157 protein-coding genes, 1 tRNA gene, 1 pseudogene and 1 riboswitch (1 of these 160 cut by a window edge) are annotated in these 230686 nt (G+C 57.5%); of the genes and pseudogenes, 56 read left to right on the top strand and 103 right to left on the bottom strand.

The genetic code is table 11. The annotated features are described in order from the left end of the window. On the top strand, positions 1 to 16 hold the 3' end of the coding sequence (locus FKG94_RS05535; RefSeq protein ID WP_142903204.1) for a flagellar brake protein. It extends 734 nt beyond the left edge of the window; only the last 16 of its 750 coding nucleotides appear in the window; the start codon falls outside the window, past its left edge; its stop codon occupies positions 14 to 16. Between the two features lie 35 nt (positions 17 to 51). Here FKG94_RS05535 and FKG94_RS05530 read toward each other — a convergent pair whose 3' ends face one another. The 3 genes from FKG94_RS05530 to arsS are packed head-to-tail and all read right to left on the bottom strand — an operon-like array spanning position 52 to position 2360. Beyond that, positions 52 to 669 (bottom strand): TIGR04282 family arsenosugar biosynthesis glycosyltransferase, encoded by a 618-nt coding sequence (locus FKG94_RS05530; protein ID WP_142903203.1) that lies wholly within the window; start codon positions 667 to 669, stop codon positions 52 to 54. Next, a complete protein-coding gene (locus tag FKG94_RS05525) occupies positions 659 to 1348 on the bottom strand; it encodes a TIGR04283 family arsenosugar biosynthesis glycosyltransferase (protein WP_246124966.1) in 690 nt (229 codons plus the stop codon). The genes FKG94_RS05530 and FKG94_RS05525 overlap by 11 nt, the downstream gene beginning before the upstream one ends. A 1-nt stretch (position 1349) precedes the next feature. Next, positions 1350 to 2360 carry an arsenosugar biosynthesis radical SAM (seleno)protein ArsS gene (gene arsS, locus FKG94_RS05520; RefSeq protein ID WP_142903201.1) on the bottom strand — a complete coding sequence of 337 codons (1011 nt, stop codon included), beginning with the start codon at positions 2358 to 2360 and terminating at the stop codon, positions 1350 to 1352. Positions 2361 to 2555: 195 nt separating this feature from the next. Here arsS and FKG94_RS05515 point away from each other — a divergent pair. The 3 genes from FKG94_RS05515 to FKG94_RS05505 all read left to right on the top strand — a co-directional run bounded on the left by FKG94_RS05515 (position 2556) and on the right by FKG94_RS05505 (position 5960). Further along, positions 2556 to 2631: transfer RNA gene (locus FKG94_RS05515), tRNA-Arg, on the top strand. 184 nt (positions 2632 to 2815) lie between these two features. Then, a complete protein-coding gene (locus FKG94_RS05510) occupies positions 2816 to 4786 on the top strand; it encodes a methyl-accepting chemotaxis protein (RefSeq protein WP_142903200.1) in 1971 nt (656 codons plus the stop codon). Positions 4787 to 5252: 466 nt separating this feature from the next. Continuing rightward, the gene (locus tag FKG94_RS05505; protein ID WP_142903199.1) at positions 5253 to 5960 is read left to right on the top strand and encodes a 16S rRNA (uracil(1498)-N(3))-methyltransferase; all 708 of its coding nucleotides are present in this window, start codon (positions 5253 to 5255) and stop codon (positions 5958 to 5960) included. A 32-nt stretch (positions 5961 to 5992) separates the two neighbouring features. Here the strand turns inward: FKG94_RS05505 and FKG94_RS05500 are convergent, their stop codons facing one another. The 6 genes from FKG94_RS05500 to FKG94_RS05475 all read right to left on the bottom strand — a co-directional run bounded on the left by FKG94_RS05500 (position 5993) and on the right by FKG94_RS05475 (position 14482). Continuing rightward, complete coding sequence (locus FKG94_RS05500) at positions 5993 to 8440, bottom strand: putative bifunctional diguanylate cyclase/phosphodiesterase (RefSeq protein ID WP_142903198.1); 2448 nt, start codon at positions 8438 to 8440, stop codon at positions 5993 to 5995. Between the two features lie 158 nt (positions 8441 to 8598). Then, positions 8599 to 10101 (bottom strand): sodium/proline symporter PutP, encoded by a 1503-nt coding sequence (gene putP / locus FKG94_RS05495; protein WP_142903197.1) that lies wholly within the window; start codon positions 10099 to 10101, stop codon positions 8599 to 8601. A 147-nt stretch (positions 10102 to 10248) separates the two neighbouring features. After that, on the bottom strand, positions 10249 to 10617 hold the full coding sequence (locus FKG94_RS05490) for a hypothetical protein (RefSeq protein WP_142903196.1): 369 nt from the start codon (positions 10615 to 10617) through the stop codon (positions 10249 to 10251). A gap of 218 nt (positions 10618 to 10835) precedes the next feature. Further along, entirely contained in the window at positions 10836 to 11804 is a 969-nt protein-coding gene (ttcA, locus tag FKG94_RS05485; protein WP_142903195.1) for a tRNA 2-thiocytidine(32) synthetase TtcA, read from the bottom strand. A 97-nt stretch (positions 11805 to 11901) separates the two neighbouring features. Next, on the bottom strand, positions 11902 to 12966 hold the full coding sequence (locus tag FKG94_RS05480; RefSeq protein WP_142903194.1) for a hypothetical protein: 1065 nt from the start codon (positions 12964 to 12966) through the stop codon (positions 11902 to 11904). A 1-nt stretch (position 12967) separates the two neighbouring features. Further along, positions 12968 to 14482: an adenylate/guanylate cyclase domain-containing protein gene (locus tag FKG94_RS05475; RefSeq protein WP_142903193.1), complete on the bottom strand. Its 1515-nt coding sequence runs from the start codon at positions 14480 to 14482 to the stop codon at positions 12968 to 12970. Positions 14483 to 14901: 419 nt separating this feature from the next. Here FKG94_RS05475 and FKG94_RS05470 point away from each other — a divergent pair, with 419 nt between their 5' ends. Next, positions 14902 to 15672: a flagellar brake protein gene (locus tag FKG94_RS05470; protein ID WP_179957499.1), complete on the top strand. Its 771-nt coding sequence runs from the start codon at positions 14902 to 14904 to the stop codon at positions 15670 to 15672. A gap of 156 nt (positions 15673 to 15828) precedes the next feature. Then, positions 15829 to 17139, top strand: a complete 1311-nt coding sequence (gene bioA, locus FKG94_RS05465) for an adenosylmethionine--8-amino-7-oxononanoate transaminase (RefSeq protein WP_142903191.1) — start codon at positions 15829 to 15831, stop codon at positions 17137 to 17139. A 27-nt stretch (positions 17140 to 17166) separates the two neighbouring features. Here the strand turns inward: bioA and FKG94_RS05460 are convergent, their stop codons facing one another. The 11 genes from FKG94_RS05460 to adk all read right to left on the bottom strand — a co-directional run bounded on the left by FKG94_RS05460 (position 17167) and on the right by adk (position 29894). Next, the gene (locus tag FKG94_RS05460) at positions 17167 to 18864 is read right to left on the bottom strand and encodes a fused response regulator/phosphatase (RefSeq protein WP_142903190.1); all 1698 of its coding nucleotides are present in this window, start codon (positions 18862 to 18864) and stop codon (positions 17167 to 17169) included. Positions 18865 to 18882: 18 nt separating this feature from the next. Then, on the bottom strand, positions 18883 to 19188 hold the full coding sequence (locus tag FKG94_RS05455) for an STAS domain-containing protein (RefSeq protein ID WP_142903189.1): 306 nt from the start codon (positions 19186 to 19188) through the stop codon (positions 18883 to 18885). 104 nt (positions 19189 to 19292) lie between these two features. After that, positions 19293 to 20480 (bottom strand): methyl-accepting chemotaxis protein, encoded by a 1188-nt coding sequence (locus FKG94_RS05450; RefSeq protein WP_142903188.1) that lies wholly within the window; start codon positions 20478 to 20480, stop codon positions 19293 to 19295. A gap of 192 nt (positions 20481 to 20672) precedes the next feature. Further along, complete coding sequence (gene trpS, locus FKG94_RS05445; protein WP_142903392.1) at positions 20673 to 21692, bottom strand: tryptophan--tRNA ligase; 1020 nt, start codon at positions 21690 to 21692, stop codon at positions 20673 to 20675. A 189-nt stretch (positions 21693 to 21881) separates the two neighbouring features. After that, positions 21882 to 23003 (bottom strand): tRNA-queuosine alpha-mannosyltransferase domain-containing protein, encoded by a 1122-nt coding sequence (locus tag FKG94_RS05440; RefSeq protein ID WP_142903187.1) that lies wholly within the window; start codon positions 23001 to 23003, stop codon positions 21882 to 21884. Between the two features lie 15 nt (positions 23004 to 23018). After that, on the bottom strand, positions 23019 to 24119 hold the full coding sequence (locus FKG94_RS05435) for a cyclic nucleotide-binding domain-containing protein (RefSeq protein ID WP_142903186.1): 1101 nt from the start codon (positions 24117 to 24119) through the stop codon (positions 23019 to 23021). A gap of 76 nt (positions 24120 to 24195) precedes the next feature. Then, positions 24196 to 25518 (bottom strand): M18 family aminopeptidase, encoded by a 1323-nt coding sequence (locus FKG94_RS05430; protein ID WP_218943447.1) that lies wholly within the window; start codon positions 25516 to 25518, stop codon positions 24196 to 24198. 203 nt (positions 25519 to 25721) lie between these two features. Next, positions 25722 to 26519 carry an undecaprenyl-diphosphate phosphatase gene (locus FKG94_RS05425; protein WP_142903185.1) on the bottom strand — a complete coding sequence of 266 codons (798 nt, stop codon included), beginning with the start codon at positions 26517 to 26519 and terminating at the stop codon, positions 25722 to 25724. Positions 26520 to 26555: 36 nt separating this feature from the next. Then, on the bottom strand, positions 26556 to 27272 hold the full coding sequence (tsaB, locus tag FKG94_RS05420; RefSeq protein ID WP_142903184.1) for a tRNA (adenosine(37)-N6)-threonylcarbamoyltransferase complex dimerization subunit type 1 TsaB: 717 nt from the start codon (positions 27270 to 27272) through the stop codon (positions 26556 to 26558). A 123-nt stretch (positions 27273 to 27395) separates the two neighbouring features. Continuing rightward, positions 27396 to 28241 (bottom strand): hypothetical protein, encoded by an 846-nt coding sequence (locus FKG94_RS05415; RefSeq protein ID WP_142903183.1) that lies wholly within the window; start codon positions 28239 to 28241, stop codon positions 27396 to 27398. Between the two features lie 999 nt (positions 28242 to 29240). Continuing rightward, complete coding sequence (gene adk / locus FKG94_RS05410) at positions 29241 to 29894, bottom strand: adenylate kinase (protein WP_142903182.1); 654 nt, start codon at positions 29892 to 29894, stop codon at positions 29241 to 29243. 431 nt (positions 29895 to 30325) lie between these two features. Between adk and FKG94_RS05405 the strand changes: the two genes are divergently transcribed. From FKG94_RS05405 to FKG94_RS05370, 8 genes are all read left to right on the top strand, one after another. Continuing rightward, a complete protein-coding gene (locus FKG94_RS05405; protein ID WP_142903181.1) occupies positions 30326 to 30682 on the top strand; it encodes a pilin assembly protein in 357 nt (118 codons plus the stop codon). Positions 30683 to 30816: 134 nt separating this feature from the next. Then, positions 30817 to 31587 carry a hypothetical protein gene (locus tag FKG94_RS05400; RefSeq protein ID WP_142903180.1) on the top strand — a complete coding sequence of 257 codons (771 nt, stop codon included), beginning with the start codon at positions 30817 to 30819 and terminating at the stop codon, positions 31585 to 31587. 189 nt (positions 31588 to 31776) lie between these two features. After that, on the top strand, positions 31777 to 32346 hold the full coding sequence (locus FKG94_RS05395) for an RNA polymerase sigma factor (protein WP_246124963.1): 570 nt from the start codon (positions 31777 to 31779) through the stop codon (positions 32344 to 32346). A 660-nt stretch (positions 32347 to 33006) separates the two neighbouring features. Beyond that, a complete protein-coding gene (locus FKG94_RS05390; protein ID WP_142903179.1) occupies positions 33007 to 34020 on the top strand; it encodes a FecR family protein in 1014 nt (337 codons plus the stop codon). A 173-nt stretch (positions 34021 to 34193) separates the two neighbouring features. Continuing rightward, a complete protein-coding gene (locus tag FKG94_RS05385) occupies positions 34194 to 37175 on the top strand; it encodes a TonB-dependent receptor (RefSeq protein ID WP_142903178.1) in 2982 nt (993 codons plus the stop codon). A 44-nt stretch (positions 37176 to 37219) separates the two neighbouring features. Beyond that, positions 37220 to 37672, top strand: a complete 453-nt coding sequence (locus FKG94_RS05380) for a hypothetical protein (protein WP_142903177.1) — start codon at positions 37220 to 37222, stop codon at positions 37670 to 37672. A 249-nt stretch (positions 37673 to 37921) separates the two neighbouring features. Then, positions 37922 to 40966: a TonB-dependent receptor plug domain-containing protein gene (locus tag FKG94_RS05375; RefSeq protein WP_142903176.1), complete on the top strand. Its 3045-nt coding sequence runs from the start codon at positions 37922 to 37924 to the stop codon at positions 40964 to 40966. A gap of 124 nt (positions 40967 to 41090) precedes the next feature. Next, positions 41091 to 41774 carry a MarC family protein gene (locus tag FKG94_RS05370; RefSeq protein ID WP_342779060.1) on the top strand — a complete coding sequence of 228 codons (684 nt, stop codon included), beginning with the start codon at positions 41091 to 41093 and terminating at the stop codon, positions 41772 to 41774. Positions 41775 to 42254: 480 nt separating this feature from the next. On the opposite strand, the gene FKG94_RS05365 is transcribed toward FKG94_RS05370, so the two are convergent. After that, positions 42255 to 44708: a winged helix-turn-helix domain-containing protein gene (locus tag FKG94_RS05365; RefSeq protein ID WP_179957498.1), complete on the bottom strand. Its 2454-nt coding sequence runs from the start codon at positions 44706 to 44708 to the stop codon at positions 42255 to 42257. A gap of 233 nt (positions 44709 to 44941) precedes the next feature. Between FKG94_RS05365 and FKG94_RS05360 the strand changes: the two genes are divergently transcribed. After that, entirely contained in the window at positions 44942 to 45709 is a 768-nt protein-coding gene (locus tag FKG94_RS05360; RefSeq protein ID WP_142903174.1) for a DUF4329 domain-containing protein, read from the top strand. Positions 45710 to 45739: 30 nt separating this feature from the next. Here the strand turns inward: FKG94_RS05360 and FKG94_RS05355 are convergent, their stop codons facing one another. Further along, on the bottom strand, positions 45740 to 46936 hold the full coding sequence (locus FKG94_RS05355) for a tetratricopeptide repeat protein (RefSeq protein ID WP_142903173.1): 1197 nt from the start codon (positions 46934 to 46936) through the stop codon (positions 45740 to 45742). 134 nt (positions 46937 to 47070) lie between these two features. On the opposite strand from FKG94_RS05355, the gene FKG94_RS05350 reads away from it, so the two are divergent. Next, positions 47071 to 48852 carry a peptide MFS transporter gene (locus FKG94_RS05350; protein ID WP_142903172.1) on the top strand — a complete coding sequence of 594 codons (1782 nt, stop codon included), beginning with the start codon at positions 47071 to 47073 and terminating at the stop codon, positions 48850 to 48852. 47 nt (positions 48853 to 48899) lie between these two features. Here the strand turns inward: FKG94_RS05350 and FKG94_RS05345 are convergent, their stop codons facing one another. From FKG94_RS05345 to cysM, 5 genes are all read right to left on the bottom strand, one after another. Continuing rightward, complete coding sequence (locus tag FKG94_RS05345) at positions 48900 to 50720, bottom strand: M2 family metallopeptidase (protein WP_142903171.1); 1821 nt, start codon at positions 50718 to 50720, stop codon at positions 48900 to 48902. 55 nt (positions 50721 to 50775) lie between these two features. Next, a complete protein-coding gene (locus tag FKG94_RS05340) occupies positions 50776 to 51435 on the bottom strand; it encodes a glutathione S-transferase family protein (protein WP_142903170.1) in 660 nt (219 codons plus the stop codon). Between the two features lie 222 nt (positions 51436 to 51657). Continuing rightward, positions 51658 to 52479, bottom strand: a complete 822-nt coding sequence (gene mazG, locus FKG94_RS05335; RefSeq protein ID WP_281284212.1) for a nucleoside triphosphate pyrophosphohydrolase — start codon at positions 52477 to 52479, stop codon at positions 51658 to 51660. Between the two features lie 51 nt (positions 52480 to 52530). Continuing rightward, on the bottom strand, positions 52531 to 54771 hold the full coding sequence (gene relA, locus FKG94_RS05330; RefSeq protein WP_142903169.1) for a GTP diphosphokinase: 2241 nt from the start codon (positions 54769 to 54771) through the stop codon (positions 52531 to 52533). 50 nt (positions 54772 to 54821) lie between these two features. Further along, positions 54822 to 55712 (bottom strand): cysteine synthase CysM, encoded by an 891-nt coding sequence (gene cysM / locus FKG94_RS05325; protein WP_142903168.1) that lies wholly within the window; start codon positions 55710 to 55712, stop codon positions 54822 to 54824. 145 nt (positions 55713 to 55857) lie between these two features. On the opposite strand from cysM, the gene FKG94_RS05320 reads away from it, so the two are divergent. After that, entirely contained in the window at positions 55858 to 58659 is a 2802-nt protein-coding gene (locus FKG94_RS05320; protein ID WP_142903167.1) for a response regulator, read from the top strand. Between the two features lie 67 nt (positions 58660 to 58726). Here FKG94_RS05320 and sctU read toward each other — a convergent pair whose 3' ends face one another. The 25 genes from sctU to FKG94_RS05195 form a co-directional block, all read right to left on the bottom strand. Beyond that, positions 58727 to 59959, bottom strand: coding sequence for a type III secretion system export apparatus subunit SctU (gene sctU / locus FKG94_RS05315; protein ID WP_142903166.1), 1233 nt, complete (start codon positions 59957 to 59959; stop codon positions 58727 to 58729). Between the two features lie 59 nt (positions 59960 to 60018). After that, entirely contained in the window at positions 60019 to 60822 is an 804-nt protein-coding gene (gene sctT, locus FKG94_RS05310; RefSeq protein WP_142903165.1) for a type III secretion system export apparatus subunit SctT, read from the bottom strand. A gap of 139 nt (positions 60823 to 60961) precedes the next feature. Further along, positions 60962 to 61225, bottom strand: coding sequence for a type III secretion system export apparatus subunit SctS (gene sctS / locus FKG94_RS05305; RefSeq protein WP_142903164.1), 264 nt, complete (start codon positions 61223 to 61225; stop codon positions 60962 to 60964). A gap of 116 nt (positions 61226 to 61341) precedes the next feature. Then, positions 61342 to 61995: a type III secretion system export apparatus subunit SctR gene (gene sctR / locus FKG94_RS05300; RefSeq protein WP_142903163.1), complete on the bottom strand. Its 654-nt coding sequence runs from the start codon at positions 61993 to 61995 to the stop codon at positions 61342 to 61344. Continuing rightward, complete coding sequence (locus FKG94_RS05295) at positions 61992 to 63161, bottom strand: FliM/FliN family flagellar motor switch protein (protein ID WP_142903162.1); 1170 nt, start codon at positions 63159 to 63161, stop codon at positions 61992 to 61994. Before FKG94_RS05295 ends, sctR begins: the two co-directional genes overlap by 4 nt. A 4-nt stretch (positions 63162 to 63165) precedes the next feature. Further along, positions 63166 to 63678 (bottom strand): hypothetical protein, encoded by a 513-nt coding sequence (locus FKG94_RS05290; RefSeq protein ID WP_142903161.1) that lies wholly within the window; start codon positions 63676 to 63678, stop codon positions 63166 to 63168. Positions 63679 to 63683: 5 nt separating this feature from the next. Next, on the bottom strand, positions 63684 to 64151 hold the full coding sequence (locus tag FKG94_RS05285; protein WP_142903160.1) for a hypothetical protein: 468 nt from the start codon (positions 64149 to 64151) through the stop codon (positions 63684 to 63686). A gap of 60 nt (positions 64152 to 64211) precedes the next feature. Beyond that, positions 64212 to 64742, bottom strand: coding sequence for a hypothetical protein (locus tag FKG94_RS05280; protein WP_142903159.1), 531 nt, complete (start codon positions 64740 to 64742; stop codon positions 64212 to 64214). Between the two features lie 30 nt (positions 64743 to 64772). Further along, entirely contained in the window at positions 64773 to 66188 is a 1416-nt protein-coding gene (locus FKG94_RS05275) for a FliI/YscN family ATPase (RefSeq protein ID WP_142903158.1), read from the bottom strand. Beyond that, positions 66169 to 67086, bottom strand: coding sequence for an FHA domain-containing protein (locus tag FKG94_RS05270; protein WP_142903157.1), 918 nt, complete (start codon positions 67084 to 67086; stop codon positions 66169 to 66171). Before FKG94_RS05270 ends, FKG94_RS05275 begins: the two co-directional genes overlap by 20 nt. A gap of 24 nt (positions 67087 to 67110) precedes the next feature. Then, entirely contained in the window at positions 67111 to 69195 is a 2085-nt protein-coding gene (gene sctV / locus FKG94_RS05265) for a type III secretion system export apparatus subunit SctV (protein WP_142903156.1), read from the bottom strand. Between the two features lie 43 nt (positions 69196 to 69238). Then, positions 69239 to 70294 carry an HrpJ domain-containing protein gene (locus tag FKG94_RS05260; RefSeq protein WP_179957496.1) on the bottom strand — a complete coding sequence of 352 codons (1056 nt, stop codon included), beginning with the start codon at positions 70292 to 70294 and terminating at the stop codon, positions 69239 to 69241. A 600-nt stretch (positions 70295 to 70894) separates the two neighbouring features. Continuing rightward, complete coding sequence (locus FKG94_RS05255; protein ID WP_142903154.1) at positions 70895 to 71446, bottom strand: RNA polymerase sigma factor; 552 nt, start codon at positions 71444 to 71446, stop codon at positions 70895 to 70897. Positions 71447 to 72213: 767 nt separating this feature from the next. Continuing rightward, entirely contained in the window at positions 72214 to 73032 is an 819-nt protein-coding gene (locus FKG94_RS05250) for a response regulator transcription factor (RefSeq protein ID WP_142903153.1), read from the bottom strand. A gap of 1856 nt (positions 73033 to 74888) precedes the next feature. Continuing rightward, a complete protein-coding gene (gene fliB / locus FKG94_RS05245) occupies positions 74889 to 76073 on the bottom strand; it encodes a flagellin lysine-N-methylase (protein ID WP_142903152.1) in 1185 nt (394 codons plus the stop codon). A 54-nt stretch (positions 76074 to 76127) separates the two neighbouring features. After that, positions 76128 to 76460 carry a hypothetical protein gene (locus FKG94_RS05240; RefSeq protein WP_142903151.1) on the bottom strand — a complete coding sequence of 111 codons (333 nt, stop codon included), beginning with the start codon at positions 76458 to 76460 and terminating at the stop codon, positions 76128 to 76130. Positions 76461 to 76762: 302 nt separating this feature from the next. Further along, complete coding sequence (gene sctC, locus FKG94_RS05235) at positions 76763 to 78775, bottom strand: type III secretion system outer membrane ring subunit SctC (RefSeq protein WP_142903150.1); 2013 nt, start codon at positions 78773 to 78775, stop codon at positions 76763 to 76765. Positions 78776 to 78821: 46 nt separating this feature from the next. Then, entirely contained in the window at positions 78822 to 79226 is a 405-nt protein-coding gene (locus tag FKG94_RS05230) for a hypothetical protein (protein WP_142903149.1), read from the bottom strand. Positions 79227 to 79258: 32 nt separating this feature from the next. Beyond that, entirely contained in the window at positions 79259 to 79474 is a 216-nt protein-coding gene (locus tag FKG94_RS05225; RefSeq protein ID WP_142903148.1) for a hypothetical protein, read from the bottom strand. A 147-nt stretch (positions 79475 to 79621) separates the two neighbouring features. Continuing rightward, the gene (locus FKG94_RS05220) at positions 79622 to 80209 is read right to left on the bottom strand and encodes an HrpE/YscL family type III secretion apparatus protein (protein WP_142903147.1); all 588 of its coding nucleotides are present in this window, start codon (positions 80207 to 80209) and stop codon (positions 79622 to 79624) included. A 69-nt stretch (positions 80210 to 80278) separates the two neighbouring features. Then, entirely contained in the window at positions 80279 to 80983 is a 705-nt protein-coding gene (locus FKG94_RS05215) for a hypothetical protein (protein WP_142903146.1), read from the bottom strand. A gap of 42 nt (positions 80984 to 81025) precedes the next feature. Beyond that, a complete protein-coding gene (sctJ, locus tag FKG94_RS05210; RefSeq protein WP_142903145.1) occupies positions 81026 to 81841 on the bottom strand; it encodes a type III secretion system inner membrane ring lipoprotein SctJ in 816 nt (271 codons plus the stop codon). An 11-nt stretch (positions 81842 to 81852) separates the two neighbouring features. Then, on the bottom strand, positions 81853 to 82218 hold the full coding sequence (locus tag FKG94_RS05205) for an EscI/YscI/HrpB family type III secretion system inner rod protein (protein ID WP_142903144.1): 366 nt from the start codon (positions 82216 to 82218) through the stop codon (positions 81853 to 81855). 84 nt (positions 82219 to 82302) lie between these two features. Beyond that, positions 82303 to 84099, bottom strand: a complete 1797-nt coding sequence (locus tag FKG94_RS05200) for a lysozyme family protein (RefSeq protein ID WP_142903143.1) — start codon at positions 84097 to 84099, stop codon at positions 82303 to 82305. Between the two features lie 141 nt (positions 84100 to 84240). Further along, the gene (locus FKG94_RS05195; protein WP_142903142.1) at positions 84241 to 84459 is read right to left on the bottom strand and encodes a hypothetical protein; all 219 of its coding nucleotides are present in this window, start codon (positions 84457 to 84459) and stop codon (positions 84241 to 84243) included. A gap of 516 nt (positions 84460 to 84975) precedes the next feature. Between FKG94_RS05195 and FKG94_RS05190 the strand changes: the two genes are divergently transcribed. Beyond that, complete coding sequence (locus tag FKG94_RS05190) at positions 84976 to 85566, top strand: hypothetical protein (protein WP_142903141.1); 591 nt, start codon at positions 84976 to 84978, stop codon at positions 85564 to 85566. 304 nt (positions 85567 to 85870) lie between these two features. Here the strand turns inward: FKG94_RS05190 and FKG94_RS05185 are convergent, their stop codons facing one another. From FKG94_RS05185 to FKG94_RS05175, 3 genes are read right to left on the bottom strand one after another with little or no spacing between them, the layout of a single operon-like run. Further along, on the bottom strand, positions 85871 to 86293 hold the full coding sequence (locus FKG94_RS05185; RefSeq protein ID WP_142903140.1) for a hypothetical protein: 423 nt from the start codon (positions 86291 to 86293) through the stop codon (positions 85871 to 85873). 15 nt (positions 86294 to 86308) lie between these two features. Further along, positions 86309 to 86713 carry a hypothetical protein gene (locus FKG94_RS05180; RefSeq protein WP_142903139.1) on the bottom strand — a complete coding sequence of 135 codons (405 nt, stop codon included), beginning with the start codon at positions 86711 to 86713 and terminating at the stop codon, positions 86309 to 86311. Between the two features lie 36 nt (positions 86714 to 86749). After that, positions 86750 to 87145: a type III secretion system chaperone family protein gene (locus FKG94_RS05175; protein WP_142903138.1), complete on the bottom strand. Its 396-nt coding sequence runs from the start codon at positions 87143 to 87145 to the stop codon at positions 86750 to 86752. Between the two features lie 573 nt (positions 87146 to 87718). Between FKG94_RS05175 and FKG94_RS05170 the strand changes: the two genes are divergently transcribed. Both FKG94_RS05170 and FKG94_RS05165 read left to right on the top strand, forming a co-directional pair. Further along, positions 87719 to 88654, top strand: a complete 936-nt coding sequence (locus tag FKG94_RS05170) for a hypothetical protein (protein ID WP_142903137.1) — start codon at positions 87719 to 87721, stop codon at positions 88652 to 88654. 160 nt (positions 88655 to 88814) lie between these two features. Continuing rightward, on the top strand, positions 88815 to 88994 hold the full coding sequence (locus FKG94_RS05165; RefSeq protein ID WP_142903136.1) for a hypothetical protein: 180 nt from the start codon (positions 88815 to 88817) through the stop codon (positions 88992 to 88994). A gap of 144 nt (positions 88995 to 89138) precedes the next feature. On the opposite strand, the gene acpS is transcribed toward FKG94_RS05165, so the two are convergent. The 12 genes from acpS to rpoE form a co-directional block, all read right to left on the bottom strand. After that, positions 89139 to 89516: a holo-ACP synthase gene (acpS, locus tag FKG94_RS05160; RefSeq protein ID WP_142903135.1), complete on the bottom strand. Its 378-nt coding sequence runs from the start codon at positions 89514 to 89516 to the stop codon at positions 89139 to 89141. Between the two features lie 42 nt (positions 89517 to 89558). After that, positions 89559 to 90281 carry a DNA repair protein RecO gene (gene recO / locus FKG94_RS05155; RefSeq protein WP_142903134.1) on the bottom strand — a complete coding sequence of 241 codons (723 nt, stop codon included), beginning with the start codon at positions 90279 to 90281 and terminating at the stop codon, positions 89559 to 89561. Positions 90282 to 90673: 392 nt separating this feature from the next. After that, the gene (gene era / locus FKG94_RS05150) at positions 90674 to 91582 is read right to left on the bottom strand and encodes a GTPase Era (RefSeq protein ID WP_142903133.1); all 909 of its coding nucleotides are present in this window, start codon (positions 91580 to 91582) and stop codon (positions 90674 to 90676) included. Then, positions 91579 to 92271 carry a ribonuclease III gene (gene rnc, locus FKG94_RS05145; RefSeq protein WP_142903132.1) on the bottom strand — a complete coding sequence of 231 codons (693 nt, stop codon included), beginning with the start codon at positions 92269 to 92271 and terminating at the stop codon, positions 91579 to 91581. Before rnc ends, era begins: the two co-directional genes overlap by 4 nt. A gap of 9 nt (positions 92272 to 92280) precedes the next feature. Continuing rightward, positions 92281 to 92703 carry a DUF4845 domain-containing protein gene (locus FKG94_RS05140; protein WP_142903131.1) on the bottom strand — a complete coding sequence of 141 codons (423 nt, stop codon included), beginning with the start codon at positions 92701 to 92703 and terminating at the stop codon, positions 92281 to 92283. Between the two features lie 23 nt (positions 92704 to 92726). Beyond that, positions 92727 to 93590, bottom strand: coding sequence for a signal peptidase I (gene lepB / locus FKG94_RS05135; RefSeq protein ID WP_142903387.1), 864 nt, complete (start codon positions 93588 to 93590; stop codon positions 92727 to 92729). Between the two features lie 423 nt (positions 93591 to 94013). Next, entirely contained in the window at positions 94014 to 95813 is a 1800-nt protein-coding gene (lepA, locus tag FKG94_RS05130; protein ID WP_142903130.1) for a translation elongation factor 4, read from the bottom strand. 144 nt (positions 95814 to 95957) lie between these two features. Then, entirely contained in the window at positions 95958 to 97352 is a 1395-nt protein-coding gene (locus tag FKG94_RS05125) for a DegQ family serine endoprotease (RefSeq protein ID WP_142903129.1), read from the bottom strand. A 76-nt stretch (positions 97353 to 97428) separates the two neighbouring features. Further along, entirely contained in the window at positions 97429 to 97887 is a 459-nt protein-coding gene (locus FKG94_RS05120; RefSeq protein ID WP_142903128.1) for a SoxR reducing system RseC family protein, read from the bottom strand. Between the two features lie 109 nt (positions 97888 to 97996). Further along, positions 97997 to 98974 (bottom strand): MucB/RseB C-terminal domain-containing protein, encoded by a 978-nt coding sequence (locus tag FKG94_RS05115; protein ID WP_179957495.1) that lies wholly within the window; start codon positions 98972 to 98974, stop codon positions 97997 to 97999. A 46-nt stretch (positions 98975 to 99020) separates the two neighbouring features. Further along, complete coding sequence (locus FKG94_RS05110; RefSeq protein WP_142903126.1) at positions 99021 to 99680, bottom strand: sigma-E factor negative regulatory protein; 660 nt, start codon at positions 99678 to 99680, stop codon at positions 99021 to 99023. Between the two features lie 410 nt (positions 99681 to 100090). Then, positions 100091 to 100681 (bottom strand): RNA polymerase sigma factor RpoE, encoded by a 591-nt coding sequence (rpoE, locus tag FKG94_RS05105; protein ID WP_142903125.1) that lies wholly within the window; start codon positions 100679 to 100681, stop codon positions 100091 to 100093. 421 nt (positions 100682 to 101102) lie between these two features. On the opposite strand from rpoE, the gene nadB reads away from it, so the two are divergent. Further along, on the top strand, positions 101103 to 102725 hold the full coding sequence (gene nadB / locus FKG94_RS05100) for an L-aspartate oxidase (RefSeq protein ID WP_142903124.1): 1623 nt from the start codon (positions 101103 to 101105) through the stop codon (positions 102723 to 102725). Here the strand turns inward: nadB and FKG94_RS05095 are convergent. Further along, positions 102722 to 103153, bottom strand: coding sequence for a protein YgfX (locus FKG94_RS05095; RefSeq protein ID WP_142903123.1), 432 nt, complete (start codon positions 103151 to 103153; stop codon positions 102722 to 102724). The genes nadB and FKG94_RS05095 overlap by 4 nt on opposite strands. Beyond that, a complete protein-coding gene (locus tag FKG94_RS05090) occupies positions 103137 to 103373 on the bottom strand; it encodes an FAD assembly factor SdhE (protein ID WP_142903122.1) in 237 nt (78 codons plus the stop codon). Before FKG94_RS05090 ends, FKG94_RS05095 begins: the two co-directional genes overlap by 17 nt. Positions 103374 to 103499: 126 nt before the next feature. Between FKG94_RS05090 and ygfZ the strand changes: the two genes are divergently transcribed. Both ygfZ and FKG94_RS05080 read left to right on the top strand, forming a co-directional pair. After that, complete coding sequence (gene ygfZ / locus FKG94_RS05085) at positions 103500 to 104525, top strand: CAF17-like 4Fe-4S cluster assembly/insertion protein YgfZ (RefSeq protein WP_142903121.1); 1026 nt, start codon at positions 103500 to 103502, stop codon at positions 104523 to 104525. A 47-nt stretch (positions 104526 to 104572) separates the two neighbouring features. Next, positions 104573 to 105409, top strand: a complete 837-nt coding sequence (locus FKG94_RS05080; protein ID WP_142903120.1) for an HDOD domain-containing protein — start codon at positions 104573 to 104575, stop codon at positions 105407 to 105409. A 75-nt stretch (positions 105410 to 105484) separates the two neighbouring features. Here the strand turns inward: FKG94_RS05080 and ung are convergent, their stop codons facing one another. Continuing rightward, positions 105485 to 106186 carry a uracil-DNA glycosylase gene (gene ung / locus FKG94_RS05075; RefSeq protein WP_142903119.1) on the bottom strand — a complete coding sequence of 234 codons (702 nt, stop codon included), beginning with the start codon at positions 106184 to 106186 and terminating at the stop codon, positions 105485 to 105487. A gap of 163 nt (positions 106187 to 106349) precedes the next feature. On the opposite strand from ung, the gene FKG94_RS05070 reads away from it, so the two are divergent. Beyond that, positions 106350 to 106676: a hypothetical protein gene (locus FKG94_RS05070; RefSeq protein WP_142903118.1), complete on the top strand. Its 327-nt coding sequence runs from the start codon at positions 106350 to 106352 to the stop codon at positions 106674 to 106676. Positions 106677 to 106909: 233 nt separating this feature from the next. Here the strand turns inward: FKG94_RS05070 and FKG94_RS05065 are convergent, their stop codons facing one another. From FKG94_RS05065 to FKG94_RS05050, 4 genes and pseudogenes are all read right to left on the bottom strand, one after another. Beyond that, positions 106910 to 107203, bottom strand: a complete 294-nt coding sequence (locus FKG94_RS05065; RefSeq protein ID WP_218943446.1) for an acetyltransferase — start codon at positions 107201 to 107203, stop codon at positions 106910 to 106912. A gap of 86 nt (positions 107204 to 107289) precedes the next feature. After that, positions 107290 to 108789: a lysine--tRNA ligase gene (lysS, locus tag FKG94_RS05060; protein WP_142903117.1), complete on the bottom strand. Its 1500-nt coding sequence runs from the start codon at positions 108787 to 108789 to the stop codon at positions 107290 to 107292. A gap of 41 nt (positions 108790 to 108830) precedes the next feature. Further along, positions 108831 to 109926, bottom strand: a protein-coding gene (gene prfB / locus FKG94_RS05055; protein WP_142903116.1) for a peptide chain release factor 2 whose coding sequence is annotated in 2 segments (ribosomal slippage) — positions 108831 to 109853 and positions 109855 to 109926 — 1095 coding nt in all. Because the reading frame shifts where the segments join, the coding sequence is not laid out codon by codon here. 216 nt (positions 109927 to 110142) lie between these two features. Beyond that, positions 110143 to 110451, bottom strand: a pseudogene (locus FKG94_RS05050) (MerR family DNA-binding protein); the annotation flags it as partial. Positions 110452 to 110684: 233 nt separating this feature from the next. Between FKG94_RS05050 and FKG94_RS05045 the strand changes: the two are divergent. Both FKG94_RS05045 and FKG94_RS05040 read left to right on the top strand, forming a co-directional pair. Further along, the gene (locus FKG94_RS05045) at positions 110685 to 110912 is read left to right on the top strand and encodes a 4-diphosphocytidyl-2C-methyl-D-erythritol kinase (protein ID WP_142903114.1); all 228 of its coding nucleotides are present in this window, start codon (positions 110685 to 110687) and stop codon (positions 110910 to 110912) included. A gap of 264 nt (positions 110913 to 111176) precedes the next feature. Next, positions 111177 to 111653, top strand: a complete 477-nt coding sequence (locus FKG94_RS05040; RefSeq protein ID WP_142903113.1) for a peroxiredoxin — start codon at positions 111177 to 111179, stop codon at positions 111651 to 111653. A gap of 291 nt (positions 111654 to 111944) precedes the next feature. On the opposite strand, the gene FKG94_RS05035 is transcribed toward FKG94_RS05040, so the two are convergent. The 3 genes from FKG94_RS05035 to FKG94_RS05025 all read right to left on the bottom strand — a co-directional run bounded on the left by FKG94_RS05035 (position 111945) and on the right by FKG94_RS05025 (position 119597). Beyond that, the gene (locus FKG94_RS05035; protein WP_142903112.1) at positions 111945 to 115766 is read right to left on the bottom strand and encodes a fibronectin type III domain-containing protein; all 3822 of its coding nucleotides are present in this window, start codon (positions 115764 to 115766) and stop codon (positions 111945 to 111947) included. Positions 115767 to 116020: 254 nt separating this feature from the next. Continuing rightward, positions 116021 to 117511 (bottom strand): autotransporter outer membrane beta-barrel domain-containing protein, encoded by a 1491-nt coding sequence (locus FKG94_RS05030; RefSeq protein WP_179957494.1) that lies wholly within the window; start codon positions 117509 to 117511, stop codon positions 116021 to 116023. A 427-nt stretch (positions 117512 to 117938) separates the two neighbouring features. Further along, positions 117939 to 119597, bottom strand: a complete 1659-nt coding sequence (locus tag FKG94_RS05025; RefSeq protein WP_142903110.1) for a caspase family protein — start codon at positions 119595 to 119597, stop codon at positions 117939 to 117941. A gap of 170 nt (positions 119598 to 119767) precedes the next feature. Between FKG94_RS05025 and FKG94_RS05020 the strand changes: the two genes are divergently transcribed. Continuing rightward, a complete protein-coding gene (locus FKG94_RS05020; protein ID WP_142903109.1) occupies positions 119768 to 120652 on the top strand; it encodes an alpha/beta fold hydrolase in 885 nt (294 codons plus the stop codon). A 9-nt stretch (positions 120653 to 120661) separates the two neighbouring features. Here the strand turns inward: FKG94_RS05020 and FKG94_RS05015 are convergent, their stop codons facing one another. Then, a complete protein-coding gene (locus tag FKG94_RS05015; protein WP_246124960.1) occupies positions 120662 to 121429 on the bottom strand; it encodes a transposase in 768 nt (255 codons plus the stop codon). A gap of 260 nt (positions 121430 to 121689) precedes the next feature. On the opposite strand from FKG94_RS05015, the gene FKG94_RS05010 reads away from it, so the two are divergent. Beyond that, positions 121690 to 122763, top strand: a complete 1074-nt coding sequence (locus tag FKG94_RS05010) for an AraC family transcriptional regulator (protein ID WP_142903108.1) — start codon at positions 121690 to 121692, stop codon at positions 122761 to 122763. Between the two features lie 178 nt (positions 122764 to 122941). On the opposite strand, the gene FKG94_RS05005 is transcribed toward FKG94_RS05010, so the two are convergent. Beyond that, positions 122942 to 123481, bottom strand: a complete 540-nt coding sequence (locus FKG94_RS05005) for a DUF2058 domain-containing protein (protein WP_142903107.1) — start codon at positions 123479 to 123481, stop codon at positions 122942 to 122944. A gap of 272 nt (positions 123482 to 123753) precedes the next feature. On the opposite strand from FKG94_RS05005, the gene FKG94_RS05000 reads away from it, so the two are divergent. Further along, positions 123754 to 125523 carry an ABC transporter transmembrane domain-containing protein gene (locus FKG94_RS05000; RefSeq protein WP_218943445.1) on the top strand — a complete coding sequence of 590 codons (1770 nt, stop codon included), beginning with the start codon at positions 123754 to 123756 and terminating at the stop codon, positions 125521 to 125523. Between the two features lie 82 nt (positions 125524 to 125605). Next, complete coding sequence (locus FKG94_RS04995; RefSeq protein ID WP_142903105.1) at positions 125606 to 127468, top strand: outer membrane protein assembly factor BamB family protein; 1863 nt, start codon at positions 125606 to 125608, stop codon at positions 127466 to 127468. Positions 127469 to 127636: 168 nt separating this feature from the next. Here FKG94_RS04995 and FKG94_RS04990 read toward each other — a convergent pair whose 3' ends face one another. After that, complete coding sequence (locus FKG94_RS04990; protein WP_142903104.1) at positions 127637 to 130108, bottom strand: TonB-dependent receptor; 2472 nt, start codon at positions 130106 to 130108, stop codon at positions 127637 to 127639. Positions 130109 to 130814: 706 nt separating this feature from the next. Here FKG94_RS04990 and FKG94_RS04985 point away from each other — a divergent pair. Then, complete coding sequence (locus tag FKG94_RS04985) at positions 130815 to 131462, top strand: TetR/AcrR family transcriptional regulator (protein ID WP_142903103.1); 648 nt, start codon at positions 130815 to 130817, stop codon at positions 131460 to 131462. Positions 131463 to 131503: 41 nt separating this feature from the next. On the opposite strand, the gene FKG94_RS04980 is transcribed toward FKG94_RS04985, so the two are convergent. Beyond that, on the bottom strand, positions 131504 to 132529 hold the full coding sequence (locus tag FKG94_RS04980) for an alpha/beta fold hydrolase (RefSeq protein ID WP_142903102.1): 1026 nt from the start codon (positions 132527 to 132529) through the stop codon (positions 131504 to 131506). A 287-nt stretch (positions 132530 to 132816) separates the two neighbouring features. Between FKG94_RS04980 and FKG94_RS04975 the strand changes: the two genes are divergently transcribed. Then, positions 132817 to 134499: a dipeptidyl-peptidase 3 family protein gene (locus FKG94_RS04975; RefSeq protein ID WP_142903101.1), complete on the top strand. Its 1683-nt coding sequence runs from the start codon at positions 132817 to 132819 to the stop codon at positions 134497 to 134499. Positions 134500 to 134693: 194 nt separating this feature from the next. Here FKG94_RS04975 and FKG94_RS04970 read toward each other — a convergent pair whose 3' ends face one another. Continuing rightward, on the bottom strand, positions 134694 to 135224 hold the full coding sequence (locus FKG94_RS04970) for an SRPBCC family protein (protein ID WP_179957493.1): 531 nt from the start codon (positions 135222 to 135224) through the stop codon (positions 134694 to 134696). 509 nt (positions 135225 to 135733) lie between these two features. Here FKG94_RS04970 and FKG94_RS04965 point away from each other — a divergent pair. Beyond that, a complete protein-coding gene (locus FKG94_RS04965) occupies positions 135734 to 136492 on the top strand; it encodes a class I SAM-dependent methyltransferase (RefSeq protein ID WP_142903099.1) in 759 nt (252 codons plus the stop codon). 58 nt (positions 136493 to 136550) lie between these two features. On the opposite strand, the gene FKG94_RS04960 is transcribed toward FKG94_RS04965, so the two are convergent. Further along, positions 136551 to 136952 carry a hypothetical protein gene (locus tag FKG94_RS04960; protein WP_142903098.1) on the bottom strand — a complete coding sequence of 134 codons (402 nt, stop codon included), beginning with the start codon at positions 136950 to 136952 and terminating at the stop codon, positions 136551 to 136553. 226 nt (positions 136953 to 137178) lie between these two features. Next, a complete protein-coding gene (gene purL, locus FKG94_RS04955; RefSeq protein ID WP_142903097.1) occupies positions 137179 to 141135 on the bottom strand; it encodes a phosphoribosylformylglycinamidine synthase in 3957 nt (1318 codons plus the stop codon). Between the two features lie 733 nt (positions 141136 to 141868). On the opposite strand from purL, the gene mltF reads away from it, so the two are divergent. After that, a complete protein-coding gene (gene mltF / locus FKG94_RS04950) occupies positions 141869 to 143371 on the top strand; it encodes a membrane-bound lytic murein transglycosylase MltF (protein ID WP_142903096.1) in 1503 nt (500 codons plus the stop codon). Between the two features lie 7 nt (positions 143372 to 143378). Here the strand turns inward: mltF and tadA are convergent, their stop codons facing one another. From tadA to FKG94_RS04925, 5 genes are all read right to left on the bottom strand, one after another. Continuing rightward, entirely contained in the window at positions 143379 to 143879 is a 501-nt protein-coding gene (gene tadA, locus FKG94_RS04945) for a tRNA adenosine(34) deaminase TadA (protein WP_142903095.1), read from the bottom strand. Positions 143880 to 143986: 107 nt separating this feature from the next. Next, positions 143987 to 144250, bottom strand: a complete 264-nt coding sequence (locus FKG94_RS04940) for a DUF1653 domain-containing protein (protein ID WP_142903094.1) — start codon at positions 144248 to 144250, stop codon at positions 143987 to 143989. Between the two features lie 24 nt (positions 144251 to 144274). Further along, positions 144275 to 145300: an NADP-dependent oxidoreductase gene (locus FKG94_RS04935; protein WP_142903093.1), complete on the bottom strand. Its 1026-nt coding sequence runs from the start codon at positions 145298 to 145300 to the stop codon at positions 144275 to 144277. A 22-nt stretch (positions 145301 to 145322) separates the two neighbouring features. Then, a complete protein-coding gene (locus FKG94_RS04930) occupies positions 145323 to 147605 on the bottom strand; it encodes a TonB-dependent receptor (RefSeq protein ID WP_142903092.1) in 2283 nt (760 codons plus the stop codon). A 248-nt stretch (positions 147606 to 147853) separates the two neighbouring features. Continuing rightward, positions 147854 to 148861, bottom strand: coding sequence for an alpha/beta fold hydrolase (locus tag FKG94_RS04925; protein ID WP_218943444.1), 1008 nt, complete (start codon positions 148859 to 148861; stop codon positions 147854 to 147856). A gap of 489 nt (positions 148862 to 149350) precedes the next feature. On the opposite strand from FKG94_RS04925, the gene FKG94_RS04920 reads away from it, so the two are divergent. From FKG94_RS04920 to FKG94_RS04905, 4 genes are all read left to right on the top strand, one after another. Beyond that, positions 149351 to 150058 (top strand): TetR/AcrR family transcriptional regulator, encoded by a 708-nt coding sequence (locus FKG94_RS04920; RefSeq protein ID WP_142903091.1) that lies wholly within the window; start codon positions 149351 to 149353, stop codon positions 150056 to 150058. 254 nt (positions 150059 to 150312) lie between these two features. Beyond that, a complete protein-coding gene (locus FKG94_RS04915) occupies positions 150313 to 151545 on the top strand; it encodes an NAD(P)/FAD-dependent oxidoreductase (RefSeq protein WP_142903090.1) in 1233 nt (410 codons plus the stop codon). 57 nt (positions 151546 to 151602) lie between these two features. Next, on the top strand, positions 151603 to 151923 hold the full coding sequence (locus FKG94_RS04910; protein ID WP_142903089.1) for a 2Fe-2S iron-sulfur cluster-binding protein: 321 nt from the start codon (positions 151603 to 151605) through the stop codon (positions 151921 to 151923). Between the two features lie 17 nt (positions 151924 to 151940). After that, on the top strand, positions 151941 to 152741 hold the full coding sequence (locus FKG94_RS04905) for an IclR family transcriptional regulator (protein WP_142903088.1): 801 nt from the start codon (positions 151941 to 151943) through the stop codon (positions 152739 to 152741). Between the two features lie 416 nt (positions 152742 to 153157). Here the strand turns inward: FKG94_RS04905 and paaK are convergent, their stop codons facing one another. Together paaK and FKG94_RS04895 are read right to left on the bottom strand one after the other, a co-directional pair. Beyond that, positions 153158 to 154447, bottom strand: a complete 1290-nt coding sequence (gene paaK / locus FKG94_RS04900) for a phenylacetate--CoA ligase PaaK (RefSeq protein ID WP_142903087.1) — start codon at positions 154445 to 154447, stop codon at positions 153158 to 153160. 137 nt (positions 154448 to 154584) lie between these two features. Beyond that, entirely contained in the window at positions 154585 to 154881 is a 297-nt protein-coding gene (locus FKG94_RS04895) for a hypothetical protein (RefSeq protein WP_142903086.1), read from the bottom strand. Here FKG94_RS04895 and FKG94_RS04890 point away from each other — a divergent pair. The 6 genes from FKG94_RS04890 to actP all read left to right on the top strand — a co-directional run bounded on the left by FKG94_RS04890 (position 154852) and on the right by actP (position 164022). Next, entirely contained in the window at positions 154852 to 155376 is a 525-nt protein-coding gene (locus tag FKG94_RS04890; RefSeq protein WP_142903085.1) for an RNA polymerase sigma factor, read from the top strand. The two genes, FKG94_RS04895 and FKG94_RS04890, sit on opposite strands and share 30 nt — an antisense overlap. Before the next feature lie 556 nt (positions 155377 to 155932). Next, entirely contained in the window at positions 155933 to 156985 is a 1053-nt protein-coding gene (locus tag FKG94_RS04885) for a FecR family protein (protein WP_142903084.1), read from the top strand. 61 nt (positions 156986 to 157046) lie between these two features. Continuing rightward, a complete protein-coding gene (locus FKG94_RS04880; protein ID WP_142903083.1) occupies positions 157047 to 159620 on the top strand; it encodes a TonB-dependent receptor in 2574 nt (857 codons plus the stop codon). A 123-nt stretch (positions 159621 to 159743) separates the two neighbouring features. Further along, on the top strand, positions 159744 to 161987 hold the full coding sequence (locus FKG94_RS04875; protein ID WP_142903082.1) for a TonB-dependent receptor: 2244 nt from the start codon (positions 159744 to 159746) through the stop codon (positions 161985 to 161987). Between the two features lie 30 nt (positions 161988 to 162017). Beyond that, on the top strand, positions 162018 to 162344 hold the full coding sequence (locus tag FKG94_RS04870; RefSeq protein ID WP_142903081.1) for a hypothetical protein: 327 nt from the start codon (positions 162018 to 162020) through the stop codon (positions 162342 to 162344). Then, positions 162331 to 164022 carry a cation/acetate symporter ActP gene (gene actP, locus FKG94_RS04865; RefSeq protein WP_246124955.1) on the top strand — a complete coding sequence of 564 codons (1692 nt, stop codon included), beginning with the start codon at positions 162331 to 162333 and terminating at the stop codon, positions 164020 to 164022. The genes FKG94_RS04870 and actP overlap by 14 nt, the downstream gene beginning before the upstream one ends. A gap of 232 nt (positions 164023 to 164254) precedes the next feature. Here the strand turns inward: actP and FKG94_RS04860 are convergent, their stop codons facing one another. The 4 genes from FKG94_RS04860 to FKG94_RS04845 form a co-directional block, all read right to left on the bottom strand. Next, positions 164255 to 164698, bottom strand: a complete 444-nt coding sequence (locus FKG94_RS04860) for a protein tyrosine phosphatase family protein (RefSeq protein ID WP_142903080.1) — start codon at positions 164696 to 164698, stop codon at positions 164255 to 164257. A gap of 84 nt (positions 164699 to 164782) precedes the next feature. Then, entirely contained in the window at positions 164783 to 165238 is a 456-nt protein-coding gene (locus FKG94_RS04855) for a GNAT family N-acetyltransferase (RefSeq protein ID WP_179957492.1), read from the bottom strand. Positions 165239 to 165334: 96 nt separating this feature from the next. Continuing rightward, entirely contained in the window at positions 165335 to 166459 is a 1125-nt protein-coding gene (locus FKG94_RS04850) for an acyl-CoA dehydrogenase family protein (protein WP_142903079.1), read from the bottom strand. Positions 166460 to 166500: 41 nt separating this feature from the next. Next, the gene (locus tag FKG94_RS04845) at positions 166501 to 167700 is read right to left on the bottom strand and encodes an acyl-CoA dehydrogenase family protein (RefSeq protein ID WP_142903078.1); all 1200 of its coding nucleotides are present in this window, start codon (positions 167698 to 167700) and stop codon (positions 166501 to 166503) included. Positions 167701 to 167941: 241 nt separating this feature from the next. Between FKG94_RS04845 and FKG94_RS04840 the strand changes: the two genes are divergently transcribed. Both FKG94_RS04840 and FKG94_RS04835 read left to right on the top strand, forming a co-directional pair. Further along, on the top strand, positions 167942 to 170038 hold the full coding sequence (locus FKG94_RS04840; protein WP_142903077.1) for a 3-hydroxyacyl-CoA dehydrogenase NAD-binding domain-containing protein: 2097 nt from the start codon (positions 167942 to 167944) through the stop codon (positions 170036 to 170038). Then, positions 170019 to 170642, top strand: coding sequence for a GNAT family N-acetyltransferase (locus tag FKG94_RS04835; protein WP_179957491.1), 624 nt, complete (start codon positions 170019 to 170021; stop codon positions 170640 to 170642). Before FKG94_RS04840 ends, FKG94_RS04835 begins: the two co-directional genes overlap by 20 nt. 249 nt (positions 170643 to 170891) lie before the next feature. Here the strand turns inward: FKG94_RS04835 and FKG94_RS04825 are convergent, their stop codons facing one another. The 3 genes from FKG94_RS04825 to FKG94_RS04815 form a co-directional block, all read right to left on the bottom strand. Continuing rightward, positions 170892 to 171230 (bottom strand): ClpX C4-type zinc finger protein, encoded by a 339-nt coding sequence (locus FKG94_RS04825; protein ID WP_142903075.1) that lies wholly within the window; start codon positions 171228 to 171230, stop codon positions 170892 to 170894. Between the two features lie 91 nt (positions 171231 to 171321). Next, positions 171322 to 173052: a TIGR03545 family protein gene (locus FKG94_RS04820; protein WP_142903074.1), complete on the bottom strand. Its 1731-nt coding sequence runs from the start codon at positions 173050 to 173052 to the stop codon at positions 171322 to 171324. Positions 173053 to 173056: 4 nt separating this feature from the next. Further along, positions 173057 to 173566 carry a TIGR03546 family protein gene (locus FKG94_RS04815; RefSeq protein WP_246124952.1) on the bottom strand — a complete coding sequence of 170 codons (510 nt, stop codon included), beginning with the start codon at positions 173564 to 173566 and terminating at the stop codon, positions 173057 to 173059. Positions 173567 to 173966: 400 nt separating this feature from the next. Between FKG94_RS04815 and FKG94_RS04810 the strand changes: the two genes are divergently transcribed. From FKG94_RS04810 to FKG94_RS04770, 10 genes are all read left to right on the top strand, one after another. Further along, the gene (locus FKG94_RS04810; protein WP_142903073.1) at positions 173967 to 175397 is read left to right on the top strand and encodes an aldehyde dehydrogenase family protein; all 1431 of its coding nucleotides are present in this window, start codon (positions 173967 to 173969) and stop codon (positions 175395 to 175397) included. A gap of 553 nt (positions 175398 to 175950) precedes the next feature. Beyond that, on the top strand, positions 175951 to 178077 hold the full coding sequence (locus FKG94_RS04805; RefSeq protein ID WP_142903072.1) for an RNB domain-containing ribonuclease: 2127 nt from the start codon (positions 175951 to 175953) through the stop codon (positions 178075 to 178077). A 117-nt stretch (positions 178078 to 178194) separates the two neighbouring features. Continuing rightward, positions 178195 to 178339, top strand: a riboswitch (cobalamin riboswitch). A gap of 114 nt (positions 178340 to 178453) precedes the next feature. After that, complete coding sequence (locus FKG94_RS04800; RefSeq protein WP_142903071.1) at positions 178454 to 180313, top strand: TonB-dependent receptor plug domain-containing protein; 1860 nt, start codon at positions 178454 to 178456, stop codon at positions 180311 to 180313. Positions 180314 to 180562: 249 nt separating this feature from the next. After that, positions 180563 to 181174 (top strand): cob(I)yrinic acid a,c-diamide adenosyltransferase, encoded by a 612-nt coding sequence (gene cobO / locus FKG94_RS04795; protein WP_142903070.1) that lies wholly within the window; start codon positions 180563 to 180565, stop codon positions 181172 to 181174. Positions 181175 to 181265: 91 nt separating this feature from the next. Continuing rightward, positions 181266 to 182291, top strand: coding sequence for a FecCD family ABC transporter permease (locus FKG94_RS04790; protein WP_218943442.1), 1026 nt, complete (start codon positions 181266 to 181268; stop codon positions 182289 to 182291). Next, entirely contained in the window at positions 182272 to 183072 is an 801-nt protein-coding gene (locus tag FKG94_RS04785) for a heme ABC transporter ATP-binding protein (protein WP_246124951.1), read from the top strand. The genes FKG94_RS04790 and FKG94_RS04785 overlap by 20 nt, the downstream gene beginning before the upstream one ends. A 420-nt stretch (positions 183073 to 183492) precedes the next feature. Then, the gene (locus FKG94_RS04780; protein ID WP_142903069.1) at positions 183493 to 184101 is read left to right on the top strand and encodes a histidine phosphatase family protein; all 609 of its coding nucleotides are present in this window, start codon (positions 183493 to 183495) and stop codon (positions 184099 to 184101) included. A gap of 811 nt (positions 184102 to 184912) precedes the next feature. Then, complete coding sequence (locus FKG94_RS04775) at positions 184913 to 185812, top strand: cobalamin-binding protein (RefSeq protein ID WP_246124948.1); 900 nt, start codon at positions 184913 to 184915, stop codon at positions 185810 to 185812. Between the two features lie 217 nt (positions 185813 to 186029). Next, complete coding sequence (locus tag FKG94_RS28675) at positions 186030 to 186200, top strand: hypothetical protein (RefSeq protein ID WP_179957490.1); 171 nt, start codon at positions 186030 to 186032, stop codon at positions 186198 to 186200. 374 nt (positions 186201 to 186574) lie between these two features. Next, on the top strand, positions 186575 to 186889 hold the full coding sequence (locus FKG94_RS04770) for a hypothetical protein (protein ID WP_142903068.1): 315 nt from the start codon (positions 186575 to 186577) through the stop codon (positions 186887 to 186889). 211 nt (positions 186890 to 187100) lie between these two features. On the opposite strand, the gene FKG94_RS04765 is transcribed toward FKG94_RS04770, so the two are convergent. The 5 genes from FKG94_RS04765 to FKG94_RS04745 are packed head-to-tail and all read right to left on the bottom strand — an operon-like array spanning position 187101 to position 230684. Continuing rightward, complete coding sequence (locus FKG94_RS04765) at positions 187101 to 190259, bottom strand: efflux RND transporter permease subunit (protein WP_142903067.1); 3159 nt, start codon at positions 190257 to 190259, stop codon at positions 187101 to 187103. Between the two features lie 17 nt (positions 190260 to 190276). After that, positions 190277 to 191473, bottom strand: coding sequence for an efflux RND transporter periplasmic adaptor subunit (locus FKG94_RS04760; RefSeq protein ID WP_142903066.1), 1197 nt, complete (start codon positions 191471 to 191473; stop codon positions 190277 to 190279). 20 nt (positions 191474 to 191493) lie between these two features. Continuing rightward, positions 191494 to 192486 carry a TauD/TfdA family dioxygenase gene (locus FKG94_RS04755; protein ID WP_142903065.1) on the bottom strand — a complete coding sequence of 331 codons (993 nt, stop codon included), beginning with the start codon at positions 192484 to 192486 and terminating at the stop codon, positions 191494 to 191496. A 24-nt stretch (positions 192487 to 192510) separates the two neighbouring features. Next, positions 192511 to 194337: an ABC transporter ATP-binding protein gene (locus FKG94_RS04750; protein ID WP_142903064.1), complete on the bottom strand. Its 1827-nt coding sequence runs from the start codon at positions 194335 to 194337 to the stop codon at positions 192511 to 192513. Positions 194338 to 194387: 50 nt separating this feature from the next. Then, on the bottom strand, positions 194388 to 230684 hold the full coding sequence (locus tag FKG94_RS04745) for a non-ribosomal peptide synthase/polyketide synthase (RefSeq protein ID WP_281284211.1): 36297 nt from the start codon (positions 230682 to 230684) through the stop codon (positions 194388 to 194390). Between the last annotated feature and the right edge of the window lie 2 nt (positions 230685 to 230686).

The raw sequence follows: 230686 nt of genomic DNA, 5'->3' as shown, positions 1-230686 counted from the left end.
CGCGTCGGTGGCTTGAAGGGTGTGCCCGACAGCTCCCATTGACAGGTCTGATTAATCGGTCTCGAGCAGAGCCAGGTCCTGCGGCCGATCGATATCCGCCAGTGGCGCCAGTTCGTGAAAACGCCAGGCCAGCTCTCGCAGCCGCTCCCGGGTAAGCGACCATACCCGGTCGGTACCCCAGGGAATACCGCTGAACAGGCGCGGTTCCGGCCGGCACAGTCCCAACAGCACATACCCCCCGTCATGGGCCGGGCCCACCACGGCGTCGGCACCGTCGCGCAGCGCCGTGATGGCCTGTTCCAGGTAAGCAGCGTCGATAAACGGGCAGTCACTGCCAATAATAATGACAGCGCGGGCACGGGCCGCCACCGTCGTTGCCGCTGCCAGCATTCGCTCGCCCAGGTCCGCCCCCTCCTGTGCGTGAACAGGCACCGCCAGGCGCAGCGCCAACTCGGTAAAAAACGCATGCTGCGGCTGGGAGCCGACCCAGAGTTCCTGCGGGCACAGACCGGCGCGGTGAATAGTCTCCGCCACCTGAACCGTCAGCCGCCGATGCAACGCCAGGCATTGCGACTCGCTCAATACCGGCGCCATGCGGGTTTTTACCCGCCCCAACAGCGGTGCCTTGGCAAACTGCAGGAGTGTGATATCGGGATATTTATGGCTCATCGGGGGTCGTATCGGGGTAGTAGATTTTCGCCAGCCGGCCGGGATCACGACCGAAAAAGTACGCCAGGCGCAACCACCACATCAAGGCGACGGTTTTAGCAACGCCGCGTCGCTCCCAGCGCCGACTGGAGGTGACCACCGGCTGCGCTTCGATATGGGGCGCAGACAGGCGCCGCAACTGTTTGCTCATTGCCACATCCTCCATCAGGGGGATGGCGGGGAAACCGCCGAGTTGGCGAAACAGATCGCGGCGCACAAACAGGCACTGATCACCGGTGGCAACGGCGGTCCACCGCGAACGCCAGTTCATCGCCCGCTCCACAACACGCAGCACTACGCCCGCTCCACTCAGCCGTACGGGGAAAAAGCCCCAGGCCACCTGCCGCGTCGCCCAGTGATCAATATCCCCGGCAAACGCCGCGGGAAGCGTGGTATCGGCGTGTAAAAACAACAGATAGTCGCCCCGCGCCACCGCGGCCCCGGCATTCATCTGCACCGATCTGCCCGGCACACTGGAAACCACGCGGTCCACACCGGCGCGCGCCGCCTCGAGAGTACCATCGAGACTGCCGCCATCGGCGAGAATGACTTCCACACCCCGCTCCCGCCAGCCCTGCAGAGGCGCAAGTGTCGCGGCTATCGCCGCCACCTCGTTCAGTGCGGGAATAATAATACTCAAGCTAACCAAGGGCACCGCTACAACTGCTTCCCTGTCCGGCCGCGCATCCGTAGCAATGATCACCCACCAGGATTTCCTGCTCGCTCAGGTCCCGCTCGAGCAGCTCCCCGAGATGCACGCGGGGCCGGTCGCTGGTAATCAGCGGTGCGAACACTCCCGTGCGTTGCAGCGGCTGCTGCCCGTCGAACCTGAGCGGCCAGTCGAGCATTTGATTGAAATCGCAGTCGTACACGTAGCCCCGCCAATCGACACTGATCAGCGAACGGCACATGACCGACGCCAGATTCGCCGCATCGTAGTTGTCTTTCAGCAATTGCATATAGCCGTCATACCGGCCCTTGGCCAGCAGCACGCTGCCAAAACGGCTGATGGGCATATTGGTAATGGTCAGCAACTCATCGAAAACGATACCGTGCCGCTCCATCAGCTCGCGTTTATAGTCGGCCTGCAGTTGCTGTTGAGGCGGCGGCAGGAATTCGCCGTTGGGGTTGTAAACCAGATTCAGGGGCAACCGGGGATCGCGGCCATAGCCAAGCTGGTTCAACCGCTGCAGTACCTCTATCGATTTCTCGTAGACCCCTTTGCCACGCTGCTCGGCGACATTGTCTGCGGCATAACAGGGCAGCGAGGCGGTGATACAGACCTGTTGTTCGGCGAGAAATTCGGCGATATGTTCATACCCCGGCTCAAGCAACACGGTCAGGTTACAGCGGTCGATCACACTGACGCCCAGTTGCCGCGCGGCGGCGACGAGATCACAAAAATGGGGATTCATTTCCGGCGCGCCGCCGGTCACATCCAGACAGGACAACTGGTGCTTTTCCAGGAACGCCAACAGTATATCGACGGTATCCCGGTCCATCAGCTCAGTGCGGCGCGGGCCGGCATTGACATGACAGTGGGTGCAACTGAGGTTGCAGAGATAGCCCAAATTGGCCTGCAGCGTCTGCAACTGGCCGCGCTTGAGGATGGGAAAGTCGGTATTCTCCAGCAGGGGACGAGTATCGAGCATATAAGAGACTTCTTCGAATACTGTTGAAAGACGGGAAGCTTAACCTCATTGGCATCTTATGACCATCGGTGCTTCCTAAAGTTTAGTGCAACTGTCGTGATTCAGAAAAAGTAACCGAAAATCAACAGGTTGTGGCTTAGGCCAATCTCTTGTATGATCGGTGTCCCGCCGCCTGTATGGGGGCGAGGAAGCCACGCCCTCGTAGCATAATGGATAATGCAGACCCCTCCTAAGGGTAAGATTGCAGGTTCGACTCCTGCCGAGGGCGCCAGCAGTCCCGGCCCACAAGCACAGCCCACTCACCACTCACCCTCGACCGATGCCGCCTTTTTTACCTTCCCAATGGGAAAGGCCAAAAGCCGTCACCACAGGTGAAAATCAGCACAGATAGCTGGCACAAAAGTTGTAATCTAAAAGCCATTGCCTAGACTTTTTGTAAAGCCAGGAAAACCCGTATGATAAATCTACTTACCAACCTCCCACTTGCCGCGAAAGTATGGCTGGCCCCCGCACTGCTCATGCTGCTACTGCTGTTTTTCGGCGGGTTCACAATGTTTAACAACCTGTCGCTGGAAAAGGAAATACGCGTCTTTGCTGAAGATTTGACCGCTGACACAAACCTGGCCAGTCAAACGGTGGCGGATATCTTGCGCCAGCGCCTGACGCTGAAGTCTTATCTCAAAAGCAGCGACCCGAGAGCGGTAGCCGTTTTCCGCCAACAGGCTACTTCGGCCAGAACCCGCCTCAGCCAGGCAAAAGAGGCAATTACCCATCCGCAGCGCGTCAAACTGGTTCAGACTATTTCCACACTGCACGAGGAATACAGCCGCCTGTTCGAGGAAAAAGTCGTCAGCAATATGAATCGCCGGCATGAGTTGGTAGAGGGGAAATTGGATGCCAACGGCAAACCGATGGAGAGGGCCCTGTCTGAGATCATGGAGACTGCCCATAAGGGCGGCGATATCGAGACAGCATTCGAAGCCGGAGTCGCACAACGGCATCTGCTGCTGGCGCGCCTGTATGCCTACAAGTTCCTTATGAACAACGATGTCGAATCACGCGAGCGGGCGACACAGGAGCTTCGGGAACTCACGACCGACTTGTCAGTTTTACAGAGTAATTCGCTGAGCCCTGAGATGCGCAGTCTGACCGATCAAGTGGCGGCGAGACTGGCGGTTTACCAGGAGGGCTTTGCGGGGGTGGTTACGGCGATTGAAACCCGCAACGCGGCGGTTGCACGCATGGACGCCATTGGCCCTGAGGTTGCGGCTGAGTCCGAAAAGTTGCACGCCAGTGTCGCGGAATCGCTTGATGAGCAGGGGCGTTTCATCGAGGGCTTGATGGAAGACGCCGGAAAAGCGTCGGTCACCCTCACGCTGGTGGCACTGCTGCTGGGTTGCGGTATCACCTGGTTTATCGTGCAGGCCATTCTGCTGGCGCTGCGGCGCACCAACGAGATGCTGGCGGAGATCGCCGATGGCGATGGCGACCTGACGGCTCGCCTGGACGTCAAAGGTAACGATGAATTAGGTGAATTGGCCAGCAACTTCAATCGCTTTGTGGCAAAGCTCCATGACATCATCAGCGCCGTGCAAACCTCCACGGGCCAACTCGTGGCCGCCAGCGAAGGCTTGAACCAGGTCAGCGCTGAAAGTCGCACGACCGTCGACAAACAGGTCGCTGAGACCGATTTAGTCGCCACTGCAGTGGAGCAGATGTCAGCCACCCTGAATCAGGTCGCCAGCAATGTTCAGGAAACGGCGCAGTCTGCTGATCAAGCCAGAGCAGAGGCGGAACAGGGGCGTGATATTGAGTCACAGGCGCTTGCGGCAATCGCCACACTGGGTGAACAAATCCGCGAAAGCGCTGCGGTCATCGACACCGTGGGTAATGCCAGCGAGACTGTTGATACAGTCGTCGAAGTCATCAACAGCATTGCCGAGCAAACCAACCTGCTCGCTCTCAATGCGGCGATCGAGGCGGCGCGAGCCGGCGAGCAGGGACGCGGCTTTGCGGTAGTAGCCGACGAAGTTCGTACGCTGGCCAGCCGGACGCGGGAGTCCACCGAAGAGATCCGCAAAACCGTGGAGCAACTGCGGTCCAGTGCCCAGCAGGCGGTGGGGCGTATGAACGCCAGTCGCGACCAGGCCGAGGCAGTTGTGGAACAGGCCCAGCAGGTGGACCAGGCACTGGAGGGTATTGTCACCCGGGTGCAGCAAATGGATTCGATGATCAGGCAAATAGCCACCGCCACCGAAGAGCAGACAGCGGTGACCGGAGAGATAAATAAAAACCTGGTAAACGTGAAGGACCAGGCCGGAGATTCAGCCAGGGCCAGCGAACAGTTGAACGATTCGGCCGCCCAATTCGCCCGGTTGGCCGCGGAGTTGCAAAGCCAGGTCGGTCGGTTTAGGGTGAGTGGCTGATCGATTTCGCGGAGGCGTCGGTGTGGTCCGACGCCGGAAATAGCGAGTGGCACCTCTTCCAGCGGCACGGTGCGGGGACGTAACTTTAGTTGCGTCCCCTTCGAGGGAAACCACTCCCCGTTAACGAGGGCACCTCTCCCGGTAGCACGGTGCGGGGACAGGTTTTACCTGTCCCCTTCGAGCGGGACCACTCCCGGTGAACGAGACCACCTCTATCAGTCCCTTTCAATCCTTTATTTACTCTATTTGGCTACTGACAAGTTTCTAGTGGTGCCTTTAGAAAGGGGAGTGGCACCATTCTAAGGGGACGCAACTAAAGTGACGTCCCCGCACCGTGCCACCGGTGGTGGCACCACTCGCTATATCTATTTCCAATACAACCCCACCCGCAAAAGCTGTCAGCACCCAAGAACTCATGTAGAATCGCGTACCAAATTCAAAAAACAGTCACTTCAAGTCTGCCGCCATGAACCTGATCCTGCTTCTCAGCGAAGACTTTATTGCCAGCCATCGGGTCAAACTGCATGGACGCCGCCGCGATCATATCCTGGCCGTGCACCAACCGGATATCGGCACCTCACTGGCAGTCGGACTCATCAACGGGGATATGGGCCGCGGCACAGTGACAGCGGTGGACGGGCAAGCCATTGAAATGACGGTCGATTTCGATTCGCCGCCGCCCCCGCCCCTGCCGGTTACGCTGATAGTGGCACTGCCCAGGCCCAAAATGCTCAAACGCATCTTGCAGACAATAGCCGCCATGGGCGTCAAGAGCCTGTACCTGCTGAACAGCTACCGGGTGGAGAAAAGCTATTGGCAAAGCCCGGTATTGGACCGGAAATCGATTCAGGAAAACCTGATCCTGGGCCTGGAGCAGGCGAAAGATACGCGCTTGCCGCAGGTTGAACTGCGCAAACGCTTCAAACCCTTTGTCGAGGATGAACTGCCGGCTCTGATCCACCGCTCGCGGGCCCTGGTGGCGCATCCGAATAGGGGATCGCTCTGCCCGCTGCGGGTGCGCGAGCCGATCACACTGGCGGTCGGGCCCGAGGGCGGCTTCATCCAGTATGAGGTGGACAAACTGATCGACTGCGGCTTTGAGGCCGTGCACCTGGGGAGACGAATACTGCGCGTTGAAACGGCGATTCCCGCCCTGCTGGCAAAGCTTTTTTAGACAGCCAATACCCACTGCGGCACAACACTTTATCAGGCGGTCGTGGTTTGCGCCTCCACAGCGGTAAGAATTTGCACAAATGTCGCGGCATCCACCGGCGCGCTGGCATAGTATCCCTGGTAATAATGGCAGCCGAAATCCCGAATCAGTGCCAGCTGCGTTTCGTTTTCCACACCTTCGGCCACAATCTCAAGACCCAACAGGCGCCCCATGGCGACAATGGTCTCCACCAGCACCCGGTCGTTGCGATCGTGGGGGATATCGCGGATAAAACTCTGATCGATCTTCAGCGCCGCCACCGGCAGGCGCTTCAGATAGCTGATAGAGGAATACCCGGTGCCAAAGTCATCCAACGAAAAGCTGATACCCTGGGTCGAGAGCGTGGTCATGGTGAAAATGGTTTCCTCGACATTTTGAATCACCACACCCTCGGTAATCTCCATGTCGAGTGTGTGAGGCACTATGGGTATCTGTTGCAGCGTGCGAATAACATCGTCGACAAAACCGCGCCGGCGAAACTGTCGCGGGCTGATATTGACGCTGAGCCTCATATCATCCTGCCAGATGCCCTGGTCCTGCCAGCTCTTCAACTGGCGGCAGGCCTCCTCCAGCACCCATTGGCCGACGTCCAGAATCAGCCCGGAGGTCTCCAGCACCGGGATAAATTCGCCGGGTGAAATCAGCCCTTTTTCCGGGTGACGCCAGCGCAACAATACCTCCGCACCCACCACCTTGGCCGACTCGGTGTCGATCTTGGGCTGGTAGCACAGCTCGAAGTGCCGATCCTCGAAAGCGCGGTGCAGGTCGCCCTCCATCAGCAACTGGCGGCTGACTTTATCGGCCATGTCTTCATTGAAGAATTCGATCGCATCGCGCCCCTTCTCCTTCACCTGGTACATGGCGGTATCGGCAAAGCGCAACAGTTCGTGTACCGTCGACTCCTTGTCGGGGTAGACCACGACACCGACACTGCCGGTAACCCGCAGCTCCATATCGTCGTAAACGTAGGGTTCGGAGATGCGCTGGCGAATTTTCTCGCCGATTTCACCGGCCTTGAGCGCACCGGTAGCCATATCCTGATCGAGCACGGTCAGCACCACCACGAACTCGTCGCCACTGAGCCGCGCCACCAGGTCCTCCTCGCGTACCGTGGCAAGCAGGCGGCTGGCGACCTGTTTGAGAATCACATCACCCACCGGGTGCCCCAGCGAGTCATTGATGGTTTTAAACTGATCCAGATCGATAAACAACACCGCACCATAATAGTGGTGGCGCTGCGCCCGCCGCACCTCGTGTTCCAGCCGCTCGACCAGGTGAATCCGGTTGGGCAGGTTGGTGAGGGAGTCGTGGTAGGCCATATGCTCCATCTTGGCCTGCGCCTGCTTGCGCTCGGTGATATCCGTCGAGACCACCAAGGCGACGATTTCATCGTAGAATTCCAGCGGCATGATATGCGTCTGCAGGTAACACCTGCCCCCGTCGGCGGAGACGTAACTCTCCTCCATCATCTGCATCTTCACGCCCTTCTCGATGACATTGCGATCCATGCGCATCAATTCCTCGACATCGGACAGATAGCGCGGCACCAACTCGGTGATAGGACAATACCGCATCTCATCGGTGGTTTTGCCGAGAAAGTCCGCCAGGGCTTTGTTGGCAAAGATAAACTGTCCTTCACTGTTGCGCGCACCGACCAGCACCGGCAGGCTGTCTATGATTTGCCGCACGTGTTCTTCACTTTTGCGCAGTGCGAGTTCCACCGCGCGGCGCTTGGCCAGCGCCAGTTCCACCGAGTCGAGCAACTGGTTGCTGCTCGATACCAGTTGCGCCAGTTCATCGCCGCGATGATGGGACAAGGGGGTGAGACGCTGCTGTTCCGGCTTGTCGGGGTTAATGGTTTGGATTTCTTTCGACAGGCGAATCAGCGGCTTGGTTATCATGTAGTGGAAAGCAAAAAACAGCAGCAGCACCAGTAACATATTGCGCAGCACACCGGCGGCGATCACCAGCCCGGAACGGGCAAAAAAACCTGCGAGCGCCCGGTCCACGTCGACGGCAAAGCGGATGTTACCGGCCATCGCGGCGCCGTAGCCGGGGATACCGAGCCGGGCGACATAGTACTTGATATCCTCGGTAATGCGGCGGGTCAGCCAGCGGGTGGCCGTATCGGGTGACGGTTTTTTCCCCTGCGCCAGCACGTTGCCCAGTTCGTCGGTAATGGTGACCTCGACGATAAAATCGTAAGTGAGCAGGCCGTTGACCACTTCCACCGACAAATCGTCATCCAGCGTGTGCACCGCCCTCGCCGCCGGCGGCGTGGCCACCTCGATCACACGGTTGGCCAGGTTCTCCAGCGCCCGCTCCTGACTCTGGAAATCCAGGTAGAGCTGTACCGAGCTCATCAGCAACCCCAGTACAAAGGCGAGAATCACCCCAACCTTGGCGAGCCGAAAGGAAATGCCTCGAAAAAAAGCCTGCACGTAATTTTTATCTCCTCAGCAACACCCGCACCGTCGCGGCCAGGGTTCGCGCACTGCCGGATTATACGCTTTCAGTCAGTGGAGAATTTACCGCAAATCCCCCCAGCCGACCACGTCCGCCTCCCGCCGCACCGCGGCTGCGCGCAGGCCACCCGACACTACCCGGCCGCGCGCAAGCGGGCTTTCAAATCATCGTACTTGCGGGTCACCGCCGGCGCCGGCGCCGGCGTCGCCAGGGTCACACCGACCACCGCCAGCAGCGACAGGAAAAACCCGGGCACCAATTCGTAGAGCCCGAACCAACCGCCGCTCAACTGCCGCCAGATCGGCACCGTAGAACCGCCGACGATGATACCCGCCGCGGCGCCCTGCCAGTTCATCCGCCGCCAATACAAACTCAGCAACAGAGCCGGTCCGAAAGCCGCCCCCAGACCCGCCCAGGCGTAGGCCACCACTTCCAGCACCCGGCTGTCCGGGTCCATGGCAAACAGGGCGGCACAGATGGCAATCACCGACACCGACCAGCGCCCGAGCACCACCGCCTGGGCGGCAGAGGCCTGCTCCTTTTTCACCAGGGTGAACAGGTCCTCCACCAGCGCCGCAGAACACACCAGCAGTTGTGAATCGGCGGTGCTCATGATCGCCGCCAAAATAGCCGCCAGCAGAATGCCTGCCACCACCGGGTGAAACAACGCCTCCACCAGCAACATAAAGACACGCTCACCGTCGTCCAGGGTGGGCTCGAAATAGACCGCCCCGGTCAGCCCCACCACAATGGCACCGGTAAACACCAGTACTGTCCAGCCGATGCCAAACGCCGCTGCCCGGGGAATCTCCCGCGCCGACCGCACGGCTTTGAAGCGGGCCAGGATATGAGGTTGGCCAAAATAGGCCAGCCCCCACCCCAGCAGGCTGATAATGGCAATGGCGCCCAGCGGGTCGCCACCGGCATCGGTCCAGGGGTCCAGCAAATGCGGATTCTTGTCGGCCAGCGCCGCCACACCGGCATCGACACCCCCCAACTGGCCGCTGACCACCAGCGGTACGATCATCAGGGCTGCCGTCATCAGTAAGCCCTGCACCACATCCGTCCAGGACACGGCCAGGAACCCTCCAAACAGGGTGTAAGACACAATCGCCAGCACCCCGACCCAGACCGCTACCGAATAAGGCACCTGGAAGACGGTGTTGAACAACTTGCCGCCGGCGATCAGGCCGGAACTCACATAGAGCAGGAAAAACAGCAAAATAAACACCGCCGAGACCACCCCGAGCCAGGGCGTGCGCTGCTGGAAGCGGCGCTGCAAGTAGCTGGGCAGGGTCAGGGCATCGTCGAGGGCGGCGCTGAACACCCGCAGGGGTCTGGCCACCAGCAGCCAACTGGCGGCGATCCCCAGGGCCAGGCCCACGGCAATCCAGATCGCCTCCAGCCCCGCGACATAGGCGTAGCCGGGCAGACCGATCAGCAGCCAGCCGCTCATATCGGAGGCCCCGGCGCTGATGGCCGCCACCCAGGGCGACAGGCTGCGCCCACCCAAAAAGTAATCCGTGGCATCGCGGGTGCGCCGGTAAGCGTAGTAACCAATCAAAAACACGGTGGCGAGGTACGCCAAAAACGTCGCTATCACGACTGGGGATACCACAGCGGAAGATGTTTGCATGCTCTGCCTTGTTATTAGTCCCTGGTGCGGCGGCGGCAACGGCACCTGCCGACCACAACCGCTATCATCGTCTATTGACGAACGGCGAGGCAATCCTTTCAGTATCCAACGGTATCTGAAACCGCTATCCGGGCTGCGTCAGTCCGGCTACAACCAGTCGGTAGAACGCCGGCCGGGACTGATACGGCGCTCGGCAAGGGCGCTATCGGCGCGCTGGCCGCCGCGCCGGTTCGACTGCCGGCGCCGCTGCAGGCGGCGGCGTTCGTGCCCGGCACCGTTTTTCGGCACCGGCTGTACCCAGCAAACCCCGCCAATGGCCTCCACCAGACGCTTTAGCTGGGCGGCCATATTGAAAGGGATATTTTTCTTTAGAATAATCGGCTTGCCGCTGCCCAGCTTGGCGATGGTCCGGTTGTCCAGACCAAACAAGCGGCGAAACCGCCAGCCGACAGCGCTGGCCTCCTCGCGCTGATCAAATTTATCGATGTAAACAACTTCGTAAAGTTTACTGTCCATAAAGTAACCGGATTTGCCTCTATCTACAGGGGAGTTTTTCCGGATAGCTCTAAAGCATATTACGCGCCAAGATGACGAACACCGCTGCCCTGGTCGGGAAGCATTCGGCTAAAGGTCGGGAAAAAAGTGGAAATGCCGTTAAAACACGCTAATTAGCCCCTGATACCGGCTATTTGTAAATTGCCACCCGGTACAGGCCGGCGCGGGCTCGTGACCGGCTAGAGATTGACGGTGTCAATAAAGTCGACATCCGCCGTAGTAGCGGGATCAGTGGCGGGATCAGTGGCGGGATCAGTGGCGGGGTCAGTGGCGGCATTGACAGCGGATGGCGGCTCGACCACAACAGGGCCCGCCATCGGCGGGGTGCGAGGGGACGGCGGCGAGCTGCGGTCGATCTGCAAACGACTAAAGTCAAACAGGTCGCTATCGGCCAGCTGGGACGGCGAGACCCGCTGCAGGGCGGAAAAAATAGTCTCGGTGCGCCCGGGGTCCTGCCGATCCCAGGTCTGCAACATGGCTTTGATGGCCTGGCGTTGCAGGTTTTCCTGGGAGCCGCAGAGGTTACAGGGAATAATCGGGTACCGGCGGTGCTCGGCATAACGCGCCAGGTCCGCCTCCCGGCAGTAGGCCAGCGGCCTGATAACGACATTGCGGCGATCATCGGCCAGCAGCTTGGGCGGCATCGCCTTCAGGCGACCGCCGTAAAACAGGTTCAGGAACAAAGTCTCGACGATGTCATCTTTATGGTGGCCGAGCGCAATCTTGGTAGCCCCGATCTGTTCGGCAAAGCCGTACAGGGTACCGCGGCGCAACCGCGAGCAGAGTCCGCAGGTAGTCTTGCCCTCGGGAATCACCGCCTTTACCACGCTGTAGGTGTCGCGCTCGACAATGTGATAGGGCACGCCAAGTGAGGCCAGGTACCCGGGCAGGACCTCCTCCGGGAAGCCCGGTTGCTTCTGGTCCATATTGACGGCTATCAGCTCGAAGGAGACCGGGGCGGTTTTCTGCAGGTGCAGCAGGATATCCAACATGCAGTAGGAATCCTTACCCCCGGAGAGACAGACCATAATCCGGTCGCCCTCGACAATCATGTCGTAGTCGATAATGGCGCTGCCGGCCTGACGGCGCAGGCGCTTTTGCAGTTTGTTAAATTCGACGCGGTCCTGGCGGCTCTGGTTATCGTTCATGGGCAAGTAAGGTCCTGGCGGCCAATTGACATATCGCCCGCTGCCGGCAGCGGGCGATTGGGGAGCCTATTGTACGGATTTTAAGCGGCGGGGAAAGTCACCCTTCGGCGGCGTCCAGGCGTTGGAGTTTTTCCAAAAAGCGCTGGACCCGGCCGATATGGGCCTGCACTTCCTGGTCATCGGGTGCCAGATCGGCGGCGTAGCGCCAGGCTTGTAGCGCCCGTTGCAAGGAGCCCTGACTGTAGTATGTCTGTCCCAGCTTGAGGAACAATTGCACCTCAGAGTCGATGCTCTCCTGAAGCTTCAGTGACCAGGTCTCAACCTCCTTGTCGCCGGCGGGTGCCCGGGCCTGCAGCTCCAGCATTTTTTGCTGTGCCTGCGGCCACCAGCGCGCATCCACCAGGTCCCGATATTCCTGTTTCAGCACACTCAGCTCGCGCTGCGCATTGACACCCGGCTCAGAGGACCGCGGCGGCCGGGTGTGGATCATTTTTTTGCTCTGAAGACCCGACCGCAATTGCGCCAGCCTCTGCGCCTGTTCCGGCGACTGATCAAGGGATTCGGCCACCTTCAGGCAGTCCGCCGCCAGTGCCGACCCGGCGCTTTGACCACTGGCGCAGGCGATAAGCTGGTCGGTGATATCGGCGCTCTTCCGGCGCTGCCGCCACAGCTCCAAGCGGTACCGTATATTGCCCGGTTTCGCCTTAGCGCGCCGCTCCAGCAGCGTCTGCTGCTTCGCCAGCAACTCCCCTTGTCGCAATTGCAACTCGGTTTCGATGGCCTCCAGGTAGCGGTCGCGTCCCAGCAGCACCCGCCCGCGCGCCGCCTGTAAACGGTCGCTGTCGACCAGCTTTTGCAGGCCGTTGTCAATCACCGCCAGGGCTTCCACCCACTGGTTCCGCCGTTGCAGTTGCTCGGACTCGCGCACCGTGTTCGCTTCGAATTGCTGGATCAGCGGCCGCAGGGCCCGGCGCCGGTTGGCGAGGGCGGCAAACTGCGGATCGCTGGTATCGAGATCGGCCAGCTCTCGACGCGCCTGGCCGTACTCCTGCTGCTGTACCAACTGGTCTACCAGTGCCACCCGGTCAATACTGCGCGGGAGGTGGCCGCAGGCCACCAGCAGCGGAGCTATTGACAGCAGTACAAGCAAACAACGCATCATCTTAAATCGCCTTCGGTGGCTGGTCCGTCGTGGTGAGCAGCCCATCAATCATCTCATCTATCGACTGCTCATAACGACTGGCCAACGCTTCGATACGGTAGGCAGACACCATCGCGGTCACGCCTTTGACTTTCATTTGGCGAAACGGTTCGGCAGTCACGCGACCGGGTCGCTCAAGTCGCTCTATGACGTCGCCACCGACCACGATATCGTCGGGCTGACCCAGGCTGCACAGCCGCGAGGCCAGGTTCACTGCATCGCCCACCACCGTGTACTCCATGCGCTGATCGGCACCCACCATACCGGCCATCATCTCACCGCTGTTAATCCCGATACGCACGCAGACCCGGGGTTGGCCGAGTTGGTGGCGGCGCTTGTTGACCCGCTCCAGCAGGCGCTGAATCATCACGGCGCAGGCGATGGCGTCAAACCGGTGGTCGGGGTTGGGACGCGGTGCGCCGAAAATAATCATCGCACAATCGCCGATAAATTTATCCACCATGCCCATATACAACTGGCTGCACTGGGTAAAGTAGGCGAAATACTCGTTGAGCAAATCCACCACCACCTCGGGCGCCAGGCGCTCCGACAGCGAGGTAAAACCGACGATATCCACAAACAGCACCGAGGCCTCGACCCGCTGGCTGCCGATGCCCACGTCATTTAAATCACTGAGCACTTGCTGCGCCACATCGCCCGCCACCAGCCGGTTCAGGACACCTTCGACCTGGTTTTTCTCGCGCATATTGCGCACCATGCGATTGACCGCCTGGTTCAGCCGACCGAATTCATCGCCGCGGTCTTCGGGCAGCTGCACATTCAGATTGCCCTGCCCCAGTTCGTCGGTAGCCATCACCAGTGTCTTTATCGGCCGCCCCATGCGCTTGCCCATCCAGTAGGCGATAATCACACTGAACAGCATCATCAGGGCGGTCGCCGCCAGCAGGGTGTGAATCGTCTGGCGGAAGCTGTACTGAACATCCGCCAGTGACAAGGTAATGATAGCCTGCCCGGCGGTAACCTGCCGAAACTGTACCGGGGCAAAAAAAGAGACCAACTGGTGCGGGACGTTCAACAGCGACTGGCCCTGCCAGGTCACCGACTGCAGCTCCGTATGCGGCACATAGTCCACCAGCGGCTCGGGCACCAGGCCCTCCCCGGCGAGTCTCTCTCCTTTCGGGTCCACCAGCGCCGCCCCTTCGATGCGGTGATCTTTGACCAGGTTGGCCGTCAGCACCTGCATATCGAACTGGTTATCGGTAAACACGGGATCGATGGCGGTAGCCGCGTACTGGCCGACAATGGTCGCACCGTAAGACTCGATCTGGCGGCGCATCAGGTCTTCCTGGTAATGAATAACAGCCGCGCCGAGCGCGCCCATACCGAGAATAATCAGCAGCGAGAAACTGACAGCCATTTTGTAGGCGATCGGCAGGCGCCGCGGCAAAGCGACCAGCGTGGAAAAAAAACCGCGGTTGTCGTTCGCCGCGGGCAGGGTTTTGTGCATGTCTTGCATATTCAACCGAACCGTCGCCTGTAATCGTCGCCGCGGTAATCTTAACACAGTGCAGGTCAACTGTTGTCGAACGCGAGGCGAAGCGGCAGCGGCGATTCTATCCCGACCGGCCCGCAACGCCCGGGGTAAAAAGAAGAATAAAGTGCCGGCCGCTGCCGGCCTGCGGCAGCGGCTTGCCGCCGCAGGCCCGGGCCCCCTGCACAAACCTGCACGCTGCGGGACTGGATCGCTGGCACAGCGCTTGCACGGATGAGTTAAGGGAACAGCGGATTATAAGGAACAGCGGATTAAAGGGAAAAGGTGGAACAAGGTAAAAAAGCGGGTTGAGGTAAGAAGTAAAGACAACTCTCCAGCGGCAGGCGTATTGCACATTCACTGCCTGTTCATTTTTTATGACCCCAGAGGAGGATACGGGGACCATGTCATTGTTACAGAGCGTGTTGCGCAAGTTTTATCGACCGGAGTCAGCATCGGCGTCAGCGGCGAGCGCGACCGAACCGGGATCGGTATCGCGACTCCATCACTATTCACCGCTGATGACCCTGCTCGAAAAACGCCAGCTCCTGGAGGTCATCAACGATCAAACCGGTGAGCGCTATCAGAGTATGATTCTCGACGTCAACGTGGTCGCCGGCCTGTTTATGCTCGATGACCTGTTTCCCGCCAACCCGACCGCACCGGTGCAGGTGGGCGATGCATTGACCCTGCGCCATCACCACAATGGCCAAGTCCTGAGCTTCAGCGCACCGGTCATCGATATCGAGCAGGCCCAGACCGCGCCGCTCTATACGCTGAAGCTGCCAAAAGAGGTGGGCTATCGCCAGCGTCGCCGCTGGCCGCGGGTGGACTTGCGTCAACCGCAACCACTGACGGTGCGGCTCAAATCGCCGTGGTCCACACCCTGGTTTGCCACCGCGCAAAACCTGTCAGCCGGCGGCATGCGCCTGCGTATCGGCGGCAATCTGCTGGACCAGCTCCACTGTGACCAGGCCCTGCCGCTGCTGGAGTTTCAGTTTAACCGGGACTTTCGCGTCCGCTGCCAGGCGCGGGTGAAAGGCTTCCGCTTTTGCCGCCGCCCCCACCGCCATACCCAGCTCAGTGTGGAATTTGTCGATATGCCTGCACACCAACGCATACAGTTGGAGGCCTTCGTCAGCACCTTGATAGAGAGGAAAACCAAAGCGGCCTGACAGGAATTCACAACGGCGCAAATGCACAACCGTCGATCACACTGCAACGGCACCACGGTGGTTGCACCCGCGCGGCCGGCGCCCCGGGTCGGCACCTGGCAAAACGGCGGCAAAATCCGGTAACATAGCGCCCCCGACCCACTCACTGCACAGACCATGACGCTAACACCCCCTCTGACCGATCCGCTCAGCACCGACGCGCTGCTGCAAATCGATCGCGAACATATCTGGCATCCTTATACCGCCATCCCCTCGCCGCATCCCAACTATCCGGTGGTCAGCGCCCGGGGCGTGCGGCTGCATCTGGCCGACGGCAGAACATTGATCGACGGTATGTCCTCCTGGTGGTGTGCGCTGCACGGCTACAACCACCCTGAACTCAACGCCGCGCTGCAACGACAGATGGAGGAGATGTCCCATGTCATGTTCGGCGGCATTACCCATCCGCCGGCGGCAGAGCTGGTTCAGTTATTGGTCGAGCTGACACCGGCCGAGCTCACCCGGGTGTTTCTCTCCGACTCCGGTTCGGTGGCGGTAGAGGTCGCCATCAAAATGGCACTGCAGTACTGGCACGCCCAGGGCCGGGCGCAAAAAACACGGCTGCTGACCGTGCGCTCGGGCTACCACGGCGATACCTTCGGCGCTATGTCCGTGTGCGACCCGGTCACCGGCATGCATCATCTGTTCAGCAGTGTGCTACCACAACAGGTATTCGCCGAGGCCCCCGGTTGCGGTTTCAACCAGGCCTGGGATGAAAAATACATCGCTGACGCAGCGCAGTTACTCGCCGACCACCATGAACAACTTGCAGCATTTATTCTCGAGCCCATTGTCCAGGGCGCCGGCGGCATGCGCTTCTACTCACCCACTTACCTCAAACGGGTAAGGGAATTGTGCGATCACTATGATGTGTTGCTGATTGCCGACGAAATTGCCACCGGCTTTGGCCGCACCGGCAAGCTGTTCGCCTGCGAGCACGCCGGTATCAGTCCCGACATCATGTGCCTGGGCAAAGCCCTGACCGGCGGGTATATGACTCTGGCCGCAACCCTGTGCACCGACAAGGTCAGCAGCGGCATCTGCCGCTCGCAGGCCGGCGCGTTTATGCACGGCCCCACATTCATGGGCAATCCCCTCGCCTGCGCGGTGGCGGTGGCCAGTATTCGCCTGCTGTTGCGCTCGCCGTGGCGCCGGCGCGTCGGCGCCATAGAGGGCCACCTGCGGACCGTCCTCGAGCCCTGCCGGGCCCTACCCGGGGTTGCCGATGTGCGGGTGCTCGGCGCTATCGGTGTGGTCGAGTTGATCGCGCCGGTGGAGATGGCGAGTTTTCAGCGGCAACTGGTCGATCGGGGCGTATGGGTAAGGCCGTTTGGCAAGCTGGTCTATGTCATGCCGCCGTTCATTATCGAACCGGCCGACCTCGAGCATTTATCGGCGGCACTGGTGGAGGTGATCGAGGGCAATTGAGCGCCTCGGGCAGCTCGCGTAAGGCGCCTAATCGAGTAAATAGGTCAGCGTCAGGGTGCGCCCGCCATTGCTGAACTCTACAGCTTCGCTGAGCGAACGCAGCAAATCGATACCGCGACCTGTGGGCAGATCATCGGTGTCGTCGTCGCACTGCTGTACTTTAGCCACGTCAAAGCCGGGTCCGGTATCCGTTACACTAATTTGCAAGCGATTGACCGGCCCCGGTATCACTTGCAAATTGAAAGATAACTTGCCGTTTTGCAATCCTTCCAAACGTTCTGTGCGCGCCTGATAATAAGCTGAGAAACCATCGGTCGTCTCCTTTTGTACGGATTCCAATTGCAACAAGCCGTGTTCCAGCGCGTTGGAGTACATTTCACTGAGCAGCGTGTAGAGTATGTCTTTGTGAGGAGCGGCCCCCTCCACATCTGCGATCATACTCACCAGTCGTTTTACTGTGTCGGGCTGCCGCAGGTGGTGTGGCGCCAGTTCCACGTCGATGGACCAGGGCAGGATACCAGCAGCGTCGGTCCGAATTGGTTCGACGTCGCTGTAACGGCTCTCCCGGCTGTGATTGCAGTGGGATACCGGACGGCAGATAATTTCCACCATAGATATATCGTCGTCCTGCTCGCCTTGCTCGCGAAACGCACTGACCGCTTCAAAAAGGGAGGTCAATCCCTGTTCCAGCGGCGCACTCAACAGTTGCGCCAGGCGGTCTTCGCCGAACATCTCGCCCTGCGGGTTGCGGGTTTCGATAACCCCATCGGTGTAGGCAAACAAGCGGGTATCCGGCGGCGGCTGGTAAAACACGGCCTCCCGCTCAAACTCCTCGGTACCGAGCACCCCCAGCGGCATGTTTCGCGCTGCGATCCGGTCGACAATCGCCCCGCTCCGATCCAACAACAACAGGTCGTTCATACCGCCCGACCAGATGGAGAGACGATCGCCCCCCTGGTTCATCTCGATGAGGGTGGCGCAAAAGAACATATTATCGGGCAACAACCGAACCAGCCGATCATTGATTTCACTGGCGATATCGCCGACTCCCGCCTGTTTGTCCGACATGGCGTAAAAGATATCAGAAACCGGCAAGCAGCCGATGGCAGCCGACAGGCCATGGCCGGTGAAGTCCCCCAAAAGCACATAGACACCGCCGGAGGGAGAGGGGGCAGACAGCAGCAGGTCGCCGTTGAACATGGTCATCGGCGACACATGGAAGTTGACATTTTCACAGGCGGTATCGATGCGCCTGATACCGTTTTGAAACACATGCTCGACAATACTGTGCTCCCGCTCCATCACCCGCTGGTGATACTCCAGCCTCTCATTGGTCACACTGAGGCTTCGATGCAGGTTCACGGTGCGCTGATGGGCGCGCAGCTTGGACACCAGCACGGCTTCATTGACGGGTTTGGGCACAAAATCATCGCCGCCGACATCCAGGCACTTCTGCAGGGTTTTATCGTTATCCATCGCGGTGACAAAGATAATCGGCACAAACCGATCCTGGCTATCCGCTTTCATGATTTTGGTCGCCTGGTAACCATCCATTACCGGCATATTGACATCCATCAGCACAATATCGATATCATCTTCCGTATCGAATAGCGAACACGCCTGGCTGCCGTCTCTGGCACAGACATAATCAAAGCCGTGATCGGATAAAATCAAACCCATCAGTTCGCGGTTGTAACCGTGATCATCAACGACGAGAACTTTCACTACTCTACCCTCGCCGGACTATTCGATATTGAATTTCTTGTCGAAACGGGAAATGGAGAATATCTTTTTAAGTTGTTGATTAGCATTGATAATGCAAATCGAGGCCTCGTGCTCGCGCCAGAATTTTTCCATATTGATCAGCATACCCAGCGCCGAGCTGTCCATGTATTGCGTGTTGCGAAAGTCGATGACAAAGCGCTTGCAATCGGCGTGATCAACCTGCTCATAGGCGCGGCGAAATTCGTCCACGCAACTAAAGTCGAAGGTATCACCCAGTAATATGGTAACTTCCTGTGATGCGCTTTTTGTCGTACTGATGGCCATACTAGCCCCTCAACAGTTATCGGTAACCTGATCTCGCTGCCCGGCGCCTGCACGATAAATTGACATCAGAGCAGACCGACTGACGCAGCAACGTGAATTGATGCTCAATAAAGTTCTATCTCGGCTGAATCGGAGTCATCTCCGGTTTCGGCGCCACTCGCAGCGGCGGCCTGCTGTTCTGCTAAGTCGTTGAGTTTTTGGCAGGTGTCGGCAAGCAGGTCAGGCAGACTTTGGGCCAGTGCCGACTGGCCGTGCGCCAGGGCCACGACAGTCTCCACCTCACCGGCTTTGCCTTGAATTTTCGTTGCCGTCTGACCGACGATGTCGGCAAACTGCAGTGCGGTAACCGCCGTATTGACTTCACCGGTGATCTGGCCGCTGATTTCCGTCAACTGCGCCACCCCCTTGGCAACATGCTCGTTGACGTCCTCCAGCTCCTTTATCATGCCGTCGAGCTGACCTTTTGCATCGATAGCAATGTTCATATCCAGCGAGGCGATTTCGGATACCACCGATTCCACGGTAGTAATCGTCTCTTTGGCGGCCTCAGCGCGCCGGCGTATATCGTCATTCAGTTTGTTGGAGTCCTGGGACAATTTGCGCACCTCATCGGCCACCACCGCAAACCCGCGCCCCGCCTCCCCTGCCCGGGCCGCCTCAATGGCCGCATTCAGCGCCAGCAGATTGGTCTGATCGGCGATACCGCGAATGTCGTTGATCAAGCTGAACATGCCGTCCAACTGACTGACCATGTCCTGGATTTTGTGCACCGCCTGCACACTTTTTTCGCTGACATCCACGAACAACTGCACATAGGTATCGAGAATTCGTCCAACTTCGGCGGCAAAGTCGTTCAACGTCACCGGATCAACGTTTTCCGTCGCCTCCTGCTCGGCCCCGGATACCCGATTGGCAATGCCGATCATCAGCTCATTCTGGGCGGCAGAGTGTGAGTTCAACCCGTTAAAACTGGTATAAAGCTTTTGGATGCTCTCGTCGATCACCTGCTGCACCTGGGTCGACAGGCTCACCAGTTCGGCACATATCGGCCCGATAAACGCATTAACCTGTTGGTCGAGCACCCGCAACTGCATCAGCGCGGCATGGTCATCGTCCACAGCGCTGTCCTCGATGTCTGCAGATGTGCCTCGGAGCACCGGCCAGAGGGTCACAGCCGCCGTCACCAGTGCCCACAGGGCCGGCAGATGGCGGTTGTCCACCGCGTAGATCAGCACAATCAGTACCAGCCAGGAACAGGCCACACCGGCTACCCGCAATAGAGGTCCATCCACCGTTCGGTTACTCTCCGCAGTCCGTAAAACAGCCAAATCCCATGGTTCTTTCGCCTTACACCAACATTATCCTTAGGAATTATAGTCGTTAAATTCAAATCACCAGGGGAGATTGGGGGGAAAGTGGGAAAAGGCGACACTTACCCCCGCCAATAGGCGGGGAGGCATCGAAGAGCTTGACGCAGTCGGGTCTTAACGGAGCGGGCGGATGCCGACCGCCTCCCTTAACTGCTCGAGGAACGGCCGGCCGACAGCGCGGGCTTTATCCGCACCCTGCTGCAACACATCTTCAATATGGTTTGGGTGGCCCAGCAGCTGTTCATACCTGTCACGGGCATCGCACAGCTCGTTGTCCACCAGTTCAAACAACTGCCGTTTCGCCTCGCCCCAGGCAATGCCCTCGGCAAAGGCCTGGCGCATGGCGGCAGTCTGCTCGGGGGTGGCGAAGGCCTGCCAGATTTGAAACACCGTGGAATCATCCGGGTCTTTCGGTTCACCCGGCTCCAGGAGGTTGGTTTTGATCTTGTTGATATGCTTGCGCAAGTGCTTGTGCGGCAAAAACAGCGGGATGGTATTGCCATAGCTCTTGCTCATTTTGCGCCCATCCAGACCATTCAATACAGCCACCTGATCGTCTACTACCGCCTCGGGCAACACAAAGAGCGGGTTGTCGCCGCTGCTGTAGTGATGATTAAACCTGCCGGCAATGTCCCGCGCCATTTCAATGTGCTGGACCTGATCCCTGCCCACGGGAACCTGGTTGGCCCTGAACAGTAAAATATCGGCGGCCATCAGCACAGGATAGCAGTACAGTCCCATGGTCACACCGAAATCCGAATCCTCGCCCGCGGCCTCATTGGCCGCCACTGCAGCCTTGTAGGCATGGGCGCGGTTCATCAACCCCTTGGCAGCCACACAGCTCAACAGCCAGGACAGCTCCGGTAACTCGGGAATATCGGACTGCCGGTAAAATACCGCATTATCGGCATCCAGCCCCAGGGCCAGCCAGGTGGCGGCAATCTCCCTGGTCGATTGATTGACCTGTTCGGGGGACCGGCACTTGATCAATGCGTGATAATCGGCCAGAAAGTAAAAGGATTCGGTGTCGTCACGGCGGCTCGCCGCGATTGCGGGTCTGATGGCACCGACATAGTTACCCAGATGTGGTGTACCGGTGGTGGTGATGCCGGTGAGTATTCTCTGTTTTTCCATTCTCTGTTTTTCCATTGGAACGGGATTCTCTCGCCCGCGGCTGTGGAGTTGTATCAGGGCGCTAATGATACAGCAATCATCGTGGCAATAAATCCCGCTGGCACTGGTGGCACTCGCCCCGGTCGTCCTGAATGGCAGCGCCTTCAGCAAATATGCTCAAGGCAGTGCGATTCTGGCCTCCAGTGGCTATTACTGCCACAGCTTATCCGGCGCCGCATCGATCAGACCGGCAAAGACCTCGGCATAGGCATCCCGGCAGGCCGACCAGCTCAGGGCCTCGATATTCACCTGCGGCAGGCGACCGCCGGCCTTTTGCAAGGCCAAGTCCTGCAGCATCGCGGCCAGCGCCCGCGCCTCTACTTCGGAATCGCCCGGCGCCGCATAACAGCGATCGGCGCCAAACCACTCCGGATAAGCCTGGCGCCGGGGTACCGCGGGATAACAACCGGCGGCCACGGCTTCCAGCACCGCCAGTCCCTGAAAATCGTGCAGCGCGGTGGACACTGCGATATCGGATGTCCGCAACAGCTTGCGGTAGTCTTCGACAGTGTCCCGGTAACCCCAGGCGCCGAGCGCGTCGCAGGCCTGCAACAGGGTTTTGATCTGCTCGAATTGTGCCGGACGGCGGCGAAACTGCCGCCCCACCACATGCAGGCGAAACGGCAGATCGCAGTCGACAAAAAGTTGCAGCGCCCGCAACAGCCGATCCGGCCCCTTATCGTACTCCCAGCGATGGTTCCACAGCAGCGTCAGTGGCCGGCTCGACAGCGGGTCGCGCTGCACAAAACAGTCGTCCTCGAGGGGCACCGGCAGCACCCGGCTGCGGTCGCGCAGCCGTTGTGCCAGAGCCGGCGGTACGGCATCGGGCATTTTGGCAAGCAGGGCAGCGGCTCCCTCCAGGAAAGTGCGGCGATTGAAATCGGAGTTGAAGGCGATAACGTCACCACAAAGCGCCGTGTAGAGATTGACTATTTTCGGACCCGCACTGTCGAGCTGTCGCTGCGACAGCGGGTAGGCGAACTGGTTTTCATGGAAGTACACCAGGGTCGGCAGCGCCGCCAGCGCCGGGACAAACCCGCGCAATGCCGCCAGATCAACCATGGAGGTGGCCACCAGCAAATCGTAGTCGTCGCGCAATTGTGGCGCCCCGGACCGCCCCCAACTGAGACTGTTGCCGCGGATACGCCAGCGGAAATGCCTGGCCGGCAGTGTCAGTACCGTCCAATCGATAGCGGGAAATTGGCTCACCAGACCCCGCCACCAGCGCCGGTGGCTGTCGGCGTCGTAGGCAGAGAGCAGCAGGGCCCTCATCGGTGCACCACGGAATTATGACACCGGATCGCCGCCGTGATCATCACCCTGTTCATCACCCTGTTCATCACCATAGTGCAAAGCGGCATCCTTCAGGATGCAGGCATCGAAACCGGCCTGGCACAGCAGTTGCGCAGCCACTTCACTGCGCCGGCCGGCATCGTCGGTAATGACATAGACCTGTTGCCGGTCCAAGGCTGTAAAACGCCCCCGCAGAGAGGACAGTGGCAGGCTGCGGGCGCCGGTCACATGCCGGTGGCGGTGCTCTATAGGCAGCCGCACGTCCAGCACCTGGATCGCACCGGCGCCGTCACTCTGCTCTCGCAGTGCCTCATAGTCGATGTAGCGCAGCAGCGGTTCCTGCAACAGCGCCTTGAACGTGTCTTTGTCCAGGCGCATCAATACACCATCGGTGTCCATGGTAACAGTGGCGTTGCGCGTGGTGTCGCCGACCAGCGCCTCCTCGCCAAAATAATCACCCGCACACAGGACCGCCTCGAGCTTGCCGGTCTTCGACTGCACCCGGGCCTCACCACTTTCAATCACATAAAAATAGTCGCCCTGCTCACCCTCTTTAACAACCGGTTCCCCACTCTTGACCTCCACCGACTCAAAACGGGTAAACAATTGCTGGATATTGGCCGGGGGAATCTGGGTAAACAGGGGAGACCGCAACAGACAGGACATCCAATCGGACTCATCGTCGTCGTCCTCACCACCACCCACTTCCACCTGCTGGTCTTTCAACCCGGTCATGGAAAAGTCGCTGCTTTGACTCCAGGCCATCACCAAATCGAGAAAATCCCGCTCGACACTCAGCAATTTCACTTCCGACTTGGCGATGGCCGATACCTGGGGCGGCGAGCTGCCGCCGAGCGGAAACCGCACGTCCGCGCTGTCAGGGGTCAGCGAGGTGACGGCAAAAGAGGAATCGATCAGGTCGATATGACCGGCCACCAGATAGAAGCTCTCCGGCAGCGCCCTGCCGCGCTTAAACACCAGTGTACCCTTGGCAACATGGCGCAATTTGACCCGACCCTGAACCCGGTTTATGTACTCATCGTTCAGATTGTCAAAAGGTGTAAAGGTGCGGAGTATATCCGGACTGATTTCCATAGTGATTCGCAACCACTCGTTCGCTGATTAACCCACGCCCAACCGCCCTGCGGTCCCATTCGGCCCACACAACGCTCTACCAGGGCAATTGCGGTACGGCATAAAAATGGCCCAGCACCCGACACAATGCCTGGGCATCCCGACTGCCCGCCAACTCGCGGATCGAGTGCATGGCAAAAGTGGGCACACCCACATCGAGGGTTCTCACACCGATCTCCGCCGCCGTTATGGGGCCGATGGTACTACCGCAGGCCAGATCGGTGCGCACCACAAAAGACTGTACGGCCACGTCCACCTGCTGGCACAGATGACGGAACAAACCACTGGTTTCACCGCTGGTGGCGTAGCGCTGGTTGGCATTGACTTTGATCACCGGCCCGTCGTTGAGCAGTGGACCGTGCTGGCTGTCGTGGCGGTCCTTGAAATTGGGGTGCACCCCATGCGCATTGTCTACCGATATCATCAGCGACCGCTCCAACATGCGATTGCGTGCCTCAGCCGCCGGCACCAGCCGCTCCAGAAACGACTTCAGCATCGGTCCCTGGGCGCCGCAGGCCGAGACGCTGCCCACCTCTTCGTGATCGTTACAGACCAACAGACTGGAGACGGCATCGCCGGCGCCCAACAGCGCCTGCAGGCCGACATAGCAGCTCAGCAGGTTATCGAGTCGCGCCGCGGCGATAAATTCCCGGTGCAGACCGACCAGCGCCGGCGCCTGGGTATCGTAAAAAAACAAGTCGTAGTCCAACACGGTGCCGGCCGGATTCTCAGCCGCCTTATCCGCTTTCCCGACCGTCTTTCGTAACTCCTGTGCCAGCAACGCCTTGAAACTCAGCGCCGGCGCGTCACCCTCGGCGCGCATCAGCACTGGCGGCAGATGTGTTTGCGGGTTGACCGTGCGGCCGTTGTTGGCATCCCGATCGAGATGAATCGCCAGACTGGGAATCACCGCGATAGGCCGGCCAAAATCCAGCAGCTCACTGCTAATGCGGCCACGCTTATCGAGCGTGGTAACCCGTCCGGCCAACCCCAGATCGCGATCAAACCACGGGTTCAAAAGCGCGCCACCGTATACCTCCACACCCAGTTGCCAGTAGCCCTGAGACTGGATTTCCGGATTGGGCTTCACTTTCAGGCAGGGGCTGTCGGTATGGGCGCCGGCCATGCGCAACCCGGCGTTTGTCGGGTCGTCGCGACCGTGAATAAAAGCGATGATAGACGAGTCGTTGCGTGTTACATAGTACCGGCCACCGGCGCGGAGCTGCCACGCATCACCCTCATTGAGCCGCTCGAAACCTCCGGCCTGCAACCGTTCCGCCATAGTCCTGACAGCGTGAAAGGGCGTGGGGGAGGCCTGTAGGAAAGCCAGTAATTCATCGTTGAAATTGTCAATATCCACGCAGTTACCCTTTTGACATTTAATCTTTTGCACTTCGCCTGTTGTGACAACGCTTTCCGCCACTGGCGGCACTGATCAGGGATCGGGCCAGCCATTTTACCCGATTAGTCGCAGCCCGGCTTGCTGACGTCAGACCCCCGGGGCAAAAAGGGGTGACATAACGGACTGCCTTTCACCGGCGCCCGGTGTTTACTAATGTCGTACTAGAACGCCAATAACGCCACCAAAACACCACCCAATATCAGCCGGTAAACGACGAACGGCATCATGCCGATACGATTAATAAAACTGAGAAAGTAATAGATACAGAAATAAGCGCTGACAGCGGCCACCACGGCCCCCAGAATAATGCTTGCCCAGTCGGTGTCGCTGTCATCGAGCAGGCCCAGTGCCAGGTAACCGCCGCTTAGCGCGATAATCGGAATGGACAGCAGAAAAGAAAAGCGCGCGGCAGCATCGCGCTGGAACCCCAGGATCAAAGCCGCGGTAATGGTGATCCCGGATCGGGAGGTACCCGGGACCATTGCCAGCGCCTGGCAACAACCGATAATCACCACCAGCGGTAAGGTCAGATCGCTGAGCTGAAGCTGGCGTTTGCCGGTTTTGTCAGCCCACCCCAACAACAGGCCGAAAATGATGGTGGTTGCGGCAATGACCGCCATCGAACGCAGGTTTGTCTCGATAAAATCGTGCAGGAACAGACCGGCCAACCCCGCCGGCACCGTGCCCCAAATAATAAACCAGCCGAGGCGACTGTGTTCCGTGGCGCCCTGACGGCCGAAGCTCTGGAACCACGCGGCCGTAATTTCGACAATATCGCGGCGGAAGTAGCTGAGCACCGCAATCAGTGAACCGAGATGCACCGCCACATCAAAGCCCAGCCCCTGATCCGGCCAGCCCAGGACTTCCTTGGGCAAAATCAGATGCGCCGAACTGGAAATCGGCAGAAACTCGGTAATACCCTGCACCAGGGCCAGTAAAATGACCTGAACCAAATCCACGTTAACTCACTCCGTCCCCGTTTCTCACCGGCTTATTCAATCGGCTCGTCGCTCGCGCAGGCGTTGCCGCTTCTGCCATGTCACTTCATCGCGCAGATATACCGGCTGGGCTTCCAACACCGGCACGGTTTCACCCCGCAGGAAACAGGCAGCGCCAAGCTCGGCAATGTCGCCGGCGTGGCAGTCGGCGTCGGTCAGGACCTGCGCGGGCGCCAGGCAGGACAGGCCCGGGTAACACCATCCCGATCCGACGCCGACAAGCTGCCCGCGCAATGACACCAGGTCTTCACGTTGATCCAGCGCATCGGGTGCGCTGACAAATTCCGCCGAGTTCGGCACCACGCCGGCACCGTCGACGGTAAAAAGCCCCCAGTAAATTTGTTCCATACGCGCATCCAGCGCCGCCATGACCGAACAGGATGCGGGCAATTGCCGGCGCCTGCGGGCACCGGCGACCAGGGCCAGCAATGTGGAAACCGGTATAACGGGGAGGTCGGTACCAAACGCCAGCCCCTGGACGGTACTCATACAAATTCGCAAACCGGTAAACGAACCCGGCCCACAGCCAAACGCGATCGCATCGATGTCTCGCAACCGCAGTTTTTGCTGCGACAGCAGCCCGTCCACCGCGGGCAGCAGACGCTGCGTGTGCTGCCGCGGTGCACGCTGAAAGTCCTCGATGATTTCCCCCTCTAAATAGAGGGCAACAGAACAGGCATCCGTTGAGGTATCGAGCGCCAGAATCTTACTCATGGTGATAATCCGCTTGAGCGCGCCATTTTCTCAGATTTCAACGGCAGCTTACACAAAAAATCCCCCGACGAACGAATTCGCGGGGGATTTCGATGGTGCGGCCACAACTCGGCCGCTAAAATGCTACTTTTTCTTGGCGCGACTGGTGCGTTTGGCGGCAGTCTTGCGCTTCGCCGGCGCCTTGCGCGCTGCAGCCCTGGGCTTGGCTTTCGCCTTGGCCTTGGGCTTCGACTTGGCGGCCGCTTTCCTGGCGGCTGCCTTGGCCTTGGCGGCCGCCTTCCTTTCGGCGGCTTTGGCTCTGGCAGCGGCTTTGCGCTCAGCAACCCTGGCCTTTGCTGCGGCCTTCTTCGCCGCTACTTTAGCCTTGGCAGCCGCTTTTTTAGCGGCAGCAGCCATTTTAGCCTTCGCCTTCTTCTCGGCAGCTTTGGTTTTGGCATTTGCTTTCTTTTCTGCAGTTTTTGCCTTCTTGGCGTCAGCAGCAGCCCGCTTTTTCTTCCATTTGGCTTCAAACGCTTTCACAGCCTTGGCGAGATCGGCTTCGGCCTTCGCTGCCAAACCGGCCTTCAGAGCTGCGATACGCTCTTTGGCGGCTGTCTCAGCAGCTTTGGCCGCTGCCGCAGTCTTGGCGTTTTGCAGGGTGGTCTTGGCTGCTGATGCCTTGGCCCGCAACGCTCTGACTTTGGCGCTCAACTTGGTGGCGGCGCCGGAGGCCGACTTGGCTGCGCGCTTGTCAGCGGCTTTTTTCGATTTGGCTGCTTTGTTTTTGGCCGCCGCCGCTTTTTTGCGCGCGGCTTCTACTGCTTTGCCTTGCGCCTGGACATCCTTCATCAGTTTGTCCAAAGCTGCTTGAGCCTTTTCAACCGCCGGCGATGCGACGGCTACCTTTTTTGCCGGAGCTGCACGCTTAGCGGCCGGGCGTTTTGCAACGCGGCGCTTAGCGGCTGCTTTCTTCTTTGCTACTTTTGCCATCTTTCATTCTCCTCAACGAATGTCAATCCACTAACATCTAGAACCATAGCACAAATAATGTACGCCACAGGCGTCGAGGGAATATTATTTTAAAAATCTAGGTTTTGCACGCTTTGCAACACATTTTTTTGAAAAAAAACGGGAATTTTGGGTATTTTTTTTAATTTTTTTCAGTTTTTTTGGATTTTTGGCAAAATTCAACGAAAACGTAACCGAAAAAACAAAATTCCCTTTCACATTGCCGCGGTTTATCCGAGACCGTATCAACGCTCAATCTGCACACCAAATTTTGTAGACGGCGACAAACAAAAACCAAATACACCGCCGCTCAAGCACAAATCAAACCCCGCAACGACGTAAATTCCGAGTTCGCTCCATAAAAAACTCACCAAACATTCCAAAAAATACTACTAAACTCCAGGTTTAGACTGTTTCTTCTATATCGAGCAGCCAAACGGACGTAAATCCAGGTGGGATAGGGGAAGATTTCCACACTTTTACAGGATTTATTGTTTCTTTTATCTACGCGCGGTTACAAACGGCAGAAAATTTCCCCGCTGCAGCGAGAAGTATCCTCGTTCAATTCACTTCCAGCACCACATCGACAGGGATAGCCCCCCCAAGGCGAATGGCACTTACTTAAAAGGACTTAGGCCAATTTATCGATCTCAACCCCGATCCTATCGATCTTGATTAAGAATACTGCGCGGAGGCCTGCCTCCGGCTGGGGCTTTCAGAAACTCTCGCCAGCAGGGATGCTGTCGGGACTACCACCAAAAGTAGGCGCTACAGGCGAAAGTAGGCGCCTTGAGCGAGAGTAAGCGCTTTAAGCAAGCGCCCAGGGGTGGAGCGGGAAACAGCGAAGCGCTGCTTCGCCTCGCGGAACGCCCAAAACCTCTGGCTTTGGGCTGGACCGATGCAAAACAGAACTCGACGCGGTGCGCGGACAAAAAAAAGGCCCGTCAGGGCCTTTTACAGTCGCGCCGCCTGCGTTCGCCATCAGCCGAGCACACTGAATATTCTCTTTTTGATGTCTTCCATACTCCCGGCGCCGGCAATTTGCGTGTAAACCGGTGCGCGGTTCTCATCGCCTGCGCCCTGTGCGCGGTAGAAACCGACCAGCGGTGCCGTTTGCTGGTGGTAGACCGCCAGTCGTTTGCGCACCGTTTCTTCTTTGTCGTCGTCGCGCTGAATGAGCGCCTCCCCGGTGTCGTCGTCAACGCCGTCGCGCGCGGGCGGGTTGTGTTGCAGGTGATAAATCCGCCCGGACGCCTCGTGCACCCGCCGGCCGCTCAGGCGCGCAACAATTTCCTCGTCCGCTACATGAATTTCAATGACATGATCGATATCGATCCCCGCGTCGCAAAGCGCTTCAGCCTGCGGAATAGTGCGCGGAAAGCCATCGAACAAAAAGCCGCGGGCGCAGTCGTTTTGAGCGATCCGCTCCTTTACCAGTGCGATAATCAAATCGTCCGACACCAGGCCGCCGGCCGCCATCACATCCTTGGCTTGCAGCCCCAGAGGGGTACCGGCCTTCACCGCGGCTCTGAGCATGTCCCCGGTCGATATTTGCGGAATACCGTAGTTTTCCATGATGAACTGGGCCTGAGTACCTTTTCCAGCGCCGGGCGCTCCCAATAAAATGACTCGCATTACGGAATGCTCCTTATAGAGTGTCAGAGGATACTGCCGGCGAGGCGCACGGGCCGCCTTATTAGCCGCTCACAGGAGACCGGGCTCCCGCAAAAATGGGCCTTACCATACACTTACGGCCCCTCAATCACAAGAATCCCCCGAAAGGCAGTGATAAGCTACTGTTTTTAAAGCGTTTAGTGGAAAGCTTTCGATTTTCTCGAAGGCGCATCCACAGCGCCGGGCGGCGTGCCGCCGGCCTGTTTTTTTGCGCCCTGCCGGCGGCTGTAGCGAGAGCGGGAACCCGTTCACCGCCGCGGGGTTGGAATTGATCTATAAATATTCAGTAAAATCACGACTATTCCCCTCGGGCGCCCTGTAGCGGCAGCGCGGCAATGCGGCGCCCGGGAAACTGTTGCGTACAGTAGTGACTACTATTATGAGGTGTATAAATGAAGGTCAGTGAACTTGCACGTCTATGGGAACAAACCGCCGCCGGGCAACTTACCGAGACAGTCTATACCCTGCGCCTGCCCGTGGAGGACGCGGCCAAATTGGAGGCGCTGTCTGAAATGTACCCCAAGCGCTCCCGCGAGCACCTGTTGACCGATTTACTGTCGGCGGCATTGGACGATCTGGAGAAAAGCCTTCCTTATATAAAAGGATCGCGCGTCATTGCCGAAGACGAACTGGGTGATCCGATGTTTGAGGATATAGGACCGACACCCCGGTTTTTGACACTGGCGAAAAAGCACCTGCAGCGACTGCAGAACCAGCAGTCTTCCGGCGGCCAAAACGGCGAAGACTAGGAGCCGATACCCGTCGACAGCGACATCGCGAAATGACTCCAAAGCGAGCACAACAGCACAAAACAACGCCAAATCTGTGACAGAGTACATTATAATGGCGGCCATATACGTTACTCTTTTCCAGCCTGACGCCGATGTTTGCCTGCGCGCGTCTGCGCCATCCAGGCAACGACCGCAACCATGGCGATATCAACGACAACGCTAATGGTAAAACCAGTGGCAAAACTAACAACGGGACAGTGATTATGGGACTCTTCTCGCGCACCAAAGCAGCCGAAAAAGATAACGACAGCCTGTTTGACGACAGTGATTTGCCCGGCAGCAGCGACCTCAACGAAAGTTTTCTAAACGAGCGGGAGGGCGCCGAGCCCACCATCGATGTACCGGAAAAACCCGCTCCCCCACCAGCGCCGGCCCGCTACGGTATCGAGGATGCGATAGCACTGATGCGCAAACTGCCGAAAGATGACAACGAAGTGGTGGTGACGGTGGTTAACAAGACACTCGAATCCACCCACATCCAAGTGGCCGACATTGTCCAGGACGCCAACGCCAAGGAGACGCGGCTGCGCGACCAACACAAAAAGCTGGAAACCGAAATCAAAGACCTGCAGCGCGAAATAGAGCGCCGCAATCGACAGATCGCCGAGATACTGGCCGACCTGAAAGAGACTTCAGAAGTCAGCCAGCGCTTGCAGTTGGCCTTGGAGCTGGAGAAAAAAACCAAGCCCGCCACCCAGTCCCGGACCTCAATTGCGGACACCAAGCCGCCCACTGCCAAACCGGCCGCCGCACCTCCTGCCACCGGCGCCGCCAAGCCGCCGGAACCCGGCCGCAAAACATCCGCCGCGCAGCCACAACGCCCGGTCGCGCCGACCACGGATCCCGCCAATCCCAAGCACTGAACGGCCAGCCGGCGGCGGCGCCCCGCTCCCCTATTTGACACGCGCTCTGTCGCCCGCGGCATTTTTTTGCTATAAAGCGCTGTAACTCTTTAACACTGCAGGACCGAACCATAATAACCCTGCACGCTATGGCCCTATAGAATGTGATCCACAGAAGTGCCTGAGCAGTAATAACCTAGGCGTCAGCCATTGATTAAAAGTCGTACAGCAACTGCCAATATGGGCCACCCGCAAAAGACACTACTGGAAAAGTTGTTTCAAAATCACGCCACCGATTTAGTGCGCTTTCTCACCCGCAAGCTCAAGAACGCCCAGGACGCAGAAGATATCGCTCAAAACGCCTTTATTCGCATCCAGCACCTGGCTGAAATGGGAAAGCTGGAAAACCCAAAAGCCTATCTGTATCAGACAGCGTCGAATCTGGCCATCGACCAGATCCGGCGGGAAAAACTGCACAGTAACTATGTGCAGGGAGAAATCACCCGCGGCCTTACCGGATCGGAGACCAGTCAGAGTAGCACCCTGTCCCCGGAACGACTGCTGGCGGCGCGACAGGATCTCACGCAGATGGAACAGGCCATCACCGGTTTGCCGCTCAAGTGCCGGCAGGTCTTCCTGCTGCACAGGGTCAAGGGCATGACCTACACAGAAATCGCCCGCGATATGTCCATTTCCGTCTCCAGCGTCGAAAAATACATTTTGCAGGCACTGAAAGCATGCAGACTGGCCCTGGCCAAGTCGAAAAATGCTGAACTTTAGTGCAGAAACATAGACAAAGTCATCAGATTTATTGCGTGGTTTGGTGCACTATTCGTCTAATGTGTTGTAACAAGCCCTGAATTGTGGCTCGTTATGCTAGAATCCGCGCCAATGCGCAAACTGGGGCAGACACCCCTGAAGTGAGTGCACGGCAGCGCGCAACCGGGTCCCGGTAAAGAACCGGTCCTGTAAAGAACCGGTCCTGTAAAAAGCCGGTCCTGTAAAGAACCGGCCCAAAGAACCGCAGGCGCAGGACTCAGCAGCGCGCGCAGGAGCAGGGAAGGCGCACAGAAGGCGCACAACAGTGACAGACAACGGCAGCCATGCAGTGCCGATGTGGTAATACGCGGGGAATCGAAGTTTATCGCGTGATTGCTGCTATAAATAATGATGGAGCTGGTAATAACGGGGCTGGTAATAGCCCGGATAGTAATGCCGGGTAGTAATGACAGGCCAAAGAAAGTGAGGCCGGTCGGAATTTGGCAGTTAACAGGGTCTGGACGTTATCAGGGTCCAAGACGTGTTGGGATCTGAAAGACAGTGAGATCTGAGAGGCACCGGGGTCTGAGAGACATCGGACATTGACGATTATCAGCGTTTGAAAACGATTAGATTTTAAAACAGTGGTTTGGTGACCACACAAAGCGGTAGACACACGCAATGGGCGAACAGGAATTACCTTACGAGAGCTTACTGGACGAGGCAACTGCCTGGGTCGTCCGGCTGCGCTCCGACCGTGTATCACCCGCTGACAAGCGGCGCTTCTCCCAATGGCTGAACCTCAGCCGACACCACGAGCAGGCTTTCGATGAGGTAGCCGAAACCTGGGAAACGTTGGGTGCGGCGGCTTATCTGTCACTCGATACCGGGACGGTAGCGCAAAAATCCCCGGCGTCTTTTTTCGAATTCCGCTGGTTTACCAATCTGGGCGGCCTGCCGGCAGGTATCGCCATGGCCACGGTGGCCGCGCTGGTGGTGCTGGCTTACAGCCTCTCGACCATCGCCCCTGAGACCACCACCTATACCAATACATTTGCCACCGCTACGGGGCAACAGCGGGCCGTGACGCTGCCTGACGGTTCCGTCGTACAACTCAATACCAAATCGACTATTGAAGTCATCTACACCGACCAGCAGCGCAAACTGGCGCTGCTGTCCGGTGAGGCTTATTTTGAGGTGGCACCGAATAAACAACGCCCGTTTATCGTCAGTGTCCACCAGGGCACTGTGGAGGCAGTGGGCACTGCCTTCAATATCTATGTGAAGGATAAAGAAACTGTCGTTAGCGTAACCGAAGGTGTGGTTAACGTTCGCGAAAAGCGCGACGCCAGCTCCCCCACGCCGCGCAGCACCCGAGTGGCCGTAGCTCAGCAGGTTAGCCTCGATAAGAGAGGGATCGGTCAGGTTGCCGGTTCCAACCTGGAAAAAGCCGTGGCCTGGCGTCAAAATACACTGATATTTGACGACATGCTGCTGCCCGATGCGATTGCGGAATTGAACCGGTATTTACAGGAACCGGTCGTTGCCGAAGACGCGTCACTAGCGAAGCTGCGCGTCTCCGGCACTTTCAGTCTCGAGGCACCGGAAGCCACATTGCAGGCGCTGGTGACCAGCTTCAATCTCACGACCGAACGGTCAGTCCCCCGGGGCCCCTTGTACCTGCGATTCGAATAGGCTATAACCGATCACTGCATCCGGGCCATAAGCCCGGACAGATCGCGGGTATAGGTGTCGGCCACAAACCCTAGCCTATATTCCTGTCTTTAAAGATAAAAATGATAAGCAAAAAGCGATAAGATAGGCGCTGGCAAGACCAGCGATCTCTCGCAATAGCACACTTATTTTTAATGCGAACACCCACGGCAACCGGGATAATAAGGCGATTTTCAGCACGTGCCAGTATCACACTGGTGGCGCTGTTTGCCGCTGTGTGCACCAACGGCGTGCAGGCGTCGCTCTCCGAAGGCCGCCATATTCAACTGGAACAGTTGCCGCTGATTGACGCCCTGATCGCAGTGGGCAAAAACAGCGACATCAGTGTTATTTTTCCCACAAGATTGTTAAAGGGGTATTACGCCCCCGCCGTAGAAGGGCACTACACAACGCTCGAGCTGCTGGAGCTGCTGCTGCACAATACCGGCCTTGAGGTTCGCCCCATCAACACCCACGTTGTCGCCATCACACCAGCGGAATATGACAGCACCGCTAAACCCGGCATGACCATCATCGAGGAGATCTCCGTTATCGGACGCTCGATCACCGGTTCGCGTATCCGCCGCTCCGATATTGAGGGCTCGGCACCGGTGGACATCATATCGGCGCCGGAACTGCGACTGGCGGGTTCGCAAACCCTGGGCGAGTTTCTGAAGTATGTACCGGCGGTCTCGGGCAACTCCACCAGCACCGCCATCAGCAACGGCGGTAATGGTACGGCGACGGTGACGCTGCGGGGCTTGCCGGCCAATAACACGCTGGTACTGCTCAACGGCAAACGCGTGGCCTTCAGCGGCGGCCTGGAAGGCGACGCCGTCGACCTTAACAGTATCTCTCCCGCTGCAGTGGACCGCATAGAAATTCTCAAAGACGGCGCCTCGGCCATTTATGGTTCGGACGCGATTGCCGGCGTCGTCAATATCATATTGAAACGGGAATTTGACGGGCTTTTTGTCGAACAGTATTACGGCGAGTCCGATCGCCGCGATCTGGAAACACTGACCACCAATCTCACCTGGGGTAAGGTCAGCGCCAAGGGCTCACTGCTGTTCAACGCCACCCTCTACGATCAAAACGGTATTTTCAGCCGCGACCGGAAGGTCTCCAGCGACGCCGACAGCCGCGCTCGGGGCGGCTCCGATCAGCGCTCCAGCGCCGTACCACTCGGACGCTTCACCCTGCCCGGCGATCAGGTGGTAACCCTCGATACAGATGCCGACAATGTGCCTCTGCCGGGTACAGAGGCTGCCGACTATCGCCCCGCCACCGACGAGGATGTGTTTAACTACCTCAGTCAAACGTCAACCATTTCCCCCTCTGAGCGCCAAAGTTTTTACCTCGCCGGCAGCTACCAGATCGGCGAGGAAACCACGCTGGAAGGCGACATCAGCTATACCGAGACCAGCTCTACGATTACGCTGGCGGCCACGCCGCTGTTTACCGCCTTTGAGGATGTGCCCATAGCGGTGGCCGCCGACAATATCTACAACCCGTTCGATGTCGAGATAACCGATGCGCGCAAGCGCCTGTTGGAACTCGAACCCCGGCGACAGGGCAACGACACCAAGACGCTGCGCGCTAACTTCGCGGTAGACGGCTACTGGGGCGATCTGCACTGGAACACCGGCGCCTACTGGAGCAAAACCGAGGCCACCGAAACCCTCACCAACCTGGTGGACGGCAACCGCGTCCAGCGGGCACTCGGACCGAGCGCACAGTGCCTCGGTTACGACATAGACGGCTGCGAACCGCTGAATATTTTCGGCCCGCCCGGCGCCATTGATGAAAAGCAACTTGCCTTTATCGCCGTAGACAGTCGCTCCGAAGGCAATACCAAACTGTACGGCCTGAATTTCAATGTCGGCACCACATTCGCCGGCACCGCGGCCGGTCCGCTGGAGTTCGCCGCGGGTATCGACCTGCGCCATGAATCGATCCGCTTCCTGCTGCAGGGACGCTCGGCCGAGGATACGTTTATCGGGGGCGGCACGTTTGACCCCACCATTGGTTCGCGCAATATTCGCGAGGCTTACACCGAGGTGCAGATTCCGCTGGTCAGACGCCACCCGGGTATTCACAGTCTGCATATGGAACTGGCGGCCAGACACTCCATCTACAGCGATTTTGAGAAAAGCACCACCCCCAAGCTCGGCATCCGCTACCGGCCGACGGCGGATATACTGATCCGGGCGGCCTACTCCGAGGGCTTTCGCGCGCCCAGCCTCAACGAGCTGCACCGCGGCGGCAGCCAGACCCAGGCCTTCCTGGTCGACCCCTGCTCCAATCCGCAAAATACCCGCGTACTGCCCGGCTGCAGCCAACTGAGTGACGACACCCGCATCCAGTATCTCACCGTGTTCGGCGGCGAGGTCAATCTCAAACCGGAAGAGTCGAGCAATCGCACCCTGGGCATTGTCTGGACGCCGGCGCTCAACCCGGGTCTGGTGATGAGTCTGGATTACTTCCAAATCAAACAAAAAAACGTGGTCGATGCCAGCGGCCAGTTTATCCTCAACCAAAACGCCTACAACAACCTGTTCCAGGATCGTGTTATTCGCGATGAAAACGGCGAGATTTCCCGCATCCTGGCGACATTCATTAATATCGGCCAGCGCGAGATTGCAGGTTTCGATATGAGCTGGAAGTATCAATGGTATTCGCTGGACAGCAATTTCATGGCCTCTTTCAACGCCTCACACCTGCAAAAGTTTCGCGACCAGATCGATCCCAGCGCACCGTCGAGCAATCTCGCCGGCACCTTCTCCGACGAGGCCTCCGAGGGCAATGGATCACTGCCGAAATGGAAACTGAATACCGGCATCCACTGGTCGCGCCAAAACCTCGAAGCCAGTTACACGATCAACTTTGTCAGCCGGCTGCGCGAGACCATCCCGCGCACCAGTATCCAGCGCCATATCGAGAACTGGATGACCCACGATGTGCAGTTCTCCTACAGCCTGCCGATCCAGAAAGGGTTCCGGTTCACCCTCGGCGCCGACAATCTGCTCGATAAGCAGCCGCCGTTTTCCGCCGCCGCGTTCAACGATAACTTCGATGCGCGCACTCATGACTTGAAAGGACGTTTTTGGTACGCTCGCTTCAGTCAATCCTTCTGAGTCATTCACCAGTCACTCACCACACTATCGATAGGTTTATCGCTATGCGTCAGCTCACCCTCGCCTGCCTGTTGGCCTGCCTTGCCCTTGTCACGCATGCCACGGAAAAGTTTCCCGGTATCAAAGAGATCATGAGCGCCGCCGACTTCGAGGCGGCCGGACTCGGCAAGTTATCCGCCGAGGAACTGGCGGCCCTGGACCGCTGGCTGATCCGCTACACCGCCAATGATGCGGAAACCATTCGCCGCGAGGTCGAGGAGGTAAAAGTCGAGTCCGATAAGGATATCCGCTCCCGCATCGAAGGCGCCTTTAGCGGCTGGGACGGGAAGACGGTGTTTCGCCTGCAGAACGGCCAGGTCTGGCAGCAGCGCCTGCAGGGTCGCTGGCGCACCAAGCTGGTCGACCCGGAAGTCATCATTTCCCGCAATATCTTCGGCTTTTATGAACTGGAAATTGTGGAAAAAGGCAGAAGTATCGGCGTCAAACGGTTGCGTTAGGCCGCAACCGGACGACATAGACGCCACGACCGACGCCGCCACTTTGGCAGTTTTGACCACTTTATTGACCAAAAACACTAAAATTTTTCAGGGGTGCTTTCCTCCACTCGTCTATAGGGAGTGCAGTCTCACCGTAGACGCCATTAAGAGCAGTTGAGACCCAGTTGTGTAGTCGCCGTTGCATGAACACAGCTACACAATCTCAGGTTGCTCAACCAATAAAAAAATTACTAATTAGAGGAAGACATTATGAGGATCAAGCACCCCCTGTCGCTCGCCGTCAGTATGGCGGTCCTGAGTGCGGGCACCCTCTCCTTCTCCAACGTCGCTCTGGCCCAGGGGAGTGAAGTGGATGAATTGATGGAAGAGGTCACAGTGACCGGTTCCCGCATTCAAAAAACCAACCTGATCAGCTCCAGCCCCGTCGTCCAGGTGGATGCAGACGACTTCCTGTACCGGGGTATTACCCGCGTCGAGGACCTGATCAATGACCTGCCCCAAGCCAGCGCAACCCAGACCTCGGGCATCGCCAATGGCTCCACCGGTACCGCCGTGCTGGACTTGCGCGGCCTCGGCCAGGAGCGCACCCTGGTGTTGATAGACGGCCGCCGGCTGCCGCCCGGCTCACCCATCTCCGATGGTATTGGCGCTGATATCAACCAGATTCCCGCCTCGCTGGTAAAACGCGCTGAAGTGCTGACCGGTGGCGCCTCTGCCGCCTACGGTTCCGACGCCGTTGCCGGGGTGGTCAACTTTATTATGGTGGATGACTTCGAAGGCGTGCGCCTGGATATTCAAAACAGTGTCTACCACCACGATAACGACAACGGCCGCCTGCAGGGCTTCGCCAGAGACCGGGGCTTCGATACACCCAACGGCTCGGTGACCGACGGTGACACCATCGATATCTCCTTTATCATCGGTGGCAATATCGGCGACGGCCGGGGCAATATCACCGCCTATGCCACCTACCGCGAAATCGACCCCGTGCTGCAGGCCGATCGCGACTACAGTGCCTGTTCTCTGGACGGCGCACCGGATTCATTTGTCTGCGGCGGCTCCAGCACCATTCCCCAGGGCCGCTTTACCGATTTCGGCGCCCTTAACGGTGACGACACCTCGGGCTACGACCTGATCCTGGACGGCAATGAGTTTGCGGATCGCAACGGCGAGCTGTTTAACTTCGGTCCGCTCAACTACTTTCAGCGTCCGGACGAACGCTATACGGCCGGGGTTTTCGCCAATTTTGAATTGAATCAAAACGCCGAAGTCTACACCCAGATGATGTTTATGGATACCCGCACCAACGCCCAGATCGCACCTTCAGGCGCCTTCTTCGTCACCGACGATTTGAACTGCGGCAATCCGTTTCTATCTGACCAGCAATTTCAGCGAATCTGTGGTGACTTCGGCCTGACGCGCGATGATAGGGTGAGCGATATCGTAGTGACCAGAACCAATCCGGTCACTATGGAAGAAACGGAAAGCAGAGGCTCCATCGCCATCGGCCGGCGCAATGTGGAAGGCGGTCCCCGCAATGACGATATCCGCCACACGTCTTTCCGCGGTGTGTTCGGCATCCGCGGTGAGATCAACGATAACTGGGCCTACGACTTTTACGGCCAGTACTCCGAAGTGTCACTGGAGCAGACTTACAATAACGACCTGTCCATCACCCGCATCAGGCGCGCCCTGGATGTTGTTTTGGACCCGGACCCAGAGTCCGATACGTTTGACCAGCCAGTATGTCAGTCGGTGGTTGACGGCAGTGACCCCAACTGCGTGCCCTGGAATATCTTCCAGGAAGGCCAGGTCACACAGGCGGCACTCGATTACCTGGTGCTGCCGCTGTTTGCCCGCGGCACTACCGATCAAAAAGTTTTCTCCGGTTATGTCACCGGTAACCTCGGTGACTACGGCTTGAAATTGCCGGCGGCAGAACGCGGCGTTGACGTAGTGGTCGGACTGGAATACCGTAGCGAAAACCTCACCTATGAACCGGATCAGGGTTACCTCAGCGGTGACGGTGCCGGCCAGGGCGGCCCGACACTGGGGGTTGACGGCGGTATCGATGTCAAGGAATTCTTCCTGGAGACCAGTGTGCCGATTATCGAAGGCAAGCGCTTTGCCGAGGCCCTGACGTTGGATTTGGGTTATCGCTATTCGGACTACTCCACCGACGAAACCACCAACACCTATAAGGTGGCCACGGCCTGGACCCCGAGTGTCGACCTGCGCTTTCGCGCCAGCTTCCAACGGGCAGTGCGGCACCCGAATATTCGCGAGCTGTTCCGGCCCAGTGGTATCGAGCTGTTTGATATGGCTAACGATCCCTGTGCCGGTGAGGTTGTCAACAACCGCATAGGCACGCGCAAGGTCGACGAGGACAATGGCGCGGTTTTCTATGAATTTAACCCCAACGGCCGGACGCTCGAGGAGTGCGTGCGCAGCGGCGTTACCCCCGGACAGTTCGGTAATATTTCCAGATCGCCGGCCGGCCAGTACAACGAGGTCAGGGGCGGCTCCCCGGACCTGGAACCGGAGGAATCCGATACGGTATCGGTAGGTTTCATCTACTCGCCGGAATTCGTAGAAGGACTCAATTTGAGTATCGATTACTTCGATATCGATGTTGAAAACGCAATCGATAATATCGGCTCAGAGTTCACCCTGAACCAGTGTCTCGATACCGGCGATGCGGAGTTTTGTGATCGTATCCGACGCGGCGAAACCACCGGTACCCTTTGGATCGGCGAGGACGCCATTATCTCCCCAGACGTCAATATTGGCTTCTTCAATGTCGAGGGTTTCGATATCAATGTCGACTATGAGTTCGATATCAGCGACTACGGCTCTGTCAATATCAACTATGTGGCCACTTACCTGACCACCTGGGACCGGGAGGATGTGCCGGGCCAGCCAGTGGTGGACTGCGTCGGCAAGTGGGGCGCTACTTGTGAAAACCCGAAGCCGGAGCTGGCCCATAATATGCGCGCGACCTGGTTTACGCCCTGGGATGTTACCCTGAGCGGTTCCTGGCGTCATATAGGTGCGGTTGACGATCTTGGGGAAAATGAAGCTGACTTCGATTCCCAAGACTACTTCGACCTGGCAGCGCTCTGGAACATCACCGACCAGACGCAACTGCGACTCGGCGTCAACAATGTGTTCGACAAGGAACCGCCGCTGACGGCCGATGCCGGTCCCAGCATCTACGGCAACGGCAACACCTTCCCGGGCACTTACGACGCTCTGGGCCGGTATATGTTCCTCGGTTTGAACGTGGGCTTCTAAGCACTGATTCACTCCAACCCTTAGCAACGGCGGGCACCTGGCCCGCCGTTTTTTTGTCCGGCCGTTACCCCCTTTTGCTGTTGCCCCGCATTACCCCTACCCTGCCGTCACGGGACTCTGTAGTATGTCCGACTTGAGTGTGTCCGACTTGAGTATGTACACCCCCGATAGGCTTTTCTCCCAACCATCAACCGATACGCACGCTACCCCTATGGAAACCGTAACCGCCTTTATGACCCTGCTGCTGGTGATGGACCCGCTCGGCAACATCCCGGTGTTTTTATCCGCGTTGAAAGACGTCCCGGATTCGCGTCGCCAGAAGGTCATTCTGCGCGAGCTGCTGATTGCCCTGCTGGTGCTGATAACCTTTTTGTTTGCCGGCCAATATCTGCTCAACCTGCTCGGCTTGAGCCAGGAAGCCATTCGTATCGCCGGCGCCATTGTGCTGTTTTTGATTGCACTGCGTATGATCTTCCCCCAACAGGGCGGCATTATGGGCGAGAGCCTGCAGGGGGAACCCTTTATCGTGCCGCTCGCCATTCCCTGTGTCGCCGGCCCCTCCACCCTGGCGGTGCTGATGTTGATGGCCAACAGCGAGGGCGAGCGCACCCTCGACTGGATCCTGGCACTGTGCGCCGCCTGGCTGGTCTCGAGCCTGATCCTGCTGGCTTCCACGCCGCTGTCGCGGGTGCTGGGCCAGCGCGGCCTGATCGCCGTGGAGCGCCTGATGGGCATGATCCTGGTGATGATATCGGTACAGATGTGCCTCGACGGCCTGGCCAACCTGTTGCCGGCGGCCGGCACCTAGCGAAACGGCGACAACCCAGGAGCCGGCAAGCAGACTCAGGGACCAATGGTACTTACTCAAGCATAGTTGTATCGGTTCACCGGTCACCGACCCAGTCACATCGACCTCGATTAAGCGTACTGAAGGTAGGTCTGGCTCCGGCTGAAGCCTTCAGAAACTCTCGACAGCAGGGATGCTGTCGAGAAGTCCCCATGGGTGGAGCGGGAAACAGCGAAGCGCTGCTTCGCCCCGCGAAACGCCCAAAGCCTCTGGCTTTGGGCTGGGCCCGCTTGCGGGGGTTCATCGAGGGGACGCCTAGTCCGTGCTTCTGAAGGCTTCAGCCGGAGCCAGACCGGCCCATTAGCACATATTTGCTTAAGGAAGTGCCATTAAGACTCAGGGACTCCCCTTAAGCCAAGGCGCGCCATTTTAACCAACCCAGCGCTGGCTGGGACAGATAACTGGTGCAACTATCTTCTCTTCAAGCAGGTGTCGTTGGACTCAAAGCCCGAATTTCGCCAGCTTCACATTGGTACTGCTGGCACGAGTGGCCAGAAATTTCTCTTTAAACGGCGTCAGCAGGGCAGCCACGCTGTGACGCTGCAAATGCCGATCAAAGATCGGATGGCTAATCAGGTTGCTCCAGGGCTGCACCCCCTCGCGCTGCAGTGACGTGCTGAGCACCGCCAGGGCCGCAATGTCGTTGTCGATCATATTGAGCGCGATCTGCGAGGTGCGTACAGACGTATGTCCCCAGCCTTTATTCACGGCCCGATCGAGACGCTGCTGGGCCCGGCGCAGAGTGGCCGCACCCGCGGCGCTATCGCCGATCAGGTTCTGGCTGTCGCCGAGATAAATCAGCAGCGAGATACGCGTGTCTTCGTCAAAGTGGCAAGACAGAAAACCGCCGGCCCGCGCCGCGCCGAAGCGCTCCACCGCGCGGGCGAAATCAGCGTCCATATAATCGGCAATCCCGCTCCAATAGGACATCCGCGCGCGCGCACAAGCGGCGGACCTGTGTCTACCGCCCACCGCACCATCGGCGCCGCTATCGACCGAAGCAATGACCCCTCGCAGCGCCTCGCTGTCGCGCTGCGCCAGTGCCAGGCGCGCCCGCAGATACACATTTTCCTTCCAGAATGCCCAGTGGTCATCGGTCGCCGGTTCGCCGCGCTGTCCCAGCAGCAGTTCCGCCTCTTTGAAGCGCTGCAAATTAATCAGCGCATCGGCCACGGTGGCGGTAGCCGATCTTTCATAAGCTTTGGAAAAATTGTACCTGACCGCAAACCGCAACAGTTCGTCATAGCGTCCGGCCTGGGCCAGGGCCCGCAGGCTGATCTTCAGCAAGCGCTCCTCCCCCGAGGTTTGATACATCTGATCGGCCAGGCGGATAGCTTCATCATAGCGGCCCATGACAATCAGCACTTCGAGAAAATTCTGTTTGATCACCGGGTGCAGCGGATCGATTTCCAGCGCCTGCTGATACTGTTGATAGGCGGCCGTCACTTCGTCCAGGGACAACAAGACATTGCCGAGCCACATGCGCGCCATAGTGTTGGACGGGTTCAGGGTCACCGAGCGATCGAACGACTCCCGGGCCAGTTGGAACTGCATTTGATATTCGTAGATCAGGCCCTGGGAGGCATGGGCTGCGGCCAGGTTGGGGTCGAGCGCCAGCGCCCGCGAGGCATTCTCCTGGGCCAACGTCAGCGCCTGGCCGTGGTCCATATCGGCGTACAACACGGAAAACAGGTAGGCATCGGCAAGGCCGGAGTAACCCATGGCACTCTGGGGATCGATCGCCACCGCCTGGGAGAATTTCTCCAGTGCCTTTTTGATACCCTCGGGGGTGCGTTGGTGCCAAAAATGTCGGCCCAGCAGGTACAGGTTGTGGGCGTCCTGATTGCGGATATCCTGCTGGGGCAGGCGCGGCGCCAACTGCGGCGCCACCCTGCCCACCACCGCCTCGGAAATCTCCCGCTGCACCGAAAACACATTATCGATAGCGCGGTCGTAGCTCTGGGACCAGATCGGAAAGCCGCTGCTGGTATTGGTCAACTGGATGGTGATGCGCGCATTGCCGTTCTGAATGCGCACCGTCCCCTCCACCAGCGACGCCACGCCCAGACGCCTGCCAATTTCACGCACATCCAGCGCCTGGTCTTTGAAGGCCTGGGACGAAGTGCGGGCCACCACTTTGATACCCGGCACCGAAATCAGCGCATTGCGTATATCCTCGGAAAGCCCTTCACTCAAAAATACCTCGTCCGCCTGGCCGGACAGATTGATAAACGGCATCACCGCCAATGTGGGCGGCTCCGCCGTGGCGGTGGCGGCGCTGCCGTCATCAGCACCACCGGCGTTGGTGAACACCTTGGCCAACGCGCCGTCACCGCCGCTGTCATGCAGCGCAAACACCACTGCCAGCAGCACAGCGGCGGCGGCCGCCAGCACCGGCCACCGCCGGTGGACAGACACGGACCCTGCCGGCGCGGGCTCGCGCTCTTCGGTTGGGGTTACAGGATGATCAGGCGGCATATCCTCGTGGCCCGCGATCTGCCGTGCGGCGCCGGGATTGTCGCAGGCAGGTGCGGGGCGAACATCGGCTATCAGCGCATAACCGCGTTTCGGAATAGTGCGCACATAGCGGCGCTCACGGTGGGTATCGCCGAGCAGCGTGCGCAGCTCCGAGACCGCCCGGGTCAGGACCTCCTCGCTCACCACCAGCCCCGTCCACACCCGTTCCAGCAGTTGCTCGCGGGTGACCACATCGCCCCGGGCGCTGGCCAGGCAGATCAGGACGTCCATAACTTTGGGCTCTACGTGAACCCGGTTATCGCCGCGTTTAAAACAACCCGACAGCGGCTCCACCCGCCATTCGCCCACCGAAAAGCCGGCCAACAGCTCGCGGCCCGGTAGGCTCTGCGGGACGTCACCACCTTCTTGGACGGACATCGCTTCTCTCCAACGCATCAAATGACTGCCGTCGCGGTTATTGTCGCGATCAACAATCAACAGAAGAAACTCAACTCTTTGATTTTATTACACTTTTAGCCATGCAAAGGTTTTCCGAAGGTTTCCTGCAGCGTATTTTAGCTTTTCTTGGGTATTTTTCCGAGTTCCCTCAGGTCGATTCGACCAGAAAAATTGACACTTGTTCTCACGTTTAGTCATGTGAGGACATTATTGTGGTCAGATTAGTTAGCCGCCTGCTGGCACCTGCAGCCACTGTTTACCGACCCGCCCTGCTTCTGTTTCGGACCCGATCGGCACTGCTGGCAACCGCTCTGGTCCTGGCGCTGCCAGTCGCCGGTATGCCCACTGACAGCACTATCGGACCCGCACACTCCTGCTCCCGAGACGATCACCCGGTGGGCTTTCATGGCCACTTCGCCTCCATTGAGCAGGCGGTGGTGGCTGCCACCAACCGCTTTAACCCCTACTCCATTCGCGAGGATCGAGAGTATATGGGCGCCGTTCTGCGCCACAAACACCCAGGCCAGGGTACAGGGGCCCCAGCCTTTACCTACACCGCTGCAGCGGGCCACGCCCACCAAGATCGCATCACGCTGAAGCTCAAAATACCCAGCGACTATAAAATTGTAGCCTTTTGGCACACCCACGGCGCCGAGCACTGGTCGCGCCGGTATTTCTCGGATGTGGACACCCGTCTTGCCAAGGACTGGAACCTGCCCTTCTACCTGGCTGACTTCAGCGGCCTGCTGCGTGTTTATAAGCCCGGCGGGCGAACGCTCTCCCACACCCAGGCCAGGCGCCTGGGACTCGGCTTGCGCACCGGCTATGCCAAGGGCAAAATCGTTACCCACCCCGACAACGGCGAGGCCATCAAGGTCAGCACTCGCATCCCGGCGGCCGGCACCACAATACTGGCGGGCGGGCCGGGTGCCCTATCCGCACAGTGTCAAATTCAACCGGCTGGCGGTATCTCCACTTGAGTGGGGACCGGGGCCTGCTAAACAGCGCCGTCAGGAACCGCTGGCCGCAACCAGCTTATCCAATTTATGCCGATAGCGACCGCTGACCGATTCATCAAGCGCCACTTTCGCGGCGTATTTGAGGCTCGATCGGGCTTGTTTCATATTGCCCAGGCGATAGTGAATCACCGCCGCCAGGTGATGAAAGCGATGCTCTTTGCGATAGCGCCTGATCGCATCCTTGACAAGGGCCAGCGCCGCTTCGGGATCGCCGGCATCGAAAGCCTCTTTGGCCTGGTTGTAACGGTAGTAAGGGTTGGTCTCGCGAAATGACTTGGCGAGGCGGTGGAACTGCCCGGCTTTGTCCGGCTCGCCGAGTTGGGTGTAGACGCGCCCGAGGTTGCTCAGGGCCACAAAGTCGCGGTGGGACAGGCGCAGGGCCTGCAGGTAGGCGATTTCCGCCTCCCGCAGCAGGCCGGCACGCCGGTATAGTGAACCCAGGCTACCCCACAGGTAGCTGACGTCCGGCTCCAGTTCGATGGCCTTGCGCAAATGGCGAAATGCCTCGGGGAATTCATCCTGATAAAAAAACTGGACGCCCCGGTTGTTGTAGTACTGGGCAGTGGCAAGTCGATCGCTGATGCGGCGCTGCCGGTAGTTGACGTCATAATCCTCGAGATTTAAGTCAACCACCTTGCTCTCACCACGTTTGAGATTCACCACGGCGTTGACATGTTTGTAAAACACGAACGTGTCCCGATCCTGCATCTCCCAGATGGGGGGTACATCGACCTCGTTGATATACACATCGATACTCAACGCCCGCGCCATCGCCACGAACATCAGTGTGAAAGACAGGCAGTTTCCCTCCTGATTCAGAAAAGTATCGCCGGCAGTATAGGTTTTGAACGGATCGTACTCGAGACCCAGAACACCTTTGTGAAATATCGCTTGCAGCAATTGCCGCAGTTTGGTGCCGTCGCCGGCGCGCCTGGAGACATAGCGTTCGAGGAACTCGCGCATCGGTTCACTGAGCGCAAAGACATCCTCCGCAGGCAAGATAACAGCGTCTGTGTCATCCACCAGGCCCCGCCCGCTCAACACCCGCTCGAGCTGCTGGTGGCTTGGTTGCGGCATCGGCAACGCCTCTAACTCGGCAACGCTTGGCATGCTCGAGCAGGCGCCGAGCAGCACCGCTATTGTCGCGGCCATCAACACCACGACGCCGGTTTTTAGAAATCTACTCATCACCCAACCTCCCAAGCGTTTTTACTATCATAGCCGGTTTGGGCAAATAATGACCACTGCGGACAACTCTGGCAGGATCGTCTAGTTAACGATAATCAAAAGTAGAAAGCGTTGTTACCCAGGGGTAAGTAATAATGACGGCAATCACCTCCAGCGCGGCCGGCGACACCGAGCCCGCGACCCTTTTCGGCCATCCGGTCGGTCTCTATGTCTGTTTCACCACCGAGCTGTGGGAGCGCTTTTCGTTCTACGGCATGAAGTACCTGCTGTTGCTGTACCTGACCAAATATCACCTGTTTACCGACAATGCCGGTTACGATGTCCTCGGCGCTTACGCCGGTCTGGTCTACGCGCTGCCGCTGATCGGCGGCCTGCTGGCAGACCGCTATCTCGGTTTTCGCAAGGCGGTCATCTTCGGCGCATTGCTGCTGACGGGGGGACACGCACTGATGGCCTATGAGGGTGCCGCAGCGATCGCCTACGCCGCCGGCACCACACTGCCCGAAGCGATCACTCTGCCCGACGGCACCTTGCTGGCAGCCGGTACTGTGTTGCAGGAGCGTTTGGTGATCCAGGACGTCGTCGCACTGGATGTTTTCTTTCTGGCCCTGGCGCTGATCACTGTTGGTGTGGGCTTTCTGAAACCGAATATCTCCACCATTGTCGGGCGCCTCTACGAACCGGGCGACAACCGCCGGGACTCCGGTTTTACTATCTTTTACATGGGCATCAATATCGGCTCCTTCACAGCGACCCTGTTGTGCGGCTGGCTCGGCGAAACCTATGGCTGGGGTTACGGCTTCGGCCTCGCCGGGATCGGCATGTTGCTGGGCCTGATCACCTTTCTCTACGGCCAGAAATATCTCTTTGGCCACGCCGAGCCCGCCAATCCGGCGCTGTTGAAAGAAAAGGCGTTGGGTCCCATCAATAAAGAGTGGGCGGTTTACCTCGGCGGTATTGCCTCGCTGGGGGTCGTGTGGCTGCTGGTGCAGCATGAGCCGGTGGTGCACCTGGCGCAAAACAGTCTGTTGATCGTGGCAATCGTCGGCCTGGTACTGTACGCCATGCTGCACCAGGAACATAAAGCGCGGGACTGGACCGCTATCGGCCTGGCGGGTTTTACCGCCGCTTTGGGATTGGTGTGGGCGTTTACCGATATCGATCTGTGGCTCGGCCTGATGCTGCTGGCCCTGGTCGGTTTTATCGGCTACGGCTACAAGGCCCACGACAGCGACGAGTACTCCCGCACGGTGGTACTGATGGTGCTGATCGTCTCGTCGGTGGTGTTCTGGGCCCTGTTCGAGCAGAGTGCCGGGTCTATGACCCTCTACGCCGACCGGGTGCTGGACCGCAGCTTCGGCGACGGCGAGGTGCGCGCCTCCATGTTCGGTTCACTGAATCCCGGCTTTATCATGTTGCTGGCGATTCCTTTCGCGGCGCTGTGGGTGTGGCTGGCCAAACGCGGCTGGGAACCCTCGACACCGGTGAAATTCGGCCTGGGTATCGCCCAGGCCGGGCTCGGGTTTGGTGCTCTGGTGCTGGGCGCGCAGTTTACCAACGAGGCCGGCAAGGTGGCCATGATCTGGCTGATCCTGGCTTACCTGCTGCACACCATGGGCGAATTGTGTCTGTCGCCGGTGGGTTTGTCGGCGGTTACCAAACTGTCCATCTTCCGCGTGGTGGGTGTCAGCATGGGCACCTGGTTTTTGGCTACGGCGCTATCGGAGACGGTGGCCACTCGTATCGGTAAGCTGGCCGCCGTCGACACCAGCAAAGCCGAGGCCGGCGATATCGCCACTGCGCTCGCCACCTACACCAACCTCTATGAATACCTGATGTGGTGGGGCCTCGGCGTGGGTCTGTTGATGATGCTTATCTCACCGATTCTGCGCAAGGGAATGCGCGGTATCCATTGAGCAATCGGGCGCCGGACCGTGACGGTCACCGGCGCCCGCCCCCGCGGCTACCAGCCGCACTGACGATCTTTGTTTTGCTCGTCGAGCCAGGTCTTCAGCGGCTGGAAATAATCGATGATAGCCGAGGCGTCCAGTAACGGCTGACCGGTGAGCGCCTCCATCGCCTCGGGCCAGGGCCGGCTCGCACCGAGTTCCATCATCGCCTGCAGCTTGTCGCCCGCCGCCGTGCTGTTGTAGATCGAACAGCGGTGCAACGGCCCTTCGTAACCGGCCGTTGCGCACACGGATTGATGAAACTGAAACTGTTGAATAAACGCGAGGAAATAGCGCATATAAGGTGTATTGCCGGGGATGTGAAACTTCGCGCCGGGATCGAAATGGGCTTCGGTGCGCGCCACCGGTGCGGCGATACCCTGGTATTTTTCCCGCAAATCCCACCACCCCTGGTTGTAGTTTTCCGGTGCCAACTCACCGTTAAAAACCTGCCAGCGCCACTTGTCTACCAGCAGGCCAAACGGTAAAAAGGCAATTTTTTCCAACGCCATATTCATCAGATAACCGAGGTCTTCCGAGGCCGGCGGCTCTTCTTTCAGTAACCCCAATTGCACCAGATAGCTCGGTGTTACCGACAGCGAGATGGTGTCGCCAAGCGCCTCGTGAAAGCCGTCATTGGCGCTGCCCTTGTAGAGATAGGGCTGGTCCTTGTAAGCGCGCTGGTAAAAATTGTGGCCGAGTTCGTGATGCACCGTTTGGAAGTCCTCGGCCGTCTTCTCGATGCACATCTTGATTCTCAGGTCGTCCTGGTTGTCGAGATTCCAGGCGCTGGCGTGACAGACGACTTCGCGATCGCGGGGTTTGGTAAACAGCGAGCGCTGCCAAAACGTCTCCGGCAGCGGCTTGAAACCGAGCGAGGTAAAAAACGCCTCGGCGATTTTCACCATATCGAGTTCGCTCATAGCGTGTTGTTCGATCAGTGCGGTCAGGTCGTAGCTCTGCTCGGAACCTTCCGGTTTCACCAGGTCGTAGAGGTTGCCCCACTGCTGGGCCCACATGTTACCCAGCAGATGGGCCGGGATTTTGCCGGAATCGGGCACCACGTCGTCGCCGTAGTGGTCGCTGAGTTTCGCCCGCACATGGCAGTGCAGTGCATCGTAAAGCGGCTTGACCTTGTTCCACTGGGCATCGATATCAGCGGCAAACGCGTCGGCTTCCATATCGTATTTGGAGCGCCACATGACACTCAGGTTGTCGTAACCCAACTGCCGGGCACCGGCGTTGGCAATCTCGACCTGGCGCTGGTACTTTTCGCGCATCGGCGGCGACACAGTGCGCCACCCCGCCCACAGCTCTTTCAGCAGTTCCGGATCGCGGCTGGTGGCGAGAATTTTTGTCATGTCTTGGAGGCTGTAGCAGCGCTCGGTATTACAGTACTGACCCTTGCCATAGGTGGCCTGCAGTTCGGAGCCGATCTCCGCCAGTTCACCGGCCAGTTCGGCATCGGCCGGGGCCGGAAAGCTCAGGTCTTGCTTCAGGCGGTTGAGCTTGCGGCGGGTATCCGCATCCAGGTCGAGTTGATCGAAGCGCGCCGCCTCCTCGGCGTACTGGACTGACAGCAGGGTGTATTCCTGAATTGCGCGAGCCTCGACGAACTGGCTGTCGACATTGATAAAGTTGGCGGCCAGCCAGGCCGCACGCGCGGCGTACTCGGCGGTCGCCTCGAGTTTGGCCTCCGCTTCCTGCAAAAACGCCCGGGCATCGGCCGCAGTGAGCGCCGGCGCCGCCTCGGGTGCCTCGGTCGTAGCGCTGGGACCACAAGCCGCGAGGGCGGCAAAAACCAGCGCCGTTGCCGTTGTTTTGAAACTTTTCATCGTTTTTCCCCAATAAGTATGGACGGATACTGTGATTAAACGAATGGCGGCGTGTTTACCTGAACCCCGCCCACTCGCCGGCGGGCAGGATTTCCGTTTCGGCCCTGGCCGCCGCCAGCCACTCGACCATGGGTGGCAGTTGCAGCAGGCGTTCGACATAGGCCTGGCTGGGGGGCGAAAACGGCAACCGATAGGTTTGGATACGAAATGCCACAGGGGCAAATACAACGTCGGCGATACTCCATTCGCCAAACAATCCGGGGCCGGCGCTGGTCTCGAGCCGCTCGGACCAGAGTTGGTCCAGGCGGGCGATATCGGTTTCCACCCCCTGCAGCAGAGGCGCCGCAAAGGGTTCGAGCCGGCAGTTCATGGGATAGTGAGAGCGCAGGGCGCCAAAGCCCGAGTGCATTTCCATGGCCGCCGACAGCGCCGCGGCCTCGTCACTGCGCGCCGCCGGCCAGGCGACGCTGGTCGGGTAGTGGCGGCGTACATATTCGATAATGGCGAGTGAATCCCAGACCTTGTTCTCGCCGTCGATCAGCACCGGCACCAGGCGACTGGGGGAATACTGGCCGATCTCGTTCTGGAAGTTGCTGGTGCTCAGTGGCAACCGCACTTCATCGAAGCTGATATCGTTCAGTTTTAAATAGAGCCAGGCACGCAGGGACCAGCTCGAGTAGTTTTTATTGCCGATAACCAGAGTCGGTGTTGCCATGTCGAGCCTCACATTGTGGATTGTCGGTAGCAGACAGTGCTTCGGTAATCCAGCGCGGTGCGGGAGTATCTCCCTCTCGCGGTGGCACGGTGCGGGGACGTAACTTCAGTTGCGTCCCCCTAGCATGGTGCCACTCCCCTTTCTTAAAGCACCACCTCCGGCGGCACGGTGCGGGGACGTAACTTCAGTTGCGTCCCCTTAGAATGGTGACACCCCCCTTTCTTAAAGCACCCCCTCCTTCGCCTCATCCCACCACTTATCCATGGTTTCCAAAGACAAACTCTCCAGATTGACACCCTGCTCCCGGGCCTTGTCCTCAATATAGCGAAACCGGCGCTCAAACTTCCGATTGCCACTGCGCAGAGTCGCCTCGGCATCCAATTTCAAATGGCGACTTAAGTTTACCGTTGCAAACAGCAAGTCACCCAACTCTCCGGCGACTGCCGCACTATCCCCCGCCGCCAGCGCCGCTTTCACCTCCGCCAGCTCTTCTTCAATCTTGCCGACCACCCCGGCAGTATCGGCCCAGTCAAAACCGACACCGGCGGCCCGCTTCTGCAACTTGGCCGCGCGACTCAACGCCGGCAGTGTCAACGGCACGTCATCGAGGATACCGGCTTTACCCTTGGCCGCCCGCTCCTCCGACTTGAGTGCCTCCCAGTTGGCCTTGATCGCCTCTTCGTCCCGCGTGCCCTGCTCCACCCGACTGTGCAGAGTACCGTCGGGAAAAACATGGGGATGGCGGCGCACCAGCTTGTCCACCAGTTCGGAGACAATGTCCGGAAATGAAAAATAGCCGTCCTCCTGTCCCAGGCGGCTGTAGAACACCACCTGAAACAACAGATCACCCAGTTCTTCTTTGAGATGGGCGTAGTCGGCTTTTTCAATGGCATCCACCACCTCGTAAGCCTCCTCGAGGGTGGAAGGGGTAATAGACAAATAATCCTGCTGCAGGTCCCAGGGACAACCGGTATCCGGCTCCCGCAATCTCGACATTAAATACAACAGATCATCCAAAGAGTAGGTTTCAGAATTGCTTGCCACGGGTTAGTCCTGTTCCGGTTTTTCGCTGGGCCGACCGCCGTCCCGTTACTGCTAATGCTTGCGCCGTGCCGAGGCGACGTTGGGCAGTTGATTGAGACGGGCCAGAATACGGCTGAGTTCATTGAAGCTGCGAATTTCCAGTGTCACCGCCATATCCACCGTATTTTTACGCTTGTCCGACAGCGTCTGCATAGAACTGATATTGATGCGGGCCTGGTCCAACAACGCCGTAATATCTTTCAGCAAACCGTGGCGGTCGAAAGCCTCGATAATCACCTCCACCGAGTACACACTCTGCGGCGCCTCGCCCCAGTCCACCTGGATAATACGATCCGGCTCTTCGGCCTGTAACCGCAACACATTGCTGCAGTCCTGGCGGTGGATGGACACCCCTTTGCCGAGTGTGATGTAACCGGCGATGGCGTCGCCCGGCACCGGATTGCAACACCGCGCGATGGAGGTAAGCAGATTGCCGACGCCGTCGATATAAACATCGGCGTCGTCTTTGCGGGCCGAGGCACGCCCCGTCAATGATAGCGTCGGCTCGCCGGTGCGGTTCCCATACGACATTTTTTGCGCAACGCTCAAAACCTGGCCAACCCCCAGATCACTGGCCCCCACCGCGGCGTAGAGGTCGTCGAGACTCTTCAGTTTGAGCGCGCCGGCCAGGCTCTCGAAGTCCAGGTTCTCGACCGCCAGCCGGCGAAATTCCCGGTCCAAAATAGCCCGCCCGTCGGCAATATTCTGGTCCCGCGCCTGCTGCTTGAACCACTGCTGTACCTTGGCCCGCCCCCGGGAGGTGGTCAGGTAGCCGAGCCCCGGCGACAGCCAGTCGCGGCTCGGCGCCTCGCGCTTGCCGGTCAGGATTTCGACCTGATTGGCGGTTTTCAAGGTATGGTTCAAGGGCACGATACGGCCGTTGACCTTGGCCCCCCGGCAGCGGTTGCCGACGTCGGTGTGAATGCGGTAAGCAAAATCCAGCGGGGTGGCGCCCTGGGGCAGATCGATAATATGGCCCTCGGGGGTAAACACATAGATGCGGTCCTGCTCCACACCGCCGATCAGATCGTCCTGCAACGGGTTGCCGCCCACCTCGTCATGCCATTCGAGCACCTGGCGCAGCCAGGCGATCTTTTGTTCGTAGCTGTCTTCAGTGCCGTCGCGGTCGGCACCCTTATAACGCCAGTGGGCACAGACCCCGAATTCGGCGTCCTCATGCATGGCGTAGGTGCGAATCTGAACCTCCAGCACCTTGCGCTCCGGACCGATAACCGCGGTATGCAGGGACCGGTAGCCGTTTTCTTTCGGCGAGGCGATATAGTCGTCAAATTCATTGGGGATATTGCGCCACAGGCTGTGCACGATTCCCAGCACCGAATAGCAGTCGCGCACCGTCGGCACCAGGATGCGCACGGCGCGAATATCATAGACCTGGGAGAAACCGATGTCTTTGCGGCGCATCTTGCGCCAGATACTGTAGATATGCTTGGCCCGGCCACTGATCTGGGCATCGATGGATGCGCCGGTCAGGGATTCCTGCAGGGTGTCGATCACGCTGTCGATATAGCGCTGGCGATTGAGGCGGCGCTCATCCAGCAGCTTGGCGATATGCTTGTAATCCTCCGGCTCCAGATAGCGGAACGACAGGTCCTCCAATTCCCATTTGATATGTCCGATCCCGAGCCGGTGGGCCAGGGGGGCATACACCTCGGCCACCTCTTTGGCCACCCGGCGGCGCTTTTCCTCCGGCGCCGCTTTTACCGCGCGAATCGCGCAGGTGCGCTCGGCCAGCTTGATCAATGCCACCCGCACATCATCGACCATGGCCACCAGCATTTTGCGGACATTGTTGGCCTGGTCCTGGTATCGCTTGCCGAAGACGTTCTGGTCGGAGTCGTTGCGCAGGGTGCTGATCGCCGCCATTCGCACCACCCCTTCCACCAGATCGGCGACCGCCTCCCCAAGCACGTCGTTGACCCGGGCGAGAGGCAGTTTCTCTTCCCGTATCGCCCGGTAGACAATCGCCGCCAGCAGCGACTCCAGGTCCAGCCGCAGCTCGGCCAGAATCTCGGTCATCTCCAGACCGGTGCGAAAGCTGCTGGTACCCTTGGACCAGATATTCTCCGAATCATTGGCCTCGCGCTCGGCCTCCAGGCTGAGTGCGCAGGCCCGTTGCAGGCGCTCCGCGTCCCCCTGGGACAGGCCGGCCATGGCGATAATGCGCCGGGTCCAGGCGCCGGTGTCGACCTTACCGTCGGCAGTGGTTGGTTGATCTTCTCTGACTTTAACCATAAATTCCGCGCCGTCGAGCCGCTACCCATCGGGCAGTCGACCGGCGACCGTTATGTCCCAAACACACCCGAGGAGAGGTAGCGGTCCCCCCGGTCACAGACGATCGCCACAATGACGGCCTGCTCCAATTCCTTGCTCATACGCAGCGCGCCGGCTACGCAGCCGCCCGACGAGGGGCCGGCGAATATACCTTCTTCCCGCGCCAGTGCCCGCATGGTCTCTTCCGCCTCCGCCTGCGGCATATTGATAATATGATCAACTCTCGAGGCATCGAAAATAGCCGGCATGTAGGCGGCCGGCCAGCGCCGAATCCCGGGAATGGAGTCGCCCTCTTCCGGTTGCAAACCAATGATTTGAATGGCGGGATTGCGCTCTTTCAGGTAGGCCGAGGCCCCCATAATGGTACCCGTGGTGCCCATGGAACACACCAGGTGGGTAATATTACCGCCGGTTTGCTGCCACAACTCGGGGCCTGTGGTGGTGTAGTGGGCCAGCGGGTTATCGGCGTTGCCGAACTGGTCCAGCACCTTGCCCTTGCCCTCTCGCTCCATCGCCTTGGCGAGGTCGCGCGCGCCCTCCATACTCTCTTCCTGAGTGACCGAAATCAGCCTGGCACCATAGGCGGTCATGGCCGCCTTGCGCTCATCGGTCATGTTGTCCGGCATGATCAGGATCATCCGATAGCCCTTGATCGCCGCCGCCATCGCCAGGGCAATGCCCGTGTTGCCGCTGGTGGCCTCGATCAGGGTGTCCCCGGGCTTAATCTCCCCGCGCTGTTCCGCCCGATTGATCATCGACAGCGCCGGGCGGTCCTTGACCGAGCCCGCCGGATTGTTGCCCTCGAGCTTGACCAGCACTGTATTAGAGGTATTGCCCGGCAAACGCTGCAACCGCACCAGTGGCGTATTGCCGATACAGGACTCTATCGTGGGGTACTCCATAAACAACCTTATTTGTCATTCGGGCGGAAAACGTTCAGTCTGTTACCCGGAGAGTGAGTATTCTATCGTTGAAAGCGATGGGGTGAAAATCATTCTTTGACTGGATATTCTATGCTACTCAGCAACAGCCGGAGCTCCTGGTGCTATGGCGCGCAAGACAATAAGAAACAAAATCCTCCAACTCGCCCTGGTGCCCGCTCTGGTTGTCGCCCTGCTGCTGGGCGGCGGACTGACAGCCCTCTACCTGCAACAACTGGAGACACTGCCACAGGAGCGAGGAACCGCGACGAGCACGCAACTGGCCCGGCTTAGCCAACCCCTGCTCGAACAAGGCGATACCCGCCTGCTGCAAAGCCTGCTGGAGGCCGCTCTCGAGGAGCGCGATATACGGGGAATCGCCATTTTCGACCGCAACGGCAAGGCGATAGTTCAAATCGGACCGAAAATCCCCCTGCCCCGGGACTTGACACTGCCCGGCGCCGCGCCGGCCCCGCTCGCCGGCAGCCAGGGCAGTTACCACATTGCCCCCATTGGGCCCGCCGCCGGGGGGGCAGAGTTCGGCTGGCTGGTGATCGAGTTGACTGCAACACCTTTTGTACTGGCTAAGTACCGCGGTATCGTGCTGGCGCTGGTCTGTATTCTGGTGGTGTTGGTGTGTGCGGCATTTATGACGCTGCGCCTGAGCCGCACCATCTCCGCTCCGCTCAAACAACTCACCCAGGGCATCTACCGGCTGGCCGCCGGGGATATGAAAACGCGCATCTCGGTCTCCCCCGGCAACGAGTTCAATGAACTGGCCATCGCGGTGAACAAGATGGCACTGATGCTGGAGCAGTCGCACCGGGAAATGCAGCAGCATATCGACCAGTCCACCGATGATCTCCGCGAGACGCTGGAGACCATTGAAATCCAAAACATCGAACTGGACCTTGCGCGCAAAGAGGCACTGGAGGCGAGCCGGGTCAAATCCGCGTTTCTGGCCAATACCAGCCACGAGATCCGCACACCGCTCAACGGCATTATCGGCTTCACCAATCTGCTGCTGAAGTCGGAGTTGACCGGCCAACAGAAGGAGTATCTGCGCACCATTGAAAGTTCGTCCCAGGGTCTGTTGACCATCATCAACGATATCCTGGACTTCTCGCGGATCGAAGCCGGCAAATTGGTCCTGGACTACGTGTCCCTGCACCTGCGCCAGATCATCGACCAGACGTTACAGATACTGGCGCCGGCCGCCCACAAAAAAAAATTGCAGCTTATCTCGCTAATCGACCACGATGTGCCGCTGCATCTGTTCGGCGATCCTTTGCGCCTGAAACAAGTCCTCACCAACCTGGTCAGCAACGCCATTAAGTTCTCCAGCAAAGGCAACGTTATCGTGCGGGTAGAGCGGGAGAACCAGTCCATTTTGAAGTTCAGCGTTTCCGACGCCGGTATAGGGCTGTCCAAAGCCCAGCAGGACAATCTGTTCAGTGCGTTTTCCCAGGCCGACGCCTCCAGCCGCCGGGCCCAGGGCGGCACCGGTCTCGGGCTCGCCATCTCCAAGGGGCTGGTAGAGCGTATGGGAGGCGATATCGGCGTCCACAGTCGCCCCGGCGAGGGGGCAACGTTTTGGTTCACCGCCCACCTGGGCATTGACCACGGTGCCGATCAGGAAACGACTTATACCGGCCTGAACAACCGCCGGGTCGGTATTTTCGAAACCAATGCCATGGTGCAGCTACAACTCTGTCACTTTTTTGCCACCTGGCAGGTAACCCCGTTGGAGATCGACAATGTCCACGACATACTGCCGTCAGTGCAGCGGCAGAAAAGCGCCGGCGAGCCGGTAGACCTACTGATATTCGACGCCTACGCCACCGACCATGCCATTGCCACCGAGGCACTGTGCGGCCTGATAAACCAGCTCGAGCAGCATTTCGGCTGCCGCACCCTGGTGTTGACGGCGCCCGCCAGCCAACACCAACTGGCCGCAGAACTGCAAGACACGGGAGCGGTGTTCGTCAACCGGCCACTTTGCCACGATCGCCTGTACCAGGCGATGGCGGGCCAGTTACAGATCGCCGTGGACAGCGTCGAAGACGCCGCGCCTGTGCCCAAAGTCAGGCCCCTGAAAGACGGCCAGGCGCCCAAGGTATTGGTGGTGGACGACAACTTTGCCAACCTGAAGCTGGTGGGGGAGCTGCTCACCGATCTGGGAGTCGACACGGAGCTTGCCCGCAGCGGTGTAGAGGCGATTGAACTGTGCTCGAAACAGCGTTTCGATCTGATTTTTATGGATATCCAGATGCCGGGGATGGACGGCCTGGAGACCTCTCAGCGCCTGCGCGGCCGCGAGCACCGCGACCAGCATACCCCCATTGTGGCACTCACCGCCCACGCCCTCGGCGAACAGCGCTCGCAGTTGCTGCTATCGGGCATGGACGACTATCTCAGCAAACCGGCCTCCGAGGCGCAGCTTGCCCATATGATCAACCGTTGGCTGGAGACCCCGGCCAGTGCCCGAGCCCATGCCATTTCCTCCCCGGCCTTGGCCCCCGAGTCCCCCCAGGTCGAGGAGTCACCGGTCGCCGAACCCGTGGTCGATCTCGCCGAAAGCCTGCGCCTCAGCAACGGTAAAACAACGCTGGCCAAAGATATGTTGGCCATGCTGATCGCCTCACTGCCGGGCTGTATGAACTCATTGCAAAAGGCATTTCGCGATGCGGACTACCCTGAGTTGGAGGAACTCGTCCACCAGCTCCACGGTGGTTGCTGTTACTGCGGTGTGCCGCGTCTGAAAGAATCCAGCAAAGCGCTGGAAACCCGCCTGCAAAACGGCAACTATGACGACTTGGAAGGATTGGTCGGCGATTTGACCGGTGAGATAAACAGGTTGTTGCGTTGGGTTAAAACGCAAAACCTCGACGAGCTGTTTCAGCAGACGTCGAAGCCGGCGGTGCACTAGAACCTGATAGCTAAGCGATAAGCCCGCATGTGTTCCGAACACAGACGCCAGTCCCAAGAGCAACGCCTCATTTGATCTCCTTTTTGTCACTGCTCGGGTTAACATCCAATAACTTCTCTCGAAGTTTCAGCAACTGCTCTTTCTCATTGTTGCGAATTATCTGTTTTTGCTTCTCCTTCTCCGCCTCCTGCCGTTCTTTTTCCTTGACCTGCTCCTCGTCGATCAGGATGCTCTCATCGTCCTCGTCTTCACTGTCAGTACCCTCCATGAGCGGGCGAATGGCTTTATAGATCGCAACAACTCCGGGCATGGTTGGCCGCGGGATGTAAGTGCCCTGGTGGGCATAGAGTGTCCTGGCGAGCCAAACGTACCGGATAATCGGTTTGTCATATTTTTTGGCAAAAGAGATAATGTCAAATGCCTCCTCGTCTTTTCCCTTACACAATATCGTTGGCAAAGGGGTTTCGTTCTCGCGATAATATAAGGCCACGGCAAAGTGAGTGGGATTGACCACCACGGCATCGGCTTTTTCCACCAGCTTATCGATATTTTTGGGCTCGCTCTCCAGTATCTCCTGGCGCACGGCGTCGCGCTGCCCTTTGACATGCGGATCGCCCTCAGAATCCTTGTGTTCCCGCTTCACCTCGTCGATCGACATCTTTAGCTGTTTTTTGTGAAAATACTTCTGCATAGCGAAGTCAAAGACCGACAAAATCAACAAAATCGCCAGGGCAACGACCACAACCCTGCTATACAGAACGGAACTCGCGCGCCAAAACATTTCCAAGTCTCCCGTAGGCAACAGGAATAAGGTCGGCACATACTTCTTTATCAGCATATAAAATACGACAGTGATAACGGCTGTTTTGACAACATTGTTCAACAACTCGTACAGTTTTCTCATGGAAAACATGTTTTTTAATGTTGCTACGGGGTTGAGTTTAGCGAAGTCTATTTTTAAAGCCTTTGGTGAAAAAATCGGACCTGTTTGTATCCACGTGCCGATAATTTTCAAGAAAAATGCGATAGCAACGATAATAAGAACGACAGCAATCGTGTCCACAGCCAATTTTCCGACCACTTCACCGGCTGCCTGTGTAAATGAACCATTGCTTCGCAAAATAGCAAAAAGGATGGCCTCCTTTCCCTTTGCCATCAACACCTCTCCCATTGCAAAAAGCATACCGAAAACGACAATAGCGGTGATGAGTTTGGTGATATCCTGGCTTAAGCCCACCTGTCCCTTGTCGCGGGAATCCTTGATTTTCTTTTCCGTGGGCTCTTCGGTCTTTTCGCTCATGAGATGCCACTATCTAGGTTGTTTACTTAATCTCTAAATTGTCTTGCTATTTGATAGCACTAGCTGGAAAAAGGTGTAAAAAATAACAAATTTAAAGACGCTTTTAAGTTATTAAACGCCTCTACTTCAAGCATACCGTAGTACCAAAGAGAGCCGGCGTACATCGCGAGGGCAAGCAGCGACACCAGCGACTTTGCCGGCATGGACAGAAAAAACACCTGTAACTGCGGGCTGAAAAGGCCAATGATTGCAAAGGCCAGATCAACTAACAGGGTGACAACAAGGACAGGGAGAACATACAGCATTATTTTCTGTGTCATATCACTAAATTGTTCAATAACCAACTGCTCTCCTGAGAACAACGGTTTTGGGAAAATATCGGATATCGGCCAAAAGATATAAGTCTCGATCACCAACATAAAGATGGTTGCAAACAGGCCGGCTTCAATGATTAGAACCACAAACGTCTTCTGCATAAATGATCCCAGCAGCGTTGTACTTCCCAATGACGGATCAAACATCTGACCACTAGTCGCCCCACGCTGGTTGTCGATAATGGCGCCAATTGACAGAAAAAGATGGAATGGCAAAGAAAGCAGAAAACCAATCACCATACCGATGCCGGCTTCCTTCAACATGATAAAAGCGATCTTTAGGGGCCCGAAATTGCTGGGGTCCACCGTATAATAATTTTTGGCCGCTATTGGCATGGCGACAGAAATGACAATGGCGGTTTTGAGCAGTCCCCGTACTTCTTTTAGCCCCATTGCCGGTACGAACAAGAGTGCCAGGTGAATACGCGGCATGGCCAGTGCCAGAGACAGTATTGCCTGGGAGATATTTTGAAATAAGACCTGGTCCATACCCGGTTAACTCAAGCATCGCTTACGGATTAAAACAGTGGCTTTAAGGTTTTCATAAACCCACGTAGAAAAAGTAAAGTTGAGCTAAAGTTGAGCCAAAACCGGACTAGACTTTATCTCTGCAGCGCAACCTTGGCACTCACTTGACATAGATAATCTGGTTGAATGCAGCATTAGTTAAATTGATCATTTCGCTGGCAACCCACCCTCCCGTGGCAAAAAGGGCTATCCCAACGGCCACCAACTTTATCGCGAAAGGCAAGGTCTGATCCTGTACTTGAATCAGCGTTTGAACGAGCGAAGTGATAACACCGAAGATAACCGCTGCAAGCAAAGCCGGCGCCGATAGTAAAACCACTAACAGCAGACCTTTTTGAAATAATGCAATACTCTCTAGAGCCATAATCTATTTACTCTGTGGCACAACTTTCACGAAGGCGAAAGCTTTCAGTGGCTAAAGATATTGGCCACTATTATTAAAGAGTTCACTTTTGCTCAAAGATGACGCCTGCCAGAATGCTATACATAAGACAACGCCAGACTCTGCAACAGCTTTGCCCAGCCCTCAACCAATACGAATAAAAGTATTTTTAACGGCAGCGAGACTGTCATGGGTGACACCATCTGCATGCCGAGGGCCAAAAGAATATTCGACACGAGCAAGTCAACAATGATGAAAGGCACATAGATCAAAAAACCTATCTGCAATGCCGTTTGCAGCTCGGAGACGACAAAAGAAGGCACGAGCAAAAGAAAGTTTTCTTTCGTTATAGTCTCATACATTTCTTCAGGCCAGAGTTCCTTTGCCGTCTCCATCATCATAATCTGTACATCCGGGTGGTTTTGTTTGAGCATAAAATCCCGAATAGGTTCTGATAATTCTCCGACACTATCGAGCATTGAAGTAATGCTCTGATCTTCCAACGACAAGTCATCGACCTTGGTATTAACCTGCTGGATAGTCGGCGCCATGACGAACAGCGTCACCGCCAGCGATATACCATAGAGCACCATATTCGGCGGCACCTGCTGTATGCCCATGGCATTGCGCACTATCATCAACACCATCGAAATCTTTAAAAAAGATGTGGTTACCACTAACAGGAAAGGCAATATCGAAAGTGATGCCAGTAGCAGTATTAACGGATAGGGTTCGAAACCTTCACCTGTCACGAGTGTAACCAGCGCTTTTGTATCTCAATAGCAAGCTTCCCATCCACCTCCACCAATTGCCCGCGGGCCAACTCCAGATCGTTATGAGTCAGTTGCACCAACCCCCTGTCGGGAGAATTGATGGTATACAGCTTTCCTTCGACGAGATTGTGAAGGTCTTTTACGGTAAAGTTGACGGACCCCAAGCGAACATCAACGCTTATAGGCAAGTCGCCAATCGGCAGCACCTCTTCCCGATCGCCCTCTTCCGGGTTCGAATCATCTCCGTGATCGTCATAGGTCACTTCCATATCATCACTGATAAGCTCTTCGTCTTCCCGGTTTGTATCTTCTTCACTCATATTTTTTTCCCACCTGTTAATTTTTAGTTGGTATTGGTTGTTTGCCAGCTCGATAGTGACAGATAAGTTAAGGGGGCCCAACGGTAGGATGCCGCTACCATCCGCACCAAAATTATTGTCTTTAAAAAACAGGAGATCGCCGACTTCGAGCTGATTGGCTTCGAGTATACCCAAATTAATAGAGCCCAGAACAACGTTAGCCTTGATCTTCAACGTTTCGGGAAAAGTGTCTTTGGCAATATTTCTAAACGCGCGCTGGTTAATTACCTGCAGGCAAGTTGACTTGGTCATTGCCAAAGACGTCTTAAGCCCCAGGTCATCACTTCCGTAATGCAGGTCAAGCACAACCAGATCTTCAGGGGCAACAGCGGAGCTTACAATCTGCCAACCAAAAACATCTTGAAGCGGCTGTGGGACTTTCGGTAACAGCATGCTGAGCATCGCTGCCTGGGATTCCCCCAGATGGATGCCAGTCAGATTGCCAAGAAAATCCGCTCCGTCACTTATCCAATATTGACTATTGTTTCCCTCTAAGCATAAATACCGGGAGGTGTCACAAGGCTCTTCCAGAGCCTGGCTTAGCCGTATATACCACTGCTCTTCTTTGTGGTTCAGAGGATTTAAAGCCTTAAACTGTAAGCCGACACCCGCCAGCAAACGGTTCCTGATCAACATGCTATGCTTGTCGTATTTCTTTACATTCAGCAGATCAGGTATGCTTTTTCTTTTGATACTTGCAGCATGGCCAAGTTTGCAGTCAGGTTCATGGCCAGATGTAAAACCAATATCGTCGCCTTGTGTACTACTGTCGAAATAGTTAGCCATGCCTTTACTCTTTAATCTCTACGTCGATTTGTCTACGCAGGTTTTTACCCAAGCTGCTGACAATTTGTTGCCTGGCATCGCTAAGGCGTCGCCTCAGCTTTTCGTTAGAGGTTGACAGAGTACAGCGCATATGGCCACTGCTCAATGCAGCCTCCACATTCACGCGACCGTGTTTGTTCTGGATGGAAAACGCCATATCCTGCAACGCCGGATCGCGCAACATTTTTTGAAGGATGGTATTGCACAAAAGCGTCGTGGCGGGCTCCTCCGCTGTCCGGGGTGCCGGGAAACCGGCGGCACTTGAGGGGTTGTATGAGAATTTCAAGTCCAACTCACCACTATCGTTGCTCAGTGCGCCGGCGGGGACAATAAACTGCGGCGACATGCCCGCTACACTGTGAAACTCCTGTGAAAACGTCAGCGCATCCAGACGCCTGACGCCAGCGGTTTCAGCAGCCTTGTCTCCCGAATCCTTCTTCGTAAACTCCGTGGTGCGCTTGGTTTCGCCGACAGTCATACAGTCTACCCCTGTTCCTCTTCAAGCTCTTTTTTTATCAAAGCAATTTTTTCTGTATCGATGACCGCCTGCTTATAAGTCTTCATATGTTCGTCGAGCTTAAAAAGTTCAACATGCTTTTGCTGCTCTATCTCATCGCAGCCCTCGAACCCTTTTTTGACTTTCTTATCTAAACCCACTTCCATGTTATTCCAGTGAAATATCTCGTTAACAGTCAATACTTTCTTTGTGTTTTCCTGGCGTAGCAATTTTATAGTGAGTTGGGTTTGCTCAGCCATTTCTTGAGCCTTGACCCTCTCTTCTTGTAACTCCTTCTCTTTCTTCATCAGATTGCGGCGCAATTCCCGCGTTTTAGACTGGAGCCGCTCCTGTCGATTCTTGCGTATAACCAGAATACGTTCCAGCTGTTCGATCTTCTCGGCATCTTCCCGACTTTCAACCTGCTCCTGCAAATAGTAACGAGTCTTTTTCATGGGGCACTTGATCCCGATTAAATACGTATATAGCGTGACGTATCGAGGCGAAAAGTTGCATCAAACACAATTAAAATTGACTTCATCGACCACTGTGACACAGGTGTTGAGATGTAGCTCATCGCGCAGCGGAAAAATAATATCTCGCTTTTCCTTATCGAGATGCCTGCGCAATATCTCTGAGTTCGTTGAAATGATGCATTCCACAAATTCGTTCTTAATATGAGTTAAAACAGATGCTTGCCGGTCTCTGTTTTTTACCGAAAAATATATTTTTCGCAGACCAGGATTACACCGGTACTTTTCCATAATAATACTGCAGATTACAGTGCTGGAAATCTTATTCGTATAAACATGCGAATCGATGTCCTGCTCCGCCTCTTCGAGCTGCTCCCGCCCCTGGAACAGGACTTTCTGTCCGTCCCTGCCTAACTGCGCGCGCATGGCTTTTAAGGGTGATATAAATCCTTTAACCGCATCGTAACTGATGGTTCCATCTGCGTTAAACTTTCTGTCGTTAGCAGCCTCCCCATCGCGATGCCCATAGAATGACTCCGATACGACGGTGGCTCTCTCTGACTCTAAGTACATATCAATTTCTCCCGAGTTACACGTTGCTATCTAGTTGACGATCTGGCCCAGCCTGTCAACGGCCTCTTGCATCGGAGTGACATCCTGTGTTCCTTGTTTTAAAAACTCGTTAATCTGCGGGTTTAGGTTTACAGCAATATCCGAATTAGCATCCTCACCTTGTTTGTATTCTCCCAGGCGAATCAAAAGTTCCAGCTCTTTATAGATCGATAAGTATTTCCGTACCTTGCCTGCGCTGGCCATATGCTGTTTATCGACAACATTGACCATAGTACGACTTAAACTCGCCGTGACATCGACAGCCGGGTAGTGGCCGCTCTCCCCGAGCTTCCGTGACAAAATAATATGCCCATCAAGTAGTGAACGTGATTCGTCCGCGATCGGATCACTCATGGAATCACCCTCAATAAGCACGGTATAAAGGGCTGTAATAGAGCCTTTGTTGGAATTTCCCGCACGTTCGATAATCTTCGGGAGCATGGTATATGTGGATGGCGGAAATCCCCCTTTTGCCGGGGGCTCGCCGGCGGCCAGACCAATTTCCCGCTGTGCACGGGCAAACCGTGTCAGGGAATCGATCAGAAGCAGCACTTTTAACCCTTTATCACGAAAACCTTCGGCGATAGCGGTCGCTGTAAACGTAGCACGCGAACGTTCCATGGAGCTTTTATCGGAGGTAGCGCATACGAGAACCGTCCTTTTGAGAATTTGTTCGTCAAGTTCGTGATCGAGGAATTCACGCAGCTCCCGCCCTCGCTCGCCAATCAACCCGATAACTACAGCATCAACCTCAGCACCGCGGGCTATCGACATCAACAATGTCGTCTTGCCACAACCCGCACCGGCAAATAATCCAATGCGCTGTCCCTCTCCCATCGTCAGCATGGCATCAATGACTCTTACTCCCGTAGGCAAAGGTTTCTCGATTCGCGGCTTTTCAGTTGGCTCCAGAGCTTCCGTCATTACCGGTACCGCGTCTTTAGCATCAACCGACATTTTCTCCAGGTCGAAAGCACCTTGTTTCACGCCATTAATAGAGCGACCGAAACCATCGAGCACCTGGCCAAAGAGATCGGTAGATACTGTAATTTTATGCGGCGTTTGCAAAGCGCGTATATTCGTTCTCTCGGAAACACCATCCAACGACCCCAGAGCAGAAAGCAAAACATTGTCACTGGTAAATCCAACCACTTCGGCCAACACATTATCTTCATCGTTTTCATGATAGTGTTCACCGTTGTAAAGGACACACATATCACCGATTTTGGCGCCAAACAGGTGGCCTTCGACAAGTGTGCCAACCACTTCTTTCACCCTCCCAGTCTGCTCTAAAACCGGTGTAGCAGCGATACGCTTTATACTTTGATCGCGCCATCGACAAACCTTAGCGTGCACCAGAGCTCTAATTTCCGTATGGTCTTTTTGGCTACCAGAGAAGTTCAACATCACTCTCTCCAGAAAACAGAATTTTGTCCTTCTCAATCTTCTTCAGCAAAAACCCATGAATAGTGTCCCCCTCGTAAACTCGCTCACCATTGGTGGTCAAAACATGCGCGTGCAAACCGGAAGAAACACTGCGGATTTCAAATGGCAAAGCCTGGGCTATCGGCTTGGTCGAATCGACCAGCTCAACATCCGGGTAGCTGGCTTTAAAGCGCAATACCATTCTCGAAACTGTGTCAAGTTCGTCGACCGATAAGCTGCCTGTAAGATCCCAACGATTACCCGCTTGGGAAACACTTACTTTTCTGTGTAGGCTGCGCTGCCTGAGCATATGTTTAAGCTGGCTTTCAACATCGATGGCCATGTCCACTTGCTGTAGATGCCCGGATAAGAGCTGTTGCGATTGCGCTGTTGTATCACCGCTTAATGCTTGAAGCTTTTGCTCCTGAGCATCTTTACCTTCGTCGGCAATCGCATAGGTCAACAAACTACCGATGATAGCTGAAGCCCCAATATAGGCTTTAAAGTCGTTTAATATTGATTTCCGGGGCTTGCTGCCTATCGGTACGACTTGTGCTCGGCTGTATAGATCGATGTCCCATGAGTCCTCAGGCGCGAAGAAACCGACATACACGGGGCCCACCTTGAGTACTAATCCCCGGTTAACTTCGATAACATTGACACGCTTGTTTTCACCCCCGGCAGTGATATCACCTTCCAAAGCATTTATATACCAGGTCTCCCTATCTTCCAGGAACTCTATCGTACAATGCTTTTTCTCAATACCGGGATCTATCAGCTCGATATCCGCCTCGAGGGAAGAACCAAGGGTAATTCTCTCCGCATCCAGCGTCAGCGCTGCGCCTTGATGTAAACCATTTAGTATACGTATTTCTAACATATGGCACCTGTGGCTATAACCTGGCTATAAATTGATAATCTCAATGGGTTTAACACGAAAGCTCGTTGTCACTTCGGAATAAGAGAGAACCGGCAGTGAAAACTTTTCATCCTTGATTAATTCCCAGACATAACGGCGAATATCCGCCGCTGCCAGTATAATCGGTCTATCGCCCTCCTTCAGGCTGGCTTCCTGTATTCTCTCAAAATCGTTGAGTAAGCTTTTTGTTGTATCGGGATCAAGTGCAAAAAATCCTCCGCGTGTAGTTTGCCTTATCGAATTTCGCAACATATCTTCAGTCTGCGGAGTGAAAAGTAACGCATTGAGTGTTTCGTTTTTGGAAAACTCATGACATATTTGGTTTTTCAGTGCAATACGGACCAGGTCCGTGAGCGTGCCGGGATCACGTTCTGCCTGGGCATGCTCAACCAGTGTCTCTGCTATTACCCTAAAGCAGCGAATCGAAACTCCCTCTGCGGCCAGGCGCTGCAGTATTTCAGACAGCATGGAGATTGACACAACACGTTCCAGCTCTTTAGCAAGCTCAGGCAGCTCTTTTTGCAACCAGCCTATGAGCTTCTGTGTCTCTTGTACACCGATAAACCGAGGGCCGGTTTTTTGGAAAACCTGCCTAATATTTATCTGTGCAGCGGTGAGATAATCAGCGGCATAAATACTTCTATCAGTTAACATCTCACGGTATTTTGCATCGACCCAGATCAGCGGCACGCCATTAGCATCAACGTTGCGGTATCTAGCCTGGATATCAAGCGTTTCAAATAGATCATCTTTAACTTGTATGCAGATCAATTCCTCACTCATCAAGCCTTTCACAACGGGTATTTCCGATACACAAAAGCGATACTCATCCGGATCCAAATCATCAACGTAATCAATCATGATATTAGGCAGGGTGAAACCATAGTTAATCACGATTTCGTTGCGTGTTTTCCGGACGATCTTTATTAACTCATTGGACAATTGACTGTCTTTACTCTTCGAATTCAGAAGCAACAGGTAATCACGGGTCATCGAGAATGAACGAATATCTTCTGAATACAATTTGCTTTCTCTCGCCACAGTTTCCTGCTCAGCCGATATGCCGGTGCGCGAATTTCGGCGCCGGGTCAATATACTGTAGAAACCGATAGAAAAAGTTGCTAGGGAAAAGGCGATAAACGTTTTCGTCGGCATTCCCGGCACCATAGAGAAACCAAACATCACCAAACCCGCAATCACCCAGGCCTTCGGCTGGCTCGTTAGTTGCGCCGCGATATCTCGACCGACGTTCGCATCCTCATCGTCTTCATTCGTCACCCGGGTAATAATCATACCTGCAGTCAGTGAAATGAGCAGCGCCGGTATCTGGGCGACAAGACCGTCACCAATGGTCAGGATCGAATAGAGCTGCATAGATTCGCCGGGCGATAAACCGTGCTGTGAGACACCGATTGATGCACCGCCGATAAGATTGACTAACACGATGACGATACCGGCGATTGCATCACCTTTTACAAACTTCATGGCACCATCCATTGCGCCAAACAGTTGGTTGGTTTTCGCCAAGTCATTACGCTTTTTCTTCGCTTCAACCGCTGATAGCAACCCTGCGCGAAGATCACTATCGATAGACATTTGTTTACCTGGCATAGCATCCAGAGTGAATCTCGCAGACACCTCCGCTACCCGTTCCGATCCTTTGGTAATAACGAGAAACTGAACGATAGTAAGTATCAGAAAAATAACGACACCAACGGCGAGATTCCCCCCCACGACAAAATTACCAAATGCAGTCACAATATTGCCTGCATCGGCCTCCAGCAGAATCATTCGTGTCGTTGAGATGGAGAGCGCCAGACGAAACAGTGTTGTGAAGAGCAAAACAGCGGGGAACGTTGAAAAGTACAACGGGCTCGGAAAATACATCGACAGCATCACCAGCAGAAAAGACAGGCAGATATTCAGGGCGATCAGACCATCAATAACGGTATTCGGCAGCGGCAGAATCATCATAAAAACGATGCCGACCACGGCAAACGCAGCGATAATTTCGGCGTGTCCGTTAATGCTCAATGATGTCTTTGTTAAGGCACTTGTCATCTTATTCATTTGTATTGACTCTTAACGTCTTTGCAGAGATGCACAGTAACAACTACCGTATCTGAGCTTTGTGTACTTTCGCCGTTTCATTTTGTAAATGCACTAATATCGTCTGTAAGCCGGTCAGCCGACCCTCGCCGTTAGGCCAGATGCCTTCCGGGAGATTTTTCAGGAATGGATGAAATGCGTTCATGAAAGTCAATTGGTTGTCGGGGTCTTCCCCCGCATACTCTTTGGCGATTCTGTCGAGATCGTTCGAAAATATTGATCCGGTTGATAGAACCAAAATATCTTTTGCCAAATCCAAAGGTTCTTTTACTTTTTCATTGGGAATAATATCGTGCTTTTTCATCCTGGCGATGAAGTCACCGGAATCGTTAACGACTGACCGAACGGATTGAATGCGATTGAGGTCTTTCAACTGTGTCGCAAGATGCTTAAAACCCGAGGAGGACTTATCCGCACTCATATCGGCCAGTACCGCTTTCACAAGGCTATCCAGGTTTGTATCCAGGGCTTTTTCGCCAAATTGCTCGACCAGCGCCTGCATCAGTGCCGCGGCATTGGTTGTATCAAGAATGTTGTTGTAGTAAAAGGTCCGCATCCGACTTCGGTCTGCGCTATCGCTATAGGCATCCTTGAATATAACAGCAGTGTTTAAACCTGCATCGATCTTTCGGCTAAAGCTTTCGTCTTCATCCAGTTCAGCCAGCTTGGCCTTAATAACTTCCTCTGCCTTCTTGTCGCTCTTGCTAACTGCAATATTTTCCGCTTCTTTGAGCTGGATGTAGCTCCCGGCGGGCAGAGAACTGTCATTAAAGGAAAAATCTTCGCCCCTTGAAGCCAACCCATAAAGATGTTTGGCATGATTATCCAAATGGGTAAGGTTATAGGTATTGTCCAACTGCTCATAGATACTGCGCAACTTCTCAATATCGGAGACTCGTTGTCTCGCATCCCCTTTCGCTCCCCACAACTCGATATCATCTGTGGTCGAAATTCTTCGTCGGGATAGCGATTTCATCTTTCTTTCCATCGTTTTCTGCAGCATAAAAGTCATTTCTTCGAAGTCGGCACTTGAAGAACCGGGCGCGGCAAAAACTGTCACAAGATTCGATGTCTTAGTGCTGGGGGATGGGTCAGCCTTATTAGCCAGATCGCTTAAAAAATCGTGGCGTAACCGAGAGTACTCGCTGCTCAGCCTATGATTTAAAAATTGAGATGAGCCTATATTAACCGTAGACATGCTGTAAAACCGAAGTTGAATAATGTGGAATGTAAAAAGAGTGGAGGCAGCCTCTTAAAAGTTCATCTGCGTAACAACTCCAACCTTCCCATCAATACTGGCAAACCAGTGGTTCCAGCCCACTAATTTATATGACATACATGCAGCCTGTGGACGAACCTGAATAAGCCGGTAGTTCCGTGGCCCTATCCCTCGCATACGCTTAGGTCTTACCTGCCTTCGGGCCCTTGGCGATTTTAAAAGAAGCTTCACCGGTAACAGATGGGCTGATAACAATCCAGCTCACCTGTTACCGGGGTCAGAATTGAGCAAGACGACAGCGAGGCTATTCGTCGCAAACAACAGCACCTCAAACACTGCACGGATACATATAAGTGGTAAAACGTTGCTTATAGTTCTACCACCGGAGCAATAAAACCCGACGCGGTAAAGCATAAACAAATGGCGTTTGGTGTAACCCACTCAAGATAGATTCACACGATTGCGTATAATATTGCGAGCACGCGAGACCCGTGACCGTACCGTGCCAATAGGGATGTCAAACTTTTCCGCTGCTTCTGCGTAGCTTTTACCGTTATTGACAACTTCATTCATGACATCTTTCATTTCTGCCGGAAGTTTTGAAAACGCATCAACAATAGAATCCAAAAATTCCTCTCGCTCACAAATCAATGCCGGATCCTCCACACTGTCGTGGTATGCCTCGTCAACCGCTTCCCTTTTGTTATCGTCCTCGATTGCACAAAAAACCACGTTTTGCTTTCGGGCGATGTTTTTAATGACATTATTCGCGATACCCATTAACCAGTATTTGGGGTGGCACTCGGCTTTAAAAGTGTGAATGCTTTTCATTGCTTCGAGAATGACGGTCTGAAAAACATCGTCTGCATTTTGTTTGTCCCAAAGTTTTCGATAGATAAACTGCTTCAGGCATTTTCCATGCTCTAATGTGATTTTCTCGATATCGATTTCTCTCTCTGGAAATGCAGCTTCATTTTTCAATTCAATTGACATGATATTCGCCTCATGATGATTTTGTGTTCAATTCTGTTTGCCATGGAGTGTTACCGGACTCACCAGGCACAGGATGAAATTTACACCGGCCAGCTATTCACCATAAGCGCCATCTCCACATATTTTTTGAGGCAATCTGCGCTACTTTTTTGCCTATTAGGCGCCGGCATACGCCCGGTCAGATAGGCGCGCCTAACGGCAATATAGCGCGTGCTACCTATAGGCCATATGGCCTACTCGCAGCGGGCTATATGACCAGCTTGATCACAGCGATATCGAATGGAATTTGGTGTTATGAACGCGAACAGAATGGTAGAACAGACCTGGACTCTTGGCGTTAGCCGGCGGCTGCGGTGATGAGTTTGGGCTTCTCCCGCGGGACTATCTGAGAAGATAGCGCCATTTTTTACTGGAGAAAACCATACTTCATTTGTCTATGATATGGTTATCGATTGGGCTCTAATAACACTCGCTTTAGGCGCCTACTTCCATTACTTTAGTAAAGAATTGTCAATTGACCGACCCACCTTGAATGAGCCCAGACTTCCAGAGGCCGCAAAACGATCTGTGAGGAAATGGCTCAAAATGGTTAACACAAAAACCTTTCAAAAAGGCAGTAGAAAAGCGTCTTTATTCGCTGTAGTACGGTGTTACCGCGACCCACTAGGCCTCTGGTTTCTGCTTTTTGAAACTATTTCTTCACAGGACTTTTTGTTAAGTCACAAAGATCAAAAAATTGGTACTGTCGGCGGCTATTCATGCAAAATTCAAAGTGAAGGCTTGTATACCTCTTTATCTTCCAAAAACTCTTTGTAAATTTGTTTTTCGGTTACTTCACGGCTGCTAAGCTGATTTAGGGAGGCGGTTTTGCCTGGCTCCATCAGCAAGCCCATTTTAATGGCTTTGATTACTGCCTCGGTGCGCGTATTCACATCGAGCTTAGTGTAAATGCGGCTGAGATTGCCTTGCACCGTACGGGAACTAATATGCAAACGCTCGCCGATATCTTTATTTGTTAACCCCTTGGAGACCAGTCTTAAGGTCTCCTTTTCTCGTTTTGTAAATATAGATTTCTGTTCTACCGCACTTTGACGAGTCGCCAAAGAGACAAGCTTTGAAATAATCTCAGGATCGTAAACATTCTTGTTCTTCATTACATGTTTTACAGTTGTTATAAAGTCTTGTTCACTGATATTGTCCAACAGAAAACCGTTAGCACCGGATTTTAGCACTCGCAAGACAAACGGTATGTCCCCGCAGGATGATAACAGTATTGTCTTCACCCGAGCATGGGATTTTCTAATCCACGTTATAAATTCTGGGCCACCTGTGTCGGAGTTCATAATATCCACGATGATCAGGTCGACATCTTCCTTTGCCAATATCGCTTCCGCTTGATCTGCATCGCTTGCCTCGCCAATGATATTGATCCATTTTTCCTGACTTGTGAAACTGCGAATGCCCGCAGTAGATATCGGATGGTCAGCAAGTAAAACAACCTTGATTGGGTTATGTTCAAAATCCTCGAAAACGTCCGGCGGTACAACTCTAAATCTCGGCGCAGCGTCTTGATGACGGTAATTCATGTAAACCCCCTATGTAACGGAAAAATTTCATCTCTGTGCTTTCCTTCCGATGCAATAATCAAGCTGATCTTTAATTTTTGGTTTTATCGAGGTCATATATACCTGTGTACCAGTCGACTTCGGCCCACTGGCTTGATGTGAGAACGCCAGGTAAGCGCTTACAAAAAGCCTTTGGGCAATACCAAATATCTTAAGGCTCGTGGTAAACCCTCTTCAGGTAATTTTGATTTCCCCCAATCTTGGAACCGGATGGTTCCAGCTCACTAGCTTCAAATTTTTATAGCAAATATCAAGAGCCGGGTCGGCTTTTAGATTATATTCGGTTCTACTAATTTAGCCTTGTCTCAATACTTGCTCAATTACGAATTATAATTATTCCGCCAGTCGCCATTAAGAACGCGAAAGATACCGTGCTGGCCTGCTTGCCACTGATCTTGTTACAGATAACCCGGGCAAATTTTTTAAACCCGAACTGGGGTCTAAATCGTTTAACGGCGTGCATGACATGGCTCATTAAATAATGTACCGAACAGAGGCTACAGGACCCAACGCACCATACAGGGAACAATTGTCGCAAAAAACATATTTAGGGAACCCGATGAAACGGTATCACCTAAATCATCATTGTAACTTTGGGTGTTATTTTGAGATTGCCAGGTGTAAAAACGTGAATAACTCGACAATGGCACACTATAGCTATAAGCCATGAAATCACCTTGAAAGCTCTATGTATAAAAGAAGGGTTGAACGAAGCAATTGCATTTGATAACAATCGCGTCGTTAACTAGACTCCGGACCGACAAATAGCTTTACTCCTGTAAAGTCCTACTTCATATTTTGACTGCCCCGTCATATTCAGGGGCTATTTTACCAACCAAGTTCAAACGAGCAATAAATATATGGTAATAATAAAGCTAAATTTCAAAGAAAAGTTTAAAAAGGATAGATGAATCACAAAGTCATTATGAAAGTAGAGTTCAATAGAAAAAACAACAGAAAAAAATCGCAAACAACAAGGGAAATTCTGCGCCCGCTGGATTAGAGAGAAGGAAATAACATACAACATTGAACGTGGCTGACTACGCCGCGTTGTTAAGCGCAGAACTGAAGGCGTGACTGCCACTATGTAATTTGTTCACCTTGGGAGAAGACCGGGTCTAGGGCCAAGGAGATCTGCGTAAGTACCGTAACCGCCAGGGGCCCGGAACAATTAGTTGAACAATACATCGATTAGAAAGCCGATAGTGCACCAGGGTAAAGCAAGCAATTTATTTACCAACGTCGAAATACTTAAGACGCCGTTAGTTGCCTAAACGCTTTTGAGCGTTACATTTTTCTGCTGAAGATTTAGTATCCCGGCTTGCGCATACAACTCAAGTACAAACTTGGACTTCAAAGAACAGCAGGTGCGTTATAAGTTCAGAATTTTATAATAGTATCTTATATAGTATAGATAATATATAACTTATATATTATCTATTGATTTTTTGCGGATATCCCGAGAATTTGTCATTTGAATTTCCTGTTCTCCTCGTAACGACATTATTCATGTCTTATAAAGCCTACTTTTACCTTATGGATGGCATTTACCGGGATGAACCAGTCGGGAGAGAGCTGAATTTAGCGCTTATTATAGATTGAAGATTTGGCCGTCACTCAAAGTCCTCCGACATTGGCCAATGACCTGGCCAGTTGGCCGCGCCGCTAACCAGGTGACTAGGGTTAAGCAGGGGGTAGGTACCCGGAGCTGTCAACAAACTTGTACTAAAGTACATTATGAGAGGCATTTGATCGTACTACAGTTTATAAACTGTAGCTCAAAAACTGTCACTCAAGAACTATCATTCGAACTGACTCTAGGCGGTCTTATAAATCATTACCTGAAGCAGATTACTATCTGACAGACCTTTTCCCTTGAGAAACCCCGCGACATCACAGGGCAGATGATTTAGCGCCTTTGATAAAATCTGAAGGATGGTAGCCCTTTTTTCCAACTCAGGTGGATTACCCTCCTTATCGATATGGGCCAATAGCGCAATCTTCAAAAAGCAAAAATAGACCGCCAGTGGCACTACCTTTTCATAGACTGTCTGTTTTTTGTTTCCCCTCTCATTGCCAAAGGGAAAAACACGCCGGATGATTTCAGCGCCAAGGTAACGCTTCAGAGTCTCATCGATGACATCTTGTGCCTCGATATTACTGTCAAAGGCCTCTAACAAGCCAGGTCGGAGAATATAGGGAGAATCCTCCCTTTCATCATCTTTCACAAAAGCTTTTTGAAGGCTGGCGAGGAACTGTAGTGAACGCACCGATTTAAAGTTACCTAAAAGATACATTGTTTGCATTATTTGACCACTCGGCAGAAGTGCCTTGTTAGTATTACCAGCACTTTTTAGACGCCTGTTCTCTATATTCTCAGCTTGTAAGAAAAAACGGCCGATCTGTTGTGCCCAATTATCCTTATGTTCACGATCCAACATCGTGCAGACATGAATCACTTGCACTAATGCCTGCTCAGCGCTGATATCTGATCTCTGTGTTTCTTCCATAAACCGCGCCATAATCGACATGGCGTAGTTTTCCATCTCGGAGCCGGTGATCCAACCTGGAATTACAGAGGGCCTGCGCAACAGACTTTTTTCTACCAACGTAAACGGAGAGTCAACAGACAGGATAAGCCTTGCGATTTCCGGACACGAAGAGGTAGCGCCAACCAACAGAGATTCACCAATGCGCACGGCTCGTTTAGGATACATGGAGCAGGTGTCGGGCAGGTAGCTCTCTCCGTAGTCTGAATGTATACGGCACAATCCCTCCCGCAGTTGACCGCAGGTTTTCGTGCCCTCCACTTGCCTCATTGCCGGCCCGTCAGTTTTAATTTCTACGTAATCAAGCAGCTTTGGCGCGTGTTCCCTGTATTTCTCGTGCGTTGCCTCGTCGACACAGATGTCCCAACCATTGCAACAGGAGTCTTCACATCTATCGGCGATACATTGAAATTGGGCTGCATAGTTGTAGTGCTTATCCTCCATTGTCTGCATAAGACAACTGTTCCTCCGAGAAGTATTGTTCGCGGACCGCGAGTTTTTTGATCGTCACTGCGTTAAAAATTCACACGTTTTCTCTATCTCTGTTTCCACCTGGCGTGGTGCCACAAACACTATGGTTTTTCCGGCATAGAGGTTCATCTGGGGGTCCGTCCCTATTTTCAGACTGGCATACTGGTCAGGGAATGTATGTCGTTTTTGTAGGATACGCCCTAACTGCCCATGTTTTTGCGATGCGCGGTAAAGGCACAAAATAAACCGGAGTTTACTCTCGATAAAGAAAATTTCACATTTCATACGCGAATCTATCTCGCAATATACCGGACCCGATTTTCGTGAACTCTCTATAGCAGCTGATATTTTTTCAAGATTGAAGTTCATTTTTGCATTCTATAACATTGAGTTTTCGATTAGTGTAAGGAAGTTTCTCTAAGCCAGGTTTGACATCTCATTCGTCAATTAGATTTCACCCTTACATAAAAATGGCCGTCAGTATTGACATTAGTGCTCGACCGATGAGCCGGTGACAACCAAATGCGCATAGTACCACTTTCCAATTGCACCCCTGTATTGACGCAACCGGGCAAGAAAACCAGACCGATAAAAGTCAATGCCAATTTAAGAAAAATTATCGTTTTCATATCTCTATCTCTCTACTCTAACGTGATGATAAGTGCGCTCGATCAGTTGGCCAATAAAGATGGTCTAAAGCTCTTATTCTTTCCATTCAGGAACTTAGCCACATAAATTTCTGTTTTTTCTGCCGGGGATAACCTTATACGTGGCCAGAAACTTACCGCCAGCACACGGTTGTCGCTACACAGCTCTTCATCCAGATTGATAAAGTCTTCAGTGGTATTTTCCAAAGTTGATACAAATATTTCCAGACCTTCACCGACTATGTATTGTAAGCTTTCCACATCGGCCTCCACCCCTTCAATGTTGCAGGTTATAGGGTTTCTCCCCACCTCCATGTTCTTCATTTCATAGCCGGTCGTTATCTTCTCCAACGCGAGTCCTCGAAATACCTTCCTGATTTTTTCTGCAACAGTCCGATTTTTTCCGTTAGAAACCTTTTTTAATGACTCACCGTATGTCGCCGGCGAATCCAATGCAGCGATATCGGCCAGAGAAGAGATACGGGGAGTAATAATGAATAGTCTCTCTTTCTTAGAGGCTATTTTTTGTTTAGAGGAAAAAAGCTTACCCAAAGCGGGTATATCGCCTAATATTGGCACCTTATTTTTATAGCGAGTGTCTTGTTGAATATTATAACCACCGACGACAAGTGAACGCCCTTCATCCACCACTGCAGATGTGTTGATAGAGATCTTTTTTATACGGGGTAAATCCTCTTCTCTATTTCTTACCACCTGCCCGTCTTCAATATCGATAGAGAGTTGAATCTGACTTTCCACGTTTTCACCAATATTGCGTGGAATTACGTGTAGTAAGGTACCGGCCGTAACCTGCTCTACGTCTACGACACGCTCACCTACTGTTTGAATAAACTGGGTCTCGCTCAAATCAAAAACCGCGGGTTGATTTTCCATTGTCAATATAGAAGTGTTGGCCATTATCGAAACACTCCCCTTGCTTTCCAGAGCCTGTAGCATTGCCTGAAAGCTTCCCGTATCGGAAATCTCGATAGTGGCGGCACCACTTACAGATTGATTGAGCTGTATTAGGCTATTCATTAAGTTTATGTTATAGCCATCGACGTCGAAGGCCTGCCAGTCGACGCCAAATTCCTGCAAATCCTGACGATCGATATCGACGATAATGGCTTCTATTTCAATCAGCTTCTTTTCGACATCTATTTTTCTTATCATCTTTCTATAAAAATCCCTTTTCTTTCTAACATCGCGAATGACTATCGAGTTTGTACGCACATCGCCCTCTACCTCTATCTTTCCACCACCTTTCGTATAGGACTCCTTTTGTAGATCCACTACGCTGTCTGCATCGTCGAGAGGCTTACTGGACGACATGGAAAGCGCATCGGCATTACGCCCTTCCAGCAATTTCTTGAGAATAGTGGCGGCACCGGGAATAACCAGCTTTTTATCCCTCAAATCTATCTCGCGGTCGACAACCGAAGCATGCTTTAGGGGAAACACCATGACCTCCTTCTCGTTCTTAGCATCTTCCTTCTCTCCAATCAGGTTGGTGACAAACTCAACGTACTTTGAAGGTCCACTCACCAATACGACTCCCTCATCTTTTAACTGTCCCCAACCAAACCTTTTGTCAAGAAGATCAACCCCTTTCAGTGCCTCTTCGACGCTGATCAAAGACTTTCTATCCACTTTTACACGCTTGACAACTGAATCGCTCAGAGGAGATATATATAATTTTCCCTTAAAGACAAACCATTGAAACTGGTACTTCAAACCCAACTGGCTGAGAAATTCATCACCCGCATCAGAACGATGCCATCCATCAACATAGCCGCTAACACCGGGCGATACTAATAGCTCAACACCATAACTTAGAGCAAATTCCTGGAGCAATTCGATCAGCGGTGTATCCTGGCCTTTAAAGGAAAAGCCACTTTTCGTCCAAAATTCCGGTGTTCCTGCTGAGGTGGAAAACCCCGCCAGGACTAAGATGATAAAAACGGTAGAAATACCCACTTTCCTTAGTGGCTTTTTTCTACCCTCACCCGTGCACAATAATAATTTTGAGTTATTCATTTTTACCCAGCACAATAAATGGAGAGTTACAGCCTTAGTGTCTGCATTATAATGACGCTAATTTCGAGGCCTGTGTGTTACCTTCATGAGGGCTATATTTCTTACTCATCTCGATCCAGATTTCAACGAGATTTGCGACAGCCTCAATATCGAGTAAAAGATCATCCGCACTTCGTGGTTTTGTAAGATATTGGCTTACATAGAGTGTTTTATCAGGCGCCACAGCGAGGCTGGCGTCAAAACTATTGAAGCAACTCATAGAGATACGCAAGTGGTGTTGCAGATCCTGCTCTGAGCCATCCCATTCGACGGGAATTTTTCCACAGAGATAATAGCCGTGTGGCATACCACGCAGACTGATTTCATGCCCGTCTATCACTCTTGTTATTTCCAACTCCTCGCCATTGCTGATGGCTGCTATACCTCGTGAAAGCTCTTCATAACCCGCCATAATAGCTTGCCTCACCTATAAGGAATTAGTATCTACTGGAAGCTATCGATAATTCTCTTTTTCATATTATGATCAAGGTTAAAATCCTGTTTGATAACTTCTTTGATGGCTTTGCCTTCTGTAGAGAGGTCTTTATATGCCCACACATCGTCGATGTTCACGAAATTGCCGTTTTCCTTAAGATCTTCTTTAAGGTGATCCAAGTGGCGAATGCGGTTTTGTAAATATGAAAAACTACTACTTGACATCGTTCTCACCTCCAAACATTAGTTGATTAACTACCTGGGATAGTGGTTTTCCTGGGGAAAAAGTTTAAATAAGTTGTCAATACAGAGAGCAAAAAAAGGCTTCAAACGATGAATATTTTTGAATCGATCGCTTATTCAATATGTTTTTTATAACTGCATGGCACGCAGCAATAAAGACAACTTACCCTTGAACGAGGACCTATACTGATTTTTCCCTATTTTTAGCAAAGCACTGTCAATTTCCAGGCATTCATCGCTCTTTACGGGTACTGACATCACATCAGATATCGACGCTGCAGATTCCAATTGATCAGGGTGGACATAGATCGTGGCTAACTCTTCACTAAAGTTACCCGCAAGTAGCTCGTTAACCATTTTACCGACTACTTCTTTACTTGGCACGGTGTCCAGCAGCTTTTTAAGGCATGCCTCTACTACATCACAGCATTGCTGCTCAACATCGTCGATAATGGCGGCTTTGATAGCTTCCAATTCGCTGTAAAACGCCTGCACCTGCTTCCAGAACTCCTTTTCAGCCTCTTCTCGCGTTTCCCTTGCAATAGTCTTCGACATTTTATGGGCTTCTTCAATGATTACGTCAGCTTCTATGGTTTTCCTTAAAATATAGTCTTCATAAGAGCTGACAATTTCCCGGTCTTCATTTTTAAGAATTGATGGTAACACAGAAACACTTTCAACAAACTCGCCTAAGGAAATCTTCTTATCGCTAAGCATGGTGTTTTTCCTGGATTAAAGTAGCCAACTACCCGCGCCACCTACACAGATTCAAAGACAATTACGGGGTTAACCCATAGCTGCCCGAGGTGCTCGATCAAGTACTTCTTTTTCCCCTACTTGAGCCTCGTCATTCGCAGCTTCGACACCGCTATCGGACACTTTTTCATCTCTGTGAGTGATAGAAAAATTTGGTTCAAGCTCATCTTTCATATTAAGTATTTCCACCCAAGCGCGTTTAGCCGCTTTCCCATTAGCCTCCAAGCAGGACATCTGCTTAACCGTCGACTCGATAAATTCCACAGTCTCGCGTAAAAACAGCAAGCGGACCCGCTTCCATAAATCCGGAGCTGAAAAACTCATTGTAAGATGTAAAAAACAGAGACCGAATTGTCCTTTCTCTAAACCTGTACAAACATCAAAAAAACGCTTTTTTAGAGAAAGCGCTCGATTTCTTTGTAAGATTCTGCGACGGATATCCACCGACATGGATTTTTCATTCACCACACCACTCGCCATTTTTTCTGCCAGATCCATAGTAGTGTCCCTATTCTCCAGCATACCCAGTAGGATCTTACTCGCGATATCGTCCTCTAGCGCTACGTACTCTTTCGGCAAACCATAACAGTCGCAGATGTAGTCATAAGACCAGTTCCAGGCCAAAGCGCTGGTATTTTGGTTCAACAGCCGCTCATCAAGTTCACCATACCAGCTTTGGTGAATAAACAACTGGGGTTTAAACCAAAAATTTAACCAATCATCTTGCTGTATCATAATCGCACTTTCTGTTGCAGACCTGTTTATAGATGATTTGGCTCATGAAGACATTGCCGGCTTTCTTCGACCGCCAATAGCGTTAGCACCAATTTTTGAAAAAAACCAGCGCCTCGGTTTTTCGTTCGGTATCAGAATATAAAGCAAAAACATTACCGGAATCAGCAACAACGACAATTTCATCGTACCACTCAACCGCTCCGCCGAAGAAACTTCCATCTTGTATGGACCAAGCATAGTCCATTCAGTTTCTATTACTTTCTTTTCTGAGACTGAGTATACAATGGCAATTTTGTCTGCTTCATTTGTGACCAACCCAGGAATACTACTGGCGATCAGTTGCTTGATTCGAGCCGTATAGATATCGACATCGTAGCTTTCTTCATGCTTGATAAATACAGCCGCCGACGATGGATTGATAGGTTCGCCTGGAGCGATACGTTCGGGCAGCACAACGTGAACACGGGCGGCGATAACACCGTCCATTTCGTTTAGCGTAAGCTCCAGTTCCTGAGATAGTGCATAGATATATCGTGCTCGCTCTTCCAGCGGCGTCGAAATAACGCCTTCTTTCTTAAAAATCTCTCCCATACTTGTCTTGTGCCTGCGCGGCAACGCCTGCGCACTCAATAGATTCACCGCACGCGCCATATCCGCTTCGTCAATCAGCACCGCAAGCCCTTCCTTACGTCGAACTTTTTTAGCGCCGATACCCTTGCTCAACAAAGCTGCGACGACCTCGTTGGCGTCCTTTTCATTCAGCTCGGTATGTAGGTCGACAACTGTTTTACAGCCTGAGATAAGCAGAAAAAACAGAAACAGCGTCGCCTTCAGCAGCCCTTTTTGACTATTTCGCATCTTAGATTCCACTACTGTAAGTTAGTTAACTTCTCTATGGACTGCGTGCTTTTGCTGATAACTTTTGCCATCAACGCCGTTTGAAAACCATAATCAGATGCCAGCCGTGAGGTATTGGCTATATCGAAATAACTGCTTCCTTTGCTGGCATTCTTAAATTGTTCATCCAGACTCTCGCGCTTTTCCTTTAAATCATCTGCAGACTTCTGCAGGTGACTAACCACTCGATCTCCGATATTGCTTTCATTACCTACTTCATTAATGGCTTCACTAAACCACCTGACGTCCTCCTCGCGGGGCGGCATCAACTCCTGTTGAAAAGCTGGAGCGTCAGCGGTCTGTATGGACTGATCGTAAACACTGATTTTGCTGCTCATAGTATTAGTACTCTCTTCTTAAACGACAAGGTTCTCGGTGGAAAGTCAGTGGCCGCCAGCCGGCGGCCACCAAGACTCACAGTTTCACGATCCTGAGCGCATCTCGTCAGCCCGCGCCATAACCTCTTTCGCATAACCAATCGGGTCAGTTTCACGCGCATACGAATCTACGGCACCAGGCGTCCAGTTATCACCACCATTGTATTTCTGCAGCTTGGTGGCCATGTCCCCTTCCTTAGTTGAAAGTATCAGAGCGCCCATTTTTACCTGATCGTCCTCACTGGAGTGGTCATACTCCTTACCAAACTTCTCGGCAAATTGCCCCATATAGGCTTCGCGCGTACTGGGTTCAACCTGCATCAGACCGTCACCTACACTATCACCGGTTCCTTTCAAAGCGTCACCGAAGCGACTTTCCCTCTCCATTTGCGCGGCTAGAACATAGGGATCGACGTCAGTCTCTTTACCGGCATCGACACAGAGCTCCCACTTGTCCTGTGGCATGCCTTTGGGTGCCTTTCCGGCGTCAACGGTGCTTCCACCATCCCCCGCCCCTGTTGCCTCTGGTGTACTCTCGCGAGCCCCGCGTGTATCAGGTTCTCCCACCGGCGCCGGGTTGCCAGGTTGTTTCAGAGCCTGTACATTATCCGGCCCACCGGCCCCCTCACCACTACCACCGTTGTTTTCACCACGCAGCAAGTTCAGAAAACCCATTAGTAACTGCATCATTTTCATTGCATCCTGGATGCTGCCATTATCCCCTTCACTAACATTTTTTCCGCCCTGCATAGCATCCGCCCAAGAACCACCATTCTCGGGTTTACCGAAAACCTCAGTGTTTTTATCCATGAAGGCGCCAACTTTTTCCAGCGTCTCCCGCTCTGATGGATTAGCGTAGGCATCACCGTGCCCGGTCTGAACCAGCGCGTTATTCATTTTTTCCGGATTAAGCGCGCTACCACCCGCACTACCGCCCGCACCACTGTCCGCATTATTATCACCAACACCACCGCCTTGCGCTTGGCCGATAAGCTCTATAAGCATTTTAAGGATTTCAATCAATTGATTCCCGGAGCCGGCTCCTTCAGCGCCATTAGCACCAGCACTTTCAATCGCCTCCTTGATTTTCTCCATCAAACGGTCAATGGGACTTTCCTGCTTCATTTCCTGCAGAAGCTTCTCCAACATTTCAATAATGCTGGACATCGCGCCACCCGACTTGCCTCCATCAGCACCGTCAGCGCCTTCAGCACCGCCAGCTCCTTCAGCACCGCCAGTTTTTCCTATTGCCTGCTCGAGCATATCGACCAACTTTTCCAATAACTGCAAGACCCCTCCACCCTTAACTTTATCGCCATCGTCGCTTCCAGACGGGCAGCAGGCTTTGTCAACGTCATTGCTGTTTTGGCGAGACATTATGTTGGCAGCTTTTTCAAACTCCTTGAAGTCTTTGTTGTCTAAGAGAGGCGTCTGACCGGATGCATCGTCTTTCATCATGTTATACACTTTATCTTTCCATGAACCGCCTTCACCGCCGGGTGGAGCAAAGGTGCCAGGGAATTTTTCATTCATATCATCCATGAAACCTGCTACCATAAACACTTCTTTTTCTTTGCTCGGGTTTAAAAGGGCACCGTCACCGTTGATTTTTGGAAGAAAGCAATTTTGGTAAGATGACTGTTCTTTGTCGTTTCCACCACACCCATTTTCACGAAAGTCCTGCCTCAACTCCCAAGTCTTTTCGTTCAATAGCTTATCAAACGCATTAACAACGGGCGAATCGCTCTTTACATCATTTTGCGGCTTGCAACACGGGTTGTTGTTGGCAGAAAAACCGAAAAGAGCGAAACTAGCCCCCCCACCAAGTATTTTGTCCAACATAATGGTTTACCTAACAGGTAGTTATAGTAAATATGGTTTAGCCCGAAAATGGAAGACACTTTAAGCCCTAGCATCCAAATCAGGAGGGCCTACTATGACTTAAAGTGCCAGCCAAACCACTTCTATTTTTTAGTGGTGTCGTTAAAAATCTATAGTAAACTGAGCAGCCTTCTTGAGACCATCCGCTTCAGCTTCACGCTCCAGCTTTTTCACCTGATTTTTACCCAACTCTTCAGTTTTCTCTACAGTAGCCCGATCAACCTCTTGCTCCCACTTTTCAGAGGCAGCTTTAACTTGATCGCTCTCAAGTAGGGAGCCAGCGCTCTGCAAGTAACTAAGTCCAGAACCAAAACCAATCATATTTTGTCTCCAAATATATTTGCCAATTAATCTTATTGAGAAATATTTTACAGAAATTATTTTCTATAACGTTCTTTCTCTTCCGCTTAAGTGGCAACAAGGTAAGATTGGTTCATTCCGAATCGGTTGCTCCTCCAGTGCTCTACAGAGAAGTTATGCACCTGGTAAGATAAAGCATAACTTGGAACTTTTTGGTAACGGCCGCCAATTGAGCTATAGACGCCGGTTAAAAAGGAAGATCTACACTAGCGACTCTTCAGCGACACCACCTCTGAGGAATCAGGAAGTATTAATCCGGTCCCGAAGCCGCAACCTCGAAAGCAATCCTGTCTGAAAACCAAATAGGAAATTGGCAGTTGAATGGAAGCGGAAATTGGGTAAGCTAAGATGTCGGCGGACGATTATACGGAAACTGTAAGGGGCATCTACCACCGGTAAGGCAGTAAGGTATGCGAATCATCACATACCTTGTGAAGATGATATATCAATTTTAATTTGAACTACGGAGACAGTATAATGCCTGGCCCTATAGTAGCAGCAGGAGCAACACTGGCAAGAGCCGCCACCACGGCAATCAGGTCCGGAGGTAAAACTGCTCAAGCATCTGGTCGAAGTTCGGCTAGTGCACAAAACGCACAAAAAGCGCGTCAGTTGGCCAACCCTTCGAGCAACAGCCCACAGGCGAAGAAAGTACAATCAACACCAGCCAACAAGATTCCCACCTTACAAGGTTTGTCACAACAGCTCAGTAATCCAGCTACGCGCAGCCTTGTACAAGACATCGCAGTGCATAGTGCCCTGGGCGTGGGGTCAGTGGCTTTGTCTGAAAACCACCCGAATGCAGCGGCCGCCGTATCAACCGCATCGAGTGTCATGGGCATTCGCAGCTCGTTCAAAGGGAACATGGCTGCCGGTATGACACGAGATCAATCTATGGCCTACATTGCACCGCAGATCGCGCACGCAGGAACAACGGCAGGCGCCACCGCTTTTAACGCTGTGCAGCAACATCGACAGGCGAAAGAACAGGAACAAGTGCAAGAAGGTGCTGCTGAGCGACCACAGGTCGCAGAGACCACCGAGACCCGGGCCAGGGATGAGTTTTAGGCGCCGCCCACTGGTTCCCATGTCTCCCGGGTTGCAGTCGGCAAGGGCAAATGCTTGAGGCTGGCCCCTGTTGCCGGTACCTGATTCATCTATAGCACCGGCGGCGGTGCTGTCTCACCCCGCCGGCGCTCTCTCATTCGGTGATCTGCTTAAGCTCCCACATCAAATTTTCAGCAGAACAGGCATCCGGTTATACCGCACTCTGGCCTGTCCTCCCTGGTAGGGTAAGGAGGAGCGGTGAAAAAACTATTTCGCGTTGGGAAGTCTAGCTACGGCGGTGGCGATTGAGCCGGAAGTCTTCTGGTCAATACGTAACAGACAGGGTTTTGCGTTGGGACACCAGCAACAAAGCGCGTGCTTTTTCCTTAGTGACACAGACATAAGCATCTGTCGAGGATGACTGGATCAATATCGCTCCGACGGCCTCCAGGTGCAAAAGCATCTCCAGCGCACTCTCCCAAACCGTTGCACCATAGGTCGTGGTGAGTCGCTCGTCTTCCTGCGACGTATAAAGCACGAACGCGGTGAGGCTTTCATTGACCTTTACAACGGCAATTTTTTCATGGTCTTCCGGGGCCATCTTCAGATATAACTCACTTGCAGCGAGACCGGCAAACAGCTTATCAATATCTTGCTTTTTTTTCGTTTCGGCAGCCCTATCAACCAGGTCCTCAACAGATTCGCTTGCCTCAGGTGAGGGCTCATCGTAGTACTCTTCGTCTTCCATATCAGTTAAACCAACCTATAAGTTGATTGATGATTTTCGGGTGTGAGTGTTCACGGTCACCGAATCCGGAATATCTGCAGAACCACAGCTCTTGAATTCTCTCCCCTTGCCTAAAAGAACGCCTCCGGCATCAGGTGTCTCCTTTCTCACTGACTGATTGGTACTGCTGAAAGATTCCTGCATATTACGAAAGCGGCCCGTAGTGTCACCGTGGGTTTGCACAGCTGTATGAGGCTGTTTGGGGGGCTGTCTATTCTCCAACTCTTGAAGCACCGATGGCAACAGAACAGCACCGGAAAACATTCCCTTAGCCGCCGTCACATCAATCTGATTGTGCACCGAATCGGTTGGGCTGACCTGATGGCTTCTCAGCGCACTGGAAACACCCGTCATATTATGAAAGTCGGTTTTTGCTATCATAATTGGTATTCTTTTTTCAACGGATCATGAGGTTCTTCAAAGCACTAAGATTTCGTCTATGTTCTTTTTTATATCTTTGCAGTCTTTCATTATCCCGATTAAAACATCAGCGGTCGTTAAATCAACCGGCAGGGCCATAAAATAGCGCAGCGTATTTGTCAATGTATGAAACCCCAACCAACCGCACTTTAGCACATCCAAGCTACTGTTTAGCTCCAAAACGGATTCCAGCCGCTTACAGTTAACGCCCAGCGAACTAATGGGACAAATCGCTGTATGCAGAATCAACAGTTTTCCGTTCTTGGGAACTTCAAGCCACAATTCCTCATCGTCATTAAACTTGATGACAGCCGCCCCATCCACGAGAGGTATTTGCGCACCAATTTCATGCGATAGGCTTTTTATCAGTTGATGTTGTTGAATTTGCGTCACAGCGTTTTGACCCGAGTCTGTATGGTGGCGTTAAAATCATCCTGCGAGATGTTCACAACCAGGCCCGATTAGTTGCGAATAATGGTTATACAGTGTAATTCTCTTTAAAAAAGTTCAGTATGTCCCAAGGGCTGGAAAAGAGAATATAGTGCCACTACGAATTGCTGTGGAACTTGGGAAAGGAAAAACCCACTCAGTCAGTACTACGCGCTAAAGCTAAAGCGGGCCTGTCGAGATCGCCGCAAAAGTGAAGATGATCTACTTGTCGCCACAACTTGTAGCCACAATAAGATTTATGGAACTCGATTTCAAAACCGCCCCTTGCTGCAAGGCGTTTGAGAACTATAGCGATAACGGGCGGACGTTTAGCTATATTGACCGCAGTCAGACTGGTCTTGGCTAAACTCCAGTAGCCCGGGGTAGATGGTAGTGGAACCCTCTGTTTATGGCACGGAAGGTCTGCGAATGATAGCGCAGCTTTCTGTCCTCTATAGCACTTCAACAGTTTCCGCTGAATTCTCCCATCTGAACATGATCTTTTATTTTTAAAGCCAACAAGACAAAGGTGCAACCATGAAGATACCCGGACTAGGTTTTATGACTAAAGCGGGAGGGTCTGTTGATAAAAACTTGCCCAGCATTCCAAAACCCGTGCCACAGGCTAACGGGCAGGCTAACAGCCAGCAAGCCCGAGAAGCGATGCAGACCTACATACAAATCGCAAAGGCAGGTAAGCTCAGCACTATGGCAATATCCATAGGCCTGCGGTATCTGGAACAAGGCCAGGGCGAAGCAAACTTTATGGAGCGACCTACATGTCCAACGGGGCGTCCAAAAGGTGACAACCGCACAGCGGAGCAAATCATCGAGGACAACCCTGTTTTAAAAAACCTCGGTGACCAAAAAGATATTAAACGTGAAGAACTAAAAAAGCAGTGTGGTGACTGGACCGAAGCCAACCCCGATAAAGAAGACCGGGCAAACGCCGCTTACAATATGGCAAAAGTGCTTAACTATATTGACACCTGCCAAAATCGCGAAGGCGGGGATCGGAAGAATTCCGGGGATGCGAATATCGAGGGGATTACGTCCTGCGGTGACGCCCGCCGGGGTACAGAGGCCGGCATGTTGAAAGATTTTGCCGAGCAAGGTTACGGTTCATTGCCGGAAAACCATCAATTAGATCAAACGAAGGATTCCCACGTTAGGCTGGATGGATCGAACAAGGATAATTTCCAGTGGGTCATGGGAGAGATAGGTAAAGTACTCAGTAAAATTCCAATTCTAAGATCTGCTACCGCACCATTCTTTGAGGCCTTGGGGGAGGGCCGCGGATTGGGTGACACCATCGCGAAAGGCTTTATGGGGCTTGCACAAAATGCGTTTGGTGCCGTAACCACAGTTGCCGGCGGCCCCGCCTCTATTGCTGCTACAGCAGCAACTGATGCAGTCAGCATCGGTGTCGAGGAAGGCATCGCAGCGACTGAGGATAAAGATAAGTCGTCATAAGGGCAGCGCAACTATCAAGGTGTTATTTGATACTAACCAGAGGAGATACCATTGAACCCTTACGCTAAATCTTCCACTTTAAGTTTAGGCAGGGTATTACCCCTCCTGCAAAAACAATTACTCATCGATATATAAAACTTTAAAACTTTCGGAGAAAACCATGCCATTACCCTTAGTAGGATCAGCAGTCAGCGCAATCGCAACCGGAGTACTTTCTGGCGGCGCGAGCCATGTTACACAAGAAACGATGCAACAAAACGAAGATAAACTCTTCGGCGAAACCGAAGGAAAAAAAGAAGATTCACCGACCGAGCATAAGCCAGGTGACGTTAATTTTTAAGTAAGTCTTTACAGCAGGTTTTCGCCTTGGGGCGGAAACTTGCTTTGTTTTTCAGCGGCTTGATTGGAGCAGTTCGGAATATGCCGTATACTCCCGCAAAAAAAAGGGCTACCGGCTTTTACAGAACAGTATTCGGCTGGCCAGCTATCCGTTAATAACCACAAAAGCCACCGCATAATCCTGCTCATCGGAAAGACTCAACAGACAATTGCTGCCGCCGAGCGCCACCATTCTGTCTTTAGCATTGCCAGTCAGCACCAGTTCCGGCGCACCCCACTCGGTATGCCGTACTTCCATATGCTGCCAGGACACCCCCTGGCCGATACCGGTACCCAGCGCCTTACCCACCGCTTCCTTGGCTGCAAAGCGTTTCGCCAGAAAAGCCTCCTGTAAAGCCGTCGCGCGGTACTCCTGCAACTCCGCCGGCGTTAAAATACGGGCGGCGAATTTTTCCCCGAGTCGGGCGAGCGACTCGCCGATGCGGTCGATTTGAACAATATCCGTGCCGATACCTACCACCATGTCAGCCTCCCGTATCCTTTCCCTACACCCGCCTCAGCGCTCTCACTGCGATGACAAGCCGGTAAAAAATTCGCGGCTCTTCAACGGTTTATTCCCGAGCAGCGGTTTCAATGCCAGGCGCGTCAACCGTTTGGCAGTACGCCGCACCGCATCGATCTGAAATTGTCGCTGGCTAATGCCGATCAACACTTCGCCAATGAAACAGTCCTGCGTCACACGCGCGCCTTCCGGTAACGCCAGGAAACCGCGTTCGGGCACAAACCGATAATGGCATTGTGTCTCCAGCGGTGCACCGCTTTCTGCCTCTGTCTCAAACGGAACCGCATAGCCGAGCTCCTCTAATAACGCGAATTCGAACTGGCGCAATTGTGGCTCCAACACCGCAGCGTCGCCGTGCACCGCAGCCAGAAAATCCTGGTAGGCCGAATAAATACCCGGGTGCGGGTCGTCCTCCGGCACCAGGCGCATCAGCAGTTCGTTCAGGTAAAAACCACTGTACAATACCCGACCCTGCAACGACCACCCGGGCGATTGCGCTTCAACCGCCGTGAAGGTTTTCAATCCGCCGCCACCCTGAAACGAGACCAGCAGGGGAATAAACGGTTGCCAGTGTTGCCCGGTCCGCCGCCTGGCACCGCGACCGCCCCGAACCACACCGGCAATGCGACCGGCGTCGCGACTGAACAGGGTCACGATCAGGCTGGAATCGCGATACGGGCGGCTGTGCAGCACATACGCTGGCTGTAATTCCACGCGTTGGACCATGCCGGCAGCCTCCAAACTGATGAATCGACTAGCATACCTCGAGTGTTGTTTGTCAGTGTACCCTCGAGGAAGGAAAAGGGGAGGTTCAGTTATCCCCTTCTCGTCTTAATTAAGAATACTGAGGGTAGGTCTGGCTCTGGGTGGGGCTGTCAGAAACTCTCGACAGCAGCGATGCTGTCGTGACCAGAAGTAGGCGCTTTAGGCGAGTTTCCAGGGGTGGAGCGGGAAACAGCGAAGCCTTACCTCGCCCCGCGGAACGCCCAAACCTTTAGTTTGGGCTGGACCCGCTTGCGGGGATTCATCGAGGGGACGCCTAGTCCGTGTTTCTGACAGCCCCACCCGGAGCCAGACCGATCAATTGGCACACCCTCGCTTAAGTCTCCGTTTTCCTACTAGCCATCATACCCTAGACTACGCAATGCCCACTCATCATCCGACCACCCGGTTTTTACTTTTACCCAAAGCTTGAGCATGACTTTACACTGGAACAGTGTCTCCATATCCAGCCGCGCCGCCTGCCCGATCTTCTTGATGCGCGCGCCCTTGTCGCCAATCAGGATGCGCTTTTGGCTGTCGCGCTCGACCAGCACCAACGCCCCGATATGCAGCGTCGCGCCCTCCTGCTTGAACTCCTCAATTTCAACGGTCATCTGGTACGGCAATTCGGCACCCAGTTGGCGGGTGATTTTTTCCCGCACCAACTCTGCCGCCATAAAGCGCGAGCTGCGGTCGGTAATCTGGTCTTGTGGAAAGAAATGCTCCCCGAGCGGCAGCCGCTCGGTAATCAGTCGCTCCAGTACGTCGAGATTGTCGTTGCGCAGCGCCGATATCGGCACGATTTCCGCCGCCGGCAAACGCGCCGCCAGCGTTTGAATATGCGGCAACAACACATTTTTCTCATCGATCTGGTCAACTTTGTTGAGCGCCAGAATCACGGGACACTTAACATCCGCCAGTCGCCCGGCAACCATCTCGTCTTCATCGGTCCAGGCGATCCTGTCGACCACGAACACAATGACATCCACATCGTGAATCGCGGTGGTGGCAGCGCGGTTCATATAGCGGTTGATGGCCTTCGACTGGTTCTGGTGCAGCCCCGGTGTATCGACAAACAAAATTTGCACAGCGCCTTCGGTTTTGATCCCGAGTACGTTGTGGCGGGTCGTCTGCGGTTTGCGCGAGGTGATGCTAAGCTTTTGCCGCAACAGATGGTTCAACAGGGTCGACTTGCCGACATTAGGTCGGCCGACGATGGCCACATAGCCGCAGCGGCTTTCCCCATCCTGCCCAGGCAATGTCATGGCGCCGACACCGAGCCTTGTAGCTTTTGCAAGGCACTCAGCGCCGCCTGCTTTTCCGCAGCGCGGCGGCTGCCGGCACGGGCCACCGTCGGTTGCTGCAACAAAGTAACCCGGCACTCGACGGTAAACGCCTGGGCGTGCGCCTCGCCGCTCACTGCCACCACCGAGTATTTGGGCAGGGGCGCCTTCTGCGCCTGCAGGTACTCCTGTAATTGGGTTTTCGGGTCTTTTGGGTTGGTGTCCAGCGACAGCTCCTGCAGCCTGGATTGATACCAGGCAAGCAAATGCTTTTGACAGGCATCCATACCGGCATCAAGATAAATCGCACCGATAATGGCCTCAACAGTGTCGGCAAGAATGGAGTCGCGCCGGTGTCCGCCGCTTTTCAACTCGCCCTCGCCGAGGATCAGGCTGTCGCCGAGGACTAGCTCTCGCGCTATCTCCGCCAGGGTTTCGCCTTTAACCAATTGCGAACGCAGGCGGCTCAGTTGCCCCTCCCTGGCAGTGGGGAAACGCCGGAACAGCGTCTCTGCAATGGTGAAGTTGAGAATGGAATCGCCGAGAAACTCCAGCCGTTCATTATTGCTGGACCCGCAACTGCGATGGGTCAGCGCCAGCACCAGCAGATCGGTATCAACAAACGTGTGGCCGATGCGCTTTATCAGCCTTTGCAACGCCAGGTTTGTCATAACATGCGCCTACTCTTTCGGCTTCTGCTTGCTCTTTTTCGGTTCGCAGCACAGCTCAGGCTTGTCCAGGTCCAGTTGGTTTTCAAAAGTCATCACCAGGTCGATATTAAAAAACAGGTTTTCCCGCACTTCGTAATTGACATTCACAAACACATCGTCTCTGTTTTTAACGACCTCGATCGCATCGACCGGGGCACCCCTGATATTGTTCAACCCAAAGACCGAATTGATCTTGCTTTTGATCTGGGACTTCGTCATCTCAATCAGCGGCGGCTCCAGCGCTCCGGCATTCTTCAGCGCGGCCTCGACAAAGGTATTCTCCGAATACGCCGTCCCCACCTTGACCGCGAAGGGTATGAAAAGGAACAGCAGTAAAAACAACAGGGCGTTTTTGGCCGTCAAAAAACCTCTTTGGTGACGTTGGGTTTTCATAAAGTCCCCTTTTGCAAAGGTTATTATTGTATCGATCCCACCCGGCTAAAACTGGGCAGGCTTAACAATCCTTCCCAGTGCATCCATATGCCAAAGGCCCTGCCGACAATGTTTTCCTCCGGCACTACGCCCCACTCGCGACTGTCGGCGCTGTTATCGCGGTTGTCTCCCATCATGAAATAGTGGCCTTCAGGAACCACCCAGGAACGCTTGCGATCCGGCTGACCGTGCGTCACGTGTTTCCTCATGGCGTGCTCCACGCCATCGAGGCTTTCCCGCATGATCTGAAAGCGCGGGTTTGCCGGCGGCAGCGAGGCCACCAGTTGCTGCGGCATCTTTTCACCGTTGATATACAAAACCTTGTTGACGTAGAGAATTTCATCGCCGGGCAGTCCGATCACCCGCTTGATGAAATACTGCTTCTTGTGCGGGGGGAAAAACACCATGACTTCGCCGCGCTTGGGTTCATTGATATCCAGCACCTTGGTGCGAATCACCGGCAGACGAATGCCGTAGGTGAACTTGTTGACCAGGATGAAATCGCCCACTTCCAGGGTCGGCACCATGGATTCGGAGGGAATCTGAAACGGCTCGACCAAAAAGGAGCGCAGCACCAGCACAATGAACAAAACCGGAAAAAAAGACTTGGAATACTCGACTTCAAGCGGCTCTCTGCCCAACACCGCTTCGACTTCCCGGTATCGATCCTGCAACTCCTCACCGACCTCGCCCACCTCATCGCCGACGCGGCTGACCAAAGCGCGGCGCTTTTTTTGCAGATAGAGCGCGTCAAACAACCAGATGATACCGGAGCCGAACACCAGCAACACCAACAGCAGCGGAAAGTTGAATTCCGCCTGCTGGAAAAACAGTTGATAACCCACCATCAACACCAGCATCGGGGCAAAGTAGCGGCGCGCATACTCCACCACCGGCGGCGGCGCCACCACCGCCTCCTGCGCTTTCTGATAAGCGAGCAGGCGTTTCTTGTCGGGCGGGCTGAGCGTGCCGAACTGAGCTGTCACTTCGGCCTGGGCTGCCAGGCGCCTGGCCGCCAGGAAAAACAGGTCGAACAGTATAATGCCCATAGCCGCAAATACCGCCAGGGTCAGCAGGGTCGAGATAATGTCGCTCATAAAGGTGTCAGCCAACCATTCCAGAGTTATTGTTCGTTAGGGCGAGCGTATGCAAGGGCCTGTCGCCGCCACCGCGCACCGGCAGACGTTCTTCATCCACCGCTTTCCCGGACCCGACGCCCGCCGGCCGGCCAGGTCTCCTTGTCATAAGTCATAGTGACGAGTTGTGGCAACTCAACTATCCACTTTCAGGACCGCCAAAAACGCCTCTTGGGGAATTTCCACCCGTCCAACCTGCTTCATGCGCTTTTTGCCCGCTTTTTGTTTTTCCAACAGCTTTTTCTTGCGCGTGACATCGCCACCGTAACACTTGGCGGTAACATTTTTACGCAGCGCTTTGACCGTGGTGCGCGCGATTATCTGTCCGCCGATGGCTGCCTGGATGGCGACGTCGAACATCTGGCGCGGAATCAGCTCTTTCATCTTATCGGCCAGCGCCCGCCCCTTGTAGGGAGCGTTGTCACGGTGCACGATCAACGCCAACGCATCCACTTTTTCACCGTTAATCAGCACGTCCAGGCGCACCAGCCGGGCCGGCTCGAAGCGATCGAAGCTGTAATCCAGCGACGCAAACCCGCGGCTGACCGACTTGAGGCGATCAAAGAAATCCATCACCACTTCATTCATCGGTAACTCATAGGTAACCGCCACCTGTCCCCCTACATACTGCATATCTTTTTGCACGCCGCGCTTTTCGACGCAGAGGGTAATGACCGCACCGAGGTGTTCCTGGGGCACCAGGACATTGGCCAGCACTATCGGTTCCCGCATTTCCTCGATGGCGCCGGCGTCCGGCAGCTTCGAGGGGTTGTCCACGTGTACGATCTGTCCGTCGTTCTTGACGACTTCGTAAACCACCGTCGGCGCCGTGGTGATCAGATCGAGATCGTATTCCCGCTCCAGGCGCTCCTGGATAATCTCCATATGCAGCATGCCGAGGAAGCCGCAACGAAAGCCAAAGCCCAGGGCATCGGAACTCTCCGGTTCGTAAAACAGGGACGCGTCGTTCAAGGTCAGTTTCGCCAGCGCTTCGCGGAAGGATTCGTAATCATCGGAACTCACCGGAAACATACCCGCATAAACCTGCGGTTTGATGGTCTTGAATCCCGGCAGGGCCGCCACCTCGGCACTGCGCTGGTGCGTGATAGTGTCGCCCACCGGCGCCCCCTGGATATCCTTGATGCCGGCGACCACAAATCCCACCTCACCGGCTTTCAGTTCCTTGGTTTCGAGCCGCTTGGGGGTAAACACCCCGACGCTGTCGACCACGTGGGCGCGGCCGATGGACTTGGTGATAATCTTGTCCTTCACCCGCAAACGGCCATGGGTTACCCGCACCAGCGATACCACCCCAAGGTAGTTGTCGAACCAGGAGTCGATAATCAGTGCCTGCAAAGGTGCGTCCACATCGCCCTTGGGCGGCGGCACCAGGCGCACCAGTTCCTCCAGCACGTCCTCCACCCCCAGGCCCGACTTGGCGCTGCATTTGACCGCCTCACTGGCATCGATGCCGATAATGTCCTCGATTTCCTGAATCACCCGCTCGGGCTCGGCCTGGGGCAGGTCCATCTTGTTCAGCACGGGTATGACTTCCAGCCCCTGCTCAATGGCGGTATAGCAGTTGGCGACCGACTGAGCCTCTACACCCTGAGCGGCGTCCACCACCAGCAGTGCGCCCTCACAGGCTGCCAGTGAGCGGGAGACTTCGTAAGAGAAATCCACATGCCCCGGTGTGTCGATGAAATTCAACTGGTAGGTCTCACCGTCGCGGGCCCGGTAATTGAGTGTGACACTCTGCGCCTTGATGGTGATCCCGCGCTCGCGCTCCAGGTCCATGGAATCGAGCACCTGCTCGGCCATCTCGCGATCGGCCAGCCCCCCGCAAACCTGAATAAAGCGATCTGCGATAGTGGATTTTCCGTGGTCGATATGGGCAATGATCGAAAAGTTGCGGATATGGCTGAGGTCGGTCACGTTGGATTGGCAACTGCTCGTTAGAAAATAGGATGGATACACATGACGACCGGCCCCCACAGGGGGGCCAGTCCAGGCTGCAAGTCTACCGTATTTGACCGGTGGGCGCTATGTAATCAGCCCTGCCCCGGGACGGGGCGGCGGTCATTCTTTGATCATAATGGTGCGGAAGGCCGGGCGCCCCTGGCGGAAGAAGCGAATCGGCAACAGCTCGTTGGTGGGCAGCTCCGCCTGCACCTCGTTGTAGGTGGCCAGGTCGTCGATGTCTTTGAATGCCAGTTGCGCAATCACATCGCCGGGACGCAGACCCGCCCGCGATGCGGGGCTGTCGGGTTCCACCTGCTCTACCAACACACCGCCGGCAATTTGCCAGGAGTCCTTCATGCGCTCATCGACATTGTTGACCACCACCCCCAGGCGATCACCGCTGACCCCGGCCTGGGCGATCGGCTCCTCATCGTCACCGCCGAGGGTACCCACCTCGACGTCAATGACCCGGCGCTTGCCTTCACGCATCACGGTCACCGGCACCTCCTCACCGGGCTTGGACGCGCCCACCACATGGGGAAGCTCGCTGGAGGCTTGAATCCGGGTCTTGTCGAATTTGACAATCACATCGCCGACTTTCAGACCCGCGCGATCGGCGGGCCCACCGGGCCGTAACTCGGCGATCAGGGCGCCCATGGGTTTCTTCAGACCAAAGGAGCTGGCCAGGTCGCGATCGACCTCCTGGATCACCACCCCGAGCCAGCCGCGGTCGACCCGCCCTTTATCTTTCAACTGGGACACAACCTGCTTGGCCACACTGATTGGAATCGCGAAAGACAGGCCGATGGAGCCGCCGGAGCGGGTATAGATCTGCGAATTAATGCCCACTACTTCGCCATCGAGATTGAACAGGGGCCCGCCCGAGTTGCCGGGATTGATGGCGACATCGGTTTGAATGAAAGGCACGTAGTTTTCCTGCCGGTCGGTGGGAATACTGCGACCGATGGCGCTGACGATACCCACACTGGCGGAGTAGTCGAGCCCGAACGGCGAGCCGATGGCAAGCACCCATTCCCCGACCCGCAACTCATCCGGTTCGGCAAACTTGAGTGTGGGCAGGTCATCGGCCTCGATCTTCAGCAGTGCCAGGTCCGAGCGTTCGTCCCGGCCCACCACCTCGGCGGTGAATTCCCGCCGATCTATCAACCGCACGACAATTTCATCGGCACCATCAATGACGTGGTTGTTGGTCAACACATAGCCATCGGCGGATATCACGAAGCCCGACCCCATGGAGTGCACATTGCGCTCGGGCTGATTGCGCGGTTCGAACAGGTAGCGGAAGATATCGGGGATATTCTGTCCGGGTGGCACCTGGATACGGTTACGCGAACGCGAGCGCTCGACGGTGTTGATCTTCACCACTGCCGGTGAGTTTTTTTCAATCAAATCGGTGAATTCAGGCAGGTTGTGATTGCGGGCCTGACTCAGGGGTGCCAACAGCACCACACCGGCACAGATCACCACATTTATGTAATTACGCAATTGCATTCAGGTCACTCCTTTCAATATTGCGCTTTGTCGTATTCGCTTGTGTTACGCCTGTTCATGGTGCTGAGCGTTCGCCTCAGCGGGCCAGTTTGAGCGGTTGTTGATCGTCGACCAATACCGGCTGCAGGCGTTCGTTGTTGCGGTTATGGTGAGCATGCCAGCGCACCAGTACCGCCCCCAGCCCCAGGCCAAACACCGCCCCGCCGATAGCCGCCACTTCCGTGCCGAAAGCCCACTGTCCGAGCCAACTGCCCAGTACCAGGGCCACCAGCGGCAGCAGGTAAACCAGCAGTGAACCCTTAACCACCACATCTTCAGCAATGCCGATACGCACTTGATCTCCCGGGCGGTAACCGGCGGCATCGCGCCCCTGCAGCAACACCCGCAGGTAGCTGGCGTTGCCGCCCCAGCGTGCCAGCAAACTCTGGCCGCACCCCGGTTCGGCGGCACAGCTGCTGCAGGTCGACCGCTTCACCGTCTCCACCCACAGGCTGTCTTTCTCAACGGCGACAACTCTGCCGGTTTCAGTAATCATGCAGAGGGTCCACTCCGATACACGGGTCCACCTATCAATGGGGTCATTGTCGCAGCCTATCAAGTCTCCGGGGTAAAGGCGATTGCACAACGGCAACCAGAGTGGCAGGTTAACGCTGCGGGGGTGGCACCAGTGACTTCACCGACTCGGCCACCCGCCGCGCGGTAATGGGGGGAATCTCGCCAACCACGGTAATGCTGTAGGGCAGGTTGTGCTTTTCCACCCGCTGCATATAGGCCACCGTGGCCCCGCGCCGCGCCTGCCCCTCGACGGTATAGCTGTCTACCACGGGATCGATAAACACCGAGAAAGTGGTCAGGCCGTCGGTGTACATCAACATGTCACCATTCGGTTCGATTTTGCGCTGTCCGGAAAACATAAACCCCTGCGGCAACCAATTGAGCTGCCAATTGTCGGTGCGGGCTGACGGCGGCGGCCTACAGCCGTCCATCTGCTGTCCGGCGATGCGATGGCGATCGCTGACCGGCGTCAACTCACTGTCATCGATGCCGCCCAGGGTCAACTCCACGAACTGAAAGCGCTCCAAGACCCGTTTGCCTTTCTCCATTTCACTCACCAGCATAAACAGCAGCGGCATGCCCGACTGCCTGTCGATGCCGAGTGTGTAGCCATAGCGATATTCGTCGCGCGGGACTATTTGCAGGATGTGCGCTTCGCGTCCGGCAATACGCTCTTCGCCCCGCAGGTAAAACACGTAGTGAGCGCTGAGACCGCCGGCATTTTCGCCCAACGCCCGCAGGCGCCCGCGCAGCAGTTGGTCGCCCGGCGGCAGACAATTGACCGGCTGGCCCCGGCGGACAAACTCCCGCGTTGGCCCGCTGAGATGTTCCAGGCGCTCATATTCGACACCGTCGCGCACGGAGTGGACAATTTTCAGCGTATCGAGGGACCCTCCCTGCTCGTAGGTGAACAGCCCGCGATAGTCGAGTTCCCGCACAGCAGCGGACATACGGCCGAGCAGCTCGGTGACCTGGGCGGGACTTTGGACAGCGCCGCTTTGCTGAGCGGCACTCGGGGGGGTAAACGCCGGTAGAAATACTATCAGCACAGTCGCTAGGCGTGACAACCGGCTATAGCCTGGTAGATTCATAGTGTCTTGCAGTGTGCCGAAGTTACTCGTCTTCCATTCGGGGAATCCGGGCAAACGGCAACATTCCCCTCCCACTGTTTTGTGCGGCGTGCTCGGCATGTTCCAGCATCAAATAGTTGAGCCGTTTTTGCACTGCCTCCAAGGGCACTGTCTGATCCACGCGCTTGGGGACAAAGAGCATCTTTGCCGGTCTCTGCTCACCATCGGTACTGACGCTGCGAACACTGGGGTTGAGTTCGGGAATCTGATCCTGGGTGGAACCGTTGCCGGCTATCTCGGCATCGCCGGGTAAATCACCGCTCAGAAAAGCGCTCTGTTGCGCGCCGATAAACACCGCACCGGCCACAGAAGCGGCGATGGCAAAGCGCCCTGCCTGGCGCCACCAGCGCCGCTCCGGCACTGCTTCGGCTGCGCCCCGGGGCAGTTGTTCGGGAATCAGGTCATGGTTGTCTTCGGCATCTATGGCCGCGCGAATGCGGTCTGACAGGTCTACATATTCGCTGTTCGGGGTAACGCCCCGCAAGGCGTCGCTGGCAAGCTGATAGCGGGCCCATACTGTGCGCACTTCAGCGTTGCTTTCACTCTCTTTCAGGATACGGTGGAGCTCGAGTTCAGTCGCCTGGTCATCTACCAGCGCCGACAGCGACTCCCGCAAAGATCGCTTGGCCGTATTTTCCGTCATGTTGGTTATTACCCCGCTTTGGCTGTGTTTCGCCTGTGTTTGCTTCCACTGAGGCCGACCGCTATTAAACGGCAGAACCTCACTTTATTCCAGTCTCTGTTTATTCCAATTTCCCGTCCCTGTGTATTTCATCCTTTAAAATACTGCTAATAATAACCGTTAACCGATCCGGTCATTTCGACATGTCCGTTGCCGCCGTTACTTGAATTAATACTTGCAGCTTAATACCTAGACCTTCATACCTAGACCTTAATACCAGGACCTCCATACCGGGACCTTATATACCGGGCCTGCTCCCCGGTCATCCCTGCTGACCCGGACCTGCCGCCTGGTCTCCGGTACTGCACGCTCTTTATGACACACGTTATGACAAACCTGAGCGACATTGGTTTCCCAAATCGGGAAAAAACCTAGGCCGGCCGCATCAGCGGCTCTATGCGCTTGTCAATCGCCTCGCGGGCCCTGAATATACGGGACCTGACGGTGCCCACCGGGCACCCCATCACCTCGGCTATTTCCTCATAGCTGAGGCCCTCGAGCTCCCTCAGGGTGACGGCGGTACGCAGGTCTTCGGGCAGGTCGCGAATGGCCTCGTTGACCACCCCCTGCAGTTCGTCGCGAAAGAGATTGTTCTCCGGCGTATCTATGTCTTTGAGTGCCTGGCTGCCGCCGTAGTACTCGGCCTCGTCCACATCCACATCGCTCGATGGCGGCCGGCGGCCCCGGGCCACCAGGTGGTTCTTCGCCGTGTTGATGGCAATGCGGTACAGCCAGGTGTAAAAGGCACTCTCGCCACGGAAGTTGGCCAGCGCGCGGTAGGCTTTGATAAACGCCTCCTGGACCACATCGTGCACTTCGAAACTATCGCGAATATAACGCCCCACAATAGCGACTATCTTGTGTTGATATTTGATAACCAGCAGATCAAAAGCGCGTTTATCGCCCTGTTGTACTCTTTTTACCAGTTGTTGATCTGTTTCTTGCGCCGACTGCGCCGCCATTCGTTGCTCCCAAGTACACTAACCGGCCCCGCCGCTCAATCACCCCCGGCGCAGGCGTGGCATCAACCCTGTAAAAGCGCCAGCCAGACAAAAGCGCCCGTCCCGCAGGGGGCGGGAAAAATATAAAACAAAGCAGAGCGCCACAACTAGACCAGGGGGCCACCCATAAGTTCACGGACAGCGCTAACTTTTTGTTATGTAGACTATTTATCGTACATTCACCAGTCGCCGCCCGGCCCGGTGGCAGGTTTCGGGACTACTTTTCGGGACTACTTAGGGGCGCTTTAGCCTCGCCTTTCACCCCACCGCTTACCGGACCTCGCAGCCGACCTGACGCCGGCTGTTGGAGTCGGCACCGGTGGCTTGTATATACTATGCCACCTTTTTCGCGAATCACCTCAGGGGAGGTCGCCTGCCTATCATGTCCAATCACCCGCAATACGACGTTCTCGTCATCGGCAGCGGCGCCGCCGGGCTGACCCTGGCACTGCACCTGGCCGCCGAGGCACGGGTCTGTGTGCTCAGCAAAGCCTCCCTCAACGAGGGCTCCACCTGGTTCGCCCAGGGCGGTATCGCCGCGGTTCTGGACGATAAGGACTCCATCGACGCCCACGTCGACGACACCCTCAACGCGGGCGCCGGTCTGTGTCATCGCGACACCGTTCGGTTTACGGTGGAGCGCAGCAAACAGGCGATCCAATGGTTAATCGACCAGGGCGTGGATTTCACCCGCGCCAGCGGTCGCGACGACTACCATTTGACTAAAGAGGGCGGCCACAGCCACCGGCGCGTTATCCACAGTGCCGATGCCACCGGCCGCGCCGTGCACAGCACCCTGATCGAGCAGGTGCGGCAACACCAAAACATCGCCCTGTTCGAACACCATATCGCCCTCGATCTGATCACCCAGGCCGACACCGACAGCCGCAAGATACGCTGTGCCGGCGCCTATGTCTATAACAGGAGCCGGGACCAGGTCGACGTTTTTCAAGCCCGGGCCGTGGTCCTGGCCACCGGCGGCGCCAGCAAGGTTTATCTGTATACCAGCAACCCCGACGGCGCCAGTGGCGACGGTATCGCCATGGCCTGGCGGGCCGGCTGCCGGGTGGCGAATATGGAATTTAACCAGTTTCACCCCACCTGCCTGTATCACCCGAAAGCCAAGTCCTTTCTGATTACCGAAGCTCTGCGCGGCGAGGGCGCTTATCTGAAACTACCCGACGGCAGCCGCTTTATGGACCGCTTCGACGAGCGCGGCGAACTGGCGCCCCGGGATGTCGTCGCCCGCGCCATCGACCACGAAATGAAACGCCTCGGCAGCGATTGCCTGTACCTCGATATCAGCCACAAATCCCCCGCCTTTATCACCGAGCATTTTCCCACGGTCAAGCAGCGCTGCCTGGCGTTCGGCATCGACATCACCCGCGATCCGATCCCGGTAGTGCCGGCCGCCCACTATACCTGCGGCGGCGTGGTGGTGGACACCAACGGGCGCACCGATCTGGAACAGCTCTACGCCATCGGCGAGACATCGTTTACCGGCCTGCACGGCGCCAACCGCATGGCCAGCAACTCGCTGCTCGAGTGCATCGTCTACGCCCAGGCGGCGGCCCGGCATATCTCTGCCACCCTCGATCACGTGCAACTGCGGGGCAGCGCGCCGGCGTGGGACGAGTCGCGGGTCACCAACTCCGATGAAGACGTGGTCATTTCACATAACTGGGACGAGCTGCGTCGTTTTATGTGGGACTACGTGGGCATCGTGCGCACTCGCAAGCGCCTGGAGCGGGCGACGCACAGAATCAAGCTGTTGCAAAAGGAAATTGCCGAATACTACAGCAACTACAAGGTGGGCAACGATTTGATTGAGCTGCGCAACCTGGCGATGGTGGCCGAGCTGATCATCCGCTCGGCCATGCAGAGGCGCGAGAGCCGCGGCCTGCACTATTCGCTCGACTACCCAGGGCGCGCCGCCGTCGCCCGCGACACGATTCTGGTGCCCACCAATTTTGCCGCCCAGGACATTATCGTCAACGCCGGTTAAGTCGCGCGCAGCCGCACCCGCAGGCGTCGCAAATCGTCGGGGTCGGCGGCATCCGGCGGCAACACCAGCACGCAGGCGCGCCGCGTTGCGAGTCGCCCCCGCATTATGATCAACCACGGCCAGATCACCTGCTCGCCGGCGAGTGTCAGCGAATAGTTGCGCCGATCGATATCCACAGACCAACGTTCGCCCTCGCAGTAGAGGGCGCTGGGTAACCGTCGCCGATGGCGCCGCAGCCAGTGGCACAGATGCCAGCCCAGCGCCGGCGCCGCCACGCTTACCAGCAGCCAGGGCAGCGCCGCCAGTAACAGCGCGGTGATGGCCAACAGGTGACAGGCAACGGCGTAGTATACCAACTGCCGCGACGGCTGCAGGGTTATGGCGAGACGGGTATGGCTGTTTGCGGTGTTTTCAGGCGTGACTATCACGAATCAGATTGACAATCCTTTGCAATTCCGGGTCCTCGGGCTCCTGCCGGTGCAAAAACCAACTGAACATATCCTGGTCTTCGCAGCCCAGCAGTTTCCAATAGCGCTCTTTGTCCGCCTGGGCCAGGCCCGGATAGGTATTTTCCACGAACGGCAGCAGTAGCAAATCCAGTTCCAACATCCCGCGCCGACTTCCCCACAACAACCGGTTCTTTTCCATCTGCGACCTCTCGGCGTACAAAAGCACCAGTATAACCGATGGCGGATATTTTCCCCACGAAGTATGGTCAACCGCTATGGCTGCGCCTATGATAGCCAGCCGTGTTCGAATCGGTAGTTGAACGTTATGAGCAATTGGCAGGACTTTCTGACCGCCGCCGGCGGCCAGTGGCACGCCGACCAGGCGTTGACATTCACCGGGCAACCCGATCCCGGCCCACAGGCACCGCAACTGGCGGTATTGAGCCACCAGCGGCTGCTGCAGGTCAGCGGCCCGGACAGCCGCAAATTCCTGCAGGGCCAGTTGACCTGTGATGTGGATGCACTCGGGACGGACACCAGCGGTCTGGGCGCCCACTGCAACCACAAAGGCCGGATGATCGCCGACTTTCGTATCGCCGCCACCGGCGCCGACACCTGCACCCTGCGCCTGCATCACAGCACGCTGGAACCCCTGCAGCAGTCACTGGGAAAATACATCGTGTTTTCAAAAGCGGCGCTGCACAGTGCTGCCGACGCCTGCATCATCGGCCTGTGCGGTGCCGGCGCCGGCGCCGTGTTGAGCGAGGTTTGCGGCGCACTTCCCGAGACGGTCGATACCCTGGTACCAAACGATCGGGGCGCCGTCATCCGGGTGGGCGAGGACCGCTTCGAGTGCTGGCTCAATGGCGAGACCGCTGCCGATGTGCTGGTGCCGCTGCTGGCCCGCTGCCGCCTGCGGGAGACCGGCTATTGGGACCTGCTCGATATTCGCGCCGGTATCGGCCAGGTGCGCGGCGACGCCAGCGAAGCTTTTATACCCCAGTTGCTCAACTACCAGGCCATCGGCGGCATCAGCTTCACCAAGGGCTGTTATACCGGCCAGGAGGTGGTGGCCCGCATGCAGTACCGGGGCAAGCTCAAACGGCATATGTACCGCCTGCGGATGACAGCCGGCAGCGCCTCGCCGCCGGCACCCGGCAGTGAAATCTTTGCAGCCGGGGCCCGCCAGAGTGTGGGCAATGTCGTGTTTTCCGCCCTCGCGGAGGAAACAAACATCGAGCTGCTCAGCGTTTGCACAAGTGAGGCGGCAAGCAGTGGCCAGATGTATCTGGATGCGCAAAGGCAGCAACCGCTGGAGGTGTTATCGCTCCCCTATGCTATAACTAAATAACTAGCAACAGCGCCTGATATTTTTCTCATCTGCCGGGGGAGCGTCCTATGGAGCGAGTTGTCGAGACGGTTCGCACGGAGATTGTCACCGCCATCGAAAGCGATCAACTGGTGTTGCCGACCCTGCCGGAGGTCGCCCTGCGCGTGCGGGAGGTGGCCGAGGATGCAAACGCCAGTCTCGAGCAGATGGCGGAGGTTATCGGCAATGACGCCGCCCTGACTGCGCGTATTATCAAGGTGGCCAATAGCCCGCTGTTGCGCGCGTCGCGGGAAATCGAGAATTTGAAAATGGCGCTGATGCGCCTGGGCGTCGAATATACCTGCAATCTGGCCACCGGGCTGGCCATGGAGCAGATGTTTCAGGCCACCTCCGATATTGTCGACACCCGCATGCGCGAGGTCTGGAGCCGCTCCAGCGAGATCGCCGGCATCTGTCACGTCTTGTGCCGTCACTATACGCGCCTGCGGCCGGATCAGGCGATGCTGGCGGGCCTGGTTCACCAGATCGGCATCCTGCCGATTCTGACTTACGCCGAGGAACATGCATCGCTGCTGAAAGACAGCATTACCCTGGATCGGGTGATTCACTCATTGCACCCGGGTATCGGAGAGAAGATTTTGCAGCATTGGGAGTTTCCCGAGGAGCTGCGCAACGTGCCCGCCGAGTATTTGAATTTCACCCGCCAGGGCGACGCCGCCGACTATGCCGATATCGTGACCGTGGCGGCGCTGCAGAGCTATATGGGCAGCGAGCATCCGCTGGCAAAGGTTGACTACGAGCAGGTGTTGTCGTTTGGCCGTCTGGGGCTGGACCCCGATATGCAGTTTGCCGAGGGGGAAGACCTGAGCGACGAGATGGAAGCTGCGATGGCGTTGTTGCAGTAACCCACCAGACCGCAGCGACACCTCCCCTCCCCCCGCACCGTACCACAGGAGGAGGTGCCCTAAATCACTCTCGGATCAAGCCCCGACAACCGGCAACTGCCAATCGATAGGCGCCTGCCCCTGCTGCTGTAGGTACTCATTCGTGCGACTGAAATGGCGGTTGCCAAAAAAACCACGGTGGGCCGACAGGGGCGAGGGATGGGGTGACTTCAGCACCAAATGCTTGTTGCCATCGATAAACTGGCCCTTTTTCTGCGCATAACTGCCCCAGAGCAAAAACACCACCCCCTCGCGCTGGTCATTGACCAATTGAATCACCCGGTCGGTAAACTGCTCCCAACCCCGGCCCTGGTGGGAACCGGCCCGCGCCTGCTGCACCGTCAGAGTCGCATTCAACAGCAACACCCCTTGATCGGCCCAGGATTGCAGGCTGCCGTGGTTGGGCAGCGCAATACCCAGGTCCTGCTGGATTTCTTTGAAGATATTCAACAGCGACGGCGGAAACGGCACCCCCGGCATCACCGAGAAACACAGACCGTGGGCCTGGTTGGGGCCGTGGTAGGGGTCCTGCCCCAGAATCACAACCTTGACACGGTCAAAGGGTGTCGAGTTCAGGGCGTTGAAGATCAGGCTGCCCGGGGGATAGATGATCTTGCCCTGCTGCTTTTCCGCCACCAGAAACTGCTTCAGCGTCTGCATATAAGGTTGCTCGAACTGATCGCCCAAACGCTCCAACCAGGACGGGTGAAGCTGAATGGCGGCGCCGTTGTCTGTCATTGTGGCTGGCCTGAGTTGTATGAAAGTTAGGTGCAATTTGCGCAAGAGTTACAGAAAAGCGACATCATACTGGCGTTTGACGCGGGAATCGAGTCCGGTCAAAAAACCCGCACTCGAGCTAAGCTGCTACTATGGAGGATGCCACCAGTAAGGGAGAGAGATCATGCAAGCCACACCCCTGGCCGTCGGCAGCTACGGCCTGAAAGATGCTGTTTACCGCGACAATTTTGAAGACGAACATGTTGGCAGCGAACCGGCCTTTAGCGAGGGCGTGGTGGTGACACGGGTCACCGACGACAAAGTATTTGTCAGAGACTGGCGCATCGCCGGTGATACTGGCGGCCCCGCCGGCCTCGAACATTTTGAGGAGGCGAAACACACCTGCGATTTCAACTTTGTGTTCTCCCACGAGCGCGAGCTTACCGGAGACGATAGCTTCAACGGCGATGATCCCGTGTTGCGGGCACAGCTTATCAGAAAGCTGCCATGACCCGAATGGCATTCGCCGCAAACGCCTATTGTTGATGAGAACTGTGCGTTGCTGCAGTAGCCTACTGGAGAGATGTGCAGGCCGCCGCAGTACACCCGACAAGTGCTTCGAAGAAAGGGGAGTGGCACCATCCTAAGGGGACGCAACTGAAGTTACGTCCCCGCACCGTGCCACCGGTGGGGGTACCCTGAATCACCTTTGGGGCGGGGCACGGACACCCAACACACCGGCCCCTAATAGATCGAAGGCACCTGAGTGTCGTTGAAGCGCAGTTCGGCGGCAATCTCCCCCGCTGCGACCGCCGGCTCGGTCACACCGGTATTTTCCCGATAGTGACTGTCCACCCAACAACGGGGCAGCGCCTCACCGGAGAGAAAACACAGTGCCTGCTTGTCGACGGGCTCCGCGTCCTGTTCCTCTTCCCCCCACTGCAGGCGCCCCGTGACGTGTGCTTCATAGGGATTGATCAACGCCTGTAAATCCACGATTTCCACCAGGTGGCTCTGGCCTTTGAGTTGCATCAACATGGCTGCGATCCTCCTTAGTATTGCCCGCTAAGTATAGTCCCGCAGGCACCGCCCGGTGCATGGGCGCTTGGCACCAAATGCGATAACTACTCCGGTCGCATATGCGGAAACAACAGCACATCGCGAATCGAGGGCGAATCGGTCAGCAGCATCACCAGGCGGTCGATACCGATACCCTCCCCCGCCGTAGGCGGCAGCCCATACTCCAGTGCCCGCACGTAATCGGCGTCGTAATGCATGGCCTCGGCGTCGCCGGCGTCCTTCTCGGACACCTGGCGGCGAAACCGCTCGGCCTGGTCCTCGGCGTCGTTTAATTCCGAAAAACCGTTGGCTATCTCGCGACCGCCGACAAAGAACTCGAAGCGATCGGTGACAAAGGGGTTATCATCATTGCGGCGCGCCAGCGGCGAGACCTCGGTCGGGTATGCGGTGATAAACGTGGGATCGTCGAGCCGGTGTTCGACGGTTTTCTCGAAAATTTCGATCTGCACCTTGCCCAATCCCCAGCCGTCTTTCAGCGGGATATCCAGGTGCTCCGCTATCTGCCGGGCGCCGGCCTCATCGGCCAGCGCAGCCGCCGTGATATCAGTATTGAACTGCAGAATCGACTCAAACACACTCAGGCGCCGGAACGGTTTGCCGAAGTCATAACGGGTTTCCTGGATCACTTCGCCGCCGTCGTTTTTAACCGTACTGGCCACCTCGGTGGCACCGAGCACCTCGCGGCACAGACTGCGTAGCATGTCCTCAGTCAGGTCCATAAGGTCGTTGTAATCGGCGTAGGCCTGATAGAACTCCAGCATGGTGAATTCGGGATTGTGGCGCGTCGACAGGCCCTCGTTGCGAAAGTTGCGGTTGATTTCGTATACGCGATCAAAACCGCCCACCACCAGGCGCTTGAGATAGAGTTCCGGGGCGATGCGCAGGTACATATCCAGGTCCAGCGCATTGTGATGGGTGACGAAGGGCCGCGCTGTCGCGCCGCCGGGAATCGCCTGCAACATCGGCGTCTCCACTTCCAGGAACTCGCGCTCATTCAGATAGCGGCGCATGAAATCCACCACCTGCGAGCGCACGATAAACGTCTCGCGCACTTGCGGATTGGCGATCAGGTCCACATAGCGCTGGCGGTAACGCAGCTCCTGGTCGGCGAGCCCGTGGAACTTGTCCGGCAGCGGTCGCAGCGACTTGGTCAGCAACTGATACTCATCCAGGTTGACATAGAGGTCCCCCTTGCCCGACTTGTGCAACACACCCCTGACGCCGATGATATCGCCGAGGTCCAGCGACTTGGCAAACGGGCGCGCGGCCTTGGTCACATACAGCTGTATCTGGCCGCTCACATCCTGGATCACCATAAAAGCCCCGCGGCTGCGAACAACCCGCCCGGCCACGCTGACGACTTCACCAAGTGCCTCCAGCTCTTCCTTGCCACTGGCACCGTAGCGCTCCTGCAGGGCCTGGGCGCGGTGCCGGGGTCGAAAGTCATTGGGAAACGCCGGGCCCGTCTCGCGCAGCGCCGCCAGCTTTGCGCGGCGCTCGGCAATAAGCTTGTTTTCATCCTGCGGCTGTTGCTCGTTACTCATACTGTGCAATCCTGATTGGTGTTCGGCGCGCCCTGCGGGATTTACAGGCCGGCCTTTAAACTGGCTTCGATAAACGGGTCCAAATCCCCGTCCAGCACCGCCTGGCAGTTGCTGGTCTGCACATGGGTGCGCAGATCCTTGATACGCTGGTCGTCCAAAACGTAGGAGCGAATCTGGCTGCCCCAGCCGATATCCGCCTTGTTGTCCTCCAGCGCCTGTTTCTCCGCGTTGCGTTTGAGCATCTCCTGCTCGTAGAGTTTGGCGCGCAGCATCTTCCAGGCCTTGTCGCGGTTCTGGTGCTGGGAGCGCTCGCTCTGGCACTGGGCCACGATACCGCTCGGTTCGTGGGTCAGACGCACGGCCGAGTCCGTCTTGTTGACGTGCTGACCACCGGCGCCGCTGGCGCGGTAGGTATCCTCGCGCACCTCGGCCTTGTTGATCTCGATTTCAATGTTGTCGTCGATCTCGGGCGATACGAACACAGAGCTGAACGACGTATGGCGGCGGTTGCCGGAATCAAACGGCGACTTGCGCACCAGGCGGTGCACACCGGTTTCGGTACGCAACCAGCCGAAAGCGTACTCGCCTTCGAAACGAACGGTGGCACTTTTGATCCCCGCCACTTCGCCCGGCGACACCTCCTCGAGAGTGGTTTTAAACCCTTTGGCATCACCCCAGCGCAGGTACATACGCAGTATCATTTCCGCCCAGTCCTGGGCCTCGGTGCCGCCGGAGCCGGATTGAATATCCAGATAGGCATTGTTGGGGTCCATTTCGCCGGCAAACATGCGGCGAAACTCCAGCACCGCCAGCCGCTGGGCCAGCCCCTCGATCTCCACTTCCACTTCTGCAACACTGTCGGCATCGTTCTCCTCCACCGCCAGCTCCAGCAGTTCGCGACAATCGGCAATGCCCTGGTCGAGGTCGTCGATGGTTTTTACCACGGTTTCCAGGGCGGCGCGCTCGCGGCCCAACTCCTGGGCCCGCTCCGGCCGATCCCAGACGGCGGGCTCAGCTAACTCCAGTTCGACTTCGGTGAGCCGGTCGCACTTGCCGGCATAGTCAAAGATACCCCCTAAGAACGTCGGTGCGCTCCTCGAGGTCTTTGAGGTTATTCACTATGGGATTGATTTCCATAAAAATATTCAATGATGAGGTTTTGAGAAGGCGCGAATTTTACCCCAGCCGGGGTGGGAACACTAGCTACCCGGGCACCGCCGGGCCTCTATGTCGCCGAGTTGCCGGGTCGCTGGGTCGCTAGTTACCCGGCGCGCGGGCGCGGGTCATCAGGTCTGCCGCTATCGGAGTGGAGCCCTCCGAGCAGACTTCAATCGCGGTGGCGGCCACCAGCGTGCCACGCATCACCCGCAGCTCGCGCAATTGTGCATCCACCCGGGCCACCTTCTCCAACACCATGGCCTTGACGTGGGCGCTGTGACGGCCGGTGTCCCGATAGAGCCCGAGGCGCTGGCGACATTCATCGAGGCTGAAGCCGGTGGCCCGGGCTCGCTGCAGGAAGCACAGGGTGTCGAGTTGGATATCGCTGTAATCCCGGTAGCCGTTGTCGCCCCGGGCGGCTGTTTCGATTAACGCAATACTTTCGTAATAGCGAATGGTCTTGGCGGACAGGCCACTGCGCCTGGCGGCTTCGCTGATATGCATGGGGACACTCCTCCGCAAACGGCTTTTACTCTAAAGCTTCCAGCCAATGGAATGTCAAGCCGCCTGTAAAAGCACCATATCTTGTACCCCTGTTTTTGCACAAGCACTAGAAAATGTGACTTAAAACACATATTTTTCTTTTATTTCAATAAGTTAAGAAAGGGTATTGACATTCAAAGTTAACAAACGACAATAAGCCACTGAGTTGTTCTTTCTAACGGGGGACAAAACCGATGGAATATCTCGATTCAGGCCACCCCGAGTGGCCACAGATGTGGGAAGCCCTGGCCAACCAGCCGCTCAACGGCGGCAACGCACTTTGCGTCAATGAAGGCAAGTGTTGGGAGTACCTCGGTTCTACCATCGATCACCATAATTTTCGCCACGAGCTACACCCGGATACCGGCAAGGCGGAATATATCTACATCGAACGTATCCGCGCGGCGATGGGCTGGTCCTGACCGGCCCGATTGCCGGCGCACCCTCGCCCGCCCTTTCGCCCGCAACCACGCCTGACCCACTGGGCCTCGCCGCAGACGGGTGAGTTTTTACCCGCGCAGAAAAGCGCGACGGGGTTCTCTTTCACCATTGCCTTGCTCTCTGATTTACAACACAATTCCGATGCTGCCGGCATTGCGCCGGCAGCGTTACCCCACAGGTCTGGAGCGCGGCGAGGCCCTGCGTCTGCCCGCCATATTCCCCCAACAACAGCAAGGATTTTTCAAATGACTATTCAGGTCGGTGACAAGATTCCCAACGTAACACTCAAAGTCATGGGCGCCGAAGGCCCCGAGGACGTTTCCACCGAAGCATTGTTTGCGGGTAAAAAGGTGGTTTTATTTGCCGTGCCCGGTGCCTATACGCCCACCTGCTCGGCCGCTCACCTGCCCGGCTTCGTGGTGCAGGCCGACGCCATCAAGGCCAAGGGTGTGGACAGCATTATCTGTATGTCGGTTAACGATGTCTTCGTCATGGGCGCCTGGGGCCAGGCGCAAAATGCCGAGCACCTGACCATGCTCGCCGACGGCAACGGCGAGTTCACCAAAGCCCTGGGGCTGGAGCTGGACGCCAGCGGTTTTCAAATGGGCACCCGCAGCAAACGCTTCGCCATGATTGCCAACGATGGGGTGGTGGAACTGTTGAATGTCGACGAGCAGGGTTTTGAAGTCAGCAGCGCCGAGGCGGTACTGAAAGCGCTTTAAGTAGCCTCGCCCCAGGCTTTGAGTTCTATTGGGGCACACCGGCCCCGCCCCGAGCGGAAACCTGGCACTCCGGTTTCCCCGAGACTCAAGGGTGGGGATCGGTTTCGATAAAGAATGCCTTAGTTAGGTCTGCCTCTGGAGAGGGCTTTCAGAGACTCTCGACAGCAGGGATGCTGTCGCGACCACCAAAAGTAGGCGCCTCCAGCGAATGCCATTCGGGCCGGACTCGTTTGTGAGAGTCGAGGCGTGTGCCCCGGGCATCGGCTGGCTATCGGCGCGCACGAGGAGCGGTCAGTTCGGTGTGCCGTCACTGCGCCAGCGGAGAATCAACTGACGCTGCGCCGGTGTTATTGTCAAGCCGATCATACCGCCCTTCGGGCAGTCCCCCAGATCGTAATTGTTGGTCAGACAGCCCGCCCCCTCCAGATGCGTTCTCGCCTCGTTCTGTGTGTGGCAACCCAGACAGCCTATATTGTCGACGACTTGCGGCACGATATCATCGGCGTAGGAGACCCGGGTTCTGCCCGGCACCGGCGGCGTCGAAACAGCCGTGTTCTTGCCGCCGATACCCTTCGCCCTGACAGAAAACGCGAACGCTGTGTCGGAATCCAATCCCTGCAGTGTAATCGAGTTAGCGGTGGTGCTGCTGCCGATGGTGCCGCCGTTATTCAAAAGCTGATAAGAGGGCTCACCGCCATTGAGGTTGTCCTGCCAACTGACGGTCAGCGAGCTGGTGGTTCGATTGGAAACCTGCACGGCGGTGGGCGCCGCGGTGCGGGTGGTCAGTTGCAGGGGTTGCGACAGCGCTGATTCCACAGCACCGAAATTGGCCCGTACCGCATAGCTGTAGGTGGTGTTCGGCACCAGCCCCACATCGGTATAGGCCAACGAGGTCACATCATCACCGACGATGACGCCGTCTCTGTAGACATCGTAGCTGTTCGGCACGCCAACGCCGACACCGGGCTTCCAGCTCAGCCGCAGGCGGGTGGTGCGAAGCGTTCCTCCGACCAGTGCCAATCCGGTCGGCACGCCATCCTCCGTGGATACGTTGACGACATCTGAAAATTCAGACAGCTCTGTGCCGCTGCCGCCAGCGAGTTCGGCGCGCACGCGGTATTCGTAAACGCTACCTGTCTGCAAACCCAAATCGGTATAAGACAGTTCGCCCGTGCTGCCCTGTAATTCAAATGATCCGTCCAGTGTCGGGCCATCGCGATAGACCTGGTAAAGATCAGCTTCAAAGCCGTCCGGCACGGTCCAACCCAGAGTAACGCTGCTCGCCGTAATATCCGCGGGGCTCTGCATGGCCGGTATAATCGGTGCGATGTCGACGGACACCACCCCGGTGTTGGGGGACACCGACCCATCCGCATCCTCGACCTTGAATTCAAACGTGTCAGTGGCGCCGCCCAGGGCCGGAAACGAAAAGCTCACGGTGCCGTCGCCGATATCGGTGACATTGCCGTTGGGCGCGAGTTCATAAGGGGGATCGGGATTGTTTACCACCAGGCTCACCCCGCCGTCGCCACGCTCGACAACCTGCGCCAGTATATCGATGGTCACTTGGCTGTCGCCCGGGGTGTAATCGGCAAGCGCCGCTGCAAAACTCACCGCCACCGGTGTTTGATCGACACTGACGATGCGGGTCGCCTGTTGTGTGGAGCGATCGTTGGTCACCGCCAGCGACACGCTGTAATCGCAGGGGGAGTCGGTGGCCACAAACGCGGCCTTGATCTCCCCGGCGCCTTCAATGGCGGGAAAGCTGCCGCAGTCGCTGTCCACAGACCAGGCGTAGAGGTCGGCAAACAGGCTGCCACTGGCATCCAGTTCGATAACCTCCCCCGGGCTGGTGACCGCCAGATTGGACAGCGACAGGCGCGGCACCGGCTCGCCCGGCAGCGTGTCGCCCACCTCGACCCCAGCGTCTTGCAAGTGCGCGCGCAACACCTGCGCCGCGGACTCACCGACGCCCTCACCGACGCCCTCACCGACGCCCTCACCGACGCCATAGAATGGCAGCCAGAAACGATCCAGCGTCAGCCTTGACATCGGCATCACACCCTGTTCGTAGACATAACTCACCAGCAACGGCGACTCGATAAACTCCTCATAGCTGTCGAAGTTGATCGCCAGATTATCCTGCTGCGCGTGGCACAGGCGGCAGTAACGGGCAAACACGTCGGTGTAAAGCGCCGGCTCCTGTGCCCAACCCGGCTGAATAAAATCGCCGTCAAACGCATCGGTGGGTAGCGTGGTCAAAATCGCGGCAGCGACGCTCTCCAGCGGGCTGGGTACGGCGGGATCATTGCGCGCTTCGGGGTCGGCCAGCGGTGGCGGCAAGGCGTCGCTGTTGCCGTACCAGCCATGAATCAGGCGAATCGGCTCTTCAAAGCGTTTGCGATCGTCGATATAGGTCGCCAGCGTGCCCTCGTTGAGTTTGCGAAACGCCTGTAGTTGGTTCTCGCGGCTGTAACGCCAGGTCTGCTCCGGGGCGAAAGACCCGCCGTCGTAGACGGGGTCCATCAGTTGCGTATCGGCCGCCTCGGTATACAGGAAGGCGTCCAAATCCCACGGCATAAAGCTGGCCGACAAATTCGCGGCCGTAGCCGCGATGTCGGCCAACGCCGTTTGATTCAGCGCCGTGGTATTGATACCGCCGTCATGGCAGGCGGTGCAGACGCCGGGGACCGGACGCTCACCGCGACCGTCGAAATTCATGGTGGGGGCCCGCACCATTTCACCGGTAGTCGTATCGGGTACGTAGGCGTAAAACTTGACAATTTTTTCGCTGTCGGAAAAAGTGCCGTCACCGCAGTTACCCGTCGGCGCCGCCGAGTATTCCATCACCACGGTGGCGAATTCACCGCTGCCCTGCACCATCGCCTCCAGGGTCGGGTGGTTGACCACGTAGGAGTAGACACTGCCGTCTTCGGCCTGGCGCAGCGACATATCGCGCCCGAAGCCCAAATCGAAATTATTGACATATTTGGCGCTGGCGACATCCAGACCCGCCACCGGGGCGCCGCCCGCGTCGACGAAGCCGGTGTGACGCAACCAGCCGTCAAGTGTGGTGGCATGGCCCTCGGGATCGATACAGTCGTAGTAATTCTGCGCCGTCAATTTCGACTCGACAGCAAGGGCCTGGCGCACCCGTTCGTGATCCAGACTGACATTGAAGAGATTGGCCCCGACACCGGCAATGGCGCCATCGGCGGGAAAGACACCGGGGTCCTGGCCCGCCGCCAGGATATCGACGGCATCGATTTGGGTAAAACCGCCGTTACCTTCGGCCGCGGCGTAGACACTCACCAAACCGGCACCGGCGGGCACGAATTCCACCTGAAATTCCAGGCGCGCCATCTCGACCAGCTCCAGCTCCAGGCGCCGGCTGCGCTCCTCGCCCTGGAAATTCACGTTGATGTCATCGGCGTCCAGCAGCGGTATGCGCCACTTGAAGGCAGGATTGGCAATGTCCAGCACCTCGCCGGGACCGGTGTACCCTGCCTCCAGCAAGCCGTCAAAGCGGTCTGTCCGCAGGGCCAGGCTGTTGTCCCGGCCGTTGCGATCAGTCCAGTGTGCAAGGGTGATTATATTCAGGGTAAACGGTAAATCCGCCGCCACGGCTGCGCCGGGTGGCGGGGCCACCACCAGGTGAAGTGTCTCATTGACACTGGGGTCCAGCAAAAACCGGTTTACATCCGCTATCGGCAAGACATTGATAGTGACCGTATCCGTGGCGGTGCGACCGTCGGCGTCTTCGACGGTCAAGCGAAACTGCAACTGGGTTTCGGTAGTGACATCGGGCGCCGTAAAAGCGCGGCTGTTGCGGCTGCGTTCGAACAGGGCGACCGCAAGGCTGCCGGCATCGGTCTGTTCCCAGGTGAACGCGAGCAGCGGATCGTCTACCCCGTCGCTGTCTTTGCCGCTGAGCAATACTTCGGAACCGGCGCGTACAGAGTAGGTATTGTCGGCGCCGCCCTCCCCGAGGCCGAGGGCAAGCGCCCGCGCGCTGGGCGCCGCATCGCTCTGATCACCGACGTCGCTGCCGCCGCCGCAACTGCCAAGCAGTAACCCGATACACAAGAGACCGGATTTTACATATCCGTTCATGGTCTAAGCTCCCCAAAATCCCATCGTTACAAAACCGGTAACCGGACCCAGACCACGGCCCAACCCGAAAGGGGTAACCACTAGTGGCACTGCCCTCAGCGAATATGTGCTAATTGATCGGTCTGGCACTGGCTGGAGCCTTCAGTACGCCTAATCAAGTTCGATGCGACTGCGGGGCACCGATCGATAGACCGATGCAAATAGACTTAAGGCAGTTCCACTGAGGTAGCCACCTTCAAACTGTGCAGCTTTTCCTAAAATTCGTAGCGGACACCCAGCGCAATGACATCTTGTTCATAGTTGTCCAGGCCGTCAATGAACCGCCAGTTAAGAAATGCCTGGATACCGCCTGCCGCGGGACCGCCGCCACCGCCCTCGGCGGCGCCGCGCAGCACTGCCGCCAGCCCCAGGGTGTACATGTAGTACTCACTGTCGGGCACGTCGGTGGGAATCACAAACGACTCGGCGTCACCAAGGCCGTCGGCACTGGCGTAAAGGGCGCGGATATTGCGGGCGTCGTCCTCCATTTGATGGCGCCACTGGAGGTCCAGATAGGGGTTGAGAACACCCCAGGTATTGCTGAACAGAAACTGCGCCTTGGCGCCGAGCACGGTTTCAAAGGAATCGATATTCTGCTCCGGCACAATAAAATCGAAGCCGTCGTTAAAAATATCCCGCTCGCGGTATTTATCCACCGTAATGTCCTGATACTCCAGGGACAGGTAGGGTTCGAGCCGGAGTTGCTCATGCAAACGCCAGCTGTAGCCGGCGGTGGCATACATCGAAAACACCTCGGCATCGGCGGTGCTGACGGCAAGGGTATCGACGCTTTCGGAATCCGGATTCAACGACGGGTACCGGATACTGCGTTCGGTATCGAACTCGAGAGACTGGTAACCGGCGGAGCCGCTAAAGTACCAGCGGTCGCTCTGGTAGAGCACAAACGGCATGATCGAAAAGCCCTCCATGGTGATGCCGCCGTCGACGATACTGCGGCGGGAGTCGAAGTCCACCTCCTGCTCCTGGTAACCGAAGACCGCGCCCGCGACCCAATGGGCGGAGATGCGATAGTCGATACCGCCGTTGATATCCTGACCGTCGAAATCAAAGGCATTTTCCAGCTCCGTGGGCGCCTTCTCACCGTAGAGAAAGGAACCGTTTAAAAAACCGCCCCATTGACTCCATCGATCGTTGAGACCAGCTCCATCGTCGGCACTCGCACCGGCGCCGAGCCGCTGCGCAGAACCGGCCACCAGAACATCCTCCGCGCCGTTAAAATTAACCACAAAACCGCGCGCGCCGCGCCGCAGCGCCGTGATACGCCCGGCCAGGCCGGACAACTGGCCATTGACAAAACCGCTGGAAAGGGAGCCCTGGGCGGCGAACTCTTCCGCCGCAGTCCAGCGCAGGGCAAAGCCGAGTTCTTCGAGATTCACCCCCAAACTGAACTGGGTGGGACCACTGCCCAAGATTTCATTGGCGGTGTGCACCAGCTCACGCACATTGGTAAACAACACAAACGTCTGGCCGCCGCAACCCTCACTGTCCGCTTCCCGCTGGGTATCTTCACACCCCTGCGCCAGCAGGTTTTCATAGACCTGTTGGTTGGTGACCGCCGCCAGCTCCTCCAACTCGGTCTGAAAATCGCCGGCCAGATCGGCTAAATCGGCAAACCCCGGAGACGCCGCACCGAGCAGGGACACCACACCCAAACACCCCAAAAATCTGTCAGGTAAAATACGCATGATATTGTTCATCCGTGTTGATTATTAAATACGTCAGCTGGCCGGGAGTTCCCGGCCTAATAAAAATTTTTTTTGTTTTATCGAGAGCCCTCAGCTCTATGAAAAGCCCTCAGCTCTATGAAAAGCCTTTAGCGCTATAAAAAGCCCTCAGCTCTATAAAAGCCTTTAGCTTTATCAAGAGCCCTCTATAAAAAGCCCTCAGCGTTATCGAGAGCCTTCAGCGTTATCGAGAGCCTTCAGCGTTATCGAGAGCCTTCAGCGTTATCGAGAGCCTTCAGCGTTATCGAGAGCCCTCAGCGTTATCAAGAGCCCTCAGCGTTATCAAGAGCCTTCAGCGTTATCAAGAGCCCTCAGCGTTATCGAGAGCCTTCAGCTTTATAAAAAAGTCGCCAGTCTTGTCGCAGATTATTAGTTTTTTCGATAGCCCTCAACGACTGGCGATGCCATCCTGAGGAACAAAAAAGAAGTCGCCCACTTCGTGCCCGGCGCCCTTGATCGCTTTGAATTCCGGTTCCTGTTTCACGCCGATGGCAGCCGCACCGGCTTTAACCCGGTCGCGAATCCGCAAAAAGAGTTCGGGGCCCGACAGCACCACATCATTGCTCTCCAATTCGTCCAGCAGCGCGCGGGCAAACACCGAGTGCCCCTGCCCGGCGTTGTCCAACACGGGATAATCACCGCCGGAGGACAACAACAGGCGCGAGCGCCGCGGCAGCTTGTAGCGCACATAGTCGGCATTGAACTGCACGTCTTCGCCCATAAACAGGTAACCCGGCGCAGAAGACAACAGGCCCGCGTAACAGGAGTCGGCCACCACCAGCACCCGTTTGGCTTTCATCCGCGCCAGGTGTCGGGTGACAAATTCGTTGGAGACCCAAAACGTATCGGTGGGCGGCGGCTCGGCGTTGGTCGGTAACCAGTAGCCGGAGACGAAGTCCCCCGTCTGCACGCGGCTGCCGTGCCCGGCGTAAAAGATAACGAGGTTATCCTCCTCGGTCAGCAAGTCATTCAGCTCATTGATGGCTTTCATAACCTGGATGTTGTCGGCGTTGATCAGGGTGCGTACGGAGAACCCGTACTTATCGCGCAGAAGATTGGCCGCCCGCTGCGCATCGAGCCGCGAGGTATCGAGGTTGTCCAGCATCTGGTAGCTTTCGTTGCCGATCACCAGGGCATGGTATTTACCGAAGTTCATGCCCTGGGCAGAGAGCGCCTTACCGGTTAACGACGCTGTGCGGGTGGCAGACGCTTTAACCGGCTGGCGGAACTTCGGCAGCGCCGCGACTTTTTGCACATTCTGCCGGCGCTCGTTCTCCAACTGCGCCACCAAGTCCTGCAGCGATTGCAGCTCCTCCTGCACGCCGGTGTCGACCTGTTGCGACTGCAGCTTGCTCTGCAGCCGCTCGATCTGGTTTTGCAGCGCTTTGATCTGGGCGTCCTTCTGGTTTATCTGCCGCTGCAGATCGGCGCGCAGCGAACTTTGCGCCTTGGCCGCAGCGGACTGGAAAATCAGGTTGTCCGGCGGCAGACCCCAGGCTTTGCGGTACCAGTTCAAGGCTTCCACCTGGCTCTTCTCGACACCGTGGCCCTGTTCGTAGAGCGTGCCAAGATTGTACTGCGCCCGGGTATTGCCCTGTTCGGCCGCCTTGCGGTACCAGATCAAGGCCGCCTCATAATTCGGCTCGCCGCCCAAACCCCGTTCGAAAATTTCACCGACATTGGTCTGGGCCTCGGCGTCGCCCTTGTCGGCGGCGGGCATCCAGACCGATAACGCGGTTTTATAATCGGCGCGGTCATAGGCCACGTACTCACCGCCGCGGGTGCGACAGTCGGCCGCCGTGGTCCGGGTGGGGCGGCGCGGCGTGATATAGGATGTATTGCCCAGCATACGCACCTGGCCCGGCAACAGGCAGTCGACGACATGCAGATCGGCGACCGGGTTGATGGGCTCGGCACCGGCCGTCGTGGGGGCGTTGGCGGTGCAGGACGCCAGTAAAGTACCCGTTAACGCACAGCCCGCCGCCAGTAACACGCGCCGGGATTTGCACACCAGATCATTATCAGCTCGGTTCAATAGTCTACGCATACTCTGTCGTCTTCATTGGCAAGGTGGTATGTTGATGCGTTTAAATCATGCGAACAGTCGTTAAACGCCGCCGTTATAACTGCTTGCGATATTCTTATAAGTCATGCTAACAAGCAATTATATAATTATAGATAGTGAAATTTCATGACACGAGTCTCTTTTGGGCGACAATGTTAATACGGATTGGTCATATTATTACCCGTGGTTTAGCCCTCATAGATCGATTTTTAGCCAAGTTGATACCCTGCCTGGCGGCGCTTGCGGCAGCCGGTTGCCAGGCACCCATGCTGCCTGACTTCGAGTCTCTGGCGCCTGCGGATGCGGTTGGCTACCGTGCCGGAAAACCGTTTCGCCACCTGGTGGTGGAGCGCCTCCAGCCCGCAGCCGCAGCGGCCCGCCAACCGGCGACCGGCGGCGGCTGGCTGCATGTCTATATCGAGGGCGATGGCATTCCCTGGATCAATCACCGGCACATAAACGACGATCCCACGCCGCGCTACCCGCTGGCCCTGCACCTGATGTCGCTGGACAGCGGGCGCGCCATCTACCTCGGCCGGCCCTGTTACTTCGGCACCGACGATCCCCACTGCGAGACAACCTACTGGACCGACGGCCGCTATGCCGAACCCGTCATTGACAGCATGATGAGTGTGCTGGGAGATTATTGCGAGAACCATCGACTGGTACTGATCGGCTACAGCGGCGGCGGCGTCATCGCCCTGCTCGGCGCCCGCCAACTGCCCTGCGCTGATCTGGTGGTCACAGTCGCCAGCAATCTGGATATCGAGGGCTGGACCGCATTTCACGGTTATCTGCCGCTGCGCACCTCAGTGAATCCCGCCGCTGTCGAACCTCCGGCCGGCGTGCGGCAGTTGCACCTGGTCGGCGGTCGCGATCAGAACGTGCCGCTGGCCGCCACCCGCCGCTTCTTTCAACACACCGCAACGACACCCGCTATTTATCCACGCTACGATCACCGCTGCTGTTGGGTGGAGGAGTGGCCTCGGATACTGCAGCAAATCGAGGCTGTAAAAGCATCAATGCGAGAAGGGTAAGCCGGCGCTTCAATCCGCGTTAACGGTGCCGCCCAGGGCCGGCTTGGCGGACTTATCGACGTCAGAGTCCGTACCGCCCCCACTGCCTTTATGGCTTTTTTTGGGGCGCCCGCGCCGCAGGGGCCGCACGCGTTGGTTGGCGATACGCTCGATCTCGTCCTTGAATTTGTCACCGCCGAGAATCTGTCCCATACCGATAGTTTCGGCGATGTAGTCCTGCAGCCGGCTGTCAAAGCTGTAGCGAAACAGTTGATTATAGGCGTTACAGCGGTCCTCCCGGCTCTCACCCAGCTCCAGGTACAGCCGGTGATCGGTAATCAGCTCGTTATTGGCGGCGCCGGAATGATGGGCAAAACTCGACCAGGGATACTCGCTCAAATCCTCCACCAGCCCCAGGCTGAAAGGGCGCAGCTCCACATAGCGATAGCAGGAGAGCAGAAACGCGTCGGAGTCGATAAGGCTGCTCTTGTAGCGACCTCCCCACAGGGTGCCACTGCGCTGATAGCGATGATTGACATACTGCACATAGCGTCGGCCCAGGGATTGCATCATCGAGGATATACCCGCCGGCACCTTGGGCGTGGCGATCACCTGAACCATATTCTGCAGCAGCACATAGGCATGAATCTGAACCTGGTACTGCTGCGCTGCCACGTGCAGGCTTTTTAAATAGAAATCATAGTCTTCATCGTCAAAAAAACAGGCGAGGCGGTTGTGCCCCGTCTGTACGATATGTTGCGGCACATCAATCAAATTCAGTCTCGGTAACCGAGCCATGCTGTCTAACACCCTGTTTTATAAGTCTTCGCTCGAGCCTGCCTAAGGAACTGTTATTGTTTCAAATATTCCTTTCACTACAACCGGTTAGCAAGGCCGATAAGGAAATACCACCATAGCGACGCTGTTCTGTAGGGCGCCGTCAACAATCCCTAGAATACCGAAAGACCGCAGGTACAGACAACCGGCATCGAACAGATGGACCTCACCGGCACCGCTGTGACATGATACTGGTCACTAAGTGACAGGCAAAGCCGCCAATGCAACTCGACGCGTTTCTCCACTTGCCGCAAGACCTGCTGCAGACACAAGTACCGGCTGTTTATGTGCGCCTGCTGGCCAAAGGCGACCCCGGCGGCGACAAATTGCTGGAGGGCACCGGGCTCGACCTGGACAACCTCAAGACTGCCACCCATGTCACCCTGAATCAGCAGTTACAGGTAATGGCCAACTACGCGGCGACCAGCGGCGACCCCGCCTGGGCGCTGAAGTTCGGCAGCCGTATCAGTCTCAACACCCTGGGCCCGCTCGGTATCGCAGCAGTCAGCGCCCCGACGCTGCGCGACGGTATCGGTATCTGGGATAAATATCTGAGTATCAGGACCGCTTTTATCGCCACCGAGTCACGCATTGACGGCGACTTACTGCACCTGCACAGCGTCTCCACCCTGCCCCTGGATGCCCTTGAACCAACCCTGATGGAAATGGTCATGCAGGTGGCCCAAACGTATGTGGAGACGTTTACCGAGAGCCCGATACAGGCGGCAAAGCTGCGCTTTCGCTACCCCAAACCCAGCTACGGCGACCTCTACGGCCAGTGGTTTCACTGCCCGGTGGCGTTTGCGGCGGGAGTCAATGAGCTGATCATACCGGCGCAGTGGGCCGACCTGGCCAGTCCGCTGCACGACCCTCTGATGTGGCAGACATCGCTGGCCGAATGCGCGGCCCTGCTGACCAGCCGGGAGGCGGGAGACACAACCCGACACACCGTCAAGCGCCTGATCAGAGAGGCGCTGGACCGGCATCCCGGCGGCGATCAGTACAACCGTATTCCGTCGGCAAGCGAGGTGGCGGCGCACCTGCATATTACCAACCGCACCCTGATCCGGCGCCTGAAACGGGCACAGACGTCCTATCAGGCGCTGCGCGACGAGGTGGTGAAAGAACGGGTCGACTATCTGTTAACCGCAACCAAAATCCCGATTGCCGATATCGGCGCCCGGGTCGGCTATCGCGACCCCGCCAACTTCGGTCGGGTCTGTCGCCGGTGGTTTGGCAAATCGCCCGGCAGCGTGCGGGCCCGGGCGACATCGAAAACTGAACCGCCCGTGTGATCAGTTGGCCCCGCAACACCTGGGCAGTCGGTCTGATCAGCAACCGGCCCTGACCCGCCGTCGATGGACCCGCCCGCGGCGTCTGCAGGTTGCTCACCGTGTCGGTTTGGTCGTGTACCGGAGGGTACCGGACTATTGACGGCATCGTTGGCTACCTGCCGGGACACCGGGCCGCCGGTCACCACATCAGGTCGTCGGGAATTTTGTAGTCTGCGTAGGGGTCATTCTCGTCCTCGGGTGTCGCTTCGCGTTGATTGCGCAAAACGATGTACGAGGCGTCACGCTGATCGATTTTCTCGGCCACCGCCGCCGGCACCACTGCATAATTGTCGTCGAGTTTGACAATTGCCAGGTAGCCGTGGGCAAGTTGTCGCGCCATCAGGTCCGACACCCGCAGGGTCTTGATGGTCTTGCCGTCGGTAAAGTTGTAATCGCTGTCGGCGCCATCGCGCGCAATCCGGTTCATGGTTATCAACTGGCGGATTTGCGCCGCGACGGCTTTTTGCTCGGCCTCAAGCTGTCTCTGCTGGTTTAGCTGGCGGTCTTTTTCCGCCTTCTCCGCTCTGACCTGTTGCGCCCGGACCTTGCTGGCGTCCACCTGCACCTGCTTGGTCTTGCGCTGCAGTTTTTCGCTTTTACGTTTGTCCTTGCTGACCTTGGCCGCTTTCTTTTTATCCACCAGGCCCGCTTTCAGTAATTGATCCTGTAGTGAACTCACCTTCACCTCCCGCCTATTTCTCTACCTTCTGTACGCCCTATCATTTGTGCCCCAGCCGGAGCCAGACCGGTCACTTGGCACGCTTTTGCTTAAGTATCAAGAGTAGGCCGCCTGAAGCAAGCACCATTTGCACCGAGCCGCTATTTTAAGCTTGAAAGGCAACCGCGGGCCAGCGCCACCTTACGCTTCCTTACACGCACAGGCGCACCCATTGGGTTATGATTCACCGACGTGAATTCAGTGTATCTGCCCGACCCGCAGCATCGAAGTCTATGTCCGAGACCACAACATCAAAACGCGACCTGTCGGTTTTACTTCAGCTCGCCCAATTTCTGACACCCTACAAAGGCACATTGGCCGCGGCCGCGGCCGCCCTGATATTTACCGCCGGGGTGACGCTGGCCATCGGCCAGGGCGTGCGCATACTGATCGACCGGGGCTTCGCCGCCGGTTCAGCGACGGAGCTCAACAGCGCCGTCGCCTTTATCGTGGGACTGACAGTATTGATTGCGATAGGGACATTCATTCGTTTTTACCTGGTCTCCTGGCTCGGCGAGCGCGTCAGCGCCGATATCCGCAAGACGGTTTTCGACCGGGTGATCGGCCTGCACCCGAGTTTTTTCGAGACCAACCGCAGCGGCGAAATCATGTCGCGCCTGACCACCGACACCACGCTGCTGCAAACCATTATCGGCTCGTCGTTTTCCATGGCCCTGCGCAGCCTGCTGACCTTCACCGGCGCCCTGGTGATGCTGCTGGTGACCAACTTGAAACTCAGTCTCATGGTGCTCGCCTGCGTGCCGCTGGTGCTGATGCCGATACTGTTGTTCGGGCGCCGGGTCAGAAACCTGGCGCGGCGCAGCCAGGACACCATCGCCGAGGTGGGCAGCTACGCCGGCGAGGCGATTCAACATATCAAAACCGTGCAGAGTTACACCCGCGAGAGCGATGAAAAGCGGGCCTTTGCCACCGAGGTGGAACGAGCCTTCGAGGTGGCCCGCAAGCGGGTACAACAGCGGGCGGTGTTGATCGTGGCGGTGATTCTGATGGTATTCGGGGCTATCGCCGGCATGTTGTGGGTGGGCGGCAACGACGTGCTCGCCGGGCGAATGAGCGGTGGCGAACTGGGCGCTTTTGTGTTCTACGCCATCATCATGGCCAGCGGTGTGGCAACCATTGCCGAAGTCTACGGCGAACTGCAGCGGGCGGCCGGCGCCACCGAGCGGCTGCTGGAGCTGCTGCAGGTCGAAAGCCTGATCAAGGCACCGGAGCTGCAAGTCGCCGGCGAACAGACACTAACTGCCGCTGTGCACTTCAGGGATGTGCGGTTTCACTACCCCTCCCGGCCCGGGCAGCCGGCGCTGGAAAACCTCACCCTTGCGGTGGAACCGGGCAAAAGCCTGGCTTTGGTGGGCCCCTCAGGGGCCGGTAAGTCAACGGTATTCGAGTTGTTACAGCGGTTTTACGATCCGCAGGAAGGCGAGATTACCCTCGGCGGCACCGATATTCGGCTGCTGGACCCGCAGCAACTGCGCCGGCAGATGGCGCTGGTGCCGCAGCAGCCGGCCCTGTTTACCGGGGATGTCAGCCACAATATCCGCTACGGTAAACCGGACGCCTCCGACGCCCAGGTCATCGCCGCCGCCCGCGCCGCCCACGCCCATGAATTTATAGAAAAGCTGCCCGAAGGCTACCACAGCAACCTGGGCGAACAGGGGGTGCGGTTGTCCGGCGGCCAGCGCCAGCGTATCGCCATCGCCCGGGCAATTCTCAAAGACCCCCAAATCCTGCTGCTGGACGAAGCCACCAGCGCGCTGGATGCGGAAAGCGAATTTCACGTGCAGCAGGCACTCGAGGAATTGATGCGCAACCGCACCACAATCATTATCGCCCACCGTCTCTCGACCATTCTTCACGCCGACCGTATCGCGGTCCTGGAGCGCGGCCGCCTGGTTTCCCTCGGTGATCACAATACCCTCCTGGCCACCTGCGACCTCTACCGCCGGCTGGCGCAATTACAGTTTCGGGAACAGGCATCCTAGCCTCCCGGGACGCCCGCGCACGCTTGTAATTAGGCCACACCAGCTCTATTATACTTTTCGTCAATAGAGATGAAGAGCCGCTATGTTTGCCAAGTTTCCGCTACCACTGCGACGCGGCCTCTGCAGCGCCGCCATCGGCCTCCTCAGTGCCGCCCAGGCCGCGGCCGGCAGCGTCGTTCAGTCGCTTGAACAAAAAACAGTTGAACTCCAATTGTCCGGACAGCAACTGTTTGAAAACCGGTGCGCAAGCTGTCACCTGAGTGGCGCGGGGGAAGCGCCCACCGTTGACGCCATGGGCATGCTGGGCAGCGAAAAAGTCCTCGCCGCCATGACCACCGGCGTGATGCGGGAAATGGCCACCGGCCTGAGCGGGGCAGATAAACAAGCGATAGCCGCGTGGCTTGCGCCCGCCCCGGCCGTCGGCCCGGCCCAACAGACCCACGCCCGCTGCGCGGGTCAATTACAATTGACCGGCCCACCGCTATGGAACCGCTGGGGCAACAGTCTCAGCAACGCGCGATTTCAACCCGCTGCCGTCTCCGGCCTCTCCGCCGGCAATGTCAAACGCCTGCAACTGAAATGGGCATTCGGTTTCCCGGGCGCCGTCAGGGCCAGATCGCAACCGGCAGTCACCCGCGAAGCCCTGTTTACCGGCAGCCAGGACGGCACGATTTACGCGCTCGGCCTGGAGACCGGCTGCCTGTGGTGGACGTTCAAGGCCGAAGCTGAAGTGCGCAATGCCATCACGCTCGATGTGGACCCGGCCGGCAAACCACAGCGCTTGTTCTTCGGCGACTTTAATGCCAACGTTTACAGCCTCGACGCCGCCACCGGCAAACTGCTGTGGAAGCAAAGTGTGAGCGAGCACCCGGTAGCGACCATCACCGGCTCGGTGGCCCTGCACGGCGATCGTCTGTTCGTGCCGCTGTCTTCCACCGAAGTGATCAACGCCGCCAATCCGGCCTATGAGTGTTGTACGTTTCGCGGCGGCGTCACCGCACTGGACACCCGCCAAGGCAAGGTCCTGTGGCGGATGTATACAGTGCCCGAACCGGAAAAACGGCGCAAAAACAGTGACGGTGTGCAGATGTGGGGTCCCTCGGGCGCCCCCATCTGGTCGACCCCCACTGTCGACCGCAAGCGCGGTTTACTCTACGTCGGCACCGGGGAAAACTATTCCTCCCCCGCCAACGACAAGAGCGACGCCATCATCGCCATCGATATCGACACAGGGGGCGTGCGCTGGGTAAACCAGACGATTGCCAACGATGCCTGGAATGGCTCCTGTGTCAGGACCCGAATCAACTGTCCGGAAGAGGACGGGCCCGACTTCGATTTCGGCGCGCCACCGATTTTAACTACCCTCGCCACCGGCAAAGACATCATACTGGCCGGCCAGAAATCCGGTATGGTTTACGCCATGGACCCCGACGCCAGGGGTCGAACCCTGTGGCAACAGCGGGCCGGTATGGGCGGTTACAACGGCGGTATTCACTGGGGCATGACAACCGATGGCGACACACTTTATGTGCCCATCGCCGATACCCCCGGCCACCACCAGACTGTCGGTGCAGCGCGCCCGGGGCTCCACGCTTTCGACGTGCGGTCCGGGGCACCGCTGTGGAGCCGGTTTGAGCCACCTACCTGTGCCGAGCGCCACTACCGCTGCTTCCCGGCGCTGTCGGCGGCCGTTACTTTGACGCCGGGACTGGTATTCGCCGGCGGTCTCGACGGTACACTGCACGCCTATTCCACCACTGACGGCACGCCCCTTTGGACCTATGAGACCCATCGCGCCTTTACCACCGTCAATGGTGTCAAGGCAAAAGGGGGTTCGATAGATTCAGATGGTGCCGTGGTCGCCAACGGCATGCTGCTGATCAATTCCGGCTACGATAAATTCAGAGAGATACCCGGCAATGTACTGTTGGTGTTCGGGCTGTAAACGTCCCCTGTGGCCCAAAATTAATCGCACCACTACCCGCAAAAGTGCCCGCAACCCCCAGCGATAAAACAACTGCCGGCGAACGGGGCGAATCAGGTCTTGCTGGCAAGGCGCTTATCAAAACCCGGCGCTGCGCAGTAAACCGCTCACCGCCGGGCGCCACCTCGATCAGAAGTAACTGTAGCTCACCCGCACGCCATAGGTGCGCGGCTCCAATACGTTGGGCTTGCGGTAGCGCCCGATCAGCGCCCCTTCTGCCGAAAGCCCTGCCAGCGAGGCGTCGTCTTCGATATTTTTAACGAAGGCCTCCACGCCCCAGGTACCGGAGGTCTGGCTCAGCGACACCGTCAAATCCGTTTGACTCCAGCTGTCGAGCCGATCATTGGGGGTGTTGTACAGGCGCGCCCAAAACTCGTCCTGCCAGTAGCTCTGCGCGCGGTAGGTAATGTCCCAGTTTCGCCCCAGCGAGTGGCTGTACTGCACACCCAACTGCAGGGACCTCTCCGGCGCGAATGGCAACTCATTACCCCTGATATCAACCGGATCGGGGCTGGCGGTGGTTACGTCGGGCGCGGTCTCGAATCTCTCCGTAACCTCCGTATCCAACAGTGCCAGATTCAAGTTAATCCGCAGGCCATCGAGCGGCGCCGCCACCAACTCGAACTCCGCACCCTGCACTTCGGCATCGACATTGGTATTGAACACATCGCTGTTGGCCAGCACGCCACCCACCTGCAGGCCGTCGTACTGATAGAAGAACAGCGTCGCATTGAGCTGCAAGCGGCGATCGAGCAGCGTATTTTTGCTGCCTAACTCCAGCGCGTTGATATACTCCGGATCAAACGTCTCGGGTGCGGCCGAGGCGACAGCGCCCGGATTGATACCGCCGCCCTTGTAACCCCTGGACAAGGTTGCGTAGAACATGGACGCATCGGTAAACGCCACGTCCGCCTGGTAGTTGATACCCAGTTTACCGGTGAACTCCTCCCACTCGCCGCCGTCTTCGACAAAGGCGGCATCGGGATCATAGGTGGGGTCGGCAAAATCGAATGCCGATTCCTGCTTGGTTCTGATGCTTTTCTCCTCCTCGGTGTAGCGCACCCCCGCGGTTAGCTTCAACCGCTCACTGAGGTCCCAATACCCTTCGGAAAAAACCGCCCAGGTCTTGGTCTCGAAGTTGGGCGTGAAAAAGTCGAAAGTGTGATTCTGAGCGGGGAGATCGAGAAACTGGCCGAGAAAAGACAGCTCGGGAAAGTAAAAAGTGGAGCGGGCCGACTGTTCGAAGTCCATCCAGAACACGCCCAGGGTATAGTTAAAATCGCCGGAGAAGTATGACGCCAGGCGCAACTCCTGGCTGATCTGTTCGCTCGACTCGCGGTTTTCGTTGGAACTGCGATAAGCCGTGGTGTCGGTCAGGAAGGTCTCGGCGTCGAGTTGGTAGGAGACCGGTGTGCTGAAGGCGAGACTACTGCTGCCGTTATCGAAGTCCTCACGCAGGTCCCGGTCGCGGTCGTGAAAGGCGGTGACCGAAGTAAACGTGTAGTCGCCGAAGCTGTGGTTGACCTCCAGCGACACCAGCAGGTCCTCCAGGTCGAAATGCGGCCGGTAGTCCAGATCGACCGTGCGCGGGTCTGTCGAAATTGCACGGGGCGAACCATCGGGATTGGTGTTGTAATGATTGGGCCGGGTGGACGGCACATTGGCGGCCACAAACGCCGGGATTTGGTCCGGCGGTACACCCAGCGCCGCACCCAACCTGGAGAAAATAAACCGGGTGGTATTGACCAGGCTGCCGTTGGTAAAACTCGAATTGGGGTACTCAAAGCCGGTCTCGGTATCGCTGCAGCCAAGCTCAGCATCGGCCTTGCAGCGCACCCCCACGGAGCGGGTGCGATCGCTGTCTTCTTTCAGGTACTCCCCAAACAAAAACACCTCGGTATTCTCACTGAGTGTGAACGTGGTTGAGCTTCTCAGGGAAAACTGGTCGCGCCCGTCGATATCTTTGTTGTCAAACCGGTTTTCGGTGTAACCGTCGCGGTTGAAGGTGTTAAACGCAAAGCGTTGCTTGATGGTGTCGGTCAGTGGCAGGTTGACCGCACCCGTCGTGCGAATACTGTTGAAGCTGCCGATTTCGGTGCTCAGATCGACGGCGAACTCATCGTCGGGGCGCCGGGTCTTGACATTGACCACACCGGCGGTGGTGTTGCGCCCATACAGGGTGCCCTGGGGGCCACGCAGCACCTCGATACCCTCGAGGTCATAGTACTCGAGCTGGATCGGGTTCTGGGTCAGGTAGACGCCGTTGACATGGACGCCGGTGCCGGGGTCCGAACTGGAAGAAAGCGCATTGTTGCCGACGCCGCGAATATTGTAGCTACCGTTGGCAGCCACCATGGTATTGGGCACGGCGAACTGGATATCGAGCGCGTTTTCGATATCCAGTTCGTTGAGCATCGTCTCACTGAACGCGCTGATGGCAATGGCGGTGTCCTGTGCGGTCGCCTCGCGTTTCTCCGCGGTGACCACAATCTCCTCGAGCCCGGAGACCGCAACCTGGTCCTGGGCCGCGGCCTCTACCATCAGGAAGGGCACGGAAGTTATCGCCAACCAAAGCTCTAAGCGTTTAAACGTTCGCATCATCTCTCTCCTGCATCACTGTTTTTATGGCGTCATCGCACTGGCCCCGCAAATCCCGGGACAGGCGCAAAAGCTTATTGAATTAATTTGCAATAAAACTATTCGGATTGGTGAAGAGAGTCAAGCAGTACGCGAACGGAATTGTGTAAAATTATTTAACTATTTGATATTTATAATAAAAATATTTTTAAAAGAAAAAATCAAAACCTCTAAAAAACCTGTTTGAAGCCAAAAAAATCTGTCACTATTAGACTTTCCAGATAGAATTTAAGTCCTGGATCAGCTTTTATATACGAAAAGTCCAGTTAGCTTATAAAAATAGCTAGAAATTCAACCAAAATCAGAATCTTAATGTATTTCCATTCAATAAATAGCAGCAGAATTTGACATTAGCCGCCACCGACACAGGCCTGCGCCGGTGATCGCTCTGGGTTGACCGAGCACGGACGGCACAGGATCGGGCAGGGAACGGCATCTTTAAATCAACGGGTTTGTAGAAGGATAAATTATGGATCCGGGTCTGGCGGGAAAACAAGTCCTTGTCACCGGCGGCAGGCGCCACTCTCACCCATATCCCCAAACCACCTCACGGCCCGCCGGCGATTGACAGCAGGCATAGTGGCACCCTGCAATTTGCAATCCCCGCGCCCTATACTTACCATGCTCCAGCATCATCAGTACTTCGTTAACGAGCGGCTGCAGCCCCACTATGGCAAAACCCCAGAAAACCAGAACACGACTTTCCCCGGAAGCACGAAAATCCATGATTCTGGACCACGCCGCGGAGATCATTGCCGCCGAGGGCGTATCGGCACTGAGCATGGAACGACTGGGGCGGGCGGCCGATATCAGTAAATCGCTGGTGTACGCTTACTACCCGAGTATGCAGGAGCTACTGCAGTCGCTGCTGCGGCGGGAGTACAAACACCTGCGGGAGCTGCAGACCGCCGCCGCTGAGAGCGCGGAAACCTTCGAACAACTGGTGCGACGCATCACTCACACCTATCTGACCTATATCGAGAAACGCGGCCTGATCCTGGATCGGCTGGCGGCCGAGCCGAGTGTGGCCGACCACGGCGATCCGACTGAATACGGCCGCGAAACCGCAGTGAAATATGTGGCCCAGATCCTGAGCGACAACTTCTCCATCGACCTGGAGTTGGCAATGCCCGCAGTGGATATCTCTTTCGGCATGCCCGCTGCAGCCGGTCACTACCTGACACGACACGATGTCAGCCGGCAGACCATTGAAGATATCACGGTGGCCATGATTATCGGCAGCATCGAAGGGCTGCGGCAAAAATACCAGACCTCCCTCAAGCCACTGATCCGGCGGCAACCTCACAAACACAGTTAGCGTGTCCGGGGGCACTTACCGCTGCTGCCCCCTACCGCCTCTTACTGCTGCAAAAATCGCCGCATCGCCTGGTTGACCGCGGTCGGGCTTTGTAGCGTCGGCCAGTGGCCGACGTCCGGCAGCCGCTCAACCGACAATTGCGTCACGTAGTTGGGAAGCTCATCAATAAACACATCGACAAAGGCGGTGTCTCGCTCCCCCCAGATCAGCAGGCCGGGCACCTCCACCCGCGCCGTTCGGGAGGGCCAATAGTCGGCCGGCCCGATCTCCTGCGGCCGCGGTATATTGGCCCGATACCAGTTGATGCCCGCATCGATCGCGCCCGGCCTGGCCAGGCCATGTTTAAACAGCGCGTCCTCACGCGCATTCAGGCGTCCGGACTCACGCAGACCGGCAAGGCCCCGCCGCCACACCAGGTAGCCGCCGTTTAGCGTCATCAGAAAATTTCGATAGCCGCCGCGCATATCGAACATATAAGAGGACGTGCTCTGCTGTCGCTCGTTGCTGCGCAACAGCTCCAGAAACTGATTGTAGGGCGGTGCGCTAATACCGATAACCTGTGTCAAACGCTCGGGATAGCGCTGCGCGAAGGCCCAGGCCAGTGCGCCGCCCCAATCGTGTCCCACCAATACAAACGGCGCATCACCCGCCAGTTGCCGGGCAACGGCATCGAGCTGGCGGGCCAGGTTCTCGATGGCATAAGGCGCCAGGTCATCCGGCTTCGACGACAGGTTGGCGCCCAGGCCGTCGATGGCGACCACCCGGTACTCCCGGCTGAATTCCACCATCTGATGGTAAAAAGAAAACCAGTAGGACGGGAAGCCGTGATAGAAGAGCATCAGCGGACCCGCTCCGGCCTCGACATAGTGAAAACGCTGCGCCCCCACCTCCGCAAAGCCCGACTTGAAAACGGGGCCGCCGCTATTGACCTCATTGGCATATTCAACAGCCGGGTCGGTTTGCAGGGGAGCTTCTGAGCAGGCCGATAACACCAGGCACAGTAAGGCCACTTTAACAATCACTCCCGGCAACCGATCCGGCCGGCAACTGCTCAACAGGTTACTCATTCAGCCTCCCCCCTCGACACCGTTCACCCATCGAATTTGGAACAGCTCGGCACGACTATTGAATAAATCGTCAATATATAGAGTTTACCGCCAAAGCGTCAAGCCTGACACACCCGGTCAACAGCGACTTTACAGAGAAGCTACGGCATAGTCTGACCGAGATCATAGCGGCGGCCGGGCCAAGTGCGATAAACATGCACGGCTTTATTTATCCGGTCACTCGTGCTTGAGGGCACGCCAGTGCCAGTCGTCCCATAGCTGACCCCAAAACAACCAGGTCTATAAATATGAAAATTTACCTAATCACCCTGGCATTCGCCGCGCTTGTCGCGCTGGCCGGTTGCGATCAATCACCGGCACCCGGCGCTGCCGAAACCCCGGCACCGACCTCAAAACCGAACGCCACCGCCACCAGCCCCGCGCCCGCCAATCCCCGCTTCGATATCTACGCCAGCGTCGATCTGCGTGCTGACCTCAGCCACCTGTCGCCTACTCAAAAACGCATGGTGGCGACACTGATCGACGCCGCCACGGTTATGGACGGGCTGTTCTGGCGCCAGTCCTACGGCAATCCCGAGGAGTTGCTCACCGGTATCCCCGATCCCGCCGCGCGCCGCTTCGCCGCGCTCAACTACGGCCCCTGGGACAGGCTTGACGGCAACAAGCCGTTTATCAGCGGTGTGGGACCAAAACCCCTGGGCGCCAACTTCTACCCTGTCGATATGAGCAAGGCGGAGTTTGAAGCCTGGGCGGAACCGGAAAAGCGGGGGCTTTATTCCCTGGTGCAACGCGACAGCGCCGGCCAGCTCACGCTGGTTCCCTACAGCGCCGCCTACCGGCCGGAACTCACCCGGGCCGCAGCGCTGCTACGCGAAGCTGCCGACCTGGCCCAGGACCCGGACTTTGCCCGCTATTTGCGCCTGCGGGCCGAGGCATTCCTGAACGACGACTACCGGGCCAGCGATATGGCCTGGATGGAGATGAAAAACAACCAGGTGGATGTGGTTATCGGTCCGATCGAAAACTATGAAGACCGACTGTTTAATTACCGCACGGCCTTTGAAGGCTATGTGTTAATCAAAGATATCGCCTGGAGCCGGAGACTCGCGCGCCTGACACAGTTTTTACCCGAGCTGCAGCGGGGCCTGCCGGTGCCCGACCCGTATAAAAGCGAAACACCGGGCACCGATTCCGAGTTGAACGCCTACGATGTCGTCTTCTACGCCGGCGACTGCAATGCGGGCGCCAAGACTATCGCCATCAATCTGCCCAACGACGAGGAAGTGCAGCTTGAGAAAGGCACCCGGCGGCTGCAGTTGAAAAACGCCATGCGAGCCAAATTCGACAAAATCCTGGTACCGCTGTCCACTGCCCTGATCGCGGCAGACCAGCGCCCGCACATTACCTTCGATGCGTTTTTCGCCAACACCATGTTCCATGAGGTGGCCCATGGGCTGGGAATTAAGAAAACGATAACCGGCGGCGAGTCGGTGCGCAAAGCGCTGAAGGAAACCTCTGCGGCACTGGAGGAAGGCAAGGCGGATGTGCTCGGTCTGTATATGGTCACTGAACTTTTCAACAAGGGCGAGTTGGACGACGGCGCGTTGATGGATAACTACGTGACGTTTATGGCGAGCATTTTCCGCTCCATTCGTTTCGGCGCTGCCAGCGCCCACGGCCAGGCCAATATGATTCGCTTCAACTTCTTTGCGCAGGCGGGCGCATTTAGCCGCGACCCGGTATCCGGCCACTACCGGATAAACTTCGATAAGATGCAGGCGGCCATGGCAGATTTGTCCCGCATTATTCTGACGATCCAGGGTGACGGCGACTATGCCAAGGCCAAGCAGTTGTTACAGGAACAGGGCGTTATCGGCCCGCAATTGCAGGCGGACCTCGACTTGCTGGCGGCGCGGGGTATTCCGGTGGATGTCAGTTTTAATCAGGGTAAAGCACTGCTGGGGCTATAGCTTTTTGCGGTGTTAAATTACTGGGGCGGCATTTTACTGTCCGCACCAAGCCTATAACTTACTGATCGCCAAGCGCCGGTACAGGGTTGCGAAAACCTAAAAAGCCACTGCCGCGCAACGACCGGCAGCACTCGCCATAACAGCGAGTGCTGCTGCAAAAAAAGCCCGGTGGTCAGTCGCTGCTGACAGCGGTGTTACTGCTCCAACAACGCCTGTAACCGGGCCAGGCCATTTTCATAATCGGGCCCGAGCATACCGTCGAACATCAGGCCAAAGTAGCGGCCGATAATATTGCCTTTGAAATCGGTGTCGAAGCCCCAGGTCACCCGGGTACCGTCACCGGCGGGCTGCATCTGGTAGTAGGAAACGGCATCACCCTCGGCACCGAAATCCAGCTGCACCTCAATGCGTTGGTTCTCCTGCGTGGCGATAATTTCCTGGCTGCCGCTGCCGACATTCCGATTTTCACTGGCCCAGGTCATGCGCGCGCCGACACCCTGCTCAGGGCCGCTGAACGTGTATTCGGTATCGGGGTCCTTGGCGTGCCAGGGCGACCATTCGTTGAAGCGTTTAAAGCCGTTGAGCATCTGGTAGACATCGGAGACCGGTGCTTTGATAACGACGGAGCGTTCCACATGCGCCGTATCCGGCAGGAATAATCCCACCACTACCACGATGACTAACAGACCGACGATACTACCAATGATTATTTTTATTGCTTTCATGGTTTCAAGCTCCCGCGGAGGAAAGCGGTAATTTTGCCATCTCGGGTCGCAAAACACCATCCGGCGGTGAGATCGCGCCGTAACCGCAGATAAGCGTCACGGCAGAAAACAGACACCGGCTCTTTGTGGACCGGTGGAAAAAGAACCGCAACTCGCAGTTGTTCGATCCTTGCCCCACAAACTGCAGCCTTTTCCGGGGTGCACAAAGCGTTGTATAAATTGGCCATGTTTTCGGGCAAGCCATGAGTACCGATGGCTCTTGCCAGAACGCGGTCAACGAAGCCAAAGTCAGTCATGTGCTGAGGGGCCTGCCTGCGAATGGCAGCAGTACCGGCGGTTATTGCTTGGCTCGCCAGAAGAAAGGAAGGGGTCACGGTTTGTATAAATATGACTGATATCGACCACAGAGTTCTGATTCTTTAAGGCGGCAATCACCTCCCCTACACTCTACGTCGGTTGGCATGTTCGCGGTGCCTGAAACAACACCCGGTTAAAGAGAGCAGGCAAACATGAGTGAGGTCGATTTCAAGGATCATTTTTCCCAGGGCGCCACCGGCTATGCCATCTACCGGCCCAGCTACCCGCGGGAATTGGTGCAGTGGCTGGCGGAGCTGGCACCGGCCGACCGCTGCGTATGGGATTGCGGCTGTGGCAACGGTCAGTTGTCACGACCGCTGGCGGAATATTTTCAGCAAGTCATCGCCACCGACGCCAGCGCCGCCCAGATCGCCGAGGCGCAGCCCCACCCGCGCATTGCCTACAGCGTGGCGCCGGCGGAACAGACAACGATTGAGGAACAATCCGTAGATCTGGTGGTGGTGGCGCAAGCCGCTCATTGGTTTGATTTGCCGCGTTTTTACCGGGAAGTGAAACGAGTCGCCAGACCCGAGGCCGCTATTGCCCTGGTCAGCTACGGTCTTTTGGAATTTGAATCGGCGCCGGTCAATCAGGCATTGCACGCCCTTTACAGTGAGGACCTGGGGAGTTACTGGCCTGCAGAACGTCGTTACATCGACAATCAGTACCGCGATCTGCTGTTTCCGTTTCGCGATCTGCCAACGCCGGTGTTCACTATAGAGACCGCCTGGACCCTGGCGGAACTCCGCGGTTACCTGCAAACCTGGTCCGCCACCCAAAAAGCCGCGGCCGCAGGATTTTTTCCGCTGGCAACGCTGATGCCGGAACTCGAAGCTCTGTGGCAAAAGCCCGACGAGAAGAAACGCGTGCGTTGGCCGATTATTTTACGGGCGGCCAAACTGGCGGGATAAAGATCGCCACCCGAGGTTACCCTGGGGTCCTGACCTCACGTCGAAACAGAGTGTCGGACTAGGCGGCAGCAACCAGGGAAATGTCGTAATCGATAGCGCGTTGCTGGTCTTTAATCACAAACTGGTCCGCCAGGCCGGCGCTGGCGTCAAAGTACCGGACTCCGGACAAATGCCGGATCTTCTCTTTTTCGGTTTCGAACCAACTGCTGTCAAACACACACTCCACTTCGTTCAATGATGCATAAAAACTCAACGGACGCTCGTCTTCAATCTGAAACCAGTAGAGGTCGCAACCGTCGACCACGTATTCGAGGCCGTTGCGATTTAATCCTTCCAGCAGGTTCTTTAGCGCCGGATCGCGCTTTTCCAGAGCGGCGTTTACGAGTTTTGCGTTTTTCAGTGAGAAGCCGATTTCGGCATGGTGAACTTTCTGCAGTCTAACGGCGATATGTTTTAACATTGACAACCTTTTGATAAATAAAAATACAGCTAACAGCTAACAGCTAACAGCTAACAGCTAACAGCTAACAGCTAACAGCTAACAGCTAACAGCTAACAGCTAACAGCTAACAGCTAACAGTATATTATCACTGTGGGCCGCTGTAAGCTGTTAACAGTAAACTTTTCCCTGCGCGTTGCTGCCTGCTGTCGTCTTTCGAGTTGTAAGACTTGCCGGTGCCTCTCGTCTAACTGACAAACACCCGCGCGTTGCGAAATATCCGCATCCAGGCACTGTCCTCGCCCCAGTCGCGCGGGTGCCAGGAGTTGGAAACCGTGCGGAATACCCGCTCCGGGTGGGGCATCATAATGGTGACCCTGCCACCTTCATTGCAAATACCGGTGATCCCCTTCGGCGAGCCATTGGGGTTGGACGGATAAACTTCCGTTTGGCTGATATCGTTGCCGACAAAGCGCAATGGCACCAGTCCGCTGTCGTCACAAGCCTGCAGCGCTGCCGGCCCGCTAAATTCAGCCCGACCCTCACCATGGGCGACGGCGATCGGCATATGCGACCCCTCCATGTCGCGAAACAGCACGGACGGGCTGGTCTGCACCTGCACCAGGCTGAAACGCGCCTCATATTGCTCTGAAAGGTTGCGCACAAAACGCGGCCAGTGCCGGGTACCCGGAATCAGCGCCTTGATGGCCGCCATCATCTGACAGCCGTTACAGACACCCAGGCTAAAGGTGTCGTCGCGGTGAAAGAACTGCTGGAACTGGTCCCTGACCAATGGGTTGAACAGTATCGTTTTCGCCCAGCCCTCACCCGCTCCCAACACATCACCGTAGGAAAATCCGCCACAGGCCACCAATCCCCTGAAGTCCGCCAGTTGCACCCGGTCGTTGAGGATATCGCTCATATGCACATCCACAGCGGCGAAGCCGGCGCGGTCGAAGGCCGCCGCCATCTCCACCTGGCTGTTGACTCCCTGCTCCCGCAGGATCGCCACCCGGGGTCGCACACCGGTGTCGATAAACGGCGCGGCAATATCCTCGGCGCAGTCATACGTCAGCCGCGCGCTGAGCCCCGGATCGGCCTGTAGAATCCGGTCAAACTCCTGCTGCGCACAGTCCGGGTTGTCCCGCAGCGCCTGTAAGCGATAGCTGGTTTCACTCCACAACAGCTGCAAAAATGCCCGCGCCTGTTCAAACACGATATTGCCGCGATGTCGGATACACACCTGGTCTTCGGCGTTAGTGGTGCCGAGCAGGTGCACACAGTCGCGCAACCCGGCTGCCTCGAATCGCTCTACAACAGCCGCAGTGTGCTGGCGCGGCACCTGCACCACTGCGCCCAGTTCTTCACTGAACAGAGCCGCAATCGGATCGTCCCCCAAGCCATCGATATCGATATCGATACCACAGTGCCCGGCAAATGCCATTTCGGTGAGGGTAACGAACAGACCGCCGTCACTGCGGTCGTGGTAGGCAAGCAGGTGTTCGGCCGCCAGGCTGTCCTGCAGGGCGGTGAAAAAGCCTTTCAGTAACTCGGGGTCGTCGAGGTCGGCCACCGCCTCCCCCATCCGGTTGTGTACCTGGGCAAGAATAGAGGCTCCCAAGCGGTTTTTGCCGGCCCCCAGATCAACCAGCACCAAATCGCATTCGCCCTGATCGGTTTGCAGGCACGGCGTCAGGGTCCGGCGCACATCCGCGACCGGGGCAAACGCGGAAATCACCAGCGACAGCGGCGCCGTCACGGCTTTGGCCTCGCCGGCCGCATCGGTCCAGGCGGTGCGCATTGACATGGAGTCTTTGCCCACGGGTATTGTGATACCCAACTGCGGGCACACCTCCATACCGACAGTCTGCACGGTGCGGTAGAGTTTTTCGTCCTCCCCGGGGTGGCCCGCGGCACACATCCAGTTGGCAGAAAGTTTGACAGCGGACAAGTGTCCGACCGGCGCCGCGGCGATATTGGTAATCGCCTCGGCGATGGCCATGCGTCCGGCCGCCGGCCCGTCGATCAGCGCCGCGGGGGTGCGCTCGCCCATAGCCATGGCCTCGCCGGCATAGCCCTCGTAGGACACTGTAGTCACGGCACAATCGGCCACCGGCACTTGCCAGGGGCCGACCATCTGATCGCGACTTACCTGGCCGGTCACGGTGCGGTCGCCGATGGTAATCAGGAAACTCTTGCTGGCCACAGCCGGGTGCTTGAGTACCCGCTCGGCGGCATCGTTGATATCAATATCCGCCGTCTCGAAAACCCGGGTACTGACATCCCGCCGCACCGCATCGCGGTGCATCTTCGGCGGTTTGCCGAACAACACCGACATCGGCAAGTCCACCGGTGTGGCATCGAGCAGGGTGTCGTTGACCACCAGCTGTTTGGCTTTGGTGGCTTCCCCCACCACCGCATAGGGGCAGCGCTCGCGCCGGCAAATGGCTTCGAAGGCCGGCAGGTCGGCGGGACTGATCGCCAGTACATAGCGCTCCTGGGATTCGTTGCACCAGATTTCCAGCGGACTCATGCCCGGTTCGTCGTTGGGAATACTGCGCAAATCGAACACCGCTCCACAACCGCCGTCTTTGGCCAGCTCCGGAAAGGCATTGGACAGACCGCCGGCCCCCACATCGTGGATAAAGGCAATAGGGTTATCTGCCCCCAACTGCCAGCAGTGATCGATCACTTCCTGGCAGCGGCGCTGCATCTCCGGATTCTGCCGCTGCACCGAGGCAAAATCCAGCGCCTCGCTGGAGCTGCCCGAGGTCATGGACGAGGCCGCCCCGCCGCCGAGACCGATCAGCATCGCCGGGCCGCCGAGCACCACCAGTCGGGAGCCCGGCGCAAACTCCCGCTGCTCCACATGTTCCTCGCGGATATTGCCGTAACCGCCGGCCAGCATAATCGGCTTGTGATAGCCGCGGCGCTCGCCGTTGAAGTCCTGTTCGAAGGTCCGGAAATAACCGCAGATATTGGGACGGCCGAACTCATTGTTGAACGCGGCGCCGCCGATCGGCCCCTCGAGCATAATGTCCAGCGCCGAGACGATGCGCTCGGGCTTGCCGTAGTCCTGCTCCCAGGGCTGTTGAAAACCGGGGATTTGCAGGTTCGAGACGGTAAAGCCGGTAAGCCCCGCCTTCGGCTTGGAGCCGCGCCCCACCGCCCCTTCGTCACGGATTTCACCGCCGGCGCCGGTACCGGCGCCGGGATGGGGCGCGATGGCAGTAGGATGATTGTGTGTTTCCACCTTCATTAACAGATGCACCGGCTCGCGGCTGTAGCCGTATTCACGGGTCTCGGGGTCGGGGTAAAAACGCCCGGCGGTGCTGCCCGTTACCACTGCGGCGTTGTCGGCATAAGCCGACAGTACACCGTCGCCGCCCTCGACATGGGTGTTTTTTATCATCTGGAACAGCGACAGCGGCTGCTCCTCGCCGTCGAGGGTCCAGTTCGCATTGAATATCTTGTGGCGACAGTGCTCCGAATTGGCCTGGGCAAACATCATCAGTTCCACATCGACCGGGTTGCGTCGCAGCGCCTCGAAACTGCTGGCCAGGTAATCGATCTCATCATCAGCCAGCGCCAGCCCCAGGTTGATATTGGCTTTGGCCAGCGCCTTGCGCCCGCCGCCAAGCACATCGACCTCCCGCGGCGGCTTGGGGTAGTCGTGGTGAAACAGCTGCTCCGCCGCCTCGAAGGTGTCCAGCACCGCCTCCACCATGCGATCGTGCAGTTGCGCGGCCGGGTCCAGGGCCTCGTCGCCCCCGGCAATATAATAGGCAACACCCCGCTCCAGACGCCGGATTTGCGCCAACCCGGCGTTGTGGGCTATCTCGGTGGCTTTGGACGACCAGGGGGATATGGTGCCGGGGCGCGGCACCACCAGCCGCAGGCGGCCCTGCGGCGGTTGTTCTGGTTGGGCCTGCTCTCGTTGTGCCCGGCCAGGTTGCGCCTGATCGGGTTGCGAGTGATCCGCTTGAGATTGATCTGCCTGAGAATACCGGAGCAGCGTCGGCCCGTAATTCAACAGCGCCTCCAACACCCCCTGTCGGTCGGCGGGCAGAGGCTCGATAAGTTCGGCAAAATGCACGAATTCGGCATGGATACCGGTGATCGACGGGTCCACTGACTGTAACTGTTGGAGGAGCTTTTGGGTGCGAAAATCAGAAAGTGCCGCAGCGCCGCGAAGGGTCAGCATAGTCAGTGTGGAGCCTCTAGTCAGTTACGTAACAACAGGGGGGTTCGAAAAGGCCGCAATTGTACTGGATATCCCAGGGTTTGGGCAGCCGCTTTCACGGCCTGCCGCCGGCCTATTTGTCCCTATACGTCCCCTATACTTTTCCCTTTTCAGCGGGACCCTGTCCGCCGGTTCCAATACCACCCGCAATTGCTCCCTTTGCCGCCTCCGATCCGCCTTTCAACCCCACTGCAGCCCACACCCAAACCCCACCGCAGCTAAGGCTTATAAACCGCCTGTAATACACTCTTTTGGCATCTAAATTGCAAAATCACAGCGACAACGGTGAAATCCTATAGAAATTGTAAGAAATCTCGGCAACAAGTGCCCAAGCACCTGCACAGCTTTCCGACCAATGGCATTTGATTTCACCAAAACCCATTACACTAATTTTTTGCAAAAAACAAGCTAGAGGATCACAGCCTAACCTTATACAATCGCACAGATTTTGCGCGACCTTGGCGCGAAGAACAACAATAAAGGAATAATAAAGGCACATTTTGTGTTTGTGTAGGTCAGAGTAGTCATATGTGGGGGGCAGCCGCGGGCGGGATACGGGCGTTAACCCCCTCCCCTTACGGCCTCGCGTAATGTGGACCAAACGTGCTTTGCAGACGTTTTTGAAAACAGCGGTTCGAAACCAGCCGTTGGAAAACGCAGAAAATCGGACTTGATATCGAGACAGGGTATTCGTATGCGCAATCGCTCCAGACAGTGGGGTTTACAGAGGTTATCACCCCTGCGGCGCGGCTTTAATGTCGCCGTACTTATCGGCCTGGTCAGCACGCTGGCGGTAGCCAGCCGGGCGCCGACCGAACTGGAGCGCATCAAGGCCGACGGCGTCCTGCATATCGTCTCCCGCAACGGTCCCACCACCTACTATGAAGGCACCGACGGTCTGGCCGGGTTTGAATATACCCTCGCCAAGGCCTTTGCCGATGAACTCAATGTCTCCCTGGCGATTCGCGACGAGGAACACCTGGGCCGCCTGATCGACGCCGTTGACGACCCGCAGATCAATCTCGGGGCCTCCGGCCTGACCATCACCCCCTCGCGCAGCGAACAAGTCGTATTCGGCCCCGCTTACCTCGCCATCACCCAGCAGCTGCTGTACCGGGCCGGCGAAAAACGCCCCCGGTCTTTCGAGGATGTTGTCGCCGCCGATAAAGACCTGTTGGTAATTGCCGACAGTGCCCACGCCGAACGCCTGCGGCAACTGCAGCAGCAACACCCGACGCTGCGCTGGCGCGAGCAGTCCGAGCTGGAAATGCTGGACCTGGTGGAAATGGTCCACAGCGGCGAGATCGATTATGCCATCGTCGACTCCAATGCCTACTCCATCAATCGCAGCCTCTACCCCCGCGCCCGAATCGCCTTTGACCTGGAGGAAGAGCAACAGTTGGCCTGGGCCTTCTCGCGCCAGCGCGACAGCAGCCTCTACGACGCCGCCCAGACCTTCTTCGAGCGCATCAAGTCTGACGGCACCCTCGACGATATCCGCGAGCGCTATTATGGCCATGTCGACGAAATCAATAACGGCGGTGCCCTGTTGTTTGCCAAGCGCATCAAATCGCGACTGCCGAAGTGGAAAAAAGACATGCAGGAGGCGGCCGAGATATTCGATCTCGACTGGCAACTGCTGGCGGCCATCAGTTACCAGGAATCCCACTGGAACGCGCGCGCCAAATCCCCCACCGGCGTCAGGGGCCTGATGATGCTGACCCGGCCCACCGCTCGCGAAATGGGCGTCAGCAACCGCATGGACCCGACCCAGAGTGTGCACGGCGGCGCCAAGTACTTTAGAAAGATCTACGACCGCATCCCCGCAGATATCCAGGGCAGCGACCGCCTGTGGCTGTCACTGGCGGCCTACAACGTCGGCTTCGGCCACCTGGAGGACGCCCGGGTCCTCACCGAGCGTTTCGGCGGCAATCCGGACAAGTGGGTGGACGTGCGCGAACACCTGCCCAAGCTGGCCAAGCGCAAGTATTACCGCACCACCAAACACGGCTACGCCCGCGGCTGGGAGCCGGTCACCTACGTCCAGCACATTCGCCAGTTCTATAATATTCTCGCCTGGAACGAGCATTTGGAGCAGCGCCGTATCGCCGCCCTGGAAGCCGCAGACGAGCCCGAAGGCGAATTCCGCAAGGTCAACCTGCCCTATACCTTGAACATGTCTATGTCGCTGCTGTAAGGCAGGGCTAAGTGCCGGGCTGGGCTCCGGGCGACCGCTCGCGTTTGGCGGCAGTGCGCCGGGTCTGAAAAAACTCTCTTATCAGCTTGCTGCAGGCCTCCGCACAGAGGCCGCCCTCATAGGCGACGCGATGGTTGAGATAGGCCGCATCCAGCGCGCCCTGATTGCTCACCACCGCGCCCGCCTTGGGCTCGAGCGCGCCAAACCACAGTTTCTCGATCCGCGCATGCACCAGGGCCCCGGCGCACATGCCACAGGGTTCGATGGTGACATAGAGACGACAGCCGGGCAGGCGATAGTTCTCCAGGTGGCGGGCGGCGTCGCGCAGGGCGACTATCTCGGCGTGGGCGCTGGGGTCACAGGCGGAGATAGGCTGATTCCAACCCCGCCCGACGACACGATCGCCCTGTACTACAAGTGCGCCGACCGGCACCTCGCCGAGCGCCGCGGCGCGCTCGGCCAGGGCGAGAGCTTGTTGCATCCAATCACTGTCAGTGGGTGTCGGCATAGCGAGCAAGGTGTCGGTGATGCGCCGGCGGCGTCCCGGGGCCGTGGTAACCCCTCACCACCGTGACCCCATCGGCTCAGACCGACGCTGGAAGTTCGAACCGCAGCTTAATCCCCGGCACCCAGATAAGCAAACCGGGGCACCCTGCTGCCGTCCACCTCAACCCACTCATTAAACAGCGCCAGCGGTCGCACCCAGAGGCTGTGATCGCCGTATAAACAACGATACACCACCATCCATTCCCGCGTTTCGCTGTGCCGGGCGAGGTCCATCACCTGGTACTCATCGCCTTTAAAATGGCGATAGCGGCCGGGTCGAATGGCAACACTGTCGCCATCCCTGTGCCGGCCGCCGGTATCATTGCCGTCCATATTGCTGCCCCTGTCTCAGGCGCATCATTGTTCGGCAATCTTAACCAGTTGCTTGCCGAAGTTTTTACCCTGCAACATACCGCGAAACGCATCGACAGCATTGTCGAGGCCGTCAGCCACCGACTCACTGTACTTGATCTTGCCGTCCTTGACCCAGTCGACCAGCTGGCGGGTGACCTCCTCGTGCTCATCCTGCCACTCGGTCACAACAAAAAAGCGATGCTCGGGCGGCTCCGGCAGAGCGCCGAGAATATGAAACGGGGTCTCGACGGCGGTGATGTCCTGCTCATTGTAAGCCGATATGTAGCCGCACACCGGCACCCGCGATCCCTTGTTTAGCAACGGCGCCACGGCACGGGTGACCGCGCCGCCGACATTCTCAAAATAGACATCAATGCCCGCCGGGCAAGCCGCCGCCAGGTCGGCGTCGAGATTGCCGGCTTTGTAGTCGACGCAGGCATCAAAACCCAACTCGCCGGTGACATAGCTGCATTTTTTTTCGCCGCCGGCGATACCCACCACGCGACATCCAAGGGTTTTGGCAATCTGCCCCACCACCGAACCCACAGCGCCGGACGCGGCGGAAACCACCACTGTTTCGCCGGCTTCGGGTTTACCGACCCGGGTCAACCCCAGGTAGGCCGTGCGCGCGGGCATGCCCGCGGCGCCGAGAAACACCGACAACGGCAAGCCCCGGGGGTCGACCTTGTACATCATGGCTTCGGTCTCGGGCGCAACATAGTATTCCTGCCAGCCGGAATAGCTGGTGACATAGTCGCCCACCGCGTACTTCCCGGAGCGCGACTCCACCACCTGGCCGACACTTTCACCCACAATAACGGCATCGATGGCGATCGGGTCCATATACGACTTCAAATCGTTCATGCGCGGGCGCATATAGGGGTCGAGGGACAGCCACAGCACCTTGATCAGAATTTCACCGTCGTCCAGCGGCTTCATATCGACGCTTTCCAGACGCAAATCCTCATCGGCCACTTCACCTTTGGGGCGGCGCGCTAAGACTATTCTGCGGTTTTTATAGTTTGACATTTTTTTCTCCGTCGCTTTTTTGTTAGAAGTTATAAGTTGCCCTGATTGCCAGGGTGCGCGGCGGCGTAATCAGAGCCGCGTGGGTGCCGAGTTGAATCGGCACGTCGAAACTGTAGGTGCGATGATCCTCATCGGTCAGATTCTGCCCGATCAATGCCAACGACCAGTTGTCCTCGTTACTGGCCAGACCGACGCTGGCGTTGATCAGCGTGTGACTTTCGACGCGATCGGCCGGGTCGAGGTCCTGTTGAATTTGATACTCGTCAGAGTAATTGACATCGAGCCGCGTGCGCAACTCGAGAGAGTCAGTCAACGGTCGCACGTATTGTACACCAAGGTTCGCCGTCAACTCCGGCGCAAAGGTCAAATCCTCCCCGGCAAGGTCCTGGGTGCAAGTGGGGTCGTTCTGCGGGTTTTGGGCCACCGAACAGGCCGCCGTGTCAAATTCATCAAACTCGGTATCGAGCCAGGCAAACGCACCGGTGACGGTCAGGTTTTCCGTCAACCGCCAGATGCCGTCCACCTCGAGCCCCTGGGTAGTGGCGGCCGCGGCATTGGTCACCACAAAGACGGTGCCGTCAAAAGAACTGACTTGGAGGTTGTCGTACTCGGTGTAAAACAACGCAAAGTTCAACTGCGCCGCACCGTCCGCCAGCGTAGTCTTGCCGCCGAATTCAAACGCGGTGGCCTCTTCCTCGTCAAACTCGAGATTGTTACCGGCCACGTCATTGGGATTGAACCCTCCCCCTTTGAAACCTTTGCTCAGGCTGGTGTAGAGCATGACATCGTCCGTCACGTCCCACTGCAGGTTCACCATCGGTGATACGTCTTCCTCGTTGCGGTCCACATCGTTAAACTGATGCTCAAAGCTGCCGAACGTGTTCCAAAAGAGCGTCGCGCGGGCGTGCAGCTGTGCCTCTGTCACCGGGTCTATCGCTACGGTAGTGCCGAAACGGGTGAAATCAACCCCCTGGTCTGCGGTTTTTTCTTCATCGGTATAACGCAAACCGCCGGTCAAACGCCAGGTATCGGTGATATGCCAGGTGCCCTGGGCGAACAGTGCGTAACTGTCGCTGTCTTGCTCAAATGTCGTATAGCGCGCGGAGGGCGTGGCAAACGCCTCGTTGCCAAACCTGACATCCAGGCCCAGGGGGCCGCCGTTGCCACTGGTCAAACGGGAGTGTTCCAGTTCGGTGGTTTGATAGTAAAAGCCGACGATATAGTCGAAGTCACCGCCGATGGGAGAAGTTAACCTGATCTCCTGGCTCAACTGCTCGAAATCCTGATCGAACGCCTGTGGCAGCACTTCCAACGGCGAGTAATCGGCGTCCTGCTGCTCGGTAAACTCGTAGGCCGAGTAACCACTGATGGAAGTCAGGGTAAAACCGCCCAGATCGTAGTTGACGGTGACACTGAAGTTATCAGAGTCGATCTCGGCAAATTCCTCCTGCTTGGAAGTCTTGTCATTCAGTTCACCGTCAAAAGCCGGGTCCGCCAAGCGATACAGAGCCAGCAAACCGGGACTGCCCACCTCGGAGATCTGGGTATTGCGACCGTTGGTATCAAACTCAGCGGTCTCCAACTTGGTGATCACTTCCAGGGTATCGGTCGGCTCCCACAACAGCGTACCGCGAATCACAAACTCGTCTTCCGCCGGCTCGTCATCTCCGGTCAGCGTGTTTTCCAGAAAACCATCAGTCTCGGAATGTTTCACCGCCAAACGGCCGGCCAGGGTATCGCTCAGCGGACCGGACAGTACGCCGGTTATGGTTTGGGTATTGTATTCGGGTTCGTATTCAACAGAGACATTCCCCTCCAATTCCCGGGTCGGTTTGGCGGTGGTAATGTTGATCGCTCCGGCAATCGTATTCTTCCCAAACAGCGTCCCCTGCGGGCCGCGCAGGACTTCGACGCGCTCCAGGTCCAGAAAGGGCGAGCGGTACTGGCGATCGCGACCGTAGTAGATGCCATCGATATACATGCCGACCGACTGCTCAAAGCCAAAGTTCACACCGGAACCCAGTCCGCGCATAAAAATATTGGTGGTTTCACCCCCATCGGAAATATTCAAATTGGGCACGTAGGCCGATAAATTGGCCAGGTCGGTAATGCCGGCCTCTTCAATTTTCTCACCGCTCACCGCGCTGACGGAAATAGGCACATCCTGAATACTCTGCTCGCGCTTTTGCGCGGTCACGACAATCTCCTCAAGCACAAATTCATTGGCGGCGACAGTGCCGGCGACCATCGCATTGACCAGGCCTACAGCCAGGCTCAGTCGAGTTGCATTAAGTCTCATCTTCATTCGTTATCAATCCCCTTCGGGTTGTCAGCAGTTACATCCGCAATACAGCCACTGCACGCCTCCCGGGCGGTGTCTGTTACTGCACTCTCACCGTCGTGGCCGCGACGCCATACCCTTGCTGGCGACTTTCGATAGAGCCACGGCAGTCCCGGTGGCCATCGCAACCACACGAGTTCTCTCGTCGCAACAGGCAGGTTGCGCTCGCCGGTTCCCGCTTTTGCTCGCAAAGGGATGTAGACCGGCGACTGTTAAAGATGGTTCAGAAATGCCGTCAATGCCCGGTTGACGGCAGCGGGCGCCTCCTGCTGGGTCCAGTGCCCGACTTTTGGAATAACGATCTTTTCGATGCCGGGCACCGCGTGATCCATACGCTGGTATTCCCGGCCCAGCTTCGGCACCGGGTCCCTGTCGCCGCTGATAAACAGCGCCGGTTGCAGTATCTGTCGATCCTGCAGGTGTTCGGTCAGGCGCCAGGTGTGATCGAGATTGCGATAGTAGTTGAGCGGACCCCGCAGCCCGGACCGCTCGAACTCACCAACGTAAAAAGCCAGGTCTGCGGCGCTCATCCAGGCGGGCGGGCGGCCCGGATCGGTCACGGTCTGCAACAGTGTGGCATCGGCGGGAAACGCCTCAGCGCGAAAGTAGTCCCGCGGATTGTCGCCGCTGCAACTGTATACGAAAGCGCGAATAAAGCGCGGGATGTCCGCTTCCAGCTCCCGTTCCGCCACCCCCGGTTCCTGGAAATACAGCATGTAGAAAAAAGCATCTTTAAACAGCCGGCGCATCCCCTGGGTCGGCGGCAGCGGCGGGCGCCCGCCGTAGGGGACGCTCAAACCTACCACCGCTTTAACCCGGTCGGGATAAAGCAGTGCGGTGTGCCAGGCCGTGGGCGCGCCCCAATCGTGGCCGACGACAACAAACTCATCGGCGCCCAGCTGCGTGGCCAGCTCGGCGATATCGGCTGCCAGTGCGACCTGGTTGTAACGGTTGATCGCTTCAGGTTTGGCGGAGCTGCCGTAACCCGGCATATCCACCGCCACCGCCTTAAAACCCGCCGCCGCCAGGGCCGGCAGTTGGTGCCGCCAGGAATACCAGGATTCGGGAAATCCGTGCACCAGCACCACCAGAGGCCCCTCGCCCTGCATGGCGACAAACAGCTCGATATCGTTGACGGCGACCAGGCGCTGCTCTAAACCTTGTGTGGCGATGGTAGTAAAGCCTCCGCGGGCAGGGTTCGTTTTACCGGGCTCACACACGATACGCAGGCGCGACTGCTAGGGCATCTGCCCAGTGTGTTCATCCGATCTTTTGGGTCGCAAAGCTCGGTCATCGCAACGCTTCGACCATTAAAATATCTCGCTGCAGCGCTTTACTACACGGTGCTCTTCCATCATTACATCGCTTACTCATATCGCTTGATCGCAGCGACTTAACTTTTGTCACACCCCTCGCCCCATCCCTTGCTTTGACCGGAAAATGTTTTCACGCCGGTTGCACTGAGGTCTCGATCCGGGTCAGCTAAGGACACCAAAATCTGTTTTCACCCCCAGCTTTACCCCCAGCTTCACCCTCGGCCAAGCCACCGAGCGAGCGCTCGCTATTCTATACTGACCTTATAGGGGCGAGTCAACCTATCGGTGACCCGGATCGGGTCCGCCGTGTACTCTGCCCTGTCAATGGGTTATATTGAAATTCAACAACCATATAAATAATTACAATTAGCTGACGGCAAGACTTTTTTACCCATGTCCGATTCCTGGCCCCACGACTGCTCCCTAGTGGCATTTAAGAAACAGATGCCGTTCAACCAATCCTCTGTCTACCGCGCCGTGTTCCGGGCGTTCTCCAACCGTATCCAGGTGCAGCGCGAGGACGCCGCCGTACCCAATCTGGAGAAAATCTTCAAAGCCACCTTCCGGCTCTCCAGCCGCCACAGTTTCGACGCCATGAGTCTGCGCGACCTGAGCAGAGAGACCGGTATCAGTATGGGCGGGCTGTACAACTATATCGGCAGCAAGGAAGAGCTGGCCCATATGATCGAGTCGTTTATGGATATCCATATGACCAATACCGGCCGCGAATTCGTCGACAGCATTGCGGACCTGCGGAACCGGTTGGAGACCACCGTGCGGGTCTATATCTACCTGGGTGAAATCTTTCTGCCGTGGTACCAGTTTATTTTCATGGAAACCAGAAGCATGACCAAGCGGCAAAAAGAACTTGCAAAAGGTATGGAAATTCGCGATATCGCCATGTTTCGGGACATGATCGAAGCTGGCCAGCATCAGGATATTTTCGACCCGTTGATCGACGCCAATATGGTCAGCTCCACCATCATCGTCATGATTCAAAACTGGTACCTGAAAAACTGGCGCTTTGCCAAAGAAGGTGTCAGCGCCAACGACTATGCCGGCTTCGTGATAAACGCCGTCAACAAGCTGCTGGCCCGCTGACTACGTCTGGAATGGCACTACCTTAAGCGTATTAGCATGAGTTTATCGATCCCCAACTCAACCGCGCCGGTCTCGATTGAGCATACTGAAGGCTCCAGCCAGTGTCAGACCGGTCAGGTAGCACACATTTGCTCAAGGCAGTGCCACTCGCTACGTCTGTAATTGGGCCACGGTGAAGGCCGCAGCGGGCATCGAGAAAGCCGCGCCACCTTGTGTATACTGACAACCATTGGATTGAGCAAGCGAGAGAAACCATGCAAAACCGCTGCATTATTATCGGCGCCGGGCACGCCGCCGCCCAACTCGCCCCCAGCCTGAAACAGGAGGGCTGGCAGGGTTCGATTGTCGTTGTCGGCGCAGAGGCGCAGCCACCCTATCACCGCCCGCCCCTGTCCAAGACATTTCTGGCCGGCACAAAAACGATCGATCAAATACTGATTCGCCCCCAGGCGGCCTATGAAAAACACGGGATCGAATTAAAACCGGGGGTGCGGGCCACCGGCATCGACCGGCAGACCAAAACCGTGCAACTGGACAACGGCGCAGCACTGGGCTATGACAAGTTGGCGCTGTGTACCGGCTCGCAGGCGCGGCGGCTGCCGCTGCCCGGGGCGGACCTGGCGGGCGTTCACTACCTGCGCACCCTGGCGGATGTCGAGGCCATCAAAGCGAACCTGGCCGATACCCGACAGGTGGTGATTATCGGCGGCGGCTATATCGGCCTGGAAACTGCCGCTGTTTTGCGCACCCTGGGACTCGAAGTGCGGGTGTTGGAGATGATGGACCGGGTTTTACAACGGGTGACAGCCGCACCGGTATCGGCATTCTACACGCGCGTGCACACGGAACAGGGCGTCACCATAGAAACTGCCAAAGCTGTCACGGCGCTGGCCGGCAAGCAGCGGGTCGCGGCGGTGCACTGCGAAGACGGCTCACACTACGCTGCCGACCTGGTGATTATCGGCGCCGGCATCCTGCCCGATGTGGAACTGGCACAGGCGGCGGGGCTGCAGGTGGACAATGGTATCGTGGTCGACGAATACGCCCTTACCAGTGATGAGGATATTGTCGCCGCCGGCGACTGCACCAACCACCCCAACCGTTTACTGGACCGACGGCTGCGACTGGAGTCCGTCCCCAACGCCACCGAGCAGGCCAAAACCGCAGCGGCGACCCTCTGCGGCAAACGCAAGCCCTACGCCAGCCACCCCTGGTTCTGGTCCGATCAATACGATATGAAATTGCAGATCGCCGGCCTCAACCAGGGCTATGACGACGTAGTGTTGCGCGGCGACCCGCAGAACTCGCGCAGTTTTGTTGCGTGGTATTTAAAAGCAGGTAAACTGCTGGCGGCCGATTGCATCAATCGACCGAAAGAATTCATGCTGGCAAAACAAATGCTGGCGCAAGGTACCCGCGCCACAAGCGCAGACCTGGCCGATGAGACAGTCGATTTGAAAGCACTGGTGGGCGAACACCCCGGCTGACAAACCGACCGGCACAACGACAACCCAACACTTGCGCATAATAAGGTTTTATTCACTATGCCTCAGATTATCTACATAGAAGCTAATGGCGCCGAGCACGAGATCGACGTGCCGGCGGGCAATTCCGTTATGCAGGGCGCGATCGACAATATGATCGACGGTATCCTGGCCGAATGCGGCGGCGCCTGCGCCTGCGCCACCTGCCACTGTTACGTCGACGCCGACTGGGTCGAAAAAGTGGGTCCGCCCAGCGATATTGAAAAAGAAATGCTCGAAGCGACGCCACAGCCGCAGGAAAACAGCCGACTCAGTTGCCAAATTCAGGTCACCGACGAACTGGACGGCCTGATTGTGCGCCTGCCGGAATCCCAATACTAGTGTCCCGTCACTAACCCATGAGCAAACTGACCGGGCTGCCGCGGGAGAAAGGCGAGGAGACCGACCGCAAGTTTATCGAGGCCCTGGCCCGCGGCCTCGACGTGCTGCGGGCCTTTCAGCCCGGCGACGGTTTTCTCGGCAATCAGGAAATCAGCGCCCGCACCGGCTTGCCCCGCTCCAGCGTCTCGCGCATTACCTACACCTTAACCAAGCTCGGTTACCTGTCCTATTCCGAGCGCCTGGAAAAATACCAGCTCGACAGCGGCGTGCTGGCCCTGGGTTACGCCTTTATCTCCAACCTCGCCATCCGCCGTATCGCCCAACCGATGATGCAGCAACTGGCCAATACCACCGACACCGCCGTCGGCCTGGCCAGCCGCGACCGCCTCGATATGATTTACGTGGAGTATTGCGCGCCCGCTGATGTGATGACGTTTCGCAGTGAAATCGGCGATCGCATTCCCCTGGCCACCAGCGCAATCGGACGCGCTTATTTTGCGGCCCTGCCGCCCAGCGAACGCGAGTACTTTCTTACCCATGTAAAAGACAAGTCGGGGGCGGACTGGCCCGATATCCAGTCCAGGTTGTTGGCCGCCGTCGAGTTTTACCAGCGCCACGGGTTTTGTTGCGTGATCGGCGAGTGGAACCGGGACGTCAACGGTGTCGCCGTGCCGCTGATTATGAACCAGGGCAATATTTTTTCGTTTAACTGCGGCGGTCCGGCCTATCGATTAAAGGAAGATTACCTGCAACAAGAGGTCGCTCCACAGTTGAAAAATATGGTGCGCAATATTGAGGCCACCTTGATTCAGTACTGAGACGAATGGCGCTTGCAGCAGGCGTCTACCTGGTAGTACTTAAGCGGAAACGTGCCAATTGACCGGCCTGCCTCTGGCTTGGGCTTTCAGAAACACGGACTAGGCGTCCCCTCGATGAACCCATCCATGGGGACTCGCCTAAAGCGCCTACTGTTGGTCACGACAGCATCCCTGCTGTCGAGAGTTTCTGAAAGCCCAAGCCAGAGGCAGACCTACCCGCAGTACTCTTAATTAAGATCGATATAACGGGAGCAGGGATCGATAACATGGTTTAAATCCCCCTAAGGTAAGTGCCACTTGGCACTACCACCAATAACCGCTGCACACCCACGGCACTTAACGCCGCAGATATAAATTGGCCCGCAGTCAAGACACGCTTAACGATCGATCCAGCTCCCGCAAAGACACCACACAGGTCAGCGCTCGTCGACAATCCGCCTCGCCTTACCCTGTGATCGCTCCACACTGCCCGGCTGGCCGACATGCACGGTGCTGCTGACGCCGATCATGGTTTTGATCCGCTGCTGCAGGCCCCGGGCCAGTTGCTCGGCGGTAGTGTCGACAGCGGCGTGATTCAACTCCACGCAGATGGCCATGGTGTCGAGATTGCCGCTGCGGGACAGCTTTATCTGGTAATGCGGTGCCAGTTCGGCAATATCCAGCAACAATTCCTCGATCTGGGTCGGAAACACATTCACGCCCCGAATGATCATCATATCGTCGCTGCGGCCGGTAATCTTGTCCATGCGACGCATCACCCGCGCGGTGCCGGGCAACAGGCGGGTTAAATCGCGGGTGCGATAGCGAATGACGGGCATCGCTTCTTTGGTGAGACTGGTAAAGACCAGTTCGCCCTCCTCGCCATTGGGCAATACCCGACCGGTGGCGGGATCGATAATCTCCGGGTAAAACAGATCCTCCCATACTGTGGGACCGTCTTTGGATTCCACACACTCCTGTGCCACGCCGGGACCGATCACTTCCGACAACCCGTAGATATCCACCGCATCGATACCGGCGCGGGCCTCCAGCTTGCGGCGCATGGCGTCGGTCCAGGGCTCGGCGCCAAAAATCCCCGTGCGCAACGCCAATGACTCGGCGGAGACACCCTGGCGCTCCAGCTCATCGACAATATTGAGCATGTAGGAGGGCGTCACCATAATCACATCGGGATCAAAATCGCGGATCAACATCGCCTGTTTCTCCGTCTGCCCGCCGGACATGGGAATCACCAGGCACCCCAGCGCCTCGGCCCCGTAGTGAGCACCCAGGCCACCGGTGAACAGGCCATAGCCATAGGCGATATGCACCTTGTCCCCGGCGCGGCCGCCGGCGGCGTAAATGGAGCGGGCCACTGCCTGAGCCCAGGTGTCGATATCGTTTTTGCTGTAACCCACCACCGTCGGTTTGCCGGTGGTACCGCTGGAAGCATGCACCCTGGCCACCCGGGACTGGGGCACGGCAAACATCCCGAATGGATAGTTATCGCGCAGATTTTGTTTGCCGGTAAAGGGAAACTTAGCCAGGTCTTCGAGTTGGCGCAGCTCATCCGGATGGACGCCGTGAGCGTCAAAATGGGCGCGATAAAAAGGGGAGTTGCGATAGGCATGGTCCAACGACCAACGCAGCCGCTCCAGTTGTAAAGCCCGCAACTCATCCAGACTCGCCGTTTCAATGGGGTGCAACCCCTGTTGTCGACTCGACATTGACATCGCCTCTGCGGGCCGCCAGTCCGGGACCGCCGCAACCGCATTATTATCGTTTTGTGAACGGGGTCCGACAACGGGTCATCCCCGCCTCATACCGCAGGAGCCCTGGATTTTGTATTACGGAATTTTCACTGTCAAATTTTTTCTTGTATCATTTCGATAGCAATTGGTGATGCGCTTGGCCAATGCCCGGGCTTATTCAGGAGGTGTCGGGCGACTGCGGTGTTTAACAGAATTGGGCCGCGTTTGCGCAGCACTCCGGCACCATCGCCGGGGAGTTGCCCGAGCGGCACAATAGCCGACGCAGCAATACTGGCAGCAGTACCCGAAATAGCCATACCAAAAGTAACAACATAACGATAAGCTGAATATTCAGCGTCCAGGTGACTGGCAACGAGACGATGAAGACCAAAAGCGTGACTTTTTTGCAATCGATGTTCCGCGAGCACAACACCAGCCTGTTGCGCTTTCTGACGGCAAAACTGGCAGACCCCCATGAAGCTGAGGATATCGCCCAGGATGCCTACCATAATATGCTGCGGGTCAAACAACCGGAACAGTTGGAAAACGCCAGGGCCTACCTGTTCCAGACCGCCGCCAACCTGGCCCTGAACCGCTTGCGCAAACAGCGCCGCCAGGGTAGCTGCGAGCGCACCCTGCACGCTGAGGCAGGCCTGCATAACACGGCGACAACACCGTCTACCGAGCGAACGGTCTGTGCGCAATACGAGCTGGAAGCCGTGCTGGCCGCGGTGGATACTCTTCCGGAGCAATGCCGCCGCGCCTTTATGCTGAGCCGGGCCCAGGGCAGCAGCTATCGGGAAATCAGCGTCGAGTTGGGTGTGTCGATCAGTACCGTGGAGAAATACCTGATCCGCGCCCTGGAACATCTGCGCACTCACTGCCGGCCTGGACGGCGGCAATAGCGCAACTGGTGTGAGGATATTTACCGCTGCGGTGTTAATGGAGACAGTGGCCGACAGCGCAATAACTATCGTGCAGCCCTTGAGAACAAGGCAACAGCAGTGCAATAAAGCGTTAACGACAACAGCGACGATGCACCTGGAACTGCGCAGTATCGACGCAAGGAACATCAATGCAAGCAACTAGTCCTCTGACCAGTAAATCGTTTCACCCCAAGACGGGTTTTGGTCTCCTTAACCAGCCCGGTCTCAATCCGGGTACAGCCCTTCGGGACACGCCGCTAGTACCCTCAAGCGGGCCCACCCCGAAATCACAGATTTCGGGCGTTCCGCGGGGCGAAGCAGTGCTTCACCTCTTTCCGCTCCACCCCTGTAGGCTCTGCGCCAGCATCCCTGCTGGCGAAGGTCCCGAAGGACTGTACCCGGATCGAGACCTCAGTGTCACCGAAGTGAAATTACTTCCTGGTCGAAGCACTGGATGCAAGCACCTGAACGCGAGCGATATAAACGCATGCAATCACAACGAAAGCAACGCTAATGAAAGCAACGAGCTTTTGACATGAAACCACCGACACCGGATGCAGCCGCCAGGCGCACCGCCACCGAATGGCTGGTGCGACTGCAATCACCCCAGTTGACGCCCGCGCAGGAGCAGGCGTTTTTTGCCTGGCTCAACCACAAGCCGGAACACCAGCAGGCCTATATCGAGGCGGAACAACACTGGCAAGCATTGGGGGTGGTGGAAGGTCTGCCGCACACCGGCGCCAATGACGCACCGGCATCACAGTACAACACCACCCGTAAGGACGGCGGCAGTAGCAACTCTAAAATTATTCGCGCTCGCGGTAGATGGTACCGGCGTCCGCAGGCCCTGGCCGCCACCTGCGCCGGCCTCGCTGTCCTGTTGCTGCTGCAGTTGTGGCCCGCCACCAAAACCACCCACTACCAAACCCGCACCGGCGAGCGACAGCAGGTCAAGCTGGCGGACGGTTCCGATATTGTCATCAACACCAATTCCCGCCTGCAAGTGGAACTGAAAACACAACACCGCCTGGTGCAGTTGGAAAACGGCGAGGCCTTTTTCAATATCACTCCCGATCCCCAGCGTCCGTTTGTGGTGGCGACCCCGACCGGGTCGGTGCGGGTGTTGGGCACCAGTTTTAATGTGCGCGCCAGCGCACGCGAGACGGTCGTCACCGTTGCCCACGGGCGTGTCGGCGTTGCCGGACATATGCCGGTCGACGCGCTGGTGGCGGCGGACTTCAACGCCGAGACCCAGTTGCTGAAAAACCAGCAGATTACCCTGGCGGCGGATCGAACCGACAGTCAACCACGCCGGGTGGATGCCCAGGCGGTAACCACCTGGCGCCAGGGCCGACAGGTCTACAACGGTGAGCGCTTTATCGAGGTCGTTGCCGATTTGAGCCGTTATTTCCCCGGCGACATCAAGCTCGGTGATCGGTCGTTAGAAAACATTGAGATAGTCGCCGTCATCGATCTGCAGAATAAAGCCAGTGCCATCGCCGCGCTGGAGTCGGCCTTCAGCGTGGTTGCCGTGGAGGAGTCCGCCGGCCTGGTGGTGTTGTACCCCAGCGGCCAGTTGCACGAATAAAAACATCAGCAAACCCAAAAGACCCGCAATAAAACAACGAGAACAGCCGATGGATTAAGTTTTGCTTCACAGTGTGTCTCCCAATCCCCTGCGATCGTCTAGACGGGCCCGCGTTTACAAAGTGTTTGCCGTCTATGTCATCGGCCTACTGGCGATGGTCAACCCGAGTTTCGGTGCCAAGCTGCTGGTACAGTTCGACCTGACGCCGGGGCCCCTGTCGCAATCCCTGATTCAGTTCGCCGAACAGGCCGAGGTGTCACTGCTGGTGTCTAAAACCGCCGTGGCCCACCTGCATGCCGCACCTCTGAACGGGGTGATGACCCCTTCCCAGGCACTGCAACGGCTGCTGCGCGGTACCGGTCTGGGGTATCGGTTTGTCGATCGCCAAACCGTGTCCATCTCGGCGGCGCTACTGGAGGAAAAAAAAGCGCCGGTCGCCAGCGAACCGCGCGTGACAGCGGCCACCACCCGTGCCGACGCCGGCATTGAAGAAGTACTCGTAACGGCCCAGCGCACCAGCCAGAACCTGCAAAAGGTGCCGGTGGCGGTATCGGTGTTGAACCGCGTCGAACTGGAGCGGGCGGATATCAAAGATTTAACCGACCTGGGTACCCGGGTGCCCGGCCTGACCGTTGCCTCCTACAGCCTGGGCCAGCCCACCATTCATATGCGGGGGATCGGCTCCAACGATGACGGCGCGGCCATGGACAATTCCGTGGCGGTGTTTGTCGACGACATCTATGTCGGGCGCATCACCCATATCGATCTCAATATCCTCGATCTCGAACGGGTGGAAGTCCTGCGCGGTCCCCAGGGCACTCTCTATGGCAAGAACGCCATCGGCGGGGCCATAAAGCTGGTCAGTAAAACCCCCGCCCCCGGCGCCTACCGCGAAATCAAACTGTCGTCAGGGAATTATAACTACCGCGGTGTCAGCGGTATTCTCAACGGCCCCCTCGGCTCGACATCACTGCTCGGGCGCCTGTCGTTTGACAGCCGCCAGCGCGATGGCTGGCAACAAAACCTTACCACCGGTGAGCGACAACAGGACGACAACAAATGGGCACTGCGGGGCAAATTGCTCTACCGCCCGCAGCAGCATCTGGAGGCGCACTGGAGCCTGGACGGCAGCCGGGAAAACCTCAACGCCTCGGGCCGCATACCGGTGCACAGCCGCGTTCCGCTGCGTATTCTCGATGCCGGCGGCAACCCGATCCCGCGCCGCGATGCACAGGGCCAGCCGCTGTTCAACAGCACGCCAGAGGGCGACCAACCCCTGTATGAAACCCGCCTGCCCACCGATATTTTTCGGGCCCTCGGCGGCGACCCGCGCCATGCCACCAATGACGGCGAAGGCTTTACCGACCGCTATCTCTGGGGCGCCACCCAGCGACTGGTTTACGACAGCGGCGGCGGTACCCTGACTGCCATTACCGGCTATCGCGACGGCCGCTACGACTGGGCCGAGGAGTCCACCGGACTGCCGAGTTCGACCACCGACCAGTTTGTCGACAACGCCGTGCTGGAAACCCACCGGCAGTTTTCACAGGAGTTGCGCTGGGCCCGGCAAGGGCCGGCCAACCAGTCTCTGGTGATGGGGCTTTACTACCTGAATGAATACACCCACCGCGATGAAAAATTTCCGTTCCAGGCGCTAACCGCGCGCTCCGACCAGCGCAACACCACCCGCAGCTACGCCCTGTTCGGCGAGCTGCGTTACCCGCTTTCCCCGAGCCTGGCGTTGAATCTGGGCGGTCGCTACAGTTATGACACCAAAGTGCTGCGGCAAAGGGCGGTCAGCAACGGCGCGCCGGGTGTGGTACTGGAGGACTTCCAATTGAAATCCGAAGGCGACTGGGACGATTTTTCACCGCGCCTGGCGCTGTCCTACCAGTTCAGCGACTCGGTACTGTGGTACGGCTCCATTACCTCCGGCATGAAAAGCGGCGGCTTTCAGGGAGCCCCGGGAACTCTGGCCAGCGCCAGCAGGACCATCGAACCCGAATCTGCCTGGGACTATGAGGCGGGCTTCAAATCGCAGTGGCTGCAGGACCGCCTGCGCCTGAACGTCGCCGCGTTTTATACCGATTACCGGGACTTGCAAGTGGTCCAGTTTCGCACTATCGACAACTTCGGTTTGTTCGAGACCGACAACGCCGCCTCGGCCAGCCTGCGCGGCCTTGAGGCAGAGTTTGTCATGTCCCCCTCGACAGGTCTGACGGTGTCCGGTTCCTATGCCTTCCTGCGCGCCACCTACGACAACTACAACGACCCCGAGGGTCGCGACTTCACCGGCAACCACTTGCGTCAAGCGCCCAAACACAGCGCCCATCTGGCACTGCAATACCGGCGCCCCGTATTCAAAGGCGAGCTGCACACCGACCTCGCCTATCGCTATCAGTCGCAAAGTTTTCGCGAACCCAGCAACAGCGGCACACGCCTGCCGGCGTTCCGTCTGGTGGACGGCAGTATCACCTACAGCACCCCGGACCGGCGCTGGCAGGCATCGCTGTGGGGAAAAAATTTATTGGACGAAGAGTATATCTCTCACCTCTACGTCCTCGGCGGCAACGACTACGCCCTCTACGGCACGCCGCGCACCTACGGCGTCAGTATCGCCTGGCGTTTTCACTGAATTCGGCCCAGTCATCTCAATTCTGGACAGTCACATCAATTCCGGACAGTCACAGAAATCGTGGAGGGGTGGCGGCGCTGCGGTGTTACACGCAGCACCACCCCATAATAACGACGGAGAGTGATGATGATCGAGTTCACCAGACACCGCTTTCACCTGTTGGCCCTCGCTGCGGCCGCCGGCACTTCCCAACCCACGCTGGCGCAGAGTAACGCCGGTATCGAGGAAATCCTGGTCACCGCGCAAAAACGCGCGGAGAGCCTCCAGGAGGTACCGCTCGCCATCAGCGCCTTTAGCGGCGACCAACTGCGCGAGGACGGTGTCGCCGGTCTGGAGGACATCGGCAACCGCACCCCGGGTATGGTGTTCGCCGCATTCAGCGCCGGCCAGCCGGAAATTGCCATTCGCGGTATCGGCACCAAGGAGGACGGCGCCGCCGCCAGTGACTCCACCGTGGTCTCCATCGACGATGTGTATATCGCCGCCCGCACCGCCCAGGTGTTCGATATCTTCGATCTCGAGCGGGTGGAAGTGTTGCGCGGTCCGCAAGGCACCCTGTACGGCAAGAACTCCATCGGCGGCTCGATCAATTTCGTTACCTCAAAGCCCGGCGAAAAAACTGAAGTCCGCGTGCGCCAGTCCTTCGGCAACTACGGCCGCAATGACACCGGCGGTTTGCTGAGCGGCGCCCTGGCCGAAAACCTGTTTGGAAAAATAGCCTTCAGTCGCCGCGAGAGCGACGGGTTTCTGCGCCACCTGCCGAGCGGCGACGATTGGGGCGAGCAGGAAACCCTGGCCTGGCGCGCCCAACTGCGCTGGCTACTCAACGACGACATTGAAATCATGTTCAGTGCCGACGGTGCCGATGACGAACTCGGCGCCAGCAACCGGGAACCGGTGGGCGGGGTCGGCCGCTCCGGCAACGGCGATAACCTCGACCCACTGGCAGTCAACCGGGCGCTGGGCGGTGCCGGCGACCCCTACACCACACTGGCCGAAACCGAGGGGTTTACCGATCGCCAGGTAAACGGCTACAGCGTTAAAGTCAACTGGGCCCTGGACGCGATGACCCTGACTTCGATAACCAGCTATCGCGAAAGCGACTTTGACTGGCTGGAGGATTCCGAAGGCCTGCCGCCGTCGAGCGCCGGGCCCGGTGCGCCCGCCGCCACCGGCTTCTTCCTCGACGTCAACAACGCCGCCGTTGAGGACACACAGCAGGTCACCCAGGAACTGCGCCTGACCTCGAGCGGCAACATCGCGGTGGAGTGGGTGCTCGGGGTTTTCTACAGCCTCGAAGATATCGAGCGCGCCGAGACCTTCCCCTTCACCTCTTTCGCCAGCGAACAGACATCTTTTCAGGAGAATGAATCCACCAGTTGGGCCGTCTACGGGCAGGGCTCCTACAACTTCACGGACGACCTGTCACTCACTGCCGGCCTGCGCTATTCCACCGAAGAGAAAGAAATCAAAGTCGCCAATGAGGTGACGGGAGCGGCCGTTTTACTACAGCCCTTTGACACTGTTGCGGCGGATGAGAGCTGGGACAATGTCTCCGGCCGGCTGGCATTGGATTGGGCCGTGGCCGAGGACATCCTGCTCTACGGCAGTGTTTCCACCGGCTTTAAAAGCGGCGGCTTTACCGGTTCCTCGTCAACGGCCGAACGGGCCACCACGCCGTTTGATCCCGAGGAGGCCACCAGTTTTGAAATCGGTTTGAAATCGCAGTGGTGGGAAAACCGCCTGCGGTTAAACGCCAGCGTTTTTTACACTGACTATGAGGATCTTCAGGTCACCCGTTTCTTTTTACCGGCCGGCGGCACCTTCGGTGAGTTTATTACCGAAAACGCAGCCACGGCGACCATCGATGGTATCGAAATCGAGTTTATGCTGGTGCCTACAGAAGCCTTGGAACTCGGCGGCAGTTTTGCCTATCTGAATGCCGAATTCGACGAGTTCACACCGAGTACCCCCAACGATGACGGTGCCGGCAATCCGGTTATTCCCGATTTCTCAGGCAACAAGCTGCGCCAGGCACCGCGCAAGACCGCCAGTTTTTATACCAAGTATCACTGGGATCTCGATGCCATGGGACGACTGACGGCAAAACTCGATTACCGCTTTCAAGACCACAGTTTTTACGACCCCGACAACAACGCCCAGGCAGTTATCCCCCGCTATCGACTCTGGGATGCGCGCCTGGCCTGGCAGTCCGCCAACGACCAGTGGGAGGTAGCCGCCTGGGTCAAGAACCTGCGCGAAGAGGAATACCGCACGCACGTCTTTACCCAGCGCGGTGGCGAAATCGCCTTCGCGCCGTTTGGACCGCCGCGCACCTCAGGGGTGACAGTCACCTACAGTTACTAGACAATAGCGCTACTTACGGGAGAGCCATCCATGCCAGTAACTTCGCCCCCACTGTCGCCGGCGCTGGCGCCGGTAGAGCGGCAGATCATCCGCCGTCGCCTGCAACTGCGATTCGGTTTTTCCGCCATTGTCTGCGTCCTCTACGGGGGCTTTGCCCTTGGCTATGGACCGCTGCGCGAGCTGTTTGCCAAAACCGTTACCGCCACCTCGCCTGTTGTCTTCGCCCTGGCCTATTTCGTGTTTCTGATCGTGCTGTTTTTGCTGCTGGAGTTTATCTACCTGCGGCTGGCGGACAAGAGCACCGCGATCGGTCGCAATACCCGGGCAGACGAGGCGGCAGCTTATGCGGATCGCTAAAGCCCGCCGGTTTTCACTTACCCGCGTATCCACCACCGTCGCGGCGCGATCGATGCTGCTAATCCTGGCGTCACTGGTGCCCGCCGGCGCCAGTCTCGCCGCCGGCGCCCTCGACACAGAGGCAACCCGCCAATCGCTGAACCCGAGCGCCATCACACTGTTTCTTTTATTTGTCGTCGCCACCCTCGGAATCAGCTACTGGGCCTCGAAACGCACCTCCACCAGCAGCGAGTTTTACACCGCCGGCGGCAATATCACCGGTCTGCAAAACGGGGCCGCCATCGCCGGCGATTTTATGTCGGCGGCCTCTTTTCTCGGCATTTCGGCGCTGATGTTCAGCGCCGGTTTCGACGGTTTGATTTTCGGCCTGGGAGCCTTTGCCGGCTGGCCAATCCTGTTGTTTCTCCTGTCCGAGCGGGTACGCAATCTGGGCAAGTTTACCTTTACCGACGTGGTGGCTCAGCGGCTGGAGAAAAAGCGCACCCGTGCCATCGCCGTGCTGGGCTCCATTTCCGTGGTGGTCATGTATCTGATCGCGCAGATGGTCGGCGCCGGCAAACTGATCGAGTTGTTGTTCGGCCTGCCCTATGAAATCGCCGTGGTGGTGATCAGTGTACTGGTAATTGCCTATGTCGCCTTCGGCGGTATGCTGGCCACCACCTGGGTGCAGATTGTCAAGGCGGTGCTGTTACTGCTCGGTATTACCATCATGGCCATACTGGTGTTGGTCAGCGTCGACTTCAACATCGAAGCGTTGTTGTCGCAAGCGGCGACAACCCATCCCAAGGGGACGGCCATTCTGCAACCGGGGGCGCTCTACGACGATCCCATTCAAGTGGCAACCATTTTGGTATCCATGATGTTCGGGATACTTGGTCTGCCCCATATTTTAATGCGACTGTTTACCGTGCCCAACGCCCGGGAGTCGCGCCGCTCGGCTTTTTACGCATCGTTGTTTATCGGTTACTTCTACTTACTGCTGGTGATCGTCGGGTTTGGCGCGGTCGTACACGTAACCGGAAATCCCGCCTATCTGACCGACACCGGCGCCCTGATAGGCGGCGGCAATATGGCGGCCATCCATCTCGCCCACGCCCTCGGCGGCAGCCTGTTGATGGGATTTATGTCGGCGGTCGCCTTTGCCACCATTCTCGCCGTGGTGGCGGGTTTGACAGTAGCCGGCGCCGCCTCGATCTCCCATGACCTCTACGCCGGCATTCTCTGCGACGACAAGCCGGATGCGGCGACGGAAATCAAACTGACCCGGCTTGTTACCGTAGCACTGGGCGTGCTGGCGGTGGCCCTGGGCATTGTCTTCCAGCACCAGAATATCGCCATTATTGCCGCGCTGCCGATGGTGGTGGCCGCCAGTGTAAACTTTCCGGTGCTGATCCTCTCCATGTACTGGGACCGGATGACTACCCGCGGCGCCATCGCCGGCGCCGCAACCGGCTTTGTTTCCTCCATCGGTCTGATGGTGTTGGGGCCGAACGTTTGGGTCGCTATCTTCGGTTATCAAGAGGCCGTTTTTCCTTACGACTACCCCGCGCTTTTTACCATGCCGGCGGCGTTTGCGGCGGCCTGGTGGGTGTCGGTAACCGACAGCTCCGCCAGGGCCAGCCTGGACCGGCAGAGTTTTACCGATTTGCTGATCAGGTCCGAGCGGGAGCAGTTGTAAGGCGTTCAGAAACAACAAAGGCCCCGGTAGGGGCCAAACTTGGGTATCGATTTTTACCTTAAAGTCTATGGCTCTCAGTCTCGGTATGTCTCCCGTTGTTCCGCCCAAGGTGAATCGTCTGTCACCAGGGGAATCCCGCTGTACCAAAATGTTACCCAGATACCACTCAGCCCTGCAGGAAAGTACGCACAATCAAAACCCGCGGCCACAGACTGGGACCTGCCACCCCTCGCTATAGTTGTTCCGGTGCATGGCTGATAAACTCCCGCCAGACAGCATCCATTTCCGGCAGCCATCGTTCCAGGATCGGTGTGACCGACGCCTGTGCCGAGAGACCTCTCTGTTTCTGCAGATAACAAAAAAGAAAGGCCGAAACACGAGCGTTGACCACGCAGTGAACCCAAACTTTTTTATTCTTTAACGTATCCATACAACCTGAAAACACCGCCAAATGGTCTTGATTTGGTGCATCAAACGGTACCGGGATATGAATATAAGCCATTCCCAGTGAGGTCACTATACTACCCTCGTTAACAACAGCGTTTTTATGGTCCGGCATCGCTAAATTGATCACCGCTTCATAGCCATTGGCGGCAATCTCTTCAAATTGAGCCTCAGTGGGCTGCCCGGAGGATGCGATTTTGTCCGTGATTTGAAACTGATTGAGTATACTCATGTTTATCCCAAGCTCTATTGTATGTGGTCGCTATGGCACGCCAGGCTCCGGGACATGCGTACACAGGGCGCCTCCAACTTAGCGCTAATTACCTTCAAACCGTAAAACAAGTCCCACCGCGGCAAACCCTTCATTACCTGCAAGCCTGCCTTCCATACGCCTAATGACTTTAAAGCCCTCGGAAAGATACAGCTCCAAAGCGGGGGTATTGCCCTCAAGCAGTTCAAGCTCCATTACCGGCGCCGAGTCTGCCACCGCCCGGCGAACCAGTGCGCGACCCACACCCTTCCTGTAGAAGTCAGGATCGACATAGAGCCATGCCAGTTCTCCGTCACTGTAGGCAACAAACCCCTGCACGGTGCCATCAACTTCAGCTACACAGAGCTTGTTATCGAAAAGCCCTTCATTTTCAGCCGTTTGTTCAAGCGTGAGAAACGCATCTGTGCCCACGGTTAAGCCCAGCTCATCCAGGCGTGACAAGTCGTGTATTTCGCAAAGCCTTGGCCAGTCACAAGATTTATAGGGACGAATCTTTATCATCACTGATCTCAACGACAGCCCGGCCCCGGCAACCTCCGTCACCGGCGCACTTGCTTTTCATACCGACAACGGAACGCCCAAAGCCCATGGCGCCCGCTACTGTTGATACCGCTGTAAATGATAGTCGCCGCTGCCAAAGATAAACTGGATCGTAGTCAGGCGCTTGAAATAGTGGCCGATATCCAGCTCCTCGGTAACACCGATACCCCCGTGCAGCTGCACCGCCTCCTGGCCGATCAAACGCGCGGCTTTGCCGATGCGGTTTTTTGCCGCCGACACCGCTTTTGGCGCCAGGCCGTCGCTGGCGTCCAGTTGCATGGCCGCCATCAACAACATGGAGCGGGCCAGCTCATATTCCATAAACATTTCCGCCATCCGGTGCTGCAATGCCTGGAATTTGGCCAGCGGCACACCGAACTGCTTACGGGTTTTTGTATACTCGACGGTCTTTTTATAAGTCACCTCCATCGCCCCCACCGCTTCGGCACACACCGCCAGGGTGGCGCGGTCGATAACTTTTTCGATCGCCGGCAGAGCCTGGTCAACCGGACCCAGCACGGCGCCGGCCGGCACTGTTACCCGATCGAAAGTCACCTCCGCAGCCCGTTGTCCATCCACGGTTTGGTAGCCCTTGCGGGTTACGCCCGGCGCCCCGGCATCGATAACCAAAAGGCTGATGCCGGCGGCATCGGTGCGATCGCCGGCGGTGCGCACCGACACTACCAATTGCTCGGCGGCCTCGCCGTTGAGCACCACGGCCTTGTGTCCGTCGACGATCCAGTCGTCCCCCTGCTGCTGCGCGCGCACGCCGACATCGGCCAGGTTATAGCGCCCCTGCGCCTCGGCAAAGGCGAAGGCAAGCTGGCGTTCTCCGGCCATCACCGGACCCAGTATCTCCTGTTTCTGCTGCTCGCTGCCAAGTTCGGCCACCAGCCCACCGGCCATCACCACACAGGCGAGATAGGGCTCGACCACTATGCCCTTGCCCAGCTCTTCCATCACCACCATCAGGTCTGTCGCCGAGCCGCCGAGACCGCCATCGGCTTCGCCGAAGGGCACCATCAACCAGCCGAGGTCGGCAAACAGCTTCCAGTTTTCTGTGCTGAAACCCTCAGGGGTCTGGATAATTTTTTTGCGGGTATCAAAATCGTAGTCCTGGGCGACAAATTTCGAAATACTGTCCTGCAGCATCTGCTGCTCTTCACTGTAGGAAAAATCCACGGTCGTTCTCCAAATTCGCTTACTGTTAAAATGTGTAGCCGTTAAAGACCCAGTACGGCCTTACAAATAATATTCTTTTGAATCTCGTTACTGCCTCCGTAAATCGAGGCCTTGCGATTGTTGAAATAATGCGGCGCGCTGTCGGCGGCCATACCGGGGCCGACAGGCTCGCCGGCGAAGTCCGGTTCGAATTGTTCTTTTACAAACGGCAGGCTGTAGTAACCGGCCATCTCGACATAGAGTTCATCGATGGCCTGGGCCACTTCGGTGCCCTTGATTTTCAAAATGGACGACTCAGGTCCCGGCGCCTTGCCGGTACTGACTGCCGCCAGTGTGCGCAATTCGGTGTATTCGAGGGCCATCAAGTCAAACTCCACCTCGGTGATCTTTTGCGCAAAGCTCGGGTTTTCCATTAACGTGGCGCCGCCATCGCCGGTTTCGGCGGCCAGCTTTTTCAACTGCCGCAGGCTGCGCTTCGAATTGGCCACTCGGGCAATGCCCGTGCGTTCGTGGGTGAGCAACACCTTGGCATAGGTCCAGCCCCCACCCTCTTCACCGACCCGGTTCGCCACCGGCACCCGCACATTGTCGAAGTGCACTTCGTTGACCTCGCGGTGACCGTCGAGGGTAATAATCGGTGAGACAGTGATGCCGGGAGTCGTCATATCGATCAGCAGGAAGCTGATAGCCTCCTGGTTTTTCTCCTCCGGACGGCCGGTGCGCACCAGGCAGAAAATCCAGTCCCCGTAGTGACCGAGCGTGGTCCAGGTCTTGGTGCCGTTGACGAGGTAGTCATCGCCATCGCGCACCGCGGTAGTTTTCAACGAGGCCAGGTCGGAGCCGGCATTGGGCTCGGAATAGCCCTGGCACCACCATACGTTACTGGCGAGAATATCCGGCAAAAAACGCTCTTTCTGTTCATCGTTGCCGTAGGTGTAGATGACCGGCGCCACCATTTTCATACCGAAGGGAATCACATCCGGCGCGCCGGCCTCCGCGCATTCGTTGGCCCAGATATACTTCTGCGTCGGGGTCCAGCCGGTGCCGCCGTGCTCCACCGGCCAGTTGGTCGCTGCCCAGCCCTGCTGGTAGAGCGTTTTCTGCCAGTCGATATATTCTTCTTTTTTCAGGTAGAGGCCTTTCAGCACCCTGTCGCTGTAGTGCGACGGCAGTTTCTCTTCGAGGAACTGTCGCACCTGTGCCTGAAAATCCAGCTCTGCCGGGGAGAGGTCAATATTCATGGGTAACTCCTGGTGTCGGTTAACTCGTATCGACGGTTGATCTAGTAAGGATATCGAATGCCAAACTACCATACAATTCCGCACAGTGGAATTAGTGATGCATTGACGCCTTAAAAGTGCTATAAAACCTCGCCCTGGCAACACTCTCAGCCCCGCAAACCGGCACCCCTGGGGCGGCTAACCCGAGAGCTTGGCCTTTAACTCGAGAGCTTAACCTCGTCATACTGACCGGGAGAAACCCATGTCTATTGTCAGCTACGAACTGAACGGTGATATCGGCATTGTTCGCATTAACAACCCCCCTGTAAATGCACTTTCCCATCAGGTGCGCAAGGGCATCACCGAAGCGATAGAGGCCGCCGGAACAGACACCAGCCGTGCCATAGTGCTGGCCTGCGAGGGCCGTACCTTTATCGCCGGCGCCGATATTACCGAATTCGGCAAACCACCGCAGTCCTCTTCCCTGCCCGATATGCTGCTGGCCATAGAGGCATCGGCCAAACCGGTGATCGCCGCTCTCCACGGCACTGCGCTCGGCGGCGGTTTCGAAACGGCCCTGGCCTGCCACTATCGCTGCGCCATGGCGACTGCCAGGGTGGGTTTGCCGGAAGTAAAACTGGGGCTGCTGCCCGGTGCCGGCGGCACCCAGCGAGTGCCGCGCCTGGCCGGTGTCGAGGCGGCTCTCGATCTGATCACCGGCGGCAACCCGCTGCCGGCAGATACCGCCACCCGGCTGGGGCTGGTGGACCGGGTATTTGCGGACGGCGATCTGCTCGCCCAGGCCATCGACTACGCCCGCGAGCTGGTCGCCGAGGATGCCCCGCTAAAACGGGTGCGGGATATCAACATTGACCCCCAAACAGCCCCCGCCGAGCTGTTCGAGGGCTATCGGAAAAAACTGGCCAAACGGGCTCGCGGGCAACTGGCACCGCAGCATATTGTCAGTTGTATCGAAGCGGCAGTGACCCAGCCCATGGATGCAGGCCTGCAAACGGAGCGGCAACTGTTTATCGAGTGCATGCAATCGCCGCAGTCGGCGGCCATGCGTCACCTGTTCTTTGCCGAGCGGGAAGCCGCCAAAGTCAGGGGGCTGGACAGAGACACACCGGTGCGCGGTATCCGCACCGTGGGTATTATCGGCGGCGGCACCATGGGCGGCGGCATCGCCATGAATTTTGCCAACGCCGGTATTCCGGTGACACTGCTGGAGCTTGACGACGACGCCCTGCAGCGGGGTCTGGGAATTATCGCCAAAAACTACGCCACCACCGTAAAAAAAGGCAAGTTAACCGAAGCCGAGTCGGGCCGGCGGCAAAGCCTGATCGGCGGCAGCACCGACTATCGGGACCTCGCCGAGGTCGACCTGGTGATCGAGGCGGTCTTTGAAAACCTCGATATCAAAAAGCAGGTGTTTACCAAACTCGATACAGTCTGTAAACCCGGCGCCATCCTCGCCACCAACACCTCCTACCAGAATGTCGACGCCATTGCCGCGGCCACCGCACGCCCGCAAGACGTCATCGGCCTGCACTTTTTCAGCCCCGCCAATATCATGAAACTGCTGGAGGTAGTGCGCGCCGAAAAAACTGCCGCCACAGTTATCGCTACCGCCATGAAACTGGCCAAGACCATTGGTAAAATTCCGGTCCTGTCCGGCGTCTGCTACGGCTTTATCGGCAACCGTATGCTGCGCTACTATGGTCGCGAAGCGCAACTGTGCCTGCTCGAGGGTTGCACGCCGGAACAGATCGATACCGCCATGCAGAACTGGGGCATGGCCATGGGCCCGCTGGCGGTCGGTGACCTGGCCGGGCTGGATATCGGCTATAAAGCGCGCCAGGGCCTGAGCGAGGCCGAAAAAGGCGACCCCAAAACCTACGCGGTCGCCGATATGCTGGTGGAAATGGGACGCCTCGGACAAAAGTCCGGCGCCGGCTACTACCAATATGATCCCGAAACCCGCGCCCGCACCCCCGACCCGGCCGTGCTCGAGGTAGTGGAACAGCAGGCGGCAAAACACGGGGTAAAACGCCGTCTGTTCGAGGACGAGGAAATTGTCAACCGTTTGATTTTCGCGCTGGTGAATGAGGGGGCGAAAATTCTCGAGGAAGGTATTGCCCAGCGCGCCGGCGATATCGACGTGGTGTACGTCTACGGCTACGGCTTTCCCGCCGCCCGCGGCGGCCCCATGCACTACGCCGACAGCCTCGGGTTAAAACAGGTTTACGAAACCGTGTGCAAATTCCGCGATCAGTACGGGGCCGAGAATTGGGAGCCGGCGCCACTGCTGGAGCGACTGGCCGGAGAAGGGGGAACTTTTGCAGCTTGGCAAAAATAACGGAACGGTGCCAACCGATGCACAGATCGAGCGCTTGCAACCTCACCAGTTCGATCTTATCGGCGCCATACTTGCAGCGGGTTTCAAAGACGATGCGGTGAACCTGTGGGCGTTTAACGGCAGTGACGCCTTGTTACCGGTGTTTACCGATCTCGCCCGCTACTGTTACCTGCGGCGCGGCTTCGGCCACTATACCCGGGACCAGCTTGCCGGCACCCTGTGGCTGCCGCCGGGCCAAAAAGAGAGCTGCGGCATCGCCGGCACCGCTAAAATAGGCTGGCATATTTTTCGCCACGGCGGACTGACCGCGTTTAGACGCTCGCTGGCGGCGCTGGATTTTCTGGAAAAGCGGCATCCGCAGAAGCCTCACTATTATCTGTTTACCATCGCGGTTCATCCGTCGCTGCAGGGGCGCGGCGTCGGCAGCCGACTCATGAAGGTGGCCCTGGAGGAAGTTGATCGCCAGCGGCAACCCGCCTATCTCGAGAATTCCAAACAAGACAATATTGCGTTTTACCGCAAACACGGGTTTGAGATTGTTGAAGAAGTCGTGCCGGCCGCGGGTTGTCCGCCGCTGTGGTTAATGTGGCGCGATGCCAGGTAGCGGCTGATCGCCTGCGGCGGGGATTTTGAAGATACGTATAAAGATCGGGGCACCGTAGCGCAGGCCTTTTGCCGATAGCTGCCGCTGCAATTTTTGCTCTACACCGGCGATAGAGTTTCCGCCCTTGCGCTGGAGGGAATTACCACAGATAAAAAATTACTGAAAGCGTTTCCAGATATCGCGTTGACGGCAAAGGAATACCTGACTCACCGGCCCAGAACCTAATATTGCACTTATCTAGTATCTGCTTCACGACTCCCGGCGCAACATCCGTAATTGTCTATAGCCGTGCACAACACAGTTACTGCAAATATTCACGTTTGTATCCGACTGAAACATATATTCGACATCACTGGCTTTAACACGACAATAGTGGCAAAAGGGGTTTGCCTTTGCGTCCGCCATCTTGCGGCGTGCTTTTTCTTCAATCACCTTTATACGGGCTCTGGTTTGTTCCAAGCGTTCTTGCAACTCCGCCAGAGACTTTTCTTCCGTCTTTCCACCATTAAAACCCTCTATCAGCGTTCTCAACAACCTGGCATCTTCGGAATCCATATGACTTAAGAGCTGTTTTAATCGCTGATCCACTAGTATGTCCCCAATTTGTAATAGCAGTCACTCCCACCCACAAAGCTGACATTTATATTATCAACGAGAAAAAATAACCAACCCCACGACCTCAAAGCCTATCCAACAACCCATCCATCACCTTACCCTTGTCATTCACCTGCGACAACATACCTTCCAACCCGCCCAGTCGCTCATTCAGGGGCGCAAACAAACCCTGGGTTTTTTTCAGCACCTCACCCTCTATTTTTTGCGTAAACGCCGCCGTTTCCCGGGCCAGCTCCCGCTTCAATACATCGCCCAACAATCGATCCAGATCGGAGTCGATACTGATTTGCGGCTGCTCGATATCGCCCTTTACACCAATCGTAAAGTTAACCGCGTCCAGCTCGGCCACCGCCCGCAACAGCGCATCGGCCACGCCCTCGGCACCGCCGGTAGCCGGCGCCGGCATAGAGAGCGCCTCGATGCCTATATCCACGGACAAATCCACCTCTCGACCCCGAGCGCTAAACACCGCCCCCACCTGCGCCGTGCCACTGTCGATGGTCACCGGAAACGCCGGCGCCGCCGACAATACCAGATTCTCTGCCTTCAAACCCTGTAACGCCAGGGTCATCCGGTCCTGGCCGACGGCCTGGCGGCGGTCGATACGGCCGTCCAGTTGAAACGCCGGCACCGCGTCTATCCCCTCACCTGCCAGCGCAAACGTGATCGGGTGCGGCCAGGCACCGGGCTGATCATTGAGGTGATGCAATTCGCCGCTGACACGGGCCTGGCGCTGCTCGTCGCCCGCGGACAACAGCATCTCCTTGATCAAAAACTCCGGCGCCGGCTCCGTCTCCGCAAACCTGACAGCCACGCCCTGCCCGCGCGCCGGCGGCGGTGGTGCGGCGTCATCGCCGCCGCGGCCGCTACCGCCGAGGTAGGGTTGCAGCGTTTTAAACCAGCGCCAGCCGCGATCGACCCAGCCGGCGATCTGGCGGCCGAAAATTTGCCCGGTCAAGCCCTCCAGCCAGTCACCACTTAAGCTGTACTTATTGCGGATACGCTCGACATCGGCCTGGGGCATTTTTTTCACCTCGGCAAGCTTGTCGCGCAGATAGGTCTGGGTTGCCGAAATCTCTTTGCGCAGCGCCTTTATCCGCGCTATATCGGCCTTGAAATCGGCGCGCAACGACTTGATTTCGTCACTTTTCGCCAGCAGCGCCAGCGGGTCGAAGTCCTTCGCTTTTAGCGCTCGCAAACGCTCCCGGTAGGCGGCGATATCTTCAGCGTCAGGCAGTCTGTCGATACTCTCCTGAATGTGCTCAGTCTTTTTCTCGATATCCCGTTCCAGCGCCTCGACGGCAGCGGGGGTTTGCAACTGTTCGTTCGCTACCGCTTCAGCGGGGCTCGGCAGTTCGAAGCGGGGCAGGGTCGGCGCCGGCAACAGGCCGCTGAGGCTGGTGGCCACCCGCTCGCCGAGGCGGCCACCCTCGAGAGCCCCGGATTCCTGCCGGGGGGTGTTCAATTGCACGCCGGCGACCACCATACTGTCGATATGCAGTCGCCGCCACAACAGCGGTCCGAAGGCCAAATCGAAGCGGATACGCTCAGCCTCCAGCATGTTGGTCATGGGCCGATCGGGGTTGGCCACCGCCAGGCCGCGTAACTCCACCGACTGCTCGAGCAGACTGACGCTGGCTGCCTCAAGCTCGACCCTGGCACCGACAATCTCCGTCGCGGTCGCCTCCAGGCCGTTCTCAAACAGGGTGTCGATCCATAACAGCCCCACCGCTATCAACAGGGCTATGACGGCGAAAAAGGCGCCAATACCCGGCCAACGTATCACTTGTCCCATCGCTCTACTCCCAGCCGGTTTGTGTGTAAAGGCGGTAAAACCGCGAGGCCTTGAGCACCCGCACCAAATGGGTTTTCTCTACCCAGGGCAGCAACCTGGCGCGATAGCGGTCGACGCCTGTTTTAGCCGCAAAAAACAGCGGCACCGAGAGCGCCACCGCAAACACCAGGCTGCCCAGGGTCAGGGTGTTGTTGAACTCGCTCAAACGCCCGGCGGCGGTGTTGTAGAGCAGCGTCCACATCCCCTGCAACCCCTCGGCGGTCAGCAGACTGTGGCCGAGGCGGTGAAACAGGGGATCGAGCAGATAGGCGATACCGGAGAAAACCAGGGCAAACAGCAAAAACGCGCTGATATTGACCCGCAATACCAGCACCAGGAACAGGATCAGCAGATTGTGTAACGACAGCAGGGGTGTGAGGCCCAGGATCGCCGCCAGGCACACCGCCAGCGCTATTTGCGCCGGGTTATCCTCCGCGTTGAGCACCTTCAACAGTTTCACCAGCAGACGCAGCATGATTTCCACCTTGTTAAGTTCGGGTTGTTGTTGGCAAAGAAGTTGTTATCTGCAATAGGTTGTTATTCGCAATAGATTGTCAGTTGCAAGAATCCATTAACTCGGCCACCCCCGCCGCCGCTACTGAACTGAGACAAGCGATTGCGCCGAGCGTGCCCGCCAATCCCGTGACAGTCGCAAAAAACCGGTCATATTGATCGGGGCCCTGGCATAATCGGCGATAACCTGTACCATTACCACACTTTCCAGCCCGAATCTGCGCCGCAGACCTCCCGGCGCTGTGGCTGCGGCCTGAAACAGCCATGTGAGCCACTATCTTAAAGACAACTTAGCTTAGAGAGAAATCGGCTTAGAGAGAAATCGGCTTAGTGGAGAAACCAGCTTAGAGAGAAACCAGCCTATGAAACAATGCCAGCAGTTTTATATCGACGGCGTCTGGGTAGACCCCATGAGCCCCAACCCCCTGGAAGTGATCAACCCGGCCACCGAGCAGCCGGTGGCCACTATCTCACTGGGCAGCAGCTACGACGTGGACGCCGCTGTGGACGCCGCCCGCGACGCTTTTGAACACTACTCGCAGACCAGCCGCGAAGAACGCATCGCCCTGCTGGAGCGGATTCTGGCCATCTACCAGGAGCGCATCGGCGAGATGGCCGCCGCCATCAGCGCCGAGATGGGCGCCCCCATGGCGTTTGCCACCCACGCCCAGGCCCCCTGCGGCACCGGCCATATCGCCACCGCCCTGGAGGTGCTGAAAACCTACCCCTTTGAAGAAGACCTCGGCGGCACCCACATTTTCAAAGAACCGGTGGGCGTGTGCGGCCTGATTACTCCCTGGAACTGGCCCATTAACCAGATTGCCTGCAAGGTGGCGCCGGCACTGGCTACCGGCTGCACCATGGTCTTGAAACCCAGCGAGGTGGCGCCGCTGTCAGCCTATTTGTTTGCCGAGATTCTCGACGCCGCCGGCGTGCCGGCGGGGGTTTTCAACCTGGTCAACGGCGACGGCCCCACCGTCGGCCACGCCCTCAGCCAGCACCCGGGTATCGATATGATGTCCTTTACCGGTTCCACCCGCGCCGGCATTCAGGTGGCCAAGGCCGCCGCCGATACCGTGAAACGGGTGGCCCAGGAACTGGGGGGCAAATCTGCCAATATTATTCTCGACGACGCCAACCTGGAGAAGGCTGTCAGCCGCGGGGTGATGAGCTGCTTCGGCAATACCGGACAGTCCTGCAACGCGCCGACCCGTATGCTGGTGCCGGCGTCGCTGCACGATGAGGCGGTCGCCATCGCCAAAAAGGCCGCCGCCGCGGCCATACCCGGTGATCCGCAAGACCCGGCCACCACCATGGGACCGGTGGTAAGCGAGGCCCAGTACAAGAAAATTCAGGGACTGCTGCACCGCGCCGTCGAAGAGGGCTGCGAGTTGGTCACCGGCGGCCCCGGCAAGCCGGAAGGCCTGGGCACCGGGTATTTCGTCAAACCCACTATCTTCGCCAATGTCAGCAATGACAAAACCATCGCCCGGGAGGAAGTGTTCGGCCCGGTGCTGGCGATTATCCCCTACTCGACCGAAGCCGAGGCCGTGCAGATCGCCAACGACACCCCCTATGGCCTGTCCGGTTACGTCTCGGCCGGCGATATCGCGCGGGCGCGCCGGGTCGCCGCGCGGCTGCGCACCGGTATGGTTCACCTCAACGGCGCCGCCACCGATATCAGGGCGCCGTTCGGCGGTTACAAGCAATCGGGCAATGGCCGCGAGTGGGGTGCCCACGGCTTTGAGGATTTTCTCGAGATCAAAGCTGTGATGGGCTATGACAAAGCCTAGCGGGATAGCGATTGGCAACACACCGGCGGGCCCTGGGCCCGCCGGCCGCCTATATTCTCCATTGAGCGCCGGACATGTTTGAATTTTAGCGAAATCTGCTATCATCGCCGCCTTTGCAGCTATGGGTCTCGATTACAAGCCCTATCTGGGAGCCTCAATTGCAGTTTTTAACAATGGTTTAAACAACGGTTTCTAGTGTTTCGACAAATAAAGATTTTTACCTAAAACAGGTTTTGGTGTCCTTAGCTGACACGGTCTCGATCAGGGGGGCGCGCCTAGCCTGTAGCCCTTCGGGACACGCCGTGAATACATCCCTGTAGGCTCTACGCCAGCATCCCTGCTGGCGAAGGTCCCGAAGGGCTACAGGCTAGGCGCGCCCCTGATCGAGACCTCAGTGCAACCGAAGTGAAAATGTCTTCTGACCAAAGCACTACAACGATTTTCAACAAGGGTTCTCAACCACAGGCCCCGACCAAAGTTCCCGGTACAGTTTTCAACTGAGTTTTTCAACGACAGCTTTCAATCACAGGTATCAACCGCACACACTCTCGCTATGCTTAAAGACGACGCCCTGCAACAACTCACACAACTCAAAGCTTCGATTCGCGCCCAGAAAGACCTCGCCCAGGGAGTGGTGCGCGGCACCCAGGGCCGCTTCGGGTTTGTCATGCTCGACGACGGCCGCGAAGCCTTCCTGAATCCCGATACCATGCAGCGGGTGTTTCCCGGCGACCGGGTGGAAGTCAACGTGATCACCAACGCCAAGGGCAAACCCGAGGCAGAGCTGGAAAAATTGATCAGCAGTGACTTCAAAGCGTTTACCGGCCGCTACCTGGTACGCGGTAAAGGCCATTTTGTCGCCACCGATTACCCGTTGTTGAACCGCTGGATCTTTCTGCCGCCGAAAAGCCGCAGCAACGCCAAAGACGGGGACTTCGTGGCAGCGCGGGTCACCCGCCACCCGTTTCACAACGACGGTAAAGGGCAGGCCAAGATAGAAGCGGTGATCGGTGCAGAAACCGATGTGGGCATCGAACGCCGCTATATCATCGCCAAACACAAGCTGCCGGAGCACTGGAGCAAGGCGGCCGAGCAGCAACTCCAGGCGCAGCAGGCGGTTGAAGGAACTCAACAGGACCCAGGCGCCCGGCAAGACACAACAGCCGCACAGCAAGAAACAGCGGGAACCCGGCAAGAGACTGAAGCAACACCACAAGCGCCTGCAGACACGCGGCAACAGCTCGCAGCACCGCTGGCGCCAACGCAGGGCGACAACCGGCGCGAGGATTTCAGCCACCTGCCATTTTTCACCATCGATGCCGAAACCACCCGGGATATGGACGATGCGCTGTTTATCGAAGCCGCCGAAGACGGCTGGCAACTCTATGTAGCCATTGCCGATCCTACCGGCCTGATTGCCGTTGACAGCCCTATCGACCGCATTGCCCGCCGGCGTGCAAACACGGTCTACCTCACCGGCGGCGCCCTTACCATGTTGCCGGAGACACTGTCCCACCAGACAGTATCGCTGGTGGCGCAAGCCCCGCGCCCGGCCCTGGTGTGCAAACTGACACTGGCCGCCAGCGGCGCGGTCAGCGGTTTTGAATTTGCACAGGGAATCATCCGCTCGCGCCAAAAACTCAGCTACCACAAGGTGGCAGACTACCTGGAGCAAGTGGACGGCACCGGCATCGACGCCGAGATTGGCGCCGTTCTGGCACTGCTCGCGCAATGCAGCAACGCCCGCTATCAGTACCGCGCCGAACACGCGCTGATTATGGACGAGCGGCCGGACTATGAATTGGTATTGAACGCTCAGCAAAAAATCGAGCGCATCGAAAAGCAACGGCGCACGGTGGCCCACCGTATCGTCGAGGAAGCCATGCTGGCCACCAATTGCTGCGCTGGTGAACTGCTCGCCGAGCACCGGCTAGGACTGTTTTCCTGCCACGCCGGCTTTCGCGAGGAACGCCTGGCCGATGTGCAACTGCTGCTGGAAGAAAACGGCCACGGCAGCCTGGCCCCCGATGTCGGCAGTCTCGACGGCTATCGCGCCGTGATTCTCGCATTGCAACGCGAGGGCGAGGCCAGGGCATCGATCCTGTCGACCTTAAAGCGCATGCTGCAACCGAGTCGGTTATCGCTCGACGCCGAACCCCATTTCGGGCTGGGCTTCACCCGCTACGCCACAGTCACCTCACCGATCCGGCGTTATCAGGACTATTTTAACCACTTGGCCATCAAGCAGATTATCGCCGATCACAAGGCGCCCTCATTGAGCGGCGACGATCTGGAAGCCATCAGGCAGCAACTCGCGGTCGGGCGCCTGGCCTGCAAGCAGTTGGACCAGTGGCTGCTGTGCCAATATATACAACGGCACTGGCAGGCGCAAAAAGACGCCGCCTACGCCGGCAAAATCGTCCTGCTCAACAGCCAGGGGCTGGGCATTCGCCTGGACGACACCGGCATCGAGGGCTTTGTGTCCTTTAATCACAAGAAGGACAACACGAAGAAAAACAGCAAGAAGAAAGACGCAGACAAACTCAAGCTGTCGTTTGATCAGCACCGGCTGCTGTTGAAAGTCGACGACACCGTGTACCGGCTCGACGAACCGGTGCAGGTCAAGGTGGTCGCCGTCGATATGGATAAACGGCAAATCAGCTTTGCACTGGTGGCCTGAACCCGCGCGCCGCCGGCTGCTCACGGTGCGGCGCTCGATCTCTTTTGCGTGAGGTCAGCGACTTAGCGCCTATCAGTTGATCTGCGTCACTTGACATAACCCATCCCAAACTCTACATTCTGCGCCACTGTGAGAGGTGCCTGTCCCCGCCGCGGCGCGGACAGGTTAAACGGGAAGTCTGGTGCAAATCCAGCGCTGCCCCCGCAACGGTAAACAGGTTACCGCCTGTGAGCCCGACACCGGCCCCCTGCAGGTTCGACTGATGGAGCGGAGGGCTGCCATCCAGGGCTGATAGCGCCGGCCTGTCAACCGGCTTTGCCATCCTTGTCCCCTCCCTCAATCGCCTTGACTTTTTTACTGGCCATTGAGGTTCATTATGAAAAACACGGCTTTCGCCACCCTGGCGCTTACCGCGCTGCCATTCGCCCTGCACGCCGATGTTGCAGACAAAGGGGTTGAGAACAAACTCGAGGAGATTGTGGTGATCTCCTCGCGCATCGCCATGCCGTTGCGCCAGGTCGGCACCTCGGTCTCGGTGTTGGACGCCGCCGCCATCGACGCCCGCGGCTTCAATTCGCTGGCCGATGTCCTGCGCACGCTGCCGGCGGTTGCCGTCAGCAGCAACGGCGGCATCGGCAAGCCTACCTCGCTGCGTGTTCGCGGCGAAGAGGGTTTCCGCACCCTGGTGCTGATCGACGGTATGGATATCTCCGATCCCACCGCCCCCCGGGTAGGCCCGCAGGCCCAGCATCTGCTCAGCGCCGGCATTGACCGGGTGGAAGTACTGCGCGGTGCCCAGGGCATGATGTACGGCGCCGATGCCGGCGGCGTCATCAATATTACGACGCGCCGCGGCGCACAGAACCTTGAGGGCAATGTCGATGTCGAAGCGGGCCGCTACGGCTCACGCAAACTCGCCGGCACGGTCAGCGGCGGCAGTGACGCCCTGGACTTTTTTATCGCCGCGGCCGATTTCAGTCTCGACGGCTTTAACGCCCGCGATACCGACACCGTGCTGCGCGACGACGACGGCTACGACAACACCACCGTGCACGGGCGGCTGGGCTGGACCGTCACCGACCAGCTGCGACTGGAGGGCGTCGTGCGCGATGTGGCCGGCACCAACGAATACGATTCCTGTTCGGCCACCACCGACGACTGCAGCGACGACTACGACCAGACCAGCCTCAGGCTGACGGCCCGCTATGAAGGCGAGGTGTTCAATCACGAGTTCGCCGTGGAAAACAACGAGGTGGAAACCGCGTTTTTTACCGCCGGCACGCGCACCTTCGGCAATGACGGCAATACCCGCCGCGTCGAATACCTGGGCGACACCGAACTCGGCAACGGCGACGCCCTGATCTACGGCATCGAACACGAGCAACAAACCCTCGACGGCGACAGCGGCGATCGCGAGAGAGATCAACTGGGTTACTACGTCGAATACCAGAGCAACCTCTACCAGAACAACTACGGCGATGCGTTGTTTGTCACCCTGGGCGTGCGCCATGACGACAACGACGACTTTGGCGAACATACCAGCTACCGCACCACCGCCGCCTACTTAACGGCGCTGGACAACGGCGCCACCCTGAAATGGAAAGCCAGCTACGGCACCGGGTTCCGCGCACCGAGCCTGTCGGAAATTGACATCAATGCCAATGCTGATAGAGAGCCGGCAAGCCTGGTGGTGCTGGAAGAGGAGACCAGCCGGGGGTTTGACCTGGGCGTGGAGTACTTCGGTAGCGGCGGCCTGCATCTGGAAGCGGTTTACTTCGACCAGCAGGTTGAGGACGAGATTCAGTTCGATCTGGCGACGTTTTCCGGTTATATACAGGACCCGGGCCGCAGTGAATCCACCGGCGTTGAACTCTCGGCGGACTTCCCGCTCGGCACCCGGTGGACGCTGTCGGCCAACTACACTTACAACGATACCGAAACGGCCGGCGACACCCTGCGCGTACAGCGCCCGCGCCACCTGGCCAATCTGCTCGCCGCTTACGACAACGGCAACTGGGGTTGGGGTTTCAACCTGCGCAGCGCCCGCGACGCGGTGGACAGCAGTGCCGATCTGGATGATTACGAAGTCGTCACCATCAACGCCCGTTATCGATTCAGCGAAGCGCTGGAAGTCTACGGTCGCGTCGAAAATGCGTTTGGCGAGGACTACCAGGAGATAGTGACTTACAATACCGCCGACACGGCCGGGTATGTGGGTGTCAGGCTCAATTACTGACACGAACTCTGATGGCACACGCTTAAGGCGCCTACTTTCGCTTAAGGCGCCTACTTTCGCTTAAGGCGCCTACTTTTGGTGGTGGTGGTGGTGGTACTTTAGCAAATACGTGCCACTTAATCGGTCTGCCCCTGGTATCTTTAACAAAGTTCGATAAGGGTAGAGTGAGGGTAGATAAACTGCACAAACCCTCTTAAGTGAGTGCCACTCGACCCAGGCCATTTGTCTAAAACCAGGTAATAACCACCGATGTCCGAACTCGACAAAAAAGCACAAAAACACAAAGCCTCCATGCAAAAACAAAAAACCCGGGTCGATGCCGCAATCGCGGCCGCCACCACCGACAGAGGGGTGGCCGTGCTGCTGACCGGCGACGGCAAAGGCAAATCGAGTTCGGCGTTCGGCATGGTGATGCGCGCGCTGGGTTACGGACAGCAAGTGGGCGTAGTGCAGTTTATCAAAGGCGAACAACTCTCCGGTGAGGAACTGTACCTGCGCGATCACTGCCCGCAGGTGACGTTCTACCAGATGGGCACCGGATTTACCTGGGATACCCAGGACCGCAGCGGCGATATCGCCGCCGCACAACGGACCTGGGCCGTGGCTGCCCCGATGCTGGCCGATAGCCGCTATCAGTTGGTGGTATTGGATGAACTCACTTATATGCTGGCTTACGACTACCTCGATGCCGGGCAGGTAATCACCGCCATTGCCAATCGCCCCGCCGGGCAGAGTGTGGTGGTCACGGGACGCGGCGGCGGCGCGGCGCTGCAGGACGTGATGGATACGGTATCGGAAGTGAAAGAAATAAAGCACGCCTTCAAAGCCGGTATCAAGGCCCGCCGGGGCGTGGATTTCTAATGGCTGACACACCAGGGTGGACACAAAACCGTCTTCGCCCCCGGTGCGGTTCTGCCCGGCGCCGCCCGGCCCTCCAAACGGCGGCGAACCTGTGAATATCGCACAGCGGCGGGTTCTGCTGCTCCTGGCACCCACCCTGCCCGCCTGCTTTTTGCTGGCGGTCATCGTGGGCGCGGTCACTCTGCCGCCGGCGGAACTTGCGGCTCTGCTGACGGGCACCGGCGACCCATCCGGTGGCGCCAGCGCGCAGCTGATCATTACCCAGATACGCCTGCCGCGGGCCCTGCTGGCGGCAATCGTCGGCGCCCTGCTGGGTGTGAGTGGGGCGGCTATGCAGGGCCTGTTTCGCAATCCCCTCGCCGATCCCTCGCTGCTTGGAGTCACCGCCGGTGCCGCTGCCGGCGCCGCTGTCGTGATTGTGCTCGGCGGCCTGGCGGCGGCGGGTCTGTGGGCACTGTCACTGGTGTCGCTGGGCGCCTTTGCCGGCGGTATGCTGGCGGTGGGGCTGGTGTACCGGCTGGCCACCGGTGCCACCGGCACCTCGGTGGCCACCATGTTGCTGGCGGGCATAGCCGTGACCGCCGTGGCGGGCAGTCTTACCAGCCTGCTGGAATTCTCCGCTGACAATGCCATGTTGCGACGTATCAGCCTCTGGCGTATGGGGGGACTCGACGGCGCCAGCTACCAGCGCGTAACTCTGGCCGCCGCTGTAGGGCTTATCGTCCTGGCGCTGCTGCCCCGTTACAGCCGGGCCCTGAATGCGCTGCTGCTGGGTGAGTCCGAGGCCCGCCATCTGGGCATCGATGTGGAAACCGTCAAAAACCGCCTGATCGTGCTGGTAGCCGCCGGTGTCGGCGTCTCGGTTGCGCTGGCCGGTACCATCGCCTTTGTCGGCCTGGTGGTGCCGCATATTATGCGGCTGCTGGCCGGGCCCGACCACCGCTATCTGCTGCCCGCCTCGGCCCTGGCCGGCGCGGTGCTGCTATTGCTGGCCGATACCTTGGCGCGGGTGATAATCGCCCCCACCGAGTTACCGGTGGGGCTGGTCACCGCCCTGCTGGGAGCACCGTTTTTTATCTCACTGTTGCTGCGACGCCATGAATACGCCATGCAATAGCACGCCGGTAATGGCCCTGCAGGCGGTGACCGTCAAAACCCGGCGGGTGACACTGCTGTCCGGCGTCAGCCTGAGCCTGGCGGCGGGCCAGGTCCTGGCCGTCATCGGTGCCAACGGCGCGGGCAAAACCAGTCTGCTGCGCACGCTTACCGGTGAGCTGGCGGCGACGTCGGGCACCCTGTCGGTGTGCGGCGCCGCACCCACCCCGCGGCCGACACCCCGCCGGGCCCGCCACCTGGCGGTGCTGCCGCAGTTGAGCCTGCTGAATTTCCCCTACACGGCGGAGGAGGTGGTCAACCTGGGCCGCACGCCCCACAACTCCGGTATCCGGGTCGATCGCGATATCGTAGCCGCGGCCCTGGCGGCGATGGATATCGAGCACCTGCGCGGGCGCCTCTACCCGCAGCTCTCCGGCGGCGAAAAGCAGCGGGTACAACTGGCCCGGGTTATGGCCCAGGTCTGGCGCGGCGCCGATGCCGAGCCGCGCCTGTTGCTGCTGGACGAACCGACCACCGCCCTGGACCTGGGACACCAGCACCAGTTAATGGCGGCGATCCGCCGCTTCGCCGCCCAGGGCGTGGCCGTGGTCATGGTGGTCCACGACCTGAACCTGGCCGCCCGCTACGCCGATCGATTGCTGGCTTTGCACCAGGGCCGGGCACTGGCCGCGGGTACCGTGCCCGAGGTGCTGACGGCGGCGGTGATCAGGCAGTTATTTAATGTCGATGTCCGTGTGGTGAAACACCCCGATACTGGCAAACCCGAGATTCTCGGTCTATAACGTCACTTCGCGACCGGTCCGGGAACTGCAATGCGCTCTCCAGTTCAAAATGCTGTTCGGAGAGATATCGTTCGGTCCCCTGTCCGTCGTTGTCCCGCTCCATAACGAGTGATCGGGCGGATGTGATTATGGCCGTTAATGCAGTAGGATCGGATACTAGCCTCAATCGGTGGTGGCACCGCCGCGGGCCACAGGTAAAAAACAGCCTATATATAGATGGGAAACTGATTAAAACAATGCTTCGACAAGGGTCTTTACCACAGCTTCTTTTGCAACGGGTCTTATTTAGACCGGGGATTTTTTACACCGGGGAAGTTCCCCGCAGTGGTTTTCACCACCTACGCCCGCGCCTGGCAGGACATCCCGGCGCCGTGACAAGGGGCAGCACATCGACCGCCTGCGGGCGCAGCGGGGAAAACGATGAGTAAAACCACAACACTCGATATCCTCCGTCACGGCGAGTGCGAGGGCGGCCAACTCTATCTGGGCAGCACCGATGTGCTGCTGACCGAGTCGGGCTGGCGCCAGATGCGCAACGCCATCGACGCCTCTCCCGCGCCCTGGCAGCAGATTATCACCTCCCCGCTGCAGCGCTGTTACCGATTTGCAACACAATTGTCGAGCGACGAGGACCTGCCGCTGATGGTGGAATCGCGGCTGCGAGAAACGGATTTCGGCACCTGGGAAGGCCGCGAGGTGGACGAAGTCTGGCAGACTGAAAAGTCCGCCGTGATCGCCTGGATCGAAGACCCGGTAGCGGCCTCCCCACCGGAGGGCGAAACCACCCGTGAATTCTTCTACCGCGTGCTCGGCGGCTACAACCGCATCGTCAACAACTACCGCGGCAAACGGGTGTTGCTGGTCACCCACGGCGGTGTGATTCGCATGCTGCTTGCCCATGTGCTGCAGATGCCGCTGACTGCCGTGAGCCGCTTTGCGGTGCCCCACGCCTGCCTCAGTCGGGTAGAAGTGCTGCACACCGGCAACGGCGATTATGCCAGGCTGGTGGCGCACAACCTGCTCACTTGAGTGATACGGTGCGGTCACGCATCCCGGAGGTAAGTCTGCCCTGAACTGGGATAGCAGCGACTGAAACACATCGCATAGCAACGCGGCTTTTCGATTAGGCAACGCGGCTTTTCGATTAGGCGACGCGATTTAGAGGAGTGCCATCCGGCAAGGGCCGCGCCGGTACAGGGTATTTTTAAGCCTTCCGGTAGCGGGACCTCTGCCATCCGGACCTGCTTGCTACTACATTCCCCTTCTGGCACGAGGTTCAGGTGTGGGGCTGAAAAACACCCTGCACCACCCCGTCCCTGGTTGGGCAGATAAAGGCGAGTTGGGAAGTCGGGGAGGGATATGGCACGGTGCGGGATCAAAGTGGTCTCTTTCATACTGCCTGTTACGGTTTTCTCGATATAGGAACAGTGTGCAAGAGTTAAGGTCCGGCGGGGGTGCACTGTCCCGATCATTCAGGGCGCGTTTAAGCTTGCCTGTCGCCCCGGCGTTTTTGCGCGAGGACTGTTCGAATCCCAATTTTTTTTGCGCAGCAAAAAAAATGGTTGAGTTCCGCAGCCGCCGGGGCGACAGGCAAGCTTGCGCCCGATCGGGACAGTGCACCCCCGCCGGGCCGTGGAGTGGCACAAAAAAAATTTTAGGACGCTAAACTATCCAGGCTGTTTTTTCTCTGCGTGCATCAACTACCAGCGTTCATCGAAACTTCGCTACTGAGGTATCCGGTTGCGCACTCTGCCTGGCTTAAGCACCACCAGAAGTAGGCGCCTGAGGCGGGTGCCACTTGTCTCTGACAGACATTTTGAAGGGGGGTTGAAGAAGTACTTTGAAAAAGACTTTAGTCAATACCATCAAAGCGCTGATATGGTTGCTCTGTATCGGTGCCGCCGCAGCTCGGGGCGAAGTCCGGGTCCAGGATTATCAGGATCGCCTGGTGTCGCTGCCCAAACCCGCCGCGCGGATTGTCGCACTGGCGCCCCACGTGGTGGAGAATCTCTATGCGGCCGGCGCCGGCGACAAAATCGTCGGCGTGGTGGAGTACAGTGATTTTCCCGCGGCCGCCAGGCATAAAGCCCGGGTCGGCGGCCACAGTGCGGTGAGCCTGGAGGCCATAGTCGCGCTGGCACCGGACCTGGTTATCGCCTGGGCCGCCGGTACCAGCAGTGCCCTGGTGCAACGACTGCTGGACCTGGGTATCACCGTGTACCTCGACGACCCGCGCCGGCTCGCGGACGTAGCCCGCTCCCTGCGCGATTTCGGCACCCTCGCCGGTACGGCATCGGTCAGCGAACCCCGGGCGCGCAACTATCTGCGGCAGCTCGACACCCTGCGCACGCAGTTTGTCGATAAAAAACCGGTGACAGTGTTATACCAGGTCTGGCATGAACCGCTGCAAACGCTGAACGGCAAACACATTATCACTGACGTTATCGAACTGTGCGGCGGTCGCAATGTGTTCGACGATGCCGTCTCGCTGGCTCCCAAAATCAGCCTGGAGGCGGTGTTTCAGCGCAACCCCGATGTCATCATCGCCAGCGGTATGGGCACGGCGCGCCCCGCCTGGCTCGACCACTGGCGCCGCTGGCCGGAGCTGCGCGCGGTGCGTAATAACCACCTGTATGTCGTGCCGGCGGACAACATACAACGGCACACGCTGCGTATCCTGTCCGGGGCGCGACAAATGTGTGCGCATCTGGCTGCGGTGCGCAGCGCAGAAAGACGTTAGGCGGTGACCGACGGTGCTACGAATAGTTTACTTTGGCTTGCATACAACCATATCTAATTTTGAATATATGCTTGAGCATGTGGCGAAATTGTCAAAAAAAATAGTAGACTCGGTTTTCAGTTCTTAAACTGCGATTAAAAGTTCATCTCTTAACCTGATAGCTGGGGCCAGATCGTAGCTATGGTGGGTTGGTAACATTCTACAGAAGGATAGTGCCATGGGCGATGGCCAGTATGTGGCGCAGTTCAAAACTATTGAAGATCTCCATGGGCTTGTTAACAAGCTTATTGATGAACATCGAGATGCCAAAAAGGGAAAGCTCGGCGTTATGTTCCGAGTTGTAGTTCCACCGAATAATCCCACTACCTATAGAGAGGGCTCTCAGTGACCGTATCAGCTGGTTGAGGGAGTTAGGGTCTGCGATTATAAATTCGAAACATCAACAGGGCTAGAGTGGGTCATTCCAGACTGGACAATGGGACTCTCATTTTCGAAAACATATTCACATCTGAAAAATACACGGAAGATGCTGAGCCGTCACGCAAAAGGGAGAAACAATCCGGGACCGGCGGATGTTGCCTGGTGGATTTTTGAGAATCGAGATCTCCCTGTCGGAATGGCGTTTGTACAAGACCCTAAGGATAGACATCACTATTTTCTGGCGGTTACCGAAAGAATGCATATCAATACTTTGGTGACGAACTTAAAGCAAATTGGCTATAAAATGTCAGTCGTCAAAGACTTAACTTTTGGAGAAAGATAATGCTGGACTTCAGTGGAAATGACCAAAAGGCAAAGCTTGTCGCCCTGCACTATGCGAATCAGTTTGACGACTTGATCACTATTGAGCTTATCGAAAACAAACGGGAGGTAACAGATAAAGACGAAGCAAGGAAACTTGCTGAGTTCTATTGGAAGATGCTGGATGCCTCAGCCGAAGACCAAGAAAATGGCGTGAAAGTCCTCGGTGAAGTCGGTTTACAATACTGGATGGAAAGGCTGCTCAACATTGTGGGCGGCTATCTATCCAGTATTGGATATGAGGACGAGTGGAATAAGGTTTGTGACGAGATTTAAAAGTTACTAATGCCAGGACAGAATGAAGGGCCGCGCCTGGATACATGATAGTTTCAATGCTTATAGGGAACCCGCAAATATCTGTCACTGGACTGCCTACACAATCAAAGGGGAAAACGAGGTTGATCGATGAAGTGACCAGCACAGGATATTCCGGAAAAAGTAAAGCACGGACGAGAAAAACCGAATAAATTGCAAACTGTTTGACAAACTACAAGCGGAAAGACCAACCCAATAGCAAGGCACTGCTTTTACCCATCGCTTTTTTCATATCGTCGGCGACAAAGTACAGGCAAGGCACCAGCACCAGCGTGATCAGTGTTGCAAACAGCACCCCGAACGCCAGCGAGACCGCCATGGGCACCACCAGCTTAGCCTGCAGACTCGACTCCGCCATAATGGGAATCAGCCCGACAAACGTCGTAATCGACGTTAAGATCACAGCCCGAAAACGCTGTTGAATCGATTCGACAATGGCGTCACCGATACTCAAACCGCGCTCCCGGCGCGCCCGGTTGATAAAGTCCACCAGCACCAGCGCGTCGTTAATGCAAACCCCCGATGCGGCAATAATACCGAAGACCGAAAAAGAACTCAGGTTCATACCGAGCAGCAGGTGCCCCAACCCCGCACCGATCACGCTAAAGGGTATCGCCGACATAATGATAAACGGCTGTAAATAGGACTTCATCAAGATTGCGATCAATGAAAAAATAAGAAGGCAACAGAGCAGGTAATTGCGCAGCAGCCGCTGCTGGTTTTTCTCCTGCTCAATAATCCTGCCACCGCTCTCCACCGCAACGGAGGGGTATTTTGCCAGAATATCCGGTATCAGTTGATCGACTAATCGTTCAAACCGCGCCTCCACCTCACTGCCGTCGCGACTGTCGATATCGCCCCAGATACTGATATCGAGCTTGCCGTTTTCCCGCCGAATCTCCGCCAGGCTGTCCTCGTAGTAAACATCGGCCACCGCCGACAGGGGGATTTCGACCCCCTCGCCCAGGGTGATCAGTGTGTCTTCGATATGCGCAAATGTCTGACGCTGGTATTCAGGGTAGCGAATCATTACCCGGATTTCCTCGCCATCGCGAATTACCCGTTGCGCCTCCAGCCCGTAAAAGCCGTAATTGACCTGCTCGGCAACCAGCGCGTGGCTCAAGCCGAGGTTGTAAGCCAGTGGTTTCAACACTATCTTGACATCCCTGCTGCCGTGTTGGCGGCTATCGGTTATATTACTGATGCCGGGCAAACCTTTCAGCGCGCGTTTAAACTCTTCTGCCGCCTGTTCCAGTTCGGCGAAATTCCCGCTCTCGAAGCTGATACCGATATCCCCTTCGCCCTGTTCCAGACCAAAGGCATCGTCGACAATCACGAGTTTTTGCAGGCCGGGGATATCCGGCAGGGCACCGCGCCAGCGGCTGGATAACGCAAACGTATCGATCGGCCGGTCCTCGGGTTCGACCAACTTGGCGGTCAATTCGGCTTCCGACCTGGACAGCATATTGACATACAGGTCGGCCAGCATCCCGCGACCGTACTCCTGCTTGAGCCGCGACTCGACCTGGTAAACGACGGACTCTATCTGCTGGAGCGCATTGAGGGTCGCTTCCGGCGCGCTGTTTTTCGCCATCGCAATTTCTATTTTCGGATAGTCGTGCGGTATTTTCGGAATACCGACGTACTTGATAACGCCCGCCAACACCAACCCAATGCCGAACAACAAGATGCTGATAAAGGCGGCTATGATCACATAACGCCAGGCCATCGCACCGTGCAGAAGCCGCACAAAACGCCCCGCCAGAAACCGCTCTATGCGTGTATCGATTGCCGCCCGCAGGTTATCCAGGGGACTGGACTTCGCGGTTTTTACCGGTGGACAAAAGTGATACAGATGAGCGGGTAAAATCCATTTCGATTCCACCAGCGAAAACAGTAAACACAAAATCACCACCCAGGCGATCGCCTTCGATGCCGAGGCATCACCGCCACTCATAAAGAGCATGGGGACAAACACGATTATCGTGGTAACCACACCGACAGTCACAGGCAGCGCCACGGTTTTGACGCCGGCGACAACACTGTCCAGACTATGGCCATGCTTTCTGACACGGGAGTGGACGCTTTCGCTGATAACAATGGCATCGTCAACCACAATACCCAACACCAGGATAAAACCAAACAGGCTGCTGACATTGAGAGTGACATCGATCCAGTTGGTGGGCATCAACAACAAGGCTCCCATAAAGCTCACCGGCAGTCCCATCATCACCCAAAATGCCAACCGCATCTGCAGAAACAGCCCCAGCAACACAAAGACTAACAGTGCCCCCCATTTGATGTTGTCCAGCATGGTCTGCAGGCGGTCTTCGAGATAGTAGGTAAAATCGATCCAGCCCTGCAGCACTACGCCCTCGGGCAAGTCGGCAGACTTTTGCTCCACGTAGTCCCTGACGATCTCGGCAACATCGGCAATACTCTGTTGCTCATTGGCGCCGATAAAGAAAGAGACGGCATTTTTGCCGTTAAATCTCGAGTACTGAATTTCGTCGACAAAACCGTCGTTTACCTGAGCGATATCCTGCAACAACACCCGCGTACCGTCATCGACGGAGACAATGGGTATATGATTGAAATCTCTGGCCGTGTACGCCTGGTTCTCAATGCGCAACGACACTACCCCCTCTTTGGATCTCACCTGTCCGGCCGCCATATTGCCCGAATAGCGACGGATAGCCTCGGCGACCTCCTGAAACGACAGTTGGTACTCGCGCAACTTGCCCTTGTCTATCTCGACGCTGATTTCATAATCCAGACCGCCGGAGAAGCGCACGATACTGATCGAGGGCAGCGCTCGTAATTCTTCGTATATAGTGTTGCCGAGCCTTTTTAACTGGTGTTGGCTCAAATCGCCGTAGAGACTGACGTACATGGCCTGTTGCTGGTGCTTGTATAACTGCACGACCGGCTTTTCGGCGTTCTCGGGCAGCGAGGAAATGGCATCGATACTGTTCTTGACTTCATTCAGGACAGCTTGAGGGTCGTGCCCCTGCGCCAGCTTTAACTGGGCGGAAAAATCATCCCGGTTGGAAAAAGTTACAATTTGTTGAATACCCTGCACCGGCCCCAGGGCGTCCTCGACTTTTAGTGCGATGCCAAGCTCCACCTCCTTCGCAGACGCCCCGGGATAGGCGATATCGATACCGATTTCATCGACGGTGGGCTGCGGAAACAACTGCTTGTTAATAGTACCGGCAGTGAGCCAGCCACCCGCCAGTATCATCAGCATTAACAGATTGGCGGCAATCGGGTTTTTAACAAACCAGGCAATAATGCCGGTCTGTGAACTGCGGTCCTTAGCGGGTATCATGCCTGCACCTCAAAGCCTCATTGCAGATTCTGGCCGACAGCCCGGGTACCCGAACCGTCGTACCCCACCTCCAGCAACCGCAGTCGCATCCCCTCGACCGGATAGGACAACGCCGTGGTGATCATCAGATCGCCATTTTGGAGATCGCCGTTAATAACAACCCTGTCGCCATCGCGTTTAACCACCTCTACCGGTATATATTCGAGCGTCTCCGACTTCGACATAATGGCGATACGGCCGTCACGCACCAGATGCTCCGGCACAACCGCAGCTTTCTCGAGAAAAACGCCCTGTATTTTGGCATTGACATAGGTACCAAATCGCAGCGGCGCCACCGCCGACTCGCCCGGGTTCGCGGTTTTATAGGGGTCGGCAATTTCGGCTACCAAGTAGCTCATCCGGCTTTTGCGGTCGATCAGCCCCTCCTCCCTCACCACCTCGCCGCGCCAGGTGACACTTTCGCCGAGAAACTCCGACGCCAGGGTGACCTCCGCGCCTATACCCGCACCCCTGCCGGAATCGGCGAGATGTTTCAGGTTTTTACCGGCCAGCGGCAGGCGCACTTCGGCCACATCGGTACTCATAACTGTGCCGAGCACGGTCCCGGCACCGACATAGGCCCCCAAACCCTGGGCCCGATTGGCAACCAGGCCGTCAAAAGGCGCACTGATTTTAGTGCGCAGAAGATTGTTCCGGGCCCGGCTCAGCAACGCTTCCGAGCCCCTGAGCCGAGCCATTTCGTGGGCCAACTGGGGATGGCGTAAACCCAGGCTGCTCGGTTTTTTGTTGGTGATGTTTTCCCACTCCGCTTTCGCCACTTTACTGCGTGCCAGCTCCAGTGCCAGGTCGGCCTGCGCCTTGGCCAGGTCGGCCTCCGCTTCGACCAGCAGTGACTGGTAGTCCCGGTCGTCAATCTTAACCAGTACTTCGCCTTTCTTTACCAGTCCGCCGCGCATAAACTTTGGCGACAGATAGACAATATTGCCTTGCACCTGGGACACTATGTCCGTTTCATACCGAGGTTGCACAAAACCGTAAGAACTCACCATCAGGTGCATGGAGGAAAACGCGATCGGCGTGGCAGTGACGAACGGCGGTGCTTCCGCTTCCTGCATTTTCTCCGCCTCCGGCTGCAGGGAAGGCAGCAGCCATAACGCCAGCACACCCAGGCCCAACAAGGCGACCGCCCACAGGGTTTTATGTCGGTAAATCATATTGACTGCATCTCCCCGCCCTAGGCTGAGGTCGGAATATTCATGGAAACCAATACTTTCCGGTCGCCGGAAAAGGGATTTCTGCCATGCGCGCACAACATGTTATCCACCAACAGAAAGTCACCGTCGTGCCACTTGAAGGTAAACTTGTATTTTTCATAGGCCTGGCTAATCTGCTTCAGCACATCCTCTTCGAGCGGACTGCCGTCGCCATAATAAGCGTTTCTCGGTAAATTCTCCTGCGGATAAATCTGCAACAGCGTGTCCCTGATCTGGGGCTCGAGGCTGGAGACATGAAAGAGGTGCGCCTGGTTAAACCACAACTCCTCTCCGGTAATCGGGTGTTGCGCCAGCCCCTGGCAGATCTGTACCGTGCGCAGCGAATCGCCGTCTTTCCACTCGCACTCGATCGCATTGGCCTCGCAGAACTTCTCCACCACCTCCCTCTGTGTGGTCTGGAACACCGTCTGCCAGGGTATATCCATACCGGGCCTGTAATTGCGAACATACATGACTTTTTTTTGCCTGAACTTTTCCTTTATCTCCGCAGGTATGGTCGCGGTCACGCTGCGGATATCGCTCAACGGCGTCTCGCCGCCCTGCGGCGCAGATTTTTCACAGTAGAAATAGAGCTTCAACGGCCATACTTTCTGATAGGCGTTTTCACAGTGTTGCGGTATGGTCGCCTCGCAGGGGTACTCCGTCGCCGTATACAAACCGCCGCTCAGTTCGGTCCTCGGGGTGGAGCGGTAGATATAATTCATAGGTTCGGCAAATACACCGCAGAATCGTGTAAAGCTATCCCGGGAAATCCCGCTGAATCCCCTGAACAAGATCGCCGGTGTATCGACGACAAGACCGTCGATAATATCTCTATGTGCCTGTGTCCAGGCCACCAGATCGATCTCGGCAGCCGGTGTTATCAACAGGACAATGTCGTTGAGCTTGTCTATCTTAACGGCGTCCAGTTGACTGTTCGTTTTGCTGACAATATTCTCACTGTATTTCAACATGCTATCGGCCTCCTCTTCGAAGCATCAATTAATCGCCAGATCGATATCTTTCGAGATCACCGGATCGGCACCGCGGGACTGCCAGCGCCAGTACTTGCTGTAGAGTTCACAGTTTTTGATCAAATGGATGTGATCCCCCATGGCAATGATATTCCCGCCCTGCAGTACCACGATTCGCTCCGACTCCACTACTGTTGCCAGGCGATGGGCAATCACAAGGGTGGTTCTGTTTTCCTTCAGTTTCTTCAGACTATTTTGTATCTTTTCTTCCGACTCCGAATCCAGGGAACTGGTCGCTTCATCCAGCAGCAACACCCGTGGATTCTTCAGGTAAATCCGGGCCAGCCCCAGCAGTTGCCGCTGCCCGCCCGACAGCCGGGAGCCGCCGACACCGACCTGCTCCTGCAGCCCGTGTTTCAACGAATCGATAAACTCCGTGGCCCCTATCGCCTCGATAGCATCCTCCACTTCCACTGCGGAAACACGATTATTGACGTAGCTGATATTTTCATAAACGGTGCCCGAAAAAAGAAATATATCCTGCGACACCAGCCCGAATAAATTGCGCAAACTGTCAAGTCTATAGGCAGACTGATCGATCCCGTTGACCCGGATGCTGCCGTCCTGGAGGTCATAGAACCGCATCAGCAGTTTGAAAAGCGTTGTCTTTCCGGACCCGGTCGGGCCCACAATGGCGATTTTTTCCCCTTCCTTTATATCCAGGGAAACGTCATTGAGCACCGTTTTTCCGGCGTTGGCAGGGTATGAAAACGATACATTGGACAACTCGATATGCAACGGCCGGGCGCGGTCAATGGTAGCTGGACCTTTATCTTTTACCAGTGGCTGTTCATCCAAGATCTGGAACACCCGATGACTGACCCCGGTCAACTCCTTGAGGTTGGCAAAAAATATGCCTATCTCCTGCACCGAAAAGGCGAAAATCAACATATACATCAGGCAGGCAGTCAGATCACCGATTGAAAGCTGGTCGTTTAAAATCAGCTTGCCGCCGAACCATAACACCACGGCAATAGCGGAGAACCCGAAAAATTCCAGCAAGGCGTTGTAAGTGCTCTCTCTTTTTACCAGCAGCATCTGCGCGCCAAACAGATTGCCCATCAGCCGCCGGTAGCGGGAAATCTCCGCCTGCTCCCTGCCGAACGCCTGCACCGTATCTATGCCCTTGACCACCTCCTCCACATTGGCCGAGGAGTTGGCCAGGGCATCGCTGATTTTTACGAAAGAAGACTCCAGCAAACCACCGTAAATACTGCTGATCACGATAACCGGAAGACAGGCCGCCAGCGCAATGATTGTCAGCTCGAAATTGGTGTAAAACAAGATCACGACAATACCGATCATCTGCAGCGCCGACTGTATGCCGCCCAGCATCTCGGAGGTCAATAACTGCTGGATGGTCTGCAGATTACTGGTGATTCTGGCATTCAATTCACCGCCTTGACGTTTTTGGAAAAAATTCAACGATAAAAAGACGATATGTTCAAATAAGCGCGATCTCAGTTGACGCAGCAGCTTAGCGCCGACACGCCCCAAAAAATAGGAAGAAAAATATCTCAACAACGCCATACAAAGAATCAAAAACAGCAAATAGAGCGAAATACTGTTTAAGTCGGACAAATTACCTTGTTTGAGGGAATTGTCGATAACGTCCCCCACTACTTTCGGAATCAGCATCGACAGCCCCGCCACCGATAAGGTCATCAGAAAGACCATTGTCAGCATGGGTGCAAAAGGTTTCAAAAAGACAAACAACCGCTTTAAAGAGGCGTAACCCTCTATTTTTTCCCCGGCGCCATCCACTGTTTCACCCGCGCTCGCTTTATCCATAACTCACTTTCCCAATGTACTTAATGTACAAAACTGAACTTGCAGTAAATTTAGTGAACAACCGATATTTCGCCGGACGGCGCCTCGAGTAATTCACGTCTCAGGAGACGCCCGATCTGATCGACCATGGGACGTTGTAAAATGGACATATGATTCCCGTCGATAGTGATCGATTTTAAATTCGGCAGGTTCGATTGCCAGGCAGCGGCAATCTCCTCCGGCGACAGCCGTTCATTTTTACCCCGCTGTCCGGCAGTGATTAACAGTGCCTCACCCCGATATTGGACGTCCTGCAGGTAAACCGTTTCAGCGTTGGTGATAAAGGTATTTACCATCGCCCTGATAAACTGGATATCCATATCGGCCGATACCAGCCCCGCCGCAACCATCCGCTCCAGCAACAACCGCAACTGCTCGTCTTCACAGAGCGCAGTCAACTGCTTATGGGTAATGGCAAAATCCTTGTTCGCGCTTTGTTCTAGGACTTCTATAAGCTCCAGAAGATGGTCCACCCGGGAGGGACGCTTCGATGCGCGGGCCTGCAACGCCGGAGGCTCGGAGTCCACCAGCACCAGCGACGCCACTTGATCGCCCCCCATTATCAGCCTGACAGCCATCTCGTAGCCAACCCAGCCACCAAATGAATGACCCAGCAGGCAATAGGGTCCCGAGGGGTATTCCGCTTTTATGGCGTCGAGGTAACAGCTTGCAGCATGCTCCACCGAGATATGGGGTACCGTCAGCGTATCCAGCCCTTTTGGCTGTACCGCCACCAGCGGTATATCGGGGCCGAGCGAGCGGGCCAGGTCCAAAAAGCAGGTAGCGCTTTCCGCCGAACCGGGAATGCAGATAAGCGGCGTCTGTCCCTGTCTCCCCTTTTGAATATGGACCAGCGGCGAATAGAGCCGGTCGGCAGCCGCGGGTTGGGGTTTTATCCTGTTGAGACTGTCCAGAATCTTTTCGGCCAGCACCTCGACATGGGGCGGTTTTACTATCGTCCAGTGATCGCCGCCCACTTCAGTGTTCTCTACCTTATCGCCCAACAGGGTCTGCCACTGCGCCAGGGTATCGTCATCGCCGCCGGCTGCGGAAAACAATTTCACCGTCAACGGCAACTGCGGCGGATAGTACCGCAACACCGCGAGATTGACCGCGTGATAAACGTTAATCCGCTCGATAAAGATCTCCCGGTCAAGTCCGCCGGCCGCCGCCGTCTCAAACAGCGCAGCCACTTCCGGCACGGCGGCCATGGCGTCAATCCGGTCGGCGCCGATCAATGGGCAGGCACCATCGGTATTGGCAAATTGCCTTAACGGCGCGATATCGACCCGGATACCAAAGAGGCTCTCCAGGTCGTCGTTAAGACTGTCGAACACATCAAAATCCCGCGCTTCGCGCTCGGAACCTTCCCGGCCGGTGTCGATAAGGCCCAGCAACTCGACCTGCTCCTGCGCACCCAGTAACTGGTAGGCCATTTCATAGGCAATACTGCCGCCGGCGGACCAGCCCATGATTCGATAGGGACCGGTCGGCTGAATACGCTTCAGCGACTCGATGTAGGTAGCCGCCAGGGATTTTACCGATACATTCTCCAGCGCTATATCCATCTGCAGCAACTGCAACCCATACACCGGCATATGGGCTTCCAGCAGTTTGGCCAGATGATTGTAAAAGAAAATTTCACCGCTCACTTCGTGCACGAGAAACAGCGGAGCGCACGCTTTACCGGCGGGCCGGTTGAGCGCGATCGGGTTTTCCAGTTTTGATATCGCGCGATCGAGATGCATTGCCAGGGTGGCGATGGTTTGGTGCTCGAACAGTGCCGCTAACGGCAGTTGGTACCCTTCAGTCTTCAACCGACTGGCCAGCTTCAGCGCAATAATCGAGTGGCCGCCCAGTTCAAAGAAGTTATCGTGTCGGCCCACTGTTGCCACGTCCAGCAAGTCCGCCCAGGCAGCAGCCAGCAACTCTTCCGTTTTACCCCACGGCGGCACATAGCTTTTGACAGCGGATAAATCCTGTTCGGGTTGTGGCAGATTCTTTCTGTCAACTTTACCGCTGCGGGTCAACGGCAGCGCGGACATCACCACAAAGGCCGCCGGCAACGCATGCTCGGGCAGGCGGTTTTTCAGGTGATCGCGCAAATTCCCCGCATCGGGTTCTCCCCCGGCCTCCGCCGCCGTCACATAGGCAACCAGACGTCCGTCACCGGCGCGTGTTTTTTGCAGCACCACCACCGCCTCTCCCACCGCCGGATGCTCGGCAAGCTGCGTCTCGATTTCGCCCAACTCGATCCGAAAGCCCCGCAGGCTTACCTGCTGGTCCACCCGGCCGAGAAATTCCAACTCGCCCTGTGCCGTCCAACGCACCCGATCGCCGGTGCGGTACAGGCGCTCGCTGCCCCCGGCGTCAAACGGGTTGCGAATAAACTTGGCCGCGGTCAGTTCAGGGCGGTTTAAATAGCCTCGCGCCAAGCCTACACCGCCGATCAGCAATTCTCCGGCAACGCCTTGCGGCACCAGGCGCAGGCGCTTCTCAACAGCACCTTCGCGCGCAGCGTCTGTGGTGCTCTCAGCTATATTTTCAACTACGCGTTTACCCGCGTTTTCAACAATGGACTCAGCAGCGTCCTCGACAACACCATCAACAACGTCCTCAACGACGTCCTCAACAACGTCCTCAACAACATAGTACTGCACATTTTGCAGCGGCCTGCCGATCGTCAGGCATTCGCTAGTTTCGGTAAACGTCATCATGCTCGAACACACAGTCGCTTCCGAGGGTCCATAGCCGTTGACAAACGTGCGGCCCTCTCGCCACTGCCGGGCCAGCGCCAGCGGGCAGCTCTCCCCCGCCACCACCAACACCTGCACCGACTGCCACTGCGTTCGCTCCAGGTGCGCCAGCAGCGACGGCGGTAGGGTTGCGTGGGTGACTCCCGCGCCAACCACTAATTCCGTTAGCTGTTGCGGATCTTTTTGCACCGCTGCACTCGGTATCACCAGGCGGGCACCGTGGCACAGGCTCATGCTCCACTCCCACACCGAAGCGTCAAACGCCGCCGAGGCGAATTGCAATACCCGGCTGTCGGGCTCGACCCGCAACTCGCGCTGTTGCGCCAGTGACAGGTTTACCAAGCCCCGGTGGGTCAACAGACTGCCCTTGGGTTGGCCGGTGGTACCGGAGGTGTAGATCACGTAAGCCAGGTGACTGGCGGTAAGTTCGGTCGCCGACGGCGGCGGATTGTCCGCAGGGTGAGCCGCCAGCGTCTGCTGTAGCTGCGGATCGTCCAGACACAGCGCTGTCGCGGCCGGCAGGCGCGCAGCTAACTCGCCTTGCGTCAGCACCAGTGCCAGTCCCGCATCGGCGATCTGGTAACGGAGGCGGGCATCCGGGTAGCCGGGGTCCATGGGCACATAGGCGCCGCCGGCTTTTAAAATGCCCAGCACACCGACCATCATGTCGGGGCCCCGCTCTACACACAAACCCACCAGGGTATCCGGCGTTACGCCTTGCGCTATCAGGAAATGCGCCAGGCGGTTGGCCCGCGCATTCAACTCGCCGTAACTCAACGTCTGCTCCTGATACACCAGGGCGGTAGCCGTCGGTGTCGCGGCAACGTGTGTTTCAAATAGTTGGTGGATCAGGCTGTCTTGCGGATAGGCCACCGCGGTGCGGTTGAACTCGACAGCCAGTTGCTCGCGCTCAACTGCGGGCAGTATATCTATCGCCGCCAGGTCCTGCTCCGGTGCCGCGGCCAAAGCCCCGATCAAATTGACGGCCGCGCACTGCATATAAGCCGCCAGGCGTTGCGGGTCCAGCGCCGGTATCACCTGTGCGACCAGCGCAAAGCCGGCCTCGCCCATATCGTCGACCGACATGGCGATGGGGTAGTTGGTCTGCTCGAAACCCTCGTCCAGATCGACGATATCGTCTTCGCGCGACCCGTCCTCCTCAGGTGCTGCGTCTTCTTCTGCGGTGTGCCGAACGTAGCGATAGTTAAACAAATTGGTAAACAGCGGCGTGTTGTTGGCGATACCCGTACAGGCATTGACCGCAGCCAGCGAGGCCTGCTCGTAATTTAACAGCTCCATCAGTTCCCGGTGAACGGTTTGCAGCGCCGCCCGCACCGGGCCGCGCAGATAAAGGCGGATAGGCAGGGTGTTGATAAACAGGCCCAGCATCCGCTCCGCTCCGCGAGTCCCCTGCAGGCGTCCCGACAATACGGTACCGAAAACGACATCGTCGCGATTGCTGCAACGCCCCACCACCAGCGCCCAGACCAGGTGGAAGAAGCTGGCGGTGCTGATACCCAGTTGCTGGCTGTAACGGCGAATCTGTAGCGACAGGTTCTGATCCAGCGGCCGGACCGCCTCCCTGACCGCGCCGGGTTCCACCTGGGTATCGGTGACACCAAACGGCAGCGTCAACTCGTCGACGTCCGCCAGGCGCGACCGGAAGTAGTCTTCGGCCGCGCCGCTCGCCGCCAGCGCCAGGGTGTGGGCGACAAACTCGCGGTAGGGAACCGGTGCCGGCAAGGGCGGGCCGTCCGCCTGCAGATAGGCCTCCAGCTCTTCGATCAGGATTTCCAGGCCGACGTGATCGTTACTGATATGGTGGACATTGATGATGATGTAGTAGCGGGTAGAGTCCCTAAGAGAATCATCCGACAACGCCGTTTCGGCAACCGGCTCCGCCGCGACCTCCACTTTCAACAGCGGTGCCTGCCCCAAATCCATCCAGGCATTTTTCGGCGCGATCCGGGCCCGCAACTGCGGCAACAGCTCGCGGGATGCATCCAGTTGGAATTCGTTGACCTCAAAGTCCGCCTCGCGCAACACCACCTGCACGGCCTGCGGCAAACCCTCCCACAGCACCGCGGTGCGCAATACGTCGTGGCGGACAACCAGCTTTCTCAATGCCGTCAAAAACCTGTCCAACCGCGCCCGGTTCGGCACCACCAAGAGTGTGGGCAGGGTGTAAACATCGCCCTGCTCCGGCGAGCCCAACATATGGTGAAACAAGATGCCTTCCTGCAACGGTGCCAGCGGATAGATATCCTGAATATTGGCGGCGCCGCCCGGTACCCGCGCGGCAATCAGATCGATCTGAGCCTGATCGAGTTCCACCAGCGGTAACAGTTGCGGCGTGATCGCGGTACAATCCGCCGCAATCAGATTCGGTGGCGCCTTGAACTCCGCGCGCTGGCGCTGTTGAATTGCGGCGGCCAAATCCCGCAGGCGGGGTGCGGCAAATACCGTCGCCACATCCGTACTCAGCCCCGCTGCCTGCAAACGGGCAATCAGCTGGATCACCAACAGCGATTGTCCACCCAGTTCGAAAAACCCATCGTCGCGACCGACTTTTTCAACGCCCAGCAAGTCCTGCCAGAGTTGCGCCAGGGTCTGCTCGGTGTTGCCGAGCGGTGCTTCATAGTCGCGGCCGGTGCAGGCATCGGGGTCCGGGTCCGGCAGCGCTTTGCGATCGATTTTGCCGCTGCTGGTCAGGGGCAGTGACGCCAACACCACAAACGCCGCGGGAACCATATAATCGGGCAGGCTCGCCCGCAGGTATTCACGCAGGTCGCCGGTGTCTATATCCGCCTGCGGCGCCGCCGTCACATAGGCGATCAGGCGCTCATCGTCCGCCGCACCCCGGCCCAAAACCACCACGGCTTCGCGCACCGCCTCGTGGCGCAACAGCTGGGCGTCTATTTCACCCAGTTCGATGCGCAGGCCGCGCAACTTCACCTGGTGATCCCGGCGACCGATAAACACCAGGTTGCCGTCGGGCCGGCGCCGCACCAGATCGCCGGTTTTGTAAAGCCGGCTGTGGGGATCGTCACTAAAAGGATTGCGGAAAAATTTTTCCGCCGTCAACCCGGCGCGATTCAAGTAGCCGCGGGCCAGGCCGGCACCGCCGATCAGCAATTCTCCGGCAACCCCCGGGGGTACCGGCTGCAGTTGCCGGTTCACCACGTATAGCGCGGTATTTTGAATCGGTTTACCGATGGGGACGTAACGGCCGCGGTCGTCACGCGAACAGGCCCAGTAGCTGACGTCGACAGTCGCCTCCGTGGGCCCGTACAGGTTGTGCAGTTCGCTGGCCGTACCGGTGGCGAAAAAACGGTCTTGCAGCGGCTTGTCCAGCACTTCGCCGCTGCAAAAAACTTTGGTTACGCTGTGGCATTGGTGCCAGTCCTGCGCCGCCAGCAAGGCGCGCAGCATCGAGGGCACAAAATGCAGCACCGTAATCTGCTGCTGCCGAATCACATCCACCAGGTAGGTGCTGTCTCTGTGCCCATCCGGCCGCGCCAGGACCAGGCGACCGCCATGGGCCAGCGGCCAGAAAAACTCCCATACCGACACATCGAAACTGAAAGGCGTCTTTTGCAGCACACGGTCCTGCCGGTTGAGGCCGTATTCTTTTTGCATCCAGTCGATACGGTTGACGACCGCGCGGTGTTCCACCATCACGCCTTTGGGCCGCCCCGTCGAACCGGAGGTATAGATGACATACGCGAGGTGGCCCGAATCCAGGCCCTGGTTTGCCGGCTGCGGATCAGTATCGCTATAACCTTTTAGCTGTCTTTGCAGGCTTTCGCTATCCAGGCAAATAAACCGCTCAGGCGCAATGGTCGCGCGCTCGGCCAGCGCCTGTTGGGTCACCACAATCGCTAACTGCGCATCTTCGAGTTGATACGCCAGGCGCGCCTGGGGATAGGACGGGTCCAACGGCACATAGGCGCCTCCCGCCTTCAAAATCCCCAGCATGCCGATCACCATTTCCAATGAGCGCTCCATATACAGTCCCACCAGCGTGTCCGGTTGCACCCCCTGCTCCATCAGGTGGCGAGCCAACTGGTTGGCTCGCTGGTTCAACTCCGCATAGGTGAGCGACGTATCTTCATAAACCAGCGCCGTCGCTGTCGGCTGGCACCTGGTTTGCCGTTCAAACAAGCTATGGATCGGGCATTCCTGCGGATAAGCCACGGCCGGCGGGTTGGATTGCGACAGCAAAAGGCGGCGCTCGGCAACGGGCACGATATCGAGCGTGGACAGGCAGGTCTGCGGCGCCTCCTCGAGCGCCAGTAACAGCGATTGCGCTGCGCGTTGCAGGTAAGCGGCGAGTTGCTGCGGATCGAGACAATCGACCACCTGCGCGACCAGCGCGAAACCGGCATCACCGATATCGTCAACAGCCATGGTGACGGGATAATTGGTCTGCTCATGCCCCTCACCCAGATCGATGATATCGTTGTGCGCCGCAGCGGCGCCGGTATCCGCCGCCGGTTCGCGGCGAGTATCGACGCTGTGGCGGTCATTGCGGTAGTTGAGCAAACTGGTAAACAGCGGTGTATCGCCGGGCAGTGCCGAACAGGCGCGCGCGGCAACCAGTGACGCCTGCTCATAGTTCAGCAAATTCACCAGTTCGCGGTGTGCGAGCTGCAACGCCGTTGTTACGCTGCCTTGCAAAGACAGGCGCACAGGCAGGGTATTGATAAACAGGCCGAGCATACGCTCAGCGCCGCGGGTGCCTTGCAAACGCCCCGACAACACGGTGCCGAACACCACATCGTCGCGATCGCTGCAGCGGCCCACCACCAACCCCCAGGCCAGGTGGAAGAAACTGGCCGGACTGATGCCCAGGCGCTGGCTGTGGCGACGAATGTCCTTCGCAACACCCCGCTCCACCGGCACTACCGCCTCTTTGATTTTGGCCGGCTCTACATGAATATTGGTGAGCCCGAAAGGTTGCGTCGGTTCATCGACATCACCGAGGCGTGAGCGGAAGTATTTCTCTGTCTCGCCGCTCTGCGCCAGCGCCAGGGTGTGGGCAATAAACTCCCGGTAAGGCACCGGTGGCGGCAACTGGGGATCGTCCGCCTGCAGGCACGCCTCCAACTCCTCGACCAACACTTCCAGCCCGATATGGTCGTTGATAATGTGGTGTTCGTTGATGATCACAAAATAGTTTTCCGACTGCGGGTCGGCGGCGACTTCCACCTGCAGCAGCGGTGCCTGACCGAGGTCTATCCAGAGGTTGTCCGGCTCGATCCGGGCGCGCAACTGCGCCAGTGGCTCCCGCGACCCGTCCAGGTCGAAGGTCGTCACCCGCAGCGGCGCCTCGCGCAGTACCACCTGTACCGCCCGCGACAGGCCCCGCCAGAATACCGCCGTGCGCAAAATATCGTGGCGCGCCACCAACTTGTTCAGCGCCGCCAGAAAGCGTTCCAGTTGCACCTGATCGGACACCGTCAACAAAGTGGGCATAATATAGGTGTCGCCCTGTTCGGGTGTGGCCAGCATGTGGTGAAACAGGATGCCCTCCTGCAGGGGGCCGAGCGGATAAATATCCTGGATATTGCCGGCGCCGCCGGGCACCCGGGCGGCAATATGATCGATCTCCTCCTGCTCCAGCGCCACCAACGGCAACAGCTCGGGCGTGATCCGCCGGCAATCCGGCGCAATCAGATTTGGCGGTGCCTGAAACTGTGGCCGCCCCTGTGTTTCAATCACGGCGGCCAACGCCTGCAAACTGGGCTGATCGAACACCGCCCGCACTTCTGCGTGCAGGTCCTGCGACTGCAGGCGCGCGATCAGTTGAATCACCAACAGCGAGTGGCCGCCGAGGCGGAAAAAGTTGTCCCGCCGTCCGACCCGCTCCACGCCCAGCAGCGATTGCCAGATCGCCGCCAGCGCGGTTTCGATTTCCCCTTCCGGGGCTTCATAAACCGCGGCCAGCGCACTCAGGTCCGGCGCCGGCAGCGCCTGTCGGTCCACTTTGCCACTGACCGTCAGCGGCAGCGACGCCCGCACCATAATCGCCGCCGGCAACATATACGCCGGTACCCGTTGCGATAGCGTGTGCCACACCTGCTCCGTATCCAATTCGGCGCCGTCGGCCGGACTGACCCAGGCAATCAAATGGCTCTGGGCTGTAGCAGCATCGTCGCAGTCCTCCTGTTCATACAACACGACAGCGGCCTCACCCACCGCGGCGTCAAGTAACAACTGCGCCTCGATTTCCTCCAGTTCGATGCGAAAGCCGCGCACCTTCACCTGGTGATCGCGCCGCCCGATAAACTCCAGATTGCCGTCCGACCGCCAACGTGCCAGATCGCCGGTTTTGTAAACTTGACCGCCACCTTGATTAAACGGGTGCGGGATAAAGTGCGTCGCGGTTAATTCGGGCTCGTCGAGGTACCCCAGGCCCACGCCGGCGCCGCCGAGGTAAAGTTCACCGACCACACCCGGCGCCACCGGGGCACCCCGAGCATCCAAAACATAGACTTCCGTATTGGCCAGCGGCCGGCCATTGGGCAGGTAGGCCTGGGTTGTATCGGTGCACGCTGAAGGCTCTTTGCCTAAGGCTGAGGGCTTTTTACCTGAAGCTGAAGGCTCCTCACCCAAAGCTGAAGGCTCCTCACCCAAAGCTGAAGGCTCCTTACCCAAAGCTGAAGGCTCCTTATCACCGGCGTGGTAAACCAGCGACGTGCAGCCGGTCTCGGTCAGACCGAAGACATTGACTACCGGAATCCCAAACCCCTGCCACTGTTGATACACCGACACCGGGACCCGGTCACTGCCCAACAGCAAACAGCGCAAGCTCGACGGCGGGCGCAGCGCCTGCTGCTGTAAATACTGCACCCAATGCGCCCAGTAACCGGCCATCAGTTCACACACGGTGACCGATGTGCGCGTCAACAAGGCCTGCAACTGCTCGCAGCCCAGCAATCCCTCTTCGTCGCGCAGTACGACTGTCGCGCCGGCAAACCAGGCCGGGTACAACTCTTCGATCACCACATCGAAGCCCAGTGCGGCGAACTGTAAGACCCGGTCCGCGGGCGTGAGCGAAAGCTCTTGCGCCATGGCCTGCATATTATTGACAACGCCGGCATGGCTGTTGAGAGCCCCTTTGGGCGTACCGGTGGAACCGGAGGTGAAAAAGGCAAACGCCGGCGCGCGGGTGTCCAGTGTTAACGCCGGATTATCAACCGGCTGCCGGGCCAGATCGGTTTGTACATCGACGGCGTCCAAACACAACAGGTTGTCCGCATACCAGGCTGGCGCCAAACTCCGGCACGTGATCAGGGTGTGCAGCCGCGCCCGCTCGCCAATTTGTTGCAGCCGTGCCGCGGGATGATCCGGGTCCAGCACCACATAGACGCCACCCGCTTTTAACACACCCAGCATCGCCACGGCAAAGTCCAGTGAACGCGGCAACAATAGTCCCACCCGATCGCCGGGGGCGACACCCTGCGCGCACAGATAGCGGGCCAGTTGATTGGCGCGGGCATTAAGCGCACCGTAACTGAGATACGCCTCACCGTGTTCGACAGCGCGGGCGTCGGGATCGCGCAACACCTGTGCTTCGACTACCTGGTGAATCAGGGCGGGGGCAATGGCCGGCGCGTCGCTGTGACCGAATGTCTGCAGCACCTGCTCGCGCGTCGCCGGCGGCAGGATATCGAGTTCTGCCATGGAGCGCTGCGGCGCCTGGTCCAGTGCCTCGACAATGTCTGTCAATGCGTGGTGAACATAGGCGGCGATACAGTGGGGGTCGATCGACGCCTCCACCTGGGCCACCAGTTCAAAACCGTACTCGCCATAGTCATCCACCGACAGATCGAAGGGGTAGTTACCTCGCTCGTGCCCTTCGCCGGTATCAAAAATAGCATCCTCCGGCAATTGGCCGGCACCGGTATCCGGCTGGTCCCGGCGCCCGGCCATGCGGTCATAGCGGTAGTTGAACAGACTGGTAAACAACGGCATATCATTGGGCAGCGCCGCACACGCCTGCGCCGTCGACAATGAAGCTTGTTCGTAACTCAGCAGTTCAATAATTTCCCGGTGGGCGTGGTCGAGGCAGTCCGCAACCGAGCCGGTCAGTCGCAAACGCAGCGGTAACGTATTGATAAACAGACCGATCATCCGATCGGCACCTTCCGTGCCCTGCAGGCGCCCGGACAACACCGTGCCGAACACCACATCGTCGCGATCGCTGCAACGACCTACCACCAGCGCCCAGGCCAGATGGAAAATACTCGCCGCGCTTACACCCAGGCGCTGACTCAGGGCGCGAATTTTCCCGCCCAGCACCGGCGCCACCGGCAAACTGGCTTCGTTAATCTGGCTGGCTTTGACCTGAATGTCTTGTATACCGAAAGGCAGCGTGGGCTCGTCGACATCCCCCAGCCGCGAGCGGAAGTACTTTTCGGTCGCGCCGCTTTGCGCCAAAGCCAGGGTGTGGGCGACAAACTCGCGGTAGGGCACCGGCGCCGGCAACGGGGGATTGTCGGACTGCAGGCACGCCTCCAACTCCTCGACCAGGACTTCCAGGCCGATATGGTCGTTGATAATGTGGTGCTCGTTAATAATTACAAAATACTTTGCTGACTGCGGGTCGGCGGCGACCTCCACCTGTAGCAACGGCGCCTGGTCGAGTGCTATCCACAGGTTTTCCGGTGCGATACGGGCGCGCAACTGTGTCAGCAGATCCCGCGATCCGTCCAAATCAAACGTTTTCACCCGCAGCGGCGCCTCGCGCAGCACCACCTGTACAGCCTGCGGCAGGCCGCGCCAGAACACTGCGGTGCGCAGAATATCGTGACGTGTCACCAGCTTGTTCAACGCCGCCAACAAGCGCTCCAGTTGCACCTGATCGGATACGGTGAGCAAGGTGGGCATAATGTAGGTGTCGCCCTGCTCGGGCGTGGCTAGCATATGGTGAAACAGGATGCCCTCCTGGAGCGGGCCGAGCGGGTAGATGTCCTGGATATTGCCGGCACCGCCGGGCACCTGGGCGGCGATATGGTCGATCTGCGCCTGCGCCAGCGTCACCAGCGGCAACAGCTCGGGCGTAATCCGCCGGCAGTCCGCCGGGATCAGATTCGGCGGCGCTTTATACTGCCGGTGCCGCTGCGTCCCGATTGCCCCGGCCAGCCCCTGCAAACTGGGCTGGTCGAACACGGCGCGCAAACTAGTATTCAGGCCCCTCGCCTGCAAACTGGCGATCAGTTGCATGACCAACAGCGAGTGGCCGCCGAGGCGGAAGAAATTATCCTGCCGCCCGACCCGCTCCACGCCCAGCAGTGTTTGCCAGATCTCTGCCAGCACCGTTTCGATGTCCCCCTGCGGGGGCTCGTACACGGCTGCCAGGGCACTCAGGTCCGGCGCCGGCAGCGCCCGCCGGTCCACCTTGCCGCTGAGCGTCAACGGCAGCGTCGCCCGGACCATAATCGCCGCCGGCAACATATACGCCGGCAGCCGTTGTGCCAGGTTGCGCTGCACCTGCTCCGTATCCAGTTCAACGCCGGCGGCCGGGCTGACCCAGGCAATCAAGTGGCCCTGAGTCGCGGCCGCATCGCCGCTATCGGAATTTTCGTACAGCACGACAGCGGCCTCACCTACCGCGGCGTCGCGCAACAACTGCGCTTCGATTTCTTCCAGTTCGATGCGAAAGCCGCGCACCTTCACCTGGTGATCGCGCCGCCCGATAAATTCCAGGTTGCCGTCCGCCTGCCAGCGCGCCAGGTCCCCGGTTTTGTAGACCCGGCCTCGATGTGGATCGAACGGGTGCGGCACAAAGTGCGCTGCGGTTAACTCGGGGTCGTCGAGGTAGCCCAAGCCCACGCCGGCGCCGCCCAGATAGAGTTCACCGACCACACCCGGCGGCACCGGCGCACCCCGACCGTCCAGAACATAAACTTCTGTATTGGCCAGCGGCCGGCCGTTGGGCAGGTAAGCCTGGGTTGTGTCGGTGGATACTGAAGACTTTCTACCTAGGGCTGAAGGCTCTCTACCTAAGGCTGAAGGCTCTCTACCTAAGGCTGAAGGCTCTTTACCTAAAGCTGAAGGCTCTTTACCTAAAGCTGAAGGCTCATCACCTGAAGCTGAAGGCTCATCACCTGAAGCTGAAGGCTCCTTATCATCGGCGTGATAAACCAGCGACGTGCAGCCGGTCTCGGTCAGACCGAAGACATTGACTACCGGAATCCCAAACCCCTGCCACTGCTCGTACACCGATACCGGCACCCGGTCACTACCCAACAGCAGGCAACGCAGGGCCGGCGGCGGTCGCAGCCCCTGCTGCTGCAAATACTGCACCCAATGCACCCAGTAACCGGCCATTAACTCACACACCGTGGTCGCCGTGCGAGTCAACAGCGCCTGCAACTGCTCACAGCCCAGCAATCCCTCTTCGTCGCGCAGCACCACAGTCGCGCCGGCAAACCAGGCCGGGTACAACTCTTCGATCACCACATCGAAACCCAAGGCGGCGAACTGCAAGACCCGGTCCGCGGGCGTCAGCGCCAGTTCCAGCGCCATGGCCTGCATATTGTTGACAACGCCGGCGTGACTATTGAGAGCGCCTTTGGGCGTACCGGTGGAACCGGAGGTGAAAAACGCAAACGCCGGCGCGCGGGTATCCAGTGTTACATCCAGATTATCAACCGGCTGCCGGGCCAGATCGGTTTGTACATCGACAGCGTCTAAGTGCAAAAGATTGCCTGCATACCGGGCTGGTGCCAAACTCCGGCAAGTCATCAAGGTGTGCAGCCGCGCCCGCTCGCCGATTTGTTGCAGGCGTGCCGCGGGATGATCCGGGTCCAATACCACATAGACACCACCCGCTTTTAAAACGCCCAGCATCGCCACGGCAAAGTTCAGTGAACGCGGCAACAATAACCCCACCCGATCGCCGGGGGCGACACCTCGCGCATGCAGATAGCGGGCCAGTTGATTCGCCTGAGCGTTAAGGGCGCCGTAACTCAGATGCGCCTCACCGTGTTCGACAGCGCGGGCAGCGGGATCGCGCAGCACCTGCGCTTCGAAAACCTGGTGAATCAGGGCGGGTGCAATAGCTGCCGTATCACTGTCACTGAACCCGCGCAGCACTTGCTCGCGCTCAGCCGACGGCAGGATTTCGAGTTCCGCCATGGGGCGGTGCGGCGCCTGTTGGAGAGCTTCGACAATGCCTTCCAGCGCGCAATGCATATAAGCGATAATGCGCTGCGGGTCCAACGCCTGCTCAACCTGGGCCACCAGGCCAAAACCGTCGGCACCAAAGTCATCGACCGACAAATCAAACGGGTAGTTGCCCCGCTCATGCCCCGACAGGATATCGATTTCCGAATCCTCTTCATCGGTGTCGCCACCACCGTGGTGTTCCGAGTGCCTGAAGTTAATCAACGCGCTGAACAACGGCATATCACCGCTCAGACCGCTGAAGCTCTGCGCCACATTCAACGACACCTGCTCGTGCTTCAATAACGCCATCAACTCGTTATGCGTAAATTCGAGACACGCCTTTATTGAACCCGCCAGTGACAGGCGAATGGGCAAGGTATTTATAAACAGACCCATAGTGCGATCCGCGCCCTGAGTACCTTGCAGGCGGCCGGACAGCACGGTGCCGAAAACCACGTCTTCGCGATCACTGCAGCGGCCCACCACCAGCGCCCAGGCCAGATGGAAAAAACTGGCGGGAATAACACCCAGCGCTGTTGTCAAATCACGCAGTTGCTGCGACAGGTCCGGTCGCAACCGGGACTTCGCCTCGCGAATGCGGCCGCCGTCTAAATGCACATCACTCAAACCATAGGGCAGTGTCGGCTCGTCGACCGAGTGCAGACGGTTGTGAAAATAGGTCTCCGATTCCCGGTTCTTCGCGGCAGCCAGGGTTTGTGCGATAAATTCACGATAGGGTATCGGTGGCGGCAAATCCGGTTTATCGGCTTTACTAAAGGCTTCCAGCTCTTCGAGCAGTATTTCTAATCCGATGTCGTCATTGATAATATGGTGTTCGTTAATAACGACAAAGTATTTTTCAGAATGGGGATCGGCGGCAACCTCCGCCTGTAACAACGGCGCCCGGCCGAGGTCCATCCACAGGTTGCCGGGCGCGATATACTGCTCCAACTGTGCCCGCACATCGACGCCGGCATCCAGTGGAATATCGTTGACCGGCATCTTTGCCGCGCGCAGCACCACTTGCACCGGCTGCGGCAAGCCGTCCCAAAATACAGCGGTTCGCAAGACATCGTGGCGGGCGATAACGGCGTTGAATGCAGTTAACAGCCGCTCCAGTGCCGCGCGGTTATCGAGCACCAGCAGCGTCGGCGTCACATAAGTATCACCACTGGCCGGCTCGCTTAAGCGGTGATGGAACAAAATACCTTCCTGCAGCGGGCCGAGCGGATAAATATCCTGAATATTGCCGGCGCCGCCGGGCACCTGCGCGGCAATATGATCGATCTCTTCCTGCTCCAGCGCCACCAGCGGCAACAGCTCGGGCGTGATCCGCCGGCAATCCGGCGCAATCAGGTTCGGCGGGGCCCGGAACTGTGGCTGCGCTTGTGTTTCAAGCACGGCCGCCAACGCCTGTAACGTGGGCTGGTCGAACACCGCCCGCACTTGCGCGTGCAGGCCCTGCGACTGCAGGCGCGCGATCAGCTGAATCACCAGCAGCGAGTGGCCACCGAGGCGGAAAAAATTATCCCGCCGTCCGACCCGCTCCACGCCCAGCAGCGCTTGCCAAATTTCTGCCAGCGCGGTTTCGATGTCCCCTTCCGGCGCCTCATAAACCGCGGCCAGGGCACTCAGGTCCGGCGCCGGCAGCGCCTGTCGGTCCACCTTGCCACTGACTGTTAGCGGCAGCGCCGCTTGAACCATAATCGCCGCCGGCAACATATACGCCGGTAGTCGTTGCGATAGATTGTGCCGCACCGCCTCAGTATCCAGTTCAATCCCATCGGCTGGACTGACCCAGGCGATCAAATGGCTCTGCGCCGTAGCGGCATCGCCGCCGCCTTCCTGTTCATACAATACAACGGCGGCCTCGCCCACCGCGGCGTCAAGTAACAACTGTGCTTCGATTTCCTCCAATTCAATGCGGAAGCCGCGCACCTTCACCTGGTGATCGCGCCGCCCGATAAATTCCAGATTGCCGTCCGCCCGCCAGCGTGCCAGATCGCCGGTTTTGTAAACCTGGCCTCCATCTTGATGAAACGGGTGCGGGATAAAGTGCGCCGCGGTTAACTCGGGCTCGTCGAGGTACCCCAGGCCCACGCCGGCGCCACCCAGGTAGAGTTCACCGACCACACCCGGCGCCACCGGGGCACGCCGCGCGTCCAGGACATAGACTTCCGTGTTGACCAGCGGTCGGCCATTGGGCAAGTAAGCCTTTACTGCGCCAGTGGTTACGGAAGGCTCCCCACCTAAAGCTGAAGGCTCTTTACCCGGGGCTGAAGGCTCTCTACCCAGAGCTGAAGGCTCTCTACCCAGAGCTGAAGGCTCTTTACCCGGGGCTGAAGGCTCTTTACCCAGAGCTGAAGGCTCTTTACCCAGGGCTGAAGGCTCCTTACCACTCGCGTGATAAACCAGCGATGTACAGCCGGTCTCGGTCAGACCAAAAACATTGACCACGGGAATATCAAATGCCTGCCACTGTTCATACACCGATACCGGTACCCGGTCACTGCCCAACAGCAAGCAACGCAAGCTCGACGGCGGGCGCTGCTTTTGCTGCTGTAAATACTGTACCCAGTGCGTCCAGTAACCGGCCATCAGTTCACACACCGTGACCGCCGTGCGAGCCAACAAGGTCTGCAACTGCTCACAGCCCAACAATCCTTCTTCATCGCGCAACACCACCGTCGCACCGGCAAACCAGGCCGGGTACAACTCTTCGATCACCACATCGAAGCCCAGCGCGGCAAACTGCAAGACGCGGTCTGCGGGTGTTAGTGAAAGTGCCTGCGCCATGGCCTGCATATTATTGACAACGCCGGCATGACTGTTGAGGGCGCCCTTGGGCGTGCCGGTGGAACCGGAAGTGAAAAATGCGAAGGCCGGTGCACGGGTATCCAGCGTTACATCCAGATTATCCACCGGCTGTCCGGCCAGATCGGTTTGCACAGCGACAGCGTCTAACAGCAGCAGGTTGTCCGCATACCAGGCCGGTGCCAAACGCCGGCAAGTCATCAAGGTATGCAGTCGCGCCCGCTCGCCAATTTGTTGCAGCCGTGTCGCGGGATGTTCCGGGTCCAGCACTATATAGACACCGCCCGCTTTTAACACCCCCAACATCGCCACGGCAAAGTCCAGTGAACGCGGCAACAACAACCCCACCCGGTCGCCGGGGGTGACCCCTTGCGCGCGTAGATGGTGGGCCAACTGATTCGCCCGGGCGTTGAGAGCACCGTAACTGAGATGTGCTTCACCGTGTTCGACAGCGCGGGCGCCAGGATCGCGCAACACCTGCGCTTCAAACACCTGGTGAATCAGGGCGGGAGCAACAGCCGGCGCATCGCTGTGGTTGAACGTCTGCAGCACCTGCTCGCGCGTCGCCGGCGGCAGGATATCGAGTTCCGCCATAGGGCGCTGCGGAGCCTGGTCCAGCGCCTCGACAAGACCCGCCAGTGCGCAGTGCATATAGGTGGCAATACACTGCGGGTCCAACGACGCCTCCACCTGCACCACCAGCCGGAAACCCGTCGCACCGAAATCATCCACGGATAGATCGAAGGGATAGTTGCCCCGTTCATGGGCGATCAACCCCTCGATACCCGATGTATCGGTACTGTCGTCCCGCTCGGTAAGTTCCGAATATCTGTAGTTGATCAGCGCGCTGAATAAAGGCGTGTCCGCGGCCAGACCACTGCAGGCCTGGGCGGTATTGAGCGACGCCTGTTCATGCTCCAGCAATGCCACCAGTTCGCGGTAGGTAAACTCCAGACAACTCTCGACGGAACCCTTAAGCGGCAGCCGCAGCGGCAAGGTGTTGATAAACAGGCCGAGCATCCGTTCGGCACCCTGAGTCCCCTGCAAACGCCCGGATAAAACCGTGCCGAAAACAACGTCGTCGCGACCACTGCAACGCCCCACCACCAGCGCCCAGGCCAGGTGGAAAATACTCGCCACACTCACCCCCAGGCGCCGGCTCAACGGCCGCACCAGGTCCGCCAGTGCCGGCTCGACCGTCAACCGGGCCTCGCGAATCCGGTCGGCGCGCACCTGAATATCCTGTATGCCGAAGGGGAGTGTCGGCTCTTGCATATCACCGAGGCGGACACGGAAGTACTGCTGCGTTGCCTCGCTCTGCGCCAGCGCCAGGGCGTGGGCCACAAACTCGCGATAGGGCACCGGCGGCGGCAATTGCGGGTTATCCGAACGGAGACAGGTATTCAGTTCCTCAACCAGGATTTCCAGGCCGATATGGTCATTGATAAGGTGATGCTCGCAGAGAAGGATAAAATATTTTTCCGAGCGAGGATCGGCAGCAACGTCCACCTGCAACAGCGGCGCCTGCTGCAGCGCCATCCACAGCCGGCCCGGCGCAATGCGCGCTTCCAACTGTTGCTGCCCGTCGACGGCGGCATCCAATTCGAGCTCCCGCACCTGCAACCGCGCCTCGCGCAGCACTACCTGCACCGGCTGCGACAACCCCTCCCAAAACACGCCGGTGCGCAAGACATCGTGGCGCGCCACCAGCTTATTTAACGCCGCCAGAAAGCGATCCAGGTGCCCCTTGCTGTCCGCGGCCAGCAGGATCGGCGTGATATAGGCATCGCCCTGCTCGGGTGTCGCCAGCATATGGTGAAATAGAATACCGGCCTGTAATGGCGCCAGCGGATAGATATCCTGGATATTGCCGGCGCCGCCGGGCACCTGCGCGGCAATATGATCGATCTCTTCCTGCTTTAGCGCCACCAACGGCAACAGCTCGGGCGTGATCCGCCGGCAATCCGGCGCAATCAGGTTCGGCGGTGCCCGAAACTGTGGCCGCCCTTGCGTTTCAATCACGGCCGCCAACGCCTGTAACGTGGGCTGGTCGAACACCGCCCGCACTTCCGCGTGCAGGCCCTGCGACTGCAGGCGCGCGATCAGTTGAATCACCAACAGCGAGTGGCCGCCGAGACGGAAAAAATTATCCCGCCGTCCAACCCGCTCTACGCCCAGCAGCGCTTGCCAAATTTCCGCCAGCGCGGTTTCGATGTCCCCTTCCGGCGCCTCATAAACCGCGGCCAGGGCACTCAGGTCCGGCGCCGGCAGCGCCTGTCGGTCCACCTTGCCACTGACCGTCAGCGGCAGCGCCGCTTGAACCATAATCGCTGCCGGCAACATATACGCTGGAAGTCGTTGCGATAGATTGTGCCGCACCGCTTCGGTATCCAATTCGGTTCCATCGGCTGGACTGACCCAGGCAATCAAATGGCTCTGGGCCGTAGCGGTATCGTCGCTGCCTTCCTGTTCGTACAATACAACGGCGGCCTCACCCACCGCGGCGTCAAGTAACAACTGCGCTTCGATTTCTTCCAGTTCGATGCGAAAGCCGCGCACCTTCACCTGATGATCGCGCCGCCCGATAAATTCCAGATTGCCGTCCGCCCGCCAGCGCGCCAGATCGCCGGTTTTGTAGACCTGACCGCCACCTTGATGAAACGGGTGCGGGATAAAGTGCGCCGCGGTTAGTTCGGGCTCATCGAGGTACCCCAGGCCCACGCCGGCGCCGCCCAGGTAAAGTTCACCGACCACATCCGGCGCCACCGGGGCGCCCCGAGCGTCCAAAACATAGACTTCCGTATTGGCCAGCGGCCGGCCGTTGGGCAGGTAGGCTTGTGTTGGGTCGGTCGACGCCGGGGACTCTTTATTCTCAGCGTGATAAACGAGTGACGTACAACCCGTTTCCGTCAGGCCGAAAACATTGACTACCGGAATCCCAAACGCCTGCCACTGTTGATATATCGACACCGGGACCCGGTCACTACCCAACAGCAAGCAGCGTAAGCTCGACGGCGGTCGCAGCTTTTGCTGCTGTAAATACTGCACCCAATGCGTCCAGTAACCGGCCATCAATTCGCACACAGTGACCGTCGTTCGCGTCAACAAGGCCTGCAACTGCGCGCAGCCCAACAGTCCTTCTTCATCGCGCAACACGACCGTCGCACCGGCAAACCAGGCCGGATACAACTCTTCGATCACCACATCGAAGCCCAGCGCGGCGAACTGCAAGACCCGGTCCGCGGGCGTGAGCGCAAGCTCTTGCGCCATGGCCTGCATATTATTGACAACGCCGGCATGGCTGTTGAGGGCGCCTTTGGGCGTGCCGGTGGAACCGGAGGTGAAAAACGCAAACGCCGGTGCACGGGTATCCAGTGTTACATCCAGATTATCGACCGGCTGCCGGGCCAGATCAGTTTGCGTATCGACAACGTCTAACTGCAGCAAGTTGTCCGCATACCAGGCCGGTGCCAAACCCCGGCAAGTGATCAAGGTGTGCAGTCGCGCCCGCTCCCCAATTTGTTGCAGCCGTGTGGCGGGATGTTCCGGGTCCAGCACTATATAGACACCGCCCGCTTTTAACACCCCCAACATCGCCACGGCAAAGTCCAGTGAACGTGGCAACAACAACCCCACCCGGTCGCCGGGGGTGACACCCTGCGCGCGTAAATAGTGGGCCAACTGATTCGCCCGGGCGTTGAGAGCACCGTAACTGAGATGTGCTTCACCGTGTTCGACAGCGCGGGCATCGGGATCGCGCAACACCTGTGCTTCGAATACCTGGTGAATCAGGGCGGGGGCAGTGGCCGGCGCCTCGCGGTGACCGAATGTCTGCAGCACCTGCTCGCGCGTCGCCGGCGGCAGGATATCGAGTTCCGCCATAGGGCGCTGCGGCGCCTGGTCCAGCGCCTCGACAAGACCCGCCAGTGCGCAGTGCATATAGGTGGCAATACACTGCGGGTCCAACGACGCCTCCACCTGCACCACCAGTCTAAAGCCCGCCGCGCCGAAATCGTCCACCGACAGATCGAACGGGTAATTGCCGCGCTCTTGGGCAACCAGCACGTTAATACCGGACTGTTCATGCGGTGACGAAGGCTCTTGAATTCGCGCCGGCGTTCCGCCATCCGAGGTCGCGGACTCTCCCGCTGCTTCCAGCGGTTCTGCGGAGCCCGAATAGCGGTAATTGATCAGGGCGCTAAACAAAGGCGCGTCACCGGTTAAACCACTGCAGGCCTGCGCCCGATTCAGCGCTGTCTGCTCATGGCTCAACAGGGCCACCAACTCGTTGTAGGTAAAATCGAGGCAGCTTTTCACAGAACCCGTCAAGGGCAACCGCAACGGCAGCGTGTTGATAAACAAACCCAACATCCGCTCGGCACCCCGGGTACCCTGCAGGCGCCCGGACAGCACAGTGCCAAACACCACATCGTCACGGCCGCTGCAGCGCCCCACCACCAAACCCCAAGCCAGGTGAAACACACTCGCCGCACTCACGCCCAATTGCAGGCTCAAGCGACGAATGGCTGTCGCCAGCGTCCGGTCGACCTCTAACTCGCTCTCGCGAATACGGCTGCCGTCCACCTGGATATCCGCTATCCCGAACGGCAGCGTCGGTTCCTCCAGATCACCCAGGCGGGTGCGAAAGTACTGTTCGGTATTCTCGCTCTGCGCCAGTGCCAGGGTGTGAGCCACAAATTCACGATAGGGAACCGGCGGCGGCAGATCGGGGCGGTCTTGTTCCAGATAAGCATCCAGCTCTTCGACCAGGACCTCGAGGCCGATATGGTCGTTGATAATATGGTGCTGATAAACAATAACGAAGTAGCCGGCAGAATCGGGATCGGACGCAAACTCCACCTGCAACAACTGCGCGCGGTTGAGGTCCATCCACAGTTTTTCAGGCACCATACGCGCTTCGAGTTGCGCTTGAGCGCAACGGCCGGGGTCCAGTGTGATTTCGGTAACGGCCAGCTCGGCCCGGCGCTGCACGACCTGCACCGCCCGCGGTAACCCCTCCCAGAACACCGCCGAGCGCAGCACATCGTGACGGGCAATCACGGCGCGCAGGGCATCCAGAAATCGCTGCAACCGGGCGCTGCTGTCCACCGACAGCAGTATCGGAATAATATAAGTGTCGCCGCGAGACCGGTCGTTGAGCAGGTGGTGAAACAGGATGCCCTCCTGCAGCGGTGCGAGCGGATAGATATCCTGAATATTGGCGGCACCACCGGGAACCCGGCTGACAATACGATCGATCTGCGCCTGCTCCAGCTGCACCAGGGGCAACAACGCCGGCGTAATGGCAGTACAATCCGCTGCCAACAGATTCGGGGGCGCTTGAAAGCGGGCGCGACTCTGTACCCGAATCTCCCGCGCCAGGTCTTGCAGCCTGGGGGCGGTAAATACCGTGCGAACATCGGTATTCAAGCCCCGCGCCTGCAGTCGGGCTATTAATTGTATAACCAGTAGCGAGTGTCCGCCGAGGGCAAAAAAACTGTCCTGCCGGCCCGCTTTTGGCACCGCCAACAGCGTCTGCCAGACATCTGCCAGGATACTCTCGGTCACACCAACCGGCGGTTCATACTCACACTCGCCGCCCAGACTGTCGGCGGACAACGCCGGCAAAGCGTTGCGGTCGACCTTGCCACTTGGCGTCAGCGGCAGGGTATCGAGTTCTATAAACGCCGCCGGCAGCATATGTTCAGGCAGGCGACCCTGCAGATGATCCCGCAGCGCCTGCGGGTCGAGCTGCGCTTGCGCCGCCGCCGTGACATAGGCCACCAAACGTCCTTCCAGAGCCGCACCTTGCTGCACGACAACAACGGCGTCGCGCACGCTCGCATGATCGCTGAGCTGCGTCTCGATCTCACCCAACTCAATCCTGAAACCGCGCAGTTTCACCTGGTGGTCAATGCGACCGATATACTCCAGGGTGCCATCGGGCCAACGGCGCACCCAGTCGCCGCTGCGGTATAAGCGAGCGTCCGGATCGCTACTGAAAGGATCGGCGATAAATTTTTCCGCGGTCAATTGCGGGCGTCGCAGATACCCGCGCGCGAGGCCGATACCACCGATCAACAACTCGCCCGCCACGCCCAGCGGCACCGGCGACAAGTGTTTATCGACAACGTGTAAGCAAGTATTCTGTATCGGTTTGCCGATCGGCACCCGGGGGTTTTGATCCCCCGGCCTGCAGACCCAGGAGGTCACATCGATGGTGGCCTCGGTGGGACCGTACAAATTATGCAATTCACTGCCCGGGGTTGCGGCAAAGAAACGATCCTGCAGGGATTTCTCCAGCGTTTCACCACCGCAGAATACCTTTTTAAGCGTCCTGCACTCGTGCCAGCCTTCTGTTTCAAGCAGCACCCGCAACATCGGGGGAATAAAGTGCAGTACCGTAATTTCCCGGCGCCGGATAATATCAATCAGATAGGCGCTGTCTCTATGTCCTTCCGGCCGGGCAATCACCAGTTGACAGCCCTGCCCCAGGGACCAGAAGAACTCCCAGACGGAAACGTCAAAACTGAACGGGGTTTTTTGCAGGACCTTATCCTGCGGCGTCAAAGCGTAAGTTTTTTGGGCCCAGTCCAGGCGGTTGACCAGCGCCCGGTGTTCGACCATTACCCCCTTGGGCCGTCCGGTAGAGCCCGACGTATACAGCACATAGACGAGGTGATCCGGTCGCAATCCCAACTCGCCCGGCACCGGGTTGTCGTCGCAATAAGTCGCCAAACGGCGTTGCAGCACTGCGTCATCGAGACAGACCGCCTGCGCCGGCGCCAGCGGCAGTGCCGGCAGCACGTGTCGCTGCGCCAGCACCAGTTCACAGCCGGCGTCTTCGAATTGGTAACGCAAGCGCGCTTCGGGATGGGTCGGATCGAAGGGTACATAAGCGCCGCCGGCTTTGACAATACCGAGCAGCGCGATCACCAGGTCGAGGGAGCGCTGCATACAGATGCCCACTAAGGTGTCCGGTCCAACGCCCCGTTCGATCAGATAGTGGGCCAACTGATTCGCCCTGCTGTTCAATGCGGCGTAAGTCAGCGACTCGTCTTCGAAAACCAGTGCGATACTCTCCGGATGTTCCGCAACGCGGGACTCAAACCATTGATGTACCAGGGTCGACGCGGGATACGGCGCCGCCGTGCGGTTAAACTCGAACAGCAAACAATCGCGTTCGGCCGGCGACAGTAGCTGCAGGCGGTGCAGCGGCTCAGTCACCCGGGCAACCAGTGCGGCAACGATGCGGGAGAAGTAAGTCACCCAGCGTTCAACCGTGGCGCGCTCAAACAGATCAGCCGCGTATTTCAGGCTGCCGGTTATGCCACCGGCGTGATGCCCCAGCGAGAGGCTGAGATCGAATTTGGCAACGGTGCCACCGGCATCCATCGGCTCCAATTGCAGGCCCGGCAGTTCGAGTCCGTTGGCGGAGTCGTGATCGAGATCAAACAATACCTGGAACAACGGGCTGTGACTCAGGCTGCGGGCCGGTTGCAGCACCTCCACCACCCGCTCAAAAGGAATATCCTGATGGGCGTAGCCCGCCAGGCTCAGCGCCTTGACCCGGGCCAGCAACTCGCGCGCACTGGGATCGCCGCTCAAATCGATGCGCAGCGCCAGGGTGTTGACGAAAAAACCGATCAACCCCTCCAACTCGCGCCGCTGGCGATTGGCCACCGGCGTGCCCACCACGATCTGGTCCTGGCTGCTCAGGCGCGCGAGCAGTATCACCCAGGCTGTGAGCAACACCATATGCAAAGTCATCCCTTCGGCGCTGGCCAGGGCGCTGACCTTCTCGCTCAATGCTTTACCCAGGCAAATGTCGACACTGTCGCCCCGGTAACTCTGCAGCGCGGGGCGGGGTCGATCGGTGGGCAGCGCCAGCAGTGGGGGCGCGTCCTGCAGGTGCGAGCGCCAGTAGGATTCCTGGCGCTCCAGTGCCGCGCCGCTCAAGTGGCGCTGCTGCCAGGCCGCGTAGTCGCTATACTGCAGCGTCAGCGGCGCTAGCGGATTCGGTTTCGCTTCACGGTAAGCCCGGTAGAGTGTATTGATCTCTCCCACCAGCACGCCCATCGACCAGGCATCGGACACGATATGATGCATGGTGACCAGCAATACGTGCTCGTCTTGCGCCAGTCGCAACAGGCGGCCGCGAAACAGGGGGCCCTCGGCCAGGTCAAAAGGTGCGGCAGATTCCTCTGCCGCTTCGCGCGCGACAGCCCGCTGTTGTGCCCCGGCTTCCAGCCTACTCAAATCTTTGTGCACCAGCGTAAAATCAGCGCCCGGCAGAATCTCCTGGCAGGGTTCGCCGTGCCGTTGCGGAAACACCGTGCGCAGCACTTCATGGCGGGACACGACGGTCGCCAGCGACCGCTCCAGGGCAGTCACCGACAGCGGCCCGCGCAACTTCAGCGCCGCCGGTATATGGTAGGCGCTATTGGCCTCCTCCAACTGCGCCAGAAACCACATGCGCTGCTGGGCCCACGACAGCGGTAAGGCACCCGTGCGGTCGACCGGCACCAGGGGCTGGTCAAGCGCAGCGCGGGCGGAGTTTAGCGCACCGGCCAGTTCATCCAGGCGGGCGTGTTCAAACAGTTTGCGCAGGCTGAGTTCGAGGCCGAGACGCTCGCGCACGCTGGCGATCAGACTGATCGCCAATAGTGAATGTCCGCCCAGATCGAAAAAATTATCCAGGCGCCCCACCCGCTCGACACCCAGAAGCTGTTGCCATATCTCTGCCAGGATCTCTTCCATCGCACCGGCGGGCGCTGCAAAACCAAGGGTTTTTAGGGGAGAGCCTTCAGCGTTTAAAACTGAGCCTTCAGCGTTTAAAACTGAGCCTTCAGCAGTTGAAATCAAGACTTCAACATTTGCAGGTAAAACTTTAGCGTTTTGAGAAAAACATTCAGCGCCTGCAGAGGGACTTTCAATATTTGACGAAGAGTCGCCGGTTCCTGAACAGGAGTCGCCAGTCTGAGAAGGAGAGCCGTCAGCTTGAGAAGGAGAGCCGTCAGCTTGAGAAGGAGAGCCGTCAGCTTGAGAAGCAGAGCCGTCAGCTTGAGAAGCAGAGCCGTCAGCTTGAGAAGCAGAGCCGTCAGCTTGAGAAGCAGAGCCGTCAGCTTGGGAAGAAGAGCCCTCCCAACCGAGCGCTTCAAGCGCCGGCAACGCCTTGCGGTCCACCTTGCCGTTAGCGGTCAGCGGCAAGGCCTCCATCACCACAAACACGGCGGGGATCATATAATCCGGCAAACGGCTTTTCAGGTAATCCCGCAGCATCTGCGCGGACAGATCGTCCTCGCCCGACCTGGTTACATAAGCCAGCAATTGCGGGTTGGCTGCAACAGCATTCGCATCCCCGTGTCGGGGTTGATGCAATACCACGACCGCCGCTTCGAGAGCCGGGTGGGCGGCAAGCTGGACTTCGATCTCGCTCAGTTCAATGCGAAAGCCGCGCAACTTGATCTGGTGATCGCGCCGGCCCAGAAACACCAGTCTGCCGTCCGGCAACCAGCGCGCCAGGTCGCCCGTTTTGTAAAGGCGACTGCCGGGATCGTCGCTGAACGGGTTGTCGATAAATTTCTCCGCCGTCAGCGCCGGCGCATTCAGATAGCCCCGCGCCAGGCCCGCACCACCGAGCCACAACTCCCCTTTGACACCCCGGGGCACCAGTTGTCCCCGGTCGTTTACCAGATAGACCGCCGTATCGGCGATCGGCCGGCCGATAGTGGCCACACCGCCGCGCTCCCGCAACGCAAACGTCGAGTAGGTGGTATCTTCTGAAGGGCCGTACAGGTCGTAAACTCTTTCCACCCCCGCCGCGTAAAGCCGGTCCGCCAGGGCGGCGCTTAAAGGTTCACCGGCCAGGTTGACCGTGGTGACCGTCGGCGCCAGGCCAACAGTATCGAGCAAGGCCTGGATGCCGGAAGGCACAGTGTTGATCAGGGTGATCGGTTCGTCCGGCAGCGCTTCGCTGAGCGCTAAAATCGATTCGACCAGCACCGCCTGGCCGCCCGCGCTGAGCGGGGCAAAGAGTTCGAACACCGACAAATCGAAACAGACCGAGGTGGAGGCCAGCACACAGCGCAGCTGATCGGCACTGTACTGCGCCAGGCTCCAGCGCAGGAGCGCCAGCGCGTTGCGATGTTCGATCATCACCCCTTTGGGTTTACCGGTGGAGCCCGAGGTATAAATCACATAGGCGAGATGCCCGGCCTGTAAACCCTGCTGTCGGGTATCAGGATTAGCAGCGGCGCAGTCGCGCAACTGTTGCCGTAGATCAGCGTCGTCCAGACACAGCGCCCGCTCGGGTGGAATCGATACGGTCTCCAGCAGCGCCCGTTCGGTGATAACCAGGGTGAGCTGCGCGTCTTCCAGTTGGTAGGCGATGCGGGCCGGCGGATAAGTGGGATCGAGCGGCACATAGGCGCCGCCCGCTTTGAGAATACCCAGTATCCCGATCACCATCTCCAGTGAGCGCGGCATGCACACGCCCACCCGCGTATCGGGTTTGACACCCCGTGCCATCAGGTAGTGAGCCAGGCGATTGGCGCGGCGGTTCAAGTCGTCATAACACAGCGACCGACCGGCGCAGCTCAATGCCACCGCGCCCGGCTGTCGTTCGGCCTGCGCTTCGAACAGGCTGTGAATACCGGCCGGTGTGTCGGCAGCCGGCAGCGGCGAAGAGGCTTCGGCCGGGCGGTTAAAATCGACACTCAACAGGCGACGCTCGGCGGGCGGCAATATATCGATAGTGTGGACGGATGCCTGCGGTGCCGATTCCAAAGCCCGCACCAGACTTTCCAGAGTCTGCTGGACGTAAGCGATCATTTGCGCCGGATCAATGGATGCCTCAGTTTGCAGAACCAGGGCGAAGCCCGCGTTACCCAGGTCGTCAACTGACAGGGTGAGGGGGTAGTTGGTCCGTTCGTAACCTCCTATATCGTGAAAAAAGTTTTCCTGAGTACGATGTCGTGCCGCAGTCTGCTCACTGTCACCGGCTGGGCGTTCTTTATCACTATCTTCATCCCCCTGCGCATAACGATAATTCAACAAGCTGGTAAACAGCGGCACTTCACCGGGCAACGCAGCACAGGATTGTGCGACCGCCAGCGATACCTGTTCATAGTTCAGTAGCTCCACCAGTTCCCGATGGGTAAAGACCAGACAGTCTTGCACCGAACCCGACAACGGCAAACGCACCGGCAGCGTATTGATAAACAACCCCATGGTATCCTGCGCGCCGGCGGTGCCTTGCAAACGGCCGGACAGCACGGTGCCGAACACCACATCGTCGCGCCCGCTGCAATGCCCTATGACCAGGGCCCAGGCCAGGTGAAACAGGCTCGCCGCACTCACCTCAAGACGCCGGGTGGCGGCGCGGATACGCTCGGCCAGGGCCGCATCCAACGGCCGGCTCTGCTCGCCGATAGCGCTGCCCTGCATATGGGCGTCACGCAAATCAAACGGCAGGGTCGGCTCGTCGACATCGCCAAGACGGGCGCGGAAGTAATCTCGCGCCGCCGTCCCGGCATTGATGGCGAGGCTGTGGGCGACAAACTCCCGGTAGGGAACCGGTGCGGGTTTAGAGCCAAGCGCAGGCGTGTCCGCTTCGAGGTAGGCCTCTATCTCCTTGGTCAGGACTGCCAGACCGATATGGTCGTTGATGATATGGTGCTGGCAGATAATCAGGTAATAGCGTTCCGATAGCGGATCGGCGGCAATTTCCACCTGCAACAAAGGCGCCCGGGTCAAATCCATCCAAAGATTTTCCGGCGCGATACGCGCCTCGAGTTGGGCCCGAATATCGATGCTACTGTCTAACTGCAGCTCCCGGGGCACCAGTTCGACACTGCGCTGCACTACCTGTACCGCCTGGGGTAAACCCTGCCACAACACCGCTGTGCGCAGCACATCGTGCCGCGCGATCACTGCGCGCAGTGCCGCTAAAAAACGCTCCAGCTGTAGTTTCGTATCCACCGCCAGCAGCACCGGTATGATGTAGGTATCACCGCGTGACTGTTCACTGAACATATGGTGAAACAGAATACCTTGCTGCAACGACGCCAGCGGGTAGATATCCTGAATATTGGCGGCACCGCCGGGAATGCGCTGCACGATCCGGTCAATCTGCGCCGCATCCAGGTCGACCAGCGGCAACAGCGCCGGCGTAATCGCGGTGCAGTCCGGGGCGATAAGATTGGGCGGCGCTTTAAACTGCTCGCGCTGTCGCTGCCGGATCGCCGCCGCCAATGCGGCCAAACGCGGCGCGGCATAGACGCTGGCGACATCAATGTTGAGGCCCTGCGCCTGCAGGCGCGCAATAAGCTGTACGACTAACAGCGATTGCCCGCCCAGTTCGAAAAAGCTGTCGCCGCGACCCACGCGCTCAATCTGCAGCAGGTCTTGCCAGATAGCCGCCAGAGTCGTTTCGGTGTCCCCGCGCGGAGCAATAAATTCGGTACCTTCCAATGCGGTTGTAGCGGGCGCCGGCAGTGCCTTGCGGTCGACTTTACCGTTGGCCGTCAGCGGCAAGGCCTCCATCACCACAAACACGGCGGGGATCATATAATCCGGCAGTTGTGCCTGCAGGTGGTCGCGCAGCTCGTCGATCGATATTTGCATCTGGTCTGCGGGCGTCACATAGGCGACCAGGCACTGCGCATCCGCCGCTCCCCGAGCCAGCACCACCACGCCATCGCGAACCGCCGGATGACCGACCAGGTGCGCGTCGATTTCACTTAACTCGATGCGAAAGCCGCGCAGCTTGATCTGGTGATCGCCCCGGCCCAGAAACACCAGTCTGCCGTCCGGCAACCAGCGCGCCAGGTCGCCCGTTTTGTAAAGGCGACTGCCGGGATCGTCGCTGAACGGGTTGTCGATAAATTTCTCCGCCGTCAGCGCCGGCGCATTCAGATAGCCCCGCGCCAGGCCCGCACCACCGAGCCACAACTCCCCTTTGACACCCCGGGGCACCAGTTGTCCCCGGTCGTTTACCAGATAGACCGCCGTATCGGCGATCGGCCGGCCGATAGTGGCCACACCGCCGCGCTCCCGCAACGCAAACGTCGAGTAGGTGGTATCTTCTGAAGGGCCGTACAGGTCGTAAACTCTTTCCACCCCCGCCGCGTAAAGCCGGTCCGCCAGGGCGGCGCTTAAAGGTTCACCGGCCAGGTTGACCGTGGTGACCGTCGGCGCCAGGCCAACAGTATCGAGCAAGGCCTGGATGCCGGAAGGCACAGTGTTGATCAGGGTGATCGGTTCGTCCGGCAGCGCTTCGCTGAGCGCTAAAATCGATTCGACCAGCACCGCCTGGCCGCCCGCGCTGAGCGGGGCAAAGAGTTCGAACACCGACAAATCGAAACAGACCGAGGTGGAGGCCAGCACACAGCGCAGCTGATCGGCACTGTACTGCGCCAGGCTCCAGCGCAGGAGCGCCAGCGCGTTGCGATGTTCGATCATCACCCCTTTGGGTTTACCGGTGGAGCCCGAGGTATAAATCACATAGGCGAGATGCCCGGCCTGTAAACCCTGCTGTCGGGTATCAGGATTAGCAGCGGCGCAGTCGCGCAACTGTTGCCGTAGATCAGCGTCGTCCAGACACAGCGCCCGCTCGGGTGGAATCGATACGGTCTCCAGCAGCGCCCGTTCGGTGATAACCAGGGTGAGCTGCGCGTCTTCCAGTTGGTAGGCGATGCGGGCCGGCGGATAAGTGGGATCGAGCGGCACATAGGCGCCGCCCGCTTTGAGAATACCCAGTATCCCGATCACCATCTCCAGTGAGCGCGGCATGCACACGCCCACCCGCGTATCGGGTTTGACACCCCGTGCCATCAGGTAGTGAGCCAGGCGATTGGCGCGGCGGTTCAAGTCGTCATAACACAGCGACCGACCGGCGCAGCTCAATGCCACCGCGCCCGGCTGTCGTTCGGCCTGCGCTTCGAACAGGCTGTGAATACCGACCGGTGTGTCGGCAGCCGGCAGCGGCGAAGAGGCTTCGGCCGGGCGGTTAAAGTCGACACTCAGCAGGCGACGCTCAGCGGCCGGCAGTATCTCGATCGTCTGTATCGGCCGTTGCGGCGCCGACTCCAGCGCGACGACCAGTTCATCGGCAACCTGTTGCACATAAGCGGTAATCTGTTGCGGATCGATAGAGGACTCGGTCAGCACAATCATTTGAAAGCCGGCCTCACCCATATCGTCCACCGACATGGTCAGCGGATAGTTGGTGCGTTCGTAACCGCCGAGTTCATCGATCACCACATTCTGAAAGCTTTCCCTTTCGGATTCCGAATAACGATAGTTCAACAGACTGGTAAACAGGGGCATATCGCCGGGCAAGGCGGTGTAGGACTGGGCTTTTGCCAGGGATGCCTGCTCGTAGTTCAACAATTCCACCAGTTCCCGATGGGTGGATTGCAGGCAGGCCTGTACCGAACCCGCCAGCGACAGGCGGATCGGCAGGGTATTGACAAACAGGCCCATGGTGCTGCCCGCGCCGGCGGTACCCTGCAGGCGGCCCAGCAACACGGTACCGAACACGACATCGTCCCGCCCGCTGCAGGCACCGACCACTGTGGCCCATACCAGGTGAAACAGGCTGGCCGGTGTCGCACCCAGTTGTCGGGTGACGGTGCGGATGCGGGCGGCCAGGTCCGTATCCAGCCGCAGGCTCGCCTCGCTGATCTGTTTGCCCTGCAGATGCGCATTGCGCAAATCAAACGGCAGCGTCGGCTCATCGATATCCCCCAGGCGGGAACGGAAGTACGCCTGCGCGGCGGTACTGGCGTTGATGGTGAGTGCATGGGCGACAAACTCACGGTAGGGAACCGGGGTCGGCAGCTCGGGCGTATCCGTCTCGAGATAAGCGCCCAACTCATCGATAAACACCTCCAGCCCCACATGATCATTGGTGATATGGTGCAGATAGATAATGAGAAAATATTTGTCCGAGGCGGGGTCGGCCGCGGTCTCTATCCGCAGCAGCGGCGCCCGGGCCAGGTCCATCCACAGGTTTTCCGGCGCTATGCGCGCCTCCAGTTGCGCCTGGATGTCGCCGCCGGCGTCGAGGTCAATCGTCGTGACCGACAGTGTGGCGGTGCGCTGAACCACCTGCACCGCCTGTGGCAAACCCTCCCAGAAAATCGCCGTGCGCAATACATCGTGGCGGGCGACAATGGCCCGCACGGCATTGAGGAAGCTGTCGCGTTGGGCGCGGTTGTCCACCGTCAACAGCGTCGGCAGGATATACGTGTCGCCTTTGGCCGGCGCACTGAGCATATGATGAAACAGTATGCCCTCCTGCAACGGCGCCAGCGGATAGATATCCTGAATATTGGCGGCGCCGCCCGGTATCTGCGCCGCAATGGCATCGATCTGGGCCTGCTCCAGCTTCACCAGCGGCAACAGTGCCGGCGTGATCGCCGTGCAGCCCGGGGCAATCAGGTTCGGCGGCGCTTTAAACTGTGTGCGCCGCTGCTCCCTGATCGCCTGCGCCAAATCCAGCAGGCGCGGCGCGGCAAATACGGTGGCGACATCGGTGTTCAATGCCGCGGCTTGTAATTGCGCGATCAGTTGCATCACCAGCAGGGAGTGGCCGCCCAGATCAAAAAAACTGTCGTGCCGGCCAACCCGCTCAACCTGTAACAACGTCTGCCAAATATCGGCCAGCGTCTTTTCAATAGCGCCGATGGGCGCCTCGTAATCCCGATTGGCCAGATCGGCGCCGGCCGGCGCCGGCAAGGCGCGGCGATCTATTTTACCGCTGGGGGTCAACGGCAATGCGTCCAGCACGACAAAGGCGGCGGGCACCATATACTCCGGCAGGTCGCGGCGCAGGTACTCCCGCAGGCTCTCCGCCGTTAGGGTTTCTGCGACGCACTGCACGATATAGGCGACCAGTTGCCCGCGCCCTGTGCCTGTGTCCAAAACCACTGCCGCCTCACTCAGGGAGGGGTGGCCGGTGAGCCTGGCCTCGATCTCGCCCAACTCGATGCGAAAGCCCCGCAGTTTCACCTGCTGGTCCACCCGGCCGAGAAATTCCAACTCGCCCTGTGCCGTCCAGCGCACCCGATCGCCGGTGCGGTACAGTCGCTCGCTGCCCCCGGCGTCAAACGGATTGCGAATAAACTTGGCCGCCGTCAGTTCGGGGCGATTTAAATAGCCCCGCGCCAGACCTGCACCGCCGATCAGCAATTCTCCGGCAACACCTTGCGGTACCAGGCGCAGGCGCTTTCTAACCGTACCTTCGCACGCAGCGCCGGCGACACTCTCAACTGCGTTTTCAATAACGTTTTCAGCAATGTTTTTAACAGTGTTTCCAACTACGTTTTCACCCGTGTTTTCAACCACATCCTCAGCAAGGTCTTCAAAAACGTCTTCAAAAACGTCTTCAACAACGTCTTCAACAACACCTTCAAAAACGTCTTCAACAACGTCTTCAACAACGTCTTCAACAACGTCTTCAACAACGTAGTACTGCACGTTTTGCAGCGGCTTGCCGATCGTCAGGCGTTCGCTGCTCTCGGTAAACGTCATCATGCTCGAACACACAGTCGCTTCCGAGGGCCCATAGCCGTTGACAAACATACGGCCCTCTCGCCACTGCCGGGCCAGCGCCGGCGGGCAGCTCTCCCCCGCCACTACCAATACCCGTACCGATTGCCAGTTCGCTCGCTCAAGGTGTGCCAGTAGCGACGGCGGCAAGGTGGCGTGGGTGACTCCCGCAGCAACTACTAATTCTGTCAGCTGTTGCGGATCTTTTTGCACCGCTGCACTCGGTATCACCAGGCGGGCGCCGTGGCACAGGCTCATGCTCCACTCCCACACCGAGGCGTCAAACGCCGCCGAGGCAAATTGCAACACCCGGCTGTCGGGCTCGACCCGCAGCTCGCGCTGTTGCGCCAGTGACAGGTTTACCAAGCCCCGGTGAGTCAGCAGACTGCCCTTGGGTTGACCGGTGGTGCCGGAGGTGTAGATCACGTAGGCCAGGTGACTGGCGGTGAGGTCGGTCGCCGACGGCGGCGGATTGTCCGCAGGGTAAGCCGCCAGCGTCTGCTGTAGCTGCGGGTCGTCCAGACACAGCGCTGTCGCGGCCGGCAGGCGCGCGGCTAACTCGCCCTGCGTCAGCACCAGTGCCAGTCCCGCATCGTCGATCTGGTAACGGAGACGGGCGTCCGGGTAGCCGGGGTCGAGAGGCACGTAGGCGCCGCCGGCCTTTAAAATGGCCAGCACACCGACCAGCATGTCGAGACCCCGTTCTACACATAACCCCACCAGGGTATCCGGTGTTACACCTTGGGCTATCAGGTAGTGCGCCAGGCGGTTGGCCCGCGCATTCAACTCGCTGTAACTCAACGCCTGATCCTGATACACCAGGGCGGTGGCCGTCGGTGTCGCGGCAACGTGTGTTTCAAATAGCTGGTGGATCAGGCTGTCTTGCGGATAGGCCACCGCGGTGCGGTTGAAGTCGACCACCAGGCGCTGCCGCTCCGCCGCCGGCAACAGGTCGATAGCCTGCAAGGACTGCTGCGGTGCGCTCTCCAACGCCACCACCACGCCTTGCAGGACTTGCTGCACGTAAGCTGCAACCGTTTCCGGCGCCACCGACATCTCGACCTGCACCACCAGATCAAAGCCGAGTCTGCCCATATCGTCGACGGAGAGCGTCAGGGGATAGGTCGTGCGCTCGTAACCCCCCACTTCCCGCAGCGATACCGGTTCGGCGATACTGGCGCTGGGAGACCTCTGTTGGACTGGGGCTCCCTGCCCGATTGCAGGCTCTTGTTCAGATAAAGACTCCCGTTGTGCTGCAGGCTTTTGTTGCGCTGAAGGCTCTTGTTCCGCTGAAGGCTCTTGTTGCGCTGAAGGCTCTTGTTCCGCTGAAGGCTCTTGTTGCGCTGAAGGCTCTTGTTCCGCTGAGGGCTCTTGTTGCGCTGAAGGCTCTTGTTGCGCTGAAGGCTCTTGTTCCGCTGAGGGCTCTTGTTCCGCTGAGGGCTTTTGTTCCGCTGAGGGCTCTTGTTGCGCTGAAGGCTCTTGTTGCGCTGAGGGCTCTTGTTGCGCTGAAGGCTCTTGTTCCGCTGAAGGCTCTTGCTCAACCGCGGGCTCCGAATAACGATAATTCAGCAAGCTGGTAAACAAAGGGACCTCACCCCCGAGACCACTGCAGGATTGCACCCTGGCCGGCGCCGCCTGTTCGTAATTCAACAGTTCCACCAACTCCCGGTGAGCCGCCGCCAGACCGGCTTGTACCGAACCCGTAACAGACAGACGAATCGGCAGGGTATTGAGAAACAAACCCGGCGTTCTGTTCGCACCTGCGGTGCCCTGCAGGCGACCGGACAACACCGTGCCAAAAACCACATCATCGCGCCCGCTGCAACGCCCGAGCACCAGCGCCCATACCAGGTGAAACAGGCTCGCCGGACTCACTTCCGATTGCCGCGCCAACCGGCGTATCCGCGCCGACCACTGCGTGTCAAGCCGCAGTGTCGCCTCGCCGATACGACTGCCCTCGACGTTTACATCGCTCAAACCGAACGGCAGAGTCGGCTCGTCAACAGTCTGCAAACGGGAACGGAAATACATCTCCACCGCGTCGTCATCATTGAGCGCCAGGGTATGGGCGACAAACTCCCGATAAGGCACCGGGTCGGCAAGAGCGGGGCTGTCGGTCCGGAGATAGGCGCCCAGTTCTTCGATTAAAATTTCCAGACCGATATGGTCGTTGATGATATGGTGCTGGTACACGATCAGGAAATACTGATCCGATTCGGGGTCGGCGGCGGTTTCCACTCGCAGCAGCGGCGCTTGTGTCAAATCCATCCACAGGTTTTGCGGGGCGATTCTCGCCTCCAACTGCATCCGGGCGGCGACACCGGGCTCGAGCGTCAACTCGGCGACCGGCAGCTCGGCGCGCCGCAATACCACCTGTACGGCCTGGGGCAGGTCCTGCCACAACACCGCCGTGCGCAACACATCGTGGCGCGCAATCACCGCGCGCAGGGCGTCGAGAAACCTTTCCAACTGCATGCGGTTATCCACCGCCAGCACGGTGGGCACAATATAGCTGTCACCGCGCGCCGCTTCGCGCAGCATATGGTGAAACAAAATACCCTGCTGTAGCGGCGCCAGTGGGTAGATATCCTGAATATTGCCGGCGCCACCCGGCACCAGACCGGCAATTCGATCGATCTGTGCCTGGGTGAGTTCCACCAGCGGCAAGAGCCCGGGGGTAATCTCGGTACAGTGCGCCGGAATCAAATTCGGCGGCGCCTTGAACTGTATTCGCCGCTGCTCGCCGATGGCCTGCGCCAGGTCTTGCAGTCTCGGCAGGGTATACACCGTGTGCACGTCCGTCTGCAGCGCCTGTTCCTGCAGGCGTGCAATCAACTGAATAACCAGCAGCGAGTGCCCGCCCAGTTGGTAGAAGTTATCGCGCCGGCCGACCCGCGCCACACCCAGCAACGCCTGCCAGATATCCGCCAGCACCTGCTCTATCTCGCCCACCGGCGCTTCATAAGTTTCCGCCTGCAACGCGTGCGCATCCGGGTCCGGCAAGG

It is taken from the genome of Exilibacterium tricleocarpae (assembly GCF_007004655.1).
In the GTDB taxonomy this organism is placed as follows: Bacteria; Pseudomonadota; Gammaproteobacteria; order Pseudomonadales; family Cellvibrionaceae; genus Exilibacterium; species Exilibacterium tricleocarpae.
This window is presented reverse-complemented; position numbering and strand designations above follow the sequence as displayed.

What these genes read in the sequence shown, in the direction of transcription:
- FKG94_RS05530 (WP_142903203.1), bottom strand. Translation starts at nt 669, where the DNA reads ATGAGCCATAAATATCCCGATATCACACTCCTGCAGTTTGCCAAGGCA.
- arsS (WP_142903201.1), bottom strand. Translation starts at nt 2,360, where the DNA reads ATGCTCGATACTCGTCCCCTGCTGGAGAATACCGACTTTCCCATCCTC.
- FKG94_RS05510 (WP_142903200.1), top strand. Translation starts at nt 2,816, where the DNA reads ATGATAAATCTACTTACCAACCTCCCACTTGCCGCGAAAGTATGGCTG.
- FKG94_RS05505 (WP_142903199.1), top strand. Translation starts at nt 5,253, where the DNA reads ATGAACCTGATCCTGCTTCTCAGCGAAGACTTTATTGCCAGCCATCGG.
- putP (WP_142903197.1), bottom strand. Translation starts at nt 10,101, where the DNA reads ATGCAAACATCTTCCGCTGTGGTATCCCCAGTCGTGATAGCGACGTTT.
- FKG94_RS05490 (WP_142903196.1), bottom strand. Translation starts at nt 10,617, where the DNA reads ATGGACAGTAAACTTTACGAAGTTGTTTACATCGATAAATTTGATCAG.
- ttcA (WP_142903195.1), bottom strand. Translation starts at nt 11,804, where the DNA reads ATGAACGATAACCAGAGCCGCCAGGACCGCGTCGAATTTAACAAACTG.
- FKG94_RS05480 (WP_142903194.1), bottom strand. Translation starts at nt 12,966, where the DNA reads ATGATGCGTTGTTTGCTTGTACTGCTGTCAATAGCTCCGCTGCTGGTG.
- FKG94_RS05475 (WP_142903193.1), bottom strand. Translation starts at nt 14,482, where the DNA reads ATGCAAGACATGCACAAAACCCTGCCCGCGGCGAACGACAACCGCGGT.
- FKG94_RS05470 (WP_179957499.1), top strand. Translation starts at nt 14,902, where the DNA reads ATGTCATTGTTACAGAGCGTGTTGCGCAAGTTTTATCGACCGGAGTCA.
- bioA (WP_142903191.1), top strand. Translation starts at nt 15,829, where the DNA reads ATGACGCTAACACCCCCTCTGACCGATCCGCTCAGCACCGACGCGCTG.
- FKG94_RS05455 (WP_142903189.1), bottom strand. Translation starts at nt 19,188, where the DNA reads ATGGCCATCAGTACGACAAAAAGCGCATCACAGGAAGTTACCATATTA.
- trpS (WP_142903392.1), bottom strand. Translation starts at nt 21,692, where the DNA reads ATGGAAAAACAGAGAATACTCACCGGCATCACCACCACCGGTACACCA.
- FKG94_RS05440 (WP_142903187.1), bottom strand. Translation starts at nt 23,003, where the DNA reads ATGAGGGCCCTGCTGCTCTCTGCCTACGACGCCGACAGCCACCGGCGC.
- FKG94_RS05435 (WP_142903186.1), bottom strand. Translation starts at nt 24,119, where the DNA reads ATGGAAATCAGTCCGGATATACTCCGCACCTTTACACCTTTTGACAAT.
- tsaB (WP_142903184.1), bottom strand. Translation starts at nt 27,272, where the DNA reads ATGAGTAAGATTCTGGCGCTCGATACCTCAACGGATGCCTGTTCTGTT.
- FKG94_RS05415 (WP_142903183.1), bottom strand. Translation starts at nt 28,241, where the DNA reads ATGGCAAAAGTAGCAAAGAAGAAAGCAGCCGCTAAGCGCCGCGTTGCA.
- adk (WP_142903182.1), bottom strand. Translation starts at nt 29,894, where the DNA reads ATGCGAGTCATTTTATTGGGAGCGCCCGGCGCTGGAAAAGGTACTCAG.
- FKG94_RS05405 (WP_142903181.1), top strand. Translation starts at nt 30,326, where the DNA reads ATGAAGGTCAGTGAACTTGCACGTCTATGGGAACAAACCGCCGCCGGG.
- FKG94_RS05400 (WP_142903180.1), top strand. Translation starts at nt 30,817, where the DNA reads ATGTTTGCCTGCGCGCGTCTGCGCCATCCAGGCAACGACCGCAACCAT.
- FKG94_RS05390 (WP_142903179.1), top strand. Translation starts at nt 33,007, where the DNA reads ATGGGCGAACAGGAATTACCTTACGAGAGCTTACTGGACGAGGCAACT.
- FKG94_RS05385 (WP_142903178.1), top strand. Translation starts at nt 34,194, where the DNA reads ATGCGAACACCCACGGCAACCGGGATAATAAGGCGATTTTCAGCACGT.
- FKG94_RS05380 (WP_142903177.1), top strand. Translation starts at nt 37,220, where the DNA reads ATGCGTCAGCTCACCCTCGCCTGCCTGTTGGCCTGCCTTGCCCTTGTC.
- FKG94_RS05375 (WP_142903176.1), top strand. Translation starts at nt 37,922, where the DNA reads ATGAGGATCAAGCACCCCCTGTCGCTCGCCGTCAGTATGGCGGTCCTG.
- FKG94_RS05370 (WP_342779060.1), top strand. Translation starts at nt 41,091, where the DNA reads ATGTCCGACTTGAGTGTGTCCGACTTGAGTATGTACACCCCCGATAGG.
- FKG94_RS05365 (WP_179957498.1), bottom strand. Translation starts at nt 44,708, where the DNA reads ATGTCCGTCCAAGAAGGTGGTGACGTCCCGCAGAGCCTACCGGGCCGC.
- FKG94_RS05355 (WP_142903173.1), bottom strand. Translation starts at nt 46,936, where the DNA reads ATGAGTAGATTTCTAAAAACCGGCGTCGTGGTGTTGATGGCCGCGACA.
- FKG94_RS05350 (WP_142903172.1), top strand. Translation starts at nt 47,071, where the DNA reads ATGACGGCAATCACCTCCAGCGCGGCCGGCGACACCGAGCCCGCGACC.
- FKG94_RS05345 (WP_142903171.1), bottom strand. Translation starts at nt 50,720, where the DNA reads ATGAAAAGTTTCAAAACAACGGCAACGGCGCTGGTTTTTGCCGCCCTC.
- FKG94_RS05340 (WP_142903170.1), bottom strand. Translation starts at nt 51,435, where the DNA reads ATGGCAACACCGACTCTGGTTATCGGCAATAAAAACTACTCGAGCTGG.
- relA (WP_142903169.1), bottom strand. Translation starts at nt 54,771, where the DNA reads ATGGTTAAAGTCAGAGAAGATCAACCAACCACTGCCGACGGTAAGGTC.
- cysM (WP_142903168.1), bottom strand. Translation starts at nt 55,712, where the DNA reads ATGGAGTACCCCACGATAGAGTCCTGTATCGGCAATACGCCACTGGTG.
- FKG94_RS05320 (WP_142903167.1), top strand. Translation starts at nt 55,858, where the DNA reads ATGGCGCGCAAGACAATAAGAAACAAAATCCTCCAACTCGCCCTGGTG.
- sctU (WP_142903166.1), bottom strand. Translation starts at nt 59,959, where the DNA reads ATGAGCGAAAAGACCGAAGAGCCCACGGAAAAGAAAATCAAGGATTCC.
- sctT (WP_142903165.1), bottom strand. Translation starts at nt 60,822, where the DNA reads ATGGACCAGGTCTTATTTCAAAATATCTCCCAGGCAATACTGTCTCTG.
- sctS (WP_142903164.1), bottom strand. Translation starts at nt 61,225, where the DNA reads ATGGCTCTAGAGAGTATTGCATTATTTCAAAAAGGTCTGCTGTTAGTG.
- FKG94_RS05295 (WP_142903162.1), bottom strand. Translation starts at nt 63,161, where the DNA reads ATGGCTAACTATTTCGACAGTAGTACACAAGGCGACGATATTGGTTTT.
- FKG94_RS05290 (WP_142903161.1), bottom strand. Translation starts at nt 63,678, where the DNA reads ATGACTGTCGGCGAAACCAAGCGCACCACGGAGTTTACGAAGAAGGAT.
- FKG94_RS05285 (WP_142903160.1), bottom strand. Translation starts at nt 64,151, where the DNA reads ATGAAAAAGACTCGTTACTATTTGCAGGAGCAGGTTGAAAGTCGGGAA.
- FKG94_RS05280 (WP_142903159.1), bottom strand. Translation starts at nt 64,742, where the DNA reads ATGTACTTAGAGTCAGAGAGAGCCACCGTCGTATCGGAGTCATTCTAT.
- FKG94_RS05275 (WP_142903158.1), bottom strand. Translation starts at nt 66,188, where the DNA reads ATGTTGAACTTCTCTGGTAGCCAAAAAGACCATACGGAAATTAGAGCT.
- FKG94_RS05270 (WP_142903157.1), bottom strand. Translation starts at nt 67,086, where the DNA reads ATGTTAGAAATACGTATACTAAATGGTTTACATCAAGGCGCAGCGCTG.
- sctV (WP_142903156.1), bottom strand. Translation starts at nt 69,195, where the DNA reads ATGAATAAGATGACAAGTGCCTTAACAAAGACATCATTGAGCATTAAC.
- FKG94_RS05255 (WP_142903154.1), bottom strand. Translation starts at nt 71,446, where the DNA reads ATGTCAATTGAATTGAAAAATGAAGCTGCATTTCCAGAGAGAGAAATC.
- FKG94_RS05250 (WP_142903153.1), bottom strand. Translation starts at nt 73,032, where the DNA reads ATGAATTACCGTCATCAAGACGCTGCGCCGAGATTTAGAGTTGTACCG.
- fliB (WP_142903152.1), bottom strand. Translation starts at nt 76,073, where the DNA reads ATGCAGACAATGGAGGATAAGCACTACAACTATGCAGCCCAATTTCAA.
- FKG94_RS05240 (WP_142903151.1), bottom strand. Translation starts at nt 76,460, where the DNA reads ATGAACTTCAATCTTGAAAAAATATCAGCTGCTATAGAGAGTTCACGA.
- sctC (WP_142903150.1), bottom strand. Translation starts at nt 78,775, where the DNA reads ATGAATAACTCAAAATTATTATTGTGCACGGGTGAGGGTAGAAAAAAG.
- FKG94_RS05230 (WP_142903149.1), bottom strand. Translation starts at nt 79,226, where the DNA reads ATGGCGGGTTATGAAGAGCTTTCACGAGGTATAGCAGCCATCAGCAAT.
- FKG94_RS05225 (WP_142903148.1), bottom strand. Translation starts at nt 79,474, where the DNA reads ATGTCAAGTAGTAGTTTTTCATATTTACAAAACCGCATTCGCCACTTG.
- FKG94_RS05220 (WP_142903147.1), bottom strand. Translation starts at nt 80,209, where the DNA reads ATGCTTAGCGATAAGAAGATTTCCTTAGGCGAGTTTGTTGAAAGTGTT.
- FKG94_RS05215 (WP_142903146.1), bottom strand. Translation starts at nt 80,983, where the DNA reads ATGATACAGCAAGATGATTGGTTAAATTTTTGGTTTAAACCCCAGTTG.
- sctJ (WP_142903145.1), bottom strand. Translation starts at nt 81,841, where the DNA reads ATGCGAAATAGTCAAAAAGGGCTGCTGAAGGCGACGCTGTTTCTGTTT.
- FKG94_RS05205 (WP_142903144.1), bottom strand. Translation starts at nt 82,218, where the DNA reads ATGAGCAGCAAAATCAGTGTTTACGATCAGTCCATACAGACCGCTGAC.
- FKG94_RS05200 (WP_142903143.1), bottom strand. Translation starts at nt 84,099, where the DNA reads ATGTTGGACAAAATACTTGGTGGGGGGGCTAGTTTCGCTCTTTTCGGT.
- FKG94_RS05195 (WP_142903142.1), bottom strand. Translation starts at nt 84,459, where the DNA reads ATGATTGGTTTTGGTTCTGGACTTAGTTACTTGCAGAGCGCTGGCTCC.
- FKG94_RS05190 (WP_142903141.1), top strand. Translation starts at nt 84,976, where the DNA reads ATGCCTGGCCCTATAGTAGCAGCAGGAGCAACACTGGCAAGAGCCGCC.
- FKG94_RS05185 (WP_142903140.1), bottom strand. Translation starts at nt 86,293, where the DNA reads ATGGAAGACGAAGAGTACTACGATGAGCCCTCACCTGAGGCAAGCGAA.
- FKG94_RS05180 (WP_142903139.1), bottom strand. Translation starts at nt 86,713, where the DNA reads ATGATAGCAAAAACCGACTTTCATAATATGACGGGTGTTTCCAGTGCG.
- FKG94_RS05170 (WP_142903137.1), top strand. Translation starts at nt 87,719, where the DNA reads ATGAAGATACCCGGACTAGGTTTTATGACTAAAGCGGGAGGGTCTGTT.
- FKG94_RS05165 (WP_142903136.1), top strand. Translation starts at nt 88,815, where the DNA reads ATGCCATTACCCTTAGTAGGATCAGCAGTCAGCGCAATCGCAACCGGA.
- acpS (WP_142903135.1), bottom strand. Translation starts at nt 89,516, where the DNA reads ATGGTGGTAGGTATCGGCACGGATATTGTTCAAATCGACCGCATCGGC.
- recO (WP_142903134.1), bottom strand. Translation starts at nt 90,281, where the DNA reads ATGGTCCAACGCGTGGAATTACAGCCAGCGTATGTGCTGCACAGCCGC.
- era (WP_142903133.1), bottom strand. Translation starts at nt 91,582, where the DNA reads ATGACATTGCCTGGGCAGGATGGGGAAAGCCGCTGCGGCTATGTGGCC.
- rnc (WP_142903132.1), bottom strand. Translation starts at nt 92,271, where the DNA reads ATGACAAACCTGGCGTTGCAAAGGCTGATAAAGCGCATCGGCCACACG.
- FKG94_RS05140 (WP_142903131.1), bottom strand. Translation starts at nt 92,703, where the DNA reads ATGAAAACCCAACGTCACCAAAGAGGTTTTTTGACGGCCAAAAACGCC.
- lepB (WP_142903387.1), bottom strand. Translation starts at nt 93,590, where the DNA reads ATGGTGGGTTATCAACTGTTTTTCCAGCAGGCGGAATTCAACTTTCCG.
- FKG94_RS05125 (WP_142903129.1), bottom strand. Translation starts at nt 97,352, where the DNA reads ATGCAATTGCGTAATTACATAAATGTGGTGATCTGTGCCGGTGTGGTG.
- FKG94_RS05120 (WP_142903128.1), bottom strand. Translation starts at nt 97,887, where the DNA reads ATGATTACTGAAACCGGCAGAGTTGTCGCCGTTGAGAAAGACAGCCTG.
- FKG94_RS05110 (WP_142903126.1), bottom strand. Translation starts at nt 99,680, where the DNA reads ATGACGGAAAATACGGCCAAGCGATCTTTGCGGGAGTCGCTGTCGGCG.
- rpoE (WP_142903125.1), bottom strand. Translation starts at nt 100,681, where the DNA reads ATGGCGGCGCAGTCGGCGCAAGAAACAGATCAACAACTGGTAAAAAGA.
- nadB (WP_142903124.1), top strand. Translation starts at nt 101,103, where the DNA reads ATGTCCAATCACCCGCAATACGACGTTCTCGTCATCGGCAGCGGCGCC.
- FKG94_RS05090 (WP_142903122.1), bottom strand. Translation starts at nt 103,373, where the DNA reads ATGGAAAAGAACCGGTTGTTGTGGGGAAGTCGGCGCGGGATGTTGGAA.
- ygfZ (WP_142903121.1), top strand. Translation starts at nt 103,500, where the DNA reads ATGAGCAATTGGCAGGACTTTCTGACCGCCGCCGGCGGCCAGTGGCAC.
- FKG94_RS05080 (WP_142903120.1), top strand. Translation starts at nt 104,573, where the DNA reads ATGGAGCGAGTTGTCGAGACGGTTCGCACGGAGATTGTCACCGCCATC.
- ung (WP_142903119.1), bottom strand. Translation starts at nt 106,186, where the DNA reads ATGACAGACAACGGCGCCGCCATTCAGCTTCACCCGTCCTGGTTGGAG.
- FKG94_RS05070 (WP_142903118.1), top strand. Translation starts at nt 106,350, where the DNA reads ATGCAAGCCACACCCCTGGCCGTCGGCAGCTACGGCCTGAAAGATGCT.
- FKG94_RS05065 (WP_218943446.1), bottom strand. Translation starts at nt 107,203, where the DNA reads ATGTTGATGCAACTCAAAGGCCAGAGCCACCTGGTGGAAATCGTGGAT.
- lysS (WP_142903117.1), bottom strand. Translation starts at nt 108,789, where the DNA reads ATGAGTAACGAGCAACAGCCGCAGGATGAAAACAAGCTTATTGCCGAG.
- FKG94_RS05045 (WP_142903114.1), top strand. Translation starts at nt 110,685, where the DNA reads ATGGAATATCTCGATTCAGGCCACCCCGAGTGGCCACAGATGTGGGAA.
- FKG94_RS05040 (WP_142903113.1), top strand. Translation starts at nt 111,177, where the DNA reads ATGACTATTCAGGTCGGTGACAAGATTCCCAACGTAACACTCAAAGTC.
- FKG94_RS05035 (WP_142903112.1), bottom strand. Translation starts at nt 115,766, where the DNA reads ATGAACGGATATGTAAAATCCGGTCTCTTGTGTATCGGGTTACTGCTT.
- FKG94_RS05030 (WP_179957494.1), bottom strand. Translation starts at nt 117,511, where the DNA reads ATGCGTATTTTACCTGACAGATTTTTGGGGTGTTTGGGTGTGGTGTCC.
- FKG94_RS05025 (WP_142903110.1), bottom strand. Translation starts at nt 119,597, where the DNA reads ATGCGTAGACTATTGAACCGAGCTGATAATGATCTGGTGTGCAAATCC.
- FKG94_RS05020 (WP_142903109.1), top strand. Translation starts at nt 119,768, where the DNA reads ATGTTAATACGGATTGGTCATATTATTACCCGTGGTTTAGCCCTCATA.
- FKG94_RS05015 (WP_246124960.1), bottom strand. Translation starts at nt 121,429, where the DNA reads ATGGCTCGGTTACCGAGACTGAATTTGATTGATGTGCCGCAACATATC.
- FKG94_RS05010 (WP_142903108.1), top strand. Translation starts at nt 121,690, where the DNA reads ATGCAACTCGACGCGTTTCTCCACTTGCCGCAAGACCTGCTGCAGACA.
- FKG94_RS05000 (WP_218943445.1), top strand. Translation starts at nt 123,754, where the DNA reads ATGTCCGAGACCACAACATCAAAACGCGACCTGTCGGTTTTACTTCAG.
- FKG94_RS04995 (WP_142903105.1), top strand. Translation starts at nt 125,606, where the DNA reads ATGTTTGCCAAGTTTCCGCTACCACTGCGACGCGGCCTCTGCAGCGCC.
- FKG94_RS04990 (WP_142903104.1), bottom strand. Translation starts at nt 130,108, where the DNA reads ATGATGCGAACGTTTAAACGCTTAGAGCTTTGGTTGGCGATAACTTCC.
- FKG94_RS04985 (WP_142903103.1), top strand. Translation starts at nt 130,815, where the DNA reads ATGGCAAAACCCCAGAAAACCAGAACACGACTTTCCCCGGAAGCACGA.
- FKG94_RS04980 (WP_142903102.1), bottom strand. Translation starts at nt 132,529, where the DNA reads ATGAGTAACCTGTTGAGCAGTTGCCGGCCGGATCGGTTGCCGGGAGTG.
- FKG94_RS04975 (WP_142903101.1), top strand. Translation starts at nt 132,817, where the DNA reads ATGAAAATTTACCTAATCACCCTGGCATTCGCCGCGCTTGTCGCGCTG.
- FKG94_RS04970 (WP_179957493.1), bottom strand. Translation starts at nt 135,224, where the DNA reads ATGAAAGCAATAAAAATAATCATTGGTAGTATCGTCGGTCTGTTAGTC.
- FKG94_RS04965 (WP_142903099.1), top strand. Translation starts at nt 135,734, where the DNA reads ATGAGTGAGGTCGATTTCAAGGATCATTTTTCCCAGGGCGCCACCGGC.
- FKG94_RS04960 (WP_142903098.1), bottom strand. Translation starts at nt 136,952, where the DNA reads ATGTTAAAACATATCGCCGTTAGACTGCAGAAAGTTCACCATGCCGAA.
- purL (WP_142903097.1), bottom strand. Translation starts at nt 141,135, where the DNA reads ATGCTGACCCTTCGCGGCGCTGCGGCACTTTCTGATTTTCGCACCCAA.
- mltF (WP_142903096.1), top strand. Translation starts at nt 141,869, where the DNA reads ATGCGCAATCGCTCCAGACAGTGGGGTTTACAGAGGTTATCACCCCTG.
- tadA (WP_142903095.1), bottom strand. Translation starts at nt 143,879, where the DNA reads ATGCCGACACCCACTGACAGTGATTGGATGCAACAAGCTCTCGCCCTG.
- FKG94_RS04940 (WP_142903094.1), bottom strand. Translation starts at nt 144,250, where the DNA reads ATGGACGGCAATGATACCGGCGGCCGGCACAGGGATGGCGACAGTGTT.
- FKG94_RS04935 (WP_142903093.1), bottom strand. Translation starts at nt 145,300, where the DNA reads ATGTCAAACTATAAAAACCGCAGAATAGTCTTAGCGCGCCGCCCCAAA.
- FKG94_RS04930 (WP_142903092.1), bottom strand. Translation starts at nt 147,605, where the DNA reads ATGAAGATGAGACTTAATGCAACTCGACTGAGCCTGGCTGTAGGCCTG.
- FKG94_RS04920 (WP_142903091.1), top strand. Translation starts at nt 149,351, where the DNA reads ATGTCCGATTCCTGGCCCCACGACTGCTCCCTAGTGGCATTTAAGAAA.
- FKG94_RS04915 (WP_142903090.1), top strand. Translation starts at nt 150,313, where the DNA reads ATGCAAAACCGCTGCATTATTATCGGCGCCGGGCACGCCGCCGCCCAA.
- FKG94_RS04910 (WP_142903089.1), top strand. Translation starts at nt 151,603, where the DNA reads ATGCCTCAGATTATCTACATAGAAGCTAATGGCGCCGAGCACGAGATC.
- FKG94_RS04905 (WP_142903088.1), top strand. Translation starts at nt 151,941, where the DNA reads ATGAGCAAACTGACCGGGCTGCCGCGGGAGAAAGGCGAGGAGACCGAC.
- paaK (WP_142903087.1), bottom strand. Translation starts at nt 154,447, where the DNA reads ATGTCGAGTCGACAACAGGGGTTGCACCCCATTGAAACGGCGAGTCTG.
- FKG94_RS04890 (WP_142903085.1), top strand. Translation starts at nt 154,852, where the DNA reads ATGAAGACCAAAAGCGTGACTTTTTTGCAATCGATGTTCCGCGAGCAC.
- FKG94_RS04885 (WP_142903084.1), top strand. Translation starts at nt 155,933, where the DNA reads ATGAAACCACCGACACCGGATGCAGCCGCCAGGCGCACCGCCACCGAA.
- FKG94_RS04875 (WP_142903082.1), top strand. Translation starts at nt 159,744, where the DNA reads ATGATGATCGAGTTCACCAGACACCGCTTTCACCTGTTGGCCCTCGCT.
- FKG94_RS04870 (WP_142903081.1), top strand. Translation starts at nt 162,018, where the DNA reads ATGCCAGTAACTTCGCCCCCACTGTCGCCGGCGCTGGCGCCGGTAGAG.
- actP (WP_246124955.1), top strand. Translation starts at nt 162,331, where the DNA reads ATGCGGATCGCTAAAGCCCGCCGGTTTTCACTTACCCGCGTATCCACC.
- FKG94_RS04860 (WP_142903080.1), bottom strand. Translation starts at nt 164,698, where the DNA reads ATGAGTATACTCAATCAGTTTCAAATCACGGACAAAATCGCATCCTCC.
- FKG94_RS04855 (WP_179957492.1), bottom strand. Translation starts at nt 165,238, where the DNA reads ATGATAAAGATTCGTCCCTATAAATCTTGTGACTGGCCAAGGCTTTGC.
- FKG94_RS04845 (WP_142903078.1), bottom strand. Translation starts at nt 167,700, where the DNA reads ATGAATATTGACCTCTCCCCGGCAGAGCTGGATTTTCAGGCACAGGTG.
- FKG94_RS04840 (WP_142903077.1), top strand. Translation starts at nt 167,942, where the DNA reads ATGTCTATTGTCAGCTACGAACTGAACGGTGATATCGGCATTGTTCGC.
- FKG94_RS04820 (WP_142903074.1), bottom strand. Translation starts at nt 173,052, where the DNA reads ATGGGACAAGTGATACGTTGGCCGGGTATTGGCGCCTTTTTCGCCGTC.
- FKG94_RS04815 (WP_246124952.1), bottom strand. Translation starts at nt 173,566, where the DNA reads ATGCTGCGTCTGCTGGTGAAACTGTTGAAGGTGCTCAACGCGGAGGAT.
- FKG94_RS04810 (WP_142903073.1), top strand. Translation starts at nt 173,967, where the DNA reads ATGAAACAATGCCAGCAGTTTTATATCGACGGCGTCTGGGTAGACCCC.
- FKG94_RS04805 (WP_142903072.1), top strand. Translation starts at nt 175,951, where the DNA reads ATGCTTAAAGACGACGCCCTGCAACAACTCACACAACTCAAAGCTTCG.
- FKG94_RS04800 (WP_142903071.1), top strand. Translation starts at nt 178,454, where the DNA reads ATGAAAAACACGGCTTTCGCCACCCTGGCGCTTACCGCGCTGCCATTC.
- cobO (WP_142903070.1), top strand. Translation starts at nt 180,563, where the DNA reads ATGTCCGAACTCGACAAAAAAGCACAAAAACACAAAGCCTCCATGCAA.
- FKG94_RS04785 (WP_246124951.1), top strand. Translation starts at nt 182,272, where the DNA reads ATGAATACGCCATGCAATAGCACGCCGGTAATGGCCCTGCAGGCGGTG.
- FKG94_RS04780 (WP_142903069.1), top strand. Translation starts at nt 183,493, where the DNA reads ATGAGTAAAACCACAACACTCGATATCCTCCGTCACGGCGAGTGCGAG.
- FKG94_RS28675 (WP_179957490.1), top strand. Translation starts at nt 186,030, where the DNA reads ATGGGCGATGGCCAGTATGTGGCGCAGTTCAAAACTATTGAAGATCTC.
- FKG94_RS04770 (WP_142903068.1), top strand. Translation starts at nt 186,575, where the DNA reads ATGCTGGACTTCAGTGGAAATGACCAAAAGGCAAAGCTTGTCGCCCTG.
- FKG94_RS04765 (WP_142903067.1), bottom strand. Translation starts at nt 190,259, where the DNA reads ATGATACCCGCTAAGGACCGCAGTTCACAGACCGGCATTATTGCCTGG.
- FKG94_RS04760 (WP_142903066.1), bottom strand. Translation starts at nt 191,473, where the DNA reads ATGATTTACCGACATAAAACCCTGTGGGCGGTCGCCTTGTTGGGCCTG.
- FKG94_RS04755 (WP_142903065.1), bottom strand. Translation starts at nt 192,486, where the DNA reads ATGTTGAAATACAGTGAGAATATTGTCAGCAAAACGAACAGTCAACTG.
- FKG94_RS04750 (WP_142903064.1), bottom strand. Translation starts at nt 194,337, where the DNA reads ATGGATAAAGCGAGCGCGGGTGAAACAGTGGATGGCGCCGGGGAAAAA.